Genomic DNA, 225936 nt, shown 5'->3' on the forward strand with positions numbered 1-225936 from the left:
ATGCGACGTACCCGTGCTCACGAACAACGCCGCGACCGCAGCGACCAGAGCTACGAGCACCCGACCGATTGCCTTCATCATCTCCCTGACTGTCTCGACGGTGCCGGATCACCCGCGGTCCACCATCATTCGGTTGTGTGTGCAGTCATCGTGCTCACTGCACGGTTGGCGCGAGCAGCGAATGAGGGTTCTCACAGGCCGCTCTTACGTTGTGCCAATCGTTGACAGGGAGAACATATCGGTGGCCCCGGCGCCGGGCAACGGAAGGGCACGCGTCGCGGCCTCCCGGACGCCGCCGGCGAACCGTTTGCTGGATGGTCGCGCAGCGAGGCGTCGGGGCACGGCGGCGCGCCGCTTCCGGCCTCGAGTTCGGGGCCGTGGTGGGCCGCTGTCCGCCGGCTTCAACCGTGGTGCGGCGGTACGTTCTCGCGCAGCCAGTCGTCGCGATCCCGCTCGTCGGGATGCTCGTGGCCACCGCGTTCCCGGCGAGCCGAGGACGGCTCGGCCGGCGGGTCTCCCTTAACTGACGGTGAACCGTCGCGGTCCGGGGTGATCGCGGCACCTCCTCCTTGTGGTCAAGATCACAGTTTGCCGAGCGGGCGCGGCGTGTCCGACGGGGCGATGCCGGGATACCCGCGGGCGCCGACCCGCGGCCGGCACGCCTTCAAATCTCCAGACTCGACAGCTCGCCGATGATCTGCCGGGCCAGCGGCGTCAGCGTCGCCATGCCGTCGCGCACAGCGAACCGCGAGCCGGAGATGTTGACCACCAGCGTGCTGCCCGAGATCCCGGCGAGTCCGCGGGACAGGCCGGCGTCGACGATGCCGGCCGCCAGGCCCGACGCGCGGATGGCCTCGGCGATGCCCAGCAACTCCCGGTCGAGCACGTCGCGGGTAGCTTCCGGCGTGATGTCGCGGGGAGTGACACCGGTGCCGCCCACCGACACCACCAGATCGACGCCGCCGATGACGGCGGTGTTGAGCGCGCTGCGCACCTCGACCTCGTCGGCCGCCACGACGACGACCCCGTCGACGAGGAAACCCGCCTCACCGAGCAGTTCGGTGACCAGCGGTCCGCTGTGGTCGTCCTCGTCGCCGTGCGCGGTGCGATCGTCGACGACGATCACCAGCGCGCGACCCACCAACTCCGCCGCCTGTTCCATGGCAACACCGTATCGCTGTGGACCGACAGGACGGCGGCGGCTCCGGCGCGATCAGGCGTCGAACGTGGACAGCCGGTCGATCACGTGGGTCGCGAGCGGGTTCAAGGTCGCCATGCCGTCGCGGATGGCCGACCGCGAGCCCGCCAGGTTCACCACGAGGGTGCTTCCGGAGATGCCGGCCACACCCCGCGAGGAACCGGCGTCGACCGCGCCGGCCGCCAGCCCGGAGGACCGGATGGCCTCGGAGATCCCCAGCAGTTCGCGATCCAGCACGCTGCGGGTTGCTTCCGGGGTGACGTCCCGCGGCGACACGCCGGTCCCCCCGACCGACACCACCAGATCCGCGCCGCCGATCACCGCCGTGTTCAAGGCGTTACGGATCTCCACCTCGTCGGACGCCACGACCACGACGCCGTCGACGATGAAACCGGCTTCGACCAGCAATTCGGTCACCAGCGGCCCGCGGGCGTCGGCGACGTCACCGTGTGCGGCGCGATCGTCGACCACCACCACGAGCGCCCGCCCGACGAACGCCGGGTCGGCCGGCGCGACCACCGAGAGCTCGGCCGGCGCGACGGCGCGGATCACTGCGGCGCCTCGCCGAGCGTGACCTCGACGGTCTTCTCGGCACCCGAGTCGTCCCTGTAGGTCAGCGTCACCTTGTCGCCCGGAGCCCGGGAGCGCACCGCGGCGACCAGCGCCTGCGAACTGGTGATGGTCCGGTCGTCGACCTTGGTGACCACCACGCCGGTGGGTAGGCCGGCCGCCGCGGCAGCGCCACCGCCGACCACCTCGGCGATCCGGGCGCCGTTGACGCTGACGTCGTTGGCGACCTGGACGCCGAGGGATGCGTGCGTCGCCTTGCCGGTGCTGATCAGCTGTTCGGCGATGCGTTTGGCTTGGTCGACCGGGATGGCGAAGCCGAGGCCGATGTTGCCGCCCTGCGATTCCGGCGAGTCGCCGCCGAGCGCGGCGATCGCGGTGTTGATGCCGATCAGCTCGCCGTTCATGTTGACCAGCGGGCCGCCGGAGTTGCCGGGGTTGATCGCGGCGTCCGTCTGGATGGCGTCGAGCACGGTGTTCTGGTCTCGGCTGTTCCCGGCCGACGACACCGGCCGGTTGAGCGCGCTGACGATGCCGGAGGTGACGGTGCCGTCCAGGCCCAGCGGTGAGCCGACGGCGACGACCTGCTGACCGACCCGGACATTGGCGGACGAGCCGAGCGCGATCGGGGTCAGCCCGGACACGTTCTGCGCCCGGACCACGGCGATGTCGGTCGCCGGATCGGCGCCGACCACCTCGAACGGCGCGGTGCGACCGTCGTGGAAGCTCACCGTGGTCTCGGGCCGTCCGCCCGTCGTGCGGGTGTTCGCCGCGTCGATCACGTGATTGTTCGTCAGGATGAGCCCGTCGGCGGAGAGGACGACGCCCGAGCCTTCCGACATCGCGCGGCCGGTGACGATCTCCAGCTTCACCACGCTGGGCACGACTTTGGCCGCCACCTGCTCCACCGAGCCTTGCGGCGCGGCGGCGGCCGCGGGCACTCCCGGCGTCGCCGGTGCGCCGAGGGTCGTGGTGGTCGTGGGCCGGTCGGGCTGCGCGAGCAGCGCCACGCCACCGCCGATGCCGCCCGACACCAGTGCCAGCGCCACCGCCCCGGCCGTCAACGCACCTGCCCGCGAACGCTTCTGCGGCTCCGGGCGGGTGGGGTAGGCCCCGGTCTGCGGGTGCCGGGCGCCGGGGTCGCCGTACTGCGGGTACCCCTGCCGATAGGGCTGCTGCGCATACCGCCAGTCGTACGGATACGACGACGGATAGGGCGTTGTGCCCGTAACCGACTGCCGCTCACGGAAACCGGTGTCCTGGTCACGGCCAGGCGGAGGGGGCGAGAACCTCGGGTTCGTCATGTCGCGCGGTCGCTTCCTGTTCACTGCCCGGCTGCTGTCCGGGACGGATTATGCGATGCCATCAGCGTGCTCGGGTGGTCTGAGAACGCACTGAGAAGGAGTTCGCATCATCCCGAGACTTTTTCGGCCGCCGACACGACCGCCGGCCCCGTCGACGACGGGCGCCCCGGGAGCAACATGTGGATCGTCGTACCCGGCGGGTTGCCCCCCAAAACGGTGTCCTCGATGTGCAGGCTGCCGCCGTGCTTGAGCACCACCTGCTTGACGATCGCGAGTCCGAGGCCCGAGCCCGGCATTGCCCGGGCCTGCGTCGACCGGTAGAACCGCTCGAACACGAGCGCACGTTCCTGCGGCGGAATGCCCGGCCCCTGGTCGGCCACTGTCAGGTCCGCATGCGCCGGATCCGTCTGCCGCAGCCGCACGGTGACGCGGCCGTTGGGCGGGCTCCACTTCGCGGCGTTGTCCATCAGGTTGAGGACCGCACGCGACAGGCCGGCGGCATCGCCGAAGACCTGCCAGCCGACGACGTCGACATCGAACTGGATGTCGTTGCGGCGCCGTCGAACCCGCTCGAGGCAGCGGTCGACGACGTCGACGAGCTCGACCGCCTCGTACACCACGCAGCCGGCATCGTCGCGGGTGAGGTCGACGAGATCGCCGACCAGCGTCGACAACTCCTCGATCTGGGCGATGACGTCGGCCCGCAGGCCCGCCATCTCCTCCTCCGGCAGCCGCGGCGCGCCCGGCGCCATCGAGGCCATGAGCAGCTCGACATTGGTACGCAGCGATGTCAGCGGCGTCCGCAGCTCGTGGCCCGCGTCCGACACCAGCCGGCCCTGCCGCTCGCGCGACTCGGCGAGCGCCCGCAGCATCATGTTGAAGCTCTCGGTCAGCCGGGCCAGCTCGTCGCTGCCGGCCACCGGGATCGGCCGCAGGTCGTCGGTGCGGGCGACCCGTTCGGCCGCCTCGGTCAAGCGCCGCACCGGCCGCAGCCCGGTCCGGGCGACCATGCCGCCGGCGACCGCGGCGATCACCACCCCGGCGCCGCCGATGATCAGCAGCACCGTGCCCAGACGTCGCAACACGACGTCCGTCGGGTCGAGGCTCTTCGACAGCATCAGCGTGCTGCCGTTCGACAGCCGCAGGGCGAGCACCCGCTGGTGGTCAGCCGTCCGCAGCGACAGCAGCAGCCGGCCGGACACCACGTCCTTCTCCGGCGCACCGATGGGCAGGCTCTGCCCCTCCTGGTTCGCCGCGAAGCGGGTGCGGCCCGGGATGATCAGCACCGCGTTCACGTCCGAGTACGCGGTGCCTTCGATCGCCTTGGCCGGATCGGCCTCCAGCGAGCCGCTGTCCATCAGCAGCCGGGCGCGGCTCTGCAGCTGGTTGTCGATGTCCTGGTACAGCGCGGCCGACACCACCGCGTACACCGCCGCCGCCATCAGCACCACCACCAGCGCCACCATCGACATCGCCAGCAGCATCACCCGCGCCCGCAGCGACAGCGAGTTCGGCGCCGCCGCCGGTGAGATCACGGCGGCGTCTCCCGCAGCACGTAGCCGACGCCGCGCACGGTGTGGATGAGCCGGGACTCCCCCTGCGCCTCGGTCTTGCGGCGCAGGTAGCCGATGTAGACCTCGAGCGCATTGCCCGAGGTCGGGAAGTCGAAGCCCCACACCTCCTCGAGGATGCGGCTCCGGGTGAGCACCCGGCGCGGGTTGGCGATCAGCATCTCCAGCAGGGCGAACTCGGTGCGGGTGAGGCTGATGCGCCGGTCACCGCGGGTGACTTCACGGGTCGAGGGGTCGAGGCTGAGGTCGGCGAACGTCAGCGCCGGCGATTCGATGGCGGAGTCGGCGGCGGTCCGGCGGAGCAGGGCGCGGATACGCGCGAGCAGTTCCTCCAGCGCGAAGGGCTTGGGCAGGTAGTCGTCGGCGCCGGCGTCGAGTCCCGCCACCCGCTCGGAGACCGAGTCGCGGGCGGTCAGCACCAGGATGGGCAGGTCGTCGCCGGTGCTGCGCAGCTGCCGGCAGACCTCCAGGCCGTCGAGCCGCGGCATCATCACGTCGAGGACCAGCGCGTCGGGCCGGTCGGCGGTGATGGCTTCGAGCGCTTCGACGCCGTCCTGGGCCAGCGACACGGTGTAGCCGTTGAAGGACAGGGAGCGGCGCAGCGACTCGCGGACCGCGCGATCGTCGTCGACGACTAGTAGACGCACCGGTTCAGTGTCGGCCAGCCGCCTGAGATCCGGCTGAGAGGCGCGCCGCGGCGCGCGGCGGTGCTAGCGGCGGTCGAGGTCGATCAGGCCGAGGCGGGCGGCCTTGAGCAGGCGGCGGGGCACCTTGTGCTGGCGGCCGCCCACGGTCACGCCGACCAGTTCGGCGGGCTTGGCCTTCCACTGGGCGCGTCGACTGCGGGTGTTCGCACGCGACATCCGGCGCTTGGGCACAGCCATGGGTACGGCTCCTTCGGGATCGAACGATTGCGGCCGCGGACGTGAACAGCTCACCGGCGACGAAAAGTTGACCTCAGGATAGCCGCTTGGCCGCGGTGTCTCCAAAGCGCCGTGAGGTCGGGTCGCCCCGTCGTGCCTTGACGCGGTACCGCCGGGATCGGCTAGCCTGCTGCTGACCTACCAGTTGGTAGGGAGCGCAGCGATCGGAGTTCGAGTGGTGACAGCGGCCCGGCGCGCGGTGCGCATCGGCAACTGCTCGGGCTTCTACGGCGACCGGCTGGCCGCGATGCGCGAGATGCTCACCGGCGGTGAGCTCGACTATCTGACCGGCGACTACCTCGCCGAACTCACGATGCTCATCCTGGCCCGCGACCGCGCCAAGGACCCGGCGCGCGGCTACGCCAAGACCTTTCTGCGCCAGCTCGAGGACTGTCTCGGGCTGGCGTCGGACGCCGGGGTGCGAATCGTCACCAACGCCGGCGGACTGAATCCCGCCGGTCTGGCCGACGCCGTGCGGGCGCTCGCGCAGCAGGTGGGCGTGCCGGTGCGGGTGGCGCACGTCGAAGGCGACGACCTCGCGGGCCGAGCCGCCGAACTCGGGCTGCCCGGGACGCCGCTGGCGGCGAACGCCTACCTGGGTGCGTGGGGCATCGTCGACTGCCTGAACGCCGGCGCCGACATCGTGGTGACGGGCCGCGTCACCGACGCCTCGGTGACCGTCGGTCCCGCGGCCGCGCACTTCGGCTGGTCGCGCACCGACTACGACGCGCTCGCGGGCGCGGTGGCCGCGGGGCACGTCATCGAGTGCGGCACGCAGGCGACCGGCGGCAACTTCGCGTTCTTCACCGAGCTGCCCGACCTCCGCCACCCGGGCTTCCCGCTCGCGGAGATCGCCGCCGACGGCTCCGCGGTGATCACCAAACATCCGGGCACCGGCGGGGCGGTCACGGTCGACACCGTCACCGCGCAGCTGCTCTACGAGGTCGGCGACGCCCGCTACGCCAACCCCGACGTCACCCTGCGCCTCGATTCGGTCGCGCTTGACGACGACGGCCCCGACCGCGTGCGCCTGCACGGGGTTCGCGGTGAGGCGCCGCCGCCGGACCTGAAGGTCAGCCTCAACGAGGTCGGCGGCTTCCGCAACGAGATGACGTTCGTGCTGACCGGCCTGGACGTCGACGCCAAGGCGGACCTGGTGCGGCGCCAGCTCGACGCGGCGCTTTCCGCGCGGCCGGCCGAGCTGCAGTGGACCCTCGCGCGCACCGACCACGTCGACGCCGACACCGAGGAGACGGCCAGCGCGCTGCTGCGGTGCGTGGTCCGCGACCCCGACCCGGCGAAGGTGGGCCGCCGGTTCTCCGGCGCCGCCGTCGAGTTGGCGCTCGCCAGCTATCCCGGCTTCCACGCGACCGCACCGCCGGGCGACGGCCAGGTGTACGGCGTCTTCGCGCCCGCCTACGTGCCCGTCGCACAGGTGCCGCACGTCGCCGTGCATCCCGACGGCACCCGCGTCGACATCTCCCCGGCCGTCGAGACCCGCGCGCTGCAGCCCGTCGCCGAGCCCGCGCTGCCGCACCCGCCGCAGCCCGGCCCGATGCGGCGGGCACCGCTAGGGGCGGTCGCGGGCGCCCGCAGCGGCGACAAGGGCGGCAGCGCGAACATCGGCGTCTGGGTGCGATCACCCGAGCAGTGGCCGTGGCTCGTCCACACCCTGACCGTCGACCGACTCCGCGAGCTGCTGCCCGAGACCGCCGGGCTGCCGGTGAGCAGGACCGTGTTGCCGCAGCTGCGGGCGCTCAACTTCGTCGTCGACGGCATTCTCGGCCGCGGCGTCGCGTACCAGGCCCGCTTCGACCCGCAGGCCAAGGGCCTCGGCGAATGGTTGCGAAGCCGTCACCTCGACATCCCGGAGGACCTGCTGTCATGAGCATCTGGACGACGCCCGAGCGCGAAACGCTGCGCAAGACGGTGCGAGCCTTCGCCGAGCGGGAGATCCTGCCGCACGTCGACGAGTGGGAGCGCGCCGGCGAGTTGCCGCGTGAGCTGCATCGGCGGGCCGGCGAGGCCGGGCTGTTGGGCGCCGGGATGCCCGAGGAGGTCGGCGGCGGTGGTGGCGACGGCGCGGACGCCCTGGTCATCTGCGAGGAACTGCACACCGCGGGGGTGTCGGGTGGCGTGTTCGCGTCGCTGTTCACCTGCGGCATCGCCACCCCGCACATGGCGGCGACCGGTGACCGGCGGCTGATCGACACGTTCGTCACGCCCACGCTGCGCGGCGAGTTGATCGGCGCGCTGGCGATCACCGAACCCGGCGGCGGCTCCGACGTCGGGCACCTGACCACCACCGCCCGCCGGGAGGGCGACCACTACGTCGTCAACGGCGCCAAGACCTACATCACCTCCGGCGTCCGCGCCGACTACGTCGTCACCGCGGTGCGCACCGGCGGCCCGGGCGCTGCCGGGGTGTCGCTGCTGGTGGTCGAGAAGGGCACGCCCGGCTTCGAGGTCGGGCGCAAGCTGGAGAAGATGGGCTGGCGGTCGTCGGACACCGCCGAGCTGTCCTACACCGACGTGCGGGTACCCGCCGAGAACCTCGTCGGGGCGGAGAACTCCGGCTTCGCCCAGATTGCCGCGGCGTTCGTGTCCGAGCGGGTGGGACTCGCGGCGCAGGCCTACGCCAGCGCGCAGCGCTGCCTGGACATCACGGTGCAGTGGTGCCGCGACCGGGAGACGTTCGGCCGGCCGTTGATCGCGCGCCAGGCGGTGCAGAACACGCTGAGCGAGATGGCCCGCCGCATCGACGTCGCCCGCGTCTACACCCGCCACGTCGTCGAACGGCAGTTGGCGGGTGACCACAACCTGATCGCCGAGGTGTGTTTCGCGAAGAACACCGCCGTCGAAGCCGGCGAGTGGGTGGCGCATCAGGCGGTGCAGTTGTTCGGCGGGCTCGGCTACATGGCCGAGAGCGAGGTCGAGCGGCAATACCGCGACATGCGCATCCTCGGCATCGGCGGCGGCACCACCGAGATCCTCACCTCGCTGGCCGCCAAGGCGTTGGGCTACCAGGCGTGACGGCAGCGACAAGCGGAGCGGATCGCCCATGACACTGCTGCGCTCCACCCTCGATCCGCGCTCGGCGTCCTACGTCGACGCCGCCGAGGCCATGTCGGCCAAGCTGGCCGAGGTGGCCGCCGAACACGATAAGGCGCTGGCCGGCGGCGGGCCGAAGTACGTCGAACGGCACCACGCCCGCGGGAAGCTGACGCCGCGGGAGCGCATCGAGCTGCTGGTCGACCCCGACTCGCCGTTCCTGGAGCTGTGCCCGCTGGCCGCCTGGGGCAGCGACTTCACGGTGGGCGCGAGCGTGGTGATCGGTATCGGCGTCGTCAGCGGCGTCGAATGCCTGATCGTCGCCAACGACCCCACCGTCAAGGGCGGCACGAGCAATCCGTGGACGCTGCGGAAAACGCTGCGCGGCAATCAGATCGCTTTCGAGAACCGGCTGCCGGTGATCTCGCTGGTGGAGTCCGGGGGCGCGGACCTGCCCACGCAGAAGGAAGTGTTCATCCCCGGCGGGCAGTTGTTCCGCGACCTGACCCGGCTGTCGGCGGCCGGCATCCCGACGATTGCGCTGGTGTTCGGCAACTCGACCGCCGGCGGCGCCTACATCCCCGGGATGAGCGACCACGTGGTGATGATCAAGGAGCGCTCCAAGGTGTTCCTCGCCGGCCCGCCGCTGGTGAAGATGGCCACCGGCGAGGAATCCGACGACGAGACGCTCGGCGGCGCCGAGATGCACGCCCGCACATCGGGTCTCGCTGATTACTTCGCGGTCGACGAGCTCGACGCGCTGCGCATCGGCCGCCGCATCGTGAGCCGGCTGAACTGGCGCAAGCGCGGTCCCGCGCCGCAGCCGGCGACCGAACCCCGCTATGACAGCGCCGAACTGCTCGGCGTCGTGCCGCCGGATCTCCGGATCCCGTTCGACCCGCGCGACGTCATCGCCCGGGTCGTCGACGACTCCGACTTCGACGAGTTCAAGGAGCTGTACGGCTCGTCGCTGGTGACCGGCTGGGCGCGCATCCACGGCTACCCCGTCGGCATCCTCGCGAACGCGCGCGGCGTGCTGTTCAGCGAGGAGTCGCAAAAGGCGACGCAGTTCATCCAGCTCGCCAACCGCTCGGACACGCCACTGCTGTTCTTGCACAACACCACCGGCTACATGGTGGGCAAGCAGTACGAGGCCGGCGGCATGATCAAACACGGCTCGATGATGATCAACGCAGTCTCCAATTCGACGGTGCCGCACATCTCGCTGCTGATCGGCGCCTCCTACGGCGCCGGCCACTACGGCATGTGCGGGCGCGCCTATGACCCGCGCTTCCTGTTCGCCTGGCCGAGCGCGAAGTCGGCCGTGATGGGCGGAGCGCAGCTGGCGGGCGTCATCTCGATCGTCAACCGCGCCGCCACCGAGGCTCGCGGGCAGACCGTGGACGACGCCGCGGACGCCGCTCTGCGGGCGGCCATCGAGGCGCAGATCGAGGCCGAGTCGCTGCCGATGTTCCTGTCCGGCCGGCTCTACGACGACGGGGTCATCGACCCGCGCGACACCCGCACCGTGCTCGGGATGTGTCTGTCCGCCATCGCCAGTGGCCCGATCGAGGGGACGTCGAACTTCGGCGTCTTCCGGATGTGAGCGGCATGCAACGGGTACTGGTCGCCAACCGCGGAGAGATCGCCCGGCGGGTGTTCGCCACCTGCCGGCGGCTCGGCCTTGGCACCGTCGCGGTGTACACCGATCCCGATGCTGACGCCCCGCACGTCGCCGAAGCGGATGCGCGAGTGCGGCTCGACGGCGTGTCCGGGTACCTAGACGCCCGACAGCTGGTGGCCGCCGCCCTGGCCGCCGGCGCCGACGCCGTCCACCCCGGCTACGGATTCCTCTCCGAGAACCCGGATTTCGCGGCGGCGGTGATCGACGCGGGCCTGACGTGGATCGGCCCGCCCGTCGCGGCCGTCCGCGCGATGGGCAGCAAGATCGAGGCCAAGAAGCTGATGGCGGCGGCCGGCGTGCCCGTGCTCGCCGAACTGGACCCGGCGACCGTCACCGCCGAGCAGTTGCCGGTGCTGGTGAAGGCGTCGGCGGGCGGCGGTGGGCGCGGCATGCGGGTGGTGCACGACGTCGCCGCGCTCTCCGACGAGGTGGCCGCGGCGCAGCGCGAGGCCGCGTCGGCGTTCGGCGACCCGACCGTGTTCTGCGAGCGCTATCTGGCCACGGGCCATCACATCGAGGTCCAGATCATGGCTGACGCGCACGGCACCGTGTGGGCCGTCGGCGAACGCGAATGTTCGATCCAGCGGCGCCACCAAAAGGTGATCGAAGAAGCGCCCTCACCGCTGGTCGAACGCACCCCGGGCATGCGGGAGCGGTTGTTCGAGGCGGCGCGGCTGGCGGCCGAGGCCATCGGCTACGCCGGCGCCGGCACCGTCGAGTTCCTGGCCGGCACCCACGGCGACTTCTTCTTCCTCGAGATGAACACCCGGCTGCAGGTCGAGCACCCGGTGACCGAGGAGACCACCGGCCTCGATCTGGTGGAGCTGCAGCTGCAGGTGGCCGACGGCGAGCGCTTACCCGCCGAACCGCCCGTCACGCACGGACATTCGATCGAGGCGCGGCTCTACGCCGAGGATCCCGCCGCGCACTGGCAGCCGCAGGCGGGCAGGCTGCACCGCGTCGAATTCCCGGCAGCGGCAACGGCGTTCACGGTCCTCGGTCGCCCCGGCGTGCGGGTGGACTCCGGGGTGCGCGACGGCTCGGTCGTGTCGGTCCACTACGACCCGATGCTCGCCAAGGTCATCTCCTACGGCGCCAGCCGGGGGCAGGCCGCGGCGCTGCTGGCCGACGCGCTGCAGCGCGCCCGCATCCACGGCGTGCGCACCAACCGCGATCTTTTGGTCAACGTGCTGCGGCTGCCGGCGTTCCGCGACGGCGACACCGACACCGCGTTCTTCGACACCCATGGCCTGCACGTGCTGGCGGCCCCGCTCGCCGACGCGCGGGCGGTGCGCTGGTCGGCCGTCGCGGCCGCGCTCGCCGAGGCGGCACGCCGCCGCCGCGACGCCGCCGTGCTGCCGTCGGCGCCGAGCGGTTGGCGCAATCTGGCGTCGGGGTACCAGGTCGCGACCTACGCCGACGGTGCGGGCGACGAGCACCGCGTCGCCTACCGCTACGACCGCGACGCGCTGCGGCTGCCCGACGACCCCGGCGTCGCGCTGGTGACCGCCCGTCCCGACGAGGTGGTGCTGCGGATCGACGGCGTCGACCGGCCGTTCGCCGTCGCCCGCGTCTCGCCCTCCCCCGTCGCTTCGCTCGCCCCCGGGTCGACCTCCCCCGTCGCTTCGCTCGCCTCCGGGTCGCCCTCCCCCGCCGCTTCGCCCGCCCCTGAAGGCGAGGTGTTCGTCGATTCGCCGCTCGGTGCGGTCACGCTGGCCGCGGTGCCGCGCTTCCCCGATCCCGGGGCGGCGTTGGCGCACGGCTCGCTCGTCGCGCCGATGCCCGGTTCGGTCGTCCGGGTCGCCGTGAGCGCCGGAGACGCCGTCACCGCCGGCCAACCGCTGTTCTGGCTGGAGGCGATGAAGATGGAACACACGATCAGCGCACCCGCCGACGGCGTGCTGGCCGAACTCAACGTGGCCGCGGGCCAACAGGTCGAGGTCGGCACCGTCCTCGCACGCATCGACAGCGCAGCAGCAGCAGAAGGAGAACCGCAATGACCGGCTTCGTGGAAACCGAGGAGCAGCAGGCGCTGCGTCAGGCCGTCGCCGCCATGGCCGCCAACTACGGCCAGGACTACTACCTGGAGAAGGCCCGCGCCGGCGCGCACACCGACGAGCTGTGGGCCGAGGCGGGCAAGCTCGGCTTCATCGGCGTCAACCTGCCCGAGGAGTACGGCGGCGGCGGGGCCGGCATGTACGAGCTGTCGCTGGTCATGGAGGAGATGTCCGCCGCGGGCAGCGCGCTGCTGATGATGGTGGTCTCGCCCGCCATCAACGGCACGATCATCAGCAAGTTCGGCACCGACGAGCAGAAGCAGCGCTGGCTGCCCGGCCTCGCCGACGGCTCGATCACCATGGCGTTCGCGATCACCGAACCCGACGCCGGCTCCAACTCGCACCGGATCACCACGACCGCCCGTCGCGACGGCAGCGATTGGATCCTGTCCGGCCAGAAGGTCTACATCTCCGGCATCGACCAGGCGCAGGCGGTGCTCGTCGTGGGCCGGAGCGAGGAGGCCAAGACGGGGAACCTCAAACCCGCACTGTTCGTCGTGCCGACCGACACGCCCGGATTGTCCTGGACCAAGATCGAGATGGAGCTGATCAGCCCGGAGAACCAGTTCCAGGTGTTCCTCGACGACGTCCGGCTGCCCGCCGACGCGCTCGTCGGCTCCGAGGACGCCGCGATCGCGCAGTTGTTCGCCGGCTTGAACCCGGAGCGGATCATGGGCGCGGCGAGCGCGGTCGGCATGGGACGCTTCGCGCTGAACAAGGCGGTCGACTACGTCAAGACCCGCCAGGTCTGGAAGACGCCGATCGGCGCCCACCAGGGCATCTCGCATCCGCTGGCGCAGAACTACGTCGAGATCGAGCTGGCAAAGCTGATGATGCAGAAGGCCGCCACGCTCTACGACAGCGGCGACGACGCCGGCGCCGCCGAGGCCGCCAACATCGCGAAGTACGCGGCGGGCGAGGCGTCGGTGCGGGCCGTCGACCAGGCCGTGCAGTCGCTCGGCGGCAACGGGCTCACCAAGGAGTACGGCATCGCCGCCGCGGTCACCGCCTCGCGGCTGTCGCGCATCGCGCCGGTGAGCCGCGAGATGGTGCTGAACTTCGTCGCGCAGACGTCGCTGGGCCTGCCCCGGTCGTACTGATGCTGGTCGACTACCGCGTCGACGGCGGCGTCGCCCGCCTGACGCTGGACTCCCCGCACAACCGCAACGCGCTGTCGGCGGCGCTGGTGGCGCAATTCCATGCGCGGCTCGCCGAGGCGCAGGCCGATCCGGGCGTGCGGGTGGTGGTGCTCGGCCACACCGGCGGCACGTTCTGCGCGGGCGCGGACCTGTCGGAGGCGACGGGCGACCCGGCCGCGGGGGCCGCGGACCGCGCCCGGGAGCTGGCGGCGCTGCTGCGGGCGATCGTGGCGTCCCCGCTGCCGGTGGTCGGCGCCGTCGACGGGCACGTCCGCGCGGGCGGGTTCGGGCTGGTGGGGGCCTGCGACATCGTCGTGGCCGGCCCGCGCTGCACCTTCGCACTGACCGAGGCCCGGCTCGGGGTGGCGCCGGCCATCATCTCGCTGACGCTCGAGCCCAAGCTGTCACCGCGGGCGCTGAGCCGCTACTACCTCACCGGGGAGAAGTTCGGCCCCGCGGAGGCCGCGGCGATCGGCCTGGTGACGCTGGCGGCCGACGACGTGCCGGCCGCTGTCGACCGGATCGCCGGGCAGCTGCTGCTCGGTTCGCCCCAGGGGCTCGCCGAATCGAAACGCCTGTTCACAGCGGCGGTGCTCGACGGGTTCGACCGCCGCGCCGAGGTGCTCGCCGACACCTCGGCCCGCTTGTTCGCCTCCGACGAGGCGCGCGAGGGGATGCTCGCCTTTTTGCAGAAGCGCCCGCCGCAGTGGGCGCCCGGACCGCCGTCGCCGTCAAGTTAGGGGTTTGGTGGGCAGCGGCGAGATGACGTCGTAGGCTTTCTGCCGATGAGCAAGACGCCGCACCGGAGCGCATCGAAGCGGGCCGCAGACACCGACCGCATGCAGGTGGCCCAGCTGCTGACGGATGCCGCCTCGCAGGGCCGGCTGGAGCTCAGCGAGTACGAGGACCGGCTCGCCAAGGTGTACGCCGCGGAGACCCATGCCGATCTGGACCGGCTGAGCTCCGACCTGCCGGGCGCGACGATGCCGCGGGGTGCGGGGCTGTGCCAACCCGCGCCGCCGACCACGCTGCTGGCCATCCTCAGCGGCTTCGAGCGGCGCGGCCGGTGGAATGTGCCGCACCGGCTGCGCAGCTTCGCGTTGTTCGGCAGCGGCGTGATCGACCTGCGCTACGCCGACTTCACCGCGCACGACGTGGAGATCCACAGCTACTCGATCATGGGCGGGCAGACCATCGTGGTGCCGCCCGAGGTGAACCTCGACGTCTCCGGTGTCGGCGTGATCGGCGCATTCGGCGGGGCCGAGGACGGCAGCACCGGCACGCCGGGCGCGCCGTGTGTGCGGGTCCGCGGCTTCTCGTTGCTCGGCAGCGTCGGTATCCGGCGCAAGCCGCGCAAGCGTAAGCCGGCCGCCGACTGACCGGCGCCGGGCGCGTCGCAAGCCGCACAGACGTCAACGGCGACGCCGGGCGTGCAGGTAGTCGCCGACCACGGCAGCGCCGAGTCCGTCGAGGTCGGGCACGACGACGCGGCCGGCCACCCGGCGGGCGACCTGGTCGATGAACCGCGCCAGCCCCGGGTCGTCCCCGAGCCGGAAGATCGTCACCTGCGCGCCGAGCTTGGCCACCTCGTCGAAGGCCCGCACGGTATGCGCGATGGTGCGCGGGTGCGGCGGGTAGTCAAAGAACACTGAAGAGCTCTCCGCACCGCCGCCGTAGTGCTCCAGGTGCGCGGTCGGTTCACCGTCGGTGACGATGAGAATCACCGGCTGGGCGTTCGGATGCCGACGCAGGTGACGGCCGGCCAGCGCCAGCGCGTGGTGCAGGTTCGTGCCCTGCTCGTAGACACCTTCGAGCCCGGTGAGCTCCGCCGCGGTGACCGTGCGCGCATACCGGCCGAACGCCACGATCTGCAGGGCGTCGGAGCGGAAGCGCGTGCTCACCAGGTGGTGCAGCGCCAGCGCGGTCTGCTTCATCGGCAGCCACCGGTTCTCCATCACCATCGAGAACGAGGTGTCGACCAGCAGCGCCACCGCCGCCTGCGTGCGCGTCTCGGTCTCCGACACCTCGACGTCCTCGACCGCGATCCGCAGCGGCACCTCGACGGTGCCGGTGCCGGACTGGCGGAGCACGGCGTTGGTGATGGTGCGGGTGACGTTCCACGGCTCGGTGTCGCCGAACTGCCAGGCGCGCGTCGCACCGGTCAGCTCGCCGGCCGCTCCCGCCCGGCGCGTCTCGCGCTCGCCGTGGCGGCCCGAGAGCTGTTGCGCCACATCGCGCAACGCGGCCTGCCCGAGCTGCCGCATGGCCTTCGGCGAGAGCCGCCACTGCCCGTCGGCGCCGCGGTCGAAGAATCCCTGGTTCATCAGCGCCCGCTCGAGTTCGGCGAGCGTCCGCGCGTCGACCGCCGCGTCGTCGCCGAGCTGCCGGGCCAGCATGTCGAGGTCGACGTCGTCCATCGTGGCGCCGGCGTAGCTCTGCGACAGCTGCTCGGCGAGCTGCTCCAGCTCGGCGATGTCGGCGAGCGCCTGCGCGCCCTCCCCCATGCCCAGCGGGTCGCCGCCGCTGAACCGCGCCGAGCCGGTCCAGTCCTCGCCGGGGCGGGCCGCCTGCAGGTGGCCGTCGAGCCGGTTGAGCGCGTTCATCAACGACGGCGACCCGAACGCCTGCTGCGCCAGCGCGTCGAGCTCGGCCCGCTGCTCGGCCGACAGGCTGTTGCGGAATCGCTGTGCGGCGGCCGCGCGCTGGGCCAGCGAGTCGAGCAGTTCGTCGATGTTGCGCGGGTTCTCCGGGAAGTACTCGCCGTGCTTGGCCATGAACTCGTCGAAGTCGGCTTGCGAGTCTTCGCCGTTGGCGTGCTTGTCGAGCAGGTCGTTGAGGTCGTCGAGCATCTCGTTGACGCGCTGGCGGTCCTCGTCGGTGGCGTTCTCCAGCGCCTGCTTCATGCCGGCGAACCGCTGGTCGAGCATCTCGCGGCCGAGCAGGTCCTTGATCTCCTCGTACTTCTGCCGCGCCTCCGGCGACCGCCAGTCGTAGTCGGCGAGCTCCTGCACCGCCTTCGCCGGCGACGGGGACAGCGACTGCAGCTGCAGTTCGCCGAACCGGGCGTCGTCGTCGAGGGCGCGGGCGAGCTCCTTGCGCTCGGCGAGCACCGCCTCGTCGAGCAGCTTCTTGATGTCGGCCAGCGTGCCGTCGAGGTTGTGGCGGCTCAGCAGTTCCCGCCGCTTGCGGTTGGCGGCGGCGGCCAACCGGTCGGCGCCGCGCATGTTCTGGGTGCCGCGCCGCAGCAGCTCCGACAGCGCGCGCCGCGGCGAGGTGCCCGCCATGACGTCCTCGCCGATCTGCTCCAGCGCCTCGCGCAGGTCCACCGGCGGCGCCAGCGGGTCGGGTCCGCCGGTGTAGCGCGAGTACCGCGCCGAGCGGCCATGACCGGTCCTAGCCATAGACGGTTTCGCCTTCGCCCGACACCTTGTCGATCCGCTTCGCCAGGTAGAGCGCCTCGAGCGCCAGCTCGATCGCCGCTGCCCGCTCGCCCTCGGACGCCGCGCCCAGCCGCTGCTGGATCGCCGCGACGGCGGGCACCTCGGGCAGCGCGGCCAGCACCTCGCGGGCCGACACCCGCTCACCCGTCGTGACCGGCGATCCGCCGTCGACCGCAGTGACGATCGGCCCGACGTCGATGCCCCCGAGCAGCTGCTGCGCGGTGTCGGCGGTGGCCCGGCGCAGCAGATGCTCCAGCACCGCCTGCTCGCGGCCCTCCTCGCCGGACTCGAACTCCAGCTTGCCGCGCAGCACGTCGATGATCGTGCCGAGGTCCACGACGCGGGCGACGGATTCGTCCTCACCGAGGACCGCCGACCGGTGCCGGGCCGACGCGGCGACGGTCTCTGCGGCCGCGATCGCGAACCGTGCCGACACTCCCGAGCGCTGGTCCACCGACGAGCTCTCGCGCAGCTGCCGCGTGAAGCGCGCGATGATCTGCAGCAGGTGGTCGGGCACCTGCGCCGACAGGTGCGCCTCCTGCCGGATCACGCCCACCTCGGCGTCGAGCTCCAGCGGGTAGTGCGTGCGGATCTCGGCGCCGAACCGGTCCTTGAGCGGCGTGATGATGCGCCCGCGGTTGGTGTAGTCCTCGGGGTTGGCGCTGGCCACCACCAGCACGTCGAGCGGCAGCCGCAGCGTGTAACCGCGCACCTGGATGTCGCGCTCCTCCATCACGTTCAGCATGGCGACCTGGATCCGCTCGGCGAGGTCGGGCAGCTCGTTGACCGCAACGATGCCGCGGTGCGCCCGCGGGATCAGCCCGAACGCGATGGTCTCGGGATCGCCCAGGCTGCGCCCCTCCGCCACCTTGATCGGGTCGATGTCGCCGACCAGGTCCGCGACGCTGGTGTCCGGCGTCGCGAGCTTCTCGAAGTAGCGTTCGCTGCGGTGCCACCACCGGACCGGCAGCTCGTCGCCGAGCTCGGCCGCGCGGCGGATGCTCTCCGGCGTAATCGGATGGTAAGGATGCTCGCCGAGCTCGGCGCCGTCGATGACCGGCGTCCACTCGTCGAGCAGGTTCTGCAGAGAGCGCAGCAGCCGGGTCTTGCCCTGCCCGCGCTCGCCGAGCAGCACCACGTCGTGCCCGGCGATGAGCGCCCGCTCGAGCTGCGGCAACACGGTGTCCTCGAAACCGAAAATGCCTGGCCAGACGTCACGGCCCTCGGCCAGGGCCGTCAGGAGGTTGGTGCGGATCTCCTCTTTGAGTCCCCGCTCCCGGTGCCCGGCGGCACGCAGTTCGGCGACGGTGCGAGGGAAGTCGCTGGGTTGAGTCACCACTCCACGCTACGACTGCTCCCCGACAGCGGCACCGGGAACCACCTCGGCGCTGTCCGCGGAGGTCGCGTCAGTGCGCGAAGTGGCGCGCGCCCGTCAGATAGAGCGTGATCCCGGCGGCCGCCGCGGCGGCGGTCACCTCGTCGTCGCGCACCGATCCACCCGGATGCACCACCGCCGTCACGCCGGCGGCGGTGAGCGTCTCCAGCCCGTCGGGAAACGGAAAGAACGCGTCGGACGCCGCGACGGCACCGCGCACCCGGTCACCGCCCCGCTCGACCGCCAGCCGCGCCGCGTCCACGCGGTTCACCTGCCCCATGCCCACCCCGACGGTGGCGCCGTCGGTGGCGACGACGATCGCGTTGGACTTGACGGCGCGGCAGGCCCGCCATGCGAAGAGCAGGTCGGCGAGCGTCGCGTCGTCGGCGGCGGACCCGGCCACCAGCCGCCAGTTCGCGGGGTCGTCGCCGGCGGCATCCAGGGCGTCGCGCTGTTGCAGGAGCAGCCCGCCGCTGAGCTGTCGCAGCTCCAGCCCGCCGCGGGGCGGCTCGGCCGCCACCAGCACCCGGATGTTCTTCTTGCGGGCCAGGATCTCGACGGCGCCCGGCTCGTAGGCCGGGGCGACGATCACCTCGGTGAAGATGGTGCTGACGTACTCGGCCATCTCGACGCTGACCGTCGTGTTGGTGGCGATGACGCCGCCGAACGCGCTGAGCGGGTCGCACGCGTGCGCCTTGCGGTGCGCGTCGGCCACCGACACCGACGACACCGCGATGCCACACGGATTGGCGTGCTTGATGATCGCCACGCACGGGTCCTCGTGGTCGAACGCCGCCCGCCACGCGGCATCCGCGTCGGTGTAGTTGTTGTAGGACATGGTTTTTCCGTGCAGTTGTTGCGCCTGGGCCAGACCCGGCCATGAGCTGTCGTCGCGGTACAGCGCCGCGTGCTGGTGCGGATTCTCGCCGTAGCGCAGCGTATCGGCGCGCCGCCAGGTGGCGGCGAACCACGCGGGCAGCTGCTGCGACGGTTCCTCGGGCGCGAGCACGCCGCCCATCCAGGTCGCGACGGCGACGTCGTACTCCGCGGTGTGCCGGAACGCCAACGCCGCGAGCACCTTTCGCTGTGCGAGCGTGAAGCCGCCCGACCGCACCGCGGCGAGCACGCCGTCATAGCCGAGGGGTTCGACGACGACCGCGACGTTCGCGTGGTTCTTCGCGGCGGCGCGCACCATCGACGGGCCGCCGATGTCGATCTGTTCGACGCACTCGTCGACGTCCGCGCCCGATTCCACGGTCTCGGTGAACGGATACAGGTTCACCACGACGAGGTCGAACGGCGCGACACCCAGGTCCTGCAGCGCCGAGGCGTGTTCGGGCTTGCGCAGGTCCGCCAGCAGCCCGGCGTGGACGTGCGGGTGCAGTGTCTTGACCCGGCCGTCGAGGATCTCCGGGAACCTCGTGACGTCCTCCACCGGTGTGACGGGGATGCCCTCGGCGGCAACGGTTTTCGCGGTCGACCCGGTGGACACCAGCTCGACGCCGGCGTCGTGCAGGCCGCGCGCCAACGGCACCAGCCCGGACTTGTCGTAGACGCTGATCAGCGCGCGGCGGATGGGCTTCTTCGCCGTGTCGGTGTCGGTGCGCATCACAGTCGTGCTCCTCGCCATAGCGTCATCCCAGGGTCGCCTTCCGTCCGGTCCAGGTCACGCCGCGCGTCGCCAGCGCCGCCAGCACGGTGACCAGCAGTTCGCGTTCGACCACCTTGATCCGCTCGTGCAGCGACGTTTCGTCGTCGTCGTCGTGCACGGGCACCGCCCGCTGCGCCAGGATTGGGCCGGTGTCCATGCCGGCGTCGACCAGGTGCACGGTGCAGCCGGTGATCTTGACGCCGTAGCTCAGCGTCTCCGCGACCGCGTGCGCCCCGGGAAACGCCGGCAGCAACGCGGGATGGGTGTTCACCACCCGGCCGATGAAGCGCGAGAGGAAATGTGGCCCCAGGATCTTCATGAACCCGGCGGACACGACGAGATCCGGTTGGTGGGCGGCCGTTTCGTCGGTGAGGGCGGCGTCCCAGGCGGCGCGGTCGTGGTGGTCGCGCAGCCGGACGACGAACGACGGCAGCTCCGCCTCGGCCGCGATTCCGACGGCGCGGCAGTCGCGGTCGGCGCCCACGGCGACCACCCGCGCGGGGAAGTCCCCGATGGCCGCGTCGAGCAGCGCGCGCAGCAGCGAGCCGGTCCCCGAGGCCAGCACCACGACCCGTGCGGGCGCGCTGGGCGGCACTCGGATCGGTTGCGACACGCGCCGAGCCTAGTGGGCCGGCGGTGGCGCGCCGCCTGCCGGGCTGGGCGTCGTCGGGTGGTCGCCGTCGTCCGGCGAGCCGGGGTCGGCCTCGTCGACGTGCTGCGGCGCGGGCGCCGGTTCGGGGGTCGGGACGCGGTGCACGCCGCCGGCCAAAACCGCAGTCAGCGCTCCGACGACCGCGAACCACAGCAGCACGGCCATCACCATCGTCACCTGGTCGACGCCGAGCTCGCCGAAGTTCCCGAGCCGGCCGCCAGCGGCGTAGCCGAGCACCGCCATCGTCACCGCCGCCCCGATCGCCGCGACGCCGACCTTCGCCAGCGCCGTGGGCAGCGGCGCGGGGCGGCGGGCGCACTGCTGCCCCACCACCACGGCCGCGGCGGCGGCGATGATCAGCAGACCCACCCACACCGGGCCCAGGGGCGGGGTGGGCGCGGCCGCCAGCACCGGCACCGCCGGCACGTTGCCGCCGTAGACCGCAAAGGCGCTGAAGGTGGCCGGACCGACGTGCGCGCTCGCGCCCACCGCGACCGCCGCGGCGGCCACCATGACATTGGGGATGTAGAGCACCGACAGCACCGTCAGGCTCAGCTGACCGAACCAGGAGTCGGTGATCGAGTAGAGCTCGTGCATGGTGCCCCAGTGCACGATCAGCGAGCCGGCCACCACCGCGCCGGACAGCCCGCACAGCGCCAGCACCCCCGCGAACGCGGCCCGCACCGCGTCGGCCAACCAGTCGGGCAGCGGCGACGCGGCGAGCGCGCGCCGTCCGACCCGTGAGCCGACGCCCCACGCCGCCCCGATCGCGTGGACCGCGAGCACGCCGCCGAAGGCCCGCAGCGAGTCGGGTGTCTGCAGGTCGGTGAGCACCGACGCGGCGTCGTGGATGACTGCCAGCGCGACAGCGGTCAGCAGCAGCGGACCCGCCAGCGCCGATGCCACGATCCAGCGGACGACGAACGGTGAGGTGGTCGGCGGGGTGGCGTGCGCCGTGGTGCGCGCCGTGGCGTAGACCATCGCCAGCACCGGCAGCAGCGGCATGACGCCCAGCTCACGTCCGGCGATGGACACCGGCACCTGGTGCACGCCGAGCCACATGCTGGCGATGGCACCGAACGCGCCGGTCATGTCGCTGTTCGCGATCACCAGCTGCAGCAGCACGACCGCCGCGACGATCCCCAGCGCCGCGACCGCCGGCCCGAAGGCCACGGTCAGCAGGTCGCGGGCCTGGCGGGGATCTGGCGCTGCGAGCTTGTCGTTCACCGCCGACTATCCAACCGCACGCGACGCGCCGTCCGGCGTAGCGGCGCCGATCAGGACGGCGGCTGCTGGCCGGGTTGCGAGAGCTGCTGCGTCGGGGTGGGGATCTGCTGGGTGGGCTGCTGGCCCGGCTGCTGCGGGGAGCCCGGCGGCTGGCTGAAGCTCGGGTACCCGGTGGGCGGCGTGGCCGAGGCGCTGTGCTGCGGCTGACCGCCCTGCGGCTGACCACCCTGCTGCGGCTGCCCGTACTGCGGCTGCTGGCCCTGCACCGGGAAGCCCCCGGTGCTGCCGCCGTAGCCGCCGTGCTGCGGCTGGCCGTAACCGCCCGGACGCTGCTGCGACACCGGGAGCTGTCCGCTCGGCGGGCCGTAGTACTGGCCCGGCGCACCGTACTGGCTGTAGGGGTCGTACTTCTGGCGGGGCGCCGGCGGGCTGATGACGCCGGAGTGGAACAGCAGGTTGGCCACCGAGGCGAGGGCCTGCAGGGCGGTGAAGACCACGAGCGCGATCAGGCCCCAGCCGACCGACGCGTTGTCCGGCGGGGTCACCAGCTGCACCAGCGCCGCGAGGAACGCCGTCACCGACAGCGCCGCCACCAGCGAGGTGTAGTTGCGCTGCTTGGGCAGCAGGGTGGCGACGGCGAGCATCGCCGCCAGGATCGACAGCAGCACCGCGGCCGAGACGTCGACGCGCACATCCGTGTCGTCGAAGAACGGCCCGAACGCCGCGACGTAGGAACCCAGTCCGAGCACCGCCGCCGCCGCTGTCAGCAGCTTGGGCAGCTTGCTGTCGCCCGATGAACCTTGGTCGGGCTGCGCTCCCTGGCCGCCGTACTGACCGGGTTGCGACGCGGACGGGTAGCCGGCGTTGCCGGGCGGGTAGGTCATGTCGTCTCTCCTGTGCTTATCGGGCGGGGGCCGTCACCGGACTCAGGGCGAACGTCGTCCTCAGACCGGACGCGGAACCACGCTAGCGCACCCGCCCGACAGCGAACACCCGTCGTCGGCCGTCACGCCGACGTCAGCACCGGTCGCGCCGCCGATTCCCGCTCGGCCGTCTCGATCTCCCGGACCAGCGGCAGGACCCGGGCGCCGAAGTACTCGATCTCCTCCTGGAAGTGCAGGAAGCCGCCGAGGATGAGGTCGACGCCGCGTTTGCGGTAGGCCGCGATCCGCTCGGCGATCTGCTCGGGTGTGCCGATCAGCTGGGTGCGGAACCCGTCGTTGTACTGCACCAGATCCTCGAACGAGGAGTCGGCCCACATGCCGCGTTTGTCGCCGGTGGAGTTGCCGGCCTGCTGCACCGCGGCGTGGAACCCTTCGACCGCGGGCCGGTTCGCCTTCGCGACGATCTCCCGCAGCGTCTCGCGGGCCTCGCGCTCGGTGTCGCGGGCGATGATGAAGCCGTTGAGCCCGAAGCGGACCTCGCGACCCACGGTGCGGGCGTGCTCGCGGACGTCGACGATCTGTTCGGTCACCCCGTCGAAGTCCTTGCCGTTGGAGAAGTACCAGTCGGCGTAGAGCCCGCCGTTGCGCCGGGCGGCGGTCGAGTTGCCGCCCTGGAACAGCTCCGGGTTGGGGCGCTCGGGCGTGTTGACGGGCTTGGGCTTGAGCGTGAAGTCGTGGATGCGGTAGAAGTCGCCGCGGAAGTCCACGTCGTCCTCGGTCCAGATCTTGCGGAGCACCTGCAGGAACTCCGCGCTGCGCCGATACCGCTCGTCGTGCTCCAGCCAGGGCTCGCCGAGATGGGTGAACTCGTCCTTGAACCAACCCGACACGACGTTGACGGCGAACCGGCCGCCCGACAGCTGGTCGGCGGTTGCGCCGAGTTTGGCCAGCACGCCGGGCTGCCACAGCCCCGGATGCACCGCGGCGATCACCTTGAGCCGCTCGGTGGCCAGCAGCAGGGCGAGGCTGAAGCTCGTCGACTCGTGCTGGTACTCGGCGCCGTAACTCGCCTCGTAGCGCACCTGGCTCAGCGCGTACTCGAAGCCGTTGCGCTCGGCGGTCTGCGCCAGCCGGACGTTGTAGTCGTAGCCCCAGTCGGTGCGCTGTTCGATGTCGCTGGTGACCAGGCCTCCGCTGACGTTGGGAACCCAGTAGGCGAACTTGACGTGCTCTGCGATGCGCTCGGTGGACATGGCGGAAGTCCACCAGCGCCGCCCCCGTGGTGTCGCCCGTAAAGCTTGCCCTGAATTAAACGCGCGTTCGCCGCGCCAGCAGGTTTGACGCAGCCGTCAATCGGACATCCGCCCTCGGTAGAGGGGTGAGCGATGGTCGACGTGGTCCCCGGCCGTCCCCAGCGGCCGGCACACTACCGGCGAGCGGCTGCGCTCGGGCCGGCGGTGGGCCGGTCAGCCGGGAGGCATCGCGTTCCGGCAGCGGCGCGGCGCCCGCTCCCGCTGCACGCCGTCGTCCCGGCGGTCGCCGTGGCGGCCGCGGTGCTGGTGGGCGCCGGTGTGCTGCTCACGCACCGGACCGCCACGCCCGCCCAGCCGGCGCCGGTGTCCGCCGACGCGACGTCGGATGCCGCCGCTCATGCCTGGCTCGCCGACAGCCTGCCCACCGGCAGCCGGATACTCGTCGACCGGGTGAACCCGCCCGCCGGGTTCCCCGCGGCCACGGTCGCCTCGGCCGGCCAGACCTGGCGCAGTTTCGACTATCTCGTGACGGTCGAGACCGGCACCTCGGTGCCGTCGGACAGCGTTGTGGCGTCGGTGTGGCCGTCCTCGGTTCCGGTCGCGCTGTTCGAGCGGCTGCAGGTACGCCAGATCGAGGGCGACGTGGCACCGCAGGAGCTGGTGCGACGACAGCGCAGCGAGTTGGCCGATCGGGTGCGCGCCGGTGTGGCGCTGAGCGCCAACCCCGGGATAACGGTGACCGAGCAGGTCGCGGACAGGCTGCAACGCGGCGAGGTCGACCTGCGGGTCACCGCGGTGCTCTCCGCCCTCGCCGCCGTCCGCCACGTCACCGTCGACACGGTGTCGGATGTGCCGGCCGAAGCCGCCGCCGGAACACCGAGCCGCGAGGTGACGGTGTACGTCACCGATCCCGCGCCGGTCACCCGTCAGCTCGGCGCGCTGGGCGAGGCGCTGCGGCCCGACCAGGTGACCGTGCGGGAGAACGGTGCCATCCGACTGCATTGGCCGTTGAGTTCCACGCCGGTCCCGGCGGTGAAGTAAGCGATTTGCCCGAACGAAGGAGCCCGTCATGCGTCATCAACTGAGGCGATCGGCCGCGAGCGTGGTGGGCTGCGCCGCCCTGCTCACAATCAGCGTTGCCCCCGCCGCCGCCACGCCCGCAGCAGGCGCCACGGCGTCGGTGCGCGGCGCCCACTTCTCGCCGGACACCCCGTCGGTGGACGTCTACCTCACGAGCTTCTCAGGCGGCACCACCACGCTGGCGCTCTCCGACGTCGGCTACGGCGATGTCAGCGACTACCAGTCCCTGCAGCCGGGGCAGTACACCATCGGGATGCGGCCGGCGGGCGCCGACCCGTCGACACCGCCGGCCATCACCTGGACTCTCGACGCCAAGCCGGGCGGTGCGTACACCGCCCTGGCGATCGGCATGAACAAATCCCTCGAGGGCAGGGTGCTCGCCGACGACCTCACCCCACCGCCCGCGGGCCAGGCTCGGGTGCGGGTCGTGCAGGCCGCAGCGTCGGCGCCGAAGGCCGACATCGCTGCCGCCGGCGGCCCGACGTTCGCCACCGCGCTGCCGTTCACGACCACCACCGACTACACCTCGGTGCCGGCCGGCAGCTGGCCGGTGACCGCGACACCGTCGGGCGCCACGCAACCGGCGGCGACGGCGACGGTGACGCTGCAGGCCGGGCAGGTGAACACCATGGTGCTGCTGGACAGCCCGCAGACCGGTCTGGTGCTGCGCACGCTGCCCGACGCCGTCGGCGCGTCGGCACCGCCGAGCGGGCCGGTCGACGCCGGCGGCGGCGCCATGGCCGGTGCGTCCCACCCCGTGCTGTTCGGCGTGACGGCGCTGACGGTCGCGCTCGCGGTGGCGTTGACCGCTGCCGCGGTTCGGCGTACCGCCCGCCCGTGACGGCGCGGCTGCAGTCGGCGCAGTGGCTGACGGCGGCTGCCGCGGGTGCCTGCCTCGCGCTGAGTTGGAGCGTGCACGCGCCCGCGCCCGAGCCGGCGGGAATCTCGGTCGTGCCCGTCGCGGCGGACGTCGGCACCGGCCCGTCGGGCGCGCCGCGGCGCATCGAGATCCCGGCCATCGGGGTCGCCGCCGACGTCGAGCGGGTGCGCGCCGGCGATGACGGGGAGTTGCCGGCGCCGTCCGACTGGAACGACGCCGGCTGGTTCGCCGACGGTGTCGTGCCGGGCGAACGCGGGCCGGCGGTCATGGTCGGTCACGTCGACTCGCGGGTGGGCGGGCCGGCCGTGTTCTACCGGCTGCACGACCTCCGCCCGGGCGACGAGATCGAGCTGACCAGCGACCGGGGCAGGACGCGGTTCGTCGTGGAGACGGTGACGACGGCGCCCAAGGACGCCTTCCCCACCGCCGCGGTGTACGGCCCGACGCCGTTGCCGCAGCTGCGCCTGATCACCTGCACCGGCGCATTCGCCGGCGGCAGCTACCGCGACAACCTCATCGTCACCGCCCGGCTGGACGACCAGGGGTCCCCTTGATGTTCGGACTAGAACACGTTCTAATCCTGCCATGGACTACGGCCTCGTACTGTTCACCAGCGATCGCGGCATCACCCCCGCGGCGGCGGCCAAGCTCGCCGACGACCACGGCTTCACCACCTTCTACGTCCCGGAGCACACCCACATCCCGGTGAAGCGGCAGGCGGCGCATCCCACGACGGGCGACGAGACCCTCCCCGACGACCGCTACATGCGGACCCTCGACCCGTGGGTGTCGCTGGGAACCGCCGCCGCGGTCACCCAGCGGGTGCGGCTCTCGACGGCCGTCGCGCTGCCCGTCGAACACGACCCGATCTCGCTGGCCAAGACCATCGCCACCCTCGACCACCTCTCCGGCGGCCGGGTGAGCGTCGGCGTCGGATTCGGTTGGAACACCGACGAACTCGCCGACCACAACGTGCCGCCCGGCCGCCGGCGCACAATGCTGCGCGAATACCTCGAGGCCATGCGGGCGCTGTGGACGCACGAAGAGGCGTCCTACGACGGCGAATTCGTCCAGTTCGGGCCGAGCTGGGCATGGCCGAAGCCGGTGCAGGCACACATCCCGGTGCTGGTCGGCGCCGCCGGCACGGAGAAGAACTTCAGGTGGATCGCCAAGTCCGCCGACGGCTGGATCACCACGCCGCGCGACGTCGACATCGACGCGCCGGTGAAGCAGCTGCAGGACAGCTGGGCGGCCGCCGGCCGCGACGGGGCGCCGCAGATCGTCGCGCTGGACTTCAAGCCCGACGCCGAGAAGCTGGCGCACTGGGCCGATCTCGGCGTCACCGAGGTGCTGTTCGGCCTGCCCGACAGGTCCGAGGCCGAGGTCGCCGGCTACGTCGAGCGACTCGCGGGCAAGCTCGCCGCGCTGGTCTGACGCTGTGGACGCGCCGAACGTAACGCAGCGGCGGGATTCCTAGCGGTTCACCGCCGTGACGTTACGTTCGGCGGCGTGTCGGTGCGCCCGCGCAAACTGCCGACATGACCGAACCGTTCCTCGGCAGCGAGGCGTTGGTTGCCGGCAGGGTGACCTGCCACCAGCTGCGGCACGGCTGCGTCCGCATGCACCAGGACGTCTACCTGCCGTCAGGTGTGGCGAGGACGCCGACGGTCAACGCGCAGGCCGCGTGGCTGCGGTCCCGTCGCCGCGGGGTGCTCGCGGGATGGTCGGCGTCGGCGCTGCACGGCGCCCGGTGGATCGACGCCACCGAACCTGCCACCATCATCGACTCGAATCGACGACCGACCGCGGGCATCCGGGTGTGGGCCGACAGCATCGAGCCCGACGAGATCACCGCCATCGGTGGCATGGCCGTCACCACCCCTGCCCGCACGGCGCTCGACCTCGCGTCGCGCCTGCCCCTTCACCGCGCCGTCGCCGCTGTCGACGCCCTGCTGCGCGCCACCCACCTCAAGCCGGTGGACGTCGAACCGCTCGTCGAGCGCTATCGCGGGCGGCGCAACATCCGGCGGGTGCGCCCGGTGCTCGACCTCGCCGACGGCGGCGCGGAGTCGCCGCGCGAGACCTGGCTCCGGTTGGTGGTCATCCGGCACCGGCTTCCGCGGCCGCAGACACAGGTGCTGATCCGCAACGAGTACGGCGTCGTCATCGCACAAGCCGATCTCGGCTGGCCCGAGCGTGCGATCGCCCTCGAATACGAAGGTGCGCATCACCGCCTCGACCGGAGACAGTTCGCGAAGGACATCAGACGCCTCGAGGCGATGACCGAGGCCGGGTGGATCGTCGTCCGGATCACCTCCGCAGACACCGAGGCGACGGTGATCCGGCGCGTCAAGGCGGCATTCGCTCGCCGAACGTAACGCAGCGGCGCAAATACGGGCCGCTGACCGCCGTGGCGTTACGTTCGGCGGTGGTTGTCGAACGTCAGGCCAGCGTCGCGACGTTCTTGTCGCCGGCAGCCGTCACGGCGATCGACGCGCCGAGGGGGTCGCCGTCGCTCAGCACCGCCACCAGCTCCTCGTCCTCGCTGACCGCCATGAACCGCGACCCGTCGGCGTCGAGTCGGCCGATGATGATGCCGGTGCGGACGGGCCAGTCGTAGCGCACCGAATAGGTCTCGACGGTGCCGCGGCCGTCGACGTGGCGGGTCACCGGAACCTTCGGCAGCGCCGCGATGTCGGCCTGCAGCTCCGCGCTGCGGTCGGCCGCCCAGTCGCCGGGCTCGGTCGAATACACGCCCGCCGAATACTTGCTCATCACCCCACCGTTCGCGCCGACCAGCCCGAACGCGCCGGGCCGCTCCCGCATGGCGGCGACGGTCTCGGCGATCGCGTGCAGCGAGTAGCTGTTGCCGGGCCCGCCGAAGTACGGCAGCCCGCCGGTGAGCGTCAGGCCGCGCGGGTCGTGCGGCGCCAACCCGAATGCGTCGCACACCGCGAACACCGGGAACGGGAAGCAGCTGTAGAGGTCGAAGGTCGCGACGTCGTCGATGCCGATCCCGGCGACCCGAAGTGCCTCCGCGACAGCCTGTTTCGCCGACACGCTGACGCCCAGCTCCGCGCGGTCGAGCAGCGGCTGTTCGGTTTGGTCGGCGTGCCCGCGCAGGAACACCCACCTGTCCTCGGGCACCCCGAGCCGGCGGGCGGCGGCCAGCGACATCACGATCGCGGCGGCGCCCTGGTTCACGGTGTCCCGGGCGACCAGCAGGCGGGGATACGGATCGCAGATCATCCGGTTGCGGTCGGTCACCGTGACGATCTCGTCGACCGACCGTTCCACCGGCGACGCCGAGTAGGGGTTCTTCGCCGCCACCGCCGAGAACGGTGCGAACAGCTCCGCCATCTCGCGCCGGTATTCGGCGACCCCGAGGCGCAGCGCCGCCCGCCGGGCGTTCTCCAGCAGGCCGTATTGCACGGGTGCGCCCGTCAGGCCGTGCGCGACGGTGTAGTCGCTCATGTACTGCTCGAAGCCGTAGCCCCGGTCCTCCAGCTGGCCGCCGACGTGCTCGGTGAAATCCGGCTTGTCGTCGCGGTTCGCGAAGTACTTCGTCGTCGAGCCGGGCTCGCTGCCGACGATCAGCGCCACCTCGACCTCGCCCGCCGCGATGGCACCGGCGAACTCCGTCATCAGCTTCTGCGGGCTGTTGCCGCCGATGGGCTCGAGCACCGCGCGCGCCGGGTCGGCACCGATCCGCCGGGCCACCGACCGCAGGTAGTTGTCCGAGGCACCCAGCGGCGGATCGGCGAACGGGGTGCAGATCTCGAATTGCCGCAGCCCGGCGAACACCTCGATGGCCGTTGCCACCGCACCGACGGACGCGCCGGTGTCGGCCAGCGCCGCCTGGGTGGCCGCGGTCGCCAGGTCGACCGCCGACATGCCGCGGTAGCCGGCGTCGTCGACGCGTTCGGTGAACTGACCGACGCCGACGACCACCGGTGTCCGCGGATCGAGCTGCATGACAAACCTCCCGACGACTGTTAATTCGTCAGGCTAATGGTCCGGGGGCGGCCGGAGCGACGCGGGGTCGCCCGAACTGGAACATGTTCCAGTCCGCTACAGGCTCTGCAGGATCTCCCTGGCCAGCGCGGCGGTCTCCGACGGCGTCTTGCCGACCTTCACCCCGGCCGCCTCGAGCGCCTCTTTCTTGGCCGCCGCGGTGCCCGACGAGCCCGACACGATGGCGCCGGCGTGGCCCATCGTCTTGCCCTCGGGCGCGGTGAAGCCGGCGACATAGCCGACGACCGGCTTGGTCACGTGCTCCTTGATGTAGTCGGCGGCGCGCTCCTCGGCGTCCCCGCCGATCTCGCCGATCATCACGATGATCTTGGTGTCGGGGTCCTGCTCGAAGGCCTCGATGGCGTCGATGTGCGTCGTCCCGATCACCGGGTCGCCGCCGATGCCGATGGCGGTGGAGAAGCCGAAGTCGTTGAGCTCGAACATCATCTGGTAGGTCAGCGTGCCCGACTTCGACACCAGGCCCACCGGGCCGGGCCCCGTGATGTTGGCGGGCGTGATGCCGGCCAGCGCCTCGCCGGGGGTGATGATGCCCGGACAGTTCGGCCCGATGATGCGGGTCTTCGGGGCCCCCTCGCCACCGCTCTTGGCGAGGTTGTAGGCCCACGCATACGCGGTGTCCTGCACCGGGATTCCCTCGGTGATGACGACCAGCAGCGGGATCTCGGCGTCGATGGCTTCGATGATGGCGTCCTTGGCGAACTTCGGCGGCACGAAGACCACCGACACGTCGGCGCCCGTCTCCTTCATCGCCTCGGCCACCGATCCGAACACCGGCAGCTCGACGTCGTTGCCCTGCGAATCCTGGTGCGACACCGTGGTTCCCGCCTTGCGGGCGTTCACGCCGCCGACCACCTGGGTGCCGGCCTTGAGCATCAGCTTGGTGTGCTTGGTGCCCTCACCGCCGGTGATGCCCTGGACGATGACCTTGCTGTCCTTGTTCAGGAAGATCGACATTTCAGGTTCCTTTCCCGGCCCTCAAGCCCGAGCGGCGAGTTCGGCGGCCTTGTCGGCGGCTTCGTCCATGGTGCCGACCTCGGTCACCAGCGGATGATTCGCCTCGGCCAGGATGCGGCGGCCCTCCTCGACGTTGTTGCCGTCGAGCCGGACCACCAGCGGCTTGTTCGCCTCGTCGCCGAGGATCTTCAGTGCGTTGACGATGCCGTTGGCCACCGCGTCGCAGGCGGTGATGCCGCCGAAGACGTTCACGAACACGCTCTTGACCTGTTCGTCGCCCAGGATGACGTCGAGCCCGGCGGCCATCACCTCGGCCGAGGCACCGCCACCGATGTCGAGGAAGTTCGCGGGCTTGACGCCGCCGTGGCGCTCGCCGGCGTAGGCCACGACGTCGAGCGTCGACATGACGAGCCCGGCGCCGTTGCCGATGATCCCGACCTGACCGTCCAGCTTGACGTAGTTGAGGTCGTTCTCCTTGGCCTTGAGCTCCAGCGGGTCGGTGGCGTCGCGGTCCGCGAACTCGGCGTGCTCGGGATGGCGGAAGTCGGCATTCGCGTCGAGCGTCACCTTGCCGTCGAGCGCGAGGATCCTATCGTCCGGCGTGCGCACCAGCGGGTTCACCTCGACCAGCGTGGCGTCCTCTTTGGTGAACACCTCCCACAGCTTGGCGATCGTGACCGCCGCCGAGTCCAGCACCTCGTCGGGCAGGTGGCCCTGCCGGGCGATCTCGCGGGCGAATGCCTCGTCGACACCCGTGGTGGCGTCGACGGGGATGCGGGCCAACCGGTCGGGCTTGGTGGCGGCCACCTCTTCGATCTCCATGCCGCCCTCGACCGAGCACATCGCCAGGTAGGTGCGGTTCGAGCGGTCGAGCAGGAACGAGATGTAGTACTCCTCGGCGATGTCGCTCGCCTCGGCGACCAGCAGCTTCTTCACGACATGACCCTTGATGTCGAGGCCGAGGATGTTCTGCGCGTGCTCGAAAGCGTCGTCGGGGGTGGCGGCGTACTTCACCCCGCCGGCCTTGCCGCGACCACCGACCTTCACCTGCGCCTTGACCATGACCGGCTTGCCGATCTCCTCCGCGATGGCCTTCGCGTCCTCGGCGGAGGTGGTCACGCGGCCGGGCGTCGTCGGAACGTTGTGCTTGGCGAACAGTTCTTTCGCCTGGTACTCGAAGAGGTCCATGTGCTCGAGTAGTCCCTGTCTGTCGTCGTCGACGGTTTGGCTTCCGATACTCGGGGGAACCATATCCACAGCGGATGTCGCGATTGTCACCGGCCACCGGTCCTGTGGTAGAACTCACCGGCGGTAGTACAGCGACGGCGTCGAGTGATTCACATCACATCCGGAGCCGGTTTCAGATCCCCGCTTGCTTACCCGCGCAACGGTTGGTTACCGTCACCGGGACGTAGATAACGTTCTGGTCACGAGTCAGAAGGATTGTCCGGGTTGGCGCAACATCGTTCGAGCCGCACCCCTCACCGGGGTTCGATGGCCGTACGTGAACCAGACCGCTGGGACACCCGTTTCGACGACGACATCACCGAGCTCATCCCGTTCAACGAGTTCGGCGGCCTCGAGGACGCGGACTTCGCCCAGCAGACCGCATTCGGGAACGAGTCCGCGGTGGTCCACGCCCCGGAACTCGATGACCTCGACGACACCGACGATCTGCGGCCGCTGCGACTCGACGTTCCCGCCCGGTTCCGGGCGGAGGCCGACCACGAGGATCCGCACCCGTACCGGTCGCACGGTCACGAGATCACCGACGTCGTGCCCATTCAGCGCGGTCACCACCGCAAGCCCGCCGCCACCTCGGCCGGTAAGGGCCGGCTGCTGATCGCAGCGATGGCCGCGGGCGCCGCCGCGGCCGCCGCACACTCGATGACCGCCGGTGACGACACGTCGTCCACGGAAGCCGTGGTCGCCGCCGACGACACCGTTGCGGCCGGCAAACCCATCGCGAAGTCCAGCATGGGCGTGCAGGTGGTGACTGTCGCCTCGAGCTCCTCGGCGCACACCGAAGAGCTCCAGAAGGCGGTGGCATTCGCGCAGGAGCGCGCCGAGCGCGAGGCCCGCATGCAGCGCCCGCTGTTCGTGATGCCGACGAAGGGCATCTTCACCTCGGGCTTCGGCTACCGCTGGGGCGTCCTGCACGCCGGCGTCGACATCGCCAACTCCATCGGCACCCCGATCCTCGCCGCATCCGACGGCGTCGTGATCGACGTCGGCCCGACCGCCGGCTACGGCGCCTGGGTCAAGCTGCGCCACTCCGACGGCACGGTCACGCTGTACGGCCACATCAACTCGTGGAACGTCAGCATCGGCCAGCGCGTCATGGCGGGCGACCAGATCGCCACCATGGGCAACCGCGGCAACTCCACCGGCCCGCACCTGCACTTCGAGGTCATGCTGAACGGCACGGATCGCGTCGACCCGCAGCCGTGGCTGGCCAAGCGCGGCATCGGGCTCGGCGCTCTCACCGGCTGACGCCGACTCCGGTGAGCACCGACGACCCGTCGGCCGATGTCACCTCCGGCGATGACGACGGGGAAGGCGCCGATCCGCCGACCGGCATCCTGCGCCGCCATCCCACCGGCCCGACGATCATCCGCCGCCACCCGACCGGCGCTTTTCCGGTCAGCCCGGACGAACCGCCCACCGGCCTCATCGCAGCGGACATCGACGACGTCCCCACCGGCCTCATCGACCCGGACGTCACCCGGCCACCCAGCGCCGGCACGGCGATCGCCGCGTCGGCTGCGGCGATCCTGAACGGCTGGGTGGCGGCGGTGTTCGCCACCGACCTGATCACCGGCTGGTGGCAGACCGACACACTGTTCTGTGTCGCCGTGGGCTTTCTCATCGCGATCGTCGCTGCCGCGACCATCACCGGCGTCGTCGCGGTGCTGCTGCGGCAGGGCAGCGGCCGGTACCTGATCGGCGCAGCCGCGGCCGTCACGCTGCTCATCTTCGCGGGCATCTTCATCGCCGGCGCCGAGATCGCGTGGATCGTCTACCTGGCACCGGTGTTCGCGGTGCTCGCCGCGGTGCTGGTGGCCCTGCCGGCGACGCGCCGGTGGTGCGCCGCCGGATGAACCCACTACCGTGAGCGCGACACGCGAGGACGAGGAGCCGGTGGCATGAATCCCTGGGATCAGGGCGGTCCGCCGCCGCACCAGGGTAGCTGGCAGCCGGGTGGCTGGCAGGCGCCCGAGCCCCGTCACACCGGCTACCCGTACGGTCCGCCGCCGGCCTATCCGTACGGTCCGCCGCCCGGCTATCCGTACGGGCCGCCCAACCCGCCTGCCAGCGGCGCCACCGCGATCGTCGCGGCCGTGCTCAGCTTTCTCGGCGCGCTGGCCAACGTGCTGAGTGCGGTCGACGGCTTCGTCAGCGTTGCCTCACTCCGAGAGCCGCGCGGCGCCTACGGCGTCGAGTACCCCGCCTGGTTGGCGCCGACGGGAATCATCGTGTCGATCGCTCAGCTCGTGTTGGCCGTGGCGCTGGTCTTCGGCGGTGTGCAACTGGTGCGGCGCCGGCTCAACGGCCGCGTCGTCGTGGCGGCGGCCGCGGGCGCAGCCGTCCTGATCCAGCTCGTGAGCCTGGGGTTCGCGGCGGCCGCGGTGAAATGGGCCAGGGACCTGAGCGCGCGGTACGACGTCGGAGTCGACCTCGGCCCCCTGCTGACGCTGAGCATCGGCATCTCCGCCGTGATGATCATCTTCCCGATCGCGACGGGCGTGCTGGCGCTGCTGCCGGCGACGCGGCGGTGGTGCCTGTCGGCGCCGCCATCGCCCGGGCCGCCGTTCGGGCGGTATTAGAGCTTCTGCAGCGGGGCGTGGTTGTGCATCAGCTTCACCCGCCCCGAGCTGCCGAAGTCGATGAGCGACATCGCGGACTCGCCGACGCCCGACACCTCTTCCACGCGGCCCAGGCCGTACTTGTCGTGGCTGACGCGGTCACCCGGCTCGAGCACCATCAGCGGCCGGTTTCGCGGCGCGCCGCGTGACGGCGACGGCCGCCTGCTGTGGTCGGCCCCGAACCGGGCGGTGCCGGTGAGCGGTGCGCTGCGCCCCGGCGCGGGATCGGAGCGACGCCAATCGACCAGCTCCTGGGGGATCTCCCGCAGGAACCGCGACTCGGGGTTCATCATCGGCTGGCCCCACGACGACCGGACTTTCGCCCGGCTGAGGTACAGCCGCTGGCGTGCGCGGGTGATGCCGACGTAGGCGAGCCGCCGCTCCTCGGACAGTTCGGCCGGGTCGCCGAGGGCCCGCATGTGCGGGAACATGCCGTCCTCCCAGCCGGTCACGAAGACGACCGGGAACTCCAGGCCCTTGGCGGTGTGCAGCGTCATCATCGTCACGACGCCGGCGCCGTGCTCGGGGATGTCGTCGGTGTCGGCGACCAGCGACACCCGCTCCAGGAAGGCAGCGAGCTCACCGGTGTCCGGCACGTCCTCGTCGACGGAATCCTCGGCGAGCGCCGCCGCGTTGGCCCGGTCGGTGCTGAACTCGTGCGCGACGCTCACCAGCTCGTTGAGGTTGTCCAGCCGCGCCAGGTCCTGCGGGTCGCTCGACGCTTCCAGCTCGGCGCGGTAACCGGTGCGGTCGAGCACCGCCTCCACCAGGTCGCCGAGATCGCCCGTCGACTGGTGCAGCCGCTCGCGCAGCCCCTCGAGGATCTCGACGAACGCGGCGATGCACTTCTCCGAACGGGTGTTGAGCATGGGCACCTTGCCCCCGACGGCCGCAACCAGCGCGTCGTAGAACGACACCCCGGCGTTCTCGGCGTACACCGCCAGGCACGCCTCCGCGCGATCGCCGATCCCGCGGCGCGGCGTGTTGAGAATGCGGCGCAGGCTCACCGAGTCGCCCGGGTTGTCGAGCACCCGCAGGTACGCGACGACGTCGCGGATCTCCTTGCGCTCGTAGAACCGGACGCCGCCAACCACCTTGTAGGGAATGCCGGCGCGGATGAACACCTCTTCCAGCGACCGCGAGCTGTTGTTGGTGCGGTAGAACACCGCGACGTCGTTGTACGTAATCTCGCCACGGTCGGCGAGCGCGTCGATCTCGCGGGCGACGAACGCCGCCTCGTCGTGCTCGTTGTCGGCGACGTAGCCGACGATCAGCTCGCCGTCGCCGCTGTCGGTCCACAGCCGCTTCTCCCGGCGCCCGGCGTTGCGGGCGATCACCGCGTTGGCGGCGTTGAGGATGGTCTGCGTCGACCGGTAGTTCTGCTCGAGCAGGATCGTGGTGGCGTTGGGGTAGTCGCGCTCGAAGTCCTCGATGTTGCGGATGGTCGCGCCGCGGAACGCGTAGATCGACTGGTCGGCGTCACCGACCACGCACAGCTCGGCGGGCCCGACGGTGTCCTCGGGATCGGCTGCATGCCCGGCCAATTCGCGCACCAGCACGTACTGCCCGTGGTTGGTGTCCTGGTACTCGTCGACCAGGATGTGCCGGAACCGGCGCCGGTAGTACTGCGCGATGTTCGGGAACGACTGCAGCACCGCGACCGTCTCGCCGATCAGGTCGTCGAAGTCGAGCGCATTGGCGGCGCGGAGCCGGCGCTGGTATTCGCGGTAGACGTCGGCGACGATGCCGGTGAGCTCGCTGCGGTCCTCGCCGCCGCCCAGGTGGGCCACCGCGTCCTGCGGGGCGACGAGTTCGTTCTTGAGGTTCGAGATGGCGTTGGCGAGGAGCCGCGGGGTGTAGCGCTTGGTGTCGAGCCCCATGTCCTTGCCGATCATCATCAGCAGACGGCGGGAGTCGTCGGCGTCGTAGATGGAGAAGTTCGAGTTCAGCCCGGGCAGCAGCGACGCCTGGTTGCGCAGGATCCGCACGCACATCGAGTGGAACGTGGACACCCACATGTTCCTGGCGCGCGGACCGACCAGCTGCACCACGCGCTCACGCATCTCCGCCGCGGCCTTGTTGGTGAACGTGATGGCCAGCACCTGGCCCGGGCCCACGTCGCGCGCCGCCAGCAGATAGGCGATGCGGCGCGTGAGCACTGCCGTCTTGCCCGAACCGGCGCCGGCGACGATGAGCAGCGGCGTGCCCTGGTGCAGCACCGCGCGCCGCTGCTCGGGGTTGAGGCCGTCGAGGAGATCGTCGGCCGCGGCCGGCGCCGCAGACTCGGTCAGGTGCACGCTCATGTCGGACCCAATCTACCGCCGCACACCGACAGGTTTTTGCCAACGGAATGCGCGAGTGGCAGACTCTTCACCGTGCTCAGCACGCAGTCACGCCGATTTTTCTACGGGTACCGGACGGCGGTACCCGCGGCGTAGCTGCTCACCACAGCCCCGGGGTCCGCATCGGATCCGGGGCTCATTTCTTGTGTGAGGCCCGGAAGCGATGAGACCTGAACCATCACACAGGGAGAACACCGAGATGACCACCACCGAACAGCCGCTCGACATCGACAGCCTCCGTCAGGAGATCGACCGGCTCGACGCCGAGATCCTCGCCGCGGTGAAGCGCCGCACCGAGGTGTCCCGCACGATCGGTAAGGCGCGCATGGCCTCCGGCGGCCCCCGGCTGGTGCACAGCCGCGAGATGAAGGTGATCGAACGCTTCAGCGAGCTGGGCGTCGAGGGCAAGGAGCTCGCGATGCTGCTGCTCCGCCTGGGCCGCGGCCGCCTGGGGCACTAGGCCGGCCCGGGCATCAGGGCGTCAGCGCGACGTACTTCGTCTCGAGGTACTCCTCGATGCCCTCGGATCCGCCCTCGCGGCCGAAACCCGACTCCTTGATGCCGCCGAACGGTGCCGCGGCATCGGAGATGACGCCGCGGTTGACGCCGACCATCCCGGATTCGATGGCCTCGGCGACGCGCAGCGCCCGGTCGAGTGACTGCGTGTAGACGTACGCCGCCAGCCCGTACTCGGTGTCGTTGGCGGCGGCGATGCCCTCGTCCTCGGAGTCGAAGCCGGTGATCGGCGCGACGGGCCCGAACACCTCCTCCTTGAGGATCCGGGCGTCGCCGGGGACGTCGACCAGCACGGTGGCGGGATAGAAGTTGCCCGGCCCGGTCGGCCGCTCGCCGCCGACGGCCACCTGCGCGCCGCGCTGCACGGCGTCCTCGACCAGCTCGGCCACCTTGTTCACCTGCTTGGCGCTGATCAGCGGTCCCAGCGTCGCCGACTCGTCGAGGCCGTTACCGGTCTGCACCTCACTCATCCGCTTGATGAGCTTCTCGGTGAACTCCTCGCGCACCGCGTTGGCGACGTGGAAGCGGTTGGCGGCGGTGCACGCCTCGCCGCCGTTGCGCATCTTCGCCAGCATCGCCCCGTCGACGGCGGCGTCGATGTCGGCGTCGTCGAACACGATGAACGGCGCGTTGCCACCGAGCTCCATCGACGTGCGCAGCAGCTTGTCGGCGCTCTGCTTCACCAGCGCCTTGCCCACGCCGGTCGAACCGGTGAAGGTGAGCTTGCGCAGCCGGCCGTCGTCGACGAGCGCCTTCGTGACGGCGCCGGCGTCGCTGGTCGGCAGCACCGACAGCACGCCCTTCGGCAGCCCCGCCTCGTCGATGAGCTTCGCGAGGTACAGCATGGTCAGCGGGGTCTCCTGCGCCGGCTTGACGATCATCGTGCAGCCCGCCGCCAGCGCCGGACCGATCTTGCGGGTGCCCATGGCGAGCGGGAAGTTCCACGGGGTGATCGCGTAGCACGGGCCGACGGGCTGCTTGGTGACGAGGATGCGGCCGTTGCCCGCCGGAGCGCGCAGGTAGCGGCCGTCGATGCGGACCGCCTCCTCGGCGAACCAGCGGAAGAACTCGGCGCCGTAGGTCACCTCGCTCTTGCTCTCGGCGACGACCTTGCCCATCTCCAGCGTCATCAGCGTCGCAATGTCGTCGGCCTGGGCGGTGATCGCCTCGAACACCGCGCGAAGCAGCTCGCCGCGCGTGCGGGCGGGGGTGGCTGCCCACTGCGCCTGCACGGCGACGGCGGCGTCCAGCGCGGCGATCGCGTCGTCGGCGGTGGCGTCGGCCACGGAGACCAGCACCTCGTCGGTGGCCGGGTCGTGGACATCGAACTGTTTCGAGCCCGGCCGCTCCTCGCCGCCGATCCACAGGCCGGTGGGCACTGCCTTCAAGACTGCGCTGCTGTCCATGCCTCCATCATGCTCCCCGCACTAAGGTCGGGCCATGACCGAGCAGCCGATTCCCGACGTCCTCGACATCACGGCCACCCCGGCGTGGCAGGCCCTCGCCCGCCACCGCGACGACCTCGGCGACACCACGCTGCGGCAGCTCTTCCGCGACGACCCGGCTCGGGGCACCGAGCTGACGGTGACGGTCGGCGACCTCTACATCGACTACAGCAAGCACCGCGTCACCCGGGAGACGCTGCGGCTGCTGGTCGACGTGGCCCGCGCCGCGCACCTCGAGCAGCGGCGTGACGCCATGTTCTCCGGTGCGCACATCAACACCTCGGAGGACCGGGCGGTGCTGCACACCGCGCTGCGGCTGCCGCGGGACGCGACGCTGTCGGTCGACGGGCAAGACGTGGTGGCCGACGTGCACGAGGTGTTGGACCGGATGGGCGATTTCACCGACCGGCTCCGCAGCGGTGAGTGGACCGGCGCGACCGGCGCGCGCATCTCCACCGTGGTCAACATCGGCATCGGCGGCTCGGATCTGGGCCCGGTGATGGTGTACGACGCGCTGCGCCACTACGCCGACGCCGGCATCTCGGCGCGGTTCGTGTCGAACGTCGACCCGGCCGATCTGGTCGCGCAACTCGACGGACTGGATCCCGCCACCACGTTGTTCGTCGTCGCCTCGAAGACGTTCTCGACGCTGGAGACGCTGACCAACGCGACCGCCGCGCGCCGCTGGCTGGTGGAGGCGCTGGGCGATGCCGCGGTGGCCCAGCACTTCGTGGCGGTGTCGACCAACGCCCGCCTCGTCGACGACTTCGGCATCGACACCGCCAACATGTTCGGCTTCTGGGACTGGGTCGGTGGCCGGTACTCGGTGGACAGCGCCATCGGGTTGAGCGTCATGGCGGCGATCGGCCGCGAGCGGTTCGCCGAATTCCTCGCCGGCTTCCATGTGGTCGACGAGCACTTCCGCACCGCGCCGCTGGAGTCCAATGCGCCGGTGCTCCTGGGGTTGATCGGGCTGTGGTACAACAACTTTCACCACGCGCAGTCCCGCGCGGTGCTGCCCTACTCGAACGACCTCGCGCGCTTTGCCGCCTACCTGCAGCAGCTGACGATGGAGTCGAACGGCAAGTCGGTGCGCGCCGACGGCAGCCCGGTCAGCACCGACACCGGGGAGATCTTCTGGGGTGAGCCCGGCACCAACGGCCAGCACGCGTTCTACCAGCTGCTGCACCAGGGCACGCGGCTGGTGCCGGCGGACTTCATCGGCTTCAGCCAACCGACCGACGACCTGCCCACCGCCGACGGCACCGGCAGCATGCACGACCTGCTGATGAGCAATTTCTTCGCGCAGACCCAGGTGCTGGCGTTCGGTAAGACCGCCGACGAGATCGAAGCCGAGGACACGCCGCCGAACGTCGTCCCGCACAAGGTGATGCCCGGGAACCGCCCCACCACGAGCATTCTCGCGACGAAGCTGACCCCGTCGGCGGTCGGCCAGCTGATCGCCCTCTACGAACACCAGGTGTTCACCGAGGGTGCGATCTGGGGCATCGACTCGTTCGACCAGTGGGGCGTCGAGCTCGGAAAGACGCAGGCCAAGGCGCTGCTGCCGGTGATCACCGGCGACGACGCGCCGCCGCCGCAATCGGATTCGTCGACGGACGCACTGGTGCGGCACTACCGAGCGGAGCGAGGTCGACCGGCCTGAGCCGAGCGGAGCGAGGTCGACCGGCCTGAGCCGAGCGGAGCGAGGTCGACCGGCATGAGCCGAGCGGAGCGAGGTCGACCGGCATGAGCCGCCGCGAGCGGGACGCCACCGCAGAAGTCCGCCCCGGCCACGTGAGGTGGCCGGGGCGGAACGGACAGGTTGAGGGATCGGTGTGTCAGCCCACCGGGGCGGCGGCGCAGCCCACGCCGGGGATGCAGCCGCTGGCGCCGCCGGGACCGGCCTGGCCGCTCGGACCGCCGGGAACGTTGGCCGAGGCGCCGGCCGGGCCCGCGGCACCGGCCACCCCGCCGGGGTTCGTGGTGCCGGAGACGCCCTCGGGGCCGGCTGCGGCGGCCGGGCCGCCGGGGATGGAGCCCGCGGCGCCCTCCGGGCCGGCCGCGCCGACCGGACCACCCGGGACCGAGGCCACTGCGCCGCCCGGTCCCGCCGCGCCCGCCGGACCACCCGGGACCGATGCCACCGCGCCGCCCGGACCCGCCGCGCCCGCCGGGCCGCCGGGGATGGAGCCCGCAGCACCCTCCGGGCCGACCGCGCCGGCCGGACCACCCGGGACCGATGCCACCGCGCCACCCGGACCCGCCGCGCCCGCCGGGCCGCCGGGGACCGCGCCGGACACGCCACCCGGGCCGGCGACACCGGCGGGCGCGGGGCCGGGAGCCGGCACGGGCGCCGGAGCGGCACCACAGGTCGTGCCGTCGGGGTCGATACACCCCGAGGGACCGCCGGCGGCGGCGATCGGGGCTGCGGCGATTGCGGCCGCGGCCACACCTGCCAAGAACATCGGGATCTTCGTTCGTTTCACCACCATGGTCGATTCCTTACCACAACCAGGGGCGATCAAAACGGATAACGGCCGTGTAACGCGGCGAGTTGTCCCTAGCGGGCGTCCGACCGCCGGTTCGCCGTCGGGTGCTGCCCCGGTCGATCAGGCGAACCGCTTCGTCAGCCGCGGCGGCAGCACCCGCATCAGCGTCACCAGCGGCAGCCACGGCCACGCGGGCACGACGGCCCGGCCCGGCTCGCGCTCGATGGCGGCGACCAGGGCCCGCACGCCGGTGTCGTTGTCGACCATGAGCATGGTGGTGGCGGACTTCGCCGTCATCTCGGACTCGATGTAGCCCGGCTCGATGACGCTGACCCGGATGGGGCCCTTGTCGTACTCGGCGCGCAGCGACTCCCCCAGCGACGTCAGGCCGGCCTTGCTGGCGGCGTAGGCGGCCTTGACGCCCGGCACCCCCTTGTTCCCGAGCACCGAGGAGATGAGGACGAGGTGTCCGGCGCCGGCGCGTTTGAACATCGCCAACGCGGTCTCGATCTGGATCAGCGCGGCCACCAGGTTGGTCTCGATCGTGGCCTTGTTGGCCCACGGCTTGCCTTCACCCAACGGCCAGCCCTTTCCGATGCCGGCGTTGACGATCACCCGGTCGATGCCGCCGAGCTCGTCGGACAGCGCCTCGAAGACGGTCGGCACCGCGTCGTGGTCGTTGACGTCCAGCGCGGCCACCGCGATCCTGACGCCCGGATACCGCGCCGTCAGCTCGGCCTTCAGCTCCTCGAGCCGCTCGGTGCGGCGGGCGCACAGCGCCAGGTCGCGGCCCTTGGCGGCGAACTGCCGGGCCATGCCCGCGCCGAGGCCCGAGCTCGCACCGGTGATGAGGATCTTCTGCCGAGTCATTCGAGCAGGATAGCGACGCTCGACAGCTGTCAAGCCGCGGCTACTTCAGGAGCTTGGACATCCGGCGGTCCGCCAGGACCTTGCCGCCGGTCTGACAGGTGGCGCAGTACTGGAAGGACTTGTCGGCGAAGGACACCTCGCGCACGGTGTCGCCGCAGACGGGGCACGGCAGGCCGGTGCGGCCGTGCACCCGCAGCCCGGATCGCTTCTCGCCTTTGAGCGTCGCGGCCTGCTGGCCGACCGATCGCTCGACGGCGTCGGTGAGCACGGTGACCATCGCGTCGTAGAGGGCGGCGCGCTGCGCGTCGGTGAGCTTGCCGGCGGTCGCGAAGGGCGACAGCCGCGCCACGTGCAGGATCTCGTCGCTGTAGGCGTTCCCGATGCCGGCGATCACCTTCTGGTCGGTGATCACGGTCTTGATGCGGCCGGTGTGGCCCGCGAGCACCGCGGCGAAGTCGTCGGGCCCCAGCGACAGCGCGTCGGGCCCCAGCGACGCGATGCCGGGAACGGCCGCCGGATCGGACACCAGCCAGACGGCCAGCCGTTTCTGGGTGCCGGCCTCGGTGAGGTCGAAACCGGGCGCTTGTCCCGGCGTGCCGAGATGGACGCGCAGCGCGATCGGGCCCTTGCCGGGCCGCAGCGGCGCGGCGGCCGGCTTGTCCGACCAGCGCAGCCAGCCCGCCCGGGACAGGTGCGTGATGAGGAACAGCTCGCCGGCCTGCAGGCCGAGGTACTTGCCCCAGCGCACCGCGCCGGTGACCTCGCGGCCCGGCAGCGCGGACAGCGGCGGGTCGAATGTCTTCAGCACGGACAGCGCGCCGACGTCGACGCGGCCGACGGTCCGGCCGACGGCGTGGCGGCGCAGGTGGTCGGCGAGCGCTTCGACCTCGGGTAACTCGGGCATGGCACCAGTGTGCGGGAACGGATCGCTGCGCACCGCCCGTCCGCCGGTTGGGCCACGCCGCGATGTCAGTCCGGATCGGGCAGGACGAGCGAGAGCAGCCAGCTGACGATCGACAGCACGATCGCCGCCCAGATGGCCGTCCACCAGAAGTCGTCGAGCTGCAGGCCCCAGCCGGTGGTGTGGCGGGTGATCCAGGAGGTGATCCACAGCATCAGCGCGTTGACGACGACGTGGAACAGGCCGAGCGTCAGCACATAGAGCGGGATGGCCAGCAGCGCCACGATCGGCTTGATCACCGCGTTGACCGCGCCGAACACCAGCGCGACGACGAAGGCGATCCCGGCCTTCTGCACGGTGCCGTCGGCCCCGACGAAGGACATCCCGGGCACCAGCCAGGTCACCACCCACATTGCGACGCCGGTCACGGCGGCCCGCAGCAGGAACGTCACGGTGGTCAGTCTGCCGAGCGCAGCAGGTAGATGTCCATGATCCAGCCGTGCCGGGCACGGGCCGCGGCGCGCGCGTCGGCGATGCGCTCGCCGACCTCGCCGACGGTGCCCGAGATCAGCAGTTCGCCCGGCAGCCCCAGATAGGCGCCCCACCAGATGCGGGTCTGTGCAGCGCACAGCCGGAAGGCGCAGTCGCCGTCGAGCATGACGACCGCGCTGCCGGTCAGCCCGTCCTGCCGCAGCCGGCGGCCGGTGGTGATGAGCACCGGTTCGCCGATCTCGTTGAGCGGGATGCGGTGCCGGGCGGTGAGCGCCGAGATCGCGGTGACGCCGGGGACGACGTCCAGCCGGAAGTCGACGTGCTCGGCGACCGCCTCGAGGATGCGCAGGGTGCTGTCGTAGAGCGACGGATCGCCCCACGCCAGGAACGCGCCCACCCCGTCGCCGCCGAGCTCGGCGGTGATCGCCTCGGCCCACACCCGCGCGCGGGCGGCGTGCCATTGCGCGACGTCGCGGCGGTAGTCGTCGCTGCTGTCGCGGGCCGGGTCCGGGAGTTCGACGAACCGGTAGTCCCGCTGGCCGGCGTAGCGCTCGCAGATGGTGCGACGCAGCGCCACCAGGTCGGCTTTCGCGTCGCCCTTGTCCATCACGAAGAACACGTCGGTGGCGTTGAGCGCGCGGACGGCCGCGACGGTCACGTGCTCCGGATCGCCCGCCCCGATGCCGATGACGTGGATGGTGCGCACTGGCGCAGGTTAGTGGTTGGCGCGTCGGCGGATCGCCAGCGGCACCGCCAGCCACAACACGACCTCGGCGGCCAGCACCACGCCGCCGGAGACGAACGCCACCGTCTCGTCGAGCACCATGTCGACGACCACGATCGTCACGCCCACCAGCGCACCGCCCAGCAGCGTGATGCCGACCAGCGCGAAGCGGTGTGACGTCGACACCAGCTGCTTGAGCAGTCGCCGCCGGAACACGAGGCGGTGGATCGCCACCGGCGCGACGAGGAACACCGTCGAGCCGATGGCACACCATACGGTCAGCAGGAAGGTCAGCCGCAGGTGTCCGTCCAGCCGGTCGAACCGCTGCTGGAACGGCAGCGTCAGCAGGAAGCCGGTGAGCAGCTGCACGCCGGTCTGCACCACGCGGGTCTCCTGCAGCAGGTTCGCCCAGTTGCGGTCGAGCCGCTCGGTCGGCGTCTCGGACCGGTCGGCGGACCACCGCTGTCCGGGGTCGTCGGCGTCCATGTGCTGTGGTTCGCGGCGGGCGAGCGGTCAGCCGTCGTCTCGGCCCCGCGAGCGGCGCAGCGCCGAGGCCTTGGCGATGTCGGCTTCCTCTTTCGCCTCGTTCTTCTCGATCAACCGGGTGTCGCGCGGCGGCAGCTGCAGGTCGCGTTCGGCGGGCAGCCCGGCCTGCAGTTGCCGACCGCGCTCCAGCTCGGAGTCCACCTCGGCGCCGAACAGCAGCGCCAGGTTGGTGATCCAGACCCACAGCAGGAAGACGATGACGCCGGCCAGCGCGCCGTAGGTCTTGTTGTAGCTGCCGAAGTTGGCGACGTAGAGCCCGAACAGCACCGAGGCGATGATCCACACGAGGATCGCCACGGCGGCGCCGATGCTGATCCAGCGGAACTTCGGCTGTTTCACGTTCGGGCTGGCGTAATAGAGGATCGCCACGGCGAACACCACGAACAGCAGGATCAGCGGCCAGCGCAGGATGCTCCACACCGTCACGGCGGTGTCGCCGAGGCCGATGGCGTCGCCGATGGCCCGGGCCACCGGCCCGCTCACGGCGAGCATGAGGGCCACCACCGCGACCGAGACGATGCCGGCCAGCGTCAGCACCAGCTGCAGCGGCCGCAGCTTCCAGATCGGCCTGCCCTCGGGGATTTCGTACATGCGGTTCATCGCCCGGCCGAACGCGCCGACGTAGCCCGACGCCGACCACAGCGCACCCGCGATGCCCAGGATCAGGCCGAGCCCCGCCTGCGGCGACTCGACGAGCTGTTGGATCGGTTGGCGCAGCGTGTCCAACGCGCTGGACGGCGCCACGTCGTCGACGATCTGCAGCACCGCGTCGGTGGTGCGCTGGCCCTGCCCGAACACACCGAGCAGCGACACCATTGCGACGAGCGCCGGGAACAGCGACAGCACCGCGTAGTAGGTGAGCGCGGCGGCGAGGTCGGTGCACTGGTCGTCGGTGAATTCACGCACCGTCCTGCGGAGCACGAACATTGCCGACGGCCGGGTGAGTTCGGTCGGCGAATCCGGCTTGCTCGGGTCGTCGGGATCCGGCGGGGCTCCGTTCTCTGGCATGCCTTCCCGGTACCCCCGGGCCGAGCGCATCGAAACGCGGGTACCTCGACCACTCCGGTACCGGCCCGCCGGTCTTTCGCGGCCGGGTACGGTGCCCGAATGGACCGGCAGGACTTCTCCGGCCTGTTCGATCCCACCGGACGCACCGCGGTCGTCACCGGCGGCACGCGGGGGATCGGACTGGCGCTCGCCCAGGGATTCGCCTGCGCCGGCGCAGCCGTCGTGGTCGCGAGCCGCAAGGCCGACGCCTGCCGACGGGCTGGCGCCCACCTGACGCACTCCGGCCAGGCCTTCGTCGTCGACGGCGGCCTCACCCCGCGCTGAAAGGGCACACGATGCGGTTCACCTACGCCGAGGCGATGACCGATCCCACCTACTACATCCCGTTGGCTAAGGCCGCCGACGAGGCCGGCTATCACGCGATGACGATCCCCGACAGCATCGCCTATCCCTTCGAGTCGGATTCGACCTATCCGTACACCCCGGACGGGGATCGCACCTTCCTCGACGGCAAGGCGTTCATCGAGTCGTTCGCGCTCATCGGCGCGCTGTCGGCGGTCACCACGCGGCTGCACTTCAACATCTTTGTGCTCAAGCTGCCGATCCGCCCGCCCGCGCTGGTGGCCAAGCAGGCCGGTTCCCTCGCCGCGCTGTTCGACAACCGCCTCGGTCTCGGCGTCGGCACCAGCCCGTGGAAGGAGGACTACGAGATCATGGGCGTGCCGTTCGCCCGCCGCGGCAAGCGCATGGACGAATGCATCGACATCATCCGCGGGCTCACCACCGGTGACTACTTCGAGTACCACGGTGAGTTCTACGACATCCCCAAGACCAAGATGACGCCGGCGCCCACGCAGCCGGTTCCGATCCTGGTCGGCGGGCACGCCGACGCCGCGCTCAAGCGGGCCGCCCGCAACGACGGCTGGATGCACGGCGGCGGCGACCCTGAGGAACTCGACGCGCTGCTGGTCAAGCTGCAGCGCTACCGCGAGGACGCCGGGCAGCAGGGGCCGTTCCAAATCCACGTCATCTCCGTCGACGGGTTTACGCTGGACGGTGTCAAGCGCCTTGAGGACAAGGGCGTCACTGATGTGATCGTCGGCTTCCGCATTCCGTACATCAAGGGGCCGGACACCGAGCCACTCGACACCAAGATCCGCAACCTCGAGTGGTTTGCCGAGAACGTCATTGCGAAGGCCGGGTAGTCCGGAAGACGACGACGGGTGGCCCAATGACCTCCGACAGCGAGCCTCCCCTCGAGTGCGTGGCGATGGGCGCCTCCGCGGGCGGGGTGGAGGCGCTCACCGAGGTCGTGGCCGGACTGCCCGACGACGCGCCGTTCGCCGTGCTCGTCGTCCTGCACATGCCGTCCGGGGCGCCGAGCGTGCTCGCCCGCATCCTCGACCGCAACGGTCCGCTACCTGCCAGCCCGGCCGTCGACGGCGAGCCGCTGCGGGCCGGTCACATCCACGTCGCGGTGCCCGACAATCACCTGCTCGTCCACAACCGGCGGATCCTGCTGTCGGAGGGCCCCACCGAAAACGGGCACCGGCCGGCGATCAACGCGCTGTTCCGGTCGGTGGCGCTGGAGTACGGGCAGCAGTCGGTCGGGGTATTGCTCTCGGGTGTTCTCGACGACGGGGTGCAGGGCTTGTCGGCGATCCGGTCGCGCGGCGGGGTGACGGTCACCCAGCGGCCCGCTGACGCCGCCTTCCCGGCGATGCCGCTCAACGCGCTGCAGGCCGGGGTGGTGGACCACGAATGCTCCGCCGCGGAACTCGGCCGGCTGTTGACGAAGCTGACGGCGTTCGAGCGGGAGGACCGGCGAATGGAACCGGACAAGGTGATGGAACTGGAGAACCGCATCGCGATGGGCAAACGGTTCGCCGCGAACGTGGACACCGAGGTGCTGGGCGCGCCCTCGGGCTACACCTGTCCGGACTGCAACGGCTCCCTGACGTCCGTCGCCGACAGCGACCGGAACTTCCGCTGCCGGGTCGGGCACGCCTGGACCGCCGAAGCACTGCTGCAGGCCCGCGATGCGGAGGTGGAGAGCGCGCTGTGGATCGCGCTGCGCAGCCTGCAGGAGAAGGCGAAGATGTCGCGAAAGCTGGCCAGGAACGCCGGCGACGGGCCGTTGTCCCGCAAGTACCAGACGCTCGCCGAAGAGGCCGAGCACGCCAGCGTCGTGCTCAGCGAGCGCCTGTCGGAGGCCTACGGCATGCACGAACAGGGGTCCGTGCAATGAACCCGGTGTCGCGGTCACCGCTGCACACCACGGCGGAAGACCACGATGGTGCGGCGCTGCTCACCGTCGACGGCGTACTCGACAGCACCACTTATCTGCTGCTGCGCGACACGATCGTCAAGGCCGCGCTCGATCAACCGCTCGCCGTGATCATCGACGTCGCCAGCCTCGCGGTGCCCGCCCCGTCGGCCTGGGCGGTGTTCACCAGCGCCCGCTGGCACGTCAGCACCTGGCCGGAGGTCCCCATCGCCCTGGTGTGCCGCCACGCCGCCGGGCGCGAGGCGATCGCGGCGAACGGCGTCGCGCGGTACGTGCCGGTGTACCCCTCGGTGGCCGAGTGCCTGACCGCGGTGACGGAGTCGCCGCCGCCGCGGGTGCGCCGCCGCATGCGGGTCGAACTTCCCGCCGTCGACGGCAGTGTCGGGCAGGCCCGCGACCTGGTTACCGACTGGCTGCGCGCGTGGTCGATGGAATCGTTGATCCCGACCGCCAAGGTCGTGGTGAGCGCACTGGTGGAGAACGTGCTCGACCACACCAACAGCGCGCCCGCGCTCCGGGTGGAGAGCAACGGCACCACGGTTACCGTCGCCGTCGAGGACAGCAGTGCCCGCCCCGCGGGGCGCCGCGAGGACCCGGCGCGGGGGCGTGATCTGGTCAGCGGGCTCGCGGTGGTCGCCGCCGTGGCCCACGCGTGGGGCACCGCGCCCACGCCCAGCGGCAAGACCGTGTGGGCGGTCATCGGGCCCGATGCCGCGCTGTGAGCCGTCAGTAGAGTTTTTGTCGCAACACCCGACGGGACGGTGACGGACGCATGGACGCCCAGGCCGACGAGGCCTTCGAAGCGCTGCTGCGCTTCCTTCGCGACGCCCGCGGCTTCGATTTCACCGGGTACAAGCGCGCGTCCCTGATGCGGCGGGTGCGGCACCGGATGGCGCAGACGGGGCACGACTCCTTCGAGGAGTACCTCGACTTCCTGCAAGCCAACGCCGACGAGTTCGTCGACCTGTTTAACACCATCCTCATCAACGTCACGTCCTTCTTCCGCGACCCCGACGCCTGGGAACTGGTGCGAACCGACGTCATCCCGACGATCCTGGCCAACAGTGCTCCCTACGAGCACATCCGGGTCTGGAGTGCCGGCTGCGCGTCGGGTCAGGAGGCCTATTCCCTGGCGATGCTGTTGGCCGAGGCGCTCGGTCCCGAGGAGTTCGGCCAGCGCGTCAAGATCTATGCCACCGATGTCGACGACCACGCGCTGGCGGAGGCGCGAGCGGCGTCCTACGACGGCAAGGCCGTCGAGTCGGTGCCCGATGAGCTGCGTGGGCGGTATTTCCAACCGCTCGGCGACGGCCGGTTCCAGTTCCGCAAGGACCTGCGCCGGGCGGTGATCTTCGGCCGCAACGACCTGGTGCGAGACGCCCCGATCTCCCGCGTCGACCTGCTGCTGTGCCGCAACGTGCTGATGTACTTCAACGCCGACACACAGCGGACGGTGCTGAACCGGTTGCACTTCGCCTTGGCACCCAGCGGCACGCTGTTCCTGGGCCACGCCGAGATGCTGCTCAGCCACACCGATCGGTTCACGGCCGTCAACCTCAAGAATCGGATCTTCCGCAAGGCGGTCACCTACACCGCTGACGCGGGCGGCGACGTCAGCACCGGCGAGGTCGACCGCCACGGTGTCCTGCCGGGTCTCGGGCCGGTGCGCGAGCTCGCGTTCCGCGCCAGCCCCATCGCACAGATCGTCGTCACCGGCGAGGACACCGTCGCGATGATCAACCAGCAGGCCGAGGCGCTGTTCGGGCTCTCGGCCCGCGACATCGGCCGGTTGCTGCGCGACCTGGAGGTGTCGTATCGGCCCGTCGAGCTGCGGGCCTACATCGAACAGGCGAAGGTCGACCGGCGCTCGACCCGCATCGAGGACGTCGAATGGCGGCGCTCCGGCTGGGACACGATCTGGTTCGAGATCCACGTCAACCCGCTCATCGACGCCGACAACGGGCTGCTCGGCGTGTCGATCGTGTTCTTCGACATCACCGCCACCCGAGCGCTGGTCGACAAGGTGGTGCAGACGAATCGGCAGCTGGAAACGGCCTACGAGGAACTGCAATCGACCAACGAGGAGCTCGAGACCACCAACGAGGAGCTGCAGTCGACCGTCGAGGAGCTGGAAACCACCAACGAGGAACTGCAGTCGACGAACGAAGAGCTCGAGACGATGAACGAGGAGCTGCAGTCCACCAACGACGAGTTGCAGACCATCAACGAGACGCTGCGGGAGCGCAGCATCGAACTCGACGACGCCCAGCAGTTCGTCGACGCGCTGAGCAACTCGGTGCACTTCGGCATGATCGTCGTCGACCGCGCCATGCGGGTGCAGCTGTGGAACCGCCGTTGTGAGGATCTCTGGGGTCTGCGGGCTTCCGAAGCCGTCGGCAGGATGCTCGCGGACCTGGACATCGGGTTGCCGCTGGACGACGTCCGGCCGCTGATCGGCAACGCCTTCGTCGACCCGCACGGGCTCGGCACCGCCGAGGTCGACGCCGTCAACCGGCGGGGCAGGACGATCCGGGTTGCGGTGACGTGCAACGGCTTCGGGCCCACCGACGGCGCGGTCGACGGCGCCCTGCTGTTCATCGACCAGTTGACCTAGCGCTCGTGGTCGTGTTCGGCCTGCTCCTTGCGGTCTTGCGCCTGCGCTTCGCGCTCGTCGTCTTCGGCGAGGTCCCGCTGTCGGGCGGCGGCCTGCCGATGCCGGTCCACGGCGTCGTCGTCGTGTGCGGCGATCGCGGCCTGTTCATGGGCGGCGGCGGAGCGGCGGTGTGATTCGCCGGCGTGCCGGTAGCCGGCAGCGGCGGCCCGATGCGCCGCCTCGGCCCGATCGATCGCCTGCTCGGCGCGCCGCCGCGCGCGGGCCGCGCTCTCGGCGGTGGTCGGCAGGCCCGCCGACAGCTCGGCGCGCCGCTGCTTCAGCTCGTCGGCGCGCGCCCGGGCGCGGGCGCCGCGGTCGAGCGGCGTCTCGGGCGATTCATCGTGGCTGGGCATGTCAGGCGACGTCGACGGGGCGTCCCTTCACCGTGAGCGATCCGGTGCGACGAGTTTACGGGCGATCTCGGCGACGGGTGCGTTCGATTCCTGCGAGAGCCGCTTCAACAGCTGGAAGGCGCGGGCGTCGTCGACCCCGAACCGTTCCATCAGCAGCCCCTTGGCCTGACCGATCACGTCGCGGGACGCCAGCGCGTTGCGGAACTGCTCGTCGCGCTGGGCGATGGTGTACGCGACGGCCGTCTGCGTGGCGAGCAGTTGCACGACGGCGGCGGCGGTGTCGTCGAACGCGTCCGAGGGCGCAGCGCACGCGGTCAGCAGCAGCGCCGTGTGCCGCTGCACGGCGACGGGCACGGCCAGCACGCTGCGGATCCCGGCTCGTTTCGCAACGGAACGGCCGCACCGCGGCCACCGGCTGTCCGTCAGCAGGTCACCGGTCCGCACGGGCGCGTCGTTCGCCGCCGCCGACACCGACGGCCCCTCGCCGCGGCTGCTCTGGATCTCGTCGAGCAGCCGGCAGCGGTCGTCGGTGGCCGCGAGCGTCTCGATGCTGGCGCGGCGACGGATGACGGAGACGGCGGCGCCGTCGGTTCCGGGCAGCGCATTGGCCGTCGCCGCCGTCACCTCGCGGATGACGTCCTCGACGGCCACCGCGCCCGCCTGCAGTTCGCGAATGGATCGCGCGACCCGGAGCAGTTCGCCAACCGACGCGACCGTGACGTCGCCCGTCGTCGTCATGGCGCCCCGGCCTAGGCCCGCTCCGTCATAGCTGCCTCATAGACAGTTGCGGCGGATCCCAAACCGGGGGGCGGCGGTTTGCGATGCGCTCCGGCCTCCTCGACCGACGCCCGAGGCATAGATTCGGACGATGACGACCACCGCGACGCTGACCTCGACGCTGCTGTCTCGTCGCGATCTGCACTTCCTGCTCTACGAGTGGCTGCACGTCGAGGACCTGACCAGCCGGGAACGGTTCGCCGACCATTCCCGCGAGACGTTCGACGGCGTGCTCGAGCTGTGCGAACAGCTGGCCGTCCGCTACTTCGCACCGCACAACAAGCAGAGCGACGCCCACGAACCCACCTTCGACGGCGAGCGCGTCACCGTCATCGGCGAGGTCAAGGAGGCGCTCGACGCCTACGCCGCCGCCGACCTCATCGGGATGGCGTTGGACCACGAGGTCGGCGGTGCGCAGCTCCCCGCGGTGATCGCGGGCGCCGGTTCGGCGTGGATCTCGGCGGCCAACCTCGCGACGTCCGGCTACCTGATGCTGAGCACCGCCAACGCGAACCTGCTCTCCCGGTTCGGTACCCCCGACCAGGTCGAGCGGTTCGTCAAACCCGTCGTCGCCGGGCGGTTCTCCGGCACGATGGCGCTGTCGGAGACGCAGGCCGGGTCGTCGCTGGCCGACATCACCACCCGCGCCGAACCCCGCGCCGACGGGACCTATCGGCTGTTCGGGTCGAAGATGTGGATATCGGGCGCCGAGCACGAGCTGACCGAGAACATCGTGAACCTGGTGCTGGCGAAGATCCCCGGCGGACCGCCCGGCACCAAGGGCATCTCGCTGTTCGTCGTGCCGAAGTACCTCGTTGCCGACGACGGCTCGCTCGGTGAGCGCAACGACGTGGTGGTTGCGGGCCTCAACCACAAGATGGGCCAGCGCGGCATCACCAACACGGTGCTGAACTTCGGCGAGGGCCGGCACCGCCCGGGTGGCGAGCCCGGCGCCGTCGGATACCTGGTCGGCGAGCCGCACCGAGGCATCGTCTACATGTTCCACATGATGAACGAGGCGCGCCTCGGCGTCGGGATGGGCGCGGTGTCGGTCGGCTACACCGGCTACCTGAAGTCGCTGCAGTACGCCCGCGAGCGCCCGCAGGGCCGGCCCGTCACGGCGAAAGACCCGACGGCGCCGCAGATCCCGATCATCGGGCACCCCGACGTCAAGCGGATGCTGCTGGCGCAGAAGTCCTACGTCGAGGGCGCGCTGGCGCTGGGGCTCTATTGCCTGCGGCTGGTGGACGTCGCGCACAGCCCGCAGCGGCCCGAGGAGGCCGAGCACGCGCGGCTGCTGCTCGACATCCTCACGCCCATCGCCAAGAGCTGGCCGTCGCAGTGGTGCACGGTGGCCAACGACCTGGCGATTCAGGTGCACGGCGGCTACGGCTACACCCGCGAATACGACGTCGAGCAGCACTACCGCGACAACCGGCTCAACCCCATCCACGAGGGCACTCACGGCATCCAGAGCCTGGACCTGCTCGGACGCAAGGTCACCCAACACGGCGGCGCCAGCCTACGAGCGCTGAGCGCGGCCATCGCCGAAACGGTCGCGGCCTGCTCGGCGGTGCCGGATCTCGCCGGGCCGGCCGCCGAGCTCGACGCCTGCTGGCAGCGGTTGCTCACCGTCACCGATGCGATGTTCGCCGCGGGCGACATCGACGCCGCGATGGCCAACAGCGTCATCTACCTCGAGGCGTTCGGTCACCTCGTCATCGCGTGGATGTGGTTGGAGCAGCTGCGCGCCGCCGACGGCCGCGCCGGCGACTTCTACGACGGCAAGCGCCACGCCGCCCGCTACTTCTTCCGCTACGAGCTGCCGAAGACCGGCCCGCAGCTCGACCTGTTGGCAAGCCTCGACCGCACCACGCTGGAGATGCGGGACGCCTGGTTCTAGCGTGGGCGCCACTCCCGCGCTATACCATCACACGATGGGCTCCTATCGCGAACTGCTGGCCCGCAGCCTCGAAGCGCCCGAGGACTTCTGGCGGGACGCGGCGCGCGCGGTCACCTGGACCCGCGAGCCGCAGCGCATCCTCGACGACGGCAACCCGCCGTTCTACCGCTGGTTTCCCGACGCCGAGCTGAACACCTGCTTCAACGCGCTCGACCGGCACGTCGCCGGCGGCCGAGGCGAGCAGCCGGCGCTGATCTACGACTCACCGGTCACCGACACCAAGCGCACCTACAGCTACGCCGAGCTGCTGGACCTCACGGCTCGGTTCGCGGGCGTGCTGCGCGGCCTCGGCGTCGGCAAGGGCGACCGGGTCGTCATCTACCTGCCGATGATCCCGCAGGCCGTGGTGGCCATGCTGGCCTGCGCGCGGCTGGGCGCGGTGCACTCGGTGGTGTTCGGCGGCTTCGCCGCCCACGAGCTGGCGACCCGCATCGACGATGCCCGACCGACGGTGGTGGTGTCGGCGTCGTGCGGCATCGAGCCGTCACGATTGGTCGAATACAAGCCCATGCTCGACGCCGCCCTGCAGCGGGCCGCGCACCCGCCGCGGCACTGCGTCATCGTGCAGCGCGAACAGCACCGCTGCGCGCTCACCCCGGGCCGCGACGTCGACTTCGACGAGGCGATGGCCGCCGCCGCGCCCGTCGACCCGGTACCCGTCGCCGCCACCGACCCGCTGTACGTGCTTTATACGTCGGGCACCACGGGCAAGCCGAAGGGCATCGTCCGCGACAACGGCGGGCACGCCGTCGCGCTGCTGTGGAGCATCCGCAACATCTACGACATCGGACCTGGCGACGTCTTCTGGACCGCGTCCGACGTCGGCTGGGTGGTCGGGCACTCCTACATCGTGTACGCGCCGCTGCTGCAGGGCGCGACGACCGTGCTCTACGAGGGCAAACCCGTCGGCTGCCCGGACGCCGGTGTCTTCTGGCGGGTGGCCGCCGAACACGGCGTCAAGGCGATGTTCACCGCGCCCACCGCCATCCGCGCCATCCGCAAGGAGGATCCGGTCGGCGAGCACATCGGCCGTCACGACCTGTCGGCGCTGCGGTTTCTGTTTCTCGCCGGCGAGCGGCTCGACCCCGACACCTATCACTGGTCGACGCGGCAGCTGGGGATACCGGTCGTCGACCACTGGTGGCAGACCGAGACGGGCTGGGCCATCGCCGCCAACCCGATGGGCTACGAGCAGCTGCCGGTGAAGCCCGGCTCGCCCACGCTGCCGATGCCGGGGTATGACGTCGCGGTGCTGCGCCCCGACGGCTCGCCGTGCGCACCCGGCGAGGAGGGCGCGATCTGCGTGCGCCTGCCGCTGCCGCCCGGCACCCTGCCGACGCTGTGGGGCGACGACGAGCGTTACGTGCGGTCCTACCTGTCCGCCTTCCCGGGGTACTACCTCACCGGCGACGGCGGCTACCTCGACGCCGACGGCTACGTGTTTGTGCTCGGCCGCACCGACGACGTCATCAACGTTGCGGGCCATCGGCTTTCGACCGGGTCGATGGAGGCGGTGTTGGCCGCGCATCCGGCCGTCGCCGAGTGTGCGGTGATCGGCGTCGCCGACGAGATCAAGGGCCAGGTGCCGCGCGGCCTGGTGGTGCTGGCCGCCGGCGCGCAGCACAGCGACCGGCTGGCCGAGGACCTCGTCGCCGCCGTCCGCGACGAGATCGGCGCCGTCGCGGCCCTCAAGCGCGTGGACGTCGTCCCGGCGCTGCCCAAGACGCGGTCCGGCAAGATCCTGCGCGCCACCATGCGCAGCATCGCCGACGGCAAGGAGCCGGTGGTGCCGTCGACCATCGAGGACGCCGGCGTGCTCGACACGCTGCGACCGATCCTGCGCGGCTGACCGAGGCGCCGCCCGCTGCGTGCCTATCCTCGGCGCATGACCGATCCCGCCGCGCCCGTCGTCATTCACACCGACGGCGGCTGCCGGCCCAACCCCGGCCCCGGCGGCTGGGGTGCGGTGCTGCGGCACGGTGAGCGCGTCCGCGAGATGTTCGGCGGCGAGGCCGGGGCCACCAGCAACAACCGCATGGAGCTCACGGCACCGATCATGGCGCTGGAGGCCCTGACGCGGCCGGTGGCGGTGCACCTCTACACCGACAGCACCTATGTGCGGAACGGCATCACGAAGTGGGTCGCCGGCTGGGAGCGCAACGGCTGGCAGACCGCCGCCAAGCAGCCGGTGAAGAACGTCGACCTGTGGCAGCGGCTGCGATCGGCATGCGCGCAGCACCGCGTCGAGTGGTTCTGGGTCAAGGGCCACTCGGGCGTCGCCGACAACGAGCTCGCCGACCAGCTGGCCACCCGCGGTCTGCAGGAGGCGCTCGCGGGGGTGCGGTGAGGCGCGCGCTACCCCTCGACCACCACCTCCCCGGGCGACTTGTCCGGCCGCAGCCCCCGCCAACTCGGCTGGCGCAGCCGGCCGTCGGAGGTCCACTCGCTGTAGCGGACCTCGCCGACCAGCGTGGGTTCGACGTAGGTGACGCCCTTGGCGTCGGGCTTGGGCAGCGGCGCGGTGAAGGGCGACGTGTCGGTTTCGAGCGGGCGCAGGATGTCGCGGAGCCGCCGCTGCTCCTTGTCGGTGAAGCCGGTGCCGACGCGGCCGACGAAGCGGAGCCCGTCGCCGTCCGGTATCCCGAGCACCAAGGCGCCGAGCCCGCCGCTGCGGCCGCCCTCGCCCCGGCGCCAGCCGCCGATCACCACCTCCTGGGTGTTCCAGTGCTTGTCCTTCAGCCACGCCGACGACCGCCGCCCGGGCTGATAGGTGGAGTCCCACTTCTTCGCGACGACACCTTCCCAGCGACGGGCGCGCGCCACCACGAGCGCCCGGCTGCCGTTGCCGTCGATCAGCTCCGGCACGATCAGGTCGTTGCTCGCCGCGGCCAGCGCCTCGAGCAGCCGGCGGCGGTCCCGGTAGGTGGCCTTGAGCAGCCAGCGGCCGTCGAGCAGCAGGATGTCGAACGCCCAGAACTCGATGCGGGTGGCGCGAGCCCGGTTCTGCATCTCACCGAACGACGGGACCCCGGACTCGTCGAGCGCCACCACTTCGCCGTCGAGGATGACGTGGTGGTCGGCGAGGTCGGCGGCCAGCGCGTTGAGCTGCGAGAACTCGCCGGTGACGTCGCGGCCGCTGCGCGACCGCAGCGTCAGCTCGCCGTGGTTCGCGTCGACCAGCAGCCGGTAGCCGTCGTACTTCCCCTCGAACGCCCATGTCTTGGCGGTCAGCGTCGCGACGGAGCCGTGGGTGGCGAGCATCGGCGACAGTCCGTCCAAACCGCTGGTGTTCTCTCCCGCCCCAGGGATCGGCTGCTCCTTGGTCCGGTGCGCCAGCCAGTTCTTGCCGTCGGTCTGGATCAGCGCGTAGCGGCCCTTCACCTTCTCGCCGTGCAGGGTGACGATCACTTCTCCTTTGCCGCCACCGTCGATCGGCTTTTCGTTGTTGACGCCGGGGTCGCGGAACTTCTCGGCCTCGTAGGTGCCGGAGTCCCAGATGTAGACCTTGCCGCCGCCGTACTCGCCCTTCGGGATCTCGCCGGCGAACGTGCCGTATTCGAGCGGATGGTCCTCGGTGTGGACGGCCAGGCTGTTCTTCGCCGGGGTGTCGGGCAGGTTCTTCGGGATGGCCCAGCTGACCAGCACGCCGTCGCGTTCGAGCCGGAAGTCGTAGTGCAGCCGGCGGGCGTGGTGCTCCTGGATGACGAAGCGATCGTTGTTGCCCATCACCGGCGGCTGCTGCGGCACCGGCTCGGGTGTCTTGCGGGGGTCGCGCATGCTGCGGTAGGTGGTCAGCGCGTCGGCCACCGGCACCGCGTCGTCCAGCTCGGCCAGCAGGTCGCCGTCGCGCTGCAGGCGCTCCAGCACTTCCTCGAAGCGCAGGTGCCGCAGATCAGGGTCCTCGATCTCGTCCCAACTGCGCGGCGCGGCAACCGTCGGCTCCTCGCGGCCCCGTAGCGAGTACGGCGCGATGGTGGTCTTCTTGCCGTTGTTCTGGCTCCAGTCGACGAACACCTTGCCGTCCCGCAGGCTCTTGGTCATGGTCGCCGTCACCCGCTTCGGCATGACCGACTCCAGCTGCACCGCAACCCGTTTGGCGAGCACCGACGCGCCGTGGGAGCTGATCGGCTGCTCCAGCGGCACATACAGGTGCAGGCCCTTGCTGCCGGACGTCAGCGGAAAGGTGCGCAGCCCGATGTCGGTGATCAGGTCGCGCACCTCGTGCGCCACCTGGCACAGCTGACGGAACGTGACACCCTCACCGGGGTCGAGGTCGAACACCACCCGGGTCGCCGGGCCAGGGATCTCGACGGCCCCGTCAGCACCCCAGGTGTTGACGAAACGCCACTGCGGCACGTGCACTTCCAGCGACGCCTGCTGCGCGAGCCACGCCAGCCCCTCGGCGCTGTCGATCACCGGATAGGTGGTGGTCCCGGTCCGGTGCACCACCGACGCCCGGTGCAGCCAGTCCGGCGCCGACGACGCCAGCTGCTTCTCGAAGAACGCCGGCTCACCGACGCCGTTGGGCCAGCGCTTGCGCGTCACCGCCCGCCCGGCGATGTGCGGCACCATCGCGGCGGCGACGTTGACGTAGTACTCGAAGATCTCCGCCTTGGTGGTGCCCGTGGCGGGATAGAGCACCTTGTCGGCGTTGGTCAGCCGGACGCGGCCGAACCGTTCCATGGCCCCAGGTTATTCGCCCCGGCTAATCGTCGGCGTCCCACTGGACGGCGAACGGCTCGGTCGGCACCTCGGCGACGGCCATGGTCGCCGCGGCGTCGGCCGGAATGCGCCGGCGGGCCAGCGCCGCGAGCGCGCGGTTCGTGCCGACGTCGTGACCGGCCTGCTCGCTCAGCAGCCACCGCACCTCGAGCAGGTCGCAGTAGGCCTGGATCGGGGTGCCGGTGTGGCCGACCGCGGCATGCGCCTGCGCTTCGGTGGGCGTCAGCACCTCGATCACCCACAGCCGGGCCGCGGTGGAGTCGTCGACGTCGTGGCCCACCTCGCGGCACAGCTGCGCCTGGTAGGCCCGGAGGTCGCCGAGCAGGATGCGGGCCTGACCTTCGCCGACGGCCAGCCCGGTCAGCTCCTGCAGGCGCTGCGCGTGGTAGCGCCGGTCACCGACCGCGACGTGCACCCGCAGCTGATCGGGATGGACGCTGTCGGGCTGGAAGGTCAGCTCGTCGACGGCGAACCCGAGCTCGTTGAGCCGCCGGACGGTTCCCTCGACGCGGTAGCGGTCGGTGTAGGCGAACACCGGCTCGTCGTGCAGGGCGTCCCACAGCGTGCGGTAACGCACTTCCAGGTGCTCGGCTTCGGCGATCAGCCCCGCATGCGTCGACTCCGGCAGCCCCCGGCGCTCGGCCAGGTCGATCATGCCCATCGCCACGTTCTCGACCGCGATCTGCAGGTCGTGCCGGCGCTGGCCGAGGGTGAGCGACGGATGGACCTCGGAGGTCTCGGCGTCGACCAGCCACGCCTGCAGCAGTTGGCCGTCGCGGGAGAACAGCGTGTTGGCCAGCGAGCAGTCACCCCAGAACACGCCGTGCCGGTGCAGTTCCACCAGCAGGCCTGCCATGGCGTCGAGCAGCCGGTCCCGGTGCTTCGACTGCTCCGGCGGCAGCCGCAGGAACAGCCGCCGGTACTGCCACGACCCCGCGAGGTAGCGGGTGACCAGCAGCGCCGTGTCGAACTCGGGCTGGTTCACCAGCCCGGCCGGGCGCACCGCGGGCAGCCCCAGCTCCTCCAACCGGCGCAGCACGTCGTACTCCTTGGCGGCCAGCCGGGGCGGCATGTCCTTGACCGCCCACAGCGCACCGTCGGCGTCGACGAAGCGCACCAGGTGTCGGCTCGGTCCGACGGCGATGTCCCGCAGCGGGACGTCGGGCGCCCGCCACGCCGCCAGCGGCCGGTCCCACGGCAGGGCCACCAGCCCGGGCGAGGGCACCCGGAGCCGCAACTCCGGTGCGCGCATGGGGGGTTCGCCGCCAGATCAGCCGATGCGCTCGCCGTTGTCGGGCCGGAACAGGTGGACGATGCCGTCGGTCGTCTTGCGCAACTGCACGGTGTCGGCCAGCCGGGCCGGTGTTCGCGACAGCGACCGGGCGACGAGCTGCACGCCCGGGCCGGCGTGGGTGTACAGATAGGTCTCGCTGCCGAGGTCCTCCACGAGATCGACCACCACGTCGATGCCGCCGGAGGTGGACACCTCGAGGTGCTCTGGACGGATACCCGCAGTGACCTCGGTGAGCCCGGCGTCGTGCAGGGCGGTCAGCTGTTCGCGTTCCAGCGGCAGCACGGAGTCGTCGCCCACCCGCACTCCCTCGCTGGTGATCGCCCCCGTCATCAGGTTCATCGCCGGTGAACCGATGAAGCCGGCGACGAACGCGTTGGCCGGGGCGTCGTAGAGGTCCCCCGGCGTCGCGAACTGCTGCAGTCTCCCGTTGCGCAACACCGCGACCCGGTCGCCCATGGTCATCGCCTCCACCTGGTCGTGTGTCACGTAGACGGTGGTGGTGCCCAATCGTCGCTGCAGCGCCGCGATCTCGGTCCGGGTCTGCACCCGCAGCTTGGCGTCGAGGTTGGACAGCGGCTCGTCCATGCAGAACACCTGCGGCTCACGCACGATCGCGCGCCCCATCGCCACGCGCTGCCGCTGCCCGCCGGACAGTTTCGCGGGCTTGCGGTCCAGGAACTCGGTGAGGTCGAGCAGCTTGGCCGCCTCCTCCACCTTGCGGCGGCGTTCGTCGGCGGGCACGCCGCGCAGCTTCAGCGCGAAGCCCATGTTCTCGGCCACCGTCTTGTTCGGGTACAGCGCATAGTTCTGGAACACCATCGCGATGTCGCGGTCCTTCGACGGCACGCCGGTCATGTCGCGGCCGCCGATCTCGATGCTCCCCTCGTCGATGTCCTCCAGGCCCGCGAGCATGCGCAGCGCGGTGCTCTTCCCCGATCCGGACGGACCGACGAGCACCACGAACTCGCCGTCGGCGATGTCGAGGTTCAGCGAGTCGACGGCCAGCTTGTCCGAGCCCTCGTAGATGCACGTCGCGTTGTTGTAAGTGATTGTCGCCATGGGTGTTTCGCTCCTTACTTGATGGCGCCGAAGGACAGGCCACGAACCAGCTTGTTCTGCGCGAACCAGCCCGCCAGCACCACCGGCAACGCGGCCATGGTCGCCGCCGCGCACAGTTTGGCCCAGTACAGGCCCTCCCCCGCGATGAACCCGACCAGGAACACCGGGATGGTCTGGGCCTGCACCGCGGTGAGGCTGACCGCGAAGAAGAACTCGTTCCAGGCGAAGATCACGCAGATCAACGCCGTCGCCGCGATCCCCGGCGACACCAGCGGCAGGATGACCTCCCGCACCGAACGCCACGTGCTCGCGCCGTCGAGGCTTGCGGCCTCCAGCAGCTCCCCCGGGACTTCCAGGAAGAACGACCGCATCATCCACACCGCGATCGGCAGGTTCATCGCGGTGTACAGGATGATCAACGCCCAGATGTTGTCCAGCAGGCCGATGTTCGACACGATGACGTACAGCGGGACGATCACCGCCACCACCGGCAGCATCTTGGTGCTCATGAAGAAGAACAGCGCGTCGGAGGTCTTGCGGACCGGCCGCAGCGACAGCGCGAACGCCGCCGGAATACCCAGCGCCAGCACCACGATCGTCGACACCGTGGTCGCGAACAACGAGTTCAGCAGCGACGTCCCGACGCCCTGGTCGAACACCGCCCGGAACTCGTCGAGCGTCGGCGTGAAGACGAATTTCGGTGTGGTGGTGTAGGCGTCGACCTCCTGCTTGAACGCCGTCAGCACCATCCAGAACACCGGGAAGAAGAAGCCGAGACCGACGAGCCACGCCACGACGCCCCACGGGTCGACGGAGCGGCGTTTGCGCCGGGAGGTGGGCTCGGCGTCCGCGGAGTCGGTGATCACGGTGTCCGTTGTCTGCGTGCTCATGTCAGGCCGCCTCCTCCTTGCCGGTGAACGATGTGAAGATCAGGCGCAGCGCGAAGGAGGCGATCACCGTCGTGAAGATCACCACGACGACGCCCATCGCGGCGGCCTGCCCGATGTCGAAGCCCAAAAACGCCCGCTGGTAGATGTAGAACGGCAGGTTGGCGCTGGCCGTGCCGGGGCCGCCTTGGGTCATCATGTAGATCTGGTCGAAGGTGTTGACCAGGTAGATCGCGCCCAGCACGGTGCCCAGCTCGATGAAGCGCCGCAGGTGCGGCAGGGTCAGCTCCCGGAAGATCTGGAAGGCGCCCGCGCCGTCGACCCGGCCGGCCTCCAGGATCTCGCGGGGCATGGACTGCAGGCCCGCGAGGATCAGCAGCATCATGAACGGCGTCCACTGCCACACCAGCGCGACGATCACCGACGACAGCGGGAAGCGGCTGACGAAGTCGATGCCCTCGCCGGGCAGGATCCAGTTGACGATGCCGAACACCGGGTCCAGCATCGCCGTCTTCCACATCAGCGCTCCGGCCACCGGCGTCACGAGGAACGGGGTGATGAGCAGCGTCCGGACGATGCCGCGGCCCAGGAACGCCCGGTCGAGCAGCAGCGCCAGCAGCAGGCCCAGCACCACCGAGAGCAGCACCGTCGCCACGATGATCACGACGGTGTTCACGGCCACCTGCCAGAACGTGCCGTCCTTGACCACGTCGACGTAGTTCTGCAGCCCGACGAACTCGCCGGAGTCCGGGCGCACGAGGTTCCACGACAGCGTCGAGTAGTACAGCGTGAAGAGGAACGGGATCTGCGTGACGACGATCATGAAGATCAGCGCGGGCAGCAGGGGTCCGCGCCGCCGCCACCGCTCGGCGCGCGAGATCGCCGGGCCCCGCTCCTGCCGGATGCGGGCGACGTGTTCGGCCTGCGTGGCGGTGGTGTCGCCGGCGAGGGCGGTCATGACTTCTCCTGATAGGTCCGGCCGACGACTTCGGCGTACTGCTGTGACTGTTCGAGCGCCTCGGCCACCGACTTCTGCCCGGCGATGGCCGCGCTGATCTGCTGGCTGACCCGGGTGCCGAGGTCCTGGAACTCCGGGATGGCGAGGAACTGGATGCCGGTGTAGGGCACCGGCTGCACGGTCGGTGTCAGCGGTGTGGCGCTCTCGATCGATTCGAGGGTCAGCGGCGCGTAGGCCTGCGACACCTCGCGGTACTGCGGGATGTCGTAGGTCGAGAGCCGGCTGCCGGGCGGCACGTGCGACCAACCGAGCTCGGAGCCGACCAGCGTCATGTACTTCTTGTCCGTCATCCAGGAGATGAACTTCCACGCGGCGTCGGGCCGGTCGCTGCTCTTCGGGATGCCGAGCGCCCAGGTGTACAGCCATCCCGGGTTGGCTTTCTCGACCTTCGGCGCCATCGCGTAACCGACCTTGCCCACGACGGTGGATGAGCCGGGGTCTTCTACGGTCGACACCGCGGACGTCGCGTCGTACCACATGGCGGCCCTGCCTTGGGAGAACTGCGTCGCGCATTCGCCGAATCCGCTTGCCGCTGCGCCCGGTTCGCCGTGATCGCGGACCAGGTTCACGTAGAACTCGACCGCCCGCCGGACCTCGGGGCTGGTGAGCTGAGCGTTCCAGTTCTCGTCGAACCAGCGGCCGCCGAACGTGTTGATGACGGTGTCGAGCGGCGCGAGCACCTCGCCCCAGCCGGGCTTCCCGCGCAGGCAGATGCCAACCATGCCGGGGCCGTCGAGCCGGGCCGCCGCATCGGCCACCTGCTGCCACGTGGGGTCGCGCGGCATCGTGATGCCGGCCTGCTCGAGCAGGTCCTTGCGGTACATCAAGAACGACGATTCGCCGTAGAAGGGGACGGCGTACATGTCGTCGCGGAAGGACAACGACTGCCGCAGCGACGGGATGAAGTCGTTCTCGTCGTATCCCGGTGTGGCGGCGGTGTATTGGGAAAGGTTGACCAGCCAGCCGTTCTCGGCCCACTGCGGCGTCTCGTAGTTGCTGATCATCACGACGTCGAACTCCCCGCCGCCCATGGCGGTGGACGCGGTGATCTTGGCGCGGGCCTGGTTCTCCGACAGGGTGACGAACCGCAGCTTGATGTCGGGGTTGTCCTCCTCGAAACGGCTCGACAGTTCCCGAGCATCGGTCATCTGCGAGTTGGACACCATCGCGATGGTCACCGTCTGGTCGGTCGCGCCGAGCGTGCCGGCGCCCGCGCAACCCGCCGTCGACGCCAGCGCGGCCGTCACCGCACACACCGCCAGCCGGCGCAGCGTAGTTCCTGCACTCACCGTGGACCTCACCTTCCGCCGTGGCTGAGCAGCCAACGCGCACAGTCGATATCGCACACCAGGAACTTGGCCAGCCCGCCCCGCAGTGCGGCGAGGGTGGCGACGTGCTTGGCGTCGCTGTCGCACAGCAGGATCGTCTTGCCGCAGGCCTTCACGTCCTCCAACCGCACCGAGACCGCGCGCTGCTGCAGCTCGGTGTCGATGGGCCGGCCGTCGGCGTCGAAGAACCGGCCGCCGATCTCCCCCACGGCGCCGCGCGCCTCCAGCTCGTCGAGCATGGAGGTGTCGAGGAAGTTGCCCGCGAACAACGTGGTCGACGTCGACACCGGGCCGATACCGAAGATCATCAGGTCGGCGGCGGCACCGGCGGCGAGCGCGCGCGAGATCACCGAGTCGCTGCGCAGCGAGGACACCGTCGCCGGGTCGGCGTACAGCGGCGCCGGCAACCGGATGGTCTGCGCCTGCAGCTGTTCGGAGCACCGGCCGAGCACGTAGTCGGTGCCGGTCTGGTAGTTCGCCATCGACATGGCGCCATCCAGCTGCACCACCGTGCGGCAGGTCGCGACTCCGGACGGCAGGGCGCCCGCCATCGCGACGATCTCGGGGCCCCAGGTGAAGCCCATGGTGTCGGTGTCGGCGACTCGCCGGGTCAGAAGCGCCGCGGCCGCCCGCCCGAGCGTCTCGAAGCCGTGGCCGACGACGACCGCCTCGACGAGACCGAACCGTGCCTCGAGCTCGCGCTCCTCGTCGGCGTGCAGGTCGTCGCGCAGGCCCGGCGGCACGACGACCTCGATGCGCACCAGGCCGCGCGCCTTGGCCCGGGCGATCAACCGGCCTGCGGTGGGCCGGGAGACCCCCAGCCGCGCGGCGATGTCGGCCTGCGTGAGCCCGTCGACGTAGTACAGCGAGGCCGCCCGCAGGGCCAGCCGGAGATCTTCCCGGGGCGGCGCGGCGGAACGCACGAGTGCGCCGTTCGCCGTTCCGGTCATCGAGGGCCGCCTTACCGCCGAGGGTGAGCAAATGCTCATTGGTGCGTGAAGATGCTCATCACGTTAACATGCTGGGTGTGACGTACACAACAGTCCCGCCGACGGGCGTCATGCGTGCGGCGGTGCTCACCGAACCCGGCCGCATCGCCGTGCAGGAGCGCCCGATACCCGTTCCCGCGCGTGGAGACGTGCTGGTCAGGGTTGCGACGGTGGGTGTCTGCGGGTCCGACACGCACTATTACCGCCACGGCCGGGTGGGCACCTTCGTCATCGAGCAGCCGCTGATCCTCGGGCACGAAGCGGCGGGCACCGTCGTCGCCGTGGGTGAGGGCGTCGACTCCAGGCGCATCGGCGAGCGCGTGTCGATCGAGCCGCAACGCCCCGATCCCGACAGCCCCGAGACGCGCGCCGGCCACTACAACCTCTGCCCGCACATGAGGTTCTTCGGCACGCCGCCCGTCGACGGCGCGTTCTGCGACTACGTCACGATCGGCGCCGCGTTCGCGCACGCGGTGCCCGACGGCATGTCCGACGACGCCGCGGCGCTGTGCGAACCGCTGTCGGTCGGCATCGCCGCCGTGAACAAGGCCGCGCTGCCGGGTGCGGGCAGCGTGCTCATCGCCGGCGCCGGGCCGATCGGCATCATGATCGCCCAAGTGGCCCGGGCCTACGGCGCCACCGACATCGTCGTCAGCGATCCCGACGACGATCGCCGGCGGCTGGCTCAGACATTCGGCGCCACCGCCACGCTCGACCCGCGCACCGACGACGTGTCCGCGCTGCGGGTCGACGCCTTCGTCGATGCCTCCGGCGCGCCGGCGGCGGTGGCGGCCGGCATCGCCGCGGTCCGGCCCGCGGGCCGCGTGGTGCTCGTGGGCTCGGGCGTCGAGACCATGGAGCTGCCCACGCAGCTCATCCAGAACCGCGAGCTGGTGCTCACCGGGGTGTTCCGCTACGCCAACACCTGGCCGACGGCCATCGCCCTCGCCGGCGGCGGCCGCGTGGACCTCGACGCGATGGTCACCGCCCGCTTCCCGCTCGAGCGGACCGCCGAAGCCCTCGACGCCGACCGCACGCCCGGTAACGTCAAAGCGGTGGTGGAGCTGTGAAGGTCAGTCGCGCAACGCTGTCCGAGCTGCCGATCGTCACGCCGTCCTATGACCGCGACGCTCTTCGCGTCGGCATCGTGCACTTCGGGGTCGGCGGCTTCCACCGCGCACATCAAGCCATGTACCTCGACCGCCTGATGGCGAAGGGTGAGGCGGCGGAGTGGGGAATCTGCGGCGTCGGGGTGCTGCCCGGCGACCGACGGATGCGGGACGCCCTGGCGGCACAGGACTTCCTGTACACGCTGGTGCTCGAGCGGGGCGACGGCACGCGTGACGCGCGGGTGATCGGCTCGATCGTGGACTACCTCTACGCGCCCGACGACCCCGAGGCGGTGATCGAACGGATCGCGGCCCCGGACACCCGGATCGTCTCGCTCACCATCACCGAGGGCGGCTATGACATCGAGAATGCCGGTGACGGTTCGGTTTTCGGGTTGGTGACCGAGGCGCTGGCTCGACGTAAGGAGCGCGGCGTCGGGTCGCCGACGATCGTGTCATGCGACAACATCGTGAGCAACGGCGAGGTGGCGCGCGACGCGTTCACCGGGTTCGCCGAGCGCCGGCACCCCGGCCTGGCGGAGTGGATGGCCGCCCACACCGGCTTCCCGAGCTCGATGGTGGATCGCATCACCCCGGTCACCACGCCGGAGGTGATCGCCGAACTGGAGCGTGACTACGGGGTCACCGATCGCTGGCCGGTCGTGGCCGAACCGTTCACCGCCTGGGTGCTGGAGGATCGCTTCACGCTCGGGCGGCCACCCCTGGAAAACGCCGGCGTCCTGCTGGTCGACGACGTCGCCCCCTACGAGGCGATGAAGCTGCGGCTGCTCAACGCCGGTCACCAGAGCCTGTGCTACTTCGCCTATCTCATGGGCTACCGGCTGGTGCACGACGCCGCCGGCGATCCCCTGCTGCGCGAATTCTGCTCGCGCTACCTGGATGTCGAGGCGACGCCGACGCTTCAGCCGGTGCCCGCCATCGATCTCGACGACTACAAGCGCTCACTGTTGGACCGGTTCGCCAATCCGGGGGTGCGTGACACCATCGCCCGGCTGTGCGCCGACTCGTCGAACCGCATCCCGAAGTGGCTGTTGCCCGTGGTCCGCGACAACCTGGCCGGCGGCGGCTCCGTCCGGCTGTCGGCGGCCACCGTCGCCGCCTGGGCGCGCTACGCCGAGGGCGTGGACGAGCAGGGCCAACCCATCGAGGTCGTCGACCAGCTGGCCGAGACGCTGATACCGCTGGCGCGCTCGCAGCGCGACGATCCGCTGGCGTTCCTCGCGAACCGAAAGGTGTTCGGAGACTTGGCGGCCCAGCCGCGGTTCGCCGAAGCCTACGTCTGGGCGCTGGAATCGCTGCACCGCCGCGGCGCCCGGCTGACGCTGGAAGCCCTATTGCGCGAGGACGACACGTGACGCGCGCGGTGGTGATCGGCGAAGCGCTGATCGACATCGTGGTGCGGGGCGACGAGCAGCCCCGCGAGCACGTTGGCGGCAGCCCGCTGAACGTGGCGGTCGGATTGGCCCGACTGGGCCGGCCCGTCGACTTCCTGACCTTCATCGGTGACGACGAGCGGGGGCGCCGGATCGCGTCGGTGGTCTCGGACGCGGGTGCCTCGCTGGTCGCCGGCAGCATGACCGCCGACCGCACGCCCACCGCACGAGCCGTCCTCGATGCCCGCGGATCGGCCGGCTACGACTTCGACATCGAGTGGCGCTGCCCGGACACCGTGGACCTGCCGCCGCCGCTCCTCGCCCACACCGGTTCCATCGCCTCGGTGCTCGACCCGGGCTGCCTGGCCGTCGCGGCGTTGTTCGAGACTTACCGCGCCTCGGCGACCCTCACCTTCGACCCCAACGTGCGCGAAGCACTGGTCGACAACGCCGATCAGGCCCGCGCACGCATCGAGCGGATGGTCGCGCGCTGCGACGTCGTCAAGGCCAGCGACGAGGACCTGCGCTGGTTCGCCCCGGAGTTCCCGCCCGAGCGGATCGCCGCGGCGTGGCTGGCCACCGGGCCGTCGGTCGTCGCGGTCACGCGCGGCGAACGGGGAGCCTTCGCGGTGTGCGCCGCCGGCACCGTGGACGTCGCCGCCCCATCGGTCGACGTCGTCGACACCGTCGGCGCCGGGGACGCGTTCATGGCGGGTTTGATCGACGCGCTGTGGTCGCTGGACCTGGTGGGCGCCGACCGGCGCCGCGCGTTGGCCGCGATCTCGACCGCCGAGCTGCGGCGGGCGCTGGGCGCCGCTGCGGTCAGCTCCGCGCTGACCGTCGCCCGGGCGGGCGCGGATCTGCCCGATCGCGCAGCCAGAGACGCGGCGGCGGCCCGCTGGGCCATACTGGGCTGATGCGCTCCATCTGGAAGGGCTCCATCGCCTTTGGGCTGGTCAACGTCCCTGTCAAGGTGTACAGCGCCACCGAAGACCACGACATCAAGTTCCATCAGGTCCACAACAAGGACAACGGCCGCATCCGCTACAAGCGGACGTGCGAGGTGTGCGGTGAGGTCGTCGAGTACCGCGACATCGCGCGTGCCTTCGAGAGCGACGACGGCCGCTCGGTCATCATCACCGACGACGATATCGCCACCTTGCCCGAGGAGCGCAGCCGCGAGATCGAGGTGGTCGAGTTCGTGCCCGCCAGCGACATCGACCCCTTGATGTACGACAAGAGCTACTTCCTCGAGCCGGACACCAAGTCGACGAAATCCTATGTGCTGCTGGCGAAGACGCTCGCCGACACCGACCGCGTGGCGATCGTCCACTTCGCGCTGCGCAACAAGACCCGGCTGGCGGCGCTGCGCGTCAAGGACTTCAGCAAGCGCGAGATCATGGTGGTTCACACGCTGCTGTGGCCCGACGAGATCCGCGACCCGGACTTCCCGGTGCTCGACAAGAAGGTCGAGGTGAAGCCGGCCGAGCTCAAGATGGCCGGCCAGGTCGTCGAGTCGATGACCGACGACTTCGACCCGGACCGCTACCACGACACCTACCAGGAAGAGCTCCGCGAGCTCGTCGCCGCCAAGCTGGCGGGCGAAGAGGCGTTCACCGTCGAGGAGCAGCCCGAAGACCTCGACGAGGAGACCGAGGACGTCTCCGACCTGCTGGCCAAGCTGGAAGCCAGCGTCAAGCGCCGCCGCGAAGGGAAGGCGGGCTCGTCCGACGCCGACGCCGACTCAGAGGAGGACGGCGACAAGCCGGCGACGAAGGCCGCCGCGAAGAAGGCGCCGGCCAAGAAGGCTGCCAAGAAGGCACCGGCGAAAAAGGCCGCCACGAAGTCGGCGTCGAAGGCCGGCGCCACGTAGCAGCCGCGGTCAGTCCGCGATGCGCACAGGTGGGTCCGCGAACGCGGGGTCCACAGGGGGCGCACCGGGCCCCAGGACGCCGCAATATTTCTGCGGCACCAGGTGGGTGCTGAATCCGCTGGGCACCACGGTGGCCACCCCCACGCAGCGCTGCCAGGTGCCGTCGGGCTCGACAGGCCCGTCGCACTTGCTGATGAATCCGCCGCCGTAGAGGCAGCCGGCGGCGGCCGGCGGTGCGGCGATGATCAGGCCGGCACCCATCAGCAGGGCCGCCGATGCTCCGGCGATGCAGCGTCTCATGGCCGTCTCCTTTGCTGCCGGCAATCGACAACGCTACCGCTGCGGTGACCGCTTTTCGGCGAATCGAAACCCCTCACCCGCCGCGGCGGTGGCAGTAACGTGCGGCGGGTGATCTTGGACCTCTTCCGGCTCGACGGCCGGGTGGCAGTGGTGACGGGCGCGGGGCGGGGCATCGGGGCGGCGATCGCCGTCGCCTTTGCCGAAGCGGGCGCGGACGTCGTGATCGCCGCCCGCACCGCATCCCAATTGCGCGATGTCGCAGCACAGGTCGAGCGGGCGGGCCGGCGGGCCGATGTGGTGGTCGCCGACCTCGCGAAGCCCGACGCGACGGCCGAGCTGGCGCAACGTGCGGTCGAGGTGTTCGGCCGCCTCGACATCGTGGTGAACAACGTCGGCGGATCCATGCCCAACGCGCTGCTGTCCACCAGCACGAAGGATCTCAAGGACGCGCTGACGTTCAACGTGCTGACCGCCCATGCGCTCACCGTCGCGGCCGCGCCGCTGATGGTGCAGCACGCCGGCGGCGGGAGCATCATCAACATCACCTCGGCGGTCGGGCGGCTCCCGGGCCGCGGCTTTGCCGCCTACGGCACCGCCAAGGCCGCGCTGGCGCACTACACCCGGCTCACGGCCCTCGACCTGTCGCCGAAGATCCGCGTCAACGCGATCGCGCCGGGATCCATCGCGACATCCGCGCTCGACGTCGTCGCGCAGAACGACGAGCTGCGCATCCCGATGGAGAACGCGACGCCGCTGCGCCGGCTCGGCCAGCCCGACGAAATCGCCGCCGCCGCACTGTTTCTCGCATCGCCCGCCGGCGCGTACCTCACCGGCAAGACGCTCGAGGTCGACGGTGGCCTCACGACGCCGAACCTCGAACTGCCCATCCCCGACCTGTAGAGGAGCACCGTGTCGATCCGTGTAGTGCAGGTGGGCACCGGCAACGTCGGGCGTCATGCGTTGACGGCGTTGATCACCGACCCCACCTACGACCTCGCCGGTGTGTGGGTGTCCTCCGACGCCAAGGCGGGCCGGGACGCCGCCGAACTGGCGGGCCTCGACACGCGCACCGGCGTCACCGCCACGACCGATCTCGACGCGGTGATCGCCACCGGGCCGCAGTGCGCCGTCTACACCGCGATGGCCGACAACCGCCTGCCCGACGCGCTCGAGGACTACCGGCGACTGCTGGCCGCCGGCATCAACGTCGTCGGCAGCGGCCCGGTGTTTCTGCAATATCCGTGGGGCGTCATCCCAGACGAGCTGATCTCCCCGCTCGAAGAGGCTGCGCAGCAGGGCAATTCGAGCCTGTTCATCGGCGGCATCGACCCCGGCTTCGCCAACGACCTGCTGCCCATGGCGCTCGCCGGCACCTGCCAGCGCATCGAGCAGGTGCGGTGCATCGAAATCGTCGACTACGCCACCTACGACAGCGCCACCGTGATGTTCGACGTCATGGGCTTCGGTAAGCCGCTCGACGACATCCCGATGCTGCTGCAGCCGGGCGTGCTGACGATGGCCTGGGGTTCGGTGGTGCGCCAGCTCGCCGCGGGCCTTGACGTCGAACTCGACGAGATCACCGAGCACTACGAGCGGTTTCCGGCGCCCGAGCCCTTCGACATCGCGGCGGGCCACATCCCTGCCGGTGGCGCGGCCGCACTGCGCTTCGAGGTGCGCGGCATGGTGGCGGGCCGTGCCGCCGTCGTGCTGGAACACGTCACCCGCCTGCGCGGGGACCTCTGCCCCGACTGGCGCCAGCCGGCCCAGGAGGGCGGGTCCTACCGCGTGGAGATCACCGGCGAGCCGTCCTACGGCGTCGACATCTGCCTGGGCAGCCCCAACGGCGATCACAATCACGCCGGCCTGGTCGCCACGGCCATGCGCGTCGTCAACGCGATCCCGGCGGTGGTCGCCGCGCCTGCCGGCATCCGCACCACGCTCGATCTGCCGCTGATCACCGGCCGGGGTTTGTACGCCGCGCGGTAGGCAACCCGGGAGACGGACGGACGAGGGTTTCGGCTACCCTCACGCGCAAGTTCGTCAATCCGATAGGACGCGACGTCGTGGCACAACCGACCCTGCTGCGGGCCCGGCCCGGGTTCTTCCTGCTCGGTCCGGCGTTCGTGGCGGCCGTCGCCTACGTCGACCCGGGCAACGTCGCCGCCAACGTCAGCGCCGGTGCGCAGTACGGCTTCCTGCTCGTCTGGGTCATCGTGCTCGCGAATGTCATGGCCGGGCTGGTTCAGTACCTGTCGGCCAAGCTCGGCCTCGTCACCGGCACCTCGCTGCCGGAAGCCATCGGCGCCCGCATGAGCCGGCCGACCCGGCTCACCTATTGGGCGCAGGCCGAGGCCGTCGCCATGGCGACCGACCTGGCGGAGGTGGTCGGCGGCGCGATCGCGCTGCACCTGCTGTTCGACCTGCCAATGCTCACCGGCGGCGTCATCACCGGCGTCGTATCGCTCATGCTGCTGGTGGTCAAGGACTGGCGCGGGCAGCAGATCTTCGAGCGCGTCATCAGCGGCCTGCTGCTCGTGATCGCGATCGGGTTCGTCACCAGCATCTTCGTCGAACCGCCGCCACCCGGCGAGCTGGTCGGCGGCCTGCTGCCGCGCTTCGACGGCGCCGAGAGCGTGCTGCTCGCCACCGCGATGCTCGGCGCGACCGTCATGCCGCACGCGGTGTACCTGCACTCGGGCTTGAGCCGCGACCGCCACGGCCGGTCCGACACCCCTGAGCGGCTGCGCCGGCTGCTGCGCATCACCCGCTGGGACGTCGCGCTGGCCATGCTCGTCGCCGGGGCGGTGAACATGTCGCTGCTGCTCGTCGCCGCGACCAACCTGCAGGGCCGCGACGACACCGACTCCATCGAGAGCGCCCACGCCGCGGTGGCCGACGCGCTCGGCCCCGCAGTGGCGCTGTGCTTCGCGATCGGCCTGCTGGCCTCCGGGCTGGCGTCCAGCTCGGTGGGCGCCTACGCCGGCGCGATGATCATGGACGGGCTGCTGAACCGGAAGATCCCGCTCGTCGCCCGCCGCGTCATCACGCTCATCCCGGCGCTCGTGGTGCTCGGCACCGGGATCGACCCGAGCCGCGCGCTGGTCATCTCGCAGGTCGTGCTGTCGTTCGGCATCCCGTTCGCGCTCATCCCGCTGATCCGGCTCACGAGCGACCGCCGCCTCATGGGCATCGACACCAACCATCGCGTCACCACGACGCTGGGGTGGGCGGTGGGCGGCATCATTACGCTGCTCAACGTGGTGCTCATCTATCTGACCGTCACGGGCTGAATGCGGCACGCCTACTTCGCCTACGGGTCGAACGTGTGCGTCGACCAGATGGCGCGGCGCTGCCCCGACGCCACCGAGCCCCGGCCGGCGCGGCTCGCCGACCACGACTGGCTGATCAACGAGCGCGGCGTCGCGACCGTCGAACCGTTCGCCGGCAGCGAGGTGCACGGCGTGCTGTGGCAGCTCTCCGACCACGACTTACGGGTGCTCGACAGCGCCGAGGGCGTTCCGGTGCGCTATCGCCGCGACCGGATGACGGTGCAGACCGACGACGGGCCGGCCGCCGCGTGGGTGTACGTCGATCCGCGCGTGGAGCCGGGCCCGCCGCGTCCCGGGTACCTCGAGCGCATCGTGGCCGGCGCGCTGCACCACGGCCTGCCGCAGCCGTGGGTCGATTTCCTGCGCCGGTGGGACCCGGCCGCCTGGTCCGGGCGGGCCGCCACCGGGGCCGACGGGCCGCAGTCCCTGGCGGAGCTCTTGGCCGAGCCGGGCGTCGTCGAGTACAGCCGGCTGCGCTCGCGGTTCGGTTTCCTCGCCATCCACGGCGGCGGGCTCGAACAGGTCACCGACGTCATCGCCGACCGTGCGGCCGACGCCGCCGGTGCCTCGGTGTACGTCGTTCGGCACCCCGAGAGCTATCCCCACCACCTGCCGTCGGCCCGCTACCTGGCGGCCGAGTCGCCGTTGCTGCGGGAGTTCCTCGACCACGTCGACGTGGCGGTGTCGCTGCACGGCTACGGCCGCGTGGGCCGCAGCACCCACCTGCTGGCCGGGGGCGGCCACCGCGACCTGGCGCGTCACGTCGCCGCGCACCTCGACCTGCCGGGCTACACCGTGGTCACCGACCTCGACGACATCCCGCGCGAGCTGCGGGGCCTGCACCCGGACAACCCCGTCAACCGCGCCCGGCGAGGCGGAATGCAGCTCGAGCTGCCCGCCCGGATCCGCGGCACCAGCCCCCGCAGTCCGCTACCGGGCGAGGACGGCCTGCCGCCGATCACCTCGGCGCTGGTCCACGGGTTGGCCGCGGCGGCCCGCAGCTGGCGGTAGCCGCCACCGATCCGCCCGCGCGCCGGGTGCGAATACCTGCTGTGCAGCTCGTCGACACGCGCCCCGCAGGTCGTGGCGCCGCCGGCACCGCTGACCGGGGAGCTGAGCCGGCGGTTGCCGGCCGCTGCGCTGCCGTTGCCCAGGGTGCCGCTCGCCCGCTACCGCGGTCGAGAAGTCGGCCAGACCTGACTCCGCTCGAAATGCGGCCCGCTAGGCTACGGCTCGATGTGCTGTTGGACGGGTGGCCGGGGCGGATTGCCGCAGTGAGCGCCGATCTCGAAATGCTGCTGCGCCGCGTGGCCCGCCAGGACGCCGACGCCTTTGCCACCCTCTATGACCACACCCGGGCGCGGGTCTACGGACTGGTCACCCGAGTGCTGCGCGATCCCGGTTACAGCGAGGAGGTCGTGCAGGAGATCTATCTGCAGGTGTGGCGCACCGCCGACCGCTATGACGCCGCGTCGGGATCGCCGCTCGCCTGGTTGATGACGCTGGCGCACCGCCGCGCCGTCGACCGGGTACGCGCCGAACAGGCCGCCAGCCAGCGCGACGCCCGCTACGGCGCCGCCACCGTCGAAACCGCGACCGATGTGGTGGCCGACTCCGCGATCGTGCGCGACGAGCGCCGGCAGGTCGTCGAGTGCCTCGACGGGCTGACTGACCTGCAGCGGGAATGCGTCGAGCTGGCCTACTACCAGGGGCTCACCTATTCGCAGGTCTCCGAACGGCTTTCGGCCAACCTCGCCACCGTCAAGTCGCGCATGCGGGACGCGCTGCGCGGCCTGCGCAACTGCCTGGGCGTGACATGACCGCGCCGCACGACAGCGCCTTCCTCGACATGGCGACGGCGTATGCGCTGAACGCGGTGACGGACATCGAGCGCGCCGACATCGAACGCCGGCTGCGTGTGGCGCCGCCTGACGTCGCCGCGGAGTTCGCCGCCGAAGTGCGCGCCGTCCGCGAGACCATGGCCGCGATGTCCGCGGCGACCGCCGTCGAACCGCCGCCCGCGCTGCGCAGCCAGATCCTGGCGTCGGCGACTCAGCAGCGCCGCAGCCGCTCCCGCCGTCGGCGCACCGCCGTGGTCGCGGCCGCGGCCGCCGTGGTCATCGGATTGGCCGCGGTCGGCGTCGGGCTGGCGTTCCGGTCGACCGACAGCCGCGATGCCGTCAGCACCGACACGATCTTCGCGGCGCCGGACGTCCGCACCGTCACGGGCGACCTCCCGACCGGCGGGACGGCGACGTTCATCTACTCCCGCGACCGGCACGCCGGCGTGCTGGTGATGAACAACGTCGCGCCGCCGCAACCGGGCACCGTCTACCAGATGTGGCTGATGTCGGACGCCGGGGCGGAGTCGGCCGGCACGATGGACGACGAGGCGGTCAGCCCGTCCACCACGGCGGTGCTCCCGCAGATCGGCGACTCGACCGCGCTCGCTTTCACCGTCGAGCCCGGCGACGGGTCGCCGAGGCCCACCGGACCGCTGGTCGCGCAGCTACCGCTCAGCTGAGCGTCGCGTCGGCGAGTTCGGCGACGACGTCGCGCGCGTCGTGCCCGCGCTGCCAGGCGGCCAGCTGGCGGGCGGCGCCGTTGCCCCTTCGACGCAGCCGGTCCAATTGCGCGACGGCGTCGTCGTACTCGCCGAGCGCCTCGAGCGCCGGCCGGAGATGGGCGAGCAGCGCATCGAGGGCCGTCGACACCGGCACCAGCCGGCCCGCTCGCAGGTCGACGGATTCGCCTGCCAGCCCGTCGCGGGCGGCCTTCCAGTAGGCGGCGCGCAGCAGGTGCGGCGCCACCTCGGGCAGCGGTGCGCCGGCCCGCTGCTCGTCGAGCGCCGTCATCACCGTCGCCCGGACCAACGTTGCGAACAGCACCGTCTCCGCGACCGTCGCCGGCACGTCAGCCACCCGGATCTCGACGGTCGAGAACTTCGACGACGGCCGCACGTCCCAATAGACCATGCCGTCGTCGACCATCGCGCCGGCGTCTTGCATCAGCTTCACAGTCGCGTCGTACTCGGCGGCGGACGCGAACACCGGCGGCGGCCCCGCGCTGGGCCACCGCGCCCACAGCACGCTGCGCCAGCTGGCATAGCCGGTGTCGGCGTTGCGGTAGATCGCAGAATTCGCGGTGATGGCCAGCAGGATGGGCAGCCACGGCCGCAGGCGGTTGCACACCTGCACCGCGGTCTCGCGGTCGGGCACCTCGACGTGCACGTGCGCGCCGCAGATGCCCTGCTCGTGGGCGATCATGCCGAACCGCTCCGCGATGCGCCGGTACCGCGGGGTGTCGGTGATCGGGAATTCGTGCGGCCGGGTCGGCGGAAGTCCGATCGCCAGCAGCCGGCCGCCGCACTGTTCGGTGGCCCGGGCGGCCACAGCGCGTAGCCGGGTCAGCTCGTCGCGTAGCGCGGCCGCGTCGGACACTACTGCGGTGGCGGTCTCCACCTGACAGCTCGTGAGCTCCAGTTGCAGCTCGACGTTCTCCTGCGCGGCGCGTTCGGCCACGTCGCGGTTTCGTGCCAGCGGATCTCCCGTGTCGGCGTCGACGAGCAGGAATTCCTCCTCGACCCCGACGGTGGGATGGCTGCTCATGTCCTGCCTTGTGGAAAGACAATCCGGCCCGTCGGAACGTGGGTCGACGACGGGCCGGATCTTGGGGGAAGTTTCGGTCGCACCGAACTGTGCCCGTTGCCGGGTCGGCTCAAACCTCCTGCCGTACACCGCGGCTAGGATTCCGGGATGACCAGCGCTTTCCGGTTCGGTGTCGGCCTGCACGACGCACGCTCGCTAGAGGATGTGCGCAACTTCGCGCGCCGCGCCGAAAGCATGGGCTACGACGTCCTGCACGCCGCAGACCATCTCGGCAGCCTCGCGCCCTTCCCGGTGCTCACCGCCGTCGCCGCCGTCACCGACACCTTGCGGGTGGGCACCTTCGTCCTCAACGCGGCGTTCTATCGTCCGGCGCTGCTGGCGCGCGATGTCGCGGCGCTGAGCCGACTCTCCGGCGGGCGCTCCGAGGTCGGCTTGGGCACGGGCTACGTGCGCGAGGAGTTCGAGGCCGCCGAACTGCGTTACCCCAGTGCCTGCGAACGCGTCGATCACCTGAGGCACACCACCACGTACCTGCGCGCCAACGTGCCGGACGTTCCGGTGCTGATCGCCGGCAACGGCGACCGTGTGCTCCGGCTGGCGGCCCGGCACGCCCATATGGTCGGCCTGACCGGCGGCGATCCCGTCGTCGACGGCCACGATCCGCTCGCCGAGCGCATCTCCTTCGTCCGCGACGCCGCCGAGAATCGCTTCGGTGAGCTGGAGCTGAACCTGGCCGTTACCGCGCTGCCCACCGACGGCTCCGGCCGGCCGGACCTGTCCATCACCCGCCACTTCGTCGACCTGCCCGACGACCAGCTGCTCGCGCTGCCCAGCGTGCTCTCCGGGACGACTCGCGACATGGCCGACACCCTGCTGCACTACCGCGACCGCTACGGCATCACCTACATCACCGTGCAACAGCCCGTCGCCGACGCCTTCGCGGACGTGATCGCGCTGCTGCGCTAGCCGGTAAGCTCCGCACGGACGCGCCCCCGTAGCTCAGGGGATAGAGCACGGCTCTCCTAAAGCCGGTGTCGCAGGTTCGAATCCTGCCGGGGGCACCAAGTTACGCATTTCATCGGTTGATGCTTGACGTTCGTGTTCGGTTGATGCCTGGCGCCCATGAATGGTGTCAAGCTGCGGTGAAGGCGGTAATAGACTGTATGCGTCCGTCAATGTGCAAATGCGACGGCGCACCGGGGAGGAACTCACATGGCGCAGGTGGTTCGGGTGGTGCCGGCCGACCTCGACAGGTCGGCGACGAAGGTGACCGATCACGCCGAAGGATTCGACGCCCGCCACAGCCTCACGCAGACCCGAATCGGCGAGTCGCAGGCTGGTATGCCGGCCGCCGCGGCGGCGGCGATTGGAGCGACCCTCAGCAAGTGGCAGGACGACTCCGCAGCGATCCGTCTACAGTTGGATGGCCATAGCGTCTCGCTGCGAGCGGCCGCTACCGGATACGCTGCCACCGAGTCTGGCAACGCCACAGATCTTGCCGCCGTCGGCGGCTGCGCGCCATCCGGCACTGCAAGGTGGTGAGGGCGCTGCGTGACGGTTTCTGTCGCTGATATTGATCGCTGGAATGCCGGTGACGTCCGGGAAGTCTTCCACGCTACCCGCAGCCAAGCTGAAGCCGCCTTCGAAGCGGCGGACGGCATCGCGCAGTTGCCCGCCTTCGAATCGTGGGGCGGCGATGCAGCCGAGGCGGCCAAGGAGGCGATCGGCCGGACACGCAAGGACCTCGACGCGCACGGAAACCAGGCGATCGCGGTCTCACGCGCGGCCAGCACCGCCGCCGACGACATCGACGCGCTGAAGAACGACTTGGCCGAACTGCGCGCCAAGGCGATGCGACTGCAGATGGCGCTCAATCCGGCCACCAACACCTTCCAGCCGACGGATCCGACGATGCCGCCCGCGGAGGCGATGGCGAAGGCGGCGTCACTGCTCGGAGAACTGCGGCCGCTGCTCGCCCGCGGCGCAGCCATCGAGGACGAACTGGCGAGGGCTATCGAGATGGCCACCGGTGAGGCGCCGATACCCGACACGCCGCACGACAACCGGCCGGAAATCCAAGCGGCGCTGTCCCGGCCGCTGCCCACCGACCCCGAGGAGTTCGAACAGCTCTGGAATCAGCTGACACCAGAGGAAAAGGACTGGCTGTACCGCCAGGACCCCAACATTGGCAACCACCCCGGCATGCCGTGGGTCGGCACGGACGGCCTTGGGAAGGACCATTACAACCGGCTCCATCTGAAAGAACTGACCCGCAGTGCGCAGGCTGAGGTGGATCGGTTGGCACAGGCGCATCCCGGCTGGGCCCAGGGCGTCACCCCAAACCCGAAAAGCGAGGCGAAAGCGTGGCGCGACTGGCAGGAGTGGAAGAAACAGTGGGACGGCGCCAATCACACGCTGGCCGGTTACCAATCGGTGAGTGAGACGTTGGCACGCAACGACGGTGTCCCGCGCTACCTCGGCATGATTGACGATCAGGGGCATGCGGCCGTCGCCATCAACAATCCGGACACCGCTTCACGCACCGCGACGTTGGTGCCAGGGACCGGCCAAGACATGGCGGCGTTTGCTGCTAGCGACGGCAAGTCGCTCGATATGTACAACGCGGCGATGAACGCCGACCGTTCACTGCGTGTGGGTGATGTCTCGGTCATCTCCTGGATGGGTTATGACCGACCCATGGATCTCGGTGAGGCAGCGTCGGCAAGCTATGCGAACAACGGAGCGTCCGCGCTCGACGCGTACCTAGACGGCCTGCAAGCGACGCACCTGGGACCGCCGTCCATTGACACCGTCATTGGTCACAGCTACGGCTCGACATTGGTTGGGGCGGCTGGTGCCGGCGATCATCACCTCGCCGTCGAGAACGTCATCGCCGTCGGCAGTCCCGGCATGATCGTTAGCCATGCCGCGGATCTCAGCCTTGATCCGGGAGGCAACGTGTATGCCACGCGTGCGGCGAACGATGTCATCGAAGTTGTCGGGTCGTCTCCGGTCCACGTGATGACGGGCGGCGCACTGGGCAATGATCCGACATGGGATCCCTTCGGCGCGGTGGAACTAGTCGCTGCACCCGGGCCTCCCTCGTTTCTAAATCTGCCGTCCGTTGCCGCACACAGCAGTTACTGGGACGAAGGCAATCCGGCACTCTTGAATATGGGCGCCATCATTGCGGGCAAGCCGCCCCCATACGTAACCCCGCCGTAGGAGACCGCGTTCAGTGATCGAATTTCGATATCCCCACACCGTGGGGGTGCCACTGGCGCTGGGGTTCCTACTCATCGCAGCGGTGGCATGTGGCGTTGACTCGACGCCGCTTGGTCCGCCATCACCGAGCGGTGCCACTGACCTTCGAGGAGCACCGATGATCTCAGCGCCGCCACCCGTCGGGTGGGATCCGAAGGACGTTGTCCCGACGAGCCAGCAGCAGGCGCAGGACGTCGTGGCCACTTACCTCCGGCGAACGCTGCAAGCACTGCCTGCTGGGACGGTGCTAGATGGCAGCCGGTACGCCGGGCCGGGCCACAACAGTTCGTGCGACGACGACTGGACTGGGCCGGGCGAGCCCCCCATGCGGTTTCACACCATCGGGGAACTGCAATTCCCGCAAGGTGTTGATCAGCGAGCCATGATTATCATGGTTGGCGATACTTGGCGAAGCTGGGGATGGTACGTGTTTGAACGAGACGGCTTTCCGAAACCAAACCAATTCGGGTATGGACCCGACGGATACCGGATCCAGATAGAGTCAGCCGATCCGCCGACTTACCCTCCTACCCTTCAAGCCTCATCACCGTGCTTCGACGGTCGACTTGCTAACGGCGGCGTCCCATTCCCAGTCCAGCTGACTGCAGCTCCTTAAGCCGCTTCTGGTGACACCGCATCGGACCGCAGTCTCGACCCGGGCGGCCAAGTGTTCGCTGCCCGAGCTGACAATGACATCAACCATATTGTCGGCGGCGTACATGGAGTCGCTACAACATCGGACGGTTTCGGAGCGGTCGAACTTCTGACCGCGCCGGGTGAAGGGACCGGCCCGGCGGCCCTAAGTCTGCCCTCCATCCATGCACACAGCGAAGTATTGGGACCGCGGAAATCCGGCTCTGGCGAACATGGGCGCCGTTATAGCGGGGCTGCCTCCTCCGCAGATCGTGCCGAACGGATAGAAGCGAACGTGCCACCTCCGAACTCGTCTATTCGCACGATCGCGTCGCTGTGCACGCTCGTCCTGCTGAGTGCCGGCTGCAATGACAAGCCCGAGCTTGGCCCGCCGACCCCGACCGGCGCCTTCGACTCAGGAGGTCCACCGATGTCATCACCACCGCCCCCGCCGGGATTGAAGCTCTCCGAAGTCGTACCGCAGAGCCATCAGGAAGCTCGGGACACGGTACTGCGCTATCTCAAGCGGACATTGGCGGCCCTGCCGGTGGGAACCGTCTTCGACAGCAGTCCGTTCGGGTCATCCGGTCTCACTGCCTGGTGTGAGGACGAACCCTCAGACCCCGACACCGCGCCCGTCTCGTTCAGCAACCTTGGCAACGTGCGAGTTCCGAACGGAATCGAACCCGAATCGGTGATAGCGCGAGTTGGCGAAGCTTGGCGCGCTTGGGGTTGGTACGTCTTTGAGCGCGACGGCTTCCGCAAACCCAACATGTTCGGCTACGCATCCGACGGATACCGGTTGCAGATCGAAATGCCAAACCCACCGACCTACCCGCCGACGTCGATCGCCATTTCACCGTGCTTTGTCGGCAACTTGGACTTCGATGGGACGTTTCCGAACCCCATTGCGGCTCATTGAGAAGTTCGACGGGCACTGAACATCCCAACTGAGGGCCACCGACGCTCCCCGCGATCGCGGGGTAGCGTCGGGGCGGACTCTTCGTGATCGACGAGATCGGCTGAAAGAACCGCTTCTCGGACCAGACAAAACTGACTTTCTTCGAAAATCTGAGCAGAAACGATTTCGTACGTATGCCAGACACCAGCAAATTGGCTCTTCGGAATTCAGAGTGCATTGGCAATCGAGTGCAGGGCGCCGCTGTGCAGCAGGGAGCGCAGTCGGTAATGGGTGAGGTTGTGGAATCCGAGGGCGTTGCGGCGCAGGGCTTCGAGGCGGCCGTTGATGGCTTCGGTGGGCCCGTTGGAGGTTTGGTGGTCGAAGAACGCCAGGATGTCGGCGCGGCGGCGGTGCAGGGTACGTCCGAGCTGGGCCAGTTCAGCGAGGATCGCGGGCACGCTGCGGCGCAGAGAGTCGACGATCGCGGCCATCATCGTCTTTCCTCGGCGTCGGTCAGGGTGGCCATAGGCGGCGATGATGCGCTGGTAGACACTCCAGGTCGGTCAAGTCCAGTGACGTGGTGTATGGCGTCGTCGTGTGATTCTTCGAGTTGATGGTTCAGGCGGTCAGTGCCGCTGGTGTGGCCTCCTGTTCAGTCAGGTCGTCGTTGGTGGTGCGTGATTTGCTGAGGACTTCGAGTCCGAGGTAGCGCCGGGATTCGGCCCATTCGTCGTGTTGTTCGGCCAGCACGGCGCCGACGAGGCGGATCAGCGCGTTGCGGTCGGGGAATATGCCGACGACGTCGGTGCGTCGGCGGATCTCTTTGTTGAGCCGCTCCTGGGGGTTGTTCGACCAGATCTGGCGCCAGATTTGTTTGGGGAAGACGGTGAACGCCAGCAGATCGGCGCGGGCGGCGTCGAGGTGTTCAGCCACTTTGGGAAGTTTCTCGGCGAGAGCGTCGATTATCCGGTCATGCTGTGCTGCAACAGAATCGGCGTCCGGTTGGTCATAGACCGAGTGCAGCAGCGTGCGTACCCACGGCCACGATGACTTCGGCGTCACCGACATCAGGTTGGTCGCGTAATGAGTTCGACACCGCTGCCAGGCCGCTCCGGGCAAGGTAGCCCCAATCGCGGACAGCAGCCCGGCGTGGGCGTCGGAGGTGACTAGCTTGACACCGGACAGCCCTCGAGCGGTCAGCGACCACAGGAAGGTCAGCCAGCCCGCGCCGTCTTCGGCGGTGGTGACGTCGACGCCGAGGATCTCGCGGTAGCCCTCGGCGTTGACGGCGACGGCGATCAGGGCGTGTACGTTGACCACCCGGCCGGCCTCGCGGACCTTGAGGACCAGCGCGTCGGCCGCCATGAACGTGTACGGGCCGGCATCGAGGGTCGGGTGCGGAACGCCTCGACGGCGGTGTCGAGTTCCTTGGCCATCACCGACACCTGCGACTTCGACAAGCTGGTGATCCCCAAGGTCTCGACGAGGCGGTCCATCCGCCGGGTTGACACGCCGAGCAGATAGCAGGTGGCCACTACCGTGGTCAGAGCCCGCTCGGCGCGTTTGCGCCGTTCCAGCAGCCAGTCCGGAAAGTACGAGCCGTGCCGCAGCTTGGGGATCGCCAGATCCAACGTGCCTGCGCGCGTCGAATTGGCGACTGCAGTACCCGTTGCGCTGATTCCTCCGTTCACTACTGCGCTGGCCGTATCCGGCGCCACACCGGGCGTCGGCCTCAGCACCCATCAAGGTGTGGATAAACGCGGCCAGCAGCTCGCGCAGCACGTCGGGATGAGTGGTGGTGAGTCGTTCGGCCAGCACAGCGGGCAGGTCGATATCGTGGGCAGTGGTCATCGCGTCGATTCCTTTGCTCGAAAAACTTTGGTAGGTCTCTCGAAGAATCACGCGATGACCCTCAATCACTCGGCTACGACACGCCGGTACCGATCTTCAGCCCCGACTCGTACACCACTCTGCTGGACGCAACCCTCCAGGTCACTTGGACGGCGAGATGATTGTCGTCGGCGAACACCGCCTCCAATCGTGCCCGTTGGCGGCTGGTCAGCAGCGGTAGCCGGGTGCGCAGGGTACGGAGAACCCCGTAGAGCGGGTCTCCGGTGCGGCCGCGGTGCCCGCAGGTCAGCTGCTGGATCCGTTGGCGGCACAGGTCTAACTTCAGGCCCGCCAGCGCGACGACGTGGAACGGATCCATGACTGCGGTGGCGTCGGGCAGTTCCTCGGTGGCGGCGGCGGTCTTGTAGCCGCCGAAGCCGTCCATGGCGATGACCTCGACCTGATCGCGAAACCTTGTCGGCTGGTCGGCCGGCCAGGTCTGCAGTGCCGCTGCGGAGCGCCCTTCGACAAGGTTGAGCAGCCGTGCTGGGCCGGTGCCGTCGCGGACCGGGAGGAGGTCGATGATCAGCGTGACGAACCCGGCGCTGCCGCGTCGACGTGGAGCCCAGCGGTGCTCATCGACCCCGATGACCCGCACACTGTCAAGCCGATCGTGTCCGGCTGCAGCGATCAGGGCCGCAACGGTGCGCATGGCGATCGAGCTGACGGTATGCCACGACACCCCGAGTTCGCCCGCAACCGCCGACATGGGTCGTGCGGTCGATCATCAACCGCCGCAACACATAACGGGCACACCGCCGCGTCATCGAGGAGCGTGGGGCAGCCAATTTCCCGAGGTCCTGGTTGAACACCGCCCGCCCGCACCGGGGTGTGAGGCAACGGTAGCGCGGGACTGCGACCCTGAGCACCAGCGGATAGCCGGCCACCGGCAGATCGGTCAACGGCCGCTCGACCGTGTCGCGGTAGCGGCCGTCGTGGCCGCACTCCGGGCAGCGGGGGTCACCGACCACCGGTGTGCAAGAGTCGTGGTCTGCTTTTCGTCGACCGCGGCGTCGGTAATCGTCACCCCCAACTCGATGGTGCGCATGATCGTGTCGGCAACAACGGACGGCGGGCAGGCAGTAGCCTCAGGCACGGGTTCCCTCGGTGTGGTGGTTGTGGCAGGTGTAGGAACCCGCATCCTCACCCACGGAGGGCCCACCTCAGCTCACCGACACGACACCATTCCCGGCAACCCGCCAACCACCAACGCACTCTCGATCACGAAGAGCCTTAGTGGCTCTTCGTAATTCAGAGTGCGTTGAAGTACCCCGGGTTCTGTTCCTAGTTGGTTGTGAGGGCCGGGGTTGGCTGGCTCACGGGGTGTGAGGTGCCGGTGAGGGCGGCCTCGTGTTCGGCTGGGGTGCGGTAGCCGAGGGATTGGTGCAGGCGTTCCTCGTTGTACCAGGCGACCCATGCGGCGGTGGCCAGCTCGACGTCGTCGACGCTGCGCCAGGGTTTGCCGCGGTTGATCAACTCGGTCTTGTAGGCAGCGTTGACCGCCTCGGCGAGGGCGTTGTCATAGTTATCGCCGCGTGACCCGACCGAGGGCGCGATCCCGAGCTCGGCGAGCCGCTCGGTATAGGCCAGCGATAGGTACTGGGACCCGCGGTCGGAGTGATGGATCAACCCACATAGATCTGAGTTCGCTCGCCACACAGCATGATTGAACGCTTGCAGCGGTAGATCCTCGGTGCGCATCGTCGCCGAGACGGCCCACCCGACGATGGCCTTGGTGCACGCGTCGGTGACGAACGCGGTGTAGCAGAACCCCTGCCAGGTCCGCACAAAGGTGATGTCGGCAACCCAGAGCCGGTTCGGCGCCGGCGCGCTGAACTGCCGGTCGACCAGATCCGCAGGCCGGCCATCAGCTGGGTCGGTGATGGTGGTGAACACCGGCTTGCCCCGCTGAACCCCCGCAGGCCGGCCGTGCGCATCAGCCGGCGGATCTGCTCGCGGCCGATCGACCAGCCCCGCCGTGTCATGGCGTGATGCATCGTCTTGACGCCATAGACCGAGAAATTCTCCTCGTGGACGATCCTGAGCTCGGCGATGAGCAGGTCATCGCTGATCGCCCGGTCTGATGGCGGGCGGGTCTTCGCGGCCCGGTAGCCCCGGGAGGTGAGGAAACCGGTGATTGCTGCCCGCAGCACACGGCAGAGGAGCTCGACCCCGAACTGATCGCGATAGGTGTCGATGAACGCGATCATTTCGTCGCGGGGCGGTCGAGCTCCGCTGCACAAAACGCCGACGCAGACTTCAAGATCTCGTTGGCCCTGCGCAATTCGGCGACCTCACGCTTGAGCTTGCGGATCTCGGCGTGCTCCGAGCTGGTGACACCGGCACGCTCACCGGCGTCAACCTGCGCTTTGCGCCGCCACCGGCGCACCGACTCCTCAGCGATCCCGAGTTTGCTGGCAACAGACTTGATCGCCTCGAACTCAGATACTTCCGAGGCTTCCATCGTGGTGTTCAGCAACCGCAGCGCACGGTCACGGAACTCCGGCGAATACTGACGGGGCATGCTCCTGATCCTCCTATACGGATCGGAACAAAACCTGGGGTCCTTCACCTCAAGAAGAAGTCCAAAGTGACCCAAGTCAGGCTCGCACACCACGCGCAATATCCGAGTGGACGCCGCAACAACAGGATCCGGGCGCGTAGGTTCCTGTGCCATGCGCGTGGGCATCGTCGGGGCCGGTTTCGCGGGGCTGGCGGCCGGCATCGCATTTCGGCAGTGCGGCCACGAGGTGACGGTGTTCGAAAAGGCGGCCGTGGCGTCGGTCGCCGGCGGGGCGATCTCGCTCGCGCCCAACGCGCTGACGTGCCTGTCGGTGCTCGGCGTCCGGAACCGCATCGACACGAGCCCGTGGTCGCAGACGCCGGCCACCGTGCGCAGCTCTGACGGCCGAGTTCTCGTGCGCAGCACGCTCGCGGGCCTGACCGGCGGCGGTGAGTACGCCACCGTGCCGCGCGCGCAGCTCATCGGCTGGCTCGCCGCGGAGCTGCCCACCGACCGCATCCGCTACGGCTGCACGGTCACCGATGTGGAAGCCGACGGCACCATCCATACCGGCGCCACGTCAGAACATTTCGACCTCGTCGTCGGCGCAGACGGCGCACGCGGGATCGTCCGCCGAAAGCTGTGGCCCGGGGCGCCGCCCCTGCGGTCGACCGGCATCGCCGGCTGGGCGTGGGTCAGTGACCGCCAACTCCCCGAAGGCTTCGGCACCATCTGGGGCCGCAGCACGGAGTTCGGCGTACTGCCGCTGCTCGACGGCCGCACCTACGTCTATGGCGGAACATCCATCCCTGCAGCGGATTTGGCGTCGTTCCGGAAATGGCCGGATCCGCTGCCCGCGCTGATCGACGACGCTCGCCCGGAAACCACCATCACGCCCGAGATCTTCGAGGCCCGCCCGTCGCGTCGCCTGGCGAGAGGCCGAGTGGTGCTGATCGGCGATGCCGCGCACACCATGCGGCCAACATTCGGCCAGGGCGCAGCGCTGGCCATGGAGGACGCCATCACGCTCGCGCGCGGCAGCGTATCCGCGCTGTCCCGGCGCCGACCGAGAGTGCTCGCGCTCTACGGCGCCAGCAAGGCCGGGTCCTACTTCGCGACACCCAGGATCGCGGCGCTGGAGGTGGTGCGTAACGCGGCACTGCGGCTGGTACCCGACCCGCTGTTCGGCGTCATGGCGGGTTCCGTCAGCCGCTGGACGCCCCCTGCATCCGCTTCCGGGTGACTCTCCGTCGCCACCGCGCCTACGGGTTCCTGGCCGGATCGACGCCGCAGAAGATCAGCGAGTCGACGACCAGCAGTTCGACGACGGCAATCGCGACCGAGAGCGCGTCGTCACGGGCCGGCCCGCCGCCCGCTGCGCTGCGGAGCCGCGCAATCGCCTCGGTCAGGGCGTGCGCCGCGCGGGAGCGGACCGTCGCTGCACCGGGATCGTCGGCGAGCAGCCGGAAGGCGTCGGCGACGGCGGAGACGGCCGAGGCGAGGAGTTCGCGGTACCGGTCGCCGACGGCCAGGCACACGCGGGTGACGGTGAGGCAGTCGGGTCCGAGGTACTGCAGCTGCGTCGCGACCTCGGACTCCTGCACCGTGAGGGTCCGCTGGTGCCGCCACAGCAGCGTGCGGCGGGACACGTTCACACCGGCGGTCTGGGCGAAGCCGACATCTTCGAGTTCGCGGCGGATCTCCCGCAGCGTGTGCAGCGCCCGGCCCTCCGCACCGGCCTCGCCGCGCATGGCCGCCACAGCGTCGTCGAGGCCGCGCGCCATCTCCCGTAGCGCGGCGGCCTCCGCATCGCGCAGCAACCGCAGTGGGTGCGGCGGGAACAGCACCTGGCTGAACGTCAACGAGACCGCCACCCCGATCAGGGCGTCGAACAGCCGCGAGAAGCCGCCGGCACCGCCATAGGGGATGACGACGGTCAGGACCGCGCTCGCCGCGCTCTGTGCGAGCGTGACGCGCGTGCCCCCGACCGCCGCCGCGCACACCATCGCCGCGAATACCGCGAGCGGCAGCGCGACCGCCTGGTCACCGATCAGCCGATTGGCCTCGACGCCCACCAGGATGCCGACGGTGACGCCGGTGAGCAGCTGCAACGCCTGCTCACCCCGGTTGCCGAACCGGGCGTTGAGGGCCACCACGGCGGCGATCGGCGCGAAGAACGGAATGTGACCGGTCGCGAACGCGCTCGCGATCAGCCAGGCGAGCACGGCCGCCAGGCTCTGCTGCAGGATCGGCCACGCGCTACCTCGCACCCGGCGAGCGGCCCGCGACGCGAGCGCCGCCGCCCGATCGCGCAGCACGTGCGGCTCGCTCGCTACGAGCTCACGAAGCGGGCGGCTGCCGCGGCGTGCTCGGTGGGCACGTAGACGTCGTAGCGCCGGGCCTCCAGCGTCCGGACGCTGGCGAAATCGCGACGGCCGCGCGTCGCGCTGTGGGCCACCCAACCGAACACCGCACCCCAGAACGCACCAATTGCCAGCGGCACCAGCAGCGCCCAGATCCACAGCGGGCCGACCGTGAAGAGCGCGAACAGCAGCCCGATGAACAGGCCGAACCAGGCGCCGCTGGCTGCACCGGCCAGCGCGGCCCGGCCTTTGGTCACGCGTCCGGTGACGCTTTCGACGGTGCGTAGCCCGTCGCCGACGATCCGGATGTGCTCCACCGGGAATCCGCCGTCGGACATGCTGTCCACCAGCCGCTGCGCGTCGACGTAGTTGTCGAACGATGCGATGAGCTGCTCACCGGCAGGCGAGGCGGGCGCGGCCGGCTGCGGGGAAACACCACTCGGGTTGGTCACTGCTACCTCCAGCTGTCGTTGTGGTCGCCGGAACAATTACCCGTTTTCGCCGACGACGGCACCCCGTCGGGGAGCTGACGACGCGGATCCGGCGGACGTGACCACCGCCGAGTACGCGCGTGCCCCGCGTCTTACAGCGGCCCGATGGCATTCGCGACGACGAACGAGGCGACCATGAGCGCAATCGTGAGCGGCGCCGACGCGCAGGATATGAGCAGTGCACGACCGATCTGCCCGGCACGACCTTGGCACCGGCTCAGCAGGTAGGACACCGCGACATCGATGAGCAGCAGCGGACCGAGGGTGACGACGACAGCCGGCCACACCGCGAGGAGCACGACCACGCCGACCGACTCGAGCACCAGCATGTTGAGCAGACCTGCAGCAAAGCCCACCGATCCGTAGCGGCCGGCGGCCGCGCTGTTTTCGGACACGTCAGTACGCCCAGCCGACATAGGCCGCACCTCCGATGAGCACCGTGGCCGCCGTGCCGAGAACACTGACACCCCAACCTCGCGGCGTCGGAGAACGCCGGGTGAGCAGTACTCCGCCGACACCGGCGTTCAGCACTCCCATGGAGCCGAGCGCAGCAAGCAGTCGCGCTGCCTCCTGGTCTGTAGGCGGCAACAGCTTGCCGATCAACCATGCGCTCAACAACAAGACGCCGAACGCCGCTTGAACCGTCACCGGCGCGGTGAGCGTGGCAATTCGCCACATCTGCTCGTCATCGCGTGCAGACGCTCGGCGCCTAGGAATACCGGATTTCGTCATGCGTAAACGACCCCGGCGGGTACTGGCGGTACCGTGGTGGGGACGATCGTGGTGATCATTCCGGCGAGCCACGCTCACGTGCTACGCGGCGTGGTCGAGCAGCTGTTGCACCGCGGCGCGAAGGCGCTGAATGCCTTCGTCGCCGCCCAACAGCGTCCGAGTGGGAGGATTCGCGGCGCGCATGATGCCGAGCAGGACGTGGCCGGCCTCGATGCGATCGTCGCCACGTGAAACCGCTTCACGCAGGGACAGTTCGAGGGCCTTCTTGGCACCGCCTGAGAAAGGGATGTGCCCGAAGTGCAGCGGACCGCCGAGCGGGAACCGTCTGCGCGACGGCGCATCGGCCGGTACCGCGCGTTCAAGAGCGTCCGCACCGAATGTCGCCTCCAGGCTCTCTCGCACCGACTCCAGGTCGATGCCGATGGATCGCAGTGCAGCAGCATCCTCCTCGCCAAGCGGTTCCTCGGCACGCCTGTCACCTAGTGCCGCTTGAACATTGTCTGCTGTGACCCCGTTACCGGCCAACACATTTCGCAGATCCGTCCCCGAGCACATCGTGATGCCCAGCAAGAGATGTTCAATCCCGATGGCGGGCGAGCGGAAGTCCCGCGCCTGCTCCTGGGCGACGACGATCGCGGAGCGCGCCGGTTTGCTGAATCGTTCGAACATCAGCGGATCTCGCCCTTCCGGTTGTACTTCTGATGAACCGCTTGCCTGCTGACTTCCAGCGCGTCGGCGATCGCCTGCCAGGACCAGCCCTGTCGTCTGGCGTTGGCCACCTGTATCGCCTCCAGCCGCTCGAGCAACCGCCGCAGGGCCAGTACTGCCCGCAGCCCCACCTTTGGATCGGAACTACTGGCGGCGGCCGCCAGAGTGGTTGCCTCCTCGCTCACGCGTATCAACATAAGTTGACACCTGGAGGTTTGTCAATCTAGGTTGACAGTCGGGGCACCGATCGCTCGCCGCCGATGCTTCGGCGCCCCGGCCAGCCGTCATGACATGATCGTTGAGAACCGACTTGCCTGGCCGCGAGAACCCGGTTCCACCGCCGACCGTCATCGCCGGTCGCGACGAGGGGAGCTCGACATTCCTGCAGCGTTCATCATCGACGCCGTCCGCACCCCGCGCGGTAAGGGCCGCCCGGACGGCGGTCTGCACGGCATTCATCCGCAGGAGCTCTTGGCGCAGTGCCTGCAGGCCGCGACGCGGCGCACCGACATCGACCCGGCTCAGGTCGAGGACGTCGTGATCGGCAACGGGATCATGGCCGGCGAGCACGGCGACGACATCGCGCGGCTCGCGGTGCTGCTCGCGGGCTGGCCGCAGACCGTCCCAGGGATGACACTCAACCGGTTTTGCGGCTCCGGCCAGCAGGCAATCACCGTGGCGGCTGCCGGGGTCGCAAGCGGCCAGCAGGACTGCGTGGTCGCCGGCGGGGTCGAGTCGATGTCGCGGTGGGACGTCGCGGTTGGCGTGCCGACGATCGACGGCGCGAATCCCGCCTTCCGCCACCGCTATCCGACGGTGCCGCAGGGCATCTCGGCGGACCTCATCGCCACGCTCGAGGGCTTCTCGCGTTCCGACGTGGACGCCTACGCCGCCGAGAGCCAGCGTCGCGCCGCCGAGGCGATCGCCGCTGGGTGCTTCGAGCGCTCGATCGTGCCGGTCACCGACGCCAACGGGCAGGTGGTTCTCCACCGCGACGAGCATCCCCGGCCCAGTACCACCGCCGAGAGACTGGGCACGCTGCCGCCCGCCTTCGCGTCCATGGGCGACGTCCGGCCCGACGGCGATCGGCGCACGTTCGACGAGATCTGCTGCGACGTCTACCCCGGCGTGGATGCCGTCGAGCACGTGCACCACGCCGGCAATTCGTCGGGGGTGGTAGACGGCGCCGCGGTGGCGGTGGTTGCGTCCGAGGCGTTCGTCGCCGCGCAGGGCATCAGCCCGCGCGCAACGATCCGCGCCGCCGCGGCGGTGGGCAGCGAGCCGATCATCATGCTCACCGCACCGGGACCGGCCGCGCAGCGCTGCTTGGATAAGGCGGGGATGACGGTCGACGACATCGACCTGTGGGAGATCAACGAGGCGTTCGCCGCCGTGCCGCTCAAGACCATACGCGACCTCGGCCTGGATCCGCAGTGCGTCAACGTCAACGGCGGCGCGATTGCGCTCGGCCACCCGATCGGCGCCACGGGCGCCATGCTGATCGGCACCCTGCTCGACGAACTCGAACGGCGCGACCTGCAGACCGGGCTCGTGACGATGTGCACGGGCGGCGGAATGGGCACGGCAACCATCGTCGAGCGGGTCTGATGCCCGAGACACTGCAGCTCGACACGCCCCGGCGAGGCGTCGTGGTGCTGCGGTTGAACCGTCCCGAGAAGCTCAACGCGATCAACGCGGTGATGCGAGATGAACTGCTGGAGACCATCTCTGCGCTGAGCGCCGACCTCGCGGTGAAGGCCGTCGTACTCACCGGCGGTGGGCGCGGGTTCAGCGCCGGCCTCGACGTGCGCCACTTCGCCGACGACGTCCCCGCCGCCACCGACCCGGCCATTGCCCGGCTGCGCTTCCAGGAGTCGATGGCCGCCCTCCCGCAGGCGATCTACGACGCCCCGCAGCCCTACGTCGCCGCCGTCAACGGCCCCTGCGTCGGCGCCGGCTTCGCGCTGTGCCTGGCCGCTGACATCCGGATCTGTTCAGCCGCAGCTACGTTCGGCAACGGTGCGATCCTGCTCGGCCTGTCGGGCGCCGAGATGGGAATGAGCTATCACCTGCCGCGCATCGTCGGGACGAGCGTGGCCGCCGACTGGATGCTCACCGGCCGCACCGTAGCCGCCGAGGAAGCGGATCGCCGTGGCCTGGTGAGCCGAATCTGCGAGCCCCACGAGCTGCTCGACGCGGCGATCAGCATTGCGTCGCAGATCGCCGGCCTGACCCGCCTCGGCGTCCAGCTGACCAAACGGGCGCTGCAGGTGAACACCGATGCGGCCGCGCTGCATTCGGCGCTGGAGCTGGAAAACCGCAACCAGGTGCTCAGCCACGCTGATGCAGCACGCGCGAAAGGATGACCGATGGCGTGGGACTTCTCCACTGATCCCGAATGGGCGGCGCAACTGAAGTGGGTCGAGGAATTCGTCCGCGAGGAGTGCGAGCCGATCGACTACATCGTCAAGGAATCGCACGACCTCGGCGACCCGGTGCGCCAGGCGTTGATCCCGCCGCTGCAGCAGATCGTCAAAGAACGCGGACTGTGGGCAGCCCACCTCGGCCCGCACCTCGGCGGACCCGGCCACGGGCAGGTGAAGCTGGCGCTGCTGAACGAGATCCTCGGCCGCTCGGAGTGCGCGCCGATCGTCTTCGGCTCGCAGGCACCGGATTCCGGCAACAGCGAGATCCTCGCGCACTACGGCACCCCCGAGCTGAAAGAGCGCTACCTCGCGCCGCTCCTGGACAACCGCATCATCTCCTGCTTCTCCATGACCGAGCCGCAGGGCGGCGCCGACCCGAAGGTGTTCACCACCACCGCCACGCAGGACGGCGACCATTGGATCATCAACGGCGAGAAGTGGTACTCGTCGTTCGCGTCGATGGCGTCATTCATCATCGTCATGGCGATGACCGATCCGGATGCCCCGCCGTACCAGCGGTATTCGATGTTCGTCGTGCCGGGGGACACGCCGGGGATCAATGTATTGCGCGACGTCGGGCTCGGCTACCAGCCGCCGGGCGGCGGGCGCGAGGGCTACGTCCGCTACGAGAACGTCCGTGTACCGAACGACCACATGCTCGGCCCGCGCGGCGGTGCGTTCGTCGTCGCGCAGACCCGGCTCGGCGGCGGCCGTATCCATCACGCGATGCGCACCGTCGGGCTGGTGCGGCGGATCTTCGACATGATCTGTGAGCGCGCCGTCTCCCGCCACACGCAGGGCACCGCGCTGGCCGACAAGCAGCTCGTCCAGCAGATGGTGGCCGACTCCTGGATGGAGATCGAGGCGTACCGGCTGTTGACGCTGCAGACCGCGTGGAAGATCGACCAGTACAACGACTACGCCGCGGTGCGCGGGGACATCTCGGCGGTCAAGGCGATGATGCAGAAGGTGCTGCACGACGTCTCGGCGCGCGCGCTGCAGATCCACGGCTCGCTGGGCACGTCGCACGAGATGCCGTTCGTGCAATACCTGACGGAGTCGTTCGTGCTGGGCCTCGCCGACGGTCCCACCGAGGTGCACAAGGTGACGCTGGCCAAGCTGTTGCTCAAAGACGTCGAGCCGGCGCCGGACGCGTTCCCGTCGGAGCATCTGCTGCGGCTCCGGGCGGCGGCCGAGGCGAAATACGCCGACCGGCTCGCCGGAATTCCCCGCTAGCCGAGCAGGTCTCGTGCCTGCGCCAGCAGGCCCGGCAGCACCGGCGCCATCGCTTCGAGTTCCGGCCGCGGCGACGGCCGGCGGCGGTTGTGCTTCACGATCAGCGACCACGTGGCCACCGACTTGAAGCACGCCAGCGCGCAAAACCAATTCAGCCGCGGCACTGCGGATTCGAGCGCGCGCGCGTAGGTGTCGGCCAGGTCCGCAGGCAGCGGGGTGCGGCCGACGTACGGGGTGCTGCGGCGGTAGGTCCGGGCGTCGCTGTTCACCAGGAACCAGCCGGCGTCGATGCGCGGATCGCCGACCGTCCAGATCTCCCAGTCGATCACGGCGCGGACCTCGGAGCCGGCGCACAGCAGATTTCCCAACCGGAAGTCGCCGTGCACCACCGCGGGCGGCATGGGAGCCGGCGCCGACGCCCGCAGCGCTGCGGCGACGTCGCGCCACCCCGGCGCGAGCGCGATATCGACCGTCTGCAGGGTGCGGCACCACCGTTCGACCTCGCCTGCGGCGGTGACCACGGGTTCGTCGGCGAGCCCGAGCGCGTGAACCGGCAGCCGGTGCAGCGCTGCCATCACTTCGGCGGCTCGGTGGTACCGGCCGCCGACCTCGTCGTCGCCGCCGTCGCGAACCGGGTCGTAGAGCGGCTCGACCGACGTCCCATCGACGTGCGACATCACGAACAGCGGTGGGTCACCGTCGTCGGTGACGAGCACCTCCGGAACCGGGACCGGCGTGTCCGACAGCGCGCGGATGATCCGCGCCTGCCGCAGCACGTCGCGGTGGCCGACGGGCGCGACCCCGGCCGGCGCCACCTTGACCACCACCGGTTGTCCGCGGCGTTCGCCCGCGTAGGTGAGGCTCGACGCGCCACCCGGCAGCGGCCGCAACGCCCGGATGCCGAACCCTTCCAGCCGCCGGGCGAGCTCGTCGGTCAGCGCAGCCAGCCGATCTCGCGCAGGAACGGCTGGGTGTGGGCGATGCGGCCCGTCATCGTCTTCGGGTCCCCGGTGCACAGCGTCAGCGCCGTCTGCGTGATCAGCTCGATGTCCTCGGTGTCGGTCTTGGCGAGGTCCAGCGTGCCGGCGCCCGGCGTCGCAACCGGGTGCGACGGGGCCGCGGCGTTGACGGCAATGCCGTCGTCGTACAGCTCCGCCGCGAGGCTCTTGGTCAACCGGTTCAGCGCCGCCTTGACCGTTCCATAGATGCCGAATCCGGCAGAGGTGTCGAAGTCCGTGAACGGCGGCCCATCGGGCAGGTCGCCGCCCACCGACGTCACGTTGAGCACCCAGCCGCGGCCGCGTTCCCGCATCGCCGGGATCGCGAGCTGCGTCAGGTGCAGCGGTGCGACGACGTGCATCTCCATCATCAGCCGCACGCGCTTCTCGGGAAAGGTGTCGAGCGGCCGCAGGAACGTCACCGCGGCGTTGTTGACCAGGATGTCCGGCGCGCCGACGCGGTCGACCACCTCGGCGAACAACCGCTGGCGGTCCTCGGAGTTCGACAGGTCGGCCTGCACGGCGATCGCGCTGCCGCCCACGCCGGTGATCTCGTCGAGCGTCTCCTGCAGGGACCCGGTGTACTTCGGGTCCGGTGCCAACGTCCGCGCGGTCAAGGCGACGGTGGCGCCCGCCGCGGCCAGGCGCTGGGCGATGCCCTTGCCCAGCCCCCGGCTGCTGCCGGTCACCAGGGCCACCTTTCCGTCGCAGCTGCCCATGCTCAGTGGCTCCGCGTATCGACGACACCTTGCGCGACGTCGGTCAGCTTGGTGTTGCTGGTCTGGGACAGTTCGCGCAGCAGTTCGAAGGCCCGCACGGCGTCGACCTTGAAGCGTTCCATGATGATGCCCTTGGCCTGGCCGATCAGGTCGCGCGTCGAGAGCGCCGACTCGAGTTGTTCGCCCTGTCGGCTCGCCGTGATCGCGGCGGCGGCGTGGGCGGCCAGCACCGACCCGATGGCCTCGGACTGGTAGTCGAAGGCGTGCGGCTCGGTGCCGAAGACGTTGAGCGCGCCGGCAGCGCGTTGGCTCGTGTACAGCTTGAACGACAGGCTGCTGCGGATTCCGAGGTCCGTCACGGCCGCGGAGTACTTGGGCCAGCGCGTCTCCTGGGTGAAGTCGTCCACCCGTACGATCAGCTCGTCGAGTGCCGCGGTGATGCACGGGCCCTCCTCGAGGTCGTGCTGCAGCGTGTCGAGCCGGTACATCAGCGGGTCGGTGACCGCGTGCGACTCGAACGATCCGCCGCGCCCGATGAGCAGGACGCCGGCGGTCGCCGCGCCGGGAAGGAACTCGACCGCGGCGGAGGTGACGCCGGTCAGCACCTGGTCGACGCTCAGCGGGACCGCCATGGTGCGGGCGAGTTCACCCATGCGGAACGCGAGATCATGCTGCGCATCGAGGCTCATCGGCGTCCCTTCTGCTTTTACGCCGGTGTCAGTCATACCGGAGCGTAACCACACCCGAACGCCTGTGTGGAAAGTCGGGTGTTGGTCAGCCGGTGAGCGCCCGGCGCAGGAACGGCTCGACAGCATGCAGGAAGTTGCGGGGCTGCGACGAGAACGGCAGGCGGCCGGTGGGCAGCACCACCAACTTGGCGCGCGGAACCGCGTCTCGTGCGGCGCGCGCGACCTTGAGCGACGCGAGCGCGTCCTGCGATCCCCACACGATCAGCGTCGGCGCGGTGATCGCCGCCGCGGGCGCCCGTAGGTCGGCGGTGGTCCGCAGCAGCCGTGCCCACTGCGCCGACCCCGCGCCGGTGCGTGCCCGCGCGGCCACCGTGCCGGCGATCCGGCGGTCGCTCACGCTCTGCGGCCGGATGTACCGGGCGACGAGGCCCGGCAGCACCGCCCGGCTCACCGCACGCAGGCCGAGCAGCCGTGCAACCTTGGGTCGGGCGAAGCCGTCGGTGTTCACCAGGACGAGGCCTGCCACCACATCGGGCCGGACGATGGCCAGGTGCGCCGCGGCCGCACCGCCGATCGCGTTGCCGATCACGACGACACCGGAGAGCTCCAGCGCCGCGACCACGTCTTCGAGCGCCTCGCCCAGCAGGTGGCCCGTCAGCTCCGGCGCCGGCTCGGAATCCCCGTGGCCCGGCCAATCGAGGGCGATCACGCGGTGACGCTCGGCCAGGAACTCGGTGACGGGTTCGAAATCGTGGCGGTCGTGCAGCGCGGCGTGGAGCAGCAGCACCGGTCTGCCGCTGCCGGTTTCGCTGTACGCGAGGCGGCCGGCGCGAGTGCTCAGCGTGGGCATCGGCGTCCAAACTATCGGAAAATTTTCTGGCACTCTCTTGCCTCGAGTGCTAATATCGGAGTCGCACAGTAAACAAGCTGCCCGCCAGGGTGGCGGGCTCTGATGGGCGACAGAGGAGGTGTGTTGCTGTGCTCCGCTTTGATCCGTTCACCGATTTCGATGCCCTCGCGCGCACGCTGGCCGGCCAGACCGGATCGAATCGCAGCCCCCGGTTCATGCCGATGGACCTCTACAAGGTCGACGACCATTACGTCCTGACAGCGGACCTACCGGGTGTCGATCCGGGTTCGGTCGACGTCAATGTCGACAACGGCACCCTGACGCTGACCGCTCACCGCTCCGGCAGGTCCGAGGACTCTGTGCAGTGGCTCGCCAACGAGCGGTTCTTCGGCACCTATCGCCGGCAGCTCGCGCTCGGTGAAGGCATCGACACCGAGAAGATTAGCGCCACCTACGAAAACGGTGTGCTGACGGTGACCATCCCGATGGCCGAACGCGCCAAGCCGCGCCGCATCGACGTCGCGCACTCGTCGTCGGCGAAGTCGATCGAGACCAGCGGCAGCTGATCCAGTTCCGGTGAGCCGCCCCCGAATGCCGGGGGCGGCTCTTTCGGTTTGGTACACGTCGTTGAGAGATTGCCGCCCGACCACCGGCCGTTTGCAGTCGAGGTTGCGAGCTCATCCGCTACGGTGCGAACACCGTATGTGTCGCAGACCCGGGGTGCTCGTGAACAGATTGTCCTTCGGCTATCTCTACGACTTCCGCAATCCACGCCACTGGCAGCGGCCATGGCCCGAGTTGTACGCCGATATCCTCGACTTCGTCGAATGGAGCGAGAGCGTCGGCTTCGAGGGCGCCTGGGTGCCGGAACATCATGCGGCGGAGGACGGCTATCAGCCGTCGCCCCTCGTGTTGCTGGCGGCGATCGCAGCGCGTACGACGCGACTGAAGCTCGGCGCAGGGGTTGCGCTTGCCCCGCTGTATCACCCTGTGCGATTCGCCGAGGACTGCGCCGTGCTCGACATCCTGTCGAATGGGCGGCTCGAGATGTCGCTGGCCGTCGGATACCGGCGGCGCGAAGCCGAGGGATACGGCGTGGACTTTTCGACGCGCGGCCGTCGGACCGACGAGTTCCTCGAGATCGTCCAACGGTTGTGGGCGGGTGAGACCGTTACTTTCGAAGGCAAGCACTTCCAGTTGAAGAACGCGGCCGTCACGCCGACGCCCGTGCGCGGGCGGGTGCCTCTTTATCTCGGCGGCTTCAACGACAAGGCGCTCGAGCGCTCCGCGAAGTTCGGTGAGGGCTACTTCGGCAATATGGAGTTCGTCGATCGGTACGTCGATAAGCTCCGCGCCTGCGGTAAGAATCCGGCGAAGGCCCGCGTTCGCATTCAGGGATTGTTCTGCGTGGTCGCACACGACCGCGATGAAGCCATCGATGAACTGGCGCCGTACTTCCTGCACGTGAACAATTCGTACGGGCAGTGGTTGAACGAAGACCGTGCGTCGACCGGTGTGGGTGACACGACCCAGCTCCAGCCGTTGACGCTCGACGCGTTCAAGACGAGCGGCATCTTGCAGGTGCTGACGCCGCCTCAGGCGATCGAGATGTTCGAGGACATGCGGGCAAAGGCACCCGTCGAGCACTTCACCATGATGTTGCCGCCGGGCCTGCCGCCCGCGCGGTTCAAGCCTTACGCGCAGATCTTTGCCCGGGAAGTGATTCCAGCTTTCCGCTGAGAGCAGCTGTCGCGCTGTCGCCCGACCGTTCGAGCGCGGCTCGGTGTCAGTGGTGCCCAGTACAATCGAAACTATGTTCGAACGACTGCCGCCCGACGACGTGGCCGGTCTTGACGATGCCGGCGTCGTGTCGGCGATCTCGACGTGGTCGGCAGTCGAGTCCGCAGCAGCGGCGCGGCGGTTGGCGGCCATAGCGGAGTTGTTGTCGCGGCGCGGTGATGAAGCCCTGGACATGTGGGCGTTCGACGGCTGGGACTGCGCGGCCGCGGAGGTCGCGGCGGCGTTGACCATCAGCCATGCCAAGGCGTCCTCGCAGCTCCATCTGGCGGTCGCGCTGCGTGACCGGCTGCCCAAGGTGCGGGCGTTATTGGCGGCTGGACGGCTGAGCGTGCGAGTGGCATCGACGATTGCGTGGCGCACCGCGCTGGCGAGCGACGAGGTGGTCGGCGAACTCGACGCCCAGATTTCGGCGACCGCGACGCGTTGGGGCGCACTGTCGGACGCCAAATTGGCGGCAGCGATCGACGTGGTGATCGACCGGATGGATCCGGCGGCGCTGCGTCACAGCCGCACCTCGGCACGCGCCCGGGATGTGGTGATCGGAGATCGCGACGACTCCGGCGGCCTGACCTCGTTTTGGGGTCGGCTCTATGCCACCGACGCCGAAGTGCTGAAACGCCGCCTCACGGCGATGGTGCACGGGGTCTGCGACGACGACGGGCGCACCCTGCGGCAGCGGCGCGCCGACGCGCTCGGCGCTCTGGCCGCGGGATCCCTGCAGCTGAGGTGTCAGTGCGGCAACCCGGCTTGTGCGGCCGGCGCAGTGAACGACGGCCCCGCCGCCTCGGTCGTCGTTCACGTCGTCGCCGAATCCACCGCCTTGGCCGAACGACCCGATCCGGCGATGAACGGCAACGATCCGGTGCCGGACACAACGCCGGCCGCCGCGGAGCCCGCCGCGGCCGAGCCGCCGGGCGGCAGCCCGGATGAGTCGCGCGTGTCGGGTGCGCGGCCGACCGCCGTGCTCGCAGGAGTGGGGCCGATCCCGACCTCGCTCCTGGCGGAACTGATCGCCGCCGGCGCGACGGTCCGCGACGTCCGCGACATGACCGCCACGAGCGCCGAACCGCGCTACACCCCGTCGTCGGCGCTGCAGGACTTCGTCCGCGCGCGCGATCTCACCTGCCGGTTCCCCGGCTGCGACGCGCCCGCCGAGACCTGCGACTGCGACCACACCACGCCCTATCCGGCGGGCCCCACCCACCCCTCGGGGTTGAAGTGCCTGTGCCGCAAACATCACCTGCTCAAGACGTTCTTCAGCGGCCCCGGCGGCTGGCGGGACGAGCAGCACCCCGACGGCACCGTCGTGTGGACCGCCCCGACCGGCCACACCTACACCACCGTCCCCGGCGCCCGCCTGCACTTCCCCGGCTGGAACACCAGGACCGGCGAGCTGCCCGCAACCGTCAGCCAACGACCGACCGCCGCGCCCGCCGGGCTCACGATGCCGCGGCGCCGACGCACCCGAGCCGCCGACCGCGCCCGACGCACGGCCTACGAACGCTCCCTCAACGACGCGCTCGTCGCCGAACGAAACCGACCACCGCCATTCTGACGATGGTTCACCGCGAGGACAGCGCGGCAGCGAGCGCCCACAGCGAAAAAGCAACGGCGCCAACGGCTCCCGCCGCACCCACGTAGAGACCGAAGCTCACGGCGTAGGAGGGTCCGGCGTTGCTGCGGTAGAAGACGACGATCAGCGCGCTCACGGCCGCAGCGAGGACCAGCGCCGCACCGGCCGCGCCACGCGCCGAGAGCCCGCGCGCGGTCATCGCACCGGCGACAGCCAACACGGCGGCGAGCAGCACCATCAGCTGACCGACGCCGAAACCGTCCAGCGCCGGAAGGTTCGGATCGCTGACCCGGTGCGCGCCGCCGATCGCACTCACCGTGCCGCCGCCGGCGGTGGTCAGCCACGGGAACCACGCGCTGACGGACACCACGAGGGCACAGGCCACCACCAGCCAACCCGGTCGCGGCGCGAACATGGCTGGCACACTAGCCGGGAAGCGACGCGTCGGGCGCAGCGGCGGCGCCGGCAGGGAGGACACAGCGATGACCGAACTGCCGCAGTGGGCGCGCAGCCTGGACCTGTCCCCGCACCCGGAGGGCGGTTGGTTCCGCGAAACCTGGCGCAGCGAGCTGCGGATGACCCAGGCCGCGCTGCCGCCGGACTACACCGGGCCGCGCAACGCCGCCACCGCCATCCTCTTCCTGCTGTTGCCGGGCCAGCAATCGGCGTGGCACAGCGTCCGCAGCGCCGAGCTGTGGTGCTACCACCGCGGCAGCCCCCTGGAACTGGAGATCGGTGCAGACCGCCACGCCGCCACCACGCAGCGGCTCGGCGCGGACGTCGAAGCCGGGGAGCAGCCGCAATTGCTCGTCCCGCCGGCGCACTGGCAGCGGGCCCGGCCGGCGGGCGACGAGGCCACGCTGGTGAGCTGCATCGTGGTGCCGGGCTTCGATTTCGCCGACTTCTCGCTCGCGGGTCCTTAGCTCAGCAGCTCGACCGCGGCGGTGACGAGCGCCGCGTTGTCGGGGGCGCGGCTGCCGTCGGGCAGCAGCAGCGTGTCCTCCAGGCCGATGCGCGTCTGCAGACCGCGCGCGCCGGCGTGCCGCAGCAGCGGCCAGCAGTTGTCGTCGAGGCCGTGCAGCAGGATCGGCGCCGGCGAGCCGACGGCCCGCACCTGCGCCAGCAGCGCATCGGCCACCGCGGTGTCCTCGTCGGCCTGCAGTTCGAGCATCACCCGCAGACAGTGCTGCGCCACGTCGGAAGCCGCCCAGGACGCTGCGGCGTCTGCGTGGTAGATGCCGCACTCGACGCCGACACCGCGGCTCAGCAGGTGCCGGGCGAGCGCCTCGGCACCCGGCTCGTGCCAGTTGACGGACGCGAAGTCGGGCAGCACCTCCCACGCCTCGACCAGCCGCATCCGCTCCTGCGGATCTCCCGCGGCCCAGATTCCCGTGGTCACCCCGAGCGGCAGGCCCGGCAGCGCCTCGCGCACGGCGGTCACCGCGGCGCCGACGACCTCGGGCCGCAGCGAGTCGCGTCCGTCGCCGTCCTTGGGGTGAAGGTGCACGGCCAGCGCGCCGGCCCGGTGCACCGCGACGGCGGCCGCGGCCAGCTGGGCGGGCGTGACGGGCAGGTTCGGATGCTCGTCGGGCGTCCGAGCGCCGTTGACGCATGCTTCGACGTAGACCATGCGCACATCTTTCCTCCTGGGCACCGGACCGGCACTGAGAGGTCTTGCTGATACGCCGATAACACGGAGGTAGTGGTCTCGTCACCGGCTGCACGGACGCTCGGGCCATGGCCAGTACCCCGAGGTTCCTGCAAGGCGTCTTCGCGTTCCGCGGCAACGGCCTGGACAAGCCGGAGATCATCGCCGACTCGCTCGCCTACGTCGTGCCGCCGGGCGTGGTGGCGCAGCCGCTGTACCTGCGCGGCGGCAACAGCAGCGGCGAACTGATCGTGGTGACGCTGCTGCGCGACGGCGTCCCGATGCGGCTGTTCCCGATCGGCGCCCGCGGATCGGTCAACGTGCCGCTGCGGGTGGTCGAGGACGTCGACCCCGACAGCCGGCTGGAGCTCACCGTCGCCGCACCCGCCGGCACCACCGGCGACGTCGTCGTCGACTTCGGCCTGGTGGAGGTGCTGTGACGCGGCGACTTGTCGTCATCGGCAACGGGATGGCCGGCGCGCGCACGGTCGAGGAAATCCTCGAACGACAGCGGACGGCGGCCGGCGAGCCCTTCGACATCACCATGATCGGCGACGAACCGTACGGCAACTACAACCGGATCATGCTGAGCCACGTGCTCTCCGGTGACGCCGCGCTCGACGACGACGACCTGATGCTGAACCCGATGAGCTGGTACACCGAGAACGGCGTCACGCTCTACGCCGGCGACCGCGCGGTGCGGCTGGACCGCTTCGCCAAGACGGTGCGCTGCGAGAGTGGCCGCGAGCTCTCCTACGACGTCGCGGTCATCGCGACCGGGTCGACGACGTTCTTCCCCAACATGGACGGGCTCCGGGAGCCGGACGGCCGGCTGGGTCGCGGCGTCTTCGGTTTCCGCACCATCGCCGACACCAACGGCATGCTGCAGCTGGCGGAGTCCCGGCCGGGTATGCGAGCGGTCGTCGTGGGCGGCGGGCTCTTGGGCCTCGAAGCCGCCTATGGCCTCCGCATCCAGGGCCTCGACGTCGACGTGGTGCACTCCCCCGGACACCTGATGAACCAGCAACTCGACGAGCGCGGCGGCCGGATCCTGCGCGCGAAGATCGAAGCGCTCGGCGTGGGTGTGCACACCTCCAAGCGCACCACCGCCGTTCTGCGCGACGCCGACGGCGCCGTGACCGGTGTGCAGTTCGCTGACGGCGACACCTTGCCCGCCGACATGATCGTCGTTACCGCCGGCATCCGGCCCAACGTCGAGCTGGCCCGTAGCGCGGGCCTGGTGGTGGAGCGCGGCGTGGTGGTCGACGACCAGATGCGGTGCGAGGACGAGGGTTCGATCTTCGCGGTCGGCGAGTGCTGCCAGCATCGCGGCGAGACCTACGGGCTGGTGGCGCCGCTGTGGGAACAGGCCGGCGTGCTGGCCGACGTCCTCACCGGCGCGAACCCCAAAGCGGCGTACCACGGTTCGCGGCTGACCACCAAGCTGAAGGTGGCGGGCGTCGACGTCGCCGCCATGGGCGTCAAGGGTCCCGAACGCCCCGACGACGAGTTCGTGCAGTTCTACGAACCTCGCGCCGGCGTCTACAAGTCGGTGGTGGTGCGCGACAACAAGCTGATCGGCGCCATGCTGCTCGGCGATGTCAGCAAGGTCGGCTTCCTGTCGCAGGCGTTCGACGACAAGGTGCCGCTGCCCGAGGAACGCATCAGCATGCTGTTCGATCTCGGAACCCCCAGCCCCGCAACGGGTGCCGCCGAGCTGGCCGACGACGCGCAGGTGTGCAATTGCAACGGCGTGACGAAGGGCGACATCGTGGCGTGCGTCGAGGGCGGCGCGAAGACGCTGGCCGACGTGGTGGCCAAGACCCGTGCCGGGAAGGGCTGCGGCTCGTGCAAGGGGCTGGTGGGCGACATCGTCAGCTGCGCCGCCGGCGGTGCCCTCGTAGAGGACGCGTCGGCGGACTGGTATGTGCCGTGCATTCCGCTCACCAAGCCCGAGCTGATCGCCGCGGTCCGCGAGCAGGGGCTGCGCTCGGTGTCCGACGTCTTCGCCGCGCTGGCCCCCAACGGCGAGGACGCCACCGCGAAGATGCCGCTGGCGTCGCTGCTGCGGATGGTGTGGGGCGCCGACTGGGTCGACGAGCCGGGCGCGCTGTTCATCAACGACCGCGTGCACGCCAACATCCAGCGCGACGGCACCTTCTCAGTGGTGCCGCAGCTCAAGGGCGGCGTGACGAGCCCCTGGCAGCTGCGGCGCATCGCCGACGTCGCCGAGCGCTACGAGATCCCGATGATCAAACTGACCGGCGGTCAGCGCATCGATCTGCTGGGAGTCCGCAAGGAAGACCTCCCCCGGGTGTGGGAAGACCTCGACATGCCGTCGGGCTACGCCTACGGCAAGAGTTTCCGCACGGTGAAAACCTGTGTCGGCAGCGACTTCTGCCGGTTCGGCCTCGGGGATTCGACCGCCTTGGGCATCGCGATCGAGGAGCGGTTCCAGGGCCTGGAGACGCCCGGCAAGCTGAAGCTGGCGGTCGCCGGCTGCCCGCGCAACTGCAGCGAGGCGTTGTGCAAGGACCTGGGTGCGGTGGCCGTCGGCGACGGCCGCTGGGAGATCTACGTCGGCGGGGCCGCCGGCGCCCACATCCGCAAGGGCGACCTGCTTGCCACCGTCGACTCCGGCGAGGACGTCATGACGCTGACAGGCCGGTTCATCCAGTACTACCGCGAGAACGCCCAGTGGCTGGAACGCACGTACGCATTCGTGCCGCGGGTGGGCATCGAGGAGCTGCGGCGGGTGTTGGTCGACGACGCCGACGGGATCTGCGACGGCCTGGAGGAGCGCCTGCAGATGTCCATCGACGCGTACTCCGATCCGTGGCAGGAACGGGCGCACCCGAAGTCGCCGGCGCAGTTCGCGCCGTCGCTGCCGCTGCTGCCCCTGCCGAAGGTGCCGGTGCGGCCATGAGCACCCACACGCTGGGTCCGCTGTCGGACCTGACGCCGGGCGAGGGCCGCACCTATGTGGTGGACGGCCGTCAGATCGCGGTGTTCCTGCTGACGGACGGTTCGGTGCGCGCGCTCGACGCGGTGTGCCCCCACCGCGGCGGGCCGCTGGCCGACGGGCAGGTCGACCGCTCGGTCGTGGTGTGCCCGCTGCACCAGTACGTGTTCTCGCTCGACGACGGCACCTGCACAACGGACACCGTCGACTCGGTGCGCACCTACCGCGCCGAGGTGCGCGACGGCGTGATCACCGTCGAGCTTCCTCAGTGCGCCAACGACGACACGTTGAAGGCGGCACCGGTCGGATCGGTCGCCGCGGCGAGCCGGCCGTAGGGGGTGTCCTCGGCGCCCCGGGTGACGCTGCCGCCGCGGGCGACCACCGCTTCCAGCGTGGCGTCGACGTCCTCGACGCCGAAGAAGATGATCCAGTCCGACGGCGTCCCGTCGGGCAGGGATTGCCCGTCCATGACGCCTACGCCGTCCTCCCCGTCGAAAGTGCCGACGGTGTACCGGAATTCGTCAGTGTCGGCCTCGACGCGCAGGTGCCAGCCCAGCAGCTCGGTGTAGAAGCGCAGGGTCGCCGCGTAGTTCTTGGTGGCGGTCAGCTGGTACCAGAGCGGCGCGCCGGCCTCGCCGACGACCTCGAAGCCGCGATGCCCGGTCGGCTGCCACAACCCGACCATCGCGCCCGACGGGTCGGTGACCATCGCCATCCAGCCTTTGCCGGGGACCTCCATCGGATCGCCGCACGCGCACCCGCCCGCGGCGTCGACCCCGGCGACCGTGGCGTGCACGTCGGCGGTGTGCAGGTAGGTGTTCCAGCCGTCGGGCATGCCCCATTCGGGGTTGTTGGGCATCAGGCCGGCGACGTAGCGGCCGTCGGCGAAGGCGTTGCGGTAGCCGCCGTAGTCGGCGCCCGGCGACTCGAAGGTCCAGCCGAAGATCGCCGAGTAGAACTCCTGCGCCCGGTCGATGTCGGACGTCGACAGGTCGATCCAGATCGGCGCACCGAGCGGGGCGGTGGGACGGGTGGCCATGGTGGTCTCCTTCGGGTAGCTGTCGCGGTCAACGTTGTTGACCGCGGCCACCAAGGAAACTCATCGCCGGCGTCAGCTGCCGCCGGCGCCGCCGGGCTCGCTGGGGCCGTAACCGTTGCCCTCACCGGTGTCGCCGCCCTGCTCGGGCTGGTTGGGGCCGTAGCCGTTGTCGCCGCCCTGGGTGCCGCTGTCGTCGTCGCCGGTACCACCGCCACCGGCTCCGGCGCCCGCGCCGCCACTGGAGCCACCGGGACCGCCGACCTGTCCGCCGGTGCCACCGCCGGTGCCCGTGCCGCCGGTGCCCGTGCCGCCAGTTCCCGCGCCTTCGGTTCCACCGCCGGTGCCGCCGCCCGTGCCGCCGGTGCCAGCGCCGGTGCCACTGCCGGTTCCCGCGCCGCCGGTCGCCGAGGGCGCCGGGGTCGCCGGGGCGCTACGGCTGGGGGACGGCGTCGGTGAGGTCCGGCTGGTGCTCGACGAACTCGGCGTGGTGGAACTCGACGGCGTGGCGTCGTCACCGGAGCCGCACGCGGCCGCGAGGGCGAGCAGACCGGTCACGCCGATCGTCGCGAAGACTCGGACGGCGCCGCCGCCGCGGCGCGGATACGTGTCGCAGATCATGGCAGCGGAGTGCCCGCGCACTGCGTGCTGAAACCACTGCTCCGGTCGGCGAGCCGACGGCGGTGCTCGGCCGGTGAGCCGAACAGCGACCGGTTGAGCGCCGCACGCTTGAGGTAGACGTGCACCCGGCTCTCCCACGTGTAACCGATCCCGCCGTGCAGCTGCATCGCCGAGCCGACGACCTTCACCGCGGCGCCCGTCGCGTACGACTTGGCCATGGCCGCCGACACCGACGCGTCCCGCTCGCCGGCGATGTCGCGTACCGCCGCGGCGACCAGCTGCCGGGCCACCGATACCTGCACGAGCATGTCGGCGCACGCGTGCTTCACCGCCTGGAACGAGCCGATCGGCCGGCCGAACTGCTGACGCATCCCGGCGTAGGACACTGTCGCGGCGAGCATGGCCTCCGCCACCCCGAGGCTGTCGACGGCGATCGCCACCGCGGCGCGCTCCGACAGCACGCAGTCGGGCGGAAGCGCCCAGCTGTGTTCGGGCCGGGCAGCGTCGGCGGTGACGGTGGCGAGTCGACGGGTCTCGTCGAGCACCGGCTGCGGCTCGACCGTCACCTCCGCAGCCGATACGTCGACCAGCACCGGCGCGCCGTTGTCGACCGCAGGCACCAGCAGCCGGTCGGCGCCCGCGGCGTCGGGCACGAATTCGGCGCGGCCGGACAGTCGGCCGTCGTGCACGGCGAACCGGCCGGCGCCGGAACCGGAGAGCACCACGGCGACTCGCACGGCTCCCGCGGCGAGGTCGCCCAGCAGCGCGTCGGCGCCCGCGGCCCGTAGCGCGGGCACCGCCAGCACGGCGCTGCCGAGGTAGGACGACGGCGCGGCGGCCCGGCCGAGTTCCTCGCAGATGACGGCCGTCTCGGCGAACGTCGCTGCGGCACCGCCGCATTCGTCGGGCACCTCAAGACCCGCCCAGCCGGCGTCGGCCGTGATCGGCCAGCTCACCGGCGTGGCCAACAGCTCGCGGGCGACGGCGCGCAGCTCGTCGTGGAATTCGGCGTACTCGCTCACGAGGCGCTCGGCTCCCGGGGCAGGCCGAGGCCGCGCTCGCCGATGATGGTCCGCTGGATCTCGCTCGCGCCGCCGGGGATGGTCCACTCCCACGAGCCGATGAAATCGAGCACCCAGGCGCCCGACTCCCAGCCGCTGGACATCGGCTTGCGCAACACGGTGTGGGCGGCGACACCGCCGAGCTCGGCGCCGAAGTCCGTGATCCGTTGCAGCAGTTCGCTGTAGAACAGCTTGACGATCGAGGCGTCCGCTGGGCCGGCCGCCTCCCCCGCCTCGACGAGATCGCGGCACAGGCCACGCAGCCCGGTCACCTCGATCTCGAACTGCGTCAGCCGATCGGTCACCACGGGGTCGTCGACCGGCGCGGCCTCGCGCAGCCAGCGCAGGCCGGCGTGGCCCAGCCGCTCGCTGAGCTCCAGCATCGTCATGCCGCGCTCGGCGCCCAGCGTCGCCTGCGCCACCTGCCAGCCGGCGTTCTCGGCGCCCACGAGGTTGGTCGCCGGGATGCGGACGTCGTTGAGGAAGATCTCGCAGAAGTGCGAGTCGCCGATCGCGTTGCGGATGGGCCGCACGTCGACGCCGGGGCTGGTCATGTCGAGCAGGAAGTAGGAAATGCCCTTGCGCTTGGGCGCATCCGGATCGGTGCGGGCCAGCAGCAGGCACCAGTCGGCGTGCATCCCGCCGCTGGCCCACAGCTTCTGGCCGTTGACGACGTAGTATCCGTCGCCGTCCTCACCGCACCGGCGGGCGGTGGTGCGCAGCGACGCCAGATCGGAGCCGGCCTCGGGTTCGGAGAAGCCCTGCACCCAGATCTCGCCGTCGAGGATTGCGGGCAGGTGGCGGCGGCGCTGCTCGTCGGTGCCGGCGATGAGCAGGGTGGACGCGGCGTGGTGGATGCCGACGAACGCCAGCACCAGCCGCGGCGCGTCGTGGGCGGCGAGTTCCTGGTACAGCACGATCTGGTCGGCGACGCTCATGCCACCGCCCCACTGCGCCGGCCAGTGCGGCACCGCGTATCCGGCGCGGTGCAGTTCGGCAAACCACCGCTGTTGGAATGCGACGAACTCGCGGTCGCCGACACCGGTCTGTGCCGCCCGCCAGTCGCGGGGCACATGCTCGGCGCACCACGCCCGCACCTCGTCGCGGAACGTCATCGCGCCGAACGTTCCTGGATCGCCGCCAATTTCGCGCGGTGGTCGGCGGACTGCATGGTGACCTGTTCGGCGGCGAACCCGGCTTGCAGCGGACCGGCCAGCACCTGCGAGGTGTACATGTTGACGATCCGCTTGGTGCCGCGCAGCGCGTCGGCGGGCATCGCGGCGAGCCGGTGCGCGAGCCGCGTCGCCTCGCCGAGCAGCTGCTCGGGCGCCACCGTGCGGCTGGCCAGCCCGAGGTCCACGGCGGTGGCCGCCGGGATGCGGTCGCCGGTGAACAGGTATTCGCGCGCCCGCATGATCGGCGTGAGCAGCGGCCAGATCGCCGCCCCGCCGTCGCCGGCCACCAACCCGACCGCGACGTGCGGATCGGCGAGGTAAGCCCGCTCCGACAGCAGCGCGATGTCGCTGAGAATGGCGACGCTGCAACCCAGCCCGACCGCAGGCCCGTTGACCGCAGCGATCACCGGCAGCGGGAAGCGCAGCATCTCCTCGACGATCTGCGCGCCCTCGCGGATGCTCTCGTCGCGGGCGACCGGGTCGTCGAGGAAGCTCGTGATCCAGCCGAGGTCGCCGCCCGCGCAGAACGCCCGGCCGGCTCCGGTGACGACGACCGCGCGGGCCTCGGTGTCGGCGGCCAGCTGCCGCCACACGTTCGCCAGCGCCCAGTGCAGGTCGGCGTCGACGGCGTTGAGGTCGGCGGGCCGGTTGAGCGTCACGATGCGCACCGGACCGTCGGCGTCGACGGTCAGCGCGTCGGGCAGCTCGTAGCTCACTCGGCCACCGTGGTGAGCATCGTGGCACGCAGCGCGTCCATGGTCTCGGCGACCACCACACCGTCGTCGAAGGACGGCGTGAGCTGGTCGCCGGACTCGATGGCCTCCTTCACCGCGGTGAACCACGGCGTCAGCGAGGCCTCGTAGAACGCACGCCCGGGCGGGGTGAAGTCGAACGCCTCCTCGGCGGCGTCGCGGCCGGGCCGCAGCACCAGCCGCAGGTCGTCGACCAGTTCGAGCGACCGCTCGCTGCCCAGCAGCACGATCCGGGCCGGCAGCGAGGTGGGCGCGGCGAACGCGGTGTCGTGGGTGGCGGTGCAGCCGTTCGCCATGACGAACCACGCCGAGTAGGCGTCCTCCGCGGTGCTGGCGGTGGGTTCGCCGTCGGCGTCCCGGCGGATCGCCTCCTCGATGCGGGCGACGCCGCCGCAGCGGTCGACCTCGCTGTCCAGCAGCCAGCGGGTGAGGTCGATCAGGTGCGCGCCCATGGCGCCGATCCAGCCGCCGCCCAGCTCGGCGTCGTTGATCCAGCTGTGCGGGCGGCCGCGCAGCCCGTTGCCGAAGAACGACACCGAAAGGTGCTGCGGCTCCCCGACGATGCCGTCGGCGACGAGCCGCTTGAACTGCGTGCGGGCCGGTTGATGACGCAGCTCGAAGTTGAGGAAGTGCAGCACCCCGGCCCGCGTCGCGGCGTCGCGCATCTCGCGGGCCTCGTCGGCGTTGCGCCCGAACGGCTTGTCGCACAACACCGCCCGGCCGGCCTCGACAGCGGCCAGCACGTGCTCGCGGTGCAGGAACGGCGGCGAGTGCACCGACACCAGGTCGACGTCAGCGGCGATCGCCCGCCGCACCGCGTCGTCGTCGCGGGGGCTCACGACCTCGACGTCGAATCCGAGCGCGTCGTACACCGGGGCGGCGGCATAGCGGCCGAAGCCGGTGCCGATCACGGAAACCTTCACGCGTACAGCCCTACCAGGCCGCGGCCGTCGCCGACGCGGCGCGTCAGCCGGTAGCGGGTCGCGGACACGCCGAACGGCAGCCGGCGCAGCGGCTGGCTGTGCCGCGAGAGCCACGACAGCGTGGTCTCGTCGCAGAACCCGACCGCGCCGTGCAGCTGGTGGCAGACCCGGAACACCACCTCGGCGGCCTCCAGCACCGTCATCCGCAGCGCCAGCGCGTCGTCGAGCGCCTCGGGCCGGCCGCTGCCGACGCTCCACAGCGCGTACTTGGCGAGGATGTCGGCGCCGCTGCGCTCCACCTCGGCGTCGGTCAGCTGGAACTGCACGCCCTGGAATTTCGCGAGCGGCTGCCCAAACTGCTGCCGCAGCTGCACGTGGGTGACGGTGAGCTCGATCGCGCGGTCCAGCATGCCGAGCAGCGTCCAGCACGGCAGCGTCAGCGCCAGCGCGACGTCGGCCGCACCGGCCTCGTCGAGGCCGGTGCGTTCCAGCGTGCCGACGAACGCCGCACCCGGATCGGTCACCGCGGTGACGGCGCTGCGGCGGCCGTCGAGGGTGACCGCCGCCCAGCGGAGTCCGGCGAGCCCGGCGAGCGGCGCGCGGGCCGCGACCTCGGCGACCACGACGAGCCCGTCGACGTCGAGGTCGGCGGGCCGGGCCAGCCGTTGCGCCACCGGATAGGGCAGCGCCCAGTAACCGGCACTGCGGCACAGCGCGGCGGCGGCCTCCAGCGAGTCGATGTCGGCGCGGGGCTCCAGCTCCCAGGCGCCCAGCCCGGCGAGCACGGGACCCACCAGCGACTCGCGCTGCTGCGGCTTCGCCTCGGCCTGCAGCACCAGCTCGTCGCCGCCGGCGGATTCGAACGCCCGCAGCGCCTGCCGGCCGAATTCGCGCGCCTCGTCGGCCAGCTCGAGGTTCACCGGCGCGCCCCGGGGCTCAGCATGGCCCGCGACAGCAGGATGCGCTGCATCTCGATGCTGCCCGACGACACGGTGGCGGCCTGCGAGTAGCGCCAATGGTCTTCGACCTCGGCGCGGTAGTGGTCGCCGCCGCGGTCACCGGGCGGCAGCTCGGCGACGATCTCCATCAACACCTCCGCGCTGTCCTGGTCGAGCCTGGTGACCGCGATCCGGTAGGCCGCCGCGTCGGCGGGCGTCACCTGGCCCGCCGCCTGCTGCGCCACCACCCGGTAGGCCATCAGCCGCGCCCGCCGGCAGTGGGCGAGCATGCGCGTCCAGCGGCCGAGCAATTCGGCGGGCAGCGCAGACCAGCGGTCCCCCAGCACCGTCGGCGCGTGGGTGAGCAGTCGCTCGCAGCGGGCGTAGCGGGCGATGCCCACCCGCTCGAACGCCGTGACCTCCGCGACGATCGACCAGCCCTGCCCGACGCCGCCCAGCACGTCGGCCTCGGTCACCGGCAGCTCGTCGAGAAACACCTCGTTGAGGTGGTGCGGGCCCATCATCGTGCGGATCGGCCGGACCTGGATCGCGGGATGGTCCATCGGCACGAGGAAGATCGTCAGCCCCTGCTGCTTCTTGTCTTCTCGCGACGTGCGGGCCAGCAGGAAGCACCACTGCGCCATGGTGGCGTAGGACGTCCAGATCTTCTGGCCGCTGATGCTCCAGCCGGTGCCGGTCGGCCGGGCGAAGGTGCGCAGCGACGCCAGGTCCGAGCCGGACTCCGGTTCGGAGAACCCCTGGCACCAGATGACCTCGCCGCGGGCGATCGGCGGAAGGTGCTGTCGCCGTTGCGCTTCGGTGCCGTGGCGCATGATGATCGGGCCGACCCAGTTGACGCCCATGTACTGGGCGCCGCGCGGCTCGTGGTGCGCCCACATCTCCTCGCGCACCACGGTCTGCTCCCACACCGACGCGCCGCGACCGCCGAATTCGGCCGGCCAGGCCATGCACAGCAGGTTGCGCTCGGCGAGCAGCCGGCAGAAGCGTTGTGCCGCGGCCAGATCGGCCGGATCGTCGGTGAACGCGCCGAGGAAGTCGGCCGGCAGCTCGGCGGCCACCAGGTCGCGCAGCTCGTCGCGCAGCCCGGCGGCCCGCGGGCCCATGTCGAAGTCGAGGCTCATCCGGCGCCGACGCTACGGTTGTTGACGGATATGGCGCCATTTCCGTCAGGAATGGTGTTCTCGGCGAGCTCGGCGAGCACAGCGACGGTGTCCTCGCCCAGCTCCGGCGCCGGTCCGGCCACCCGGCCCGGCGTGCGCGAGAACCACGTCGGCACACCGGGGAACCGCACCGGCCCGTGCTTGGTTTCCACCGTCTCGAACAGCCCGACGGCGTTGAGGTGCTCGTTGTCGAACAGGGCGTCCGGCGTGTGCAGCGGTGCGGCCGGAATCTCCAGCTCGCGGAACAGCTTCAGCCACTCGGCGGTCGTGCGCTCCTTGAGCGTCTCGGCGACCAGCGCGTAGACGGTGTCGATCTGGCGCGCACGCGACTCCAGCGTGGCGCACAGCTCACGGTGTTCGACGCACCACGGCGGCTGGACCGCCGCGACGAACGCGTTCCAGTGCTTGTCGTTGTAGATCAGCGCGGCGATGTGGCCGTCGGCGGTGGCGTAGGGCCGCCGGTTCGGCGCCACGGTCCGCGGATACACCGCAGGCCCCAGCGGCGGGTCGAACATGGCGCCGTTGGCGTGCTCGACCAGCATGAACGAGGCCATGGTCTCGAACATGCTGACCTCCACCTCCTGGCCCTCGCCGGTGCGCTCGCGGTGGAACAGCGCCATCATCGTCGCGTACAGCGCGGTGAGCCCCGCGACCTTGTCGGCCATGATGGTGCCGACGTAGTTCGCCTCGCCGGTGAGCTGCTGCTGCACCGCGGGGATGCCGCACTCGGCCTGGATGGTGTCGTCGTAGGCGGGGCGGTCGCGGTCCGGCCCGCGGCGGCCGTAGCCGTAACAGTTGGTGTAGACGATCGCCGGGTTGAGCGCGGCGACGTCGTCGTAGCCGAAACCGAGCTTGGCGATCGCCTTGGACCGCATCGAGTGGATGAACACGTCGGCCCGGGCGATCAGCGCGCGCAGCGCGTCCCGGCCGGCGTCGGTCTGCAGGTCGAGCACCACGCCGCGCTTGCCGCGGTTGACGTTGACGAACACCCCGGCCATGCCAGGCGCGGGGCCGACGGAGATGTAGCGGGTGTTGTCGCCCTGCGGCGGTTCGACTTTCACGACGTCGGCGCCCATGTCGGCCATGATCTGCGTGCAGTAGGGGCCCATCACCATCGCGGTGAGGTCGACGACGCGGACGCCCGCGAGCGGTCCGCTAAGCATGCGCGGCCTCGCCCTCATCGCTCCTCGCGTGCGCCATCCCGAAGCTGTACCGGATGTGGTCGGTGTGGCCGTCGGGCACCACGGGGAAGATCTCCAGGGCCGAGGTGTCGCGGATCTCGTCCAGCCGCTCGCCGACCTGCTCGACCGTCCACGACGGCTGGTAGACGCCGGGCGTTTCGGCGACCACGGCGCGCGCCACCCGGCCGGCGAGCGCGATGTACACCTCGCCGGACACCGAGCAGCCCTCGCTGCACAGCCAGCCGACGGTGGGAGCGACCAGCTCGGGTTCCATCGGCGGATAGGCGGAGGTGTCGATCCCGGCGGCCATGCGGGTGACGGCGGCGGGCACGATCACGTTGCTGCGCACCCCGTGCGCCGCGCCCTCGACGGCCGCGACGTTCGACAGCCCGATGATCCCGGCCTTTGCGGCGGCGTAGTTGGCGACCTCGTGGTTGCCGTACAGCCCGCCGATCGACGACGTCAGCACGATGCGGCCGTACCCGGCGTCGCACATCGCGCCGAACGCGGGCCGCAGCACGTGGAACGCCCCCCGCAGGTGCACGTCGAGCACGGAATCGAAGTCCGCACTGCTCATGTCGCGCAGTGGGGCGCGCCGCACGATGCCGGCGTTGTGCACCAGCACGTCCAACCGGCCGAACTGCCGCACCGCGGTCTCGACGATCGCCGCACCGCCCGCCGGCGTGCCGACCGAGTCGGTGCAGGCGACCGCGGTGCCGCCGGCCGCCTCGATCTCGGAGACCACCGCCTGCGCCGGGCCGGCGTCGACGCCCTCACCGTCGAGTTCCCCGCCGACGTCGTTGACCACCACCGCCGCGCCACGCGACGCCAGCAGCAGCGCGTAGGCACGGCCGAGGCCGCGTCCCGCGCCGGTGACGACGGCCACCCGGCGGTCGAAACGCTGTCGGCTCACCCCAGCTCGAGTCCGGCGAGATCGCCCTTGTCGCGCCACACCTTGAGCAGGTCACCGAACGCGTAGAAGCCGGGCGCGTACGGTTCGCCGAGATGGCTGCGGATGCCTTCTCCGCCACCGCCGCCCTCGTTGTTGTAGTAGCCGGGCGTGCACGAGGAGTCGAAGGCGGAGTTGTCGATCGCGGTCTCCTTGATGGTCGCGCACCAGGCGTCCTGCGCCTCCTGCGTCGGCTCGACCACGTTGATCCCGCGCTGCTGCGCCTGCGCGATGACATACGCGATGTGCTCACCCTGCAGCTCGTAGTTCGACGCGATGTTCGCCGAGATGCCCACCTGGGTGAAGCCGGTGAAGAACTGGTTCGGGAAGCCGCGGCTGGTCATGCCGTGCAGCGTCTTGTAGCCGTCCCGCCAATGGTCGTAGAGCGACACCCCGTCGCGGCCGGTGATCGTGTCGATCGAATACCGGCGGCTGATCTCGGTCGTGATCTCGAACCCGCTGGCGTAGATGATGCAGTCGACCTCGTACTCCTTGCCGCCCGCAACGAAGCCCTTCTCCGTGATCCGCTCCACGCCCTTGGAATCCGAGACGTCCACCAACGTCACATTGGGCTGGTTGAACACCGGCAGGTAGTCGTCGTTGGACAGCGGACGCTTGCACAGGAACCGGTAGTACGGCTTGAGCGCCTCGGCGGTGTCCGGGTCGGCGACGATCGACTCGACCCGGCGGCGCAGCCGCTCCATGATCTTGTAGTCCTCTTCCTCGCGGATGGCCATGAACTGCTCGGGCGTCAGCGAGGCCGGGTCCTCCAGCGCCAGCACGCGGGCCGCGGTGTTGCGCCCGAGCTCGGTCCAGAAGTCGCACACCAGGTCCGGCTGTCCGAGCGCCATGCCCTCGAAGGTCCAGGCGTGGAAGTTGCGCTGCCGCTCCTTTTGCCACCCGGGTTGCAGCGTCTTGACCCAGTCGGGGTCGGTGGGCGCGTTGTTGCGGACGTCGATCGACGACGGCGTCCGCTGCACGACGTAGAGGTGCTGGGCGTCCCGGGCGAGGTGGGGCACCACCTGGACGCTGGTGGCTCCGGTGCCGATGATGGCGACCCGCTTGTCGGCGAGCTTGTGCATGCCGCCGCTCGTGTCGCCGCCGGTGTAGTCGTAGTCCCAGCGCGAGCTGTGGAAGCTGTGGCCGGCGAAGTCCTTCATGCCGGGGATGCCCGGCAGCTTGGGCCGGTGGAACGGACCCGAGGCGAGCACCACGAAGCGGGCCCGGATGTCGTCGTCGCGGTTGGTGCTGATGCGCCAGCGCGCGATCTCGTCGTCCCACGCGAGGTTGCGCACCTGGGTGGAGAAGATGGCGCCGTCGTACAGCCCGAAGTGCTTGCCGATGTTGCGGCAGTGCTCGTAGATCTCGGGCCCGTCGGCGAACTTCTTGCTGGGCATGTAGTTCAGCTCTTCGAGCAGCGGGATGTAGCAGTAGGACTCGTTGTCGCACTGGATGCCGGGATAGCGGTTCCAGTACCACACGCCGCCGAAATCGCCGCCCAGCTCGATGATCCGCACGTCGTCGACGCCGGCCTTCTTCAGCTCGACCGCCGCGAGCAGACCGCCGAACCCGCCACCCAGCACCGCGACCTCGATGTCGGCGTTGATCGGGTCCCGCGGCGCCGCCGGCGTGTAGGGGTCCACCTCGTAGTAGCCGGCGAAGTCGTCGGCCAGCTCGACGTACTGCTTGGAACCCTCGGGCCGCAGGCGCTTTTCGCGCTCGATGCGGTAGCGCTCGCGGAGCGCCTCGATGTCGACGTCCTGCGGCACGTCGGTGGGACCGCAGGTGTGCTGCGCGGTGGCGCCGTGTTCCTGGGCTTCGGCCTCTGAGATCGTCATCGGTTCTCCTTCGGAAGTTCCTGGGGCGCACCGGTGCCCATGTACTTCGACAACTGGTGGTGCAGGTTGACGGTGCTGCGCTCGCGGTACGGGTTGGGTTTGGTGCCGGGGAAGCCGAGCGACTTCATGCCCTGCTGCACGGCGGCCATGTTCGAGAAGTCCTGCGGCAGCACCGACAGCCAGTTGGGCGAGTCCTTCGGCGTGTAGACCCATTCCGTCTGCGGCTCCTGGCCTTTCGGATACAGCTCCAGCACGCCGACCTCGAAGATGCAGCGATCCGGGTTGTAGCTCGGGTCGGGGCGGGCGCTGTAGCACAGGGCGCTGGTGAGGCCCTGCCCCACCTGGAAGTTGGGGAAGATCTGCCACGCGGTGCCGCTCTGGCCCAGGATCTCGGGCGGGATCACCGGCCAGATCACCCCCCGCTCGGCGTCGTCGCGGCGGGCCGACTCCAGCCAGTGCGCCAACACCTTGTCGGCCGGCGTGCCCTCGGGCAGCTCGTCGACGAGCCGCTTGGCGGCGTTCACCAGCGTCTGCGTGGTGGTCGCGTTGGTCTCCTCCATGGTGTAGACCTGCATCTCGGCGGTCGAGATGCGCGGATCACCGGTGCCGAGCCGGATCTTCGACTTCGTCTCGTCCAGGCCCTTCGGCGCGTCGTAGCCGATGTTGCTGTGGCGGCCCTGTGCCTTGGCCCAGCCCTTGAACTCGCCGAACCGGTTGAACTCCGGGTGCGTGGTGAAGACGTGATAGGTCTCGTTGAACGCTTCGAGCGCGACCTTCCAGTTGCAGTCGAAGTAGAGCCATTTGCGCCACTTGTAGCGCATGTTGTCCAGGCCGAACGGGTCGAGGATCTTCGCGGCGGGAAAGAGGTAGTCGGCGAGCGGTTCGGCGTCGGGATCCATGTTGATGAACAGCCAGCCGCCCCAGGTGTCGACCTGCACGGACCGCAGCCGGGTGTTCTCCGGCGTCAGCGCGCCCTGCCAGTCGTCTCGTTCGCGGATGTGGGTGCAGCTGCCGTCGAGCCCGTAGGTCCAGCCGTGGAAACCGCACACGAACGACTTCCGCGCCCGGCCGGTCGCGTACTTGGCGCCCTCGGGGGTGTCGACGAGCTTGCGCCCGCGGTGCATGCACACGTTGTGGTGCGCGGCGAACGTGTCCGCGCCGGTGCGGACGACGATGATCGAGTCGTCGAGGATGTCGTAGGTGAGGTAGCTGCCCACCTCCGGCAGCTCTTCGACCCGGCCCACCTGCTGCCACACCTTGCGCCACAGCCGGTCCCGCTCGGCGCGGGCGTACTCCGGCGAGATGTAGGCGTCGACGCCGATGGTCATGGGCTCCGAGAGTTCCTCGGGCGGTGCGGGTTCGACGTCGGGTCGGTTGTCCAGTTCAGTCATCACTGTCCCCCTTCATGGCTGCGTGATGCGTTCGCGGAAGCTCTGGTCTTTCAGGAAGAGCGACGTGTGGTCGGCCGCCAGGTGGCTCCACTTGAGGTTCAGCCCGCCGTCGACCAGCAGGGTCTGGCCGGTGATGTATGACGCCAGGTCCGACAGCAGGAACAGGATGGCGCCCGCCTGCTCGGCCGGGGTGCCGCGACGGCCCATGGCGATGGCCGTGCGGTCGCGCTCGGGGTCGGGGTCGACGTAGGTGGCCGAGGCCGCCGTCTCGGTGACACCGGGCGCCACGGCGTTCACGCGGATACCCGCGAGCGCGAGCTCGACGGCCAGGGTGCGCGTCATCGCGACGACCGCGGCCTTCGCCGTGCCGTAGGCGATGTGGAACGGCGCGGTGTTCATCCCGCTGATCGACGACACCGACACGATGGAGCCCGGGCCACCGGCGGCGCGGATCTCGCGGGCGACGGCCTGGCTCATGAAGAACGCGGTCTCGAGGTTCGCGGCGAACAGCGACCGCCAGTCCTCGCGCGTCACCCGCGTCGCGGGCATCCAGGTCGCCGGCGCCGCGCCGCCCGCCACGTTCACCAGGCCGTAGGGCACCGCACCGGCGGCCCGCAGCGCGTCCACGACGGTCGCGATGCCGTCGTCGGTGGCGGCGTCGGCGGCGACCGGGACGACGGGCAGGCCGTCGCGTACCAGCGGCCCGACGTGCTCGTCGAGGTTCTCGGGCCGCCGGCTGACCGCGATCACGGTGGCGCCGGCCCGGGCGGCCAGCGCGGTGACCGCGGTGCCGATACCGCCGCCGCCGGCGCCCGAGACCACGACCGCGCGGCCGGAAAGATCGATCAGGTCCGTCATGTCCCCGGCGTGTAGTTCAGGATGGACTTGATCTCGAGGTACTCGGCGAACCCGAAGTCGGACCACTCCCGGCCGTTGCCGCTGCGCTTGTAGCCGCCGAACGCGGCGTTGAGGTCGAACCCGTCGTTGATGGCGACCCAGCCGGCGCGGATGCGGCCGGCGACCGCGCGGGCCTGCTCCAGGTCGGTGCCGGCGACGTAGCCGGCCAGGCCGTAGTCGGTGTCGTTGGCGATCTCGACCGCGTGGTCGAGGTCGTCGTAGCCGAGGATGCAGAGCACCGGCCCGAAGATCTCCTCGCGGGCGATGGTCATGTCGTTGGTGACGTCGGTGAACACCGTCGGCTTGACGTACCAGCCGACGTCGAGCCCGTCGGGCCGGCCGAGCCCGCCGGCGACCACCGTGGCGCCCTCCTCGATGCCCTTGCGGATGAGCGCCTGGATCTTCTCGTACTGCGCACCGGACACCACCGGGCCGATGGTCACGTCGGTGGTCGGATCGCCGACGGTGACGGATTGCGCTGCCGCCGCGGCGATCTCACCGGCCTCGGCCAGGCGCGCGGCCGGCACCAGCATGCGCGACGGCGCGCTGCAGGACTGGCCGGAGTTGCTCATCAGCGTCGCGACCCCGCCGCTCACATGGTCGGCGAACGCCGCGTCGTCGAGCACGATGTTCGCGCTCTTGCCGCCGAGTTCCTGGCAGACCCGCTTGACCGTCGGTGCGGCGGTGCGGGCGATCTCCACACCGGCGCGGGTGGAGCCGGTGAACGAGATCATGTCGACGTCCGGGTGCGCCGCCAGGGCCGCCCCGACACCGGGGCCGTCGCCGTGCACCAGATTGAACACGCCGGCGGGGACGCCGGCCGCATCGAGCGCCTCGGCGAAGATGGTGGCCGAGAACGGCGCCACCTCCGACGGTTTGAGCACCATGGTGCAGCCCGTGGCCAGCGCCGGGAACACCTTGACGGCGACCTGGTTCATCGGCCAGTTCCACGGGGTGATGAGACCGCAGACGCCGATCGGCTCGCGCACGATGCGGGTGGCGCCGCGATCCTCGGTGAAGGTGAACCGCTTCAGGTGCTCGATGGCCGTGGTGAGATGACCGACCCCGAGACCGACCTGCGCACCGCCCGCCAGCGCGGCCGGGGCGCCCATCTCCGCGGTGATCGCCGCGGCGAGATCGCCGGCCCGCGCCTGGTACTCGGCGAGGATGCGGTCCAGCAGGTCCAGCCGTTGCTCGCGGCTGGTCTGCGACCACGCGGCGAACGCGCGGCGGGCGGCCGCGACGGCTGCGTCCACGTCGGCGGCCGAACCGATCGAGATCCGGCCGCACACCTGCTCCGTCGCGGGGTTCTCGACGTCGGCGGCGCGCGGCTCGACCGGATCGACCCAGGCACCGTCGATGTAGAACTTCTCGCAGGTGCGTGTCATTGCGTCCCCTCCGCGTACCAGGTGCGGAACTCGTCGTAGCTCGGCATCTCCTCAGAGTTCACCTTTGGGTCGATCGGCACATGGATGACGCCGACTTTGCCGCTGGCATAAGCCCTTTCGATGGCGGGGCCGATGTCCTCGCCGCGCTCCACGTACTCGCCGTAGCAGCCGAAGCCCGCCGCGATCGTGTCGAACCGGACGTCCTTGCTCCAGTGCACGCCGGTCTCCTTCGAGCCCTGCCCGAACGTGCGCTTGTAGACGCCGACCTCCAGACCCCATTGGTGGTCGACGCCCACCACGCACACCAGCGGCAGGTTCAGCCGGGCCGCGGTCTCCAGCTCGGCGATCGCGAACAGGAACGACGAATCGCTGGTCAGCAGCATCACCGGCCGCTTCCCGCCGTCGGCCACCGACGCGCCGACCGCGTACGGCAGGCCGGTGCCGATGTGCCCGAAATTCTGGTTCCAGATGACGTCGTGCGGCTTGGCCTGCGAGTAGGTCCACTGGAAGATGACCGTGGCGCCGCCGTCGCGGACCATGATGCCGTCCTCAGGAAACGCCTTCGTAGCCTCGACGACGAACTGCGCGGTGTGCACCGGCGTGGTGGCCGGCGCGTCCTCGGCGAGCTTCGCGATGCGGGCGGCGTCCTCGTCGATCCAGCGCTGCAGGTCCGGACCGGCCTGGCGCGGTGAGTCCTTCAAGGCGTCGACCAGCTGCGGCACGATCGCCCGCAGGTCGCCGACCAGCGGGACGTCGATGCGGCGGTTCACGCCGATGGCGGCGGGGTCGAGCTCGACGCTGATCCACTTGCGGTTGGCCTCGCCCGCCAGCCAGTGCCGGCCGCGGCCGTAGTGGACGGGCTCACCGAGCTCGGTGCCGATCGCGATCACGAGGTCGGAGGTGACCACCGCGTCGACCGCCGACGGCGAGAACCCGTACGGGAAGGTGCGGTCCTCCAGGCCTTTGATGAACGAGGTGCCGCCCGAGGTCTGGATCACCGGGCAGTTCATCAGGGTCGCGAGCGCCTCGACCGACTCGCCGGCGCGGTTGGTGTGCACGGCGTGGCCGACCAACAGGATCGGTCGCTCGGCCTTGCGGACGAGATCGACGGCCTTTTCGATGCTTTGGGCGCTGGCGCCCTGGTTCACCAGCCGGTAGTCGGCCGGCGGCAGCGGATCGGGCACGTCGAGGTCTTCGAGGATGACGTGCGACGGGTACTCGATGTAGGCCGGGCCGGGGGTGCCGGTCTGTACGACGCGCAGCGCGTGGCGCACGATCTCGTCGGTCTGGTCGGCGTACTCGATGCTCGCCGAGTACTTGACCGACGGGGCGAGCAGCGGCGCCTGGCTCACGAATTGGATGCGGCCGCGGCGCACCCGCTGTTCGGTGATGCGGGCGCGCTGGCCGCCCAGGAAGATGACCGGCGAGTTCTCGACCTTGGCGCACATGATGGCGCCCGCGAGGTTCGCCAGGCCGGGGCCCAGGGTGCCGATGGCCAGGCCGGGCCGGCCCGTCATCCGCGAGACCGCTTCGGCCATGAAGCCCGCAGACTCCTCGTGGTGCGGCGCCACGACCGTCCACCCGCGGTCCTCGGCGGCGTGGAACATGTGCACGAAGTTCGGATCCGGGATGCCGAAGAGCGTGTTGATGCCCTCCGCCTCGAACAGCGCCAGGATGCGCTCGAAAACCTTGACGGCCACGGTCTGCTTTCTGCTCAAGCGGCGCCGCAGCGCCCCGCGCGAGGCGCCGGCCTGCGCCGACAACCCGCTATTTGTCCGGACATGATTACGATGTGCAGGTATTGGAGAGCATGATTCTCAATGCTTGCAGCGCAGTCAAGAGGCTGCAGCGTTTCGGCCAAACTTATTGTCTGGACCAAGAGCCGTTGCTATCGTCCCGCGGGTGGCCACCGACACCGCCTTCGCCGCGCCGCCCCCCAGCCGGTATCCGCTCCCCGTCTCGCCGCGCACCGCCGACGGGTGGACCCTTCGGCGCCTGACGCCGCCGAGCCGGCTGTTCGGCGCCAACGGGCTGCGCACCGGCCCCGACGGCCGCGTCTACGTCGCGCAGGTGACCGGCAGCCAGATCACCGCGCTCGACATCGACACCGGCGCGCTGGAGACCATCAGCCCGAAGGGCGGTGACATCGTCGCGCCCGACGACGTGGCCTTCGACCCGCGCGGCGACCTCTACGCGACCGAGGTCATGGACGGCCGGGTCAGCGTGCGTGACCGCAGCGGCCACACCCGCGTGCTGCGCGGCGACGTGCCCTCGGCCAACGGCATCACCTTCCACAACGGCCGGCTGCTGATCGGCGAGTGCCGCGAGGGCGGCCGGCTGCTCGAGCTGCCGCTCGACGGCGGGGAGCCGCGGGTGCTGCTGGAGAACGTGCCGTCGCCGAATGCCATGGAGGTCGGGCCCGACGGGTTGCTCTATTTCCCGGTGATGGGCGCCAACGAGATCTGGCGGATCGACCCCGACGCGCCCGGCGCCCCCGAAACGGTCGCCACCGGCCTGGGCGTCCCCGACTCCGTGAAGTTCGACGCCGACGGGTTCATCGTGTCGACGCAGGTGGCCACCGGTCAGGTGCTGCGGATCGACCCGCGCTCCGGCGAGCAGACCGTGCTGGCGCAGCTGACGCCCGGGCTGGACAACCTCACGATCGCGGACGGCCGGCTGTTCGTCTCCAACTTCACCGGCCAGATCACCGAGATCGTCGCCCCGGGCGAAACCCGCACGACGCTGCCGGGCGGGTTGAACTGGCCGCTGGACCTGACGGTCGGCGACGACGGCGCGGTGTACGTCGCCGACGGCACGTACTTCTACCGGCTGGCCGCCGACGGATCGCTGCAGACCGTCGGCATGCTGTTCTCCCCCGGCTATCCCGGCTTCGTGCGCGGCGTGGTGGCGTCGGGCCCGGGCGAGTTCCTGGTGGCCACCTCGGGCGGCCAGATCGCGCGCTACCGGCCCGCCGCCGCCGAGAGCGACTTCCTGGCAACGGGTTTCGACCAGCTGTACGGCATCGACGTCGGGCCGCGCGGCGAGGTGGTGTTCGCCGAACTGGGCACCGGCCGGGTGCACGCGCTGGGCGGCGCCGGGGAGGTCACGACGCTCGCGTCCGGGCTGGCCGATCCGGTCGGTGTCGCGTTCGGTCCCGACGGCGCGGCGCTGGTCGCCGAGTCGGGCGCCGGGCGCGTGGTGTCGCTCGCCGGCGCGGCGCCCGAGCCGATCGTCGACGGGTTGGAGCGGCCGCAGGGGATCCTGGTCCGCGGCGACGAGCTGTTCGTCGTGGACGCGGGCTCCCGCGAAGTGCTGCGGGTGTCGCTGTCGGCCGGAACGCGCGAGACCATCGCCGCCGGCCTGCCCATCGGCCCGCCGCCGGGCGTGGAACCCAAGCCGCTGCTCGGCATGCCGCCGTTCTCCGGTCCCCAGGGCCCGTTCGCCGGCATCGCCGCCGGACCCGACGGCACGCTCTACGTCGCCGCCGACGGCGACGGCAGCGTGCTGGCCCTGCGCCGCGACACCGCCCGCCCGTGACCGTCACGCCCACCGACCACCGGTATCTGCAGGTGGCGCGGGAACTCCGCAAGGACATCGTCGACGGGGTCTACCCGGTGGGCTCGCAGCTGCCGACCGAACACGAACTCTGCGAACGCTTCACCGTCAGCCGCTACACCGTCCGCGAGGCGCTGCGCCGGCTGCGCGACGACGGCCTGGTCACCTCCAAGCCGCGGGCGGGCACCACGGTGGTGCCCCGGCCGACCACCAATTCCTACGCCCACGACGTGGTGTCGATCGACGACCTGCTGGCGTTCGCGACGGGTGCGCGGTTCGAGATCGAGACCCACGCGATGGTCACCGTCGACGCCGAGCTGGCTGAGCGCACCGGGCTGCGGGTGGGTTCGGAATGGCTGGCGGTGCGGGGCTACCGGCGGATGGCCGACGCCGACGCGCCGGTGTGCCGCACCGAGTACTACCTCAACCGGGCGTTCGCCGCGGTCGGGCGGCTGCTGCCGCGCCACACCGGGCCGATCTTCCCGCTGATCGAGGACATGTTCGGGATCAGCGTCGTCGAGGTGCGCCAGGAGATCGGCGCCGTGCTGCTCGACGGTGAGCTGGCCGAACGGCTGCACGCCGCGGACGGCAGCGCCGCGCTGGCGATGCGCCGCACCTACGTCACCTCCGAGGGCGACATCGCACAGGTCACCGTCAACACCCATCCGTCGGCGCGCTACCGCTACTCGATGACCATGCGGCGGGTGCGGAGCTGACCGTGTCCGTCCTGCTGAGCGAGGCGCTGCACGCCGCTGCCCGCGACACCCCCGACCGGACGCTCGTCGTCGACGGTGACGTCCGGCTGGACTGCGCGACGCTGCACCGGCGGGCCTGCGACGTGGCGCACGCGCTGCTGGCGCGGATGCCGGTGGGCAGCGTCGTCGCGTTCATGCTGCCGAACTGGCACGAGGCGGCGGAGTTCTACCTGGGCGCGACCCTCGCCGGGATGGTGGTGAACCCGATCCTGCCGTCGTTGCGCGACCACGAGCTGCGGTTCATCCTCGACGACGCGTCGGTGCGGCTGATCGTCATCCCCGCCGCGTTCCGCGGCCACGACTACGCCGCGATGCTCAGCCGCGTGGTCGCCGAGCTGGACTCGCCGCCGGAGGTGGTGGTGGTGCGCGGCGACCCCGGTCCGCACCTGGGGTTCGGCTCGCTCGGCGCCTCGCACCGGCAGCGGGCGCTGCCGCGGCTCGACCCGGCGGCCGTCCGGATGCTCATGTACACCTCCGGCACCACCGGCCGGCCGAAAGGCGTTCTCCACAGCCATGATTCGATCGGCGCGCTGATCGCGCAGCTCGGTGAGCACTGGCACGTCGCGGCCGGCGACGCGTTCTGCGTGCCGTCGCCGATCGCCCACATCGGCGGGTCGATCTACGCCTTCGAGTGCCCGCTGCTGCTGGGCACCACCGCGGTCTTGATGGACCGGTGGGAGCCGGCCGCCGCGGTCGAGCTCATGACGCGGCACCGCTGCACCCACATGGCCGGCGCCACCCCGTTCCTCGACGGCCTGCTCGCCGCGACCACCGCGGCGGGCACGCGGCTGCCCGACCTGAAGGTGTTCATCTGCGGGGGCGCGTCGGTGTCGCCGTCGCTGATCCGCCGCGCCACCGCGGCGTTCGAGCGCGCCATCGTGACGCGGGTGTACGGCTCGACCGAGGTGCCCGTCACCACCGTGGGCGTCACCGACCGCCGCGGCGACCCGCACGCCGCCGACACCGACGGCCGACCCGGTGTCGCCGAGATCCGCATCGTCGACGGCGAGATCCGGGCGCGCGGACCGCAGATGCTGCGGCGCTACGCCCAAGACGAGGACAACCTCGCCGCGTTCGACGAGCACGGGTTCTTCCGCACCGGCGACCTCGGCCGCTGGGTGGACGGCGACTATCTCGTCGTCACCGGCCGCGCGAAGGACATCATCATCCGCAACGGGGAGAACATCTCGCCCAAGGAGGTCGAGGACCTGCTCGTCGGCGAGCTCGGTATCGCCGAGGTCGCGGTGGTCGGCGTGCCCGACGCGCGCACCGGCGAGCGCGCATGCGCGGTGGTCGTCCCCGCGCCGGGCGCACCCGGCCCGGACGTCGCCGCGATGCGGGCGCACCTGGCCGAGCGCGGCGTCGCGACGTTCAAGGTGCCCGAACGCGTCGAGGTCTGGGATTCGCTGCCGAAGAACGACGCCGGCAAGGTGCTCAAACACCGGATCCGGGACGTGCTGGTGAAAGGAACCCGGGCGAGCGAAGCGACGGGATGACGGGAGACATGACATGCAGGTAGCGATCGTCACCGGGGCGAGCAGCGGCATCGGATTCGGCTGCGCGACCATGCTCGCCGAGGCCGGCATGGCGGTCCTGGGGACCGGCCGCGACACCGGCCGGCTCGCCGAGCTGGAAGCCGCGATCGGAGATCCCGAGCGCGTGGCCACCGTGGCCGTCGACCTCACGGCCGACGACGCGCCCGCCCGGATCGTCGACGCCGCGATGTCGCGGTGGGGCCGCATCGACTACCTGATCAACAACGCCGGCGTCGGCAGCCCGAAGCCGCTCGGGGAGACCGACGACGCGTCGCTCGACCACTTCCTCGGGCTGATGCTGCGAGCACCGTTCCGGCTGACCCGCGACGTGTTGCCGCACCTGGCGCCCGGCTCGGCGATCATCAACGTCACGTCGACGTTCGCGGTCGTCGGCGGGCTGCGGGGCGGCGCCTACTCGGCCGCCAAGGGCGGGCTGACGGCGCTGACCATGCACATCGCCTGCCAGTACGGGGCCGCCGGCATCCGGTGCAACGCCGTCGCCCCCGGGGTGACGCTGACGCCGATGGTCGCGACCCGGCTCGAAGACGAGCGGTTCCGCAAGATCAACACCGAGATGACCCCGCACCAGCGGCTCGGCACCGTCGCCGACATCGCCGCCACGGTGGCGTTCCTCTGCTCGCCGGGCGCGGAGTTCATCAACGGGCAGACCATCGTCGTCGACGGCGGGTGGAGCTCGACCAAGTACCTGTCCGAGTTCGCGCTGACGTCCGAATGGGTTGGGCGCCCGTGAACCTCTTCGCGCTGCTCGACCAGGCCGCGTCGCGGTTCGGCGACCGCGGTGCGGTGTTCTCCGGCGAGCGGCAACTGCACACCTGGGCGCAGCTGCGCGACCGGGCCCTGCGGCTGGCCGGGTCGCTGCAGTCGCTGGGCGCCGGCGCGCGGATCGCCATCGCCAGCGAGAACCGGCCCGAGATCGTCGAGCTGATGTTCGCGGCGTGGGCGGCCGAATGCGTCGTCGTCCCGGTCAACTTCAAGCTGCATCCCCGGGAGATGGCGCAGCTCCTCGACGACGCCGACGTCGCGCAGGTCTTCGCGTCGCCGAAGCTGGCGCCCGGGCTGTCGTCGGTGACGCGCGCGCCGGTGGACACCGTTGCGACACAGGCATATTCGGCCCGGCTGGCGTCACCGCCGGCACCGCCGCCGCGAACCACCGACCCGGCGGCGTTGGCGTGGCTGTTCTACACCAGCGGCACCACCGGGAAGTCGAAGGGCGCGATGCTGAGCCACCGCAACCTGATGGCGATGACGGTGGCGCACCTCGCGGACTTCGACGCGCCCGACGAGCACTGCAGCCTGGTGCACGGCGCACCGATGTCGCACGGCTCCGGGCTCTACATCCCGCCCTACGTGCTGCGCGGCGCCCGGCAGGTGATCCCGGCGTCGGCGGCATTCGAGCCCGACGAGTTCCTCGACCTGTGCGAGCACCATCCCGGCTGCAGCGCCTTCCTCGCGCCGACGATGGTGGCGCGGCTGGTGCGCACCGGACGGCCGCGGCCGGCGCAGCTGCGCACGATCGTCTACGGCGGCGGCCCGATGTACGTCGACAGCCTCAAAAAGGCGCTCGCCGCGTTCGGGCCGGTGTTCGTGCAGCTCTACGGCCAGGGTGAGGCGCCGATGACGATCACCGGGCTGCGCCGGGCCGACCACGTAGACGCCGATGACGCCGTCCTCGGCTCGGTGGGGTATGCCCGCTCGGGCGTCGACGTCGCGGTGCAGCGGGCGGACGGCTCGATCGCGGACACCGGCGAGATCGGCGAGATCGTCTGCCGCGGGGACGTCGTCATGGCCGGCTACTGGCGCAACCCCGACGCGACCGCCGCCACGCTGGTCGACGGCTGGCTGCGCACCGGCGACATGGGGTCCTTCGACGAGCGCGGCTACCTCACGCTGCGCGACCGGTCGAAGGACGTCGTCATCAGCGGCGGCAGCAACATCTATCCGCGCGAGGTGGAGGAGGTGCTCGTTACCCACCCGGGCGTCGTGGAGGCGTGCGTGGTGGGAGCGCCCGACGAGGAGTGGGGCGAGGTGGTGGTCGCCTACATCGTGGGGACGGCCTCCGCCGCGGAGCTCGACGCGCACCTGCTGGAGCGGATCGCCCGATTCAAGCGGCCCAAGCGCTACGTGTACGTCGACGAGCTGCCGAAGAACAGCTACGGCAAGGTGCTGCGCCGGGAGCTCCGCGCGCGGGTGTGAGGGACCTACCGACGCTGTTCGGCCGCCGCACGCCGTCGGCTACACGCACTGACGTCACGGGCCCGATGGCGGCGCTGATCGCCCGGGTCGACGGTGAGTGGCGCTTCGACACCGCCGACAGCGGAACCCGCGTCACGTGGCAGTGGTCGATCCACCCCCGCAACGCCGCGGCGCGGCTCGCGATGCCGGTGTTCGTGCGGCTGTGGCGCGGCTTCGCGCGCCAGTCGCTGCCCGAGCTGGGCCGGCAGCTGAGCTGAGCGGTCACCGGACCAGCAAATCCTGCAGCTCCCACCACGATTCGACGACCGCGCACGCCCCGGCCGCGCGCAGCTGCGCGGTGCGGTCGGCGCGCTCTGCGGGTGGCACGAACATCACGTTGCCGACGGTCGGGAAACCGGCGCCGGCCGCCGACAGCGCTCCCGGCACCGAATCCTCGATCGCCAACCCCTCCTCGCAGCGCAGCCCCATCACCCGCTGCGCCTCCCGGTAGATGGCCGGGTCGGGCTTGCTGGTCGGACGGGGCAGCGAATCCTCGGCGCTGAAGCGAACCTCCGGCGGGATGAGCGCATCGAGCCCGGCGGCCGTGAAGCACGCCGCCAGCCGCTTCGTCGCGCTCGAGCTGACGGCGATCAGCCGGAAGCGGCTACCCAGCACCCGCAGCGGTCCGGACACCTCCGGATCCGGCGCGAGGGCGCTGCCGAGATGGTCGGTGACCGCGTCGCGCTCGCGCGCCACCCACTCCTCCAGTTCCGCCGCGCAGAGCGCGCGCCCGCCCGCGAGCTCCTCGTCATCGGCGATCACGGCGTCCGGGCGTCCCGCCGCCAGCGCCCGCTCCACCGGTACGCCGCCCGCGATCACCAGGTCCATAGCGGTGCTGCGGAAGTTCTTCCCGGTCGTCCCGTTGCGGAGCCCCTCAGCGGTGCGATCCCCGGCCAGCCCGAACCGCTGCAGGAAGCGGTTGGTGACCCCGACGGAGGCCTCGAACGCCGGCTCCTCGGACGGGAACAGGTTGCCGTCGGCGTCGCACAGCAGGACCTTGAGGTCCGACAGGTCGATGTCGCGGAAGTGGTGCACGGGTTCTCCTGGTTCTCGCGGTCGGACGGTGATCACGCCACGGTGGTGAGGACATCGTCGGTGTGGCGGCGGAGTACTTCGGCCATGCCGAACCGGTCGATGTCGGTCAGCATCGCCGCCACCGTCTCGGCGAAGTCGTCGTCGGAGGTGAGGTCGCCGAAGATGTCGCGCAGCGCCAGCAGCGGCTTCGGGTTCCGCTGGCCGCGCTCGGCCAGCGGGCACAGCTGCTCGGCGCGCGGGTCTTGGACGTCGAGCGGGTTGCCGTGCGCGTCATACCCTCGCAGGTAGCGCAGCCACGCCGCCACCGCCAACGTGAGCAGCCGGTGCGGCCGTCGCCGGGACCGTGCCTCGGTCAGCGACGGCAGCAGGTAGGACGGCATCTTCGTCGAGCCGCGGGCGGCCAGCCGGGACAGCTCGTCGCTCATCCGCGGATTCGTCAGGCGCGTCATGGTAGTTGCGCAGTACTCGGTGACGTCCCACCCGGTTACCGTGGGAAGGAGCGGGGCGATCTCCTCCGACATCAGCTGCCGCACGTAGCGGTGGATCGACGGATCCGCCATCGCCTCGTTGAGCACCCGGTAGCCGGCGAGGATGCCGACATAGGAGACGGCACAGTGGATGCCGTTCAGCAGGCGCGTCTTGATCAGCTTGTACCCCGCGACGTCGGCAACCATCTCCACGCCCACGTCCTCCCACGGTGGCCGGCCGTTGCAGAAGTCGTCCTCGATCACCCACTGGGTGAACGGTTCCGTCAACACCGGCCACCTGTCGGCGACGCCGAACTGCTGCTCGATCTCGTCGCGTTGCTCCGGCGAGGTCTTCGGTGTGATCCGGTCCACCATCGTGGACGGGAACGTCACGCAGCGGTCGATCCACCGCGACAGCTCCGGATCGTGCAGCGCCGCGAAGGACACCAGCGCCTCGCGCGCCGCAGCACCGCTGCCGGGGACGTTGTCGCACGACATCACCGTGAACGGCGGCGTGCCCGCTCGTCGCCGTTCGTCGAGCGCTGCGCACAGCAGCGCCCAGGTGGAGCAGGCTTCGCCGACACCGACCTGCTGCGCTTTCACCGACGCCCGCTGCGGGTCGAACGTGCCGGTCGCGGGGTCGAGGCAGTAGCCGTCAGCGGTGATCGTGAGGCTGACGATGCGGGTTCGGGGGTCGGCGAGGGCGGCGTGGACCTCCGCCGGCGCGTCCGGGGCGTACAGGTAGCGGCACATGGCACCGACCACCCGGGCGCTGTCGGTCTCCGGACCTCGCTCGACGACGGTGTAGAGGCAGTCCTGTGCGGCCATGACCTCCTTCATCTCCGGTCGGTGCAGACCGACGCCGACGACTCCCCAGCGTTCGGCGCTGCCGCGCCTCGCGAGGTCGTCGTAGTACATCCCCTGGTGGGCTCGGTGGAATCCGCCGACGCCGATGTGGACGATCGCCGGGACGAGCGCCGTCCGATCGTAGGTGGGCACCGCCATTCGATCCGCGAGCAGATGCAGGGTCTCCTCGGACAGCGGGTTACCGGCAGAGGGTGAGAATCGAGACAACGGGGGCAGCGCTCCTGGAGGTCAAGACAACGGGAGCGCCGCTGTTCACTGGCGTCCCGATGGACGGGCGCTAGTGCTGAACGCTGGTCGGGGGTACCTGCGACCGGTCGATTCAAACCTGGTAAATCGGCTGCAGCACCTGACGCAGCGACGCCCACAGCTGCGGACCGGCGGCCAACACGTCCCCGCCGGCCGGCCACGTTCCGGGCGTCGGGCCGCTCAGGTCGCCGACCGTCCCGCCGGCTTCGCTGACCAGCAGGACGCCCGCGGCGCAGTCCCACGGTTGCAGCCCGGGCGCCCACACCGCGTCGACGCGGCCGGTCGCCAGCTGCGCGAGGGCGCACGCCGCACTGCCGCCGCGGCGCACGTCGCGCACCCGCGGCACCAGGGCCGCGACCATCGCGCCCGCCAGCCCGCGCTGATCGTCGCGGCCGAAGTTGACCTCCACCAGCGACTCCGAAACCGGCCGCCGCGTCTCGGCCGCCGTGCGGTGCTCGCCGCTGAACGTTCCTCCGCCCGCCGCGGCCACGGTCATGCGGTCGAGCATCGGTTCGGCGACGGCGCCGGCCAGCACCGTCCGGTCCGCGGACCGGACGGCGGCGACGCTCACCGCCCAGTCGCTGCGGCCGTAGAGGTAGTTGGTCGTCCCGTCGATGGGGTCGACTGCCCACTGCACGGCCGACGTCCCGGCCGTGGTGCCGCCTTCCTCGCCGAGTACGCCGTCTGTGGGCCGCAGCTCCGCCAGCACCGCGCGAATGGCCTCTTCGGCGTCGCGGTCCGCGCGGCTGACCAGATCACGCGGGCCGGTCTTCTGCTCGATGCGGAGCGACGACGCCCGCCGGCGCCACGCCATGGCGACCTGCGCGCCGGCCGCTGCGGCCGCCCTGGCGACGGCGGCCAGCTCGTCCGCGAGAGGCGGGTGCTGGGCCATCGGCTACCGCGCCAGCCGGCGCGGCGTGCAGCCGACGAAGTAGAGGTAGGCGCCCGCCAGCAGCAGCCACGGCACCACGCCCAGCAGCGGTCGCGGAGCACCGCCCAGCCACAGGACCGCCAGCAGCGCCGCCACGCCCGCCGCCAGCCACCCGGTGCGCCGCCGGCCGCCGGCGACCAGGAGCGCGGTGGTCACCACGCCGACGGCGACCGCAGCGATCGCCTCGGCCGGCGGGCACGGACCGCACAGCAGTCGCCCCGTCACGGCGGCGGCCGCTCCGGCGACGAGCGTTGCGGCGTTCCAGGGGGCACTCGGCGCCGTGGGCCGCTGCAGCGGCGCCCAGTCGCGCAGGTCGCCGTCCGGCGACGGATGCGGGGGCAGCCAGCGCACCAGCGCCAGCAGGTGCTCGCGCGCGTGATCGGCACGGGCCCGCCACGACAGGCGGCCGTCGCGCACCGTGGCGAACGCCGTCACCTCTACCGCCCACCGGCTGGTGACGAACGCGATGCCGAAGGCCCACAGGGTGATCGCGGCCGCGACGGCCAGCGCGGGACGGGCGGGCAGGTCGACCGCCAGCGCCAGCCCCGTCAGCCCGCGCACCGCGTAGCCGGCGCCCACCGTCACCCACAGCAAGGCCACGCCGGGCGACACCGGTGCTGCGGGTGCGCCGCTACGGCCGGTCGCCGTCGACCGCAGCGTCTCGTAGGCGACGGCGACCGCGAGGACACCGACAGCCGCGAAGGCGAGGATGCCCGCCAGCTGCAGGGCCGGGAACATCACCACCAGCAACCCGGTCAACGTCAGTCGCGCGGCGATCACCAGCCAGCTGGCCGCGAGCGAGCCGCGCCCGTCGGCCGACCTCGCCGGCAGCCGGCCCCGTTCCCGCGCCGCCGGGTGGCGTTGATCCGCCGCGAACCCCCGGATGTCGTTCCACTGGTAGCGCGCCGGGTAGATCAGCAACTCCACGGCGATCCACACCACAACCGCCCGCAGCAGCGCGGTGCCGGAGACCTCCCCGACGCTCAGCAGCCCGCACCCGAACGTGACCGGGATCAGCCAACCCTTGACCAGGTCTTTCGGCCTGGGCATGAGCAGGTAACCGGCCAGGCTGCGCCCGGCGCGGCGCGGGTGCCCGGCGCTCGGCCGCAATCGCTCAGTCGATTTCACCGCCGCGGGGTTCCCAGCGGCCGCGCCCGCAAACCCGGGCGCCGAGACACGGTTGGCGGCGTGAATCAGGCAAACCGCGGCAAGAACGGTGTCCTCGGCGTCAGGCCGCGGGCGCGAACACCGCCTTGAAGTTCTGCAGGGACTCGGCGATGTCGCCCTTGAGCGCAGCCGCCACCAGGTGGCCGATCGGGCCGAAGAGCGCGGGCCCGCCCAGATGGATGTCGAACTGCACGGTGGAGCCGGTGGGCGCCGGCTTGACCTTCCCGATCAGCTTGATCTTGACCCCACCGCGCCCGTCGCCGTTGAGCGTCATGGCCTCCGGCGGCTTGAAGTGCACGATGGTCCACCTGACGCGGTTCAGCATGCCTTTGACCTCGACGATCGACTCGATGACCGTGCCCTTGTCGAGGGTGTCGGGCAGCGTGCTCCGCCACACCCGGTGGATCGTCAGCCACTCCTTGTAGCGCTTGAGGTCCGATGCGGCCTCCCACGCCTGCTCCGGCGGCAGCGGGACGTCGACGGATACCGAGATCTTCGCCATCTACGACGTGGGCGGCGCCGTCGGCGGGGCGGGCGGCTGCCCGGGCGGGGTCAGCGGGTTGTTCGGCTGCGGCACCTGCGTGTCGTTGCCGAGGTTCTTGCGCGCGGCGTCCTGCACCTTGTCGACGTGCTGCGCGTACTTGCCCTGGGTGCGCTTGTCGACCAGGTCACCGACCTTCTCGATTGCGCTGTTGGCCTTGTCGGGGTTCTTCCGCAGCCAGTCCTTCGCCTTGTTGAGGAAGCTCATGGTTGCCCATTCTCACGATTCAGGCGGCCCGCCACAACCGCCGGCGCTCGCCGAGCACGGCGCCCTGCACCCACCACAGCACCTCGATGACCGCCGCGGCGGCCACGCCGATCAGCAGCGCCCGACCGGTGATCACCGGATCCGACGGGTCCAGCAGGAACGTGCGCTGCGCGAGCGGAAGGGTGAACAGGACGACGTAGGCCAGCGCCGACGCCGCGACCAGCGCCACCCGCCACCACTGGTAGGGCCGCGCGACGACGGCCAACACCCACACCGCCGCCACCAGCAAGGTGATGAGCGCCGCGGTCGAGGCCTGCAGCTGCTGCTGCGCGGTCGCGCCACGCCCCTGGTAGGCGGCGAGATAGGAGACGAACGTCGCGACGCCCACGACCGCACCCGAGGGCAGCGCGGCCGTCATCACCCGCCGCACGAAATTCGGCTGCGCGCGTTCGGCGTTCGGCGCCAACGACAGGATGAAGGCCGGGATGCCGATCGTGAACCAGGCGGCGATGGTGACGTGGATCGGCTGGAACGGATAGGGCAGCGGGTCGGACCCGAACACCTGCGACGCCAGGCCCGCCAGCCCGACGAAGAGCGCCAGCAGCACCGAGTACACCGTCTTGGTGAGGAACAGGGTCGACACCCGCTCGATGTTGCCGATGACGCGACGTCCCTCGCCGACGACGTAGGGCAGCGTCGCGAACCGGTTGTCCAGCAACACGATCTGCGCCACGGCCCGCGACGCGGAACTCCCCGATCCCATCGCGACGCCGATGTCGGCGTCTTTCAGCGCCAGCACGTCGTTGACGCCGTCGCCCGTCATCGCCACGGTGTGGCCGCGGGACTGCAGGGCGTGCACCATCGACCGCTTCTGGTCCGGGCGCACCCGGCCGAACACCGTCGCGGATTCCAGCGTGTCGGCGAACGCCGCGTCGCCGTCCGGCAGCCGGCGGGCGTCCATCGGGTCGCCGCGCAGCCCGAGCGTGGCCGCCACCGCCGCCACCGACACCGCGTTGTCGCCGGAGATCACCTTGACCGACACCTGTTGTGACGCAAAGTAGTCGAGCGTGTCGCGGGCGTCGGGGCGGACCTTCTGCTCCAGCACCACCAGCGCCACCGGGGTGACGGCGCCGGGCGCGCCGGGGGCGTCGACCGGGAGGTCGGAGCGACCGAGCAGCAGCACCCGCAGCCCGCGGGCGCCGATGGCCTCGGCCTGCGCTGCCGCCGGTGACGCCGGGTCGAGCAGCACGTCCGGCGCACCCAGCACCCAGCTGCCGTGCCCGTCGAAGGTCACGCCGCTCCACTTGGTGGCGGACTTGAACGGGGCGGTGGCGGTGGGCGTCCACCCCGGCGCGGGCCCGCACGCGTCGGCGATCGCCGCCATGCTCGCGTTCGGCCGGTCGTCGGCGGCCGCCATCGCCGCCAGCGCTGCGGTGGCGTCGTATCCGGCGTCGAGTGCGCGCAGCTCGCACACGCGCAGCCCGGTCTCGGTCAGCGTCCCGGTCTTGTCGGCGCAGACGACGTCGACGCGGGCCAGCCCCTCGATGGCGGGCAGCTCCTGCACCAGGCACTGGCGCCGGCCGAGCCGGACGACGCCCACCGCGAACGCGATCGACGTCATCAGCACCAGACCCTCGGGCACCATCGGCACCAGCGCGCCGACCATCCGCAGCACCGACTCGCGCCAGCCGGCGCCGGTGGTGAACAGCTGGGTGTAGATGATCAGCAGCCCCGCCGGCACCAGCAGATAGGTGATGAACCGCAGGATCGCGTCGATGCCGCTGCGCAGCTCCGACTGCACCAGCGTGAACCGGCTCGCCTCCTCGGCCAGCGCGGCGGCGTACGCCTCGCGGCCCACCCGGGTCGCCCGGTAGGCGCCGCTGCCCGCCACGACGAAGCTGCCTGACATCACCGGGTCGCCGGTGTCCTTCGCGACGGGGTCGGCCTCACCGGTCAGCAGCGACTCGTCGACCTCCAGGTTTGCGTGCTCGACCACCTCGCCGTCGACCACCACTTGGTCGCCCGGACCGAGCTCGATGACGTCGTCGAGCACCACCTCGCTCGGGGCGAGCGCCCGCGTGCCCGAGCGGCGCCGCACCGTCGGGCGGGCCTGCCCGACGATCGCCAGCGCGTCGAGGGTGCGCTTGGCCCGCAGCTCCTGGATGATGCCGATGCCGCTGTTGGCGACGATCAGCAGGCCGAACAGCCCGTTGATCAGCGACCCCGTGGTCGCCACGATCACCAGCAGCACACCGAGGATCGCGTTGATGCGGGTGAACACGTTGGCCCGCACGATGTCCGACGTGCTGCGACCGGCCCGCGTCGGGACGTCGTTGCCCCGGCCGTCGGCGATGCGCTGCGCGACCTCGGCGTCGGAGAGGCCGGCGGTCATGGCCGGGTCAATCGCTCGACACGCGGGCGCTCATCGGCGGAACACCCCGTTGTGGTTCTCGTCGAAGTACTCCAGCGTCAAGGCGTCGCCGTCGAACGTGGCCTTGGAGATCGAACCCGGTGGCGAATTCTCGGTCACCATGCCGAACGTGAACACGTTGCCGTCCCAGTGTTGCAGCGGCACTGTGAGGTTCGGCCCGAGCGCCAGCATCAGCGCGCCGCCCGCCTCGGTGACGGTGGCCGGCCCGTAGTACGGGTTGTCGTAGACGCCGGCATAGTCCCCCAGTGCCGCGGGCGGCGCCGGATTGGCGGGCCGAAGCTGGCCGACCAGCGAGCCGACCGGCTTCTCCATGGCCGTGTAGGCGCCGTTGTAGATCTGGTACCAGTCTTCGCGGATCTCACCGAACTGCACGAGGTCGGCGAATTGCGCGGTCAGTGTCTCGGGGACGCCGGCGGGTGTGGCGTTGGTGAGCGCCACGATCGCCACGTCCGCCGACGGCAGGATCACGAAGTTCGAGTTCGCGCCCAATTCGAAAGCGCCGGAATGGCTCAGCGACATTCGGCTCGCCGACGTGGTGCTGACGTTGAAGCCGTAGCCGTAGAAGCCGGACCGGGCGGCGGGCTCGGTGGCCCGGTCGGAGACGCTCTGCGGGGTGAGCGCCGGCAGCAACGCCTCCGCCGTCGCGATGCGCACGTTGCCCGACGTGCCGTTGCCCAGCAGCATGGTCAGCCAGCGGCTGAGGTCGTTGACCGACGAGCTCACCCCGCCGGCGGGTGCCTCGGCGTCGGGGTTGCGCACGTATTGCGGCTCGTAGTGGTCGCGCAGGTGGATGTGGCCGACGGCGCGGTTGGGCCGGGCTTCGAAGTCGGCGAACCGCGAGCTGGTCGACGTCATCCCGAGCGGCTCGTAGAGCGCCATCCGGCTCAGGTCCTCCCACGTCGTGCCCGCCGCCGCGGCCACCGCCTCGGCAGCCGCCGTCACCCCGAAGTTGGTGTAGGCGTAGGAGGTTCGCAGCGGCGCCAGCGGCAGCTGGCGCAGCCGGTCGAGGATGGAGGCCCGGTCGTAGCCCAAGTCCTCCAGCAGGTCACCGGCGTGGTCGGGCAGCCCGGAGCGGTGCGCGTAGAGGTCGCCGACCGTGACGAGCTGCGTCGTCACCGGATCCGACAGCGCGAACCCCGGCAGCTTCGACACCACCGGGGTGTCCCAGCCGACGACGTTGCGCGTCACCTGGCTCGCGACCACCGTCGCACCGACAGACTTCGACACCGACGCCAGCTGGAACACCGTGTCGGGATCCACCTTCTCGCGGGTGCGGACGTCGCGCACCCCGAAACCCTTGCTGTACACCGTTTTCCCGCCGTGCACCACGGCCACCGCCATACCGGGTATCCCCGATTTCGCCATGAGGTCGGCGGCGAGGTCGTCGAGCTTGCTCACCGCCTTGTTCACCGCGTCGTCGGGCAGCGGCGCCGCCGCGACCAGGGGCGGGGGGACGTCGGAGACGGTCGGGGACGCCGACGGGACGGATTCGTCGGGGCCGCATGCCGCCAACACCGTGCAGAGCAGGAGCGCGCAGACCGCGCGGGCTGACTTCACAGCCAGCACGCTAGCGGGTCAGGGCCGCCACCACTCCTCTTCCGCCGAGCGCCCGGGTGTCGGTTCGACCCGCTGCCCGGGCTTGGGGACGGCCACCGGCACCTGTTCCGGTCCGGCCGCCGCCAGCAACCGCTCGACGGGTTCTGCCCAGGGGTGCGGGGCCAGCCGGAACGTCGCCCAGTGGATCGGAATGAGCAGGCCACCAGCGGTATCGGTGAGGTCGCGGTGCGCGCGCACCGCCTCCTCGGGGTTCATGTGGATATCCGGCCAGGCCGGGTGGTAGGCGCCGACCGGCAGCAGCGTGAGGTCGAACGGGCCGTGCGCCACGCCGATGTCGGCGAAGCTGCGGGTGTAGCCGGTGTCGCCGCCGAAGAACACGCGGTGCGCCGGACCGCTCACCACCCAGGACGCCCACAGCGTGGTGTTGCGGGTGAGGAACCTGCCCGAGAAGTGGCGGGCCGGCGTGCAGGTCAGCGTCAGCTCGTCGACGGATGTGCTTTCGTTCCAGTCGAGTTCGACGATCCGGTGCTCCGGGATGTGCCACTCCCGCAGGTGCGCCCCGACTCCGAGCGGCACCACGAACGGGCAGCGCTGGCTGCGTGCGAGCGCCTCGACGGTGGCCATGTCGAGGTGGTCGTAGTGGTCGTGGCTGATGACGACGGCGTCGAGCGCGGGCAGGCTCTCCAATTCGGCGGGCACCGGGTGCAGCCGCTCCGGCCCGACCGCGTCCGACGGTGAGCACCGCTTGCTCCAGATCGGGTCGGCCAGCACCCGGTAGCCGTCGACCTCCACCAGGACGCTGGAATGCCCGTACCAGGTGGCCGCCAGCGTGCCCGCCGGTGCGCCGATGCCGGCGGGCTGCACCACCGGCACCGGCTTCGGGGGCCGCGTCGCCGACCTGTCCAGCAGCAGCTCGCGCAGCAGGGCCAGCTGCTGCTCGCGGGACAGGTCGACCGTCGACGACGGCTCGAGGTTGACGAAGGCGCCGTCGCGGTACTGCGGCGACCGGGCCGCCACCTCGCGGATGGCCAGCGGGCCGGCACCCAGCGCGGACGGCGCCCCGTGCAGCGCCCGCAGCACCCAGCTGCCTCCGAGCACGCCGGCGGTGCCGACCCCGATCCGCAGCGCGTGGCGCACGGCACCCCCCGCCGACACGTCAGGCGCCCGTGAAGTGTGGCGGCCGCTTCTCGATGCGCGCGACCTGAGCTTCGACGATGTCCTGACTCGACCAGGCCCGATCGAACAGCTCCTGGTGCTCGGGCCACGGCTCCTCGTAGGCGCCGTCGTCGTTGAGCACCCGTTTGGCGTGGTGCAGCGCCAGCGGCGCGTACCCGGCGATCTCCTCCGCCCAGGCCTGGGCGTCGGCCAGCGTGCCGAGGCGGTTGGCCATGCCGGTCTGCAGCGCGGCGTCGGCGGTGAGCCGCTCGGCACCCAGCAGCATGCTGCGGGCGCGGCCGGCGCCCACCAGCGACGTCAGCCGGCGGATGCTCCAGTTGTCGAGCGCGATGCCGTACTTCGCGACCGGGAACTGGAAGTAGGCCTCGGGCGCGACGACCCGCAGGTCGAAGATCATCGACAGGATGACCCCGGCGCCGATCGCCGGGCCGTTGATCGCCCCGATGACCGGCACCGGTGCCTTGTCGATCGCGACGTTCAGTGCCCGCGCCTTGTCGGGCAGCTCGTCGGCGACGCCTTCGCCGCCGGAGAGATCCGCGCCCGAGCTGAACACGTGGCCCTGGCCGGTGATGACGATGGCGCGCACGCCGTCGTCGACGCCCTGCTCCACCGCCTCGCGCAGGCCGTCGACGAGTTCGGCGTTGAGGGCGTTGCGACGCTCGGGCCGCTGCATCTCGAGGGTGAGGACACGGCCGCTGCGGGTCACACCAATCATGGCCGCCACCTTAGCCAGGATCTCCCCCGCTGCCGTCGCACCCGGCTCGATCGGCCGCTGATCTGACGGGTTGGTGACGTGGCCGCCCACGCCGTTTCCCCACCCGCGGATGTGCCGAATCGCTTGCGGTGGACCGCGTGGTGGAGTTCCCCGATCGGTGGGCACTCTCACCCTCGCGACGGTGGCGCCACGGGCACAAAAAACCGCCCGCGCGCGTTGGCACTGCTGCACAGACAACTTGATGAGAGGAGACAGGCGGATGCCTGTTGATTACGACGCTCCTCGCCGTGACACCACCGACGAGACCGGCGACGAGTCGCTGGTCACCCTGACGGTGACCCGCGACGACGACAAGGCCACGGTGGACGTCGACGAGGACGACGCGGCCGAGAACTTCGAACTGCCCGGCGCCGATCTCTCCGACGAGGAGCTGACCGTGCGGGTGGTGCCGATCCAGCGCGACGAGTTCACCTGCTCGTCCTGCTTCCTGGTGCACCACCGCAGTCACCTGGCCAGCGAGCAGGGCGGGCGGCTGATCTGCTCGGAGTGCGCCTGACCTACTGCTGCTGCGGCGGGTAGGGCGAGCCGTAGGTGGGCATCGGACCCCCGGTGGGTGGCTGCGGGTAGCCGCCCGTCGGGGGTTGTCCGTAGTAGCCGCCGTAGGCCTGCTGCGGCGGGCGGGGCTTGATGACCTCGCTGGCCAGCAGCAGGACCACGACCGCCAGCGCGAGCTGGATGAACGAGAGCACCAGCACGAGGATGAGCCCGACGCCGGCGTCGAAGCCTTCGCTCAGCGACACCATCACGAACAGCAGCGTGAGGAATCCCGCCAGCGCGGTGGCCGTCATCACCGCATCGCTGTTGGTCTGCTTCGGTAGCAGCGCGAACGCGGCGATCAGGCCCGTCACGAGCACCAGCGTCAAACCGGGCAGCCCGGAGCCCGCTTCGAAGAAGTTCGCTTCCATACTGCCCTCGACGAACGGCGCGAACCCCAGGAAGAAGCCGACGACGCCGAGCGCGGCGATACCGATCCGCAGGTAGAACGGCAGCCCCTTGCCGGGCGCCGCCGGAGCGCCGTACCCCGACCCGTAGCCCGACCCGTAGCCCGGCTGGGCGCCGAAACCGCCGGTCGCCGGGGCGTTGTAGCCCTGCGATCCCGGCGCACCGTAACCCGGTTGCTGCTGCGGCTGTTGTTGCGGATTCCCGTACGCGCCCGAGTACGTCATGCCCGGACCTTATCGAACGTCCCCGTAGGTTTCGCACCCCGCGCGTCAGACCAGTGACCGCCGCCACGCCTCGTGCAGTAAGGCGTAGGCGCCGTCGCCGCCGATCAGGTCACGCGCCGCGCCGTCCTCGACGATGCGGCCGTGCTCGGCCACCAGCACACGGTCGGCGATCTCGACGGTCGAGAGCCGGTGCGCGATCACCAGCGCGGTGCGGTCGGCGAGCACCGTGCCCAGGGCGCGCTGCACCAGCCGCTCGCTCGGGATGTCGAGCGACGACGTCGCCTCGTCGAGGATCAGCACGGCGGGATCGGCGAGGAAGGCGCGCGCAAAGGCGATGAGCTGGCGCTGCCCGGCCGAGAGCCGGCCGCCGCGCTTGGCGACGTCGGTGTCGTAGCCGTTCGGCAGGCCGACGATGAAACCGTCGGCGCCGACGGCCGTGGCGGCGGCGCGCACTTCGTCGTCGGAGGCGTCGGGCCGGCCGAACCGGATGTTGTCGGCGACCGTGCCGGAGAACATGAAGTTCTCCTGGGTCACCATGACGACGTGGCGGCGCAGCTCCTGTTGGGACAGCTGCCGCAGGTCCACCCCGTCGAGCGTGACGGCGCCCGCCGTGGGGTCGTAGAAGCGGGCGATCAGCTTGGCGATCGTGGTCTTGCCCGCGCCGGTGGTGCCGACCAGCGCGACGGTCTGGCCGGCGGGGATGTGCAGGGAGAGGTCGGGCAGCACCAGCCGGTCGGGGGTATAGCCGAAGCGGACCGCCTCGAAGCGGACCTCCCCGCGGACCCGTGGCAACGGTTGCGGCTGCGCCGGCTCGACGATCGCGGGCCGCTGCGCCAGCACGCCGGCCAGCTTCTCCAGCGCCGAGGCCGCCGACTGGAAGGTGTTGAAGAACTGCGAGATCTCCTGCATCGGCTCGAAGAACATCCGCAGGTACAGCAGGAACGCGGTGAGCGTGCCGATGGTCATCTGGCCGTGCAGCACGCGGTGGCCGCCGTAGAGCAGCACCACGCCGGTGGTCAGGTTGCCGACGAGCTTGACGCCCGGCATGAACACCGCGAGCAGGCGGAACGTCCGCTCGTTGTCCTCGCGGTAGCGGTCGGCGAGGTCGGCGAAGATCTGCTGGTTGCGCGGTTCGCGGCGGTAGGCCTGCACCGCCTTGATACCGGTCATGGTCTCGACGAACTGCACGATCACCAGGGCCGCGCTCTCGCGCACCCGGCGGTAGGTCTTCGCCGACTCCTCGCGGAACCACCACACCAGCGCCACCAGCACCGGGAACGCCGCCAGGCACATCAGCCCGAGCCGCACGTCGAGCACCACCAGCAGCACCGCCGTGCCGAACAGCGTCAGGATCGCGGTGATGAGGCTGTCGAAGCCGGTCTCCAGCATGTCCTGGATGGCCTCGACGTCGTTGGTCGAGCGGCTGACCACCCGCCCGGAGGTGTAGCGGTCGTGGAAGCCGATGTCGAGCCGTTGGAAGTGCCGGAACACTCGGCGCCGCAGCTCCTGCAGCACGCGCTGGCCGATGCGGCCCGACCGGCGCAGGAAGTACATCCGGCTCACGGCCTGGGTGCCCACCACCGCGGCCAGCCCGCCCAGGATCGTCAGCAGCTCGCGGGCACTGCCCCCGGACACGATCGGCGGGATGCCGTGGTCGATGCCGCGCTGCACCAGCAGCGGGACGCTCAACCGCGCCGCGTTCTCGACCACCACCACCAGTGCGAGCAGCGCGACCGTGAACCGGTAGGGCCGCAGCAGCGAGCCGAGCAGTTGGCGAGCCTCCCGGCGGCGCGGCCGGGATTCGTCGATGGGCAACTGGTCGTCGGCCGGATCGGTGTCGGCGAGCCGGCCGCGCCAGGACTCGACGTCCGTCGAGCGCTCGTCGGTGGCGGTCATCGGACTTCCATCGGCTCGTCGGCGTCGGCGGCCAACAGCTCCCGGTAGCGCGGCACGGTCGCGAGCAGCTCGGCGTGGGTGCCGACGTGGGTGATGGTGCCGGCGCCACGTGGTGTGCGGTCGAGGAGCGCCACCTTGTCCGCCAGCAGCACCGTCGACGCCCGGTGCGCCACGATGACGCCGGTGACGTCGGCCAGCACGCGCCGCAGCGCCTCGGTGACCGCCGCCTCGGTGTGGACGTCGAGCGCCGAGAGCGTGTCGTCGAGCACCAGCACCGCCGGCCCGGCGAGGATGGCCCGCGCGAGCGAAAGGCGTTGCCGCTGACCGCCGGACAGGCTCATGCCCTGCTCACCGATGCGGGTGTCGAGGCCGAACGGCAGGTCGTAGACGAAGTCGGCGGCGGCCACGTCGACGGCGCGGGCCAGCTCGTCGTCACTCGCCGGATTTTCCGGGGTGCGGCCGAGTCGCAGGTTCTCGGCGACCGACATGGAGAACAGCGTCGGATCCTCGAAGGCGGTGACCACCGCGGCGCGCAGCGCCGGCAGCGACAGCTCGCGGATGTCGCGGCCGTCGATGCGGATGGCGCCCTCGGTGACGTCGTAGAGCCGCGACAGCAGCGCCACCAGCACCGACTTGCCGGAGCCCGTGGCGCCGACCAGCGCCAGCGTCTCCCCCGGCTCGACGGTGACGTTGACGTGCCGCAGCACCCACTCGTCGGAGTCGGGGAACCGGAAGCCCACATCGTCGAGCTCGAGCCGGCCGCGGCGAGGGGTGTCGTGGCGCGGCCCGTCGGTGATCTCGCGCGGCGCGTCGAAGATCTCGGCGATGCGGTTCGCGGCGGTGAAGGACTCCTGCGTCATCGACAGCAAGAACCCGAGCGACGCGATCGGCCACACCAGCGACAACATCATGGTGATGAACGCGACGAGCGTGCCCATCGTGACGTAGCCGTGGCCGGCGGCGTAGGCACCGAAGCCCAGCACGACGATCAGCGTCAGATTCGGGATGACCTCCAGCAGGGTCCAGAACTTCGCGGACACGGCGATCCGGTCGACCTGCGTGCGGTAGAGCCGGGACAGCTCGTCGTCGAACCGGTCGTAGACGAGCTCCTCGCGGCCGAACGCCTTGACCGTCCGCAGCCCGTGCGCCGCCTCCTCGACGTGGGTGGCGACGTGACCGGACTGGTCCTGCGCCAACCGCGACAGCCGGGTGTACTCGCGCTGGAAGTGCAGCACCGTCGCGGTGATCGGCACGATCGACACCAGCACGACGACGCCCAGCGGCCAGTACATCGCCAGCAGGATCGACGTGACCGCCACGATCTGGATGCCGTTGAGCAGCAGGAACAACATGCCGAACGACATGAACCGGCGGATGGTCGCCAGGTCGTTCATGATCCGCGACAGCAGCTGCCCGGATTCCCACCGGCCGTGGAAGCTCATCGGCAGCAGCTGCAGCCGGGCGTAGAGGTCCTTGCGGATGTCGGCCTCGACGCCCATGGTGGCGCGGGCCGCGAGCCAGCGCCGGATGAACCACAGCACGGCCTCCGAGACGCCGACGCCGATGGCCGCGGCGCCCAGCAGCCACAGCCCCTGCTGGTCCTGCGCCCGCACCGGGCCGTCGATGACCGCCTTCGTCATCAGCGGGATCGTGACGGTGGCGCCGAGGCTCAGCAGCGCGACGGCCACCATCGCGACCCAGCGGAAGCGGTAGGGCAGCAGGTACGGCAGGAGCCGGATCAGGTCGGCGGAGGCACGGGGGCGGTCGCGGGGCGCGGCGATGGCCGGTTCACGGAACGCCGTCACGCCGCCACCGACTGGTCGCCGAACTGGGTGGTGTACAGCTCGGCGTAGCGGCCGCCCCGGTTCAGCAGCTCGCGGTGGGTGCCGCGCTCGACGATCCGGCCGTCCTCGACGACGAGGATGAGGTCGGCGGCGCGCACGGTGGACAGCCGGTGGGCGATCACGATCGACGTCCGGCCCGCCAGCGCCTCGGCGAGCGCCTGCTGCACCGCGGCCTCCGAGGCCGAGTCCAGTGACGCGGTCGCCTCGTCGAGCACCACGACCCGCGACCGGCCGAGCAGCAGCCGGGCGATGGTGAGGCGTTGCCGCTGCCCGCCGGAGAGCCGGTAGCCGCGCTCCCCCACGACGGTGTCGAGGCCGTCGGGCATCTCGGCGACCACGTCGGCCAGCCGGGCGCGGCGCAGCGCGTCCCACAGCTCGTCGTCGCCGGCGTCGGGGTTGGCGAGCGCCAGGTTCGCCCGGATCGACTCGTGGAACAGGTGGCCGTCCTGGGTGACCATGCCGACCGTCTCGCGCAGCGACGCGAAGGTCACGTCGCGCACGTCGACGCCGGCGAGCCGGATGGCCCCTGAGTCGACATCGTAGAGCCGCGCCAGCAGCGACGCGATGGTCGACTTACCGGCACCCGAGGAGCCGACCAGCGCCACCATCGCCCCGGGCTCGGCGGTGAACGAGACGCCGTGCAGCACCTCCTCGCCGCCGCGGTCGTCCAGCGTCGCGACCTCTTCCAGCGAGGCGAGCGACACCTTGTCGGCCGACGGATAGGAGAACCGGACGTCGTCGAATTCGACGGACACCGGGCCGTCGGGGATCGCCACCGCGTCGGGCGACTCGCGGATCAGCGGCTCCAGGTCGAGCACCTCGAAGACCCGCTCGAAGCTCACCAGCGCGCTGGCGATCTCGACGCGGGCGTTGGCCAGCGCGGTGAGCGGCGCGTAGAGCCGGGTGAGCAGCAGCGCCAGCGACACGATGGCGCCGGGCTGCAGTTGCCCGCCGATCGCCAGCGCCCCGCCCAGCCCGTAGACCAGCGCCAGCGCCAGCGCCGACATCAGCGTCAGCGAGTTCATGAAGGTCGACTGCAGCATCGACGAACGGACCCCGATGTCGCGTACCCGGCCGGCCTTGACGGCGAAGTCGCGGGACTCGGAGGCCGGATCGCCGAACAGCTTGACCAGCGTGGCGCCCGGCGCCGAGAACCGCTCGGTCATCTGGGTGTTCATGGTGGCGTTGTGGATCGCGGCCTCCCGCGACAGCCGCGCCATCACCGAGCCGATGCGGCGGGCCGGCCAGATGAACAGCGGCACCAAGAGCAGCGCGAGCACCGTCACCTGCCACGAGATGCCGAGCATCACCACCAGCGTCAGCGACAGGGTCACCAGGTTGGTGACGACGCCCGACAGCGTGTCGGAGAACGCGCGCTGCGCGCCGATGACGTCGTTGCCGAGCCGGCTGACCAGCGCGCCGGTGCGGGTGCGCATGAAGAACGCGACCGGCATGCGCTGCACGTGGTCGAACACCGCGGTGCGCAGGTCGAGGATCAGGCCTTCGCCGATGGTCGACGACAGCCAGCGGGTGACCAGCGCGATCGCCGCCTCCGCGACGGCGACCACCGCGATCACCACCGCGAGCAGCACCACGGTGCCCAGCGCGCTGTCGTCCCCGCTGCGGCCGGCGTCCGCGCCTCGGGTGATCACGTCGATCACCCGGCCCGCGAGCAGCGGCGTGGCGACCGCCAGCAGGGCGCTGAGCACGCTGACCCCGACGAACGCCGCGAGCCTGCGGTGGTGACGGTGCGCGAAGCGCCAGATGCGGCGCAGCAGCGCGCGGTCGGCCAGCGACCGCAGTTCGCCGCCGCGGGCGTGCATCTGCCGGTACAGCGTCCGGCTTGCCACCGATTCGAGGTTCACGTTTCCACCGTAGAACCTCAACAATGGTCGAGGTCAATTCGATTCCGGCGACGCACCTCCCGCGCCGCACGCCGTCGGTCGGGCAAGATGAGGTACATGGAGAGTGGCACCTCGCCTCGCTTGTTGGTGGTCGACGACGACCCCGACGTGCTGGCGTCGCTGGAGCGCGGGCTGCGGCTCTACGGTTTCGAGGTGTCCGCCGCGGTCGACGGCGCCGAGGCACTGCGCAGCGCCACCGAAACCCGGCCCGACGCGATCGTCCTCGACATCAACATGCCGGTGCTCGACGGCGTCAGCGTGGTCACGGCGCTGCGGGCCATGGACAACGATGTGCCGGTGTGTGTGCTGAGCGCGCGCAGCTCGGTCGACGACCGCGTCGCGGGCCTGGAGGCCGGCGCCGACGACTACCTGGTCAAACCGTTCGAGCTGCAGGAGTTGGTGGCGCGGGTCAAGGCCCTGCTCCGCCGCCGCGGATCGGCGGCGACGTTCTCCTCGGAGACCATCCAGGTCGGTCCGCTGGAGGTCGACATCCCCGGCCGCCGCGCGCGGGTCAACGGCGCCGACGTCGACCTGACGAAGCGGGAGTTCGACCTGCTGGCCGTGCTCGCCGAGCACAAGACGGCGGTGCTGTCGCGGGCGCAGCTGCTGGAACTGGTGTGGGGTTATGACTTCCAGGCCGACACCAACGTGGTCGACGTCTTCATCGGCTACCTGCGCCGCAAGCTGGAGGCCGGCGGCGCGCCGCGGCTGCTGCACACCGTGCGCGGGGTGGGCTTCGTGCTGCGGACGCAATAGCGGACATGAGCCTGCTGACCCGCGTCTTCCGCCGCACGCCCTCGCTGCGCACCCGCGTCGCGTTCACCACCGCCATCGCCGCCGCGATCGTCGTCGGGATCGTCGGGGCCGTCGTCTGGGTCGGCATCACCGGCGACCGCAAGGAACGTCTCGACCGCCGGCTCGACGAGGCCGCGGGCTTCGCGATCCCGTTCCTGCCGCGCGGGCTCGACGAGATCCCCAAGTCGCCGAACGACCAGGACGCGGTGATCACCGTCCGCAGCCGCGACCAGGTGACCTCCAACTCGGACGTCGTGCTGCCCGAGCTGCCGGCGGGCTACGCCGACACTTACGTCAACGGGGTGCGGTACCGGGTGCGCACCGTCGAGCTGGTGAACCCCGAGCCGATGACGGTGGCCGTGGGTGCGACCTACGACGCCACCATCAACGACACCAACAACCTGCACCGGCGGGTGCTGATCATCTGCCTGTTCGCGATCGGCGCCGCCGCGGTGGGCGGCTGGCTGCTGGCCGCGCTGGCGGTCCGACCGCTGAAGCGGCTGGCGCAGCAGACCCGGTCGATCGACGCCGGCGACGAAGCCCCCGACATCGACATCCGCGGCGCCACCGAGGCCGTCGAGATCGCCGACGCCGTCAAGGCCATGCTCGCGCGCATCTGGAGTGAGCAGGACCGCACCAAGGCGGCGCTGGCGTCGGCGCGCGACTTCGCGGCGGTGTCGTCGCACGAGCTGCGCACGCCGCTGACCGCGATGCGCACCAACCTCGAGGTGCTCGCGACGCTCGACCTGCCCGACGAGCAGCGCAAAGAGGTGCTCGGCGACGTGATCCGCACCCAGTCGCGGATCGAGGCGACGCTGTCGGCGCTCGAACGGTTGGCCCAAGGCGAGCTGTCGACGTCAGAAGACCACGTTCCCGTCGACATCACCGAACTGCTCGACCGCGCCGCGCACGACGCCATCCGCATCTACCCCGACCTCGACGTCTCCCTGGTGCCGTCACCGACCGTCATCATCGTGGGCCTGCCGGCGGGGCTGCGGCTGGCCGTCGACAACGCGATCGCCAACGCCGTCAAGCACGGCGGCGCCACCCGCGTGCAGCTGTCGGCGGTGAGCTCCCGCGCCGGCGTCGAGATCGCGATCGACGACAACGGCATCGGCGTCCCGGAAGAGGAGCGCCGGGTGGTGTTCGAGCGGTTCTCGCGCGGATCCACCGCGTCGCACTCGGGGTCCGGGCTCGGCCTGGCGCTGGTGGCGCAGCAGGCCGAGCTGCACGGCGGTACGGCGTCGCTGGAGGCCAGCCCGCTCGGCGGCGCGCGGCTGCTGCTGCGGCTTCCCGGCCCGCAGACCGGGCCGTTCGACCCGACCTTCGACTAGCGCTTCTTCACTAGGGCACCGTGATCTGATTCACGACGCCGACGTCCGGGAACAGCGCCTTGGCGGCGGTCTCGGCGGCGGCGCGGTCCGCCTCGGCGGGCGCGGCGCCCGTCAGCGTCACCTTGTCCGGGTCGCGTCGCAGCCCGAAGTTGGCGATCGGCTTGGCCGCCTGCAGCACGGCGGTCACCTGCGCGGTGTCGAACGGCATGGAGCCGGGATTGACCTGCATGGTGTCGATGACGTTCGCGTCGGTGCCGACGGCCGCGGTGATGGCGTCGAGCACGGCGGTGCGGGTCGCCTGCTCGGGCACGTCGCCGGCCACCGTCACGCTGTCGCCGTTGCGCGTCAGCACGAACGGCTCGAGCACCGGGTTGGGCACCCCGGGCAGCAGCGACGTCGTCGAGGTGGTCGCTGCCGGTGGCGGCGGCGCGGCCACCGTGCTGGTGCTCGTGCTGGTGACCGTCGAGGTGCTGGTCTGGGTGCCCTCGTCGCCCCCGCCGCACGCCGCAGCCGTCAGCGCGGCGACGGTCAGGGCTCCGAGCAGCCACATTCGCTTAGCCATGCCGCTGGCATACCCCGATTCAGCGGGTGGCGAGCAGGTCGATCACGAAAATCAGCGTCTTGCCCGACAGCCGGTGCCCGCCGCCCGCGGGTCCGTAAGCCTGCGCCGGCGGGATCGTCAGCTTGCGGCGGCCGCCGACCCGCATGCCGGGGATGCCGTCCTGCCAGCCCTTGATCAGCCCGCGCAGCGGGAACTCGATCGGCTGGTTGCGGCTCCAGGAGCTGTCGAACTCCTCGCCGGTGTCGTACTCGACGCCGACGTAGTGCACCTCGACGTTCGCGCCGGACACCGCCTCCGGGCCGTCGCCGACGGTGATGTCCTCGATGACCAGCTGGTCGGGCGCCGGTCCGCTGGGGAAGTCGATCTCGGGTTTGGTGGTCATCCCGTCAACGGTAGGCGGCCCTTTTGGGCGCGGCCCAGTCGGGGAACACTGCGAGGGTGGCAGAAGACGACGACACCTTGGCACGGATCCACGAGCTGGTCGCGGAGGAGAAGGAGCTGCGCGCCAAGCTGCAGGACGGCGACATCGACGAATCCGAGGAGCACACTCGGCTGCGGGCGGTGGAGACGCAGCTCGATCAGTACTGGGACCTGCTGCGGCAGCGGCGCGCCATCCGCGATGCCGGCGGCGATCCGGGTGAGGCCGAGGTCAGGCCCGCCGACACGGTCGAGGGCTACCTGAACTAAGAGCCGACGACGGCTTGCGCGTTCGTTCCTCGGCGGAACCGATGACCGACGTGCCCGCCTCCGAGCGACAACTCGGGCGGGCGAAGGGGGGACCGCGGCGAGGAGCGACTGCAGCCACCGTGCTGCGGCTCGGCAACCGCGCGTTGTCGCTCGGAGGCGGGCAACTCGGCGTGCGCTCCGGGCCACCGCCGGGCGTCAGCCCGGTAGCCGCTCGGCGGGCCGCTTCTCCGGCTCGATCAACGGGGCGAGCCGCGCCGCCGTGCGCTGCGCGCGCTGCGACGTCGACACGAACCCGAGCGCGGTGATCAGCACCCCGAGGGCGATGCACACGAACCACAGCGGCCGCGCGGACGACGCGAAGTCCGCACCCGTGGCCGCCAGCGCCGACCCGGTCACCGAACCGCAGAGCGCCACCCCGATGCTGACGCCGACCTGCCGGCTCGTCGAGGTCACGGCCGACGCGGCGCCGGCGCGGTCCAGCGGCATGCCGCTCACCGCCGCGTTCGTGACCGGCGCGTTGACCATCGAGAAGCCGATGCCGAACACCGCGAACACCACCAGCAGGTGCCACACCGGCGTCGTGGCCGTCAGGAAGGTGAGCATCACCGCCGCGACGGTGATGGTGACGCCGGAGATCACCAGCGGCGGCCGCGCCCCGTAGCGGCCGACGAGCCGGCCGGACAGCGGGGAGAACAACAGCCCGCCGATCGCGATCGGCACGTAGATGAACCCGGTGTGCATGGGCGAATAACCGCGCTCCCCCTGCAGGTAGAGCGACATCATGAACAGGAACGCACCCCAGGTGGCGAACGCCCCGATCGCGGTGACCGTCGCCGACGCGAACGGGACGCTGCGGAAGAACCGCAGGTCGATGAACGGATCTCGGCGGCGGGCCTCGTAGCGCAGGAACGCGCCGAAGGCCAGTGCGGCGACGGCGAAGACCGCGACGGTCACCGGGCTGGTCCAGCCGAGCCCCGGCCCCTCGATCAGTGCGAAGACCGTGCCGAACAGGAAGATCACCGCGAGCAGCTGACCGATGGGGTCGACGTTGCGCATCGTCGCCGACTTCGACTCCGGGACGAAGATCGCGGTGAGGGCCACCGCCGCCGCGCAGATCGGCAGGTTGATCCAGAACACCGCCCGCCAGCTGAGCCATTCGATCAGCAGGCCGCCGACGACGGGGCCCAGCACCATCGAGATGCCGGTCACCGCGCCCCAGAAGCCGAGCGCCCGGGCCCGCTCGACGCGGCCGGTGAACACCTGCGAGACGATCGACAGCGCCACCGGGTTGAGCATCGAGCCGCCGACGCCCTGCAGGAAGCGGGCCGCGATGAGCATCCCGACGGACGGCGCGAGGCTGCACAGCAGCGACCCGAGCGCGAACACCCCGAGCCCGATCTGGAATACGCGCCGCCGCCCGAACCGGTCGCCGGCGGCACCCGACAGCATCAGCAGCGACGCCAGCACCAGCGTGTAGACGTCGACGACCCACTGCAGGTCCGACGACGAGGCGCCGAAGTCGTCGCGCACGGTCGGCAGCGCGACGTTCACGATGGTGGCGTCCATCGACACGATGAGCAGGCTCAGGCAGCACGACGTGAGGATGATCACCTTCCGCCGCCCCGTGAGCTCTCCGGGCGCGGACGTCACATCAGCGCGCGTCGATGCTGCGGTAGTCGCGCTCGCCGTAGCCGGTGTAGATCTGGCGGGGGCGGCCGATCTTGCCGGGCTCGGAGTGCATCTCGCGCCAGTGCGCGATCCAGCCCGGCAGCCGGCCGAGCGCGAACAGCACCGTGAACATCCGCGTCGGGAAGCCGATGGCGCGGTAGATGAGGCCGGTGTAGAAGTCGACGTTCGGGTAGAGCTTGCGATCGACGAAGTAGTCGTCGGTGAGCGCCGCCTCCTCCAGCTCCTTGGCGATCGACAGCAGATCGTCGTCGCCGCCGAGCTTGCCGAGAATCTTGTCGGCCTGCTCCTTGACGATGCGCGCCCGCGGGTCGTAGTTCTTGTACACGCGGTGGCCGAAGCCCATCAGCTTCACGCCGGCCTCGCGGTTCTTGACCTGCTTGACGAACTCGCGGACGTCGCCGCCGCGCTCGTCGCGGATCAGCTCCAGCATCTCCAGCACCGACTGGTTCGCGCCGCCGTGCAGCGGGCCCCACAGCGCGTTGATGCCGCCCGAGATCGACGTGAACAGGTTGGCCTGCGAGCTGCCGACCAGCCGCACCGTGGACGTCGAGCAGTTCTGCTCGTGGTCGGCGTGCAGGATGAACAGCATGTCCAGCGCGCGGACGATCTCCGGGTCGACGGCGTACGGCTCGGCGGGCAGGCCGAACGTCATCCGCAGGAAGTTCTCGACGAGCGACAGCGAATTGTCCGGGTACAGGAACGGCTGGCCGACCGACTTCTTGTAGGCGTACGCGGCGATGGTCGGCAGCTTGGCCAGCAGCCGGATGGTGGACAGCTCGACCTGCTCGGGATCGTTGTAGTCGAGCGAATCCTGGTAGTAGGCCGACAGCGCGTTGACCGCGCTGGAGAGCACCGGCATCGGATGCGCGTTGCGGGGAAAGCCGTCGAAGAACCGCTTGAGGTCCTCGTGCAGCAGGGTGTGCCGCTGGATCTGCGTGGTGAAGTTCTCCAGCTGCTCGGCGTCGGGCAGTTCGCCGTTGATCAGCAGGTAGGACACCTCGATGAACGTCGACTTCTCGGCGAGCTGCTCGATGGGGTAGCCGCGGTAGCGCAGGATCCCCTCGGCCCCGTCGATGTAGGTGATGGCGCTCTTCGTCGAGGCGGTGTTGACGAAGCCGCCGTCGAACGTGGTGTAGCCGGTCTTGGCGAGCAACGAGCCCAGCGCGATGCCGTCGGACCCTTCCGAGGCCTTGACGATGTCGAGGTCGATCTCGCCGCCGGGGTAGGACAGCTTGGCGACCTGCGGAGCATCTGACGCGTTATCGGCCACGGGGATCCCTTCTCGTGCCTGTCGGGAAATGTCGAGCCTGCACCTAGAGAAAGTAGTCCCTATTCCGACGCAGTGCCCTACCGGGGATACCCGCTCACCCGCCACGGTGATCGCAGTCTGGAGAACATGTCGAAAGTCTCCGTCAGGTGGTCGCAGAGGGTGCGCGGATCGAGCGGTCCGGTGAGCGACGAGAAGGTGGTCGCCGTCAGCAGCGTGTAGATGTCGGTCACCAGCCGCACCGGCGCATCGGTGGGCCTCAGGCCCATGCGGTCGGCGAGCACGTGGACGGTCGGATCGTCGCCCACCCGCTGCTTGACCGCGAACGCCGAGCTGGTGAGCGACGGCGACGCGTTGACGATGCCGATGATCACCGCCATCCGGTTGAACGCGTCCGGGGCGTAGGGGCCGTCGGGGTCGAAGATCTCCAGGTGCGCCCGCCGCAGCGCCTCCAGTTCGCTGAGCTCGGCCGGTTGCTTCGCCAGCGCGGTGGCGACGTTCCTGGCGATCCCCTCGGCGAACGCCGCGATCACCGCGTCCTTCGACGGGAAGTAGCGGCTGAAGGTGCGCGGCGAGACCTCGGCGGCCGCGGCGATCTGCTCGACGGTGGTGTTGTCGTAGCCCTGCCGCAGGCACAGCTCGGCGGCCACGTCCACCAGCGTCTCCCGGGTGCGGCGCTTCTTGCGCTCGCGCAGTCCCGGTCGCGCCGACGGTTCGATCACGGCACCGGATGGTAGTCCCGGCGGCGGTGGGGCAACGCCCGCCCTCAGTCACACAGCGGGGTGACGAGGTCGATGAACCGGCCGTAGGTTTCCTCGAGGCGCTCGGTCATCACCTCCGGCCCGAGCGGACGGCCGTCGACGTCGTCGACGAGGTCGCCGCAGGCCGTCGAGATGATGGCCGACCACACCGTCTGCATCAGCAGCACCGTCCGGTCGTCCGGCGCGACCCCAAGCCGATCGGCCAGGTTTGCGGTGTACTGCGGCGGCCGGAAATCCGCGGCGGCGGCCTGCAGCGTGGGCGTCGAGTTGAGGACGCGCAGCATGTGGGTGATGCGCTCGGGCGTCACCTCGGCCAGCTCACCCGTCGACACCTGTCGCAGCACCTCGATGTGCGCCGCGTACATCGCCCGCAGCACCGGCATGTCGCGGGGCAGGCGGTCCATCTCCGCGGCGACGGCGAACGAGAAGTCCTCCAGCAGCGTCAACACCACCGCTTCCTTGGTGGCGAAGTACCGGCTGAACGTGCGCGGCGAGACGTCGGCCGCGGCGGCGATCTGTTCGACGGTGGTGTTGTCGTAGCCCTGCCGTAAGCACAGCCCGATGGCCGCGTCGACCAGCATCGACCGCGTGCGCAGCTTCTTGCGCTCCCGAAGCCCGGGTGCGACGGCCCCCAACCCCACGTTCGGAATCGTAGCTGCAGCGCGGTCCCGGCGGGCCGGGGACGGCGGCAACGACACGGTCAGCGCGGTGCCGCGGCGACGCGGTAGCGCACGAACGCCGGCACGGCGGCGGCCGCGACGAGCACCCCGACGATCACCAGCCCGCCGCCTCCGGCCGCAGCGATCGTGGTGCCCACCGCGGCGGCGGTGACGCCGTGCAGCGTGTCGGCGAGTCGCGGGCCGCCCGCCACCACCACGATGAACACGCCCTGCAGCCGGCCGCGCAGCTCGTCGGACGCCGCCTGCTGCAGGATCGTCGAGCGGAACGCCGCCGACACCATGTCCGCGGCGCCGCCGATCGCCAGGAACGCCACCGCCAGCCACAGCAGCGGCCCCGCAGCGCCGGCAGCCGACCCGCACGCCAATCCGAACCCGACCATCGCCGCACCCCACAGCACGATCGAGACGACGACGGCCAGGCCCTGGCGGCGGATGCGCGGCAGCCAGCCGGAGAACACCCCGCCCGCGACGGCGCCCACCGACATCGCGGCGGCCAGCAGCGCCATGGTGGTGCCGCCGTCGACGGGCCCGCCGAAGCTCTCGTGGGCGATCTGCGGGAACAGCGCCCGCGGCATGCCGAAGATCATCGCGACGAGGTCGACGACGAAGCTCATCAGCACGACCGTGTTGCCCGCCAGGTAGCGGAAGCCCTCCCACACCGCGCCGAAGCCGAAGGCGCCCGCCCGGTCTACGAGCTCGCCGACCGGGATGGGCGCCAGCCGGATCGTCGCCACGATGGGCGCCAGGCAGGTGATCGCGTCGATGGCGTACAGCGCCGAGAGATCCACCCAGCGCAGCAGGACGCCGGCGAGCAGCGGGCCGACGATGGCGCCGAACTGCGTCACCGTCATGGAGAGCGCGTTCGCGGCGGGCAGCTGGTCGCCGGGCAGCAGCCGCGGAATCGCCGCGCTGCGGGTCGGCGAGTTCATCGCGTAGAACGCCTGCTGCACCGCGAGCAGACACAGCACCACCCAGACGTTGTCGAAGGAGAGCGCGGCCTGCAGCCACAGCAGCACCGACGCCGCCGCGAGGCCGCACGAGGTGATGATCAGCAGCACGCGGCGGTCCATCGCGTCGGCCCAGGCACCGCCCAAGAGGCCGAAGACGATCAGCGGCACCAGCGCGAACAGGCCGGCGAGCCCGACGTACGCCGAGTTCTGCGTCAGCGCATACAGCTGCACCGGCACCGCGAAGATCGTGAGGTTGGCGCCGATGACCGTGGGGATGCTGGACAGCCACAGCCGCCGGAAATCCGGTGTGCGCAGCGGGGTGGTGTCGGCGAAGAAGCTGCTCACGGCTGGGCGAGCGAAGCGACGGGGAGTGGCACGGCCGGGGCGAGCGAAGCGACGGGGAGTGTCACGGCCGGGGCGAGCGAAGCGACGGGACAGAGGACCGCGTCACGGCTGCAGCCGCTCGCAGCGGCCCGTCGCCGGATACACCCGGATCCGGTTGTGCAGCCGGTTCTCGCGGCCCTGCCAGAACTCGACGACCTCGGGGGTGACGCGGTACCCGCCCCAGTTCGGCGGCACCGGCACCGGATCGGTGCCGGCGAACCGCTCGGTGACGTCTCGGAGTTGCCGGCGCAGCGCGTCCAGCGAGGCGATCGGCGCGCTCTGCTGCGACGCCCACGCGCCCAGTTGCGAGCCGCGCGGCCGCTTGTGCCAGTACTGCGCGGTCTCCTCGGCGCTGACCTTCGTGACGGGTCCGCGCACATGCACCTGCCGGCCCAGGTCGTACCACGGGAAGGTGATCGCCGCGTACGGGACGGCGGCCAGTTCGGCGCCCTTGGCGGAGCCGTAGTTGGTGTAGAAGGTGACGCCGGCGGCGTCGACCGCCTTGCACAGCACCGAGCGGCTCGCCGGGTGGCCGTCGGCGTCCGCGGTGGCCAGCACCATCGCGTTGGGTTCGGCCACCGAAGCTTGGCGTGCGTCGTGAATCCAGCTGTGCAGCAGCGCAAGCCAGCCCGACGCCGGGTCGGGGCCGAGCCAGTCGACGTCGAGGTCGCTGCTGCCGTCCTGCTCCGCCGATCCGTACTCGACGCGCATCGCCGCCAGCTGGTCGTTGTCCGGTTCCGCCACTCGCCTCACGCTACGCCCGCGGTGTTGCCCACCGGCAGCGGCGCCGGTGCGCTCGGGTGCGAGAATCGGCGCATGACTGCCCTGCCCGACGATTTCGTCCCCGGTCTGGAGGGCGTCGTCGCCTTCACCACCGAGATCGCCGAACCCGACAAGGACGGCGGCGCGCTGCGCTACCGCGGCGTCGACATCGAGGACCTGGTGGCGCAGCGAATCACCTTCGGCGACGTGTGGGGCCTGCTGGTGGACGGCGAGTTCGGGCGCGGCCTGCCGCCGGCCGAGCCGTTCCCGCTGCCGATCCACAGCGGCGACGTGCGTGTCGACGTGCAGGCGGGGCTGGCGATGCTGGCGCCGATCTGGGGCTACAAGCCGCTGCTGGACATCGACGACGGCACCGCCCGCGACCAGCTCGCGCGGGCCTCGGTGATGGCGCTGTCCTACGTCGCGCAGTCGGCGCGCGGCATCTACCAGCCGGCCGTTCCGCAGCGGGTGATCGACGAGTGCGCGACCGTCACCGCACGGTTCATGACGCGCTGGCAGGGCGAGCCGGATCCGCGGCATGTCGAGGCCATCGACGCCTACTGGGTGAGCGCCGCCGAGCACGGCATGAATGCGTCGACGTTCACGGCGCGGGTCATCGCGTCGACCGGCGCCGACGTGGCCGCCGCGCTGTCGGGCGCGGTGGGTGCGATGAGCGGGCCGCTGCACGGCGGTGCGCCGGCACGGGTGCTGCCGATGATCGAGGAGGTCGAGCGCACCGGCGACGCCCGCGCGTTGGTCAAGGGCATCCTCGACCGCAAGGAGAAGCTGATGGGCTTCGGTCACCGGGTGTACCGGGCCGAGGACCCACGGGCCCGCGTGCTCCGCGCGACCGCCCAGCGGCTGGGGGCGCCGCGCTTCGAGGTGGCGGCCGCGCTGGAGCAGGCCGCGCTGGCCGAGCTGCGCGAGCGCCGCCCCGACCGGCCCATCGAGACCAACGTCGAATTCTGGGCCGCCGTCATCCTCGACTTCGCCCGGGTGCCGGCGTCGATGATGCCCGCGATGTTCACCTGCGGCCGCACGGCCGGCTGGTGCGCGCACATCCTGGAGCAGAAGCGGCTCGGCCGGCTGGTGCGCCCGTCGGCGGTCTATGTCGGCCCGGCGCCGCGCTCGCCCGAAGCGGTGCAGGGCTGGGAGACGATCGCTCGCTGACCGGTGAGCGATGAGTTCTGTCGGTGGGCTGGGTCAACATCTCGGAGTAACCCGACCGAAGGAGACACCCGTGGCCATCGAAGTGCAGCCTGCCCTCATCCCCAGCCTCACCGTCGACGACGCCGCCGCGGCGATCGATTTCTACGTCGCCGCGTTCGGCGCGACCGAAGTCGGCCGGTTGCCCAACTCCGAGGGCAAGCTGATCCACGCCGCCGTGACCATCAACGGTTTCACGGTCATGCTGAACGACGACTTCCCGGAGATGAGCGACGGCAAGTCCGTCACGCCGACCGCGCTCGGCGGCTCCCCGGTGACCCTGCACCTCGTGGTCGACGACGTCGACGCCCGCTTCCAGCGGGCGGTCGATGCGGGCGCCACGGTGGTGATGCCGGTGAGTGAGCAGTTCTTGGGTGACCGCTACGGCGTGCTGCGTGACCCGTTCGGGCTGCAGTGGTCGATGGGCCAGCCGGTGCGCGAGGTCAGCATGGACGAAATCGCAGCATTCGCCAGCGGCACTGGCCGCCGCTGAGGCCGGCGGGTCAGCGCCGCGGCAGATACGCGGCGAGAAACACCTCGACCGCCGACCGGGCGTGGTCGTCGACGTCGAGACGCGCGAGCGTGGCGCTCCCGCCGTAGAACAGCGCCCGGTCGATCGAGCTGCCGACCACCAGGAACGCGAAGTGCTCGGCCGCCCGCGGCGGATCGGGCACGCGAAGGACGCCGCGGTGGTCGAGCGCCGCGAACGCGTCGGCGAATGCTCGCATCGTGGCGGCGGGCGCCTGTTCGTAGTAGGTGTCCGCGAGATCGGGCACCGTGCCCGCCTCCCCGATGACGAGTCGGCGGAGCTGGACCACGGGCTCGGAAAGCACCGACCGCAGATAGCCGCTCGCGAGCGTCACGAGTTCGGAGCGCACGTCGTCGGTGTCCGCAAGAGCGGTGACCTGTGTGCGCACGGCCGCTCCGGCGTCGGCGAGGACGGGGGTCACGATCGCCGACAGCAGCTGCTGCTTGTCCGCGAAGTGCTTGTAGACGGTCTGCTTGGAGACGTGCGCCGACGCGGCGATCGCCTCGACGCTGGTGCCGCGGTAGCCCTGCGCAAGGAAGAGGTCCCGCCCGGCCGCCAGGATGGCGTCGCGCTTGCGGGACGACCGTGCCGACAGCGCTGACGTCACGAGAACCTCCTACGGGTACTGGACAGTCTAGTTCTGCGGTCGGTACTGTACCGTCCAGTACTCATCGGAGGAGAACAGTGGCCACATCGGAGTGCCCGCCCCTGGCGGACCGCGTCACCAAATCGCTGCTGGGGTACGGGGTGATTGCGGGCCCCTGCTACGTGCTCGTCGCCGCGGTGCAGGCCGCCACCCGGGACGGCTTCGACCCGACCCGGCACGCCGTGAGCCAGCTCGCCAACGGGAGCGTCGGCTGGATTCAGGTGGCCAACTTCCTGGTCACCGGCGCCATGACGGTCGCCGCCGCCGTCGGCATCGGGCGCGCGCTGCGACCGGATCCGCGATCGCGGTGGGCCGCCGCGCTGCTGACCTGCTACGGCGTCGGGCTCATCGCCGCCGGCCTGCTGCGCGCCGACCCGTCGGACGGCTTCCCGCCCGGCACACCGTCGGGCGCCGGCCAGGTCAGCGGCCACGGCATCGGTCACCTGGTGGCGGGCGGACTGGGTTTCCTCGGCCTCGTCGCCGCCGGCTTCGTGATCGGTGCGGCCCTGCAGGCGGCCGGGTCGACCACCTGGGCGCACTGCTCGCGACTGGTCGCCGGCTTCTTCGCGGCGGCGTTCGTGGTCATGGCGTCCGGCACGGCCGGTGCGGCCGGCATGCTGCTGTTCACCGCGGCGGTCGTCGTGTCGTGGGCGTGGCTCTCCATCACCTCGGTGCTGCTCTACCGCCGCGTCGGCGCGCCAGCCACTGCCGCAACGGCGGGCTGACCTCCCGGCGCGCTCCTGCTGGAACAGGCACCGCCAGTACCTCCCTTGCCGTCTGGGCCGCGCTTACCGTGAAGGTCATGACCGGCATGGACGTCCACAGCGAGATCCGCGAATTCCTCAGTTCGCGGCGCGCTCGCATCGCTCCGGAGCAGGCTGGCCTCCCCACCTACGGCGGCAACCGCCGAGTCAAGGGACTGCGTCGTGAAGAGGTGGCGATGCTCGCCGGAGTTTCCGTCGATTACTACGTGCGCATGGAACGCGGGAATCTGGCCGGGGCCTCGGAGACCGTGCTCGACGCGCTGGCCTCGGCGCTGCAGCTCGACGAGGCTGAGCGCGACCACCTCTTCGCCTTGGCGCGCGAGTCCGGTCCCGCGGGCAACCGCCGCACGCGCAAGACCACCGGCACCCTGCGCCCGGCCCTGCAGCAGCTCCTGGACGCCATCACCAACGCACCGGCCTGGATTCGCAACGGCCGCCATGACGTGCTCGCGATGAATCAACTCGCCCGCGCGCTCTACGCTCCGGTGCTCGCCGATCCGCGACGTCCGGCGAACACCACCCGATTCGTCTATCTGCACCCCGAGGAGGCGGAGCGGTTCTTCGTCGACTACGACCAGATCACCCGCGACGCGGCAGCGATGCTGCGGCTGGAGGCGGGCAAGAATCCGCACGACGAACAGCTGGTGGCGTTGGTCGGCGAGCTGTCGACCCGAAGTGAGCTGTTCCGGCGTCGGTGGGCGTCTCAGGACGTGCGGTTTCACCGCTCCGGTCGCAAGCGGCTCAACCATCCGGTGGTGGGTCAACTCGATCTCGATTTCGAGGCGCTGCCGCTTTCGTCGGAGCCCGGTCTGCAGCTGAACGTCTACACCGCCGCGGCAGACACCCCCACCGCCGATGGGCTCAGGCTCCTTGCCTCGTGGGCTGCCAGCCAAGAGCACTTGCCGTCAGAGGTCGCGCCGACCAAGGGCTGAGGGGTACTGCCGGTACCCGGAAGGGCAGACACTGCCGGGCGCGAGCGAACGGTAGTTCGCTGGACTCCGTAAGGCACGCACATCGACGAGCAGATGGCGCTGATCGAAAGTCAGCTCCCGCTCGTCGACCCGAAGTCCCATTTCGAGAGAGGTACTCATGCCCACGTGGCTGATCACCGGATGCTCGACCGGTTTGGGCCGCGCCCTTGCCGAAGCGACCATCGCATCCGGTCACAACGTCGTCGTCACGGCCCGCAACGTCGATACGGTCGCCAGGCTCGCCGATCCGGCGCCTGACCGCGTGCTGGCCGTCGCGTTGGACGTCACACGCCCCGACCAGGTCACCAACGCCGTGCAGAAAGCCGAGCAGCGATTCGGCGGGGTCGACGTGCTCGTCAACAATGCCGGTTACGGCTACCGCGCCGCAGTCGAGGAGGGCGACGACCGTGACGTCCGGACACTCTTCGAAACCCACTTCTTCGGCACCGTCGCGATGATCAAAGCGGTGCTGCCGGGGATGCGGGCACGCCGGTCGGGTGCCATCGTCAACATCTCGTCGATCGGCGCGCAGATCACCCCGGTCGGATCGGGCTACTACGCCGCGGCCAAGTCCGCCGTCGAAGGGCTGAGCGGCGCGTTGCACGGTGAGCTCGAACCCCTCGGCATCTCCGTCACCATCGTCGAGCCCGGCGCCTTCCGCACCGACTTCGCGGGACGTTCGCTGACCCAGTCGGCGAGATCCATCGACGATTACGCCGACACCGCGGGCAGGCGACGCATAGAGGCCGATACCTCGCACGGTACGCAGCCAGGCGACCCCGCCAAGGCGGCGCCGGCCATCATGACCGCCGTGGCGCAACCCCAGCCGCCGGCGTTCCTCCTCCTGGGCTCCGACGCCGTGTCCGCGTATCGCCAGCGGGTACAGACCCGGCTCGACGAAGTGGCGCGATGGGAAGAGCTCAGCGTCAGCACCGATTACCCGGACCAGCCGCCGACGCGATGACTTCAGCGCACACCATTACCGCAGCGCTCGGTGATCAGCGGCGTTGGGTGCTGCCACGTCCGGCCGCGTTCGTGGTCGCCTCGGTGGCGCTGATCGCCGTCTTCATGTCCTCGGGCACCCCGATCCCGCTGTACAACACCTTCCGGGTGGCCGACGGCATCACCGATGCTGATCTGGCGCTGACGACGGTCCTCTACCTGGCGGCGACCGCGCTGTCGTTGTTGGTGTTCGGCCGGTTGTCCAACCAGCTGGGAAGACGCCCGGTCGTCATCGCCGCCGTCACATTGTCGATCTTGGGCTGCGTCGTCCTTGCGCACGTCCACACGCTGCCCGTGCTCGTCGGCGGACGCATACTGCAGGGCCTGGCGTGCGGGATCGCGTCGAGTGCGGCCGGGGCCATGGTGATCGACCTGGCACCGACGACCCGCATGCCGTGGCTGGCCGCGGTGATCACCAGCAGCGCCCCGCCGTTCGCCATCCCCGTCGGCGCGCTGGCATCCGGGGTGCTCGTCGAGTACGCCACCGCGCCACGCACACTCGGGCTCACCCTGATGGCCGTTCTCCTCGCCGGCTGCGGTGCGCTGCTGTTGGTGTGCCCGGAGACCGTGCGACGTGTCCCCGGCACGCTTCGGTCGCTGCTCCCCCAGGTGCACATCCCGACCGGTGCGGGCCGGCTGATGATCGCCGCCGGGGGCACGCTGGTGGCGACGTGGTCGTTCACCGGCTTCTACCAGGCCTTCGCGCCGGGCCTGGCCGCCGACTACCTGGGGACCACGGACGCCCTGATGATCGCCGTGGTGTTCGCCTCGGTCATCGTGCTGGCTCCCCTCGGTGGCACCCTCACCAGCAGGCTGACACCGGTGCACGCCCAGCGGATCGGACTGGTGGTCTTCGTCGCCGGGACCGCTGCCATCATCACCGCGCTGCACTCGGCGGCGATGGTGCCATTCCTGGTCGCAAGCGCCCTCGCGGGGATTGCCCAGGGTGCGGCCAACAGCGGCGGCATGCGCGGTGTGCTCGCCGACATCACGCCGACCGACCGGGCGGGCACCCTCGCCACGCTGTACCTCATCTCCTACAGCGGCGGTGCGCTACCCGGTCTGGTCGCCGGGCACCTGTCGCGCACGATGTCGCTGCCCGACGTCGGGACCTGTTATGCGGCACTGGTGGTCGTCGCGGCCGTCGTCGCGCTGCTGGCGAGCAGGCGGCCGCGGCGCCGGCGCGGTGAGCTCAGCGCAGCAGGTCTGCGAGCAGCCGGCGCGCGGGTGCGGGCCGCCGGGCGGTCGCGGCCGCCGCGAGCATCTCGTCGACGTCGGTGAACTTGACCCGCGGGCGGCCCTGCGCCTCGCCGCGGGCACGTTCGGCCGCGTCGATGGCGTGCCAGCCGGCGGCGTCGACGAGCCGCGGCTGCCGGCCGCGCAGCAGCTTCTCGAACGCCTGCGGTCCGGCGGTCGGTCCGGTGAGCCGGCCGGCGTTGGCGTCGTCGACGAGCTGCTGCACCGTCTCGCGCGCGCAGGACTTGTTCGTGCCGATGAACCCGGTGGGCCCGCGCTTGATCCAGCCCGCCACGTAGGCGCCCGGAACGGGTGCGCCACCGTCGGTCACCCGGCCGCCGTCGTTCGGCACCACGCCGGCCGCGTCGTCGAACGGCAGTCCGGCCACCGGCCGGCCGCGGTAGCCGATGGAGCTGAGCACCAGGCCGGCGTCGAGCCGGACCTGCCGGTCGGTGCCGGTGACGGTGAACGCCATGCCGGTGACGCGCTCGGCGCCGGTGATGCGCTGCGGGGTGAGCCGGTAGGTGAGCCGGATGCGCGGGCCGCCATCGACGTGCGCGGCGTCGGGCAGCGTGGCGAGCACCTCGAGTTTGGCGCGGACCAGCGGATCGGTGGCGGTCTCCAGCGCGTACGCCACGAGCGCGTGGTCCCCGGAGCTGAGCACGACGTCGTGCGTGCCGGTCAGCCCGATCAGCTCCGGCAGCGTGAACGCCGATTCGGCCGGGCCGCGGCGGGCGGCGATCACCACCTCGCGGACCTGCGAGCGGCGCAGCACCGCGAGCGCCTCGTCGGAGATGTCGGTGCGGGCGAGCGCGTCGGGCTCGGTGGTGAGGATGCGCGCGACGTCGAGCGCGACGTTGCCGTTGCCGACCACCACCACGCGCTCGCCGGTCAGGTCGACGGGCACGTGCGCGGCGTCGGGATGGCCGTTGATCCACGCGACGAGTTCGGTGGCGGTCATGCTGCCGGGCAGGTCGACGCCGTCGATGGCGAGCCGTCGGTCGTTGGGGGCTCCCACGGCGTAGATCACCGCGTGGTGGTGCGCCAGCAGCTCGTCGTGCGTGACGTGCGCGCCGACCTCGACGTTGCCGTAGAGCCGCAGCCCGCGGTGCCGGGTGACGGTGTCGAACAGCCGGGTCACGCCCTTGGTGTGCTGATGGTCGGGCGCCACACCGGCACGCACCAGCCCGTAGGGCGTCGGCAGCTTCTCCAGCACGGTCACCCGGACGCCGGGCTGCGTCAACAACTCGTCGGCGGCGTACATCGCGGCCGGCCCGGAGCCCACGATCGCGACGGCCAGCCCGTCGCGCCGGCGCAGTCGCGGCGCCGGGATCACCGGCGCGAGCGTGGACGTCGGCGGCAACTTCTCCCCCGGCGGCAGCGGCGGGTAGAACGCGGCGTTGAGCGCCACGAACGGCAGCTGCTGCGGCGCCAGCTTGCTCTCGGGCGCGATGGCGCCCACCGGGCAGGCGCTGACGCACGCCCCGCAGTCGACGCAGGCGGCCGGGTCGATGTAGAGCATCTCGGCCGTCGCGAACCCCGGCTCGTCGGGCGAGGGGTGGATGCAGTTGACGGGACAGGCGTACACGCAGGACCCGTCGCTGCAGCACGACTGGGTGATCACATGGGGCATCGGCAGGTGGCCGTCGACGTCAGGCGGCGACGGGCCGGCGCTGCGGCTCGCTGCGGTAGCGGCTGGGCGGGCCGTCGATGCGGCACATGCGCCACACCAGCTTCGCCAGCGGGTTCATCAGCCCGGTGTCGTGGCAGAGCATCCGCACGTCGCCGAACATGTCGCGCAGGAACTGCCGCGACTCCGGCGCGCGGAAGAACAGCTCCTTGCGCACCTCGCGCGGGATGTCGAACTCGGACCAGAAGGACTTCGGCGGCACGATGATCGCCTGGCACAGCACCCGCATCACCAGCGGGACGTACCAGGACAGCCCGAAGCGCTGCCACCGCGACAGGTGCGGCAGCCGCTTGCGCAGGTACTCGTGCGCGAACGAGATGTGACGGGCTTCCTCGGCGACGTGGATCGCCATGACCCGCTCCATGATCGGGTGGATCGACTTGCCCTCGCGCAGCACGTTCTTCTGCGTGTGGTCGATCGGTTCCTCACCCGCGAGCACGCCGAAGAAGAACGGGATGGGCAGCGGCCCGGCGACCAGCGGGATGACCGGCGACAGCCAGCGCAACAGCCGCGGCATGCCCGGCACGTCGGCGCCGATGCGGTTGACCATCTCCTGGAACATCATCGTGTGGTTGCACTCTTCGACCGATTCGTGCAGGCAGTAGCGGTATTCGGGCGAGCCGTTGGGCACCCAGAACGCGTAGTTCGTCAGGCCGCGGATCAGGATGATCTCGAACTGCAGGCCGACCTTCGCGACGTTCGCCTGCCGCCACTGGCCGATCGCGATCTGCCGGTCCTTCGGCTGCGCCTGGTACCAGGGGTGCCGGCCGAGCGGGTCGGTCGCCGGCAGGATCCAGCGCTCGTCGTCGTCGGTGACGGCGAAGGCCGGGTCGTCCCAGTCGATGTCGGTGTACGGGTTGAAGTTCCGCCGCACCGAACCCTCGGACAACGTCTTGAGGGTCTCGACGTACTGCTCGTCGTCGGCGACGTCCATGTTGCGCCGCCAGCGGCGAACCATCCGTGTGCGAGCCATCCCGAACCTCCTAGCTTTACAACGCCCCGGTTGGTGTACACAGTACCGCAGGTATCGCATACTTTCCAGACCCTGATCGCGATTTAGGGTGGATGCATGGCCGAGCTGACGATTCCCGACGACCTCAAACCGCGCGACGGCCGCTTCGGCTCGGGACCCTCGAAGGTGCGGCCCGAGCAGCTGCAGGCCCTCGCCGACGCGCGCCACCTGTTCGGCACCTCCCATCGGCAGGCCCCGGTGAAGAACCTGGTCGGACGGGTGCGCGACGGCATCCGGGCGCTGTTCTCGCTGCCCGACGGCTACGAGGTGATCCTCGGCAACGGCGGGTCGACGGCGTTCTGGGACGCCGCCGCCTTCGGCCTCATCGACCAGCGGTCGCTGCACCTGACCTACGGCGAGTTCAGCGCGAAGTTCGCCTCGGCGGTCGCCGGCAACCCGTTCGTCGGCGATCCGATCATCGTCAAGGCCGACCCGGGCAGCGCGCCGCAGCCGCAGTCCAATCCGTCGGTCGACGCTATCGCGTGGGCGCACAACGAGACCTCGACCGGCGTGGCCGTCCCGGTGCAGCGGCCCGCCGGCTCCGGCGACGCGCTGGTCCTCATCGACGCCACGTCCGGCGCCGGCGGCCTGCCCGTCGACATCACGCAGGCCGACGCCTACTACTTCGCGCCGCAGAAGAACTTCGCCGGCGACGGCGGGCTGTGGCTGGCGGTGATGAGCCCCGCGGCGCTGGCGCGCGTCGAGCAGATCGCGGCGTCGGGCCGCTGGGTGCCCGACTTCCTGTCGCTGCCGATCGCCGTCGAGAACAGCCTGAAGAACCAGACCTACAACACCCCGGCCATCGGCACGCTCGTGCTGCTCGCCAGCCAACTCGACTGGCTCAACGGCAACGGCGGCCTCGACTGGGCGGTGGCGCGGACGGCCGACTCGTCACAGCGGCTCTACTCCTGGGCGGAGGCGGCGTCCTACGCCACACCGTTCGTCGCCGACCCGACGCTGCGCTCCCAGGTGGTCGGCACCATCGACTTCAGCGACGAGGTCGACGCGGCCGCCGTCGCCAAGGTGCTGCGCGCCAACGGCATCGTCGACACCGAGCCGTACCGCAAACTCGGCCGCAACCAGCTGCGGGTCGCGATGTTCGCCGCCGTCGACCCCGACGACGTCAGCGCGCTGACCGCCTGCGTCGACTGGGTCGTCGAACGGCTGTAGACCGCGCCGCGTGTCGGCGGGGTCCCGCGGGCCAACCGGCAGTAAGGTGACCAGCTAATCGGGTACGGCGCCTCACCCGGGGCACAAGCCCGGAGGAGGTCGGTGTGCGGGAACTCAGAGTCGTCGGACTCGATACCGACGGGCGGCACGTGATCTGCGCCGCGGACGGCCCCGGCGAAACATTCCTGCTGCGCGTCGACGAGAAGCTGCGCGCCGCCGTGCGCGGCGAGATCCGCCCGGCGCCCCAGCCCGACAGCGAGGTCAACGACGTGCTGCGACCCAAAGAGATCCAGGCCCGCATCCGCGCGGGCGCATCGGTGGAGCAGATCGCCGCGGCCGCGGGCATGGATCCGGCGCGCGTCGAGCGGTTCGCCCATCCGGTGCTGCTCGAACGCTCCCGCGCCGCCGAGCTCGCCGCCGCCGCGCACCCGGTGCTCGCGGACGGCCCGTCGGTGATGACGCTGCTGGAGACCGTGACCACGGCGCTGATCGCCCGCGGCCTCAACCCCACCGAAACCGAGTGGGACGCCTGGAAGAACGAGGACGGGCGCTGGACGGTGCAGCTGCAGTGGCAGGCCGGCCGGTCGCAGAACACCGCGCACTTCCGGTTCACCCCCGGCGCCCACGGCGGCACCGTCGCCGCCGTCGACGATCCCGCCCACGAGCTGATCGATCCCCACTTCACCCGACAGCCGCTGCGGCCCGTCGCACCGCTCGCGCAGCTGGAGTTCGCCGACACCGAGCCGGACGTCGCCACACCCGAACCCGCGGCGCAGGACGAGGCGCCCGCCGAACGGCCGTCACGGCGCAAACGCGCCAAGCCCGCGGTGCCCGCCTGGGAGGACGTGCTGCTGGGCGTGCGGTCCTCCGGTCAGCCCTGACCCGCCCACAGCGCGAGCAGCACCAGCCACGCCACCGTCACCCCGACCCCGGCGCCCAGCACACACCACCGCCACACCGGCAGCCGCCGCCAGCCCCACACCGTCGGGGCCAGCCCACCGACCGCGATCACGTTCAGCCCCAGGGCCAGCAGCGGGTGCACGCGGGCCACGCCCAGGCTGAGGATCACCGTCGCCGCCGCCGTCACCGCCGCGACGAACCCGGCGACCGTGAGCCCGGTCCCCCACGGGGTGCGTTCGGTGGGCGGATCAGGTGTCATACGGGCCAACCTAGTTCGCCCGCACCCGCTCGTAGAACGCCAGCGCCGCCGCGGTGGCGACGTTGAGCGAGTCGGTTCCCCGCGACATCGGGATGCGCACCCGCACATCGCTGGCGCGCATCACGGTCTCCGTCAGCCCCGGCCCCTCGGCACCCACCAGCACCGCGACCCGCTCCTCGGCCAACCCGGCCATCACGTCGGCCAACGTGTCCGCAGCCGGGTCCGGCGTCATCGCCAGGAGGCGCAAGCCGTTGTCCCGCAGCGTGTTCAACGCCGCGGGCCAGGGATCGGCCCGGGCGAACGGCACCAGCAGCGCATGCCCCATCGACACCCGCACCGCGCGGCGGTAGAGCGGGTCGGCGCAGCCCGCCCCGAACACCACCGCGTCGACGCCCAGGCCCGCGGCGTTGCGGAACAGCGCGCCGAGGTTCTCGTGGTCGTTGACCCCTTCGAGCACCGCGACCGTGCGGGCACCGTCGAGCACCTCGTCGACGGTCAGCGGCGTCGGCCGCCGCGCCGCCGCGAGCACCCCGCGGTTGAGGTGGAACCCCACCACTTCGGCCATCACCTCGGCGCTCGCCCGGTAGTACGGAACATCCGGCACGCCGTCGCGCAGCAGGTCGGGGCGCAGTTCGGCCCAGCGGCGGTCGGTGCCCAGCAGCGCGATCGGCGTGAACCGGGACGCCAGCATCCGCGCCACGACGAGCACGCCCTCGGCGATCACCAGCCCCTTGCCGGTGGGCAGGTCGGGCCGGCGGTCGACGCTGTTGAGGTCGCGGAAGTCGTCGAGCCGCGGATCCGCCGGGTCGTCGACGTCGACCACGTAGCCGCTCAATCGTCCTCCCGCACAGCCGAACCCTACGGGAGAGGCCGCATCCGAAAGGACGCCGCCGACGCGACCGCGCCGCGCGCCCGGTTCCCCACGCGTCACACCGGCCTCCGGCACGAGAAGATGCCCGCCTTCGAGCGACAACGCGGGCGTGGGCGTCGCATCGGGCCTCGAGTCTGCGCGTTCGGCGAGGAGCCGCGACCGTGCGGGCGAAGCGTCAGCCCGCTCACGGCCCACCCCGGGGGCGGCGTTGTCGCTCGGAGGCGGGCACATCGGCGGGTGGTGCTCGCCCCGGGAAACCGCGGCTCGACGCGGGACGGTCACCAGCCGGCCCCGGCGCGGCGGTTCCGCCGCGAGCCGGATCGGCTACGGTGACGGCGATGAGCGCCACCGGTGCCGACGCCGCACCCCCCGAGCCGCCGCCGCTGCCCGCGCGGCTGCTCGATCCGCGGCCCATGATCGCTGTGATCGCCCTCGGCTGGGCGGTCGCGACGGTGCTCGCCTTCGCCGTGGCCTCGTTGGAGACGTGGCGTCCGACCACCGTGGCCGGCCTCGGCCTGTCGGTGCTCGGCACCAGCATCTTCCTGTGGCAACGCAGCGCGGCCCGCCGTGGGCGGCGCGGCGCACAATCCGGACTGCAGTAACGACCTAAAGGAGACACCCGTGGCCGCACCCCTACTCGAAGCGCAGATCGAGATCGACGCCCCGGTGTCGACGGTCTGGCGGCTGGTCAGCGATCTCAAGCGCATGCCGGAGTGGAGTCCGCAGTGCCGGCTGATGAAGGGCTTCGGCGCGCTGCGGCCCGGCATGAAGACCCTGAACCTGAACCGGCGCGGGCCGCTGTTCTGGCCGACGACCAGCACCGTCACCGAAGTGGAGCCGGAGCGCAAGCTGGCGTTCCGCGTCGACGCCAACCGCACCGTGTGGGCCTATGAGCTGACGCCGACCGAGCGCGGCACCCGGCTCGTCGAACGCCGCCACGCCGACAACGGCACCTCGGCCGTGTCGCGGCTCGCGGTCAATCGCTTCTTCGGCGGCGACGACAGCTTCGACGCCGAACTGGTCGAGGGCATGAACCTGTCGCTGCGCCGCATCAAGGCGGCCGCCGAAGCTCAGTCCTGAGTGTCGGCGGCGATCACGGGCTCACTGATCTCCAGCACGCCGTCGTCGTAGGGGTCGAACACCGGGGAGCCGGCGCCCTGCGGTGGCGGGGTGTCGGAGTGGGCGCCGCAGCCGTACTCGGCGTCGACGACATGGCCGTCGGCCGACATCTCGTTGGCGCACACGCCGAACAGCAGGCCCAGCGATCCGGTGAGCGGCACCCAGAAGCCGCAGTCGCGGCACACCCGCTTCGTCGCGCGGGCCATCGCCGACCCCGGCCCGTAATCGCCGTCATGCCATCGTTGGGCCGCGTCGGATCGGCCGAACAGGCTCAGCACCTGACGCCGGCCGAACCCCACCTCCGCCGCGACCTCGGCGACCTGCGGGTCGCCGCCGCCGATGAACGCCGGCACGAGCCGAGGATCGTGCGGCGCGGGCGCCAACAGGTCACCCGGCCCGAGGTCGCCCGGCTTGACGCGCTCCTCCCACGGCACCCACTGCGGCGCCAGCAACGCCGTCGGCCCGGGCACCAGCACCACCTCGCTGATCGTGGCGCGGCCCGAACCCGGGGTGCTCGCCACCACCACCGCCCACTGCCAGCCCTGATAGCCGGGCATGTTCGCCAGGAAGCGGTGCGTCGCCGCCGTCGGGTCCTCGTAGGCGATACCGAGGTAAGCGCCGACCGTCTCGCCGCTGTGTTCCACGACGGCCGCGCGCGCCAGCTCGACCGCGTCGCGCAGGACCTGCTCGACGCCGTCCGCCCAACCGGTCTGCGCCGGTGGGCCTGCTGATTCAGTTCCGGACTCCATCGGTTCCCATAGTGCACGACGGATGCCGCGCGCCGATGTGGGGGCGACGAACCGGATGGGGGAGAATCGCACCGTGACCGGACCGGGGCGTGACCGTCGCTACCACCCGCCACGCCCGCCCCGCGGTCCGGCCGCCGAGCATCCCGGGATGGCGAACTACCCCAGCGACGATCCGCAGCCCCGTCACCGCCGCCAGGCCCCACCGAGCGCCAACCGCTATCTGCCGCCGCTCGACGACGACGGCGACACTCGCCCTCCGCCGCGACATGACCACCGCAGCGGCCCGGAGCGGGTCACGGTGACGCGGGCCGCGGCGATGCGCAGCCGCGAGATGGGCTCCCGGATGTACGGGCTGGTGCATCGCGCCGCCACCGCCGACGGCGCCGACCGCTCCGGCCTCACCGCGCTGACCTGGCCCGTCGTCGCCAATTCGGCGGTCGACGCCGCGATGGCCGTCGCGCTCGCCGACACCCTGTTCTTCGCCGCCGCCTCCGGCGAGAGCAAGGGCAAGGTCGCGATGTACCTGCTCATCACGATCGCGCCGTTCGCGGTGATCGCCCCGCTGATCGGTCCCGCCCTGGACCGGCTGCAGCACGGCCGGCGGGTGGCGCTGGCGCTGTCGTTCGCGCTGCGCACGGCGCTCGGCGTGCTGCTCGTCGCGAACTTCGACGGCGCCACCGGCAACTTCCCGCCGTGGGTGCTCTACCCGTGCGCACTCGGGATGATGGTGCTGTCGAAGTCGTTCTCGGTGCTGCGCAGCGCGGTCACCCCGCGCGTGATGCCGCCGACCATCGACCTGGTGCGGGTGAACTCGCGGCTGACGATGTTCGGGCTGATCGGCGGGACGATCGTCGGCGGTGGCATCGCGGCGGGCGTGCAGTACGCCGCCACGTCGCTGTTCGAACTGCCCGGCGCGCTGTTCGTGCTGATCGCGGTGTCGGTGGCCGGCGCGTGGCTCTCGATGCAGATCCCGAAGTGGGTCGAGGTCACCGAGGGTGAGGTCCCGACGACGCTGAGCTACCACGGTGGCCGCGGGCAGCTCCGCCGCCACTCGCCGTCGGTCCCCGACGCCGGCACGCGTCGCCAACCGCTCGGCCGCAACATCATCACGTCGCTGTGGGGCAACTGCACCATCAAGGTGATGGTCGGTTTCCTGTTCCTCTACCCGGCGTTCGTCGCCAAGGCGCACGACGCGAGCGGCCTGGACCAACTGAAGATCATCGGCCTCATCGGCGCGGCCGCGGGCGTCGGCAACTTCGCGGGCAATGCCGTCGCCGCGCGGCTGAAGCTCGGGCAACCGGCGGTGCTGGTGGTGCGCTGCGCGGCGGCCGTGACCATCGCCGCGCTGGCCGCGGCCGTCACGGGCGCGCTGCTGGTGGCCGCCGCGGCCACGCTCGTCACCTCCGCCTCCGCCGCGATCGCCAAGGCCTCGCTCGACGCGTCGCTGCAGGACGACCTGCCCGAGGAGTCGCGGGCGTCGGCGTTCGGGCGTTCGGAGTCCCTGCTGCAACTGGCGTGGGTGATGGGCGGCTCGCTCGGCGTGCTGGTCTACACCGAGTTGTGGGTCGGCTTCACCGCCGTGTCGTCGCTGCTCATCGTCGGGCTGGCGCAGACGATCGTCAGCCACCGCGGCGACTCCCTCATCCCCGGCCTCGGCGGCAATCGGCCGGTGATGGTGGAGCAGCAGGGCACCCCGCACCCGGATCCGGTGACCCAGCGGTGAGCCGGCGCACCGCGCTCGTCCTGCTGGCGCTGACGCTGGTGAGCGCCGTCGTCACCGGCGCCTGGGTGTGGACGACGCTGCGCGACGCCCCGCCGCGCTACCCGGACATCAGCGTCTACTCGCGCGGCGACACCGTGCGCGTCGGGCCCATCAAGTACTGCCGGGTCGACCTGAGCGACTGCCGCGCCCCCGGGCAGGAGGGGACGCTGCGCGTCGCCCACGACAAGCCGGTGCAGCTGTCGGTCGATCACGCGATCTCCGAAGCGCCGTGGCGCATGCTGCGGTTCTACGAAGACGGCGGCGATCCGGTCGAGAACAGCTATCCGCCCAACAGCCGGCTGGCGGTGACGGTGCCGACCGTCGACCCGCAGCGCGGCCGGCTGCAGGGCATCGGGGTGTACCTCCCCACGCTGGTCCTCGACCCGCGCGGCGAGATCGCCGAGGTGCCGCACGCCGAGTGGTCGGTGCGCACCGTGTGGGACTGACGGGAGTTCAGGCGGCCCCGTGATCTTCGGGCACCCGCTCGCCCTCGCGGACCGGGCCGGGCGGTGTGCCGTCACCGAACGGCCTGCCGCCCAACGCTTCCCGGCCGTGGGTGCTGTACCAGTTCGCCAGGTCGGGGCCCTTCGGCACAACCTGCGTGGGATTGATGTCGGTGTGGACGATGTAGTAGTGCTGCTTGATCTGCACGAAGTCGACGGTGTCGCCGAACCCCGGCGTCTGGAACAGGTCCCGGGCGTAGGCCCACAGCACCGGCAGCTCCGTCAGCTTCTGCCGGTTGCACTTGAAGTGGCCGTGGTAGACGGCGTCGAAGCGCACCAGCGTGGTGAACAGCCGCACGTCGGCCTCGGTGATGGTGTCGCCCACCAGGTAGCGCTGCGTGCTCAGCCGTTCGGTGAGCCAGTCCAGCGCGGTGAACAGCCGGTCGTAGGCGCGCTCGTAGCCCTGCTGTGACCCGGCGAAGCCGCAGCGGTACACACCGTTGTTGACCTCGGTGTAGATCCGCTCCGCCACCTCGTCGATCTCGTCGCGGAGCCGCTCCGGATAGAGCTCCGGCGCACCGTCGCGGTGGTAGGCCGTCCACTCCGTCGACAGGTCCAGCGTCAGCTGCGGGAAGTCGTTGGTCACCACCTCACCGGTCGGTACGTCGACGATCGCGGGCACCGTGATGCCCTTCGCATAGTCCGGGAACCGCTTGAGGTAGGCGTCGCGCAGCCGGGGGATCTTCAACACCGGGTCGACGCCGCCGGGGTCGAGGTCGAACGTCCAGCTGCGCTCGTCGTGTGTCGGCCCGCAGAACCCGATCGACAGCGCGTCTTCGAGGCCGAGCAGCCGGCGGACGATGATCGCGCGGTTGGCCCACGGACAGGCCCGCGCGACGATCAGCCGGTAGCGGCCCGGCTCGACGGGGTAGCCGTCACGCCCGTCGGTGCCCGAACTGCTCCTCGCGTCCGCAGAAGTGATCCGGTCTTCGATGTAGTCGGTGTCGCGGTTGAACTCGCCCGCTTCGACGTAAGCCACGGGTCCAGTCTTACCCGCTGCCCGCGGACGTCAGGCGTCGAGCTCCCGCGCGACGGCCTTGACGATGTCGGACACCCGGCGGGCGGTCTTGCGGTCGGGATAGCGGCCCTTGCGCAGCTCGGGCTGCACCACGCTCTCGAGCAGCGTGATCATGTCGCCGACCATGCCGTGCAGCTCGTCGGGCGAGTGCTTGTGCTCCGGCGGACCGGCGGCCTCCCGCCGGGTGCGGGTGATGCTCGGCGGCGGATCGATGATCTTCAGGCTCAGCGCCTGCGGGCCGCGCCGGCCGGTCGCGATGCCGAACTCGACGCGCTGACCGGCCTTGAGTCCCTCGACGCCGGCGGGCAGCGCCGACGAGCGCACGTAGACGTCCTCACCTTCCTCCTGGGAGAGGAACCCGAACCCCTTCTCGGCGTCGTACCACTTCACCTTGCCGGTCGGCACTGCACTCACCTGCTTGTCTGCTGAAGACTGCTCTCGCACAAAACGCGTCCCGCAAGCGCAGGACGCGACTGCCGCCGATGGTACCCCGCTGACCTCGCGCGTCGCCTGGGTAGGCTGGGAGGACCGCTGGAGGTAATCATGCGACTGGTCCTGAACGTCATCTGGTTGATCTTCGGTGGCCTGTGGCTGGCGCTGGGTTATCTGCTCGCGGCGCTCATCTGCTTCGTCCTCATCGTGACCATCCCGTTCGGCATCGCGTCGCTGCGCATCGCGCTGTATGCGCTGTGGCCGTTCGGCCGGACCGTCGTGGAGCGGCCGACCGCCGGCGCGGCCAGCGTCGTCGGCAACGTCATCTGGGTGATCGTCGCCGGCATCTGGCTGGCCATCGGGCACATCACCTCGGCCATCGCGATGGCCATCACCATCATCGGCCTGCCGTTGGCGGCGGCCAACCTCAAGATGATCCCGGTGTCGCTGATGCCGCTGGGCAAGGACATCGTGCCGGTCGACGACGCCCACCGCGTACGGCTATGACGGTCACGCCGCTCGGTCTGCCGACGGCCCGCCGGCCGGGTCCGGCGCCGCTCGCCGGCCCGCTGCGCGACAGCTGGGGCCGCACCGCCACCGACCTGCGCGTCTCGCTCACGGACCGGTGCAACCTGCGCTGCCGCTACTGCATGCCGGCCGAGGGCCTCGACTGGCTGCCGGCCGAGCGGCTGCTGACCCCCGACGAGCTGACCCGGCTGATCCGGCTCGCCGTCACCCGGCTCGGCGTCACCAGCGTCCGCTTCACCGGCGGCGAGCCGCTGCTCTACAAGCGCCTGGATGACGTCATCGCGGCGACCGCCGGGCTGTCGCCGCGGCCCACGCTGGCGCTCACCACCAACGGGCTGGGGCTGGCGCGGCGGGCCGACGGGCTCGCCGCCGCGGGCCTCGACCGGGTCAACGTGTCGCTGGACAGCGTGGACGCCGCGCGGTTTGCGCACATCACCCGCCGCGACCGGCTCGGTGACGTGCTGGCGGGGCTGGCGGCCGCGCAGCGCGCCGGGCTCACGCCGGTCAAGGTCAACGCCGTGCTGGACCCCCAGACCGGCCGCGAGGACGCCGTCGCGCTGCTGCGGTTCTGCCTGGCCCACGGCTACCAGCTGCGGATCATCGAGCAGATGCCGCTCGACGCCGAGCACAACTGGGACCGGTCGCGCATGCTGACCGCGGCCGACGTGCACGCCACGCTCGCCCAGCACTGGGTGCTGACCCCCGACGACGCGCCGCGCGGTTCGGCGCCGGCGCAACTGTGGCGGGTGGATGGCGGTCCGGCCACCGTCGGGATCATCGCGTCGGTGTCGGAGGCGTTCTGCGGCGACTGCGACCGCGTCCGGTTGACCGCCGACGGCCAGGTGCGCAGCTGCCTGTTCGCGACGGAGGAGACCGACCTGCGGTCGCTGCTGCGCCGCGGCGCCAACGACGACGCCGTCGAGGCCGCCTGGCGCGCGGCCATGTGGCGCAAGCCCGCAGGACACGGCATCAACGATCCCCGGTTCGTGCAGCCGGACCGTCCGATGAGCGCGATCGGTGGCTGACTCCGTCACCATCGTGGTCCGCTTCTTCGCGGCGGCGCGCGCAGCGGCCGGAACGGACGAGGAGCGCCTCGACGCCCCCGCCGGCACCACGGTTGCTGACATCGCGCGCCGGTTAAGTGAACGCGATCCGGCGCTGGCCCGGGTGTTGCGCCGCTGCTCGTATCTCTGCGACGGAACCGCGGTCCGCGATCCGTCGACGACGCTCGCCGACGGCCGGACGCTCGACGTGCTACCCCCCTTCGCGGGCGGCTAGCGGGTGATTTACCTCACATCACGAAACGATCACAAACTGGCTGGCGCCGGAATAAGCCCAGGAACGAAGTCCGCCGACATGCCGTCGACGTGCAGGTTTAGAGGCCCTTTAATATTTGCTCGGGCACGAAACGCCGGTCACTGCCGAACGTGACGGTGCAGGCCAGAGCCGTTATGTTCTGACGCAGGCCAGCCGACGGTTATCGGCCGGCCCACCTGAGAACCTCGCGCCGAACTCCATCCGGTGGTTCCCGGGTCACGGACAACTCAATCTTTCGGATGGAGACGGGGGACCCACCGGTCCGCCATGGACCAGGAGCTGCAGGCGGCTCCTTGGGGTGAAGCCGAGCAATGCTCGGCCGGGCAACCTCTCAGGCCCGAACCCGACAGCTGACCTCGTGGGCGCACGACGAGAGGATTACACCGACACATGAGTGCGCGGCACCGCAAGCCAACCTCATCATCGATCAGCGTCGCGAAAGTCGCCTTCACCGGGGCCGTCATCGGCGGCACGGGAATCGGGCTGGCCGCTCACGCCTCCGCGGCGACCGACACCGAGTGGGACTCGGTCGCCCGCTGCGAGTCGGGCGGCAACTGGGCCATCAACACCGGCAACGGCTATCACGGCGGACTGCAGTTCTCGCCAGGGACGTGGGCCGGCAACGGTGGCGGCGAGTACGCCCCCGCCGCCTACCTCGCGTCCCGCGAGGAGCAGATCGCGGTGGCCGAGCGCGTGCTGGCCAACCAGGGCCGCGGCGCATGGCCCACCTGCGGTCGCGGGCTGTCGAGCGCCACCCCGCGCAACGTGCCGACCGAATCCGCGCCGATCGACTCGCAGGGCCTGAACGGAACCGTGCCGTTCGACGCACCGCTGCCGCCCCCGGCCGACGCACCGCCGCCGCCCGCCGACGCGCCCCTGCCTCCCCCGGCCGACGCACCGCTGCCGCCGCCGGCCGACGCACCGCTGCCGCCCGAGCAGTTGCCGCCGCCGCCGCCCGAGGGCGAGGTCGTGATCCCGGCCGCGCTGGAGGTCCCCGCCCCCGAGCAGCTGCCGCCGTTGCCCGCCGACGGCGCGATGATGGTGCCGATGTCGGCCGGTATCGATGCCGTGCCGGCCGAGCTGCCCGCGCCTGTGCCGGTCCCGGAGGCCGCGGCCGCGCCCGAGCTGCCGATCCCGCCGATCGACGTGCCTCCGCAGGCCTACGACGCGGCCAACGAGGCCATGAGCGGCGACATGCCGGCCGGCGTGCCGCACATCCCGACCCCGGAGAACCTGCCGCCGGGCACCAGCCTGGCGCCCACCGGCCCCGCCTCGGGCAGCGGCGTGGGGTACCTCAGGGAGCTGTGGAGCGCGATCCAGACGCAGGACGTGTCGATGAACGACGCGCTGCTGGCGCTGACGCAGCGGCCGCTGGACGCCGACGCCACGCCGCCGCCGGGGGTGCCCGCCGGCCCGCAGGCTCCGGTCGCACCGCCGGCCTGAGCCGGGCGCTCAGGCGGAGTTCACCCACTCGTCGGTGCCGTCGGCGAAGAACTGGTGTTTCCACACCGGTAGCCGTTCCTTGACGGCGTCCACCAGCCGCGCGCAGGTGGTGAAGGCGGCTCCGCGGTGGTCGGCGGCGACGGCGACCACCAGGGCCGCATCCCCGAGCCGCAGGCTACCCACGCGATGGCTGGCGGCGACCGCCCGCACCCCGTCGGCCTGTGCGGCGACCTCGGCGACCACGTCGGCCAGCGTCTGTTGCGCCGTCGGATGCGCCGAGTACTCCAGCCGCCGCACCGGCCGGCCGCCGTCGTGATCGCGCACCACCCCCGCGAACCCGACGACGGCGCCGGCGCTCACGTGCGCCACCAGCTCCTCGTGGGACGCCAGGTCGATGGGCTCGTCGGTCAGCTCGGCGCGCAGCACCTCGGCCATCAGTGGTCCTTCGCGGCGAGCTGGTCGAGCGCGTGATCCAGCACGCCGGCCAGCACGCCGAGGCCGTCGCGCACCCCGCCGGGCGAGCCGGGCAGGTTCACGATGAGCGTGCGGCCCCGCACCCCGCAGATCCCGCGCGACAGCACCGCGGTGGGCACCTTGTCCTCCCCGGCACGCCGGATGGCGTCGGCCAGGCCGGGGATCTGGTAGTCGACGATGCTCTCGGTGGCCAGCGCCGTGCCGTCGGTCGGTGAGATCCCGGTGCCGCCCGAGGTGATGATGACGTCGACGTCCTCGCCGACCGCGGTGTGCAGGGCGCGGCTGACCGGAATGCCGTCGGCGACCACCACCGGCGGCGGCGTGGCGATGCCGCGCTGGTTCAGCCAGTCGACGATGACCGGTCCCGTCCTGTCGTCGTAGACGCCGGTCGCCGCGCGGGTGGACGCGATCACCACGCGGCCCGTCCGCGTCACGGCCGCTCCCAGTCGCCGGTCTTGCCGCCCGCTTTGCGCAGCAGCCGGATGTCGCCGATGACGGCGGTGTGGTCGACGGCCTTGACCATGTCGTAGAGCGTCAGCGCGGTGACGCTGACGGCGGTGAGTGCCTCCATCTCGACGCCCGTGCGGTCGGTGGTGCGCACGGTGGCGGTGATGGCGATGTCCTCGGCGCCGACGGCGAAGTCCACGTCGACGCCGGTGAGCGCCAGCTGGTGGCACAACGGGATCAGCTCACTGGTGCGTTTGGCGGCCATGATGCCCGCGATCCGCGCGGTCGCCAGGGCGTCACCCTTCGGCAGTCCGCCCGTGGCGATCAGCGACACCACCTCGGCGGTGGTGCGCAGGGTGCCGGCCGCCACCGCCGTGCGCCGGGTCGCGTCCTTGGCGGTGACGTCGACCATGCGCGCCGCGCCCTCGGCGTCGAGGTGCGACAGCCGGTCGGCCACCGTTACCGGTTGATCTCGGTGACCGGATGCACGTAGGGCAGGGCGTCGGCGGGCAGCGGGAATTCGACGTCGCCGAAGGGCGACAGCGCCCCGACCCGGTCGGCGGCCAGTTCGCTGACGGCGTGCTCGCCGTCGACGGCGGGCCAGCCGTTGTCGACGTAGGTGTTCTTGCGCGGTTTACTCGCCTTCTCAGCCACGTCCCCATTCTGACAGTCCCGGCGGGCCGTCGCGAGACCGGTCGGCTGACTACGCTGGCCTGCGATGACCGATTCCACCAGGGGCGCGCCGCTGGGCACCTGGCTGGCCGATCTCGACGACGACCGCCTGGTTCGCCTGCTGCGGTTGCGTCCCGATCTGACGTCCCCGCCCCCGGGCAGCCTGGCGGCGCTGGCGGCGCGCGCCCAGTCGCGGCAGTCGGTGCGGCCCGCCGTCGAGCAGCTGGACTTCCTGACGCTCGCCGTCATCGACGCCCTGCTCGTGCTGCAGGCCGACACCGCGGCCGTGCCGCTGACCAAGCTCCATGCGCTGATCGGCGACCGCGCGCCGCGCGACGCGGTGGCGGACGCGGTCGAGGCGCTCCGCGACCGCGCCCTGGTGTGGGGTGAGGACTCGGTGCGCGTGGCGGCCGAGACGGCCTCGGCGCTCCCTTGGCATCCCGGCCAGGTGATCTCCGAGGACACCACGCGCCCGCCGGATGAGGTCCGCGCGCTACTCGACGGCCTCGACGACCCGCAGCGGGACATCCTGGAGCGGCTGGTGACCGGCTCGCCGGTGGGACGCACGCGTGACGCCGCGCCCGGCACCCCGTCCGACCGGCCGGTGCAGCGGTTGCTCGCCGCCGGGCTGCTCCGTCAGCTCGACGCCGAGACCGTGATCCTGCCGCGGCTGGTGGGGCAGCTGCTGCGTGGTGAGCCGCCGGGACCGCTGACCCTCACGCCGCCGCGCCCGGAGCTGCCGGTGCGGCCGGTGGCCGACGTCGACGCGGCGGCCGCGGGTGCGGTCGTGGACCTGTTGCGCGAGGTGGAGCTGCTGCTCGACATCCTGGGTGCCGCGCCCGTGCCGGAGCTGCGCAGCGGCGGCTTGGGGGTGCGGGAGGTCCGGCGGCTGACGAAGGTGACCGGGCTCGACGAACCCCGCCTGGGCCTGCTGCTGGAGCTCAGCGCGGGCGCCGGCCTGATCTCCGCCGGCCAGCCGGATCCGCCGCCCGCCGACGGCGTGGCGCCGTTCTGGGCGCCGACGGTCGCCGCCGACCGGTTCGTCGAGGCGACGCCCGCGGCGCGCTGGCAACTGCTGGCGTCGACGTGGCTCACACTGCCCCGCCGGCCGAGCCTGATCGGCCGCCGCGGCCCCGACGGCAAGCCGATCCCGGCGCTGGCCGACGTCATGCCGCAGAGCGCTGTTCCGCTGGACCGGCGCCTGCTGCTGCAGACGCTGGCCGAACTGCCGCCCGGCACCGCGGTCCCCGCGCCCGCCGCCTCGGAGCTGCTGCGCTGGCGGCGGCCCCGGTGGGCGGCGCGGCTGCAGGACGAGCCGATCGCCGACCTGCTCGACGAGGCGACCGCGCTGGGCATCGTGGGCCGCGGCGCGCTGAGCACACCGGCGCGCGCCCTGCAGGCCGGCGACGCCGAGGCGGCCGCGGCGGCGATGCAGCAGATCCTGCCCGCGCCCATCGACTACTTCCTGGTGCAGGCGGACCTGACGGTCGTGGTGCCCGGTCCGCTCGACCGCGAGCTCGCCGAACGGTTGGCCGTGGTGGCCGACGTGGAGTCCGCCGGCGCCGCCATGGTGTACCGCGTCAGCGAGGCGTCGATCCGGCGCGCGCTGGACACCGGCATCACGGCCAGCACGCTGCAGGCGTTCTTCGCCAAGCACTCGAAGACGCCGGTGCCCCAGGGGCTCACCTATCTCGTCGACGACGTCGCACGGCGCCACGGGCGGTTGCGCGTCGGGATCGCGAGCTCGTTCGTCCGCTGCGAGGACCCGGCGCTGCTGACGGAGGTGATGTCGGCTCCGGTGGCCGAGGACCTGCAATTGCGGCTGCTCGCCCCCACGGTCGCGGTGTCGCAGGCGCCGCTGGCCGAGCTGCTGGCGGGGTTGCGTGCCGCCGGTCTCGCACCGGCCGCCGAGGACGCCACGGGCACCATCGTTGACCTGCGCGGCAGCCGCGCTCGGGTGCCGACGCCGCCGCAGCGCCGCACCAGCCGCCCGGCGCCGGTCGACGACGACAAGCTGCGCGCCATCGTTGCGGTGCTGCGCAAGGTGGCGAGCACCCCGGTGGGGCTGACGCTCGACGCGGCGTCGGCGATGCTGGCGCTGCAGGAGGCGGTGCGCGACCACACCACCGTGCTCATCGGCTACGTCGACAACGCCGGCGTGCGCAGCCAGCGGGTGGTCGAGCCGGTCAGCCTGCGCGGCGGGCAGCTCGCCGCGTTCGATCCCGCGGCCGGGCGGGTGCGGGAGTTCGCGGTGCACCGGGTGTCGTCGGTGGTGCCGGTCGAGCCGGATTGAGCACTGCCGGCGCGCGGGATAATGGTGGGATGTCTTTCTGCCAGAAGCCGGGGCGACCGTGACCGACGGACCGCTGATCGTCCAGTCCGACAAGACGGTGCTGCTCGAAGTCGACCACCCCAAGGCGGCGGATGCCCGCGCCGCCATCGCGCCGTTCGCCGAGCTCGAGCGCGCCCCGGAGCACGTCCACACCTACCGGATCACGCCGCTGGCGCTGTGGAACGCCCGCGCCGCGGGCCACGACGCCGAGCAGGTCGTCGACGCCCTGGTCACCCACTCGCGCTACGCCGTCCCGCAGCCGCTGCTGGTCGACATCGTCGACACCATGGCCCGCTACGGCCGCCTGCAGCTGGTGAAGCATCCCGCGCACGGGCTGACGCTGGTGAGCTTCGACCGCGCGGTGCTCGAAGAAGTGTTGCGGCACAAAAAGATCGCGCCGATGCTGGGGGCACGCATCGACGACGACACGGTGATCGTCCACCCTAGCGAGCGCGGCCGCGTCAAGCAGCTGCTGCTGAAGATCGGCTGGCCCGCCGAGGATCTCGCGGGATACGTCGACGGCGAGAAGCACCGGATCGACCTGCGGCAGGACGGCTGGCAGCTGCGCGACTACCAGGAGATGGCCGCGGATTCGTTCTGGGCGGGCGGCTCCGGCGTCGTCGTGCTGCCGTGCGGCGCCGGCAAGACGCTGGTGGGCGCTGCCGCGATGGCCAAGGCGGGCGCCACCACGCTGATCCTGGTCACCAACACGGTGGCGGGCCGGCAGTGGAAGCGGGAGCTGATCGCCCGCACGTCGCTCACCGAGGACGAGATCGGCGAGTACTCCGGCGAACGCAAGGAGATCCGCCCGGTCACCATCGCCACGTACCAGGTGATCACGCGCCGCACCAAGGGTGAGTACCGCCACCTCGAGCTGTTCGACAGCCGCGACTGGGGACTGATCATCTACGACGAGGTCCACCTGTTGCCGGCGCCGGTGTTCCGGATGACGGCGGACCTGCAGTCCCGCCGGCGCCTCGGGCTCACCGCCACGCTGATCCGAGAGGACGGCCGCGAGGGCGACGTCTTCAGCTTGATCGGGCCGAAACGCTACGACGCGCCGTGGAAGGACATCGAGTCCCAGGGCTGGATCGCCCCGGCGGAGTGCATCGAGGTGCGTGTCACGATGACCGACAACGAGCGGATGATCTACGCGACCGCCGAACCCGAGGAACGCTACAAGCTGTGCTCCACGGTCCACACGAAGATTCCGGTCGTGCGGTCGATCCTGGAGCGCCACCGCGACGCGCAGACATTGGTCATCGGCGCCTATCTTGACCAGCTGGACGAGTTGGGCGCCGAACTCGACGCCCCGGTCATCCAGGGGTCGACGAAGACGGCGGAGCGCGAGGCGCTGTTCGACCAATTCCGTCGCGGCGAGATCTCCACGCTGGTGGTCTCGAAGGTCGCCAACTTCTCGATCGATCTCCCGGAAGCCTCTGTCGCCGTGCAGGTTTCGGGCACCTTCGGCTCCCGGCAGGAGGAGGCGCAGCGCCTCGGCCGGCTGCTGCGGCCAAAGGCCGAGGGCGGTGGCGCGTTCTTCTACTCCGTGGTCGCCCGCGACAGCCTCGACGCCGAGTACGCCGCGCACCGGCAGCGTTTCCTCGCCGAGCAGGGCTACGGCTACGTCATCAAGGACGCCGACGACCTGCTGGGTCCGGCGCTCTGATGGCTACGCCGTCAGCGCTTCGTTTAGCTAAGATATTGCTCCGTGAGCAAGTTTCATGTTAACCAGATCGAAACTCATATCAAGAGCCGTTATGAAGTCGGCCACTGGAACGATCAGCTCACGCCGGAGAATAACCTCTCAAGACTCCTCGCTCTCCATGCGCTAGGTCTCGTACCTGGATTCAACGCTGAGGATAGTGACGCTATCGTCGAGATAACAGACGGCGAGGGAGATCACGGGATAGACGCCGTTGGGGTTGACCCAAGCGGACGGCTCGTAGTGATAGTTCAGTCGAAGTGGCGACAGAATGGGAGTGGATCGCTCGGACTGTCAGATGTTTTGAAGTTTCTTCAAGGCGCTAGATCACTCCTAGGTATGCAGGCGGCAGAGGACGTCTTGCAAGCTTCCGAATCAACCCGCAGTGCAGTCAACGCCGTCCTGAGAACACCAGGCGCGAAGATCGAGCTAGTCACAGTTACCACTGCGATTGAACCGCTTGCGAGTGAGGTTACGAGTCCGATTTCCGATCTGCTAGGACAGTTGAACGATCTGGAAGATACAGAACCCCTAGCAGGTCATACACACATAGCGCAGGCTGACCTGTTCAACTCGATCGCGGACTCCAGTCGTCCGTCCGTCGATATAGAGATGCAGATACTGGATTGGGGACGAGCTTACGAACCGCAGAGAGTGTTCTACGGACGTGTTTCGGCGAGAACCATTGCCCAATGGTTTCAATCATTCGGATCCGATCTGTTCGCGGACAACATCAGGGTTGTCATACCGAGGTCCGATATAAATGAGGGCATCTTCAATACGTTAAAGACGTCGCCGGAACGCTTTTTCTACTACAACAACGGCATAACGATCCTAGCTGAAAGAATTGAAACGGGTGCCAGCGGCATGGTATCTCGTGAAGCAGCTTTTATTAAACTCATGAACGCTAGTATAGTGAATGGCGCCCAGACAGTCTCGACACTCGGTTCCGCTGTCGGGTCGGCTTACGAGACACAATTGGAATCAGCTTATGTGATCGTTAGATGCATTGAAGTGCCGCAAGATGACTCTGAGCTGGCGCGAATGATCACGCGCTATGCGAATACTCAGAATGAGGTTTCAAGCCAGGATTTCGCCTTTCTGGACGAAAACCAGCACCGCCTCGCCAATGAGCTTGCAGTGATGGGCTATGAGTACGTACTTCGGAGTGCAGAAGTGCCTAAGCAGCGGGACCGCACGAAGGTCATCGACTTGCGGCAAGCGGCGATCGCACTAGCGTGCGCATCCGAGAGCGTTGCGCCAGCGGTTACGGCGAAACGTGAAGTTTCCAGGCTCTTCGCCGACAACTCGTTGTACCGATCGCTTTTCAACCCGAATACGGATCCGATGCGACTCGTCCAAGCAGTACGGGTAATGGAGCACGTCGACGATATCTTAGACGTGATTGAACAGTACAGCGACGGCGTGCGAGCCGGCATCGCGGTGCACGGCCGCCGCGCCATAGCGCATGTAATATTGAGGGAGTTAGGCGAACCCTTCCTTATTGATCCACAGAGCGACCTTGATAGCCGACTCGATGACATAGAAGAAAGGGTTGAACAGATAGTGCAGAAGCTCGTCGAAGTGTTTCCGGACAACGCTTACCCGGGCAATGTATTCAAGAACCAGTCGCGCGTGAGTTACCTGCTTAGTCAGGCTGAAGTAACACACTAGTTCTTGGGCGTCTCGACCCCACCGCGGCCTCAGCCCGCCGGTCGCCGCGATATGTGACTTGACCCGCGGCAATAGGCTGAGGTACTAACGTTGATGGTCATGAGCGCATTGCAGCGAAGCCGGGGGACGAACGTCGCTGGCATGTTATTTCTAATCGCCTTGACGGTATGCACCGGCGCCGTGCTCGGCGCGGCGCCCGCCCTCGCCGATCCGGCCGTTCCGGTCGCGGATCCGGCGTCGCCCCCGCCCGTCGGCCCGCCGCCGGTGCCTGAAATCCCCAACCCGGTCTACGGCTCCGGCGACGGTCCGCTCGGGTTCCTCCGCGACGCCTGGCACACGGCCCGTGATCCCTACGGCTTGACCGAAGCCCCCGGCCAGGCCGTCGGCACCGCGCCGCCGGCGGGCGCAGGACCGGCGCCCGCGCTGCCCCCGGGCTATACCTCGATCAACGCGCCCGAGTCGTCAACGCCGGCAGTCGATCCCGGCGTGCGGCCGGCGGTCGCCGGACCGCCGCCACCCCCGGGTTATTACCCGCTGACCGGTCCGCCGCCGCCGGGATACTACGACCCGCCGCCGCCGGCGATGCCGCCGATGCCGATCCCACCGCCCGGAACGACGCCGTAGCGATCGTCAGGTGTGCGGGCCGACCCGCTGAAAGACCGTCAACAGCACCGCGGAGTCCTCGAGGGCCTGCAGCGAGTGGCGCTCGTGCGGGATGGCGATGTGATCACCCGCGGACCCTTCCCAGTTGGCGTCACCGACGGTGAGTGTGACGCGACCCAGCAGCACCTGCAGCGTCGCCTCCTCCGGGCTCTCGTGCTCGTCGAGACCGCTGCCGGCGGTCAGCGCGATCAGCGTTTGCCGCAGCGAGTGCTCATGCCCGCCGTAGACGGTGTGCGCGCTGCGTCCGCTGTTCGACGTGCGCGCGGTCTCCAGGTGCTCCCGCGCCGCCGCCGTCAGTGAGATCTTCTCCATCGCCTCTTCTCCTCCGCTCCCCGGGTTCGTACCCGGCGGCGCGGGGACCCTAACGCTGGGAGGATCAGACGGACAGGATGGTCGCCGACGCGGTCCCGGGTGCGCCGTACACCTGCGCGAGCCCGACCTTCGGTTCGCCCGGCACCTGGCGTTCGCCGGCCTCGCCGCGCAACTGCCGCACCAGCTCGTGCATCTGCCGCAGCCCGGAGGCGCCGATGGGTTCGCCGTTGGCGATCAGCCCGCCGTCGGTGTTGACCGGGATGGACCCGCCGATCTCGGTGGCGCCGTCGGCCAGCAGCTTCTCCTGCTCGCCGTCGGCGCACAGCCCCGTCTCGGCCATGTGGATCACCTCGGCGCCGGCGTCGGTGTCCTGCAGCTGAGCCACGTCGACGTCCTCCGGGCCGATGCCCGCGGCCTCGTAGGCGGCCCGCGCCGCGTACACGGTGGGGGCGGCGTCCTCGTCGAGCGGGGCGGACGTGGCGTGCACCTCGTAGGCGCCGAACCGACGGGTCCGAATCTCAGACGCCCGCACGTACACCGGCTTCTTGGCGTAGCGGTGCGCGAGGTCGCCGCGGCACATGATCACCGCGGCCGCACCCTCGTCGGGTGCGCAGAACATGTACTGCGTCAACGGGTAGTTCAGCACCGTCGAGTTGAGGATCTCGTCCTCGCCGATCGGCTTGCGGCGGAACGCATTCGGGTTCAGTGCGCCGTTGCGGAAGTTCTTGGCCGCGACCTTCGCCAGCGTGGCCTGCGAGATGCCGTGCTTGTGCAGGTAGTGGTTGGCCTTCATCCCGAAGAACTTGGTGGTGACGAACTGGCCGTTCTGGGCGTACCACTGCGGCAGGGCGAGCTTGGCGGGGTCGTCGGTGAAGGCGCCGCGGGGGTGCTTGTCGAGCCCGATCGCGATGCCGATGTCGTACTTGCCCAACCGGATGGTGTCCGCGGTCTGCTGGATGGCGCTCGCGGCGGTGGCGCAGGCGTTGAACACGTTGGTGAACGTGATGCCCGTGAGCCCGACGAGCCGGGTCACGGAGTCCGGGTTGGACACCTCGTAGCTGCCACCGAAGCCGAATTGGATGTCCTGCCACTGCAATCCGGCGTCGTCGAGCGCCAGCTGGATGGCATCGGCACCCATCTCGACGGCGGACTTGCCCTCGAACCGGCCGAACGGGTGCAGACCGACCCCGATGATCGCGACGTCGTTGTGGTTCGTCATGGCGCGGAAGTCCTTCTCGTCTCAGGCGGGTTGAAAGGCGAACGTGACGATCTCGTTGCCGTCGGCGTCGGTGGTGAACGGGATCATCGTCAGCTCGACAGGCATACCGAACTGCAGCTTGGCCGGGTCGTTCTCGGTGAGCCGGCCCTCGACACGCACCAGATCACCCAGCTGCACGAGCCCGACGCCGAACGGCACGAAGTCCTTGCCGGTGGGCCCGGCATAGGGCGGTCCGGGCGGGAAGCCCTGCGTCGTCCAGGCGATCAGCGTGCCGGTGCGCGGCAGCGTCACGTCGCTCATCTCCGCCTTGCTGCACTTCGGGCAGCGCGGCTGCGAGGGGAACACGGTGGCCGAGCAGTGGCCGCACGTGCTGCCGATGAGCTGCGGGTTGTCGTCAGGCCACGTGGAGATCTCGGGCGCCAGTGCCTTCTGCATGTGCGGATAGTACATCAGCATTTCCAAAATGGAGAAGGACGTTCTCGCAGCGCTATCGCGTCAGCGCCGGGATCACCTCGCGCTCGAAGCGCTCGATCGACGACCGGTCGTAGGCCGCCTCGGGGAAATAGACGATGACGTAGCCGCAGCCGAGCTCTCGGATGCGGGTCAGCCGCTCGACCACCTGCTCCACCGTGCCGCTCGCCGAGTCCGGCGAGCTGGTGGCGCTCAGCAGCGCGTCGGCCGCGTCCTCCCCGACGATCGGTACCAGCCGGTCGCGGATGGCGGCGATGCGGTCGGCCACCTCCCGCTCGGAGTCCCCCAGCACCGCGTTGACGTTGACCGAGCGCACGATGGCCGAGAAGTCGGTGCCGAGGTCGCGGCAGTGCCCCGCCAGCACGTTCGACTTGTGCGCGAACGCCGTGGGTTCACCGCTGAAATTGGTGTAGTGCGCATACCGGGCGGCGATCCGCAGCGTCTTACGCTCCCCACCGCCGGCGATCCACAGCGGGATGCCGTTGGGCTGCAGCGGCTTCGGCGCCACGATCGCGTCCTTCACCCCGACGTAGTACTTGGCGTCAGGCAGGCTCACGGTGCCGTGGCGCCAGGCGTCGCGCATGATGCGCACCCCTTCGTCGAGCCGCCCGAGCCGCTCGCCGGCCGATGGGAAGCCGTAACCGTAAGCGCGCCATTCGTGTTCGTACCAGCCGCCGCCGATGCCCATCTGCACCCGCCCGCCGGAGATGACGTCGACGGTGGCCGCCACCTTGGCGAGGTACACCGGGTTGCGGTAGCCCATCGACGTGCACATCTGCCCGAGCTTGATCCGGCGCGTGGTCGCCGCGTACGCCGACATCAGCGTCCACGCCTCGTGCGTCGCCTCGCCGGTGGGCAGCGGCACCGTGTGGAAGTGGTCGTACACCCACAGCGAATCCCAGGCATCGGCGCCGTCGGCGTAGGCCGCGAGGTCGCTCATCACCCGCCAGTGCCGCTCGGGCGCGATGCCTACGAGATCGAGCCGCCACCCTTGCGGGATGAAGAGTCCGAAGCGCATGCCGCGACCCTAGCCCCGGACCGCGGCGTCACAGGCCCAACGCCGCCATTGCACCCGTGACCGCTGCGGCGCGCAGCGCCTCCGGCGGTGCGTCGGGAAATTGGAGACAGCAATCCTGCAACCCGCCGAGCGCGATGACCGCACGGGCGGCCTGCTCCAGGTCCGGGTCGGCGCCGTAGATCAGCCGGCCCAGCCGTTCGCGCCAGGCCATCATGCTGTCGATCAGGCCGAGGTCGGCGATGGTGCTCAGCTCCGACACCACCAGAACCAGATCGGCACGATTGCGGTAGGAGTAGTCGAAGAATCCCTCGAGCACTTTCCGCGGCGTGACGTCGCCTCGGCTTTCACACTCGCGCACGAAGGACTCCCCACCGTCGATCAGCGGTTGCACGATGCTGCGCACCAGGTCCTCGCGTGACGAGAAGTGATGGTAGAGCGCCGGCTTCGAGATCCCGAGTCGGGCGGCGATGTCCTGCAGGCTGGTCCGCTGCACGCCTTTGACGGCGAAGAGTTCCCGAGCCACGTCCTGGATCCGCCGCCGGGTGTCGGTGCGGGCGGAACTCACCGGGTCACCCTAACCGACCGATCATTAAGTAAGCTCTGCCGAGAGGTTACCGACCGTTAAGTAAGGAGAATGTCATGCGAGTGCTCATCTCCGGTGCCAGCGTCGCCGGACCCGTCGCGGCCTACTGGCTCACCCGCCGCGGCTTCGACGTCACCGTTGTGGAGCGCGCACCCGCGCTCCGCAAGACCGGCGGGCACGCCGTCGACCTCATCGGACCCGCCATGGAGATCACCGAGCAGATGGGCGTCGTCGATCGCGTCCTCGCGCACGCGACCGGCACCGAGCAGCTGCTGATACATCGCGTCGGCGCCACCCGCCCGGCGTCCATCGACTACCGCAAGTTGACGGCGACGATGTCTGACCGCCACGTCGAGATCATGCGCGACGACCTCAGCGAGATCTACTACGACGCCGGCCGCGACGACGTCGAGTACCTGTTCGGTGATCGCGTCACCGCCATCGGTGACGACGGCAGCGTCTCGTTCGCGCGGTCCGCAGCGCGGACCTTCGACGTCGTGATCGGCGCCGACGGCCTGCATTCGGGAGTGCGCCGACTGGTGTTCGGGGAGGACGCCGGCCACACCGAGTTCCTCGGCGCATACCTGTCGGTTGTGTCGGTGCCGAAATCGTTTGCCCGCGAGGGCGAGTCGACCGGTTTCATCGACGTCGACCGCTCCGCGATGATCTACACCGCCGACCACCTCACCGATGCCCGTGCGGTGTTCATCTTCCGTCCCGACGCACCCTACGACTACGACCACCGCGACACGGCCGGGCATCGCCGGCTGTTGCGTGAACGCTTCTTTGGAATGTCCGCGCCCGTCGACCGGTGGCTCCGGGAACTGGAACGCACACCCGCGTTCTACTTCGACGCGATCACCCAGCTGCAGCTGACGAGTTGGTCGCGTGGCCGGGTGACGCTCGTCGGCGACGCCGGTTACTGCCCGGGCCCGGCAGTCGGCGGCAGCACCAGCCTCGCGGTGATCGGCGCCTACGTCCTCGCGGGCGAGCTGGAGCGCGCCGCGGGCAATCATGCCGCGGCGTTTAGCGCCTACGAGCAGTTCATGACGCCGTCGGTCCTCGCCGCCCGCGCGCTGGCCAAGGCGATGACCAGCGGGATCCTGCCGACGTCCCGACTGGGGGTGCGGGCGTTCATGGGCGCGGGTCGCCTGGTCTCGCTGCTTCCGAGCCGCGTCACGTCCGCGCTGGCGCGGCTCAACGACAAGGGCATCCGGCTCTACGACTCGATCACCGTCCCGAAGTATCCGACCCCGGTCCGCTGAGAGGCGGTGCATGTCAGCGGCCGTCGTTATCCTCCGACCATGGCGCTGTCGAAGGACGAACGAGAGCAATTCCTGACCGAACCGCACGTCGCCGCGTTGTCGGTGTCCGCCGGCGCAGGTCGCGGCCCCCTCACCCTGCCGATCTGGTACCAGTACACCCCCGGCGGCCAACCCTGGGTGCTCACCGGGGCCGGCTCACGAAAACACCGGCTGATCGAGCAGGCGGGGCATTTCAGCCTGCTGGTCGACCGGGTCGAGCCCTCGGTGCGCTACGTCGCGGTGGACGGCCCGGTGGCCCGCATCGAGCCCGGCACCGACGAACAGATGGTGGAGCTGGCCCACCGCTACCTCGACGAGGCGGCCGCCGAGCGGTACCTGGCCTTTGCCCGCGCCAATCTCGGCGAGCACGTCGCCATCTGGCTCGAGCCGAAGAACTGGTACTCGGCGGATCTCGGTTCGTTCTGACGGCACATCGGGCTTGAGCCGCCCGGGCGCAGGCGCGTCAGGCCGGCAGACGCAAGAACCCCCGGAACAACCGGTTCCGGGGGTTCTCGGCGATCGTGCGCCGGTAGCGGGGGTGCTACGTCGTCGAGCTTACGACGACAGCGACGCCGGCGGGGTGAAGCGCTCGCCGTAGCGCTCGGCCAGCTGCTTGGCCCGCGCCACGAACGCGTCCTTGCCGATGCCCAGTTCGCCCTGGTAACCGACGATGAACTGCGCCGACCCGCCGGTGTAGGGCGGGTAGCCGATGCCCATGATCGAGCCGATGTTGGCGTCGGCAGTCGAGGTGAGCACACCCTCGTCGAGGCACTTCTGCGTCTCGATCGCCTCGGCGAACAACATGCGGTCGATCATGTCCTGCAGCGGAATGTTCGCGCTGCCCGACTTGAACGTCTCCCGCAGGCCCGGCCACAGCCCGGCGCGCTTGCCGTCGACGTACTCGTAGAAGCCGGCGCCCTTGAGCCGCGACGGCCGGCCGATCTCGATCATGGTGTTGACGACCGCTTCGGCCGGGTGCGGCTCGTAGCTGGCTCCTTCGGCCTCGGCGGCCTTGCGGGTCTCGGTCGCGATCTTCTGCATCAGCTCGAGGTTGAGCTCGTCGGACAGCTGCAGCGGCGGCGCGGGGTAGCCCGCCATGCTGCCGGCCCGCTCGATGGACGCCGGCTCGACGCCCTCACCGAGCATCGCGAGCGCCTCGTTGACGAACGTCCCGATCACCCGGCTGGTGAAGAAGCCGCGGCTGTCGTTGACGACGATCGGGGTCTTCCCGATGGCCAGCGTGTAGTCGAACACCCGGGCCAGCGCCTCGTCGGAGGTCTTCTCGCCCTTGATGATCTCCACCAGCGGCATCTTGTCGACCGGGGAGAAGAAGTGGATGCCGATGAAGTCCTCCTGGCGCTTCACGCCGGTCGCGAGACCGGTGATCGGCAGCGTGGAGGTGTTGGAGCCCAGCACCGCGTTCGGCTCGACGATGTCCTCGATCTCCTGGAACACCTTGTGCTTCAGCTCGGTGTTCTCGAAGACGGCCTCGATCACGAAGTCGACGCCCTTCAGATCGGCCGCGTCGCCGGTCGGGGTGATGCGGTCGAGCAGCGCCTTGGACTTCTCCTCGGTGGTCTTGCCGCGTTGCAGCGCCTTGGCCTCGAGCTTCTCGGAGTAGCTCTCGCCCTTCTGGGCGTTCTCCAGGCTGACGTCCTTGAGCACCACGTCGAACCCGGCCTTCGCCGACACATAGGCGATCCCGGCGCCCATCATGCCGGCCCCGAGCACGCCGACCTTCTTGATCGGGGTCTTGCCGATGCCGTCGGGACGCGAGCCGCCGCCGTTGATGGTCTGCAGGTCGAGGAAGAACGCCTGGATCATGTTCTTGGCGGTCTGCCCGGTGACCAGGGAGACGAAGTAGCGGCTCTCGATGCGGCTGGCCGACTCGAAGTCGACCTGCGCACCCTCCACGGCGGCGTCGAGGATGGCGCGTGGCGCGGGCATCGGGGCACCCTTGAGCTGCTTCTTCAGCAGCGCCGGGAACGACGGCAGGATCGCCGCGAGCGCCGGCGAGGCCGGGGTGCCGCCGGGCATCTTGTAGCCCTTGACGTCCCACGGCTGGGTGTGGGCGTCGGGGTTGTCGCGGATCCACGCCTTGGCCGCGGGCACCAGGTCGTCGACCGAGTCGACGAGCTCGTCGACCAGGCCGATCTCCTTGGCCTTGGCCGGCTTGAACCGGGTGCCCTGGCTGAGCACCTCCATGAACGCCTTCTGGATGCCGAACATGCGCACGGTGCGGGTCACGCCGCCGCCGCCGGGCAGCAGGCCCAGCGTCACCTCGGGCAGGCCGATGACCGAACCCTTGACGTCGGCCGCGATGCGGTGGTGACACGCCAGCGCGATCTCCAGGCCGCCGCCGAGCGCGGCGCCGTTGATGGCCGCGACGACGGGCTTGCCCAGCGTCTCGAGTTTGCGCAGGTCGGCTTTGATGGATTCGACCTCGGCGAACGACGCCTCGGCATCGTCGGGTCCGACGGTCATCATGCCCTTGAGGTCACCACCGGCGAAGAAGGTCTTCTTCGCGCTGGTGATGACGACGCCGGTGATCGAGTCGATCTCCGCCGCGAGCTTCTCGACGGCGCCCCGCATCGACTCCTTGTAGTGCTCGTTCATCACGTTCGCCGAGCCGGTCGGATCGTCGAGCGTCAGGGTGACGATGCCCTCGTCGTCCTTGTCCCACTGAATGGTGTTCTCTACTGGCATTTTCGGCCTTCCTAGACGCGCTCGATGATGGTGGCCACGCCCATGCCGCCGCCCACGCACAGCGTGATCAGCGCGCGACGCGCGCCGCGGCGCTCGAGCTCGTCGACCATGGTGCCGGTGATCATCGCCCCGGTGGCGCCCAGCGGGTGCCCCATCGCGATGGCGCCGCCGTTGACGTTGAGCTTCTCGTCCGGGATCTTCAGGTCCTTCTGGAATTTCAGCACCACCGACGCGAACGCCTCGTTCAGCTCGAACAGGTCGATGTCGTCGACGGTCAGCCCGGCGCGGTCGAGCACCTTCTTCGTGGCCGGGGTCGGGCCGGTGAGCATGATGACCGGGTCGGAGCCGCTCGTCGCGGTCGCCACGATGCGAGCGCGCGGGGTCAGCCCCTGCGACTGGCCCGCTTTTTCGCTGCCGACGAGCACCAGCGCGGCGCCGTCGACGATGCCGGAGCTGTTGCCGCCGGTGTGGACGTGGTTGATCTTCTCGACCCAGTGGTATTTCTGCAGCGCCACCTCGTCGAAGCCACCCATCTCGCCGATGCCGTCGAAGGCGGTTTTGAGCTTGCCGAGGCTCTCGACGGTGCTGCCGGGCCGCATGTGCTCGTCGTGGTCGAGGATCACCAGGCCGTTCTGGTCGCGCACCGGCACGACCGACTTTGCGAAGTAGCCGCCCGACCAGGCCGCGGCCGCACGCTCCTGCGAGCGGGCGGCGTAGGCGTCGACGTCCTCACGTGAGAAACCCTCGATGGTGGCGATCAGGTCGGCGCCGATGCCCTGCGGCACGAAGCCGATGCGGTAGTTCGTCTCCGGATCGGTGGCCCATGCGCCGCCGTCGGAGCCCATGGGCACGCGGCTCATGGACTCGACGCCGCCCGCGAGCACCAGGTCGTCCCAGCCGGAGCGCACCTTTTGCGCGGCGGTGTTGACCGCTTCGAGGCCGGAGGCGCAGAACCGGTTGAGCTGCACGCCGCCGGTGGTGTCGGGCAGGCCCGCGGCGAGCACCGCGGTACGCGCGATGTCGCCGCCCTGGTCGCCGATCGGTGACACGACGCCGAGGATGACGTCGCTGATCAGGTTTTCGTCGAGGTCGGGGTGGCGCCGGCGGATCTCGTCGATCAGGCCGGTCACGAGGTTCAGCGGCTTGACCTCGTGCAGGGAGCCGTTGCGCTGCTTGCCGCGAGGGGTGCGGATGGCCTCGTAGATGAAGGCTTCTTCGGACATAGCCCGCAGCGTAACAGCCTAAACCAACCTGTTGGTTGGGGCGGTCCTCCCGCCGAAACCGACGAACGGGCGGGAGAAGTGCGAGACGTCGGCGCCATTTCGTCGGTCTCGGCGGCCTAACCTCGAGCGCCATGACGGTCGAACGGCTGCGACCCTTCACCACGACGGTGTTCGCGGAGACCTCCGCGCTCGCGGCCCGGATCGGCGCGGTGAACCTCGGCCAGGGCTTTCCCGACGAGGACGGCCCGCCCGCCATGCTCGCCGCCGCGCAGCGGGCGATCGCCGAGGGCGCCAACCAGTACCCGCCCGGCCTCGGCATTCCGGAGCTGCGCCACGCCATCGCCGCCCACCGGCAGCGGCGCTTCGGAGCCGACTACGACCCCGAGACCGAGATCCTGGTGACCGCCGGCGCCACCGAGGCGATCGCGGCCGCCGTGATCGGGCTCGTCGAGCCCGGCTCGGAGGTGCTGCTCGTCGAGCCGTACTACGACTCCTACGCCCCGACCATCGCCATGGCCGGCGCGCAGCGAGTGCCCGTGCCGCTGCGGCCGCACGGCCGCGGCTTCGCGCTCGACGTCGACGCACTGCGCGCCGCGGTGACGCCGAAGACCCGCGCACTGATCCTCAATTCGCCGCACAACCCGACGGGCACGGTGCTGTCGGGTGCGGAGCTGACCGCTCTCGCCGAGCTGGCGACGGCGCACGACCTGCTCGTCATCACCGACGAGGTGTACGAGGCGCTCGTCTTCGACGACGCGCAGCACCGCCCGATCGCGGGGTACGCCGGCATGGCCGAGCGCACGGTGACAATCTCGAGCGCGGCGAAGATGTTCAACGCCACCGGCTGGAAGATCGGCTGGGCCTGTGCGCCCGCCGATCTCATCGCCGGCATCCGCGCGGCCAAGCAGTTCCTCACCTACGTCGGCGGCGCACCGTTCCAGCCTGCCGTCGCCTACGCGCTCGACCACGAGGACGCTTGGGTCGAGCGCCTGCGGATCTCGTTGCAGCGCAACCGCGACCGGCTCGGCGGGGCACTCACCGAACTCGGGTTCGACGTGCACGCCAGCGCGGGCACCTACTTCCTGTGCGCCGACCCGCGGCCGCTGGGCTACGACGACGGCACGGCCTGCTGCGCGGACCTCCCGGAACGCATCGGCGTGGCCGCGATCCCGATGTCGGCGTTCTGCGATCCGGGCCCGGGCCACGGCGACGACTGGAACCACCTGGTGCGCTTCGCGTTCTGCAAGCGCGACGAGACGCTCGACGAGGCGATCCGGCGGCTCGCGGCGCTGCGCGGCGGAGCCGGCCGCCGAGCCTGACCGTCCCCGCCGGTGATGCGCGGCCGGCCGGGGTCGCAGACTGGGCGCCATGGCATCGCAACAGTCCGGCGGCGAGAGCACGCTGACCGTCATCACCGCACTCGGGGCCAACGTGGCCGTCGCCGTGGCCAAGACGGTCGCCGCCCTGATCAGCGGGTCGGCGTCCATGGCCGCCGAGGCCGTGCATTCGTGGGCCGACGCCGGCAATCAAGGGCTGCTGGCGGTCGCGAACCGCAGGAGCAAGCGGCCGCCCGACGCCGACCGGCCCTTCGGTTACGGCCGCGAAGCGTACGTGTGGTCGTTGCTCGCGGCGGTCGGACTGTTCGTCGTGGGCGGATCGCTGTCGGTGTGGCACGGCATCACCGAGCTGCTGCACGGCGAGTCGACGCACGAGAACTACCTCGTCGCCTACGTCGTGCTGGCGGTGGCGTTCGTGCTCGAGTCGGTGTCCCTGCTGCAGGCGGTGCGGCAATTGCGGTCCGAGGCGCGCCAATTCGATCTCGGCCTGCTCGACCACGTGCTCGACACCTCCGACCCCACCACTCGGGCGGTGTTCGCGGAGGACACCGCAGCGCTGATCGGGATCGTGCTGGCCGCCGCGGGCATCGGGCTGCACCAATGGACCGGCAACGCCGCGTGGGACGCCGTCGGGTCCATCATGGTCGGCCTGCTGCTGGGCGTGATCGCGGTGATCCTCATCGACCGCAACCGCCGCTTCCTCGTCGGCGAGCCGGCCAGCCCGGCGGTGCGGGAGGCCGCGACGCAGCGCATCCTGGGCTTGCCGGAGGTCGCCGCGGTGCGGTTCGTCCGGCTGGTGTTCGTCGGACCCAAGCAGCTGTTCCTGGTGGCGTCCGTCGACCTGCAAGGCGACGCCGTGGAGTCCTCGGTGGCGGCCACCCTGCGCCGGCTGGAGGTTGCGCTGCAGGACGACCCGTTCATCGTCGACGCGGTGCTCACGATCGCCGAACCCGACGAGCTCGAACGGGCCTGACGGTGTCCGCTAGCTGCCCTTCACCTTCAGCACCCGCTTGCGCAGGCCCTCGGTGGCCGTGTCCAACAGGCCCTTGGCGCCCTTCTTGATGAGGAATCCCGGCAGCGGCACGGTGGGGTCGACGGTGAGCTCGAAGTGCACCTTGGTCTTGTCGCCGTCCGGGGTGAGGGTGTAGCGGGCGTCCTGGGCGCGCTGCTGCTTCGAGCTCACCAGCGTCCAGCTGACGCCGTCGTCGTGCACGGTGTAGTCGAGCACCTGGTCGTCGGTGACGCCGACGATCTTGACGACTTGGCGGGAGCGTTTCGGCCGGCCCTGGTCGTCGCGTTCGAGGATCTCCACCTTCTGATGGGCCGGCGACCACTCGGTGAGCGATTCCAGATCGAACAGCACCGCCATGATCTCGTCGGGTGTGGCTTCGATGGTGACGTCGCGTGATTCGGTGATGGCCATGGCGGCAATCTACTTGCCGCCGTCGGCCACCTTCAGCACCTGCTTGCGCAGGCCGTCCGTGGCGGTTTCCAGCGCGCCCTTCATCGCGCGTTTGAGCACGAAACCGGGCAGCGGCACCGACAGGTCGACCGCGATGTCGAAGCGGACCTTCGTCCTGTCGCCGTCGGGGGTCAGGGTGTAGCTGGCGTCCTGCGCCTTGAGCTGCCCGGCGCTCACCAGCGTCCAGCTCACCCGGTTGTCCGCCCAGGTGTAATCGACGACCTGCTCGTCGGAGATGCCCGCGGTCTTGACCTTCATCTTGACGCGCTTGGGCCGCCCGTCGTCGTGGGTCTCGAGCACCTCGGCGCTCTGGTACTGCGACGACCACGACGGCGTGCTCTGCACGTCGGAGATCACGTCGAGGATCTGTTCAGGGCTGGCTTCGATGACGACTTCGCGGGAATCCTTGACCGCCATGGTCGATCAACCTACGTGGCGCGGCGGCGGGAGAGCACCCGTTTGCGCAGCCCGTCGGTCGCGGTGTCGATCACGCCCTTGCTCGCCCGCTTGATCAGGAATCCGGGCATCGGCATCACCGGGTCGATGCGCACCTCGAAGCGCACGCGGGTGCTCGTCCCGTCGGGCGTCAGGGTGTACCGGGCGTCCTGGCTGCGCTGCCACTGCGAGCTGACCAGCGACCAGCCGTAGCCGTCGTCGTAGTACTGCAGCGCGATCTCGACCTCGTCGGTGATGCCGACGGTCGTGACGGTCTGCCGGCTGCGCAGCGGGCGGCCCCGGTCGTCGCGCTCGGTGACCTCGCAGCGCTGATGCGGTTCGGACCACTCCGGGAGCGACTCCAGGTCGAGCATCACGGCGAGCACCTCGTCAAGGCCCGCTTCGATGACGACCTCGCGGGAGGCGGTGATCGCCATCGGATCAGCGCTGCGCGGTCATGACGCGAGCCACGCGTCCGCCCGGCTGCTCGGAGCACGTCATCCCCACCCCGACGACGTAGACCTTGTTGGGCACGGCACGCTCCTTCGCCTGGCTCCGCTGCTCCCGGCGCGGAGTTTAGCGGTGGGTGCGACGGGAATCCGGCCCGAATGCAATCCCCCGCCACCGCCTCCGACATCACGCTGGAGGTCGACGGCCGGCGATGTTCGCTGCACGTCGACAACCGCACGTCGCTGCTCGACGCGCTGCGCGACCACCTCGGCGTCACGTCGCCGAAGAAGGGCTGCGACCACGGGCAATGCGGGTCGTGCACCGTGCTGCGCGACGGCCGGCGGGTGGTGAGTTGCCTGACGTTCGCGGTCGCGCACGACGGCGCGTCGATCACCACCGCGGCCGGCCTGCACGACGGCGACGCGCTGCATCCGGTGGCGCAGGCGTTCCTGGAGCACGACGGGTTCCAGTGCGGCTACTGCACGCCCGGGCAGGTGTGTTCGGCGGTCGGCATGCTCGACGAGGCCAAGGCCGGCAACCCGAGTTCGGTCACCGACGACCTCGAGGCGGCACCGCAGCTGACCGACGACGAGATCCGGGAACGCATGAGCGGCAACCTGTGTCGCTGCGCCGCCTACCCGAACATCGTCGCCGCCATCCGGCAGGCGGCCGGCGCATGATCCCGTTCGAATACCGCCGCGCGCAGTCGGCCTCCGACGCCGTGACCGCGCTCGCCGAGCGCCCGGACGCGGCGTTCCTCGGCGGCGGCACCAACCTCGTCGACCACATGAAGCTCGGAGTCGCCGAACCGCGGCTGCTGGTGGACGTGAGCTCGCTGCCCGGCGACGTCACCGGCACGGGCGCCGGCGGCCTGCGCGTCGACGCATCCGTGCGCAACAGCGACCTCGCGGCGCATCCGCTGGTGCGCAGCCGCTACCCGGTGCTGGCCCGCGCGCTGCTGTCGGCGGCGTCCGGCCAGCTCCGCAACGCGGCCACGACCGCGGGAAACCTGCTGCAGCGCACCCGCTGCGTGTACTTCCAGGACGTCACCACCCCGTGCAACAAGCGCGAGCCCGGCACCGGCTGCTCGGCCATCGGCGGCTACACCCGCTACCACGCCATCCTCGGCGCGTCGCCGCAGTGCGTGGCGGCGCACCCGTCGGACATGGCCGTCGCGATGGCCGCACTCGACGCCGACGTGCTGGTGCTCGGGCCCGACGGTGAGCACCGGATCCCGCTGACCGAGTTCTACCGGCTGCCCGGCGACGAGCCGCACCGCGACACCGTCCTGCGACACGGCCAGCTGATCACCGCCGTCGAGCTGCCGCCGCCACCCGAGCGCGCCGTGAGCACGTATCGCAAGGTCCGCGACCGGGCGTCGTATGCGTTCGCGCTGGTGTCGGTGGGCGCGGAAGTGGTGCTCGACGGGGACCGCATCGCCTCGGCCCGGGTGGCGCTGGGCGGTATCGCGCACGCGCCGTGGCGGGCCACCCGCGCCGAAGGCGTGCTCGTCGGCGCCCCCGCCACCGAGGACACCTTCGCCGCCGCGGCCGACGCCGAGCTCGCGGCCGCAGAACCGTTGCCGGGCAACGAGTTCAAGGTGGAGCTGACGCGCCGCACCCTGGTGGCCACGCTGCGCGAGCTGGCGGGTGGTCGGCGATGACCATGGCCCCGCTGCGCCCGGTTGCCATCGGCCGGCCCGACCTGCGCGTCGACGGCCGCGCGAAGGTGACCGGCACGGCACCGTACGCCGTCGAGTATCCCGTCGAAGCGCCGCTGTATCTCCATCCGGTGCAGGCGACCATCGCCCGCGGGCGGGTGCGCAGCATGAGCACCGAGCGCGCGAGGGCGCTGCCCGGAGTTGTCGACGTGCTCACCGTGTTCGACGCGCCCCACCTCGTCGACGCCACCGACGGCGAACTGGCGATCCTGCAGGACGACCGCGTGCACTTCCGCGGGCAGCTCATCGGCGGGGTGCTCGCGCAGACCGCCGAGACCGCCCGCGAGGCCGCGGCGCTTATCGCCGTCGACTACGCCGCCGAGGAGCACGACACCGAGTTGCGGGCCGATCACCCGGAGCTGTACGCGCCGGACCAGGTGAACCCGTCCTACGAGACCGACACTGCCGAGGGTGACGTCGACGCGGCGCTCGCGGAGGCGGACGTCGTTGTCGACCAGTGGTATTCGACGCCGATCGAGCACAACAACCCGATGGAACCGCACGCCACGATCGCGATCTGGCACGGCGACGGGGAGCGCGTCGCCACGCTGTACGACTCGATCCAGGGCGTCCACGCGGCGGCCAAGACGCTGGCGCCGTTGTTCGGGCTCGAGCCGTCGCAGCTGCGGGTCGTCGCGCGCCACGTCGGCGGTGGATTCGGGTCCAAGGGCGCGCCGCACGCACACGAGGTGCTGGCGCTGCTGGCCGCGCAGCGGGCCGGCGGCCGGCCGGTGAAGCTCGCGTTGACCCGCCAGCAAATGTTCGCGCTCGTCGGCTACCGCACCCCGACCATTCAGCGGATCCGGTTGGGCGCCACGCGCGACGGCACGCTGACCGCGCTGGTGCACGACGCCATCGGGCAGACCGCGCGCAGCAAGGAGTTCGCCGAGCAGACGGCCGTCACGTCACGCAAGATGTATGCCGCGCCGAACCGGCGCACCACGCACCGGCTGGCCGCGCTCGACGTGCCGTTCCCGTTCTGGATGCGGGCACCGGGCGAGTGCCCGGGGACGTATGCCGCCGAGGTCGCGATGGACGAGCTGGCGTATGCCTGCGGCGTCGACCCGATCGAGCTGCGCATCCGCAACGAACCCGCCGTCGACCCCGAGACCGGCAACCCGTGGTCGAGCCGCCGCCTCGTCGACTGCCTGCGCCTCGGCGCCGATCGATTCGGCTGGGCCGCAAGGCCGTTCGCGCCGCGGGCCACCTCCGACGGCGATTGGCTGGTCGGCACCGGCGTCGCGTCGGCCACCTATCCGGCGATGATCCAGCCCGGTAACACCGCCCGCGTGCGCTACGTCGACGACCGCTACGAGGTGGCCATCGGCGCCGTCGACATCGGCACCGGCGCCTGGACGGCGCTGACGCAGATCTGCGCCGACGCGCTCGAGGTGCCGGTCGAACTCGTGGACCTGCGGATCGGCGACAGCGCGCTGCCCGCCGCGTCGGTGGCGGGCGGATCGTCCGGCATCAGCTCGTGGGGTCGCGCGATCGTCGCGGCGGCCCGCCAATTCCGCCACGACCACGGCGACGTGCCGTCGCCCGGCGCGGCCAGCGAGGCCGACGCCCCGGAGAATCCCGACGGCGACGCGGTCACGATCCAGTCGTTCGGCGCGCATTTCGTCGAGGCGCGTGTCCACCGCGACACCGGCGAGGTGCGGGTGCCGCGGATGCTCGGCGTGTTCTCGATCGGCCGCGCCATCAACGCCCGGACGCTGCGCTCGCAGCTGATCGGCGGCATGACGATGGGCCTGTCGATGGCGTTGCACGAAGAAAGCGTTCGCGACCACCGCTTCGGGCACGTCGTCACCCAAGACCTGGCGACCTACCACTTCAGCTCGCACGCCGACGTCGCCGATATCGACGCGATCTGGCTCGACGATGAGGTGGACGAGCACAGCAACCCGATGGGCTCGCGCGGAGCCGGGGAGATCGGCATCGTCGGCTCGGCGGCCGCCGTCGTCAACGCGATCTTCCACGCGACCGGCATCCGGGTGCGCGACCTCCCGGCGACCCTGGACAAACTGCTGTGACCGGTCAGCAGATGTTCACCGCCGCCGACGGCATCGAATTGGCCGTCCGCTCGACCGGGTCGGGTTGCCCGCTGCTGTTGGTGCACGGCAGCAACGGCGGGCTCGACTCATGGGACGACCTGGCACCGAAGTTCGCCGACCACCAGGTGTGGCGGTATGCCCGCCGCGGCTATCCGCCGAGCGGCGCCGCGCCGCCCGGCAACACGTTCGCGGCCGAAGCGGACGATCTGCTGCTGATCGCGCGGCGGGCCGCGGCGGACGCCGAACAGCGCGTCAACGTGGTCGGCAGCTCCTACGGCGCCTCGGTCGCGCTGCATGCCGCGCTGCGGTCGACGGCCGACATTGCGTCGTTGGCGCTGCTCGAACCGCCGTTGCTGCTGTGCGGTACGAGGCTGGCGCCGGTCGTCGCCGAGTACCGCGAGCTGTTCGACGCCGGTCACTACCGCGCCGCGCTCGAGCTGTTCCTGCGCGAGGCGGCGCGGCTGCCCGACGAGCTGCTCGACGCCGGTCCGCCGGTGCCCAACGATCCGGCGGCGGCCGCGGCCGCGCTCGGTGACCTGGAGGCGATGGCCGCCGACTCGTGCGACGTGCAGCGATGGTCGGCGATCGACGTGCCGGTACTGCTCATGGGCGGCGCCGACAGCTGGGATCCGTTGCCGCAGGGGATGCGGGATCTCGCCGACGTCCTGCAGGACGTGCAGCGGGTGTCCTGGGAGGGGAAGTCGCACCTGACGCTCGCCTCGCCACCCGATCTGGTGGCCGGCCGGCTCCGGGCGTTCCTCGGCACGGTGTGACTCCGACGCCCGGCACCACCCGAACCTGAATCCAAGGTAAGGGTAACCTCTTGTTTCTTAGGTAACCCTCAGCTACATTCGGCGCGCCCCGCTGGGGGTCACCCATGCTGACAACAGGAGACACCGTGCACCTTGCCCTACGCGACGACACGAACGCCGAGTTCTGGTCGCGACCCACTGCACCGGCCCGCCGCGCCAACCGGTTCGCCGTCGCCGGCGTCGCCGTCGCCGGCGCTGCCGCCATCGCACTGAGCCCCGCGGCGCCGACGATGCCCGCGCTCGAAGAGCTGCAGCAACGCGCGGTCGAGTTCACCGGGCTCACGTTGACCGACCCGAACCGGCTCGTCGATCCGCTGACCGCCCTTGGGCAGGCGTTCACCGCCAGTGTGGGCGCGGTGACCCAGTTCGGTACCAACCTCGCCGGCCAGACGGTCCCGAACCTCGCGTCGATCCTCGGCAACAGCCCGGCGTTGCTGGCCGACCTCGGCCAGGTGGCGATCAACCTGCCCACCGGCATCTCGAACCTGTCGACGGTGCTGCAGAACGCCGCCACCGCCTACAACAACGCGAACCCAGCGGTGCAGGCGGCGCTCCAGGACGCGATCACCAAGCTCCCGACCTCCATCGGAAACGCGCTGGGTTACCTTCAGCAGGGCGAGTTCGTCGAGGCGTTCAGCGAACTGAACATCTGGTTCCTCGTGGAATTGCTGGAGCAACCGGCCGCGCCGCTGTTCCCCCTGCTCACCACGCTGCCGGGCGACATTGGCGAGGCGTTGGGCTCCGAGCGGCTCGGCAATCTGCTCGACGCGCTCTTCACGCGTGCCGGCGGCTTCAACGGCATCGCCCGCGCGCTGCTGGCCGCGCCGATCTCCGGCGTCTTCCAGTCGGCGATCATCCTCGACGACGTGCGCGCGGCCATCCAGATCGGTCGGACCGACCTGGCCGTCGCCGGGCTCGCGAGCCTGCCGATCCTGGCGGCCAGCGCCTTCCTCAACGGCTTCGTTCCGCCGGTCCTCAACCCCAATCAGTCGCCGATCCGGTCGACCTTCCCGGGCATCTTCGGCGACAACGGCCTGGTCGACTTCTTCTTCGTCGACCTGCCCCGCACCATCGCCACGGGCCTGGCGGCGCCGGTCACAACCACCGCCGCCACCCCGGCGGCAGCGCTGGCCACGGTGGCGTCCACCGACCTGACGGCCGGCGGCACGACGATCACCGTCTCGCTCGACGACTCGGCTGGCGAGGCTTCGGCTGGCGGTATCTCAGTCGGCGGTGTTTCGGCCGGCGGTGTTTCGGCCGGCTCGACCGGCTCGGCCGGCGGTGTTTCGACCGGCTCGGCCGTCTCGGCCGGCGGTGGCTCGACCGGCTCGACCGGCTCGACCGGCTCGACCGGCTCGACCGGCTCGGCCGGCGGCGTCGAAGTGGGCGATGAGTCCGACGACGGCGACGATGCCGGCACGGATGCTGGTGCCGGCGCGAAGGACGAGGTGGCGGACGGCGCGAAGGAGGCGGATAAGGCGCTCGACGACAAGTCCGCCGCCGACGACGACTCCGCCGACGCGGGCGACGGCGCCTCGAAGAAACACGCTTCGGACGACAATGCCGACAACAAGACCGACCGCGGCACCGACGGCAAATCGAACGACGGCGGCGCCGACAACGGCGGTTCGGACAAGTCCGGCGACGCCTGACGACCCGATGGCGACGGCCCCCTCGAACTCCGAGGGGGCCGTTCGCGTTGTGCGTCTGCGTGGTTATGGCCTCGCTCGCGTTCCGCACCACCACCCGCCGCTCCTCGGACTTGAGTAAGCACTCCGCGGAGGTATTCGCCGAGGCAGAGCAACTTCCGGTGACGGTCACGCGCCGCGACGGCGCGCCCCTCGTGTCGATGTCGCAGCGCGAAGCCGAGGGTCGCGCCCGCCTACTACTCCAATTTGCCGCGCAGCTCATCGGCGTGGCCCCGGACGATGACGGCCCGCTGGTCGAGCGGATGGCAAAGGCATTCCCATGGATGTGCGCGTTGTCTCCGGAGGACCGGGCTAGTTGCGCTCAGGATCTCGTCGACGCGGCGCGGGCGTCGTTCTCGACCGACCAGCGCATCCGGCGCTCGCGGAGCTCACCTCGTGGCGGGGAAGCGGCGACCGCCATCGCCGCCGGTCTTGGTCAGGCCGATCTCGAATGGCTTGACGCCGACGACGCCGTTGTCGAGCGCCCGTAGCGGTGGCGGGTAAGCGCGGCCACCTCGTCCCTCGTCCTCCGAAAAAGTTCGAGTACAAAATCCGCTTTGCTACGACCAACGCACTCAAAGAGCAGGTGCATCCGCGTCACCCGAACGAAACGAAATAGACGGTGGGGCCAGGGCCGTGATCGAATCGGCGATGATCGCCCCGGTGGTCCTATCGGGTCTGTGCCGAGATCGGGTCTGTGCCGAAAATCCGTCGCGCTTCGACACCTTGGCGACATACGGTGACGCGATGAGCGGGTGCCCGGAGTGCGGTGTGGTGCCGAGCAGGTTCGTCGACGGTGACCACGCCGACGGTTGCAGCCGGCGGCCGCGCTGCCCAACCTGCGGCATGGACCCGGCGTCCTTCTTGCACCGCTGCACGGAGGTGGTCAAGCAGTTCGCGGCGCATCTGGTCGAGCGGTACGCCGACACGATGGATCCGGCGGCCGCTGAGTTGGTGCGCGGCGATCTGGCGGCCGGCGAGTGGGAGTCCGCGGCGATCGTTGTCATCGAGGACGCCCCGGACGTCAGTGCCGTGGACATCACTCGGCTCAAGATCCTGGCCGCCGACTTCGATGACACGGACCGAGAGATTGCGCTGCGAGTGGTGGCCAAGCGGCGCGCCGCCAACGGTAAGGGGTAGCCCACCCCACGGCCCCTCTCCGCGGGCGTCCAACGGCCACGGATGGCGGGGAAGTTTATCCGCCCTGGGGTCTACCGAGGCTCAGAGCCTGGTGTGTGCCCGGATCGCGTCGATGAGCTTGTCTGACCTGTCGCGGTCGTCGATGTCGTCCAGGCTCGTTTGGTCGATACCGAGGTCGACCGTATGACCGTCGGTGAACGTGAGGCAGATGTGACCGAGGTTGATGTGGTCGCGCAGCCACACCGCATCCCGTCCACGAACACCCACGGAGATGGAGCGAGATCTCGCAGGCGCTGAATCGAGCAACATCGGGACCGGAGCTCCGCAAGCGACCACGAATTGTCGGTGGTTCTGGCAATGTTTGCCGTATGCCGGCCGCGACGCCGGGAGGACTTCCAGCCAGGGAGGCACAACGTGGTGCAACGAGCCTTCATCAGCTTCGACTACGACAACGACGCACGGTTGAAGGACCTGCTGGTCGGCCAGTCGAAGAACCCCGACTCTCCGTTCGAGGTACACGACTGGTCTATCAAAACAGCCTCCCCAGGTTGGCGTGAAGAAGCCCGGCGCCGAATTCGTGCGAGCGGGTTGGTGATCGTCCTGTGCGGCAAGTACACGCACCTTGCTACTGGCGTTGGCGTTGAGCTCGGCATCGCCCAGGCGGAGAGCGTGGACTACTTCCTCCTCGCGGGTTACCAGAACGGTTCAACTCGGCCGACGACAGCGAAGGCGACGGACAAGATGTACAGCTGGACCTGGGAGAACCTCAAGAAGCTTGTGAACGGCCAGCGATGAGTGAACTAGCTGAAGCACTCCCCGACGCGCGGGTCCTGGACATCTACAAGCTGGCTGTGGAGATGGCGGACCGTGTCTCGGCCCGGCGCGCGTTGGCCAATGCCTTCTTTCTCACCGTCAACACCACCCTGGTCGCTGTGGTCGGGTTATCGACCACACAGCCAGACTCCGCGCTGCGTTTCATAGCCGTGTGCGCGGCAGGTGTCGCTGTGTCCGTGTGCTGGTGGCTCCTTCTCCGCGCGTACCGCCGGCTCAATTCGGCCAAATTCGCAGTTATTAACCAGATCGAGAATGACCACCTTCCCGTCAAGCCGTACACGGACGAGTGGAAGGAGCTAATGCCCGACGACGTGGCCACCGGCCGCCGTGCGCGGCTGAAGGCCTTGCGCGAACTCGGCGGTGTCGAACGCATTGTGCCAATCGTCTTCGGGTTGCTGTACGTCGCACTCTTGGTCGGCAGACTAGTGACATGAGTTACCTCGATGTCGACGCTGAGCTGATCCGGAGCTGCCTACCCACGGGCACTGGTGTACCCGAGGACTCGGACGACCTGTTCGTCCTCTACGCAGTCCTCATGCGCGCCAAAGGCGAGGGCACGCGAGCCGCCGACGTGCACGACGCCTGGTCGGCGTGGATGTCGCGAAACGAACCAGACCACGAGTCAATCCGCCCGTACGACCAGCTCGCGCCGTCGGTGCAACAAGAAGATGCGCCTTTCCTCACCGCAATACATAGCGCAGCTCGCGTTCGCGCCGAGCGCGGCTGAAACCCGCGGAGCTACCTCAGATGATGGTGTCACCCCCACTGAAGTGCAACGATTTCCGTCGTGGCGTACCGATTACGGTCCCTCGACTCATTAGGCTCGCGCTATGAACTTGGTGAGGTCGAAGGAGCGCATGGCCGATCACGGTGAGGTGTTCACGCCCCTGTGGGTCGTCGACGCGATGTTGCAGTTGGTGAAGGGCGAGTCCGAGCGTATCGACGCGTTTTCTAGAACCTGCATGTACCTCACGGATTTTCGGGAGAACACTCTTAAAGACGTCATAACGAAATTGGAGCCGGACCTTTTTAAGACGGTCACCGGCCTCAGCGTCGCTGACTTCAACCTGTTGGTGTCGCTCAATGTCTTCAACAGCACGCACATGAACCAGGCCGTGCTCGCGTTTCGCCGGTACGAGGATGCGTCGCTGTCTTACACCGGTATCGATAGCCACGAAGGGCTCAGTCATTTGGGGCTCTACGACACGGTAGTCGCCCGAGAGGGCTAGAGACGATTATGACGAGTTGCTAACCACCGTATCCGCAGCATCTCTCTGAGGCTTCGTCCCAGAAGGGCCTTTTGTCGGTCGGTAGCGCTACACTGGCCTCCGTGTCGGAGGGCATTAGAAGAAGGAACGCGAGGAAGGTCTTCGTTGTCCACGGCCGCAACCTGGGCGCACGAGACGCGATGTTCAGCTTCCTTCGGTCTATCGGCCTGGAGCCAATCGAATGGTCCACGGCAATCAGTGCGACCGGCTCAGCGAGCCCCTATATAGGTCAGGCGCTGGACGCTGCATTCGAGATGGCACAGGCGGTGGTGGTGCTCCTGACGCCCGATGACATCGCGTATCTACGCTCTGAATACGCTAACGCTGACGACGATCAAGAAAGGATCCCGACGCCGCAAGCAAGGCCGAACGTGCTCTTCGAGGCTGGCATGGCTATCGGCCGTCATCCTGAGAGAACGGTCCTCGTGGAGTTAGGTTCCCTGCGTCCGTTCAGCGACGTCGCGGGTCGACTAGCAGTGCGTCTCGACAACTCTGCGCCGAAGCGAAATGATTTGGCGAGCCGGCTCAAGGACGCGGGCTGCGACGTGACGACCTCTGGGTCTGACTGGCTCACCGTAGGTGACTTCACACCACCGAATGAACCGGACGCACCGCTTGGCCGTCGGGTTCCGAGTTCTTCGAGACGTCCTCGAAATCGTCTCGATGCGCAGTACCTACGCCGCACGGCAGGCTCTGATCGAATTCAGCTCATCAATCGCAGTGGGGAAGACCTTTTCGATCTGAAGTCGCCAAACGCCAAGGACTTTCTCGGGAGAATAGACGGCTTCCCTGTGACGCGGTTGCCCGCGTCAAAGTCCATAAGTTTGCAAGCACTTCAAGGGTCGGGAACTCCGAATACATTCGATCTGGTCGTCACAGGGCATACCGAGGACGGCGAGCAGTTCGCTGAGACACTCTTCTTAGACCTCAACGGGTAGGCAACCGTGGATGTCCCGATTTCGTTTCCGCTCGACGTTGACGGATTCTTGCGACGCGAGTGTCCGAGTTGCGGTGACGAGTTCAAATGGCATGACGGACCCACCGCCGCCCGACCTGTTACTGCGGTCGACCCCGAGCAGTACACATGCCCGTTATGCGGATCGCTAGCTCCGCCGAATCAGTGGTTTACGCAAGACCAAGTGCGGTACCAGCGAGAAACGGTGGAGTTCTACGGTCTCGACGCGGTTCACGATGAACTCAGACGAGCGTTCGGGAAAAACTACAAGCCGGGCAAGAACACTGCTCCTGCGCCCACTCCGCTCCACGAACCTAACGACATGATCATTATCGAATCCCCGTGTCACCCTTGGGAGCCCGTGAAAGTTCCGCAGCAACGAGCCGACAGCGGACAATTGTATTGTCTCGTTTGTGGCAACAGCTACGAGGCATGAACCTCAGTACCGGTTACACAAGATTGATCCCATCGTGCAGGCGCGAATGGGGTATGTCGTCAAAAGCATCCAGGACGCGCACCCCAAACGCAGGCGTCATGGCTGATCGGACCTCTTCCTTTGTCATCCAACGGATTTCGCGTGCTTCCTCAGTTGTGCGAGGTTGACCACTAGCTTGTCGACAGCGGTACACCAGCGCGACGATTCCCTGGGCCAAATTCTTGTAGACACCGGTAAGGCGCTCGACAGCCACTGCCACCCCGGTCTCTTCCATGACCTCGCGCTGCACACCAGCCTCAAAGGATTCGTCGAGTCCCAGGACTCCCCCAGGCGCTTCCCAGCAGCGGCCGTTGTCCTGACGCTTAATTACGAGAACCCGGCCGTCGTCGCCGACGACGATGCCTGACACGCTCACCGAGTGTTTCGGGGTGTCTACCCTGCGCGAGCACATCCCTCCGGGGCGCCCGTTTAGTGTGTCGTCGACATCCTCAAAACGCGGATCGGCGGACGGGATCCTGACGAGCCCGCCGTCACCTCACCTAATGGCGCGATGCTGCGCTCCAACAACTGGCGTCGACACACCCACTGGAACAAAGCCCTCAAGAAGACCAATCTGGCGCCGTTGACCATCCACGATCTGCGCCATACCTACGCCAGCTTGGCCCGCAAATCTGGCGCCAATCTTCGCTACGTGCAGAAGACCATGGGCCACTCAACGCCAACCGTTACCGCGAACATCTACTGCGACCTCTACTCCGACGAGCTGGACCAGGTCGCAACCGAACCTCGATCAGCTTCACGCGAACGAGATTCACACACCAATGACCGGACAAGAACCGGACGAATCAAACTGAAAACCGAGTGCAAGACCCGTGTCGATGCAGATCAGTCCTGGTGGCCAGGGCCGGGATCGAACCGGCGACCTTCCGCTTTTCAGGCGGACGCTCGTACCAACTGAGCTACCTGGCCCGGAAGGCACCGGAATCCGTGCCTCGCCGCACTAAAGCGACCCTGACGGGACTCGAACCCGCGACCTCCGCCGTGACAGGGCGGCGCGCTAACCAACTGCGCCACAGGGCCTTGCGCTTGCTTCCGGCGTGTGCCGGTTGCAGTACCCCCTACGGGATTCGAACCCGCGCTACCGCCTTGAAAGGGCGGCGTCCTAGGCCGCTAGACGAAGGGGGCCCAGCCGAATCTCTCCGGGGTACTCGCAACGTCTTCACGCTGGGAGCCACGTCAGCTTAGGGCACGGCGGGCACAAGACTCAAACGAGGTCGCGCGCAGGACAACCAGTATCCTCGACGCCACGCCCCTATAGCTCAGTTGGTAGAGCTACGGACTTTTAATCCGCAGGTCCCAGGTTCGAGCCCTGGTGGGGGCACCGCCGGCTCCGCCGTCATCGTCGCCGCCGTCCCCGCCGTCGGGCAGCAACTCCACCGGCGGGATGAGGCTTTCGGGCGTCACGCCCAGCCAGGCCGCCGTCACAGCAATGTCGATGGCCGACCACTCGGTCTTGCCGCGCAGGCGGTCTGACACCGACGCCTGGCCCATCTGCAGTACCGCGGCGAGCTGCTTCTGCGTGCGGCCAGACCTCCACATCAGCGTGTGGACGCGCTCCCCGATTGCACTGGTGGCGCGCTTCTTCGGATCATCACGATCATCTACGGCGACGGTCATGCGTAGCAGCTTATGCCATAAGCGTCGTTTTGCGACATACCGTGCCTAACACTTGACACTTTATCGGCTTAGCCGATACGTTCCGTCGCATGTCTATCGGCTCAGCCGATACCGATCGGCCCACGCAGCAGCCGACCAGGTATCTCACCGTCAACGAAGTCGCAGACCACTACCGCACGACTGCCCGCACAGTGCAGCGGTGGATCCGCGAGGGTCGGCTGCCGGCTACTCGACTTCCCGGAGGGCGGAGCTACCGCATCCGCGCCGAGGACATCGCTACCGGTGAGGCGTCGGCGTGAGCGCGCCGGCGTTCCGGTCGCGGGAGAGCTGGGACGGCGATGATGCCGACACCCGTGACACGCTCACCGACGGCGCCGCTGCTCGCTCCACGTCGACGTCGATCGAATACGCGATCCGGCTCGGCGACGGCCGCTATGTCACCGGGTGGGACGACTACCGCGGCGAATTCGTGCCGACCTGGACTGATCTAGTCGCCGCTCAGGACGAACTCGACCGAATCAAGAACGCCGGCATCACCGTGGTCACTGACCCTCACCGGGAATCGGGCCGCCGCATCGAGCGTGACCCGACACTGACGCGGGCACAGCTGGTGCAACGGCAGGTTACGACCTGGCAGCAGGTCGACCAGTGACCGCGGCCGTGATCGCCGCCGGCCTGGTGATGCTGGCCGTCGGATTCTGCCTCGGCTGCGTCGCCGTGCACCACCACACCGAACTCGAAGCGACCTGCGCCCAGGAGACCCGCGACACCCTTTGTCGACGGGGTCGCTGACGACGCGTGCGACGACGACGCCGATGTAGCGGTGCTGCTGTGGTGACCGGCACGAACGCGATCGATGTGTGGGCGTGGTTCGACCACGCCGTCAACTTCGCGTTCATCGCGACCGCGATGCTGTTGCTGCGCAGCCGGATTCGCCGCGTCCTCGACCGGGTCCTGGCGCTCGACGACACGCCGTCGACGGATCGGCCGCCGCTGTGAACGTTTGCCCGGCGACCGCTGAGCCGGAGCTCCTCGAATGTCCGCGCGGCTGCGGGTTCGTCACCCTCGCCGCGCCGTCGCTGCGGTGGGGGCCGTGGCGGATGCAGCTGCACCTGTTGCTTCCCCGCTGTCCGACACCGATTCCCGGGACGGCCGGCACCTACCGCCGCGCCGCCCGCCGATAACCGACCCGAGAGGACCACCAGCACAATGGCATTCGCACCCGACCCCGCGAAGGAACGCGCCGCCCAGGAGGCTGAGGCTGAGGCCCGCGCCGCGATCGACCGCCGTCTCGAAGCTGAGGCGACGAAGCGGATGAACCCGTTCGAGCGGCGACTGCTCGGCGTGCTGGAGGACCTCCGCGACGCCATCGCCGCGCCGGAGCCGGTGCTCGCCGTCTGCGAACCGAACACGCCGAGCTCGGTCCTCAAGGCGATCCAGTCCGCACTCCCGCCGGGATCTCTGGTCACCGGCCCGAACGGGCCAATCATCAGCGCCTACCGCATAGCTCCCGCGGCCACCGCGGCGCAGCCGCCGAAGCCGCCGCCGCTGTCTCTCGACGCGCTGCTCGACGCGCCGGCGCCGCAACTGGTCGCGGCGATCAAGGCCGGCGGTGAGGCGATCGTCGAGCGCTACCCGCATTTCAGACACACCGACGGCAAGACGCCGCTCGATATCGCGCAGGCCGCGATCGAGGGGGCGCTGCGGTTCGCCGCCGCCATGACGTCCGACGGTCCCGCGACGGCCGCCGGCGGGGCCGCCGGCGGCGATCCGCTCCCGCCGGCGGACCACCCGCACCCCTGAGACGCCGAGCGCCGGCCGGTGTGAGGCCCGGCCGGCGCTACTAGACCGAACAACGAGGAGAGCTAGCCGCGATGTCCACGACGCAACATAGCAACCCGCCGCCGCAGCGCGTGCCCGCCGCCGCTGTCCGCGATCACGTCGTGCGGCTCCTGGGCGCCGGGCTCTCGCCGGCTGTCATCTCGAAGCTCGCCGGCGTCGAACTGCGGCGCATCAACGGCCTGCTCGAATTCGACCAGCAGCGGGTGTCGCACCGGATCGCCGCCGCGGTCCTGGCCGTACCGATCCCGGCCGGCATGTTCGTGCCCGCCGTCGGACCGGTCAGACGGCTGCAGGCGCTGGTGCGCATCGGCTACGGGTTCGACGACCTGGCCGCCGCCATCGGCTGCGACGCGTCCCTGCTGGCGGACATCGCGCTCAGCCGCTGCGACGTCGTCGACGCCGAGTTCGCCGACCGCATCACCGAGCTGTTCGCGTCGCGGCACGCCGAGCCCGGCCCGTCCGACGCCGCCCGCGAACTGGGCCGCCGACACCGCTTCGCGGCGCCGCTCGCGTGGGCCGTCGACGACGACGACACCGCCGGATCGATCGACGACCCGGGCGCCACCCCGGACGGCCTACCCGCCCCCATTGCGAAGGGTGTGCCCGCCGACTTCGCCGACATCGTCGCCGACCACCGCGACCTCGGCCACTACGACGAGGACATCGCCGACGCGTTCGGCCTGTCCCTCAACACCTTGTCGAAGCGGCTGCAGCGCGCCGGCATCCCCGAGCGTCGCCGCGGCACCGGAGCTCGCACGATGACCTCACCGCTCTACGGGGCCCGCTACCGCGTCCGGCTGCCCCGCGCGATGCAGGCGGTGTCCTGATGCCCGCCCCCGGATACGTGCTGCGCGCCTGCCCGGTGTGCAAGGCGGCCGTCGACACCGTCCGCCAGCCGGGCCGCGGCCGCGAATTGGTCTGGTACGCCGACCACCTCGACGGCGTGCAGCGGTTCTGCCCGATGAGCGGCCGCGGCGCCGCGCTGGCCGCCGTCGCCTTCACCGGCATCACGGGAGCTGCGGCGTGAGCCCCGACCTGCCCGCCGGCTTCCGAATCGACTCGCTCGACGACGTCCGCCACATGGTCGGCAATCTGCCCGACGACACCGTCCGGTCGATCGTCGCCGATATGGTGCACAGCCTGCTGGACGGCATCGCCGAGGCGCTGGTGACATCGATCCTCGGACGCCTCGAAGAGCGCGCCGCACACGCTGACGAAGACGGTGCAGCGGTCACCGAAGACGAGCAGCCCGTCGTCGTCGACACCACCACGACGAAGCGCTCTGCGCAGGACTCGGCGCGACGCACCTGCGAAGTGTGCGGCCGCGTCGGCTCACGCCGATTCGTCGCGACCGACACCGGCTGGCGGTGCGCACCGACCGCCACGGCGTGCGTCGGACACAAGACGGACCAGGCCGCCGCCGTGGCGAGTGACATTGCGTTGGAACCGTTTCAGCCGGAAGTCACACCGCCCGCCGCGACTAAGGACGAAGCGGCTTCGACGCGGCCCGCGGTCACCGCCCGCTGCCGCGACTGCCCTCGCACCTGGAATCTGACCGGCCGCGTCCTGCGTACCGCGATCGACACCCACGAGTTCCAGAAGCACCACATCGTCGACGTCACCGAAGAGGCCGACCAGTGAGGCGGCACCCCGAGGGCGTGCGTTTCTACACGCCGCGAGACCCCGAGTTCGTGCCGCCCGGCACCGACGAGTGGCGGCGGGTGATCACGCCGAGCAAGGTGGCCGCGATCCTCGGCGAGCCCGGCGATCCGGTGTCACGGTACGAGTCGCCGTTCCGGTTGTGGAACCGGATGACCGGCCGCGTCGCCCCCGAGGAACCACGCGACGCCTACCAGCTCGGCCACCGCGTCGAGTCGCTGGCCGCCGGCCTGTACCGCGACGACCGGCCCGACTGGCGGCTGTCGCCCGGCGAGGTGCAGGCCCACGTCGACCCCGGCAAGTTCGGGTTCCCGGCGATGGCGACGCTCGACCGCCGCGGTGTGCGCGGCGCGTCGCGCCGCGTCGTCGAGTTCAAACTCGCCCGCAACCTCGACGACTTGGAGGTGTGGGGCGACGACCTGACCGGCGACCTACCCGACGACTACCACGCCCAGGTGACCGCGCTGATGCTGTTCACCGGCTGGACGGCGATCCCCGGGGAGCTGCTGGTCATCGGCCCCTATCTGCAGCACCGCATCTACACCGTCGACTACAACCGCCAGTTCGCGGCGCTGATCATCGAGAAGTGCCGGCGGTTCTACGAGTCGCTGTCCGCGGATGAGCCTCCGCCGCTGGACAACTCGAAGGCCACCTACGAGTGTCTGCGCGCGCTGCATCCCGACATCGACCGCGGCGTCGAGGCGCTGATACCCGACGACGAGGCCCGCGACTTCGTCGCCGCACGCGAACAGCTGGCCGCCGCGGCCGACGAGTTCGCGCTCCGCAAGAACCACCTGCTCAAGCGTATGGAACGTGCCCAGTACGCCATCACCGCCGACGCCGTCAACGAGGCGACCGGCAAGCCGATCCGCATCGCCGACCGCCGCCGCGGCCGCAACGACACCGTCGCCCTGTACCCCGCCAAGAACATCACCGCAGCCGACATCCCGACCCGATGAAAGAAGAACGCACGATGACCGAAACCCGCACCGCGACAAGCGAAACGCAGGACTGGCGAGACCTCGGCGCCAACGCCCGCGGCAACCTGCCGCAGCCGCACGCGTCGAGCAAGCTGGCGCTGCGCGCCGGCCAGGACGACTGGACCGAGGACCAGCGCGTGCAGCTGCGGGCGCTCGGCCTCGAACACGCCACCGAAGCCGACCTGCGGCTGCTCTACCACTACACCGCCCGCACCGGCCTGGACCCGTTCACCAAACAGGTCTACATGGTGTCGCGGCGCACGAAGATCAAGGTGCGGGTGCAGAACCCCGACACCGGCAACGAGCGCATCGAAGAGCGTGACGTCGACAAGTTCACCGTGCAGGTCGGCATCGACGGGTGGCGCGTCATCGGCACCCGCGCGGCCCGCCGCGAAGGCGTCCGCGTCGGCCACGACGACGTCCTGTGGCGCGGCAAGGGCACCGGCTGGATCGACTACTGGGACAAAGACGAGCACGGCGGCCCGCCGTCGGCGTGCAAGTACACCGTCGAGTTCGACGGCGTCCGCGTCTCGGCCACCTGCTCCTACGCCGAGTACGTGCAGCTGACCCGCATCAACAACGAGTGGGTGCCGAATTCCATGTGGTCGAAGATGCCGGCCAACCAGCTCGCGAAGTGCGCCGAGGCGCTCGCCTGGCGGAAGGCGTTCCCGGCTGACTACTCGGGCCTGGTCCTCGAAGACGCCGCCCAGGCCCACGAGATCGTCGACGGCGAAGTCATCGACACGGCGGCGACACCCGCCGGCTCACCGCAGTCCGCGCCGCCGCGTAAGGCGGCGGGCGCGTCACGCAACGCGCAGCGCGCCGCCCGCGCCCAACAGAAGCAGGCCGACGGCGTGCGCGCCCTGCTGATCACCGAGCTCGACGACATACTCAAGCGCGGCGGCGTCGACAAGTTCGCCGACGCGGCGCTCATCGTCGCGCAGCTCGGCGGCCTGCAGCAGGCGCCCAGCACACCCGACGACGTGACCGACGAGACGCTGCGCGGCGTGGTCGGCAGCCTCCGCAAACTCGCAGCCGCCGACCGGCCGCTCAACGAGGCCCTCGACGACGTCTTCAACACCTGGCTGCTCGCCCATCCGGACGAGCCGACACCGACCAACTGACAGGAGAACCACCCCCATGGCGAAGACCGAGCCCGCCGACTTCTACGTGTCGTTCGGCGGCAACCACGGCCAGAGCAACGTCGACGAACCGAAGCTCGGCCAGGAGGTCGAGTACACGGTGTTCGGCACGGTCACCTCGATCCGCGAGAACATCCGCGACGACGGCGAGAACCGACTCACCATCGGCGTCACCGTCGAGGCGGCGTGGCCGAAGGGCAGTAAGCGGCCCGACCACGCGAACCAGGGCTCGCTGATCGGCCACGACGGCGAGCCGACCGCCGAAGCGACCGGCGAGCTGATGGACACCACCGGAGCCGCCGACGATGAGTAACCCGGCACGGCGGCGGGCCCGCGCCGCCCGGTACGGCAGCCGGCAACCGACCCGCATGACCGAGTATCAGCGGAACCGGCAGGCCGAGCAGCCGCGCGGCGAAGTGAAGCTGCACGCACACCTGCACAACCTGAACCTCGACACCGCGATCGACCTCGACGAGGCCGGCGCGTTCGACGGCCTGCCCTGCCAGCTGTGCCGCGCGGCGATCGAGTACTCCGAGGACCTCGGCGACTGGCAGCACCACGCCACGAAGCGTGCGGGCTGCACCGGCGGCCGCGGCGTCGCCACCCCACCCGACTGGTACACCGGCGAACCCGTTCTCGGCGAGGCCTTCGATCTCGTCGAGGAGGAGACGCTCGACCTCACCGACGACGACGCGCACATGCAGCGGCTCGCCGAGGAGGACCGCAACGCCACGCCCGAGCCGGCGCCCGCCCGGCCGCCGCGCGTCGACGGCAACCCGTACGAGACCGACTTCGCGCACGGGATCGTGGCCGGCCTGCAGCACAAGCCGATCTATCAGGCCACCGTCCCGGCCGACGAGATCCGCCGGCGGCGGCGCCGCAACAGCGCCGCCCGCCGCGCCCGCCGCAGCAACCGGAGCGCGGCGTGATCGCGTCCCAGGATCCGCGCAGCGAAGGGCGTGACGTCGGCGTGGTCCGAGACGCCGTCAGCGATGCGTTGTGGGTGCTGGGCCGCAACGTCGGCCGGCTCGGCGACCTCCTAGGCCGGCTGCGCGACGCGATCGCCTGGCTCGGCTTCCGTGTGTGGGACCTGTCGAACCTCGTCGGCGGCTACCCGGCCGCAGCGCCGCCCACCCCGCTCCACAACCCCGAGGAGACCCGATGATCCGAATGCGTGTCCAGCAGGCCGACGACGGGAAGTGGACCGTCAACGAGGCCGACGGCCGCAACGGCCGCACCCTGCTGTCGTCGACGTCGCAGGGCTACGACCGCCGCGCGAAAGCCGAGGCGATCGCCCGACGCGTCGCCCCGGCAGGCAACGAGCTCGTCGAGCTGGTCGTCACCGACCGGGCCGGCGCCGTCCTGCTGCGCGAAACGCTGCACCACGGCGAGGCCGGTGCGCTGTGAGCCGGCCGCCGCGCCCATTCACCCTCGGCCAGGTCCTCACCCTGGCGTGCGCGGACGCGCCCGCGCAGCAGATGTTCTGCAGCTACGCCCAGCTACTCGACGTGCTCGGCTACCTGCGCTCCGACGTCCCGATGGCCGACGAGATCCCCGCCGCGATTCTCGAATGCCGCCCGTACGTGCTGGCCGCCTACCCCCGAATTCGCCGGGATCGCCCCACCGACCGTCGACGCCCCCGAGGAGGCGGTGCTCAGCTGGGTGGCCGACCAGGAGCAGGCCCTCGGCGCCACCCGCGTCCTCCTCCCGCTCGACACCGAGGTGCCCTGATGCCGCACCCCTGCCAGATCGTCGAGGACGGCGACACCCAGCGCGTCGGGATCCTCTCCGACAGCGGCGAACTCGTCGAGGTGACGCTGACCCGCGAGGACAACCGGCTCGTCGTCACCCTCCCGCCGGCCGCCGCTGACCGCGTCGCGATCCGCGTCACCAACGCACACTCCGGGGAGTCGCCGTGAGGTTCAAGGGCGACAAGACCGGCGGGATGCGCATCGGCGACGTCGTCGGGCCGGGCACCGACGGCTGCTACCGGCGGATCACCGACGTGTGGTTCGACGATATCGACGGCCACACCTACGTCGACGGCGAGGCGCTGCCCCCGCAACCGGAGAGCGGCAACGTCCGCTACTACGGCTCGGCCGGCGCCGACGACGGCCCGCCGCCGATGCAAGAACGCCTACCCAACGAATTGAGGCCCCGATGAACCGAAAGCCGTTTCGATGCGCCGTGGTCGCGGCCAGCGTGGCCGGAGCTGCCGCTCTAGCCGCGCTGATCGCAGCATCCGCCGCGGTCAGCCACTACAAGGCGGAGATCCGCGGCCGATGACCGCGCGGACAGCCGGCCGACTGCGGCAGCGCAGCCCCCGGTTTGTCCTCCGGCCTCCCTATACCTACGAGAGAGGCCCCCTCGGGGGCAACCGAGAGGGCCTCAACAGCTCAGACACACACCCTTCACCAGGTCCGTCGAGCACCCGAGCTACCCCCGACTCTAAGCCCATCGGGGGACACGCGAACCAAGCGTGGTCGTCCCCGGTCAGAGCGGGATCGCTCTCCCGATTCATCAAGTTCGCGAGGTAAAGGCATGTCCGGGCTCGCCGCTGACAAGGGCTTGACGAAACACACCGACCGTGGGGCCACCGCGCCCGCCGACGACGGACACACCATGCGCGACAGCCATACGCAGCACAGTCCACGTTGGCCCTTAACAGGGCCAACTCTGTCAGCCCGCACTCTGCCTCCGCAGGAAACCCCAACCCCGCCCGGGGACCAGCGAGCAGCGGGTGTCGCGCAGCGCCGCTACCACCGCTACATGAACTCGACCGCCTGGCGCGACCGGCAGACCAGTTACTACGCCACCCACGACCGGCGGTGCGCGTTCTGCGGAGCCACCGACGACATCGAGCTGCACCACCACACCTACGTGCGGCTCGGCCGCGAGCTCGACGCCGACCTCCTGCCGCTGTGCCCCACCCACCACGCCGAAGTGCACACCCACCACACCGAGCACGACGTGACGCTCACCGCGGCGACCCGGGCGGTGGCCGCCAGGTACGGGGTGGCGATCGTGCGGCGCCGGGAGCCCGGCCGCAAGGCGCGGAACCAGCAGCGGAAAGCGCGCCGGCAGGCCCGCATCGAAGCCCAACGCGAGGCGGCCCGGTGAGCGACGAAGAACGCAGCGACTGCTACCGGCGGGACTACAGCGGCCATTCCCGGAACTGGCGCAGCGACCCCGAGCTGGTGCGCCGCCACCACGCAGCGCTCACCGTGCTGTGCCGGCACTGCCAGCAGCCACCCGGCCAGCCGTGCGTCCACTGCGACAACCTCGGCGCCCCCACCACCGAACCGCTGATCAACCTCCCGTGCCACCCGGTGCGGGAGACCGACTCGAAAGGACTCAAGCAGCTATGACTACCACCGACCATGACCAGCGGTGCCGCTGCCTGCACTCACGCCGCGCGCACCGCCGCGGATCATTCGGCCGGCCCTGCTGCACACGCTGCCGGTGTGACCGCTACGTCGTGCGGCGGCCCGCCTGGCGTGTCACCAGCAAGCCGCGCTCGGCGTCCATCGCGCCGCTACTGGCCCGATGGTCAGTCGCTTCGCCGAGCGGCGACGTCGTGTTCACGGCGCCGACACAGCTGTCCGCGCTGACGATCGCGAACGCACTCGCAGTGGTGGCGCGCCTGGCCGCACGAACCGACCGCCACCTGGGGATCGCCCCGGTCCGGCCGACGCTCATCGGCGCCAGCCTCGTCCCGGGCGTCGTGCAGTACGCCGAGAGCGGCATCGACCACGGCGCGCACAGCGCCGCCGAGATGTTCCCGCAGCACCGCGGCCGCACCGCCGCCCAGGGGGGCTGAGGCGTGTCTCACGAACTGCCGCCGCACCTGCAGTCGATGGTCGACCAGGCCGACGCGTTCAGCCGCGACGTGCTCACCTCGGCGCTGACGAACTACCGGACCCACGCCGACAGCGCGCACGGCGGGAACCCGTCACCGTGCGGGCAGGCGCTCGTCGCGCTCGGCGCGTTCTCCCGGCTCGACCGGATGAGCCTCGCTAACGTGTTCGCCTACGCCGTCGAACGGATCTTCGTCCTGGAGCGCGAGCGGGCCGACCGAGGCGGGGCCGCCCAGTGAGGACGGTCGACCCGATCGCGCCGGGCGCCGCCGCGCTCGCCGCTGCCGGCGGAATCGAGTTCGTCGGCACCGACAACGTCATCTCGTGCGGGCTGTGCGGCGAATGGAACGACCGCCTCGGCGCCAGCGCCGCGGCGTGGAGCCGCCGCCACGCGCGCGAGGTTCACGACGCCGCCCGCCCGTCGGTGCTCGGCCTCGACCTGTCGCTCACCCGCACCGGCATCGCCGTCGAGACGCTGGAACCAGGCGCCGACGGCGCGACGTGGCCGTCGCTCCTCACGCACTGCGGCGAAACCGGCTCGCAGACCGCCACCTACGACGAACGCGGCCGCCGCCTCGTCCGCCAGGCCCGCGCCGTCATGGGCTACGTCGACGCCGCCGCCCGCGCCGGCGCCGACATCCGGCTCGCCGTCGTCGAAGGACCCAGCTACGGACAGTCGTCGATGCCGTCCTACTACGACCGCGCCGGCCTGTGGTGGGCGATCATCACCGCCCTGCAGGCCCGCAGCATCCCGTTCGCGGTCGTCACGCCCGACCACCGCGCGAAGTTCATCTGCGGCGTCAAGCCACCGATGGGCAAGGACCGCGACCGCGGGAAACGGCTCATCGTCGACCAGACCCGCGCCCGCTTCAACACCACCGCCGGCCGCAGCACCGCCCCCCGTGACATGATGGACCGGCTCAACGCCGACCAAGCCGACGCGCTCGGCCTCGCCGACATGGGAGTCGTCGCGCTCGGCTGGCCGACACCATGGCGCAAGGGCCGCCGCCACGTCGAGAACGTCGCCCTCACCACCTGGCCCGAGGTGACCGCATGAGCACCGTCTACTTCGGGGACGGCTGGATCCGCTCCGAGCGCGGCCTGCTCGTGCCGCCCCGGCGCCGCGGCTGCGACTGCGGGCGACCGCACGCCGTCGAACTGTTCGCCGGCGCGGGCGGCTTCTCGTACGGCTTCCACCAGGCCGGCTGGCACGTCATCGCCGCCGCCGAGTACGACGTCGCCGCGTCGCTGACCTACCTCGCGAACCTGGCCCGCCCCGGCGTCCGCATCCACACCGACCCCACCCACCCGGTGGCGGCCAGCGCGAGGTCGTCGAAGCCCGCGAAGCGGAAGACCGCCCGCACCGCGGTGCCGTTCGAGCCGCACATCGGCACCGGCTGGATCGCTGGCGAGCCCGACGACCCCGGCTGCCGGCACTTCTACCTCTACAACGTCCGCAACCTCACCGGTCAGCGGATCCTCGACGACCTCGGCCTCGACGAAGTCGAGTGCGTCTTCGGCGGCCCACCGTGCCAAGGCTTCTCCGTCGCCGGGAAGCAAGACGTCATGGACCCGCGGAACTGCCTGATCTTCGACTTCGCGCGCATCGTGTGCGAGATCCGGCCGAAGACGTTCGTCATCGAGAACGTGCCCGGCCTGCTGAAGATGCGCACACCTGAAGGCATCCCGGTCGTCGACGCCTTGGCACTCGCCATGTCACGCGGCGGCTACGGCGAATACGAGCCACTACGGCGCGCGCTCGGCGCGACGGACACCGCGCGCGCCGGAATGCGGGACGCGGTGAAGAAGCCGTCCGCCGCCGCGGCGGACGCCGCCGTCGACGACGAGCTCGCGCTGTTCGAGGTGACGCCATGACCGACACGCCCGACGACATCGTGACCCGCGCCCACCAGGCGCTCGAAGGCATCACCGAAGGGCCGTGGGAACACCGCACGGCACCCCACCGTGATGACGACGAGATGCCCGTATCGGCAGCCGATAAGGCCGAGTGGCAGAACGGAACACTCATCGGCGACGGAGAACCGCTGCACGTGCTCATCGCCGCAAGTCCGGACCCGGAGTTCGCGTACATCGTCCCCGCGCTGACGGGGGATGGCCCGACCAGCGAGCGGAACGCCGAGTTCATCGCTGCTGCGCGGACCCTCTTGCCGGAGCTGGTCGCCGAGGTCAAGCGGCTGCGTCCTCGTCGCGTCGAGACCGTCGAGGAGCTCGACGCGCTGCCGGAACACTGCATCATCCGGTCGCAGCGCAACGGCCACGCCTACGAGAAGAACCGCCGCTACTGCCAGGCCGGCAAGCCGTGGTGGGAGGCGGGGAACGGCAGCTGCATGAGCAGCGACGACGTGCCGCTTCCCGCGCTGCTGCTGTGGACTCCGGAGGCCGGCGGTGCCTGAGTCGTGGCGGCCGGGCGAACCGGTCCATGTGTGCGGCTGCGTCATCGAAGGCGGCGTATTCACCGCGCGGTGTGCTGCTCACCCGCCCTGGGATGAGTTGCGGAACGACCAGCTGCACGCCGCCTCGATCCGGCCGGAGGTCGGCGATGCCTGACGTCTACGTTCCACCAGCCCCGCACTACTGCAGCCCTTGGCGTGACGGATCGCGCACCGACCGGGCCATCTGGCGGTGCGCGGTGTGCGGTCGTTACTGGTGGCATGACGACGTCTGGAACTGCTGGGTGCGGGTGCGCTGGTGGCACTTCCGCCTGCGCCGCTGCATACGTACGCAGGAGGCGCGGTAGTGGGTCAGACGAATCACGCCCGGCCCCCGGGCCTCGCGACGGCCGGCCAGGCGCGCGCGAAGCTGGTGCGGTTGATCCTCGGCGACCTCGACCAGGACTGGCAGCTGCGGTCGGCATGCCGCGGGCACCCCCGTCCGGACATCTTCTATCCGCCGCCGGCGCGGGCGGACGCCGACATCAAACGCTCGCAGTCGGAGCGTCGACGGCGGATCATCATCGCGGAAGCGAAGAGCGTGTGCCGACGCTGCCCGGTGCGCGAGGAGTGCCTGGCGTTCGCGGACGCGATCGGCGACTACAACGGCATCTGGGGCGGCAAGACAGCACGCGAGCGCGGCCGCCCCCGCGACGAACGATGACCGCCTCACCGACTGAGAGGACTGCCCTTGTGACCACGATGCGTCTGTGGAACGCCGAATTCGACCATCTCGCCACGCAATCGGGCTGCCGCGCCCCGAAGCGGCTGAGCCCGGAATGCGTCGAGGCCGCGGTGCGCCCAGGTCCGCTCCTCGACGCCATACACAGCGAGCTGCGCGCCGACCGCAACATGTACATCAGCTGGGACCCGGACCCCGACGAGCCGCCCGCCGCACGAGTGAGCGCGATCGTCACGTCGCTGTCGATCGAGCAGCGCCCCTGCGAGTGCGGCAACAGCACGGTCACCACCGCGACCGTGCGCGGCCACGTACCACTCGGGACCCTGCGGTGACCGACGCGACGATGCGCCGCGTGCTGGTGCGGATCGTCGACAACACCGGGCCTTGGCGGGAAGTCGGCTACACGATCGCCAGCGAAGTGATCTGCCGGCCGGTGACGTTCCGGACCCGGCTCGGCGGCCCGCAAGGCGACCCCGGCGAAGCGACCCTCGACGGCATCGCGCTCGTCGGGGAGGGCGGCAAGGCCGGGTACCTGTCGATCGAGCCGATCGCGCACATGCTCGGCCAGCAGGTGCTGAAGATCGCCCGCACCGTCGAGTTGCTGTGGCTGCCCGTCACCGCCAGCCGCAACGAGCTCGTCGACATGTGGACCATCGAATGCGTCCCGCTGGTGTCGTGGTTCAACCTGTCGCAGATGACCGACGACGCGATCCTCCGCCGCGGCGGCGTCAACCCGGACACCGGCGAGCTGCGCCTCCCCGACGAGCCGGACCGCTGCGACTACTGCGGCGGCGCCGGCGTCATCGCGGGCCCGCTCAGCGCCGCCGCCTCACAGAACCTCATCTGCCCCGCCTGCGAGGGCACCGGCCGCAAACCCGCGCCGTGACACCGGAACTCATCGACCGCCTGGTCGACGAGTTCGACGAGCGGTTCGACGAACCGCCGCCCGCCGTCGGCGTCGACGACCTCTGCGTGTGCGGGCACACCTTCGGGGAGCACCGGCCGGGCTGCGACGCCCTCATCATCGCGGCCGGCCGCGAACAGTTCTGCACCTGCACCGATTTCGAGCTCGACGACGAGCTATCAAACCGGCCGCCCGGTTCCTACGGTGACTGAACGCGGTGGTGCGTCAAACCGGTTCACACAGGTACCTCGGTGTTTGTTCTCGACCGGCAAGGGCAAGCCACGATCCGCGGGTCGCGGGGAGCCTGCACCTGCGCACCACCGCGCATGTCCTTCGACCTGCCCACAATCAGCACCGTGGGCAAAGCCATCAAGCAGAAGCGCCGTCACCCCATCAGCGTCGCTGAGGCGAAACGCCAGCTAGCAGCGGCCCGCCGCCGCGAAGAGGCCGCGCCGCCCGCGGTCGACCTGGCGAACCTCGACACCCCCGGCGTCAGCCACGCCGAGCAGTACGCCGAGTTCCTCAACCGGCCCGGCGACTTCTACGTCGCCCGCATCGAGATCCCCCTCGACGACGAGATACACCTGCGGCCGAAGCTCGGCGTCACGGCCACCTTGAAGGCCGACGCGCAGCAACTGCCCTACCTCGTCGAGGTTCTCCGACAGATCCGCGGCGCACTCGGCGACCACGCCCGGATCAACCTCGTCCGCGCCACCCCAGCCGGCGACCAGCCGGAGCAAGCATCGCGAGCCTCGAGCACGGCTCCTACCAGGGCGTTTCCGACCTCAACGGGGCCGCTGCAGGCCACTCCCGAGGAGCTCTCTGCCATCCGCGAGATGCGCGCCCGCGCCGAAGCGCGCAACGGCTTCACCATGCCCCCACCGAACGGCAAGCCGATGCTCCCCGACGGCCCGCCGCAGCTCTACGGCCGCGACTGGGTCGCCGAGGGTCAGAAAATCTACGACGGCACCGTCGCGCAGTCCCCGTGGCAGCAGGAACACGCCGTGATCGCCGACGCCGCTCAGCGCGACCTCACCCGCGAGGAGATCGCCCGCATGCTCCCGGGCCGCACCCGCGCCGAGGTTGCCGCTGAACTCGGCAAGACACCCGAGGAGCTCGGCGGGAACGTATATCACGCGGACGTGATGCCCGAGCAGCTCGCCGCCGACCTGGGCGTCCCAGTCGAATCGCTGCGCCGCATCCCGATGACCGGCGGAGGCCACGCCTGGACCGTCGCACCGGCCGAACCGGCCACC

The 225936-nt window shown here is 70.4% G+C and carries 232 protein-coding genes, 5 tRNA genes, 9 pseudogenes, 1 riboswitch and 1 other annotated feature (1 of these 248 only partly in view); of the genes and pseudogenes, 127 read left to right on the top strand and 119 right to left on the bottom strand.

Features of this window, described 5'->3' with window-relative positions:
- The 7 genes and pseudogenes from LV457_RS01565 to rpmF all read right to left on the bottom strand — a co-directional run.
- A pseudogene (locus tag LV457_RS01565) lies at positions 1-78 on the bottom strand (porin); the annotation flags it as partial.
- Positions 79-664: 586 nt separating this feature from the next.
- On the bottom strand, positions 665-1162 hold the full coding sequence (locus LV457_RS01570; protein ID WP_232168607.1) for a molybdenum cofactor biosynthesis protein B: 498 nt from the start codon (positions 1160-1162) through the stop codon (positions 665-667).
- 51 nt (positions 1163-1213) lie between these two features.
- Positions 1214-1750, bottom strand: coding sequence for a molybdenum cofactor biosynthesis protein B (locus LV457_RS01575; protein ID WP_232168608.1), 537 nt, complete (start codon positions 1748-1750; stop codon positions 1214-1216).
- Positions 1747-3069, bottom strand: coding sequence for a S1C family serine protease (locus LV457_RS01580; protein WP_232168609.1), 1323 nt, complete (start codon positions 3067-3069; stop codon positions 1747-1749). The genes LV457_RS01575 and LV457_RS01580 overlap by 4 nt, the downstream gene beginning before the upstream one ends.
- 107 nt (positions 3070-3176) lie before the next feature.
- Complete coding sequence (locus LV457_RS01585; RefSeq protein WP_232168610.1) at positions 3177-4604, bottom strand: HAMP domain-containing sensor histidine kinase; 1428 nt, start codon at positions 4602-4604, stop codon at positions 3177-3179.
- A complete protein-coding gene (locus LV457_RS01590) occupies positions 4601-5287 on the bottom strand; it encodes a response regulator transcription factor (RefSeq protein ID WP_232168611.1) in 687 nt (228 codons plus the stop codon). Before LV457_RS01590 ends, LV457_RS01585 begins: the two co-directional genes overlap by 4 nt.
- Before the next feature lie 63 nt (positions 5288-5350).
- Complete coding sequence (rpmF, locus tag LV457_RS01595; RefSeq protein ID WP_232168612.1) at positions 5351-5524, bottom strand: 50S ribosomal protein L32; 174 nt, start codon at positions 5522-5524, stop codon at positions 5351-5353.
- A gap of 238 nt (positions 5525-5762) precedes the next feature.
- On the opposite strand from rpmF, the gene LV457_RS01600 reads away from it, so the two are divergent.
- The 7 genes from LV457_RS01600 to LV457_RS01630 are packed head-to-tail and all read left to right on the top strand — an operon-like array spanning position 5763 to position 14873.
- On the top strand, positions 5763-7451 hold the full coding sequence (locus tag LV457_RS01600) for an acyclic terpene utilization AtuA family protein (protein ID WP_232169187.1): 1689 nt from the start codon (positions 5763-5765) through the stop codon (positions 7449-7451).
- Positions 7448-8596, top strand: coding sequence for an acyl-CoA dehydrogenase family protein (locus LV457_RS01605; protein WP_232168614.1), 1149 nt, complete (start codon positions 7448-7450; stop codon positions 8594-8596). The genes LV457_RS01600 and LV457_RS01605 overlap by 4 nt, the downstream gene beginning before the upstream one ends.
- Positions 8597-8630: 34 nt before the next feature.
- Positions 8631-10220: an acyl-CoA carboxylase subunit beta gene (locus LV457_RS01610; protein ID WP_232169188.1), complete on the top strand. Its 1590-nt coding sequence runs from the start codon at positions 8631-8633 to the stop codon at positions 10218-10220.
- A 5-nt stretch (positions 10221-10225) separates the two neighbouring features.
- Complete coding sequence (locus LV457_RS01615; protein ID WP_232168615.1) at positions 10226-12298, top strand: biotin carboxylase N-terminal domain-containing protein; 2073 nt, start codon at positions 10226-10228, stop codon at positions 12296-12298.
- Positions 12295-13455 (top strand): acyl-CoA dehydrogenase family protein, encoded by a 1161-nt coding sequence (locus tag LV457_RS01620; RefSeq protein WP_232168616.1) that lies wholly within the window; start codon positions 12295-12297, stop codon positions 13453-13455. Before LV457_RS01615 ends, LV457_RS01620 begins: the two co-directional genes overlap by 4 nt.
- A complete protein-coding gene (locus LV457_RS01625) occupies positions 13455-14234 on the top strand; it encodes an enoyl-CoA hydratase family protein (RefSeq protein ID WP_232168617.1) in 780 nt (259 codons plus the stop codon). The genes LV457_RS01620 and LV457_RS01625 overlap by 1 nt, the downstream gene beginning before the upstream one ends.
- Positions 14235-14279: 45 nt before the next feature.
- Positions 14280-14873, top strand: a complete 594-nt coding sequence (locus tag LV457_RS01630; RefSeq protein WP_232168618.1) for a DUF1707 domain-containing protein — start codon at positions 14280-14282, stop codon at positions 14871-14873.
- A 33-nt stretch (positions 14874-14906) separates the two neighbouring features.
- Here the strand turns inward: LV457_RS01630 and LV457_RS01635 are convergent, their stop codons facing one another.
- From LV457_RS01635 to sfnG, 7 genes are all read right to left on the bottom strand, one after another.
- Positions 14907-16895: a VWA domain-containing protein gene (locus LV457_RS01635; RefSeq protein WP_232168619.1), complete on the bottom strand. Its 1989-nt coding sequence runs from the start codon at positions 16893-16895 to the stop codon at positions 14907-14909.
- Positions 16888-18270: an ATP-binding protein gene (locus tag LV457_RS01640; RefSeq protein ID WP_232168620.1), complete on the bottom strand. Its 1383-nt coding sequence runs from the start codon at positions 18268-18270 to the stop codon at positions 16888-16890. The genes LV457_RS01635 and LV457_RS01640 overlap by 8 nt, the downstream gene beginning before the upstream one ends.
- Before the next feature lie 70 nt (positions 18271-18340).
- The gene (purH, locus tag LV457_RS01645; RefSeq protein WP_232169189.1) at positions 18341-19918 is read right to left on the bottom strand and encodes a bifunctional phosphoribosylaminoimidazolecarboxamide formyltransferase/IMP cyclohydrolase; all 1578 of its coding nucleotides are present in this window, start codon (positions 19916-19918) and stop codon (positions 18341-18343) included.
- Between the two features lie 25 nt (positions 19919-19943).
- A complete protein-coding gene (gene purN / locus LV457_RS01650; RefSeq protein ID WP_232168621.1) occupies positions 19944-20573 on the bottom strand; it encodes a phosphoribosylglycinamide formyltransferase in 630 nt (209 codons plus the stop codon).
- 9 nt (positions 20574-20582) lie between these two features.
- Entirely contained in the window at positions 20583-21839 is a 1257-nt protein-coding gene (locus tag LV457_RS01655; RefSeq protein ID WP_232168622.1) for a DUF6350 family protein, read from the bottom strand.
- A 50-nt stretch (positions 21840-21889) separates the two neighbouring features.
- Entirely contained in the window at positions 21890-22723 is an 834-nt protein-coding gene (locus LV457_RS01660) for a DUF5336 domain-containing protein (protein WP_232168624.1), read from the bottom strand.
- A 122-nt stretch (positions 22724-22845) separates the two neighbouring features.
- A complete protein-coding gene (gene sfnG, locus LV457_RS01665) occupies positions 22846-23976 on the bottom strand; it encodes a dimethylsulfone monooxygenase SfnG (RefSeq protein WP_232168626.1) in 1131 nt (376 codons plus the stop codon).
- A gap of 132 nt (positions 23977-24108) precedes the next feature.
- Here sfnG and LV457_RS01670 point away from each other — a divergent pair, with 132 nt between their 5' ends.
- The 5 genes from LV457_RS01670 to LV457_RS01690 all read left to right on the top strand — a co-directional run bounded on the left by LV457_RS01670 (position 24109) and on the right by LV457_RS01690 (position 28314).
- Positions 24109-25017 (top strand): hypothetical protein, encoded by a 909-nt coding sequence (locus tag LV457_RS01670; protein ID WP_232168627.1) that lies wholly within the window; start codon positions 24109-24111, stop codon positions 25015-25017.
- A gap of 28 nt (positions 25018-25045) precedes the next feature.
- Positions 25046-25897 (top strand): DUF4397 domain-containing protein, encoded by an 852-nt coding sequence (locus LV457_RS01675; protein ID WP_232168628.1) that lies wholly within the window; start codon positions 25046-25048, stop codon positions 25895-25897.
- Entirely contained in the window at positions 25894-26490 is a 597-nt protein-coding gene (locus LV457_RS01680; protein ID WP_232168629.1) for a sortase domain-bontaining protein, read from the top strand. Before LV457_RS01675 ends, LV457_RS01680 begins: the two co-directional genes overlap by 4 nt.
- Before the next feature lie 31 nt (positions 26491-26521).
- The gene (locus tag LV457_RS01685) at positions 26522-27370 is read left to right on the top strand and encodes an LLM class F420-dependent oxidoreductase (RefSeq protein ID WP_232168630.1); all 849 of its coding nucleotides are present in this window, start codon (positions 26522-26524) and stop codon (positions 27368-27370) included.
- Positions 27371-27474: 104 nt separating this feature from the next.
- Positions 27475-28314, top strand: a complete 840-nt coding sequence (locus LV457_RS01690) for a hypothetical protein (protein WP_232168631.1) — start codon at positions 27475-27477, stop codon at positions 28312-28314.
- Positions 28315-28378: 64 nt separating this feature from the next.
- Here LV457_RS01690 and LV457_RS01695 read toward each other — a convergent pair whose 3' ends face one another.
- From LV457_RS01695 to sucC, 3 genes are all read right to left on the bottom strand, one after another.
- Positions 28379-29911: an acetyl-CoA acetyltransferase gene (locus LV457_RS01695; protein ID WP_232168632.1), complete on the bottom strand. Its 1533-nt coding sequence runs from the start codon at positions 29909-29911 to the stop codon at positions 28379-28381.
- Positions 29912-30007: 96 nt separating this feature from the next.
- Positions 30008-30925: a succinate--CoA ligase subunit alpha gene (gene sucD / locus LV457_RS01700; protein WP_232168633.1), complete on the bottom strand. Its 918-nt coding sequence runs from the start codon at positions 30923-30925 to the stop codon at positions 30008-30010.
- A gap of 21 nt (positions 30926-30946) precedes the next feature.
- Entirely contained in the window at positions 30947-32113 is a 1167-nt protein-coding gene (sucC, locus tag LV457_RS01705; protein ID WP_232168634.1) for an ADP-forming succinate--CoA ligase subunit beta, read from the bottom strand.
- A 306-nt stretch (positions 32114-32419) separates the two neighbouring features.
- Here sucC and LV457_RS01710 point away from each other — a divergent pair, with 306 nt between their 5' ends.
- The 3 genes from LV457_RS01710 to LV457_RS01720 are packed head-to-tail and all read left to right on the top strand — an operon-like array spanning position 32420 to position 34752.
- Positions 32420-33418 (top strand): M23 family metallopeptidase, encoded by a 999-nt coding sequence (locus LV457_RS01710; RefSeq protein ID WP_232168635.1) that lies wholly within the window; start codon positions 32420-32422, stop codon positions 33416-33418.
- Positions 33419-33429: 11 nt separating this feature from the next.
- Positions 33430-34026, top strand: coding sequence for a hypothetical protein (locus tag LV457_RS01715; RefSeq protein ID WP_232168636.1), 597 nt, complete (start codon positions 33430-33432; stop codon positions 34024-34026).
- 45 nt (positions 34027-34071) lie between these two features.
- Positions 34072-34752, top strand: coding sequence for a hypothetical protein (locus LV457_RS01720; RefSeq protein ID WP_232168637.1), 681 nt, complete (start codon positions 34072-34074; stop codon positions 34750-34752).
- Here LV457_RS01720 and pcrA read toward each other — a convergent pair.
- Positions 34749-37094: a DNA helicase PcrA gene (pcrA, locus tag LV457_RS01725; RefSeq protein WP_232168638.1), complete on the bottom strand. Its 2346-nt coding sequence runs from the start codon at positions 37092-37094 to the stop codon at positions 34749-34751. The two genes, LV457_RS01720 and pcrA, sit on opposite strands and share 4 nt — an antisense overlap.
- Positions 37095-37296: 202 nt before the next feature.
- Here pcrA and LV457_RS01730 point away from each other — a divergent pair, with 202 nt between their 5' ends.
- Entirely contained in the window at positions 37297-37593 is a 297-nt protein-coding gene (locus LV457_RS01730) for a chorismate mutase (RefSeq protein ID WP_232168639.1), read from the top strand.
- 13 nt (positions 37594-37606) lie between these two features.
- Here LV457_RS01730 and LV457_RS01735 read toward each other — a convergent pair whose 3' ends face one another.
- Positions 37607-39055, bottom strand: a complete 1449-nt coding sequence (locus tag LV457_RS01735; protein WP_232168640.1) for an NAD-dependent succinate-semialdehyde dehydrogenase — start codon at positions 39053-39055, stop codon at positions 37607-37609.
- Positions 39056-39089: 34 nt separating this feature from the next.
- Between LV457_RS01735 and pgi the strand changes: the two genes are divergently transcribed.
- Positions 39090-40760, top strand: a complete 1671-nt coding sequence (pgi, locus tag LV457_RS01740) for a glucose-6-phosphate isomerase (RefSeq protein WP_232168641.1) — start codon at positions 39090-39092, stop codon at positions 40758-40760.
- Positions 40761-40935: 175 nt separating this feature from the next.
- Here the strand turns inward: pgi and LV457_RS20255 are convergent, their stop codons facing one another.
- From LV457_RS20255 to LV457_RS01780, 8 genes and pseudogenes are all read right to left on the bottom strand, one after another.
- The gene (locus tag LV457_RS20255) at positions 40936-41343 is read right to left on the bottom strand and encodes a hypothetical protein (RefSeq protein ID WP_374198716.1); all 408 of its coding nucleotides are present in this window, start codon (positions 41341-41343) and stop codon (positions 40936-40938) included.
- Positions 41344-41706: 363 nt separating this feature from the next.
- The gene (locus tag LV457_RS01750; RefSeq protein WP_232168643.1) at positions 41707-42456 is read right to left on the bottom strand and encodes an SDR family oxidoreductase; all 750 of its coding nucleotides are present in this window, start codon (positions 42454-42456) and stop codon (positions 41707-41709) included.
- 40 nt (positions 42457-42496) lie between these two features.
- Complete coding sequence (locus LV457_RS01755) at positions 42497-42955, bottom strand: zinc finger domain-containing protein (RefSeq protein ID WP_232169190.1); 459 nt, start codon at positions 42953-42955, stop codon at positions 42497-42499.
- Between the two features lie 162 nt (positions 42956-43117).
- Positions 43118-43360 (bottom strand): annotated as a pseudogene (locus LV457_RS01760) (DNA-formamidopyrimidine glycosylase family protein); the annotation flags it as partial.
- 65 nt (positions 43361-43425) lie between these two features.
- On the bottom strand, positions 43426-43809 hold the full coding sequence (locus LV457_RS01765) for a phage holin family protein (RefSeq protein ID WP_308192153.1): 384 nt from the start codon (positions 43807-43809) through the stop codon (positions 43426-43428).
- A gap of 5 nt (positions 43810-43814) precedes the next feature.
- On the bottom strand, positions 43815-44555 hold the full coding sequence (cobF, locus tag LV457_RS01770; protein WP_232168644.1) for a precorrin-6A synthase (deacetylating): 741 nt from the start codon (positions 44553-44555) through the stop codon (positions 43815-43817).
- 9 nt (positions 44556-44564) lie between these two features.
- The gene (locus tag LV457_RS01775; RefSeq protein ID WP_232168645.1) at positions 44565-45059 is read right to left on the bottom strand and encodes a DUF6328 family protein; all 495 of its coding nucleotides are present in this window, start codon (positions 45057-45059) and stop codon (positions 44565-44567) included.
- Positions 45060-45086: 27 nt separating this feature from the next.
- The gene (locus LV457_RS01780) at positions 45087-46127 is read right to left on the bottom strand and encodes a YihY/virulence factor BrkB family protein (RefSeq protein ID WP_232168646.1); all 1041 of its coding nucleotides are present in this window, start codon (positions 46125-46127) and stop codon (positions 45087-45089) included.
- A 99-nt stretch (positions 46128-46226) separates the two neighbouring features.
- Here LV457_RS01780 and LV457_RS01785 point away from each other — a divergent pair, with 99 nt between their 5' ends.
- From LV457_RS01785 to LV457_RS01805, 5 genes are read left to right on the top strand one after another with little or no spacing between them, the layout of a single operon-like run.
- Positions 46227-46451 carry an SDR family NAD(P)-dependent oxidoreductase gene (locus LV457_RS01785; RefSeq protein ID WP_255701585.1) on the top strand — a complete coding sequence of 75 codons (225 nt, stop codon included), beginning with the start codon at positions 46227-46229 and terminating at the stop codon, positions 46449-46451.
- An 11-nt stretch (positions 46452-46462) separates the two neighbouring features.
- Positions 46463-47332: an LLM class flavin-dependent oxidoreductase gene (locus LV457_RS01790; RefSeq protein ID WP_232168647.1), complete on the top strand. Its 870-nt coding sequence runs from the start codon at positions 46463-46465 to the stop codon at positions 47330-47332.
- Between the two features lie 26 nt (positions 47333-47358).
- The gene (locus tag LV457_RS01795) at positions 47359-48375 is read left to right on the top strand and encodes a chemotaxis protein CheB (protein ID WP_232168648.1); all 1017 of its coding nucleotides are present in this window, start codon (positions 47359-47361) and stop codon (positions 48373-48375) included.
- On the top strand, positions 48372-49136 hold the full coding sequence (locus LV457_RS01800) for an STAS domain-containing protein (RefSeq protein ID WP_374198694.1): 765 nt from the start codon (positions 48372-48374) through the stop codon (positions 49134-49136). Before LV457_RS01795 ends, LV457_RS01800 begins: the two co-directional genes overlap by 4 nt.
- 50 nt (positions 49137-49186) lie before the next feature.
- Positions 49187-51028, top strand: a complete 1842-nt coding sequence (locus LV457_RS01805) for a CheR family methyltransferase (RefSeq protein WP_232168650.1) — start codon at positions 49187-49189, stop codon at positions 51026-51028.
- On the opposite strand, the gene LV457_RS01810 is transcribed toward LV457_RS01805, so the two are convergent.
- Both LV457_RS01810 and LV457_RS01815 read right to left on the bottom strand, forming a co-directional pair.
- The gene (locus LV457_RS01810; protein WP_232168652.1) at positions 51025-51420 is read right to left on the bottom strand and encodes a hypothetical protein; all 396 of its coding nucleotides are present in this window, start codon (positions 51418-51420) and stop codon (positions 51025-51027) included. The genes LV457_RS01805 and LV457_RS01810 overlap by 4 nt on opposite strands.
- Before the next feature lie 27 nt (positions 51421-51447).
- Positions 51448-52158 (bottom strand): GAF and ANTAR domain-containing protein, encoded by a 711-nt coding sequence (locus LV457_RS01815; protein ID WP_232168653.1) that lies wholly within the window; start codon positions 52156-52158, stop codon positions 51448-51450.
- 148 nt (positions 52159-52306) lie between these two features.
- On the opposite strand from LV457_RS01815, the gene LV457_RS01820 reads away from it, so the two are divergent.
- The 3 genes from LV457_RS01820 to rnhA are packed head-to-tail and all read left to right on the top strand — an operon-like array spanning position 52307 to position 56507.
- Positions 52307-54100: an acyl-CoA dehydrogenase gene (locus LV457_RS01820; protein WP_232169192.1), complete on the top strand. Its 1794-nt coding sequence runs from the start codon at positions 52307-52309 to the stop codon at positions 54098-54100.
- Between the two features lie 34 nt (positions 54101-54134).
- Entirely contained in the window at positions 54135-56009 is a 1875-nt protein-coding gene (locus tag LV457_RS01825) for a propionyl-CoA synthetase (protein ID WP_232168654.1), read from the top strand.
- Between the two features lie 36 nt (positions 56010-56045).
- A complete protein-coding gene (gene rnhA / locus LV457_RS01830; protein ID WP_232168655.1) occupies positions 56046-56507 on the top strand; it encodes a ribonuclease HI in 462 nt (153 codons plus the stop codon).
- An 8-nt stretch (positions 56508-56515) separates the two neighbouring features.
- Here rnhA and LV457_RS01835 read toward each other — a convergent pair whose 3' ends face one another.
- Genes LV457_RS01835 through LV457_RS01865 form a run of 7 tightly spaced genes read right to left on the bottom strand, consistent with a single transcriptional unit; the run spans position 56516 to position 65418 of the window.
- A complete protein-coding gene (locus LV457_RS01835; protein ID WP_232168656.1) occupies positions 56516-58843 on the bottom strand; it encodes an ATP-dependent DNA ligase in 2328 nt (775 codons plus the stop codon).
- A 22-nt stretch (positions 58844-58865) separates the two neighbouring features.
- A complete protein-coding gene (locus LV457_RS01840; RefSeq protein ID WP_232168657.1) occupies positions 58866-60134 on the bottom strand; it encodes a DUF4032 domain-containing protein in 1269 nt (422 codons plus the stop codon).
- An 18-nt stretch (positions 60135-60152) separates the two neighbouring features.
- On the bottom strand, positions 60153-61235 hold the full coding sequence (locus LV457_RS01845; protein ID WP_232168658.1) for an ABC transporter ATP-binding protein: 1083 nt from the start codon (positions 61233-61235) through the stop codon (positions 60153-60155).
- Positions 61236-61249: 14 nt separating this feature from the next.
- Entirely contained in the window at positions 61250-62125 is an 876-nt protein-coding gene (locus LV457_RS01850) for a carbohydrate ABC transporter permease (protein WP_232168659.1), read from the bottom strand.
- A 1-nt stretch (position 62126) separates the two neighbouring features.
- The gene (locus tag LV457_RS01855) at positions 62127-63080 is read right to left on the bottom strand and encodes a carbohydrate ABC transporter permease (protein ID WP_232168661.1); all 954 of its coding nucleotides are present in this window, start codon (positions 63078-63080) and stop codon (positions 62127-62129) included.
- Positions 63077-64411: an ABC transporter substrate-binding protein gene (locus LV457_RS01860; protein WP_374198717.1), complete on the bottom strand. Its 1335-nt coding sequence runs from the start codon at positions 64409-64411 to the stop codon at positions 63077-63079. Before LV457_RS01860 ends, LV457_RS01855 begins: the two co-directional genes overlap by 4 nt.
- Before the next feature lie 26 nt (positions 64412-64437).
- On the bottom strand, positions 64438-65418 hold the full coding sequence (locus LV457_RS01865) for a sugar-binding transcriptional regulator (RefSeq protein ID WP_232168662.1): 981 nt from the start codon (positions 65416-65418) through the stop codon (positions 64438-64440).
- 110 nt (positions 65419-65528) lie between these two features.
- Between LV457_RS01865 and LV457_RS01870 the strand changes: the two genes are divergently transcribed.
- Genes LV457_RS01870 through LV457_RS01885 form a run of 4 tightly spaced genes read left to right on the top strand, consistent with a single transcriptional unit; the run spans position 65529 to position 69833 of the window.
- Positions 65529-66527: an NAD(P)-dependent alcohol dehydrogenase gene (locus tag LV457_RS01870; protein WP_232169194.1), complete on the top strand. Its 999-nt coding sequence runs from the start codon at positions 65529-65531 to the stop codon at positions 66525-66527.
- Positions 66524-67942, top strand: coding sequence for a mannitol dehydrogenase family protein (locus LV457_RS01875; RefSeq protein ID WP_232168663.1), 1419 nt, complete (start codon positions 66524-66526; stop codon positions 67940-67942). Before LV457_RS01870 ends, LV457_RS01875 begins: the two co-directional genes overlap by 4 nt.
- The gene (locus LV457_RS01880; protein ID WP_232168664.1) at positions 67939-68877 is read left to right on the top strand and encodes a carbohydrate kinase; all 939 of its coding nucleotides are present in this window, start codon (positions 67939-67941) and stop codon (positions 68875-68877) included. Before LV457_RS01875 ends, LV457_RS01880 begins: the two co-directional genes overlap by 4 nt.
- Positions 68877-69833, top strand: coding sequence for a Ku protein (locus LV457_RS01885; protein ID WP_232168665.1), 957 nt, complete (start codon positions 68877-68879; stop codon positions 69831-69833). Before LV457_RS01880 ends, LV457_RS01885 begins: the two co-directional genes overlap by 1 nt.
- 9 nt (positions 69834-69842) lie before the next feature.
- Here the strand turns inward: LV457_RS01885 and LV457_RS01890 are convergent, their stop codons facing one another.
- Positions 69843-70133, bottom strand: a complete 291-nt coding sequence (locus tag LV457_RS01890) for a hypothetical protein (RefSeq protein WP_232168666.1) — start codon at positions 70131-70133, stop codon at positions 69843-69845.
- Positions 70134-70241: 108 nt separating this feature from the next.
- On the opposite strand from LV457_RS01890, the gene LV457_RS01895 reads away from it, so the two are divergent.
- The 6 genes from LV457_RS01895 to LV457_RS01920 all read left to right on the top strand — a co-directional run bounded on the left by LV457_RS01895 (position 70242) and on the right by LV457_RS01920 (position 75986).
- Complete coding sequence (locus LV457_RS01895) at positions 70242-71033, top strand: SDR family oxidoreductase (protein ID WP_232168667.1); 792 nt, start codon at positions 70242-70244, stop codon at positions 71031-71033.
- 9 nt (positions 71034-71042) lie between these two features.
- Entirely contained in the window at positions 71043-72119 is a 1077-nt protein-coding gene (locus LV457_RS01900) for a diacylglycerol kinase (RefSeq protein WP_232168668.1), read from the top strand.
- A gap of 77 nt (positions 72120-72196) precedes the next feature.
- Positions 72197-73423 carry an Nramp family divalent metal transporter gene (locus LV457_RS01905; protein ID WP_232168669.1) on the top strand — a complete coding sequence of 409 codons (1227 nt, stop codon included), beginning with the start codon at positions 72197-72199 and terminating at the stop codon, positions 73421-73423.
- Positions 73424-74473 (top strand): poly-gamma-glutamate hydrolase family protein, encoded by a 1050-nt coding sequence (locus LV457_RS01910; protein ID WP_232168671.1) that lies wholly within the window; start codon positions 73424-73426, stop codon positions 74471-74473.
- 233 nt (positions 74474-74706) lie between these two features.
- The gene (locus tag LV457_RS01915; RefSeq protein ID WP_374198718.1) at positions 74707-75282 is read left to right on the top strand and encodes a sigma-70 family RNA polymerase sigma factor; all 576 of its coding nucleotides are present in this window, start codon (positions 74707-74709) and stop codon (positions 75280-75282) included.
- Positions 75279-75986, top strand: a complete 708-nt coding sequence (locus tag LV457_RS01920; RefSeq protein WP_232168673.1) for an anti-sigma factor — start codon at positions 75279-75281, stop codon at positions 75984-75986. Before LV457_RS01915 ends, LV457_RS01920 begins: the two co-directional genes overlap by 4 nt.
- On the opposite strand, the gene LV457_RS01925 is transcribed toward LV457_RS01920, so the two are convergent.
- Positions 75979-77070: a glutamate--cysteine ligase gene (locus tag LV457_RS01925; RefSeq protein WP_232168675.1), complete on the bottom strand. Its 1092-nt coding sequence runs from the start codon at positions 77068-77070 to the stop codon at positions 75979-75981. The two genes, LV457_RS01920 and LV457_RS01925, sit on opposite strands and share 8 nt — an antisense overlap.
- 147 nt (positions 77071-77217) lie before the next feature.
- On the opposite strand from LV457_RS01925, the gene LV457_RS01930 reads away from it, so the two are divergent.
- The 5 genes from LV457_RS01930 to LV457_RS01950 all read left to right on the top strand — a co-directional run bounded on the left by LV457_RS01930 (position 77218) and on the right by LV457_RS01950 (position 81889).
- Positions 77218-78036: a TIGR03621 family F420-dependent LLM class oxidoreductase gene (locus LV457_RS01930; RefSeq protein ID WP_232168676.1), complete on the top strand. Its 819-nt coding sequence runs from the start codon at positions 77218-77220 to the stop codon at positions 78034-78036.
- Between the two features lie 22 nt (positions 78037-78058).
- Positions 78059-78134: transfer RNA gene (locus tag LV457_RS01935), tRNA-Arg, on the top strand.
- Positions 78135-78282: 148 nt separating this feature from the next.
- On the top strand, positions 78283-78612 hold the full coding sequence (locus LV457_RS01940) for a WXG100 family type VII secretion target (RefSeq protein WP_232168677.1): 330 nt from the start codon (positions 78283-78285) through the stop codon (positions 78610-78612).
- A 9-nt stretch (positions 78613-78621) separates the two neighbouring features.
- Positions 78622-80295, top strand: a complete 1674-nt coding sequence (locus LV457_RS20155) for an alpha/beta hydrolase (RefSeq protein WP_232168678.1) — start codon at positions 78622-78624, stop codon at positions 80293-80295.
- Positions 80296-81262: 967 nt separating this feature from the next.
- Positions 81263-81889, top strand: coding sequence for a hypothetical protein (locus LV457_RS01950; protein ID WP_232168679.1), 627 nt, complete (start codon positions 81263-81265; stop codon positions 81887-81889).
- A gap of 206 nt (positions 81890-82095) precedes the next feature.
- On the opposite strand, the pseudogene LV457_RS01955 reads toward LV457_RS01950, so the two are convergent.
- The 5 genes and pseudogenes from LV457_RS01955 to LV457_RS01975 form a co-directional block, all read right to left on the bottom strand.
- Positions 82096-82428 (bottom strand): annotated as a pseudogene (locus tag LV457_RS01955) (transposase); the annotation flags it as partial.
- Between the two features lie 58 nt (positions 82429-82486).
- A pseudogene (locus tag LV457_RS01960) lies at positions 82487-83719 on the bottom strand (IS256 family transposase).
- Positions 83720-83792: 73 nt separating this feature from the next.
- A complete protein-coding gene (locus LV457_RS01965) occupies positions 83793-84467 on the bottom strand; it encodes a transposase (protein ID WP_232168680.1) in 675 nt (224 codons plus the stop codon).
- A gap of 76 nt (positions 84468-84543) precedes the next feature.
- Positions 84544-84729: pseudogene (locus LV457_RS01970) on the bottom strand (transposase family protein); the annotation flags it as partial.
- 313 nt (positions 84730-85042) lie between these two features.
- A pseudogene (locus LV457_RS01975) lies at positions 85043-86282 on the bottom strand (IS3 family transposase).
- Positions 85890-86007 (bottom strand) — a sequence feature (AL1L pseudoknot). Its footprint overlaps the pseudogene before it by 118 nt.
- A 151-nt stretch (positions 86283-86433) precedes the next feature.
- Between LV457_RS01975 and LV457_RS01980 the strand changes: the two are divergent.
- The gene (locus LV457_RS01980) at positions 86434-87504 is read left to right on the top strand and encodes an FAD-dependent monooxygenase (RefSeq protein WP_232168682.1); all 1071 of its coding nucleotides are present in this window, start codon (positions 86434-86436) and stop codon (positions 87502-87504) included.
- A 19-nt stretch (positions 87505-87523) separates the two neighbouring features.
- Here the strand turns inward: LV457_RS01980 and LV457_RS01985 are convergent, their stop codons facing one another.
- The 6 genes from LV457_RS01985 to LV457_RS02010 form a co-directional block, all read right to left on the bottom strand.
- Positions 87524-88579 (bottom strand): aromatic acid exporter family protein, encoded by a 1056-nt coding sequence (locus tag LV457_RS01985; RefSeq protein WP_232168683.1) that lies wholly within the window; start codon positions 88577-88579, stop codon positions 87524-87526.
- Positions 88580-88593: 14 nt separating this feature from the next.
- Positions 88594-89076: a general stress protein gene (locus tag LV457_RS01990; RefSeq protein ID WP_232168685.1), complete on the bottom strand. Its 483-nt coding sequence runs from the start codon at positions 89074-89076 to the stop codon at positions 88594-88596.
- Positions 89077-89207: 131 nt separating this feature from the next.
- Positions 89208-89510, bottom strand: a complete 303-nt coding sequence (locus LV457_RS01995; RefSeq protein ID WP_232168687.1) for a hypothetical protein — start codon at positions 89508-89510, stop codon at positions 89208-89210.
- A 1-nt stretch (position 89511) separates the two neighbouring features.
- Positions 89512-89847 (bottom strand): hypothetical protein, encoded by a 336-nt coding sequence (locus tag LV457_RS02000; RefSeq protein WP_232168688.1) that lies wholly within the window; start codon positions 89845-89847, stop codon positions 89512-89514.
- 81 nt (positions 89848-89928) lie between these two features.
- Positions 89929-90516 (bottom strand): Clp protease N-terminal domain-containing protein, encoded by a 588-nt coding sequence (locus tag LV457_RS02005; RefSeq protein ID WP_232168689.1) that lies wholly within the window; start codon positions 90514-90516, stop codon positions 89929-89931.
- The gene (locus LV457_RS02010) at positions 90516-90752 is read right to left on the bottom strand and encodes a helix-turn-helix domain-containing protein (RefSeq protein ID WP_232168690.1); all 237 of its coding nucleotides are present in this window, start codon (positions 90750-90752) and stop codon (positions 90516-90518) included. The genes LV457_RS02005 and LV457_RS02010 overlap by 1 nt, the downstream gene beginning before the upstream one ends.
- A 181-nt stretch (positions 90753-90933) precedes the next feature.
- Between LV457_RS02010 and LV457_RS02015 the strand changes: the two genes are divergently transcribed.
- From LV457_RS02015 to LV457_RS02025, 3 genes are read left to right on the top strand one after another with little or no spacing between them, the layout of a single operon-like run.
- A complete protein-coding gene (locus LV457_RS02015) occupies positions 90934-92163 on the top strand; it encodes an acetyl-CoA C-acetyltransferase (protein WP_232169198.1) in 1230 nt (409 codons plus the stop codon).
- Entirely contained in the window at positions 92163-92921 is a 759-nt protein-coding gene (locus LV457_RS02020; protein ID WP_232168691.1) for an enoyl-CoA hydratase/isomerase family protein, read from the top strand. Before LV457_RS02015 ends, LV457_RS02020 begins: the two co-directional genes overlap by 1 nt.
- 3 nt (positions 92922-92924) lie before the next feature.
- Positions 92925-94217 (top strand): acyl-CoA dehydrogenase family protein, encoded by a 1293-nt coding sequence (locus tag LV457_RS02025; protein ID WP_232168692.1) that lies wholly within the window; start codon positions 92925-92927, stop codon positions 94215-94217.
- Here LV457_RS02025 and LV457_RS02030 read toward each other — a convergent pair.
- The 4 genes from LV457_RS02030 to LV457_RS02045 form a co-directional block, all read right to left on the bottom strand.
- A complete protein-coding gene (locus LV457_RS02030; protein ID WP_232169200.1) occupies positions 94214-95164 on the bottom strand; it encodes a phosphotransferase family protein in 951 nt (316 codons plus the stop codon). The two genes, LV457_RS02025 and LV457_RS02030, sit on opposite strands and share 4 nt — an antisense overlap.
- Positions 95152-95940: an SDR family NAD(P)-dependent oxidoreductase gene (locus LV457_RS02035; RefSeq protein ID WP_232169202.1), complete on the bottom strand. Its 789-nt coding sequence runs from the start codon at positions 95938-95940 to the stop codon at positions 95152-95154. Before LV457_RS02035 ends, LV457_RS02030 begins: the two co-directional genes overlap by 13 nt.
- On the bottom strand, positions 95937-96623 hold the full coding sequence (locus LV457_RS02040; RefSeq protein ID WP_232169204.1) for a GAF and ANTAR domain-containing protein: 687 nt from the start codon (positions 96621-96623) through the stop codon (positions 95937-95939). Before LV457_RS02040 ends, LV457_RS02035 begins: the two co-directional genes overlap by 4 nt.
- A gap of 85 nt (positions 96624-96708) precedes the next feature.
- The gene (locus tag LV457_RS02045; RefSeq protein WP_232168693.1) at positions 96709-97473 is read right to left on the bottom strand and encodes an alpha/beta fold hydrolase; all 765 of its coding nucleotides are present in this window, start codon (positions 97471-97473) and stop codon (positions 96709-96711) included.
- Between the two features lie 128 nt (positions 97474-97601).
- On the opposite strand from LV457_RS02045, the gene LV457_RS02050 reads away from it, so the two are divergent.
- The 3 genes from LV457_RS02050 to LV457_RS02060 all read left to right on the top strand — a co-directional run bounded on the left by LV457_RS02050 (position 97602) and on the right by LV457_RS02060 (position 100828).
- Positions 97602-98039, top strand: coding sequence for an Hsp20/alpha crystallin family protein (locus LV457_RS02050; RefSeq protein ID WP_232168694.1), 438 nt, complete (start codon positions 97602-97604; stop codon positions 98037-98039).
- Positions 98040-98199: 160 nt separating this feature from the next.
- A complete protein-coding gene (locus LV457_RS02055) occupies positions 98200-99213 on the top strand; it encodes an LLM class flavin-dependent oxidoreductase (protein ID WP_232168695.1) in 1014 nt (337 codons plus the stop codon).
- Between the two features lie 73 nt (positions 99214-99286).
- Positions 99287-100828 (top strand): HNH endonuclease signature motif containing protein, encoded by a 1542-nt coding sequence (locus LV457_RS02060; RefSeq protein ID WP_232168697.1) that lies wholly within the window; start codon positions 99287-99289, stop codon positions 100826-100828.
- 7 nt (positions 100829-100835) lie between these two features.
- Here the strand turns inward: LV457_RS02060 and LV457_RS02065 are convergent, their stop codons facing one another.
- Positions 100836-101261: a hypothetical protein gene (locus LV457_RS02065; protein WP_232168698.1), complete on the bottom strand. Its 426-nt coding sequence runs from the start codon at positions 101259-101261 to the stop codon at positions 100836-100838.
- Between the two features lie 67 nt (positions 101262-101328).
- Here LV457_RS02065 and LV457_RS02070 point away from each other — a divergent pair, with 67 nt between their 5' ends.
- Positions 101329-101769: a cupin domain-containing protein gene (locus LV457_RS02070; protein WP_232168699.1), complete on the top strand. Its 441-nt coding sequence runs from the start codon at positions 101329-101331 to the stop codon at positions 101767-101769.
- Here the strand turns inward: LV457_RS02070 and LV457_RS02075 are convergent.
- On the bottom strand, positions 101766-102476 hold the full coding sequence (locus LV457_RS02075) for a 3-keto-5-aminohexanoate cleavage protein (RefSeq protein WP_232168700.1): 711 nt from the start codon (positions 102474-102476) through the stop codon (positions 101766-101768). The genes LV457_RS02070 and LV457_RS02075 overlap by 4 nt on opposite strands.
- A 107-nt stretch (positions 102477-102583) precedes the next feature.
- Here LV457_RS02075 and LV457_RS02080 point away from each other — a divergent pair, with 107 nt between their 5' ends.
- From LV457_RS02080 to LV457_RS02090, 3 genes and pseudogenes are all read left to right on the top strand, one after another.
- Positions 102584-102934, top strand: a complete 351-nt coding sequence (locus tag LV457_RS02080) for a molybdopterin oxidoreductase (protein ID WP_232168701.1) — start codon at positions 102584-102586, stop codon at positions 102932-102934.
- On the top strand, positions 102931-105420 hold the full coding sequence (gene nirB, locus LV457_RS02085) for a nitrite reductase large subunit NirB (RefSeq protein WP_308192154.1): 2490 nt from the start codon (positions 102931-102933) through the stop codon (positions 105418-105420). The genes LV457_RS02080 and nirB overlap by 4 nt, the downstream gene beginning before the upstream one ends.
- Positions 105417-105719: pseudogene (locus LV457_RS02090) on the top strand (Rieske (2Fe-2S) protein); the annotation flags it as partial. The gene nirB and the pseudogene LV457_RS02090, both read left to right, overlap by 4 nt.
- 2 nt (positions 105720-105721) lie before the next feature.
- Here LV457_RS02090 and LV457_RS02095 read toward each other — a convergent pair.
- From LV457_RS02095 to LV457_RS02165, 15 genes are all read right to left on the bottom strand, one after another.
- On the bottom strand, positions 105722-106495 hold the full coding sequence (locus LV457_RS02095) for a VOC family protein (protein ID WP_232168702.1): 774 nt from the start codon (positions 106493-106495) through the stop codon (positions 105722-105724).
- 72 nt (positions 106496-106567) lie between these two features.
- On the bottom strand, positions 106568-107113 hold the full coding sequence (locus LV457_RS02100) for a hypothetical protein (protein ID WP_232168703.1): 546 nt from the start codon (positions 107111-107113) through the stop codon (positions 106568-106570).
- Positions 107110-108135 (bottom strand): acyl-CoA dehydrogenase family protein, encoded by a 1026-nt coding sequence (locus LV457_RS02105; RefSeq protein ID WP_232168704.1) that lies wholly within the window; start codon positions 108133-108135, stop codon positions 107110-107112. Before LV457_RS02105 ends, LV457_RS02100 begins: the two co-directional genes overlap by 4 nt.
- A complete protein-coding gene (locus tag LV457_RS02110; RefSeq protein WP_232168705.1) occupies positions 108132-109289 on the bottom strand; it encodes an acyl-CoA dehydrogenase family protein in 1158 nt (385 codons plus the stop codon). The genes LV457_RS02105 and LV457_RS02110 overlap by 4 nt, the downstream gene beginning before the upstream one ends.
- The gene (locus tag LV457_RS02115; protein ID WP_232168707.1) at positions 109286-110065 is read right to left on the bottom strand and encodes an enoyl-CoA hydratase/isomerase family protein; all 780 of its coding nucleotides are present in this window, start codon (positions 110063-110065) and stop codon (positions 109286-109288) included. Before LV457_RS02115 ends, LV457_RS02110 begins: the two co-directional genes overlap by 4 nt.
- Positions 110062-111024: a Gfo/Idh/MocA family protein gene (locus tag LV457_RS02120; protein WP_232168709.1), complete on the bottom strand. Its 963-nt coding sequence runs from the start codon at positions 111022-111024 to the stop codon at positions 110062-110064. The genes LV457_RS02115 and LV457_RS02120 overlap by 4 nt, the downstream gene beginning before the upstream one ends.
- Positions 111021-111944 carry an acyl-CoA dehydrogenase family protein gene (locus LV457_RS02125; protein WP_232168710.1) on the bottom strand — a complete coding sequence of 308 codons (924 nt, stop codon included), beginning with the start codon at positions 111942-111944 and terminating at the stop codon, positions 111021-111023. Before LV457_RS02125 ends, LV457_RS02120 begins: the two co-directional genes overlap by 4 nt.
- Positions 111941-113104 (bottom strand): acyl-CoA dehydrogenase family protein, encoded by a 1164-nt coding sequence (locus LV457_RS02130; protein ID WP_232168711.1) that lies wholly within the window; start codon positions 113102-113104, stop codon positions 111941-111943. The genes LV457_RS02125 and LV457_RS02130 overlap by 4 nt, the downstream gene beginning before the upstream one ends.
- Positions 113101-114306, bottom strand: a complete 1206-nt coding sequence (locus LV457_RS02135; RefSeq protein WP_232168712.1) for a CaiB/BaiF CoA-transferase family protein — start codon at positions 114304-114306, stop codon at positions 113101-113103. Before LV457_RS02135 ends, LV457_RS02130 begins: the two co-directional genes overlap by 4 nt.
- Complete coding sequence (locus tag LV457_RS02140; protein ID WP_232169209.1) at positions 114299-115210, bottom strand: SDR family NAD(P)-dependent oxidoreductase; 912 nt, start codon at positions 115208-115210, stop codon at positions 114299-114301. Before LV457_RS02140 ends, LV457_RS02135 begins: the two co-directional genes overlap by 8 nt.
- Positions 115211-115233: 23 nt before the next feature.
- Entirely contained in the window at positions 115234-117111 is a 1878-nt protein-coding gene (locus tag LV457_RS02145; protein WP_232168713.1) for an NAD(P)/FAD-dependent oxidoreductase, read from the bottom strand.
- Positions 117108-118502 (bottom strand): SRPBCC family protein, encoded by a 1395-nt coding sequence (locus tag LV457_RS02150; protein ID WP_232168714.1) that lies wholly within the window; start codon positions 118500-118502, stop codon positions 117108-117110. Before LV457_RS02150 ends, LV457_RS02145 begins: the two co-directional genes overlap by 4 nt.
- 12 nt (positions 118503-118514) lie before the next feature.
- Positions 118515-119360, bottom strand: a complete 846-nt coding sequence (locus LV457_RS02155; protein WP_232168715.1) for an SDR family NAD(P)-dependent oxidoreductase — start codon at positions 119358-119360, stop codon at positions 118515-118517.
- Positions 119357-120787 (bottom strand): aldehyde dehydrogenase family protein, encoded by a 1431-nt coding sequence (locus LV457_RS02160; RefSeq protein ID WP_232168716.1) that lies wholly within the window; start codon positions 120785-120787, stop codon positions 119357-119359. The genes LV457_RS02155 and LV457_RS02160 overlap by 4 nt, the downstream gene beginning before the upstream one ends.
- The gene (locus LV457_RS02165) at positions 120784-122487 is read right to left on the bottom strand and encodes a thiamine pyrophosphate-binding protein (protein WP_232168717.1); all 1704 of its coding nucleotides are present in this window, start codon (positions 122485-122487) and stop codon (positions 120784-120786) included. Before LV457_RS02165 ends, LV457_RS02160 begins: the two co-directional genes overlap by 4 nt.
- Before the next feature lie 202 nt (positions 122488-122689).
- Between LV457_RS02165 and LV457_RS02170 the strand changes: the two genes are divergently transcribed.
- The 6 genes from LV457_RS02170 (at position 122690) to LV457_RS02195 (ending at position 129103) form a co-directional block, all read left to right on the top strand.
- Positions 122690-124324 (top strand): SMP-30/gluconolactonase/LRE family protein, encoded by a 1635-nt coding sequence (locus LV457_RS02170; RefSeq protein WP_374198696.1) that lies wholly within the window; start codon positions 122690-122692, stop codon positions 124322-124324.
- Positions 124321-125058 (top strand): GntR family transcriptional regulator, encoded by a 738-nt coding sequence (locus LV457_RS02175; protein WP_232168718.1) that lies wholly within the window; start codon positions 124321-124323, stop codon positions 125056-125058. The genes LV457_RS02170 and LV457_RS02175 overlap by 4 nt, the downstream gene beginning before the upstream one ends.
- Before the next feature lie 2 nt (positions 125059-125060).
- Positions 125061-126593 (top strand): AMP-binding protein, encoded by a 1533-nt coding sequence (locus LV457_RS02180; protein WP_232168720.1) that lies wholly within the window; start codon positions 125061-125063, stop codon positions 126591-126593.
- Between the two features lie 13 nt (positions 126594-126606).
- Entirely contained in the window at positions 126607-127383 is a 777-nt protein-coding gene (locus tag LV457_RS02185) for an SDR family NAD(P)-dependent oxidoreductase (RefSeq protein WP_232168721.1), read from the top strand.
- A complete protein-coding gene (locus tag LV457_RS02190; RefSeq protein WP_232168722.1) occupies positions 127380-128846 on the top strand; it encodes a long-chain fatty acid--CoA ligase in 1467 nt (488 codons plus the stop codon). Before LV457_RS02185 ends, LV457_RS02190 begins: the two co-directional genes overlap by 4 nt.
- 65 nt (positions 128847-128911) lie before the next feature.
- Entirely contained in the window at positions 128912-129103 is a 192-nt protein-coding gene (locus tag LV457_RS02195) for an SRPBCC family protein (RefSeq protein WP_232168723.1), read from the top strand.
- Between the two features lie 4 nt (positions 129104-129107).
- On the opposite strand, the gene LV457_RS02200 is transcribed toward LV457_RS02195, so the two are convergent.
- From LV457_RS02200 to LV457_RS02245, 10 genes are all read right to left on the bottom strand, one after another.
- On the bottom strand, positions 129108-129920 hold the full coding sequence (locus LV457_RS02200; protein ID WP_232168724.1) for an HAD family hydrolase: 813 nt from the start codon (positions 129918-129920) through the stop codon (positions 129108-129110).
- A gap of 32 nt (positions 129921-129952) precedes the next feature.
- Positions 129953-131392, bottom strand: coding sequence for a mannitol dehydrogenase family protein (locus LV457_RS02205; RefSeq protein ID WP_232168725.1), 1440 nt, complete (start codon positions 131390-131392; stop codon positions 129953-129955).
- A 181-nt stretch (positions 131393-131573) separates the two neighbouring features.
- Entirely contained in the window at positions 131574-132392 is an 819-nt protein-coding gene (locus tag LV457_RS02210) for an inositol monophosphatase family protein (RefSeq protein ID WP_232168726.1), read from the bottom strand.
- Positions 132393-132395: 3 nt separating this feature from the next.
- Entirely contained in the window at positions 132396-133481 is a 1086-nt protein-coding gene (locus LV457_RS02215; RefSeq protein ID WP_232168727.1) for a hypothetical protein, read from the bottom strand.
- A 178-nt stretch (positions 133482-133659) separates the two neighbouring features.
- Positions 133660-134100, bottom strand: coding sequence for an SRPBCC family protein (locus tag LV457_RS02220; protein ID WP_232168728.1), 441 nt, complete (start codon positions 134098-134100; stop codon positions 133660-133662).
- Positions 134101-134346, bottom strand: coding sequence for an antitoxin (locus LV457_RS02225; RefSeq protein ID WP_232168729.1), 246 nt, complete (start codon positions 134344-134346; stop codon positions 134101-134103). It abuts the gene before it with no gap.
- A 19-nt stretch (positions 134347-134365) separates the two neighbouring features.
- On the bottom strand, positions 134366-136738 hold the full coding sequence (locus LV457_RS02230; RefSeq protein ID WP_232168730.1) for an HAD-IC family P-type ATPase: 2373 nt from the start codon (positions 136736-136738) through the stop codon (positions 134366-134368).
- A 30-nt stretch (positions 136739-136768) separates the two neighbouring features.
- A complete protein-coding gene (locus tag LV457_RS02235; protein WP_374198697.1) occupies positions 136769-138334 on the bottom strand; it encodes a serine hydrolase in 1566 nt (521 codons plus the stop codon).
- Positions 138335-138352: 18 nt separating this feature from the next.
- Positions 138353-139489, bottom strand: coding sequence for an MBL fold metallo-hydrolase (locus tag LV457_RS02240; protein ID WP_232168731.1), 1137 nt, complete (start codon positions 139487-139489; stop codon positions 138353-138355).
- A gap of 1 nt (position 139490) precedes the next feature.
- Complete coding sequence (locus LV457_RS02245; RefSeq protein WP_232168732.1) at positions 139491-140225, bottom strand: enoyl-CoA hydratase; 735 nt, start codon at positions 140223-140225, stop codon at positions 139491-139493.
- A 259-nt stretch (positions 140226-140484) separates the two neighbouring features.
- Between LV457_RS02245 and LV457_RS02250 the strand changes: the two genes are divergently transcribed.
- A complete protein-coding gene (locus LV457_RS02250) occupies positions 140485-140781 on the top strand; it encodes a DUF4193 domain-containing protein (RefSeq protein ID WP_232168733.1) in 297 nt (98 codons plus the stop codon).
- A gap of 1 nt (position 140782) precedes the next feature.
- Here the strand turns inward: LV457_RS02250 and LV457_RS02255 are convergent, their stop codons facing one another.
- Genes LV457_RS02255 through LV457_RS02270 form a run of 4 tightly spaced genes read right to left on the bottom strand, consistent with a single transcriptional unit; the run spans position 140783 to position 147056 of the window.
- Positions 140783-141451 carry a DUF5336 domain-containing protein gene (locus LV457_RS02255; protein ID WP_232168734.1) on the bottom strand — a complete coding sequence of 223 codons (669 nt, stop codon included), beginning with the start codon at positions 141449-141451 and terminating at the stop codon, positions 140783-140785.
- Positions 141452-141496: 45 nt separating this feature from the next.
- Positions 141497-143347 (bottom strand): ABC transporter ATP-binding protein, encoded by a 1851-nt coding sequence (locus LV457_RS02260; protein WP_232168735.1) that lies wholly within the window; start codon positions 143345-143347, stop codon positions 141497-141499.
- Positions 143344-145152 (bottom strand): ABC transporter ATP-binding protein, encoded by a 1809-nt coding sequence (locus LV457_RS02265; protein ID WP_232168736.1) that lies wholly within the window; start codon positions 145150-145152, stop codon positions 143344-143346. Before LV457_RS02265 ends, LV457_RS02260 begins: the two co-directional genes overlap by 4 nt.
- Positions 145149-147056: an ABC transporter ATP-binding protein gene (locus LV457_RS02270; protein ID WP_232168737.1), complete on the bottom strand. Its 1908-nt coding sequence runs from the start codon at positions 147054-147056 to the stop codon at positions 145149-145151. The genes LV457_RS02265 and LV457_RS02270 overlap by 4 nt, the downstream gene beginning before the upstream one ends.
- A gap of 96 nt (positions 147057-147152) precedes the next feature.
- On the opposite strand from LV457_RS02270, the gene LV457_RS02275 reads away from it, so the two are divergent.
- Both LV457_RS02275 and LV457_RS02280 read left to right on the top strand, forming a co-directional pair.
- A complete protein-coding gene (locus tag LV457_RS02275) occupies positions 147153-147851 on the top strand; it encodes a response regulator transcription factor (RefSeq protein WP_374198698.1) in 699 nt (232 codons plus the stop codon).
- A gap of 5 nt (positions 147852-147856) precedes the next feature.
- Positions 147857-149224 (top strand): HAMP domain-containing sensor histidine kinase, encoded by a 1368-nt coding sequence (locus LV457_RS02280; RefSeq protein ID WP_232168740.1) that lies wholly within the window; start codon positions 147857-147859, stop codon positions 149222-149224.
- 10 nt (positions 149225-149234) lie between these two features.
- Here the strand turns inward: LV457_RS02280 and LV457_RS02285 are convergent, their stop codons facing one another.
- The gene (locus LV457_RS02285; protein ID WP_232168742.1) at positions 149235-149786 is read right to left on the bottom strand and encodes a BON domain-containing protein; all 552 of its coding nucleotides are present in this window, start codon (positions 149784-149786) and stop codon (positions 149235-149237) included.
- Between the two features lie 19 nt (positions 149787-149805).
- Positions 149806-150168 carry an FKBP-type peptidyl-prolyl cis-trans isomerase gene (locus tag LV457_RS02290; protein WP_232168744.1) on the bottom strand — a complete coding sequence of 121 codons (363 nt, stop codon included), beginning with the start codon at positions 150166-150168 and terminating at the stop codon, positions 149806-149808.
- 56 nt (positions 150169-150224) lie between these two features.
- On the opposite strand from LV457_RS02290, the gene LV457_RS02295 reads away from it, so the two are divergent.
- Positions 150225-150473, top strand: coding sequence for a DUF2630 family protein (locus tag LV457_RS02295; protein ID WP_232168746.1), 249 nt, complete (start codon positions 150225-150227; stop codon positions 150471-150473).
- Between the two features lie 195 nt (positions 150474-150668).
- On the opposite strand, the gene LV457_RS02300 is transcribed toward LV457_RS02295, so the two are convergent.
- The 6 genes from LV457_RS02300 to pdxH form a co-directional block, all read right to left on the bottom strand.
- Positions 150669-152123, bottom strand: coding sequence for an MFS transporter (locus tag LV457_RS02300; protein ID WP_232168748.1), 1455 nt, complete (start codon positions 152121-152123; stop codon positions 150669-150671).
- Between the two features lies 1 nt (position 152124).
- Positions 152125-153432, bottom strand: coding sequence for a citrate synthase (locus LV457_RS02305; RefSeq protein WP_232168749.1), 1308 nt, complete (start codon positions 153430-153432; stop codon positions 152125-152127).
- Positions 153433-153509: 77 nt separating this feature from the next.
- The gene (locus LV457_RS02310; RefSeq protein WP_232168751.1) at positions 153510-154151 is read right to left on the bottom strand and encodes a TetR family transcriptional regulator; all 642 of its coding nucleotides are present in this window, start codon (positions 154149-154151) and stop codon (positions 153510-153512) included.
- 44 nt (positions 154152-154195) lie between these two features.
- Complete coding sequence (locus tag LV457_RS02315) at positions 154196-154831, bottom strand: TetR/AcrR family transcriptional regulator (RefSeq protein ID WP_232168752.1); 636 nt, start codon at positions 154829-154831, stop codon at positions 154196-154198.
- Between the two features lie 59 nt (positions 154832-154890).
- Positions 154891-156165 (bottom strand): MFS transporter, encoded by a 1275-nt coding sequence (locus LV457_RS02320; RefSeq protein WP_232168753.1) that lies wholly within the window; start codon positions 156163-156165, stop codon positions 154891-154893.
- A gap of 102 nt (positions 156166-156267) precedes the next feature.
- A complete protein-coding gene (pdxH, locus tag LV457_RS02325; RefSeq protein ID WP_232168754.1) occupies positions 156268-156948 on the bottom strand; it encodes a pyridoxamine 5'-phosphate oxidase in 681 nt (226 codons plus the stop codon).
- Positions 156949-157020: 72 nt separating this feature from the next.
- Between pdxH and LV457_RS02330 the strand changes: the two genes are divergently transcribed.
- Together LV457_RS02330 and LV457_RS02335 are read left to right on the top strand one after the other, a co-directional pair.
- A complete protein-coding gene (locus tag LV457_RS02330; protein ID WP_232168755.1) occupies positions 157021-158136 on the top strand; it encodes a citrate synthase 2 in 1116 nt (371 codons plus the stop codon).
- A 70-nt stretch (positions 158137-158206) separates the two neighbouring features.
- A complete protein-coding gene (locus LV457_RS02335) occupies positions 158207-158665 on the top strand; it encodes a VOC family protein (RefSeq protein WP_232168756.1) in 459 nt (152 codons plus the stop codon).
- A gap of 10 nt (positions 158666-158675) precedes the next feature.
- Here LV457_RS02335 and LV457_RS02340 read toward each other — a convergent pair whose 3' ends face one another.
- Positions 158676-159308, bottom strand: coding sequence for a TetR/AcrR family transcriptional regulator (locus LV457_RS02340; RefSeq protein ID WP_232168757.1), 633 nt, complete (start codon positions 159306-159308; stop codon positions 158676-158678).
- Between the two features lie 77 nt (positions 159309-159385).
- Here LV457_RS02340 and LV457_RS02345 point away from each other — a divergent pair, with 77 nt between their 5' ends.
- From LV457_RS02345 to LV457_RS02360, 4 genes are all read left to right on the top strand, one after another.
- Positions 159386-160072, top strand: coding sequence for a DUF998 domain-containing protein (locus LV457_RS02345; RefSeq protein WP_232168758.1), 687 nt, complete (start codon positions 159386-159388; stop codon positions 160070-160072).
- 86 nt (positions 160073-160158) lie between these two features.
- Entirely contained in the window at positions 160159-161043 is an 885-nt protein-coding gene (locus tag LV457_RS02350; protein ID WP_374198719.1) for a helix-turn-helix transcriptional regulator, read from the top strand.
- Between the two features lie 157 nt (positions 161044-161200).
- Positions 161201-162046, top strand: a complete 846-nt coding sequence (locus tag LV457_RS02355; RefSeq protein ID WP_232168760.1) for an oxidoreductase — start codon at positions 161201-161203, stop codon at positions 162044-162046.
- A complete protein-coding gene (locus tag LV457_RS02360; RefSeq protein ID WP_232168761.1) occupies positions 162043-163365 on the top strand; it encodes an MFS transporter in 1323 nt (440 codons plus the stop codon). The genes LV457_RS02355 and LV457_RS02360 overlap by 4 nt, the downstream gene beginning before the upstream one ends.
- Here LV457_RS02360 and LV457_RS02365 read toward each other — a convergent pair.
- Entirely contained in the window at positions 163277-164953 is a 1677-nt protein-coding gene (locus LV457_RS02365; protein ID WP_232168762.1) for an FAD-dependent oxidoreductase, read from the bottom strand. The two genes, LV457_RS02360 and LV457_RS02365, sit on opposite strands and share 89 nt — an antisense overlap.
- A gap of 19 nt (positions 164954-164972) precedes the next feature.
- Positions 164973-165983, bottom strand: a complete 1011-nt coding sequence (locus LV457_RS02370; protein WP_232168763.1) for a diiron oxygenase — start codon at positions 165981-165983, stop codon at positions 164973-164975.
- Between the two features lie 96 nt (positions 165984-166079).
- Here LV457_RS02370 and serC point away from each other — a divergent pair, with 96 nt between their 5' ends.
- Together serC and sepH are read left to right on the top strand one after the other, a co-directional pair.
- On the top strand, positions 166080-167192 hold the full coding sequence (serC, locus tag LV457_RS02375) for a phosphoserine transaminase (protein ID WP_232168764.1): 1113 nt from the start codon (positions 166080-166082) through the stop codon (positions 167190-167192).
- Positions 167193-167296: 104 nt separating this feature from the next.
- Positions 167297-168073 carry a septation protein SepH gene (gene sepH / locus LV457_RS02380; RefSeq protein WP_232168765.1) on the top strand — a complete coding sequence of 259 codons (777 nt, stop codon included), beginning with the start codon at positions 167297-167299 and terminating at the stop codon, positions 168071-168073.
- Here sepH and LV457_RS02385 read toward each other — a convergent pair.
- Together LV457_RS02385 and LV457_RS02390 are read right to left on the bottom strand one after the other, a co-directional pair.
- The gene (locus tag LV457_RS02385) at positions 168064-168351 is read right to left on the bottom strand and encodes a DUF2537 domain-containing protein (protein WP_232168766.1); all 288 of its coding nucleotides are present in this window, start codon (positions 168349-168351) and stop codon (positions 168064-168066) included. The two genes, sepH and LV457_RS02385, sit on opposite strands and share 10 nt — an antisense overlap.
- A 10-nt stretch (positions 168352-168361) precedes the next feature.
- Entirely contained in the window at positions 168362-169186 is an 825-nt protein-coding gene (locus LV457_RS02390) for an RNA methyltransferase (protein WP_232168767.1), read from the bottom strand.
- A 374-nt stretch (positions 169187-169560) separates the two neighbouring features.
- Between LV457_RS02390 and LV457_RS02395 the strand changes: the two genes are divergently transcribed.
- Entirely contained in the window at positions 169561-169824 is a 264-nt protein-coding gene (locus LV457_RS02395; RefSeq protein WP_232168769.1) for a DUF2530 domain-containing protein, read from the top strand.
- Between the two features lie 19 nt (positions 169825-169843).
- On the top strand, positions 169844-170302 hold the full coding sequence (locus LV457_RS02400; RefSeq protein ID WP_232168771.1) for an SRPBCC family protein: 459 nt from the start codon (positions 169844-169846) through the stop codon (positions 170300-170302).
- On the opposite strand, the gene LV457_RS02405 is transcribed toward LV457_RS02400, so the two are convergent.
- Positions 170293-171090 (bottom strand): DUF3027 domain-containing protein, encoded by a 798-nt coding sequence (locus LV457_RS02405; RefSeq protein WP_232168773.1) that lies wholly within the window; start codon positions 171088-171090, stop codon positions 170293-170295. The genes LV457_RS02400 and LV457_RS02405 overlap by 10 nt on opposite strands.
- Positions 171091-171238: 148 nt before the next feature.
- Between LV457_RS02405 and LV457_RS02410 the strand changes: the two genes are divergently transcribed.
- Positions 171239-172813 carry an MFS transporter gene (locus LV457_RS02410; RefSeq protein WP_232169214.1) on the top strand — a complete coding sequence of 525 codons (1575 nt, stop codon included), beginning with the start codon at positions 171239-171241 and terminating at the stop codon, positions 172811-172813.
- Positions 172810-173298 carry a DUF2771 domain-containing protein gene (locus LV457_RS02415; RefSeq protein ID WP_232168774.1) on the top strand — a complete coding sequence of 163 codons (489 nt, stop codon included), beginning with the start codon at positions 172810-172812 and terminating at the stop codon, positions 173296-173298. The genes LV457_RS02410 and LV457_RS02415 overlap by 4 nt, the downstream gene beginning before the upstream one ends.
- A gap of 7 nt (positions 173299-173305) precedes the next feature.
- On the opposite strand, the gene LV457_RS02420 is transcribed toward LV457_RS02415, so the two are convergent.
- Positions 173306-174334, bottom strand: coding sequence for a glutathione S-transferase family protein (locus LV457_RS02420; RefSeq protein WP_232168775.1), 1029 nt, complete (start codon positions 174332-174334; stop codon positions 173306-173308).
- Positions 174335-174364: 30 nt separating this feature from the next.
- On the bottom strand, positions 174365-174778 hold the full coding sequence (locus LV457_RS02425; RefSeq protein WP_232169215.1) for a cold-shock protein: 414 nt from the start codon (positions 174776-174778) through the stop codon (positions 174365-174367).
- A gap of 138 nt (positions 174779-174916) precedes the next feature.
- Here LV457_RS02425 and LV457_RS02430 point away from each other — a divergent pair, with 138 nt between their 5' ends.
- The 4 genes from LV457_RS02430 to LV457_RS02445 all read left to right on the top strand — a co-directional run bounded on the left by LV457_RS02430 (position 174917) and on the right by LV457_RS02445 (position 178093).
- The gene (locus tag LV457_RS02430; RefSeq protein WP_232168776.1) at positions 174917-175312 is read left to right on the top strand and encodes a YccF domain-containing protein; all 396 of its coding nucleotides are present in this window, start codon (positions 174917-174919) and stop codon (positions 175310-175312) included.
- Positions 175309-176358, top strand: a complete 1050-nt coding sequence (gene moaA, locus LV457_RS02435; RefSeq protein WP_232168777.1) for a GTP 3',8-cyclase MoaA — start codon at positions 175309-175311, stop codon at positions 176356-176358. Before LV457_RS02430 ends, moaA begins: the two co-directional genes overlap by 4 nt.
- Positions 176351-176611, top strand: a complete 261-nt coding sequence (locus LV457_RS02440; RefSeq protein WP_232168778.1) for a MoaD/ThiS family protein — start codon at positions 176351-176353, stop codon at positions 176609-176611. The genes moaA and LV457_RS02440 overlap by 8 nt, the downstream gene beginning before the upstream one ends.
- Before the next feature lie 217 nt (positions 176612-176828).
- Positions 176829-177031: riboswitch (cyclic di-AMP (ydaO/yuaA leader) on the top strand.
- A 9-nt stretch (positions 177032-177040) separates the two neighbouring features.
- Positions 177041-178093 carry a transglycosylase family protein gene (locus tag LV457_RS02445; RefSeq protein ID WP_232168779.1) on the top strand — a complete coding sequence of 351 codons (1053 nt, stop codon included), beginning with the start codon at positions 177041-177043 and terminating at the stop codon, positions 178091-178093.
- A gap of 9 nt (positions 178094-178102) precedes the next feature.
- On the opposite strand, the gene LV457_RS02450 is transcribed toward LV457_RS02445, so the two are convergent.
- From LV457_RS02450 to LV457_RS02465, 4 genes are read right to left on the bottom strand one after another with little or no spacing between them, the layout of a single operon-like run.
- Complete coding sequence (locus tag LV457_RS02450; protein WP_232168780.1) at positions 178103-178528, bottom strand: molybdenum cofactor biosynthesis protein MoaE; 426 nt, start codon at positions 178526-178528, stop codon at positions 178103-178105.
- Positions 178528-179001: a molybdenum cofactor biosynthesis protein B gene (locus LV457_RS02455; RefSeq protein WP_232168781.1), complete on the bottom strand. Its 474-nt coding sequence runs from the start codon at positions 178999-179001 to the stop codon at positions 178528-178530. The genes LV457_RS02450 and LV457_RS02455 overlap by 1 nt, the downstream gene beginning before the upstream one ends.
- Complete coding sequence (gene moaC / locus LV457_RS02460; protein ID WP_308192156.1) at positions 178998-179471, bottom strand: cyclic pyranopterin monophosphate synthase MoaC; 474 nt, start codon at positions 179469-179471, stop codon at positions 178998-179000. The genes LV457_RS02455 and moaC overlap by 4 nt, the downstream gene beginning before the upstream one ends.
- A gap of 2 nt (positions 179472-179473) precedes the next feature.
- On the bottom strand, positions 179474-179668 hold the full coding sequence (locus LV457_RS02465) for a hypothetical protein (protein ID WP_232168782.1): 195 nt from the start codon (positions 179666-179668) through the stop codon (positions 179474-179476).
- A 64-nt stretch (positions 179669-179732) separates the two neighbouring features.
- Here LV457_RS02465 and LV457_RS02470 point away from each other — a divergent pair, with 64 nt between their 5' ends.
- The 4 genes from LV457_RS02470 (at position 179733) to LV457_RS02485 (ending at position 186021) form a co-directional block, all read left to right on the top strand.
- Positions 179733-181979, top strand: a complete 2247-nt coding sequence (locus tag LV457_RS02470; RefSeq protein WP_232168783.1) for a helicase-associated domain-containing protein — start codon at positions 179733-179735, stop codon at positions 181977-181979.
- A gap of 58 nt (positions 181980-182037) precedes the next feature.
- The gene (locus LV457_RS02475) at positions 182038-183687 is read left to right on the top strand and encodes a DNA repair helicase XPB (RefSeq protein ID WP_232168784.1); all 1650 of its coding nucleotides are present in this window, start codon (positions 182038-182040) and stop codon (positions 183685-183687) included.
- A 42-nt stretch (positions 183688-183729) separates the two neighbouring features.
- The gene (locus LV457_RS20160; protein WP_232168785.1) at positions 183730-185397 is read left to right on the top strand and encodes an AIPR family protein; all 1668 of its coding nucleotides are present in this window, start codon (positions 183730-183732) and stop codon (positions 185395-185397) included.
- Between the two features lie 141 nt (positions 185398-185538).
- Positions 185539-186021 carry a hypothetical protein gene (locus tag LV457_RS02485; protein WP_232168786.1) on the top strand — a complete coding sequence of 161 codons (483 nt, stop codon included), beginning with the start codon at positions 185539-185541 and terminating at the stop codon, positions 186019-186021.
- A 6-nt stretch (positions 186022-186027) separates the two neighbouring features.
- Here the strand turns inward: LV457_RS02485 and LV457_RS02490 are convergent, their stop codons facing one another.
- The 5 genes from LV457_RS02490 to LV457_RS02510 all read right to left on the bottom strand — a co-directional run bounded on the left by LV457_RS02490 (position 186028) and on the right by LV457_RS02510 (position 189645).
- Positions 186028-186372: a cupin domain-containing protein gene (locus tag LV457_RS02490; RefSeq protein WP_232168787.1), complete on the bottom strand. Its 345-nt coding sequence runs from the start codon at positions 186370-186372 to the stop codon at positions 186028-186030.
- Positions 186373-186436: 64 nt separating this feature from the next.
- The gene (locus LV457_RS02495; protein ID WP_232168788.1) at positions 186437-187591 is read right to left on the bottom strand and encodes a thiolase family protein; all 1155 of its coding nucleotides are present in this window, start codon (positions 187589-187591) and stop codon (positions 186437-186439) included.
- 21 nt (positions 187592-187612) lie between these two features.
- A complete protein-coding gene (locus LV457_RS02500; protein WP_232168789.1) occupies positions 187613-188026 on the bottom strand; it encodes a Zn-ribbon domain-containing OB-fold protein in 414 nt (137 codons plus the stop codon).
- Between the two features lie 52 nt (positions 188027-188078).
- Positions 188079-189080: an LLM class F420-dependent oxidoreductase gene (locus LV457_RS02505; RefSeq protein ID WP_232168790.1), complete on the bottom strand. Its 1002-nt coding sequence runs from the start codon at positions 189078-189080 to the stop codon at positions 188079-188081.
- 28 nt (positions 189081-189108) lie between these two features.
- Positions 189109-189645, bottom strand: a complete 537-nt coding sequence (locus tag LV457_RS02510) for a TetR/AcrR family transcriptional regulator (protein WP_232168792.1) — start codon at positions 189643-189645, stop codon at positions 189109-189111.
- 74 nt (positions 189646-189719) lie between these two features.
- Between LV457_RS02510 and LV457_RS02515 the strand changes: the two genes are divergently transcribed.
- Both LV457_RS02515 and LV457_RS02520 read left to right on the top strand, forming a co-directional pair.
- On the top strand, positions 189720-190928 hold the full coding sequence (locus LV457_RS02515) for an FAD-dependent monooxygenase (protein ID WP_232168793.1): 1209 nt from the start codon (positions 189720-189722) through the stop codon (positions 190926-190928).
- A gap of 39 nt (positions 190929-190967) precedes the next feature.
- The gene (locus tag LV457_RS02520) at positions 190968-191393 is read left to right on the top strand and encodes a pyridoxamine 5'-phosphate oxidase family protein (RefSeq protein WP_232168794.1); all 426 of its coding nucleotides are present in this window, start codon (positions 190968-190970) and stop codon (positions 191391-191393) included.
- A 129-nt stretch (positions 191394-191522) separates the two neighbouring features.
- Here LV457_RS02520 and LV457_RS02525 read toward each other — a convergent pair whose 3' ends face one another.
- A complete protein-coding gene (locus LV457_RS02525; protein WP_232168795.1) occupies positions 191523-193673 on the bottom strand; it encodes a 3-hydroxyacyl-CoA dehydrogenase NAD-binding domain-containing protein in 2151 nt (716 codons plus the stop codon).
- Between the two features lie 11 nt (positions 193674-193684).
- Positions 193685-194896 carry an acetyl-CoA C-acetyltransferase gene (locus LV457_RS02530; protein ID WP_232168796.1) on the bottom strand — a complete coding sequence of 404 codons (1212 nt, stop codon included), beginning with the start codon at positions 194894-194896 and terminating at the stop codon, positions 193685-193687.
- A gap of 131 nt (positions 194897-195027) precedes the next feature.
- Between LV457_RS02530 and LV457_RS02535 the strand changes: the two genes are divergently transcribed.
- Entirely contained in the window at positions 195028-196215 is a 1188-nt protein-coding gene (locus LV457_RS02535) for a pyridoxal phosphate-dependent aminotransferase (RefSeq protein ID WP_232168797.1), read from the top strand.
- A 49-nt stretch (positions 196216-196264) separates the two neighbouring features.
- Positions 196265-197206 carry a cation diffusion facilitator family transporter gene (locus LV457_RS02540; protein WP_232168798.1) on the top strand — a complete coding sequence of 314 codons (942 nt, stop codon included), beginning with the start codon at positions 196265-196267 and terminating at the stop codon, positions 197204-197206.
- A 9-nt stretch (positions 197207-197215) separates the two neighbouring features.
- Here LV457_RS02540 and LV457_RS02545 read toward each other — a convergent pair whose 3' ends face one another.
- From LV457_RS02545 to LV457_RS02555, 3 genes are read right to left on the bottom strand one after another with little or no spacing between them, the layout of a single operon-like run.
- Positions 197216-197656: an SRPBCC family protein gene (locus LV457_RS02545; protein WP_232168799.1), complete on the bottom strand. Its 441-nt coding sequence runs from the start codon at positions 197654-197656 to the stop codon at positions 197216-197218.
- Between the two features lie 9 nt (positions 197657-197665).
- Complete coding sequence (locus LV457_RS02550; RefSeq protein WP_232168801.1) at positions 197666-198112, bottom strand: SRPBCC family protein; 447 nt, start codon at positions 198110-198112, stop codon at positions 197666-197668.
- Between the two features lie 11 nt (positions 198113-198123).
- Positions 198124-198567 carry an SRPBCC family protein gene (locus LV457_RS02555; RefSeq protein ID WP_232168803.1) on the bottom strand — a complete coding sequence of 148 codons (444 nt, stop codon included), beginning with the start codon at positions 198565-198567 and terminating at the stop codon, positions 198124-198126.
- A gap of 171 nt (positions 198568-198738) precedes the next feature.
- On the opposite strand from LV457_RS02555, the gene LV457_RS02560 reads away from it, so the two are divergent.
- From LV457_RS02560 to LV457_RS02590, 7 genes and pseudogenes are all read left to right on the top strand, one after another.
- Positions 198739-199260, top strand: a complete 522-nt coding sequence (locus LV457_RS02560; protein WP_232168804.1) for a 2Fe-2S iron-sulfur cluster-binding protein — start codon at positions 198739-198741, stop codon at positions 199258-199260.
- Positions 199257-200243 carry a xanthine dehydrogenase family protein subunit M gene (locus tag LV457_RS02565; RefSeq protein WP_232168806.1) on the top strand — a complete coding sequence of 329 codons (987 nt, stop codon included), beginning with the start codon at positions 199257-199259 and terminating at the stop codon, positions 200241-200243. The genes LV457_RS02560 and LV457_RS02565 overlap by 4 nt, the downstream gene beginning before the upstream one ends.
- A gap of 2 nt (positions 200244-200245) precedes the next feature.
- On the top strand, positions 200246-202333 hold the full coding sequence (locus tag LV457_RS02570; protein WP_232169217.1) for a xanthine dehydrogenase family protein molybdopterin-binding subunit: 2088 nt from the start codon (positions 200246-200248) through the stop codon (positions 202331-202333).
- The gene (locus tag LV457_RS02575; protein ID WP_232168808.1) at positions 202330-203127 is read left to right on the top strand and encodes an alpha/beta fold hydrolase; all 798 of its coding nucleotides are present in this window, start codon (positions 202330-202332) and stop codon (positions 203125-203127) included. The genes LV457_RS02570 and LV457_RS02575 overlap by 4 nt, the downstream gene beginning before the upstream one ends.
- A 323-nt stretch (positions 203128-203450) precedes the next feature.
- Complete coding sequence (locus tag LV457_RS02580; RefSeq protein ID WP_232168809.1) at positions 203451-204818, top strand: hypothetical protein; 1368 nt, start codon at positions 203451-203453, stop codon at positions 204816-204818.
- A 65-nt stretch (positions 204819-204883) separates the two neighbouring features.
- Positions 204884-205345: pseudogene (locus LV457_RS02585) on the top strand (prevent-host-death protein).
- A 145-nt stretch (positions 205346-205490) separates the two neighbouring features.
- Entirely contained in the window at positions 205491-205994 is a 504-nt protein-coding gene (locus LV457_RS02590) for a hypothetical protein (RefSeq protein ID WP_232168811.1), read from the top strand.
- 81 nt (positions 205995-206075) lie between these two features.
- Here the strand turns inward: LV457_RS02590 and LV457_RS02595 are convergent, their stop codons facing one another.
- Positions 206076-206261, bottom strand: coding sequence for a hypothetical protein (locus LV457_RS02595; RefSeq protein ID WP_232168812.1), 186 nt, complete (start codon positions 206259-206261; stop codon positions 206076-206078).
- 147 nt (positions 206262-206408) lie between these two features.
- On the opposite strand from LV457_RS02595, the gene LV457_RS02600 reads away from it, so the two are divergent.
- The 5 genes from LV457_RS02600 (at position 206409) to LV457_RS02620 (ending at position 209034) form a co-directional block, all read left to right on the top strand.
- The gene (locus LV457_RS02600) at positions 206409-206789 is read left to right on the top strand and encodes a TIR domain-containing protein (RefSeq protein WP_232168813.1); all 381 of its coding nucleotides are present in this window, start codon (positions 206409-206411) and stop codon (positions 206787-206789) included.
- On the top strand, positions 206786-207262 hold the full coding sequence (locus LV457_RS02605) for a hypothetical protein (protein WP_232168814.1): 477 nt from the start codon (positions 206786-206788) through the stop codon (positions 207260-207262). The genes LV457_RS02600 and LV457_RS02605 overlap by 4 nt, the downstream gene beginning before the upstream one ends.
- A complete protein-coding gene (locus LV457_RS02610; RefSeq protein WP_232168815.1) occupies positions 207259-207555 on the top strand; it encodes a hypothetical protein in 297 nt (98 codons plus the stop codon). The genes LV457_RS02605 and LV457_RS02610 overlap by 4 nt, the downstream gene beginning before the upstream one ends.
- Before the next feature lie 130 nt (positions 207556-207685).
- On the top strand, positions 207686-208057 hold the full coding sequence (locus LV457_RS02615; protein WP_232168816.1) for a hypothetical protein: 372 nt from the start codon (positions 207686-207688) through the stop codon (positions 208055-208057).
- 101 nt (positions 208058-208158) lie between these two features.
- On the top strand, positions 208159-209034 hold the full coding sequence (locus LV457_RS02620; RefSeq protein WP_232168817.1) for a TIR domain-containing protein: 876 nt from the start codon (positions 208159-208161) through the stop codon (positions 209032-209034).
- Between the two features lie 466 nt (positions 209035-209500).
- Here the strand turns inward: LV457_RS02620 and LV457_RS02625 are convergent, their stop codons facing one another.
- Positions 209501-209938: an NUDIX hydrolase gene (locus LV457_RS02625; protein ID WP_232168819.1), complete on the bottom strand. Its 438-nt coding sequence runs from the start codon at positions 209936-209938 to the stop codon at positions 209501-209503.
- 24 nt (positions 209939-209962) lie between these two features.
- Here LV457_RS02625 and LV457_RS02630 point away from each other — a divergent pair.
- Positions 209963-210341, top strand: a pseudogene (locus LV457_RS02630) (tyrosine-type recombinase/integrase); the annotation flags it as partial.
- Between the two features lie 38 nt (positions 210342-210379).
- On the opposite strand, the gene LV457_RS02635 reads toward LV457_RS02630, so the two are convergent.
- The 3 genes from LV457_RS02635 to LV457_RS02645 form a co-directional block, all read right to left on the bottom strand.
- A tRNA-Phe gene (locus LV457_RS02635) sits at positions 210380-210456 on the bottom strand.
- Positions 210457-210493: 37 nt separating this feature from the next.
- Positions 210494-210567 (bottom strand) — tRNA-Asp (locus tag LV457_RS02640).
- Positions 210568-210599: 32 nt separating this feature from the next.
- Positions 210600-210672 (bottom strand) — tRNA-Glu (locus LV457_RS02645).
- A gap of 123 nt (positions 210673-210795) precedes the next feature.
- Here LV457_RS02645 and LV457_RS02650 point away from each other — a divergent pair.
- The 29 genes from LV457_RS02650 to LV457_RS02790 form a co-directional block, all read left to right on the top strand.
- Positions 210796-210868 (top strand) — tRNA-Lys (locus LV457_RS02650).
- A 385-nt stretch (positions 210869-211253) separates the two neighbouring features.
- Entirely contained in the window at positions 211254-211463 is a 210-nt protein-coding gene (locus LV457_RS02655) for a helix-turn-helix domain-containing protein (RefSeq protein ID WP_232168821.1), read from the top strand.
- Positions 211460-211816, top strand: a complete 357-nt coding sequence (locus LV457_RS02660; protein ID WP_232168822.1) for a hypothetical protein — start codon at positions 211460-211462, stop codon at positions 211814-211816. Before LV457_RS02655 ends, LV457_RS02660 begins: the two co-directional genes overlap by 4 nt.
- Entirely contained in the window at positions 211813-211956 is a 144-nt protein-coding gene (locus LV457_RS02665) for a hypothetical protein (protein ID WP_232168823.1), read from the top strand. Before LV457_RS02660 ends, LV457_RS02665 begins: the two co-directional genes overlap by 4 nt.
- Before the next feature lie 42 nt (positions 211957-211998).
- Positions 211999-212163, top strand: coding sequence for a hypothetical protein (locus LV457_RS02670; RefSeq protein WP_232168824.1), 165 nt, complete (start codon positions 211999-212001; stop codon positions 212161-212163).
- 210 nt (positions 212164-212373) lie between these two features.
- Positions 212374-212967: a hypothetical protein gene (locus LV457_RS02675; RefSeq protein WP_232168825.1), complete on the top strand. Its 594-nt coding sequence runs from the start codon at positions 212374-212376 to the stop codon at positions 212965-212967.
- A 71-nt stretch (positions 212968-213038) separates the two neighbouring features.
- Positions 213039-213833, top strand: a complete 795-nt coding sequence (locus LV457_RS02680) for a hypothetical protein (RefSeq protein ID WP_232168826.1) — start codon at positions 213039-213041, stop codon at positions 213831-213833.
- Positions 213833-214033, top strand: a complete 201-nt coding sequence (locus LV457_RS02685; RefSeq protein WP_232168827.1) for a hypothetical protein — start codon at positions 213833-213835, stop codon at positions 214031-214033. Before LV457_RS02680 ends, LV457_RS02685 begins: the two co-directional genes overlap by 1 nt.
- The gene (locus tag LV457_RS02690; RefSeq protein ID WP_232168828.1) at positions 214030-214647 is read left to right on the top strand and encodes a hypothetical protein; all 618 of its coding nucleotides are present in this window, start codon (positions 214030-214032) and stop codon (positions 214645-214647) included. Before LV457_RS02685 ends, LV457_RS02690 begins: the two co-directional genes overlap by 4 nt.
- On the top strand, positions 214644-215624 hold the full coding sequence (locus LV457_RS02695) for a YqaJ viral recombinase family protein (protein WP_232168829.1): 981 nt from the start codon (positions 214644-214646) through the stop codon (positions 215622-215624). Before LV457_RS02690 ends, LV457_RS02695 begins: the two co-directional genes overlap by 4 nt.
- Positions 215625-215638: 14 nt before the next feature.
- Positions 215639-216769 carry a recombinase RecT gene (locus tag LV457_RS02700; RefSeq protein ID WP_232168830.1) on the top strand — a complete coding sequence of 377 codons (1131 nt, stop codon included), beginning with the start codon at positions 215639-215641 and terminating at the stop codon, positions 216767-216769.
- 16 nt (positions 216770-216785) lie between these two features.
- Positions 216786-217100, top strand: a complete 315-nt coding sequence (locus LV457_RS02705) for a hypothetical protein (protein ID WP_232168831.1) — start codon at positions 216786-216788, stop codon at positions 217098-217100.
- The gene (locus LV457_RS02710) at positions 217093-217716 is read left to right on the top strand and encodes a hypothetical protein (RefSeq protein WP_232168833.1); all 624 of its coding nucleotides are present in this window, start codon (positions 217093-217095) and stop codon (positions 217714-217716) included. The genes LV457_RS02705 and LV457_RS02710 overlap by 8 nt, the downstream gene beginning before the upstream one ends.
- Positions 217713-217952 carry a hypothetical protein gene (locus LV457_RS02715; RefSeq protein ID WP_232168835.1) on the top strand — a complete coding sequence of 80 codons (240 nt, stop codon included), beginning with the start codon at positions 217713-217715 and terminating at the stop codon, positions 217950-217952. Before LV457_RS02710 ends, LV457_RS02715 begins: the two co-directional genes overlap by 4 nt.
- Positions 217949-218194, top strand: coding sequence for a hypothetical protein (locus LV457_RS02720; protein WP_232168837.1), 246 nt, complete (start codon positions 217949-217951; stop codon positions 218192-218194). Before LV457_RS02715 ends, LV457_RS02720 begins: the two co-directional genes overlap by 4 nt.
- A 323-nt stretch (positions 218195-218517) precedes the next feature.
- Positions 218518-218706 (top strand): hypothetical protein, encoded by a 189-nt coding sequence (locus tag LV457_RS02725; protein WP_232168840.1) that lies wholly within the window; start codon positions 218518-218520, stop codon positions 218704-218706.
- Positions 218703-218951 (top strand): hypothetical protein, encoded by a 249-nt coding sequence (locus tag LV457_RS02730; RefSeq protein WP_232168841.1) that lies wholly within the window; start codon positions 218703-218705, stop codon positions 218949-218951. Before LV457_RS02725 ends, LV457_RS02730 begins: the two co-directional genes overlap by 4 nt.
- 605 nt (positions 218952-219556) lie before the next feature.
- The gene (locus LV457_RS02735) at positions 219557-219907 is read left to right on the top strand and encodes a hypothetical protein (RefSeq protein WP_232168842.1); all 351 of its coding nucleotides are present in this window, start codon (positions 219557-219559) and stop codon (positions 219905-219907) included.
- The gene (locus LV457_RS02740; RefSeq protein ID WP_232168843.1) at positions 219904-220155 is read left to right on the top strand and encodes a hypothetical protein; all 252 of its coding nucleotides are present in this window, start codon (positions 219904-219906) and stop codon (positions 220153-220155) included. Before LV457_RS02735 ends, LV457_RS02740 begins: the two co-directional genes overlap by 4 nt.
- A gap of 209 nt (positions 220156-220364) precedes the next feature.
- On the top strand, positions 220365-220607 hold the full coding sequence (locus tag LV457_RS02745; RefSeq protein WP_232168844.1) for a hypothetical protein: 243 nt from the start codon (positions 220365-220367) through the stop codon (positions 220605-220607).
- Positions 220608-220610: 3 nt separating this feature from the next.
- Positions 220611-220883, top strand: coding sequence for a hypothetical protein (locus LV457_RS02750; protein WP_232168845.1), 273 nt, complete (start codon positions 220611-220613; stop codon positions 220881-220883).
- Positions 220880-221701 carry a hypothetical protein gene (locus tag LV457_RS02755; protein WP_232168846.1) on the top strand — a complete coding sequence of 274 codons (822 nt, stop codon included), beginning with the start codon at positions 220880-220882 and terminating at the stop codon, positions 221699-221701. Before LV457_RS02750 ends, LV457_RS02755 begins: the two co-directional genes overlap by 4 nt.
- Positions 221698-222519, top strand: a complete 822-nt coding sequence (locus tag LV457_RS02760) for a DNA cytosine methyltransferase (protein ID WP_232168847.1) — start codon at positions 221698-221700, stop codon at positions 222517-222519. The genes LV457_RS02755 and LV457_RS02760 overlap by 4 nt, the downstream gene beginning before the upstream one ends.
- A complete protein-coding gene (locus LV457_RS02765; protein WP_232168848.1) occupies positions 222516-223058 on the top strand; it encodes a hypothetical protein in 543 nt (180 codons plus the stop codon). The genes LV457_RS02760 and LV457_RS02765 overlap by 4 nt, the downstream gene beginning before the upstream one ends.
- A 343-nt stretch (positions 223059-223401) precedes the next feature.
- On the top strand, positions 223402-223758 hold the full coding sequence (locus LV457_RS02770) for a WhiB family transcriptional regulator (protein WP_308192157.1): 357 nt from the start codon (positions 223402-223404) through the stop codon (positions 223756-223758).
- Positions 223759-223787: 29 nt separating this feature from the next.
- Positions 223788-224108, top strand: coding sequence for a hypothetical protein (locus tag LV457_RS02775; RefSeq protein WP_232168849.1), 321 nt, complete (start codon positions 223788-223790; stop codon positions 224106-224108).
- Positions 224105-224662, top strand: coding sequence for a hypothetical protein (locus LV457_RS02780; RefSeq protein ID WP_232168850.1), 558 nt, complete (start codon positions 224105-224107; stop codon positions 224660-224662). Before LV457_RS02775 ends, LV457_RS02780 begins: the two co-directional genes overlap by 4 nt.
- Positions 224659-224892 (top strand): hypothetical protein, encoded by a 234-nt coding sequence (locus LV457_RS02785; RefSeq protein WP_232168851.1) that lies wholly within the window; start codon positions 224659-224661, stop codon positions 224890-224892. The genes LV457_RS02780 and LV457_RS02785 overlap by 4 nt, the downstream gene beginning before the upstream one ends.
- A 144-nt stretch (positions 224893-225036) precedes the next feature.
- Positions 225037-225936, top strand: the 5' portion of a protein-coding gene (locus LV457_RS02790) for a hypothetical protein (RefSeq protein ID WP_232168852.1). Its footprint extends 84 nt past the window's final position; 900 of the gene's 984 nt are visible here — the first part of the coding sequence; the start codon lies at positions 225037-225039; its stop codon lies off the right edge, out of view.

The sequence above is a fragment of the Mycobacterium sp. MYCO198283 genome, from assembly GCF_021213805.1.
Taxonomy (GTDB): Bacteria; Actinomycetota; Actinomycetes; order Mycobacteriales; family Mycobacteriaceae; genus Mycobacterium.

Coding starts and splice junctions, on each gene's coding strand:
- LV457_RS01570 (WP_232168607.1), bottom strand. CDS start 1,162: ATGGAACAGGCGGCGGAGTTGGTGGGTCGCGCGCTGGTGATCGTCGTC.
- LV457_RS01580 (WP_232168609.1), bottom strand. CDS start 3,069: ATGACGAACCCGAGGTTCTCGCCCCCTCCGCCTGGCCGTGACCAGGAC.
- rpmF (WP_232168612.1), bottom strand. CDS start 5,524: ATGGCTGTGCCCAAGCGCCGGATGTCGCGTGCGAACACCCGCAGTCGA.
- LV457_RS01605 (WP_232168614.1), top strand. CDS start 7,448: ATGAGCATCTGGACGACGCCCGAGCGCGAAACGCTGCGCAAGACGGTG.
- LV457_RS01615 (WP_232168615.1), top strand. CDS start 10,226: ATGCAACGGGTACTGGTCGCCAACCGCGGAGAGATCGCCCGGCGGGTG.
- LV457_RS01620 (WP_232168616.1), top strand. CDS start 12,295: ATGACCGGCTTCGTGGAAACCGAGGAGCAGCAGGCGCTGCGTCAGGCC.
- LV457_RS01625 (WP_232168617.1), top strand. CDS start 13,455: ATGCTGGTCGACTACCGCGTCGACGGCGGCGTCGCCCGCCTGACGCTG.
- LV457_RS01630 (WP_232168618.1), top strand. CDS start 14,280: ATGAGCAAGACGCCGCACCGGAGCGCATCGAAGCGGGCCGCAGACACC.
- LV457_RS01635 (WP_232168619.1), bottom strand. CDS start 16,895: ATGGCTAGGACCGGTCATGGCCGCTCGGCGCGGTACTCGCGCTACACC.
- purH (WP_232169189.1), bottom strand. CDS start 19,918: ATGCGCACCGACACCGACACGGCGAAGAAGCCCATCCGCCGCGCGCTG.
- LV457_RS01660 (WP_232168624.1), bottom strand. CDS start 22,723: ATGACCTACCCGCCCGGCAACGCCGGCTACCCGTCCGCGTCGCAACCC.
- sfnG (WP_232168626.1), bottom strand. CDS start 23,976: ATGTCCACCGAGCGCATCGCAGAGCACGTCAAGTTCGCCTACTGGGTT.
- LV457_RS01670 (WP_232168627.1), top strand. CDS start 24,109: ATGGTCGACGTGGTCCCCGGCCGTCCCCAGCGGCCGGCACACTACCGG.
- LV457_RS01675 (WP_232168628.1), top strand. CDS start 25,046: ATGCGTCATCAACTGAGGCGATCGGCCGCGAGCGTGGTGGGCTGCGCC.
- LV457_RS01685 (WP_232168630.1), top strand. CDS start 26,522: ATGGACTACGGCCTCGTACTGTTCACCAGCGATCGCGGCATCACCCCC.
- LV457_RS01690 (WP_232168631.1), top strand. CDS start 27,475: ATGACCGAACCGTTCCTCGGCAGCGAGGCGTTGGTTGCCGGCAGGGTG.
- LV457_RS01695 (WP_232168632.1), bottom strand. CDS start 29,911: ATGCAGCTCGATCCGCGGACACCGGTGGTCGTCGGCGTCGGTCAGTTC.
- sucD (WP_232168633.1), bottom strand. CDS start 30,925: ATGTCGATCTTCCTGAACAAGGACAGCAAGGTCATCGTCCAGGGCATC.
- sucC (WP_232168634.1), bottom strand. CDS start 32,113: ATGGACCTCTTCGAGTACCAGGCGAAAGAACTGTTCGCCAAGCACAAC.
- LV457_RS01710 (WP_232168635.1), top strand. CDS start 32,420: ATGGCCGTACGTGAACCAGACCGCTGGGACACCCGTTTCGACGACGAC.
- LV457_RS01720 (WP_232168637.1), top strand. CDS start 34,072: ATGAATCCCTGGGATCAGGGCGGTCCGCCGCCGCACCAGGGTAGCTGG.
- pcrA (WP_232168638.1), bottom strand. CDS start 37,094: ATGAGCGTGCACCTGACCGAGTCTGCGGCGCCGGCCGCGGCCGACGAT.
- LV457_RS01730 (WP_232168639.1), top strand. CDS start 37,297: ATGAGACCTGAACCATCACACAGGGAGAACACCGAGATGACCACCACC.
- LV457_RS01735 (WP_232168640.1), bottom strand. CDS start 39,055: ATGGACAGCAGCGCAGTCTTGAAGGCAGTGCCCACCGGCCTGTGGATC.
- pgi (WP_232168641.1), top strand. CDS start 39,090: ATGACCGAGCAGCCGATTCCCGACGTCCTCGACATCACGGCCACCCCG.
- LV457_RS01750 (WP_232168643.1), bottom strand. CDS start 42,456: ATGACTCGGCAGAAGATCCTCATCACCGGTGCGAGCTCGGGCCTCGGC.
- LV457_RS01775 (WP_232168645.1), bottom strand. CDS start 45,059: ATGGACGCCGACGACCCCGGACAGCGGTGGTCCGCCGACCGGTCCGAG.
- LV457_RS01780 (WP_232168646.1), bottom strand. CDS start 46,127: ATGCCAGAGAACGGAGCCCCGCCGGATCCCGACGACCCGAGCAAGCCG.
- LV457_RS01785 (WP_255701585.1), top strand. CDS start 46,227: ATGGACCGGCAGGACTTCTCCGGCCTGTTCGATCCCACCGGACGCACC.
- LV457_RS01790 (WP_232168647.1), top strand. CDS start 46,463: ATGCGGTTCACCTACGCCGAGGCGATGACCGATCCCACCTACTACATC.
- LV457_RS01795 (WP_232168648.1), top strand. CDS start 47,359: ATGACCTCCGACAGCGAGCCTCCCCTCGAGTGCGTGGCGATGGGCGCC.
- LV457_RS01800 (WP_374198694.1), top strand. CDS start 48,372: ATGAACCCGGTGTCGCGGTCACCGCTGCACACCACGGCGGAAGACCAC.
- LV457_RS01805 (WP_232168650.1), top strand. CDS start 49,187: ATGGACGCCCAGGCCGACGAGGCCTTCGAAGCGCTGCTGCGCTTCCTT.
- LV457_RS01810 (WP_232168652.1), bottom strand. CDS start 51,420: ATGCCCAGCCACGATGAATCGCCCGAGACGCCGCTCGACCGCGGCGCC.
- LV457_RS01815 (WP_232168653.1), bottom strand. CDS start 52,158: ATGACGACGACGGGCGACGTCACGGTCGCGTCGGTTGGCGAACTGCTC.
- LV457_RS01825 (WP_232168654.1), top strand. CDS start 54,135: ATGGGCTCCTATCGCGAACTGCTGGCCCGCAGCCTCGAAGCGCCCGAG.
- rnhA (WP_232168655.1), top strand. CDS start 56,046: ATGACCGATCCCGCCGCGCCCGTCGTCATTCACACCGACGGCGGCTGC.
- LV457_RS01835 (WP_232168656.1), bottom strand. CDS start 58,843: ATGGAACGGTTCGGCCGCGTCCGGCTGACCAACGCCGACAAGGTGCTC.
- LV457_RS01840 (WP_232168657.1), bottom strand. CDS start 60,134: ATGCGCGCACCGGAGTTGCGGCTCCGGGTGCCCTCGCCCGGGCTGGTG.
- LV457_RS01845 (WP_232168658.1), bottom strand. CDS start 61,235: ATGGCGACAATCACTTACAACAACGCGACGTGCATCTACGAGGGCTCG.
- LV457_RS01850 (WP_232168659.1), bottom strand. CDS start 62,125: ATGAGCACGCAGACAACGGACACCGTGATCACCGACTCCGCGGACGCC.
- LV457_RS01855 (WP_232168661.1), bottom strand. CDS start 63,080: ATGACCGCCCTCGCCGGCGACACCACCGCCACGCAGGCCGAACACGTC.
- LV457_RS01865 (WP_232168662.1), bottom strand. CDS start 65,418: ATGACCGGAACGGCGAACGGCGCACTCGTGCGTTCCGCCGCGCCGCCC.
- LV457_RS01870 (WP_232169194.1), top strand. CDS start 65,529: ATGCGTGCGGCGGTGCTCACCGAACCCGGCCGCATCGCCGTGCAGGAG.
- LV457_RS01885 (WP_232168665.1), top strand. CDS start 68,877: ATGCGCTCCATCTGGAAGGGCTCCATCGCCTTTGGGCTGGTCAACGTC.
- LV457_RS01890 (WP_232168666.1), bottom strand. CDS start 70,133: ATGAGACGCTGCATCGCCGGAGCATCGGCGGCCCTGCTGATGGGTGCC.
- LV457_RS01910 (WP_232168671.1), top strand. CDS start 73,424: ATGCGGCACGCCTACTTCGCCTACGGGTCGAACGTGTGCGTCGACCAG.
- LV457_RS01920 (WP_232168673.1), top strand. CDS start 75,279: ATGACCGCGCCGCACGACAGCGCCTTCCTCGACATGGCGACGGCGTAT.
- LV457_RS01925 (WP_232168675.1), bottom strand. CDS start 77,070: ATGAGCAGCCATCCCACCGTCGGGGTCGAGGAGGAATTCCTGCTCGTC.
- LV457_RS01930 (WP_232168676.1), top strand. CDS start 77,218: ATGACCAGCGCTTTCCGGTTCGGTGTCGGCCTGCACGACGCACGCTCG.
- LV457_RS01940 (WP_232168677.1), top strand. CDS start 78,283: ATGGCGCAGGTGGTTCGGGTGGTGCCGGCCGACCTCGACAGGTCGGCG.
- LV457_RS01965 (WP_232168680.1), bottom strand. CDS start 84,467: ATGTCGGCGGTTGCGGGCGAACTCGGGGTGTCGTGGCATACCGTCAGC.
- LV457_RS01980 (WP_232168682.1), top strand. CDS start 86,434: ATGCGCGTGGGCATCGTCGGGGCCGGTTTCGCGGGGCTGGCGGCCGGC.
- LV457_RS02000 (WP_232168688.1), bottom strand. CDS start 89,847: ATGACGAAATCCGGTATTCCTAGGCGCCGAGCGTCTGCACGCGATGAC.
- LV457_RS02005 (WP_232168689.1), bottom strand. CDS start 90,516: ATGTTCGAACGATTCAGCAAACCGGCGCGCTCCGCGATCGTCGTCGCC.
- LV457_RS02010 (WP_232168690.1), bottom strand. CDS start 90,752: ATGTTGATACGCGTGAGCGAGGAGGCAACCACTCTGGCGGCCGCCGCC.
- LV457_RS02020 (WP_232168691.1), top strand. CDS start 92,163: ATGCCCGAGACACTGCAGCTCGACACGCCCCGGCGAGGCGTCGTGGTG.
- LV457_RS02025 (WP_232168692.1), top strand. CDS start 92,925: ATGGCGTGGGACTTCTCCACTGATCCCGAATGGGCGGCGCAACTGAAG.
- LV457_RS02040 (WP_232169204.1), bottom strand. CDS start 96,623: ATGAGCCTCGATGCGCAGCATGATCTCGCGTTCCGCATGGGTGAACTC.
- LV457_RS02045 (WP_232168693.1), bottom strand. CDS start 97,473: ATGCCCACGCTGAGCACTCGCGCCGGCCGCCTCGCGTACAGCGAAACC.
- LV457_RS02060 (WP_232168697.1), top strand. CDS start 99,287: ATGTTCGAACGACTGCCGCCCGACGACGTGGCCGGTCTTGACGATGCC.
- LV457_RS02065 (WP_232168698.1), bottom strand. CDS start 101,261: ATGTTCGCGCCGCGACCGGGTTGGCTGGTGGTGGCCTGTGCCCTCGTG.
- LV457_RS02070 (WP_232168699.1), top strand. CDS start 101,329: ATGACCGAACTGCCGCAGTGGGCGCGCAGCCTGGACCTGTCCCCGCAC.
- LV457_RS02075 (WP_232168700.1), bottom strand. CDS start 102,476: ATGGTCTACGTCGAAGCATGCGTCAACGGCGCTCGGACGCCCGACGAG.
- LV457_RS02080 (WP_232168701.1), top strand. CDS start 102,584: ATGGCCAGTACCCCGAGGTTCCTGCAAGGCGTCTTCGCGTTCCGCGGC.
- LV457_RS02095 (WP_232168702.1), bottom strand. CDS start 106,495: ATGGCCACCCGTCCCACCGCCCCGCTCGGTGCGCCGATCTGGATCGAC.
- LV457_RS02100 (WP_232168703.1), bottom strand. CDS start 107,113: ATGATCTGCGACACGTATCCGCGCCGCGGCGGCGGCGCCGTCCGAGTC.
- LV457_RS02110 (WP_232168705.1), bottom strand. CDS start 109,289: ATGACGTTCCGCGACGAGGTGCGGGCGTGGTGCGCCGAGCATGTGCCC.
- LV457_RS02130 (WP_232168711.1), bottom strand. CDS start 113,104: ATGAGCCTCGACTTCGACATGGGCCCGCGGGCCGCCGGGCTGCGCGAC.
- LV457_RS02135 (WP_232168712.1), bottom strand. CDS start 114,306: ATGCTTAGCGGACCGCTCGCGGGCGTCCGCGTCGTCGACCTCACCGCG.
- LV457_RS02145 (WP_232168713.1), bottom strand. CDS start 117,111: ATGACGATCTCAGAGGCCGAAGCCCAGGAACACGGCGCCACCGCGCAG.
- LV457_RS02150 (WP_232168714.1), bottom strand. CDS start 118,502: ATGACTGAACTGGACAACCGACCCGACGTCGAACCCGCACCGCCCGAG.
- LV457_RS02155 (WP_232168715.1), bottom strand. CDS start 119,360: ATGACGGACCTGATCGATCTTTCCGGCCGCGCGGTCGTGGTCTCGGGC.
- LV457_RS02160 (WP_232168716.1), bottom strand. CDS start 120,787: ATGACACGCACCTGCGAGAAGTTCTACATCGACGGTGCCTGGGTCGAT.
- LV457_RS02185 (WP_232168721.1), top strand. CDS start 126,607: ATGCAGGTAGCGATCGTCACCGGGGCGAGCAGCGGCATCGGATTCGGC.
- LV457_RS02195 (WP_232168723.1), top strand. CDS start 128,912: ATGGCGGCGCTGATCGCCCGGGTCGACGGTGAGTGGCGCTTCGACACC.
- LV457_RS02205 (WP_232168725.1), bottom strand. CDS start 131,392: ATGGCGGTGCCCACCTACGATCGGACGGCGCTCGTCCCGGCGATCGTC.
- LV457_RS02210 (WP_232168726.1), bottom strand. CDS start 132,392: ATGGCCCAGCACCCGCCTCTCGCGGACGAGCTGGCCGCCGTCGCCAGG.
- LV457_RS02215 (WP_232168727.1), bottom strand. CDS start 133,481: ATGCCCAGGCCGAAAGACCTGGTCAAGGGTTGGCTGATCCCGGTCACG.
- LV457_RS02220 (WP_232168728.1), bottom strand. CDS start 134,100: ATGGCGAAGATCTCGGTATCCGTCGACGTCCCGCTGCCGCCGGAGCAG.
- LV457_RS02225 (WP_232168729.1), bottom strand. CDS start 134,346: ATGAGCTTCCTCAACAAGGCGAAGGACTGGCTGCGGAAGAACCCCGAC.
- LV457_RS02230 (WP_232168730.1), bottom strand. CDS start 136,738: ATGACCGCCGGCCTCTCCGACGCCGAGGTCGCGCAGCGCATCGCCGAC.
- LV457_RS02245 (WP_232168732.1), bottom strand. CDS start 140,225: ATGATTGGTGTGACCCGCAGCGGCCGTGTCCTCACCCTCGAGATGCAG.
- LV457_RS02250 (WP_232168733.1), top strand. CDS start 140,485: ATGCCTGTTGATTACGACGCTCCTCGCCGTGACACCACCGACGAGACC.
- LV457_RS02255 (WP_232168734.1), bottom strand. CDS start 141,451: ATGACGTACTCGGGCGCGTACGGGAATCCGCAACAACAGCCGCAGCAG.
- LV457_RS02260 (WP_232168735.1), bottom strand. CDS start 143,347: ATGACCGCCACCGACGAGCGCTCGACGGACGTCGAGTCCTGGCGCGGC.
- LV457_RS02275 (WP_374198698.1), top strand. CDS start 147,153: ATGGAGAGTGGCACCTCGCCTCGCTTGTTGGTGGTCGACGACGACCCC.
- LV457_RS02280 (WP_232168740.1), top strand. CDS start 147,857: ATGAGCCTGCTGACCCGCGTCTTCCGCCGCACGCCCTCGCTGCGCACC.
- LV457_RS02285 (WP_232168742.1), bottom strand. CDS start 149,786: ATGGCTAAGCGAATGTGGCTGCTCGGAGCCCTGACCGTCGCCGCGCTG.
- LV457_RS02290 (WP_232168744.1), bottom strand. CDS start 150,168: ATGACCACCAAACCCGAGATCGACTTCCCCAGCGGACCGGCGCCCGAC.
- LV457_RS02330 (WP_232168755.1), top strand. CDS start 157,021: ATGACTGCCCTGCCCGACGATTTCGTCCCCGGTCTGGAGGGCGTCGTC.
- LV457_RS02350 (WP_374198719.1), top strand. CDS start 160,159: ATGGACGTCCACAGCGAGATCCGCGAATTCCTCAGTTCGCGGCGCGCT.
- LV457_RS02355 (WP_232168760.1), top strand. CDS start 161,201: ATGCCCACGTGGCTGATCACCGGATGCTCGACCGGTTTGGGCCGCGCC.
- LV457_RS02360 (WP_232168761.1), top strand. CDS start 162,043: ATGACTTCAGCGCACACCATTACCGCAGCGCTCGGTGATCAGCGGCGT.
- LV457_RS02365 (WP_232168762.1), bottom strand. CDS start 164,953: ATGCCCCATGTGATCACCCAGTCGTGCTGCAGCGACGGGTCCTGCGTG.
- LV457_RS02370 (WP_232168763.1), bottom strand. CDS start 165,983: ATGGCTCGCACACGGATGGTTCGCCGCTGGCGGCGCAACATGGACGTC.
- serC (WP_232168764.1), top strand. CDS start 166,080: ATGGCCGAGCTGACGATTCCCGACGACCTCAAACCGCGCGACGGCCGC.
- LV457_RS02385 (WP_232168766.1), bottom strand. CDS start 168,351: ATGACACCTGATCCGCCCACCGAACGCACCCCGTGGGGGACCGGGCTC.
- LV457_RS02395 (WP_232168769.1), top strand. CDS start 169,561: ATGAGCGCCACCGGTGCCGACGCCGCACCCCCCGAGCCGCCGCCGCTG.
- LV457_RS02405 (WP_232168773.1), bottom strand. CDS start 171,090: ATGGAGTCCGGAACTGAATCAGCAGGCCCACCGGCGCAGACCGGTTGG.
- LV457_RS02410 (WP_232169214.1), top strand. CDS start 171,239: ATGGCGAACTACCCCAGCGACGATCCGCAGCCCCGTCACCGCCGCCAG.
- LV457_RS02430 (WP_232168776.1), top strand. CDS start 174,917: ATGCGACTGGTCCTGAACGTCATCTGGTTGATCTTCGGTGGCCTGTGG.
- moaA (WP_232168777.1), top strand. CDS start 175,309: ATGACGGTCACGCCGCTCGGTCTGCCGACGGCCCGCCGGCCGGGTCCG.
- LV457_RS02445 (WP_232168779.1), top strand. CDS start 177,041: ATGAGTGCGCGGCACCGCAAGCCAACCTCATCATCGATCAGCGTCGCG.
- LV457_RS02450 (WP_232168780.1), bottom strand. CDS start 178,528: ATGGCCGAGGTGCTGCGCGCCGAGCTGACCGACGAGCCCATCGACCTG.
- LV457_RS02470 (WP_232168783.1), top strand. CDS start 179,733: ATGACCGATTCCACCAGGGGCGCGCCGCTGGGCACCTGGCTGGCCGAT.
- LV457_RS02485 (WP_232168786.1), top strand. CDS start 185,539: ATGTTATTTCTAATCGCCTTGACGGTATGCACCGGCGCCGTGCTCGGC.
- LV457_RS02490 (WP_232168787.1), bottom strand. CDS start 186,372: ATGGAGAAGATCTCACTGACGGCGGCGGCGCGGGAGCACCTGGAGACC.
- LV457_RS02495 (WP_232168788.1), bottom strand. CDS start 187,591: ATGACGAACCACAACGACGTCGCGATCATCGGGGTCGGTCTGCACCCG.
- LV457_RS02500 (WP_232168789.1), bottom strand. CDS start 188,026: ATGCAGAAGGCACTGGCGCCCGAGATCTCCACGTGGCCTGACGACAAC.
- LV457_RS02505 (WP_232168790.1), bottom strand. CDS start 189,080: ATGCGCTTCGGACTCTTCATCCCGCAAGGGTGGCGGCTCGATCTCGTA.
- LV457_RS02515 (WP_232168793.1), top strand. CDS start 189,720: ATGCGAGTGCTCATCTCCGGTGCCAGCGTCGCCGGACCCGTCGCGGCC.
- LV457_RS02520 (WP_232168794.1), top strand. CDS start 190,968: ATGGCGCTGTCGAAGGACGAACGAGAGCAATTCCTGACCGAACCGCAC.
- LV457_RS02525 (WP_232168795.1), bottom strand. CDS start 193,673: ATGCCAGTAGAGAACACCATTCAGTGGGACAAGGACGACGAGGGCATC.
- LV457_RS02530 (WP_232168796.1), bottom strand. CDS start 194,896: ATGTCCGAAGAAGCCTTCATCTACGAGGCCATCCGCACCCCTCGCGGC.
- LV457_RS02535 (WP_232168797.1), top strand. CDS start 195,028: ATGACGGTCGAACGGCTGCGACCCTTCACCACGACGGTGTTCGCGGAG.
- LV457_RS02540 (WP_232168798.1), top strand. CDS start 196,265: ATGGCATCGCAACAGTCCGGCGGCGAGAGCACGCTGACCGTCATCACC.
- LV457_RS02545 (WP_232168799.1), bottom strand. CDS start 197,656: ATGGCCATCACCGAATCACGCGACGTCACCATCGAAGCCACACCCGAC.
- LV457_RS02550 (WP_232168801.1), bottom strand. CDS start 198,112: ATGGCGGTCAAGGATTCCCGCGAAGTCGTCATCGAAGCCAGCCCTGAA.
- LV457_RS02555 (WP_232168803.1), bottom strand. CDS start 198,567: ATGGCGATCACCGCCTCCCGCGAGGTCGTCATCGAAGCGGGCCTTGAC.
- LV457_RS02560 (WP_232168804.1), top strand. CDS start 198,739: ATGCAATCCCCCGCCACCGCCTCCGACATCACGCTGGAGGTCGACGGC.
- LV457_RS02565 (WP_232168806.1), top strand. CDS start 199,257: ATGATCCCGTTCGAATACCGCCGCGCGCAGTCGGCCTCCGACGCCGTG.
- LV457_RS02570 (WP_232169217.1), top strand. CDS start 200,246: ATGGCCCCGCTGCGCCCGGTTGCCATCGGCCGGCCCGACCTGCGCGTC.
- LV457_RS02605 (WP_232168814.1), top strand. CDS start 206,786: ATGAGTGAACTAGCTGAAGCACTCCCCGACGCGCGGGTCCTGGACATC.
- LV457_RS02610 (WP_232168815.1), top strand. CDS start 207,259: ATGAGTTACCTCGATGTCGACGCTGAGCTGATCCGGAGCTGCCTACCC.
- LV457_RS02615 (WP_232168816.1), top strand. CDS start 207,686: ATGGCCGATCACGGTGAGGTGTTCACGCCCCTGTGGGTCGTCGACGCG.
- LV457_RS02625 (WP_232168819.1), bottom strand. CDS start 209,938: ATGTGCTCGCGCAGGGTAGACACCCCGAAACACTCGGTGAGCGTGTCA.
- LV457_RS02655 (WP_232168821.1), top strand. CDS start 211,254: ATGTCTATCGGCTCAGCCGATACCGATCGGCCCACGCAGCAGCCGACC.
- LV457_RS02675 (WP_232168825.1), top strand. CDS start 212,374: ATGGCATTCGCACCCGACCCCGCGAAGGAACGCGCCGCCCAGGAGGCT.
- LV457_RS02680 (WP_232168826.1), top strand. CDS start 213,039: ATGTCCACGACGCAACATAGCAACCCGCCGCCGCAGCGCGTGCCCGCC.
- LV457_RS02685 (WP_232168827.1), top strand. CDS start 213,833: ATGCCCGCCCCCGGATACGTGCTGCGCGCCTGCCCGGTGTGCAAGGCG.
- LV457_RS02700 (WP_232168830.1), top strand. CDS start 215,639: ATGACCGAAACCCGCACCGCGACAAGCGAAACGCAGGACTGGCGAGAC.
- LV457_RS02705 (WP_232168831.1), top strand. CDS start 216,786: ATGGCGAAGACCGAGCCCGCCGACTTCTACGTGTCGTTCGGCGGCAAC.
- LV457_RS02710 (WP_232168833.1), top strand. CDS start 217,093: ATGAGTAACCCGGCACGGCGGCGGGCCCGCGCCGCCCGGTACGGCAGC.
- LV457_RS02720 (WP_232168837.1), top strand. CDS start 217,949: ATGATCCGAATGCGTGTCCAGCAGGCCGACGACGGGAAGTGGACCGTC.
- LV457_RS02725 (WP_232168840.1), top strand. CDS start 218,518: ATGCCGCACCCCTGCCAGATCGTCGAGGACGGCGACACCCAGCGCGTC.
- LV457_RS02735 (WP_232168842.1), top strand. CDS start 219,557: ATGAACTCGACCGCCTGGCGCGACCGGCAGACCAGTTACTACGCCACC.
- LV457_RS02760 (WP_232168847.1), top strand. CDS start 221,698: ATGAGCACCGTCTACTTCGGGGACGGCTGGATCCGCTCCGAGCGCGGC.
- LV457_RS02765 (WP_232168848.1), top strand. CDS start 222,516: ATGACCGACACGCCCGACGACATCGTGACCCGCGCCCACCAGGCGCTC.